186 protein-coding genes, 1 tRNA gene and 2 pseudogenes (1 of these 189 running past the window's edge) are annotated in these 230,686 nt (G+C 61.8%); 86 read left to right on the top strand and 103 right to left on the bottom strand.

Features of this window, described 5'->3' with window-relative positions:
* Window positions 1–264 precede the first annotated feature (264 nt).
* On the top strand, window positions 265–1,791 hold the full coding sequence (locus tag KQ659_RS02395) for a family 43 glycosylhydrolase (RefSeq protein ID WP_226929802.1): 1,527 nt from the start codon (window positions 265–267) through the stop codon (window positions 1,789–1,791).
* Window positions 1,792–2,030: 239 nt separating this feature from the next.
* On the opposite strand, the gene KQ659_RS02390 is transcribed toward KQ659_RS02395, so the two are convergent.
* From KQ659_RS02390 to KQ659_RS02380, 3 genes are all read right to left on the bottom strand, one after another.
* Entirely contained in the window at window positions 2,031–2,717 is a 687-nt protein-coding gene (locus tag KQ659_RS02390; RefSeq protein WP_216690348.1) for a hypothetical protein, read from the bottom strand.
* A gap of 128 nt (window positions 2,718–2,845) precedes the next feature.
* Window positions 2,846–9,040 carry an alpha-2-macroglobulin family protein gene (locus KQ659_RS02385; RefSeq protein ID WP_216690349.1) on the bottom strand — a complete coding sequence of 2,065 codons (6,195 nt, stop codon included), beginning with the start codon at window positions 9,038–9,040 and terminating at the stop codon, window positions 2,846–2,848.
* Window positions 9,041–9,266: 226 nt separating this feature from the next.
* Entirely contained in the window at window positions 9,267–9,863 is a 597-nt protein-coding gene (locus KQ659_RS02380) for a DinB family protein (protein ID WP_216678959.1), read from the bottom strand.
* A gap of 198 nt (window positions 9,864–10,061) precedes the next feature.
* Here KQ659_RS02380 and KQ659_RS02375 point away from each other — a divergent pair, with 198 nt between their 5' ends.
* Window positions 10,062–10,958 carry a hypothetical protein gene (locus tag KQ659_RS02375; RefSeq protein ID WP_216690350.1) on the top strand — a complete coding sequence of 299 codons (897 nt, stop codon included), beginning with the start codon at window positions 10,062–10,064 and terminating at the stop codon, window positions 10,956–10,958.
* Between the two features lie 92 nt (window positions 10,959–11,050).
* Here the strand turns inward: KQ659_RS02375 and KQ659_RS02370 are convergent, their stop codons facing one another.
* Entirely contained in the window at window positions 11,051–12,271 is a 1,221-nt protein-coding gene (locus KQ659_RS02370) for a hypothetical protein (RefSeq protein WP_216690351.1), read from the bottom strand.
* Between the two features lie 191 nt (window positions 12,272–12,462).
* On the opposite strand from KQ659_RS02370, the gene KQ659_RS02365 reads away from it, so the two are divergent.
* On the top strand, window positions 12,463–12,654 hold the full coding sequence (locus KQ659_RS02365) for a cold-shock protein (protein ID WP_216678962.1): 192 nt from the start codon (window positions 12,463–12,465) through the stop codon (window positions 12,652–12,654).
* A 92-nt stretch (window positions 12,655–12,746) separates the two neighbouring features.
* Here the strand turns inward: KQ659_RS02365 and KQ659_RS02360 are convergent, their stop codons facing one another.
* The gene (locus tag KQ659_RS02360) at window positions 12,747–13,238 is read right to left on the bottom strand and encodes a gliding motility lipoprotein GldH (RefSeq protein WP_216678963.1); all 492 of its coding nucleotides are present in this window, start codon (window positions 13,236–13,238) and stop codon (window positions 12,747–12,749) included.
* A 36-nt stretch (window positions 13,239–13,274) separates the two neighbouring features.
* Complete coding sequence (gene ricT, locus KQ659_RS02355; protein WP_226915676.1) at window positions 13,275–14,936, bottom strand: regulatory iron-sulfur-containing complex subunit RicT; 1,662 nt, start codon at window positions 14,934–14,936, stop codon at window positions 13,275–13,277.
* A gap of 479 nt (window positions 14,937–15,415) precedes the next feature.
* Here ricT and KQ659_RS02350 point away from each other — a divergent pair, with 479 nt between their 5' ends.
* Window positions 15,416–16,225 (top strand): M57 family metalloprotease, encoded by an 810-nt coding sequence (locus KQ659_RS02350; RefSeq protein ID WP_216678965.1) that lies wholly within the window; start codon window positions 15,416–15,418, stop codon window positions 16,223–16,225.
* 266 nt (window positions 16,226–16,491) lie between these two features.
* Here KQ659_RS02350 and KQ659_RS02345 read toward each other — a convergent pair whose 3' ends face one another.
* The 7 genes from KQ659_RS02345 to rsfS form a co-directional block, all read right to left on the bottom strand.
* Window positions 16,492–19,245 carry a S8 family peptidase gene (locus KQ659_RS02345; RefSeq protein WP_216690352.1) on the bottom strand — a complete coding sequence of 918 codons (2,754 nt, stop codon included), beginning with the start codon at window positions 19,243–19,245 and terminating at the stop codon, window positions 16,492–16,494.
* 56 nt (window positions 19,246–19,301) lie between these two features.
* Window positions 19,302–20,474 (bottom strand): zinc-dependent alcohol dehydrogenase, encoded by a 1,173-nt coding sequence (locus KQ659_RS02340; protein ID WP_216690353.1) that lies wholly within the window; start codon window positions 20,472–20,474, stop codon window positions 19,302–19,304.
* Window positions 20,475–20,588: 114 nt separating this feature from the next.
* Window positions 20,589–21,440 carry a hypothetical protein gene (locus KQ659_RS02335; protein ID WP_216690354.1) on the bottom strand — a complete coding sequence of 284 codons (852 nt, stop codon included), beginning with the start codon at window positions 21,438–21,440 and terminating at the stop codon, window positions 20,589–20,591.
* Between the two features lie 202 nt (window positions 21,441–21,642).
* Window positions 21,643–22,425, bottom strand: a complete 783-nt coding sequence (locus tag KQ659_RS02330; RefSeq protein ID WP_216685435.1) for a UDP-2,3-diacylglucosamine diphosphatase — start codon at window positions 22,423–22,425, stop codon at window positions 21,643–21,645.
* Between the two features lie 137 nt (window positions 22,426–22,562).
* Complete coding sequence (locus KQ659_RS02325; protein WP_216678970.1) at window positions 22,563–23,216, bottom strand: LutC/YkgG family protein; 654 nt, start codon at window positions 23,214–23,216, stop codon at window positions 22,563–22,565.
* A gap of 90 nt (window positions 23,217–23,306) precedes the next feature.
* Window positions 23,307–25,421, bottom strand: coding sequence for an ATP-dependent zinc metalloprotease FtsH (ftsH, locus tag KQ659_RS02320; RefSeq protein ID WP_216678971.1), 2,115 nt, complete (start codon window positions 25,419–25,421; stop codon window positions 23,307–23,309).
* Between the two features lie 250 nt (window positions 25,422–25,671).
* Window positions 25,672–26,052 (bottom strand): ribosome silencing factor, encoded by a 381-nt coding sequence (gene rsfS / locus KQ659_RS02315; protein ID WP_216678972.1) that lies wholly within the window; start codon window positions 26,050–26,052, stop codon window positions 25,672–25,674.
* A 67-nt stretch (window positions 26,053–26,119) separates the two neighbouring features.
* Here rsfS and KQ659_RS02310 point away from each other — a divergent pair, with 67 nt between their 5' ends.
* The 3 genes from KQ659_RS02310 to KQ659_RS02300 all read left to right on the top strand — a co-directional run bounded on the left by KQ659_RS02310 (window position 26,120) and on the right by KQ659_RS02300 (window position 31,204).
* Complete coding sequence (locus KQ659_RS02310) at window positions 26,120–26,878, top strand: biotin--[acetyl-CoA-carboxylase] ligase (protein ID WP_216678973.1); 759 nt, start codon at window positions 26,120–26,122, stop codon at window positions 26,876–26,878.
* Window positions 26,879–27,341: 463 nt separating this feature from the next.
* Window positions 27,342–27,959, top strand: a complete 618-nt coding sequence (locus tag KQ659_RS02305) for a T9SS type A sorting domain-containing protein (protein ID WP_216678974.1) — start codon at window positions 27,342–27,344, stop codon at window positions 27,957–27,959.
* A 233-nt stretch (window positions 27,960–28,192) separates the two neighbouring features.
* Window positions 28,193–31,204 carry a protein O-mannosyl-transferase family gene (locus KQ659_RS02300; protein WP_216678975.1) on the top strand — a complete coding sequence of 1,004 codons (3,012 nt, stop codon included), beginning with the start codon at window positions 28,193–28,195 and terminating at the stop codon, window positions 31,202–31,204.
* Between the two features lie 163 nt (window positions 31,205–31,367).
* Here KQ659_RS02300 and KQ659_RS02295 read toward each other — a convergent pair whose 3' ends face one another.
* The gene (locus KQ659_RS02295) at window positions 31,368–31,574 is read right to left on the bottom strand and encodes a hypothetical protein (protein WP_216678976.1); all 207 of its coding nucleotides are present in this window, start codon (window positions 31,572–31,574) and stop codon (window positions 31,368–31,370) included.
* Window positions 31,575–32,021: 447 nt separating this feature from the next.
* Between KQ659_RS02295 and KQ659_RS02290 the strand changes: the two genes are divergently transcribed.
* Both KQ659_RS02290 and rlmB read left to right on the top strand, forming a co-directional pair.
* On the top strand, window positions 32,022–33,293 hold the full coding sequence (locus KQ659_RS02290) for a GWxTD domain-containing protein (protein ID WP_216678977.1): 1,272 nt from the start codon (window positions 32,022–32,024) through the stop codon (window positions 33,291–33,293).
* Window positions 33,230–34,312, top strand: a complete 1,083-nt coding sequence (rlmB, locus tag KQ659_RS02285; RefSeq protein WP_226915677.1) for a 23S rRNA (guanosine(2251)-2'-O)-methyltransferase RlmB — start codon at window positions 33,230–33,232, stop codon at window positions 34,310–34,312. The genes KQ659_RS02290 and rlmB overlap by 64 nt, the downstream gene beginning before the upstream one ends.
* A 205-nt stretch (window positions 34,313–34,517) precedes the next feature.
* On the opposite strand, the gene KQ659_RS02280 is transcribed toward rlmB, so the two are convergent.
* Window positions 34,518–35,600, bottom strand: coding sequence for a mannose-1-phosphate guanylyltransferase (locus KQ659_RS02280; RefSeq protein WP_216678978.1), 1,083 nt, complete (start codon window positions 35,598–35,600; stop codon window positions 34,518–34,520).
* A gap of 86 nt (window positions 35,601–35,686) precedes the next feature.
* On the bottom strand, window positions 35,687–36,703 hold the full coding sequence (locus KQ659_RS02275; protein WP_216685440.1) for a KpsF/GutQ family sugar-phosphate isomerase: 1,017 nt from the start codon (window positions 36,701–36,703) through the stop codon (window positions 35,687–35,689).
* A 350-nt stretch (window positions 36,704–37,053) separates the two neighbouring features.
* Here KQ659_RS02275 and recQ point away from each other — a divergent pair, with 350 nt between their 5' ends.
* The 4 genes from recQ (at window position 37,054) to KQ659_RS02255 (ending at window position 40,991) form a co-directional block, all read left to right on the top strand.
* Window positions 37,054–39,258 carry a DNA helicase RecQ gene (gene recQ, locus KQ659_RS02270; RefSeq protein WP_216678980.1) on the top strand — a complete coding sequence of 735 codons (2,205 nt, stop codon included), beginning with the start codon at window positions 37,054–37,056 and terminating at the stop codon, window positions 39,256–39,258.
* Window positions 39,259–39,486: 228 nt separating this feature from the next.
* The gene (locus KQ659_RS02265; protein WP_226915678.1) at window positions 39,487–39,825 is read left to right on the top strand and encodes a GxxExxY protein; all 339 of its coding nucleotides are present in this window, start codon (window positions 39,487–39,489) and stop codon (window positions 39,823–39,825) included.
* 21 nt (window positions 39,826–39,846) lie between these two features.
* Window positions 39,847–40,131 (top strand): transposase, encoded by a 285-nt coding sequence (locus KQ659_RS02260; protein WP_216678982.1) that lies wholly within the window; start codon window positions 39,847–39,849, stop codon window positions 40,129–40,131.
* A complete protein-coding gene (locus tag KQ659_RS02255) occupies window positions 40,128–40,991 on the top strand; it encodes an IS3 family transposase (protein WP_216690355.1) in 864 nt (287 codons plus the stop codon). The genes KQ659_RS02260 and KQ659_RS02255 overlap by 4 nt, the downstream gene beginning before the upstream one ends.
* Window positions 40,992–41,250: 259 nt before the next feature.
* Here KQ659_RS02255 and KQ659_RS02250 read toward each other — a convergent pair whose 3' ends face one another.
* From KQ659_RS02250 to KQ659_RS02240, 3 genes are all read right to left on the bottom strand, one after another.
* Window positions 41,251–41,673, bottom strand: coding sequence for a BrxA/BrxB family bacilliredoxin (locus KQ659_RS02250; RefSeq protein ID WP_216678984.1), 423 nt, complete (start codon window positions 41,671–41,673; stop codon window positions 41,251–41,253).
* A gap of 101 nt (window positions 41,674–41,774) precedes the next feature.
* Window positions 41,775–43,421 carry a M28 family peptidase gene (locus KQ659_RS02245; protein ID WP_216678985.1) on the bottom strand — a complete coding sequence of 549 codons (1,647 nt, stop codon included), beginning with the start codon at window positions 43,419–43,421 and terminating at the stop codon, window positions 41,775–41,777.
* Window positions 43,422–43,490: 69 nt separating this feature from the next.
* Window positions 43,491–44,486, bottom strand: a complete 996-nt coding sequence (locus tag KQ659_RS02240) for a DUF1028 domain-containing protein (protein ID WP_216678986.1) — start codon at window positions 44,484–44,486, stop codon at window positions 43,491–43,493.
* A gap of 325 nt (window positions 44,487–44,811) precedes the next feature.
* Here KQ659_RS02240 and KQ659_RS02235 point away from each other — a divergent pair, with 325 nt between their 5' ends.
* On the top strand, window positions 44,812–45,168 hold the full coding sequence (locus KQ659_RS02235; protein ID WP_216678987.1) for an ASCH/PUA domain-containing protein: 357 nt from the start codon (window positions 44,812–44,814) through the stop codon (window positions 45,166–45,168).
* A 66-nt stretch (window positions 45,169–45,234) separates the two neighbouring features.
* Here KQ659_RS02235 and KQ659_RS02230 read toward each other — a convergent pair whose 3' ends face one another.
* Window positions 45,235–46,365, bottom strand: coding sequence for an alpha/beta fold hydrolase (locus KQ659_RS02230; RefSeq protein WP_216690356.1), 1,131 nt, complete (start codon window positions 46,363–46,365; stop codon window positions 45,235–45,237).
* Window positions 46,366–46,455: 90 nt separating this feature from the next.
* Between KQ659_RS02230 and KQ659_RS02225 the strand changes: the two genes are divergently transcribed.
* Entirely contained in the window at window positions 46,456–47,412 is a 957-nt protein-coding gene (locus tag KQ659_RS02225; protein WP_216690357.1) for an ABC transporter ATP-binding protein, read from the top strand.
* A 49-nt stretch (window positions 47,413–47,461) separates the two neighbouring features.
* On the top strand, window positions 47,462–49,033 hold the full coding sequence (locus KQ659_RS02220) for an ABC transporter permease/substrate-binding protein (RefSeq protein ID WP_216690358.1): 1,572 nt from the start codon (window positions 47,462–47,464) through the stop codon (window positions 49,031–49,033).
* An 86-nt stretch (window positions 49,034–49,119) separates the two neighbouring features.
* On the opposite strand, the gene KQ659_RS02215 is transcribed toward KQ659_RS02220, so the two are convergent.
* Window positions 49,120–53,799 carry an HYR domain-containing protein gene (locus tag KQ659_RS02215; protein ID WP_216685444.1) on the bottom strand — a complete coding sequence of 1,560 codons (4,680 nt, stop codon included), beginning with the start codon at window positions 53,797–53,799 and terminating at the stop codon, window positions 49,120–49,122.
* Window positions 53,800–54,294: 495 nt separating this feature from the next.
* Between KQ659_RS02215 and KQ659_RS02210 the strand changes: the two genes are divergently transcribed.
* Entirely contained in the window at window positions 54,295–54,816 is a 522-nt protein-coding gene (locus KQ659_RS02210) for a GNAT family N-acetyltransferase (protein ID WP_216685445.1), read from the top strand.
* A 7-nt stretch (window positions 54,817–54,823) separates the two neighbouring features.
* Here the strand turns inward: KQ659_RS02210 and KQ659_RS02205 are convergent, their stop codons facing one another.
* The 5 genes from KQ659_RS02205 to KQ659_RS02185 form a co-directional block, all read right to left on the bottom strand.
* Entirely contained in the window at window positions 54,824–55,312 is a 489-nt protein-coding gene (locus KQ659_RS02205; RefSeq protein ID WP_216685446.1) for a peptide deformylase, read from the bottom strand.
* A gap of 209 nt (window positions 55,313–55,521) precedes the next feature.
* Entirely contained in the window at window positions 55,522–57,588 is a 2,067-nt protein-coding gene (locus KQ659_RS02200; protein ID WP_216685447.1) for a S9 family peptidase, read from the bottom strand.
* Between the two features lie 187 nt (window positions 57,589–57,775).
* Window positions 57,776–59,215: an amidohydrolase gene (locus KQ659_RS02195; protein ID WP_216690359.1), complete on the bottom strand. Its 1,440-nt coding sequence runs from the start codon at window positions 59,213–59,215 to the stop codon at window positions 57,776–57,778.
* Window positions 59,216–59,449: 234 nt separating this feature from the next.
* On the bottom strand, window positions 59,450–60,748 hold the full coding sequence (locus KQ659_RS02190) for a hypothetical protein (protein WP_216690360.1): 1,299 nt from the start codon (window positions 60,746–60,748) through the stop codon (window positions 59,450–59,452).
* Window positions 60,749–60,791: 43 nt separating this feature from the next.
* Window positions 60,792–63,347, bottom strand: a complete 2,556-nt coding sequence (locus KQ659_RS02185; protein WP_216690361.1) for a M1 family metallopeptidase — start codon at window positions 63,345–63,347, stop codon at window positions 60,792–60,794.
* Between the two features lie 152 nt (window positions 63,348–63,499).
* Between KQ659_RS02185 and pxpB the strand changes: the two genes are divergently transcribed.
* From pxpB to KQ659_RS02150, 7 genes are all read left to right on the top strand, one after another.
* On the top strand, window positions 63,500–64,216 hold the full coding sequence (gene pxpB / locus KQ659_RS02180) for a 5-oxoprolinase subunit PxpB (protein WP_216690362.1): 717 nt from the start codon (window positions 63,500–63,502) through the stop codon (window positions 64,214–64,216).
* On the top strand, window positions 64,213–65,214 hold the full coding sequence (locus tag KQ659_RS02175; protein ID WP_216690363.1) for a 5-oxoprolinase subunit C family protein: 1,002 nt from the start codon (window positions 64,213–64,215) through the stop codon (window positions 65,212–65,214). Before pxpB ends, KQ659_RS02175 begins: the two co-directional genes overlap by 4 nt.
* A 146-nt stretch (window positions 65,215–65,360) precedes the next feature.
* On the top strand, window positions 65,361–66,143 hold the full coding sequence (locus KQ659_RS02170) for a LamB/YcsF family protein (RefSeq protein ID WP_216679000.1): 783 nt from the start codon (window positions 65,361–65,363) through the stop codon (window positions 66,141–66,143).
* Entirely contained in the window at window positions 66,140–67,336 is a 1,197-nt protein-coding gene (locus tag KQ659_RS02165; RefSeq protein ID WP_216679001.1) for an NRAMP family divalent metal transporter, read from the top strand. The genes KQ659_RS02170 and KQ659_RS02165 overlap by 4 nt, the downstream gene beginning before the upstream one ends.
* A gap of 186 nt (window positions 67,337–67,522) precedes the next feature.
* Window positions 67,523–69,112: a glycerol-3-phosphate dehydrogenase/oxidase gene (locus tag KQ659_RS02160; protein WP_226915679.1), complete on the top strand. Its 1,590-nt coding sequence runs from the start codon at window positions 67,523–67,525 to the stop codon at window positions 69,110–69,112.
* A 313-nt stretch (window positions 69,113–69,425) separates the two neighbouring features.
* Complete coding sequence (locus KQ659_RS02155) at window positions 69,426–70,946, top strand: NCS1 family nucleobase:cation symporter-1 (RefSeq protein WP_216685452.1); 1,521 nt, start codon at window positions 69,426–69,428, stop codon at window positions 70,944–70,946.
* An 8-nt stretch (window positions 70,947–70,954) separates the two neighbouring features.
* On the top strand, window positions 70,955–71,311 hold the full coding sequence (locus KQ659_RS02150) for a hypothetical protein (RefSeq protein ID WP_216685453.1): 357 nt from the start codon (window positions 70,955–70,957) through the stop codon (window positions 71,309–71,311).
* A 73-nt stretch (window positions 71,312–71,384) separates the two neighbouring features.
* Here the strand turns inward: KQ659_RS02150 and KQ659_RS02145 are convergent, their stop codons facing one another.
* From KQ659_RS02145 to KQ659_RS02135, 3 genes are all read right to left on the bottom strand, one after another.
* On the bottom strand, window positions 71,385–72,344 hold the full coding sequence (locus KQ659_RS02145; RefSeq protein WP_216690364.1) for a hypothetical protein: 960 nt from the start codon (window positions 72,342–72,344) through the stop codon (window positions 71,385–71,387).
* A gap of 6 nt (window positions 72,345–72,350) precedes the next feature.
* The gene (locus tag KQ659_RS02140; protein WP_216679005.1) at window positions 72,351–72,743 is read right to left on the bottom strand and encodes a hypothetical protein; all 393 of its coding nucleotides are present in this window, start codon (window positions 72,741–72,743) and stop codon (window positions 72,351–72,353) included.
* Between the two features lie 93 nt (window positions 72,744–72,836).
* Entirely contained in the window at window positions 72,837–73,601 is a 765-nt protein-coding gene (locus KQ659_RS02135) for a hypothetical protein (RefSeq protein WP_216685457.1), read from the bottom strand.
* 307 nt (window positions 73,602–73,908) lie between these two features.
* On the opposite strand from KQ659_RS02135, the gene KQ659_RS02130 reads away from it, so the two are divergent.
* Both KQ659_RS02130 and KQ659_RS02125 read left to right on the top strand, forming a co-directional pair.
* On the top strand, window positions 73,909–76,440 hold the full coding sequence (locus tag KQ659_RS02130; RefSeq protein ID WP_216685458.1) for an excinuclease ABC subunit UvrA: 2,532 nt from the start codon (window positions 73,909–73,911) through the stop codon (window positions 76,438–76,440).
* A gap of 38 nt (window positions 76,441–76,478) precedes the next feature.
* A complete protein-coding gene (locus tag KQ659_RS02125; protein ID WP_216679009.1) occupies window positions 76,479–77,129 on the top strand; it encodes a methyltransferase domain-containing protein in 651 nt (216 codons plus the stop codon).
* A gap of 58 nt (window positions 77,130–77,187) precedes the next feature.
* Here KQ659_RS02125 and KQ659_RS02120 read toward each other — a convergent pair.
* Together KQ659_RS02120 and KQ659_RS02115 are read right to left on the bottom strand one after the other, a co-directional pair.
* Window positions 77,188–77,260, bottom strand: a tRNA-Met gene (locus KQ659_RS02120).
* A 165-nt stretch (window positions 77,261–77,425) separates the two neighbouring features.
* Window positions 77,426–78,526, bottom strand: coding sequence for an acyltransferase family protein (locus KQ659_RS02115; RefSeq protein ID WP_216690365.1), 1,101 nt, complete (start codon window positions 78,524–78,526; stop codon window positions 77,426–77,428).
* 125 nt (window positions 78,527–78,651) lie between these two features.
* Here KQ659_RS02115 and KQ659_RS02110 point away from each other — a divergent pair, with 125 nt between their 5' ends.
* The 6 genes from KQ659_RS02110 (at window position 78,652) to KQ659_RS02085 (ending at window position 85,382) form a co-directional block, all read left to right on the top strand.
* Window positions 78,652–79,908, top strand: coding sequence for a TCR/Tet family MFS transporter (locus KQ659_RS02110; RefSeq protein WP_216679010.1), 1,257 nt, complete (start codon window positions 78,652–78,654; stop codon window positions 79,906–79,908).
* Between the two features lie 63 nt (window positions 79,909–79,971).
* On the top strand, window positions 79,972–80,397 hold the full coding sequence (locus KQ659_RS02105; RefSeq protein WP_216679011.1) for a hypothetical protein: 426 nt from the start codon (window positions 79,972–79,974) through the stop codon (window positions 80,395–80,397).
* Window positions 80,398–80,531: 134 nt separating this feature from the next.
* On the top strand, window positions 80,532–80,912 hold the full coding sequence (locus KQ659_RS02100) for a BlaI/MecI/CopY family transcriptional regulator (RefSeq protein WP_216679012.1): 381 nt from the start codon (window positions 80,532–80,534) through the stop codon (window positions 80,910–80,912).
* A gap of 8 nt (window positions 80,913–80,920) precedes the next feature.
* Window positions 80,921–82,273, top strand: coding sequence for a M56 family metallopeptidase (locus tag KQ659_RS02095; RefSeq protein WP_216690366.1), 1,353 nt, complete (start codon window positions 80,921–80,923; stop codon window positions 82,271–82,273).
* A gap of 134 nt (window positions 82,274–82,407) precedes the next feature.
* The gene (locus tag KQ659_RS02090; RefSeq protein ID WP_216690367.1) at window positions 82,408–84,501 is read left to right on the top strand and encodes a M13 family metallopeptidase; all 2,094 of its coding nucleotides are present in this window, start codon (window positions 82,408–82,410) and stop codon (window positions 84,499–84,501) included.
* A 428-nt stretch (window positions 84,502–84,929) separates the two neighbouring features.
* Entirely contained in the window at window positions 84,930–85,382 is a 453-nt protein-coding gene (locus tag KQ659_RS02085; protein ID WP_216690368.1) for a hypothetical protein, read from the top strand.
* On the opposite strand, the gene KQ659_RS02080 is transcribed toward KQ659_RS02085, so the two are convergent.
* Window positions 85,351–86,463, bottom strand: a complete 1,113-nt coding sequence (locus KQ659_RS02080) for an IS4 family transposase (RefSeq protein WP_216690369.1) — start codon at window positions 86,461–86,463, stop codon at window positions 85,351–85,353. The genes KQ659_RS02085 and KQ659_RS02080 overlap by 32 nt on opposite strands.
* A 238-nt stretch (window positions 86,464–86,701) precedes the next feature.
* On the opposite strand from KQ659_RS02080, the gene KQ659_RS21725 reads away from it, so the two are divergent.
* Window positions 86,702–87,859, top strand: a complete 1,158-nt coding sequence (locus tag KQ659_RS21725; RefSeq protein ID WP_216690370.1) for a T9SS type A sorting domain-containing protein — start codon at window positions 86,702–86,704, stop codon at window positions 87,857–87,859.
* A 154-nt stretch (window positions 87,860–88,013) separates the two neighbouring features.
* On the opposite strand, the gene KQ659_RS02070 is transcribed toward KQ659_RS21725, so the two are convergent.
* From KQ659_RS02070 to KQ659_RS02055, 4 genes are all read right to left on the bottom strand, one after another.
* On the bottom strand, window positions 88,014–89,084 hold the full coding sequence (locus tag KQ659_RS02070; protein WP_226915680.1) for a chorismate mutase: 1,071 nt from the start codon (window positions 89,082–89,084) through the stop codon (window positions 88,014–88,016).
* Window positions 89,085–89,281: 197 nt separating this feature from the next.
* A complete protein-coding gene (locus KQ659_RS02065; protein WP_216679017.1) occupies window positions 89,282–90,127 on the bottom strand; it encodes a prephenate dehydrogenase in 846 nt (281 codons plus the stop codon).
* Window positions 90,128–90,196: 69 nt separating this feature from the next.
* Complete coding sequence (locus tag KQ659_RS02060) at window positions 90,197–91,375, bottom strand: pyridoxal phosphate-dependent aminotransferase (RefSeq protein WP_216690371.1); 1,179 nt, start codon at window positions 91,373–91,375, stop codon at window positions 90,197–90,199.
* A 143-nt stretch (window positions 91,376–91,518) separates the two neighbouring features.
* Window positions 91,519–92,439, bottom strand: a complete 921-nt coding sequence (locus tag KQ659_RS02055) for a prephenate dehydratase (protein WP_216679019.1) — start codon at window positions 92,437–92,439, stop codon at window positions 91,519–91,521.
* 454 nt (window positions 92,440–92,893) lie between these two features.
* On the opposite strand from KQ659_RS02055, the gene KQ659_RS02050 reads away from it, so the two are divergent.
* Window positions 92,894–93,985, top strand: coding sequence for an NADH:flavin oxidoreductase/NADH oxidase (locus KQ659_RS02050; RefSeq protein ID WP_216685472.1), 1,092 nt, complete (start codon window positions 92,894–92,896; stop codon window positions 93,983–93,985).
* An 80-nt stretch (window positions 93,986–94,065) separates the two neighbouring features.
* Here KQ659_RS02050 and KQ659_RS02045 read toward each other — a convergent pair whose 3' ends face one another.
* Window positions 94,066–94,608 carry a DinB family protein gene (locus KQ659_RS02045; protein WP_216679021.1) on the bottom strand — a complete coding sequence of 181 codons (543 nt, stop codon included), beginning with the start codon at window positions 94,606–94,608 and terminating at the stop codon, window positions 94,066–94,068.
* A gap of 48 nt (window positions 94,609–94,656) precedes the next feature.
* Between KQ659_RS02045 and lysA the strand changes: the two genes are divergently transcribed.
* Window positions 94,657–95,892: a diaminopimelate decarboxylase gene (gene lysA / locus KQ659_RS02040; RefSeq protein ID WP_216679022.1), complete on the top strand. Its 1,236-nt coding sequence runs from the start codon at window positions 94,657–94,659 to the stop codon at window positions 95,890–95,892.
* 52 nt (window positions 95,893–95,944) lie between these two features.
* Here lysA and KQ659_RS02035 read toward each other — a convergent pair whose 3' ends face one another.
* Both KQ659_RS02035 and KQ659_RS02030 read right to left on the bottom strand, forming a co-directional pair.
* Window positions 95,945–96,361, bottom strand: coding sequence for a hypothetical protein (locus KQ659_RS02035; RefSeq protein ID WP_216679023.1), 417 nt, complete (start codon window positions 96,359–96,361; stop codon window positions 95,945–95,947).
* A 189-nt stretch (window positions 96,362–96,550) separates the two neighbouring features.
* Window positions 96,551–97,615, bottom strand: a complete 1,065-nt coding sequence (locus KQ659_RS02030) for a Gfo/Idh/MocA family protein (RefSeq protein WP_226929801.1) — start codon at window positions 97,613–97,615, stop codon at window positions 96,551–96,553.
* A gap of 469 nt (window positions 97,616–98,084) precedes the next feature.
* On the opposite strand from KQ659_RS02030, the gene KQ659_RS02025 reads away from it, so the two are divergent.
* The 4 genes from KQ659_RS02025 (at window position 98,085) to KQ659_RS02010 (ending at window position 104,175) form a co-directional block, all read left to right on the top strand.
* Window positions 98,085–100,175, top strand: a complete 2,091-nt coding sequence (locus KQ659_RS02025) for an ExeM/NucH family extracellular endonuclease (RefSeq protein ID WP_216690372.1) — start codon at window positions 98,085–98,087, stop codon at window positions 100,173–100,175.
* A gap of 178 nt (window positions 100,176–100,353) precedes the next feature.
* A complete protein-coding gene (locus tag KQ659_RS02020) occupies window positions 100,354–100,962 on the top strand; it encodes a pentapeptide repeat-containing protein (RefSeq protein WP_216690373.1) in 609 nt (202 codons plus the stop codon).
* A gap of 305 nt (window positions 100,963–101,267) precedes the next feature.
* Complete coding sequence (locus KQ659_RS02015) at window positions 101,268–102,305, top strand: LacI family DNA-binding transcriptional regulator (protein ID WP_216679026.1); 1,038 nt, start codon at window positions 101,268–101,270, stop codon at window positions 102,303–102,305.
* A 208-nt stretch (window positions 102,306–102,513) separates the two neighbouring features.
* Entirely contained in the window at window positions 102,514–104,175 is a 1,662-nt protein-coding gene (locus tag KQ659_RS02010; RefSeq protein ID WP_216679027.1) for an MFS transporter, read from the top strand.
* A gap of 208 nt (window positions 104,176–104,383) precedes the next feature.
* Here the strand turns inward: KQ659_RS02010 and KQ659_RS02005 are convergent, their stop codons facing one another.
* The 6 genes and pseudogenes from KQ659_RS02005 to KQ659_RS01980 all read right to left on the bottom strand — a co-directional run bounded on the left by KQ659_RS02005 (window position 104,384) and on the right by KQ659_RS01980 (window position 107,663).
* Complete coding sequence (locus KQ659_RS02005) at window positions 104,384–104,542, bottom strand: hypothetical protein (protein ID WP_226929800.1); 159 nt, start codon at window positions 104,540–104,542, stop codon at window positions 104,384–104,386.
* A gap of 55 nt (window positions 104,543–104,597) precedes the next feature.
* Window positions 104,598–104,645 (bottom strand): annotated as a pseudogene (locus KQ659_RS21720) (hypothetical protein); the annotation flags it as partial.
* A 129-nt stretch (window positions 104,646–104,774) separates the two neighbouring features.
* Window positions 104,775–105,413 (bottom strand): HAD family hydrolase, encoded by a 639-nt coding sequence (locus KQ659_RS01995; protein WP_216685475.1) that lies wholly within the window; start codon window positions 105,411–105,413, stop codon window positions 104,775–104,777.
* A 53-nt stretch (window positions 105,414–105,466) separates the two neighbouring features.
* Entirely contained in the window at window positions 105,467–106,234 is a 768-nt protein-coding gene (locus KQ659_RS01990; protein ID WP_216679029.1) for a creatininase family protein, read from the bottom strand.
* Between the two features lie 30 nt (window positions 106,235–106,264).
* A complete protein-coding gene (locus tag KQ659_RS01985; RefSeq protein ID WP_216679030.1) occupies window positions 106,265–106,816 on the bottom strand; it encodes a GNAT family N-acetyltransferase in 552 nt (183 codons plus the stop codon).
* 295 nt (window positions 106,817–107,111) lie between these two features.
* Window positions 107,112–107,663 (bottom strand): GNAT family N-acetyltransferase, encoded by a 552-nt coding sequence (locus tag KQ659_RS01980; protein WP_216679031.1) that lies wholly within the window; start codon window positions 107,661–107,663, stop codon window positions 107,112–107,114.
* A 178-nt stretch (window positions 107,664–107,841) separates the two neighbouring features.
* On the opposite strand from KQ659_RS01980, the gene KQ659_RS01975 reads away from it, so the two are divergent.
* Entirely contained in the window at window positions 107,842–109,905 is a 2,064-nt protein-coding gene (locus KQ659_RS01975) for an ExeM/NucH family extracellular endonuclease (protein WP_216679032.1), read from the top strand.
* Window positions 109,906–110,132: 227 nt separating this feature from the next.
* Here the strand turns inward: KQ659_RS01975 and KQ659_RS01970 are convergent, their stop codons facing one another.
* The 7 genes from KQ659_RS01970 to KQ659_RS01940 all read right to left on the bottom strand — a co-directional run bounded on the left by KQ659_RS01970 (window position 110,133) and on the right by KQ659_RS01940 (window position 118,720).
* The gene (locus tag KQ659_RS01970) at window positions 110,133–111,053 is read right to left on the bottom strand and encodes a bestrophin family protein (protein WP_216685478.1); all 921 of its coding nucleotides are present in this window, start codon (window positions 111,051–111,053) and stop codon (window positions 110,133–110,135) included.
* 295 nt (window positions 111,054–111,348) lie between these two features.
* Window positions 111,349–112,056, bottom strand: a complete 708-nt coding sequence (locus tag KQ659_RS01965) for a hypothetical protein (protein ID WP_216690374.1) — start codon at window positions 112,054–112,056, stop codon at window positions 111,349–111,351.
* A 298-nt stretch (window positions 112,057–112,354) separates the two neighbouring features.
* Entirely contained in the window at window positions 112,355–112,729 is a 375-nt protein-coding gene (locus KQ659_RS01960) for a DUF5615 family PIN-like protein (protein ID WP_226915682.1), read from the bottom strand.
* Complete coding sequence (locus tag KQ659_RS01955) at window positions 112,726–112,971, bottom strand: DUF433 domain-containing protein (protein ID WP_216690375.1); 246 nt, start codon at window positions 112,969–112,971, stop codon at window positions 112,726–112,728. The genes KQ659_RS01960 and KQ659_RS01955 overlap by 4 nt, the downstream gene beginning before the upstream one ends.
* A gap of 632 nt (window positions 112,972–113,603) precedes the next feature.
* Window positions 113,604–114,437 carry a DUF3800 domain-containing protein gene (locus KQ659_RS01950; protein WP_216690376.1) on the bottom strand — a complete coding sequence of 278 codons (834 nt, stop codon included), beginning with the start codon at window positions 114,435–114,437 and terminating at the stop codon, window positions 113,604–113,606.
* 70 nt (window positions 114,438–114,507) lie between these two features.
* Window positions 114,508–116,889: a ribonucleoside-diphosphate reductase subunit alpha gene (locus KQ659_RS01945; RefSeq protein WP_216685487.1), complete on the bottom strand. Its 2,382-nt coding sequence runs from the start codon at window positions 116,887–116,889 to the stop codon at window positions 114,508–114,510.
* A gap of 871 nt (window positions 116,890–117,760) precedes the next feature.
* On the bottom strand, window positions 117,761–118,720 hold the full coding sequence (locus tag KQ659_RS01940; RefSeq protein ID WP_216679038.1) for a ribonucleoside-diphosphate reductase small subunit: 960 nt from the start codon (window positions 118,718–118,720) through the stop codon (window positions 117,761–117,763).
* Between the two features lie 509 nt (window positions 118,721–119,229).
* Here KQ659_RS01940 and rplU point away from each other — a divergent pair.
* Both rplU and rpmA read left to right on the top strand, forming a co-directional pair.
* The gene (rplU, locus tag KQ659_RS01935; RefSeq protein WP_168671388.1) at window positions 119,230–119,535 is read left to right on the top strand and encodes a 50S ribosomal protein L21; all 306 of its coding nucleotides are present in this window, start codon (window positions 119,230–119,232) and stop codon (window positions 119,533–119,535) included.
* Between the two features lie 102 nt (window positions 119,536–119,637).
* The gene (rpmA, locus tag KQ659_RS01930; protein ID WP_168671389.1) at window positions 119,638–119,913 is read left to right on the top strand and encodes a 50S ribosomal protein L27; all 276 of its coding nucleotides are present in this window, start codon (window positions 119,638–119,640) and stop codon (window positions 119,911–119,913) included.
* Between the two features lie 89 nt (window positions 119,914–120,002).
* Here rpmA and KQ659_RS01925 read toward each other — a convergent pair whose 3' ends face one another.
* The 5 genes from KQ659_RS01925 to hemW form a co-directional block, all read right to left on the bottom strand.
* Window positions 120,003–120,671: a hypothetical protein gene (locus KQ659_RS01925; RefSeq protein WP_216685489.1), complete on the bottom strand. Its 669-nt coding sequence runs from the start codon at window positions 120,669–120,671 to the stop codon at window positions 120,003–120,005.
* A gap of 268 nt (window positions 120,672–120,939) precedes the next feature.
* Window positions 120,940–121,713, bottom strand: coding sequence for a cyclase family protein (locus KQ659_RS01920; protein WP_216690377.1), 774 nt, complete (start codon window positions 121,711–121,713; stop codon window positions 120,940–120,942).
* A 135-nt stretch (window positions 121,714–121,848) separates the two neighbouring features.
* Entirely contained in the window at window positions 121,849–122,511 is a 663-nt protein-coding gene (locus KQ659_RS01915; RefSeq protein ID WP_216679041.1) for an alpha/beta hydrolase, read from the bottom strand.
* Window positions 122,512–122,519: 8 nt separating this feature from the next.
* Entirely contained in the window at window positions 122,520–122,954 is a 435-nt protein-coding gene (locus KQ659_RS01910) for a hypothetical protein (RefSeq protein ID WP_216679042.1), read from the bottom strand.
* 142 nt (window positions 122,955–123,096) lie between these two features.
* Window positions 123,097–124,242, bottom strand: coding sequence for a radical SAM family heme chaperone HemW (hemW, locus tag KQ659_RS01905; RefSeq protein WP_216679043.1), 1,146 nt, complete (start codon window positions 124,240–124,242; stop codon window positions 123,097–123,099).
* Window positions 124,243–124,537: 295 nt separating this feature from the next.
* On the opposite strand from hemW, the gene KQ659_RS01900 reads away from it, so the two are divergent.
* Together KQ659_RS01900 and KQ659_RS01895 are read left to right on the top strand one after the other, a co-directional pair.
* Window positions 124,538–126,394, top strand: a complete 1,857-nt coding sequence (locus KQ659_RS01900; protein ID WP_216690378.1) for a BamA/TamA family outer membrane protein — start codon at window positions 124,538–124,540, stop codon at window positions 126,392–126,394.
* Window positions 126,395–126,605: 211 nt separating this feature from the next.
* Window positions 126,606–126,992, top strand: a complete 387-nt coding sequence (locus KQ659_RS01895; protein WP_216679045.1) for an Hsp20/alpha crystallin family protein — start codon at window positions 126,606–126,608, stop codon at window positions 126,990–126,992.
* A gap of 354 nt (window positions 126,993–127,346) precedes the next feature.
* Here KQ659_RS01895 and KQ659_RS01890 read toward each other — a convergent pair whose 3' ends face one another.
* Both KQ659_RS01890 and KQ659_RS01885 read right to left on the bottom strand, forming a co-directional pair.
* The gene (locus tag KQ659_RS01890) at window positions 127,347–127,679 is read right to left on the bottom strand and encodes a hypothetical protein (RefSeq protein WP_216690379.1); all 333 of its coding nucleotides are present in this window, start codon (window positions 127,677–127,679) and stop codon (window positions 127,347–127,349) included.
* Between the two features lie 5 nt (window positions 127,680–127,684).
* Window positions 127,685–127,960: a VF530 family protein gene (locus KQ659_RS01885; protein ID WP_216690380.1), complete on the bottom strand. Its 276-nt coding sequence runs from the start codon at window positions 127,958–127,960 to the stop codon at window positions 127,685–127,687.
* Window positions 127,961–128,057: 97 nt separating this feature from the next.
* Here KQ659_RS01885 and KQ659_RS01880 point away from each other — a divergent pair, with 97 nt between their 5' ends.
* Entirely contained in the window at window positions 128,058–128,915 is an 858-nt protein-coding gene (locus KQ659_RS01880) for a glycoside hydrolase family 25 protein (protein WP_216690381.1), read from the top strand.
* A gap of 67 nt (window positions 128,916–128,982) precedes the next feature.
* On the opposite strand, the gene KQ659_RS01875 is transcribed toward KQ659_RS01880, so the two are convergent.
* Window positions 128,983–129,213 carry a hypothetical protein gene (locus tag KQ659_RS01875; protein ID WP_216679049.1) on the bottom strand — a complete coding sequence of 77 codons (231 nt, stop codon included), beginning with the start codon at window positions 129,211–129,213 and terminating at the stop codon, window positions 128,983–128,985.
* Window positions 129,214–129,351: 138 nt separating this feature from the next.
* Between KQ659_RS01875 and KQ659_RS01870 the strand changes: the two genes are divergently transcribed.
* The 3 genes from KQ659_RS01870 (at window position 129,352) to KQ659_RS01860 (ending at window position 131,482) form a co-directional block, all read left to right on the top strand.
* Window positions 129,352–129,720, top strand: coding sequence for a septal ring lytic transglycosylase RlpA family protein (locus tag KQ659_RS01870; RefSeq protein ID WP_226915683.1), 369 nt, complete (start codon window positions 129,352–129,354; stop codon window positions 129,718–129,720).
* Between the two features lie 59 nt (window positions 129,721–129,779).
* Window positions 129,780–129,977: a hypothetical protein gene (locus KQ659_RS01865; RefSeq protein WP_168671402.1), complete on the top strand. Its 198-nt coding sequence runs from the start codon at window positions 129,780–129,782 to the stop codon at window positions 129,975–129,977.
* Window positions 129,978–130,297: 320 nt separating this feature from the next.
* Entirely contained in the window at window positions 130,298–131,482 is a 1,185-nt protein-coding gene (locus KQ659_RS01860) for an alpha/beta hydrolase family protein (RefSeq protein ID WP_216690382.1), read from the top strand.
* 11 nt (window positions 131,483–131,493) lie between these two features.
* Here the strand turns inward: KQ659_RS01860 and KQ659_RS01855 are convergent, their stop codons facing one another.
* The 3 genes from KQ659_RS01855 to glgP all read right to left on the bottom strand — a co-directional run bounded on the left by KQ659_RS01855 (window position 131,494) and on the right by glgP (window position 134,476).
* Window positions 131,494–131,865: a hypothetical protein gene (locus tag KQ659_RS01855; protein WP_216679052.1), complete on the bottom strand. Its 372-nt coding sequence runs from the start codon at window positions 131,863–131,865 to the stop codon at window positions 131,494–131,496.
* Between the two features lie 106 nt (window positions 131,866–131,971).
* Window positions 131,972–132,634: an SOS response-associated peptidase gene (locus KQ659_RS01850; RefSeq protein ID WP_216685495.1), complete on the bottom strand. Its 663-nt coding sequence runs from the start codon at window positions 132,632–132,634 to the stop codon at window positions 131,972–131,974.
* A gap of 189 nt (window positions 132,635–132,823) precedes the next feature.
* A complete protein-coding gene (gene glgP, locus KQ659_RS01845; RefSeq protein WP_216679054.1) occupies window positions 132,824–134,476 on the bottom strand; it encodes an alpha-glucan family phosphorylase in 1,653 nt (550 codons plus the stop codon).
* Between the two features lie 514 nt (window positions 134,477–134,990).
* Between glgP and KQ659_RS01840 the strand changes: the two genes are divergently transcribed.
* From KQ659_RS01840 to KQ659_RS01815, 6 genes are all read left to right on the top strand, one after another.
* Complete coding sequence (locus KQ659_RS01840) at window positions 134,991–136,430, top strand: hydrolase (RefSeq protein ID WP_216679055.1); 1,440 nt, start codon at window positions 134,991–134,993, stop codon at window positions 136,428–136,430.
* A gap of 173 nt (window positions 136,431–136,603) precedes the next feature.
* Window positions 136,604–138,493: an alpha-amylase family glycosyl hydrolase gene (locus KQ659_RS01835; RefSeq protein WP_216679056.1), complete on the top strand. Its 1,890-nt coding sequence runs from the start codon at window positions 136,604–136,606 to the stop codon at window positions 138,491–138,493.
* A 58-nt stretch (window positions 138,494–138,551) separates the two neighbouring features.
* Entirely contained in the window at window positions 138,552–138,953 is a 402-nt protein-coding gene (locus KQ659_RS01830; protein ID WP_216690383.1) for a GxxExxY protein, read from the top strand.
* 30 nt (window positions 138,954–138,983) lie between these two features.
* The gene (locus tag KQ659_RS01825) at window positions 138,984–139,691 is read left to right on the top strand and encodes an SDR family oxidoreductase (RefSeq protein ID WP_216690384.1); all 708 of its coding nucleotides are present in this window, start codon (window positions 138,984–138,986) and stop codon (window positions 139,689–139,691) included.
* Between the two features lie 115 nt (window positions 139,692–139,806).
* Window positions 139,807–141,630, top strand: coding sequence for an alpha-amylase family protein (locus KQ659_RS01820; RefSeq protein WP_216690385.1), 1,824 nt, complete (start codon window positions 139,807–139,809; stop codon window positions 141,628–141,630).
* Between the two features lie 93 nt (window positions 141,631–141,723).
* Window positions 141,724–143,139: an MFS transporter gene (locus tag KQ659_RS01815; protein ID WP_216690386.1), complete on the top strand. Its 1,416-nt coding sequence runs from the start codon at window positions 141,724–141,726 to the stop codon at window positions 143,137–143,139.
* Between the two features lie 77 nt (window positions 143,140–143,216).
* On the opposite strand, the gene KQ659_RS01810 is transcribed toward KQ659_RS01815, so the two are convergent.
* The 6 genes from KQ659_RS01810 to thrA all read right to left on the bottom strand — a co-directional run bounded on the left by KQ659_RS01810 (window position 143,217) and on the right by thrA (window position 150,849).
* Window positions 143,217–144,518 carry a protoporphyrinogen/coproporphyrinogen oxidase gene (locus KQ659_RS01810; RefSeq protein WP_216690387.1) on the bottom strand — a complete coding sequence of 434 codons (1,302 nt, stop codon included), beginning with the start codon at window positions 144,516–144,518 and terminating at the stop codon, window positions 143,217–143,219.
* A gap of 30 nt (window positions 144,519–144,548) precedes the next feature.
* Window positions 144,549–145,172 carry a hypothetical protein gene (locus KQ659_RS01805; protein ID WP_216690388.1) on the bottom strand — a complete coding sequence of 208 codons (624 nt, stop codon included), beginning with the start codon at window positions 145,170–145,172 and terminating at the stop codon, window positions 144,549–144,551.
* On the bottom strand, window positions 145,139–145,831 hold the full coding sequence (locus KQ659_RS01800; protein ID WP_216679062.1) for a c-type heme family protein: 693 nt from the start codon (window positions 145,829–145,831) through the stop codon (window positions 145,139–145,141). Before KQ659_RS01800 ends, KQ659_RS01805 begins: the two co-directional genes overlap by 34 nt.
* A 72-nt stretch (window positions 145,832–145,903) precedes the next feature.
* The gene (gene thrC, locus KQ659_RS01795; RefSeq protein ID WP_216679063.1) at window positions 145,904–147,199 is read right to left on the bottom strand and encodes a threonine synthase; all 1,296 of its coding nucleotides are present in this window, start codon (window positions 147,197–147,199) and stop codon (window positions 145,904–145,906) included.
* Window positions 147,200–147,381: 182 nt separating this feature from the next.
* A complete protein-coding gene (locus KQ659_RS01790; protein WP_216685507.1) occupies window positions 147,382–148,308 on the bottom strand; it encodes a homoserine kinase in 927 nt (308 codons plus the stop codon).
* 87 nt (window positions 148,309–148,395) lie between these two features.
* Window positions 148,396–150,849, bottom strand: a complete 2,454-nt coding sequence (thrA, locus tag KQ659_RS01785; protein ID WP_216679065.1) for a bifunctional aspartate kinase/homoserine dehydrogenase I — start codon at window positions 150,847–150,849, stop codon at window positions 148,396–148,398.
* A gap of 348 nt (window positions 150,850–151,197) precedes the next feature.
* Between thrA and prfA the strand changes: the two genes are divergently transcribed.
* Window positions 151,198–152,271 carry a peptide chain release factor 1 gene (gene prfA / locus KQ659_RS01780; protein ID WP_216679066.1) on the top strand — a complete coding sequence of 358 codons (1,074 nt, stop codon included), beginning with the start codon at window positions 151,198–151,200 and terminating at the stop codon, window positions 152,269–152,271.
* A gap of 266 nt (window positions 152,272–152,537) precedes the next feature.
* On the top strand, window positions 152,538–154,094 hold the full coding sequence (locus KQ659_RS01775) for a hypothetical protein (RefSeq protein WP_216679067.1): 1,557 nt from the start codon (window positions 152,538–152,540) through the stop codon (window positions 154,092–154,094).
* Between the two features lie 141 nt (window positions 154,095–154,235).
* On the opposite strand, the gene KQ659_RS01770 is transcribed toward KQ659_RS01775, so the two are convergent.
* Entirely contained in the window at window positions 154,236–154,817 is a 582-nt protein-coding gene (locus KQ659_RS01770) for a hypothetical protein (RefSeq protein WP_216679068.1), read from the bottom strand.
* Window positions 154,810–156,354 carry a 2,3-bisphosphoglycerate-independent phosphoglycerate mutase gene (gene gpmI / locus KQ659_RS01765; protein ID WP_216679069.1) on the bottom strand — a complete coding sequence of 515 codons (1,545 nt, stop codon included), beginning with the start codon at window positions 156,352–156,354 and terminating at the stop codon, window positions 154,810–154,812. The genes KQ659_RS01770 and gpmI overlap by 8 nt, the downstream gene beginning before the upstream one ends.
* A 171-nt stretch (window positions 156,355–156,525) precedes the next feature.
* Between gpmI and KQ659_RS01760 the strand changes: the two genes are divergently transcribed.
* The 5 genes from KQ659_RS01760 (at window position 156,526) to KQ659_RS01740 (ending at window position 159,948) form a co-directional block, all read left to right on the top strand.
* Window positions 156,526–156,927, top strand: a complete 402-nt coding sequence (locus KQ659_RS01760; protein ID WP_168671422.1) for a DUF4783 domain-containing protein — start codon at window positions 156,526–156,528, stop codon at window positions 156,925–156,927.
* Between the two features lie 76 nt (window positions 156,928–157,003).
* A complete protein-coding gene (nadC, locus tag KQ659_RS01755; protein ID WP_408610736.1) occupies window positions 157,004–157,876 on the top strand; it encodes a carboxylating nicotinate-nucleotide diphosphorylase in 873 nt (290 codons plus the stop codon).
* A gap of 116 nt (window positions 157,877–157,992) precedes the next feature.
* Window positions 157,993–158,625, top strand: coding sequence for a hypothetical protein (locus tag KQ659_RS01750; RefSeq protein ID WP_216679070.1), 633 nt, complete (start codon window positions 157,993–157,995; stop codon window positions 158,623–158,625).
* A 27-nt stretch (window positions 158,626–158,652) separates the two neighbouring features.
* Complete coding sequence (locus KQ659_RS01745; RefSeq protein ID WP_216690389.1) at window positions 158,653–159,018, top strand: hypothetical protein; 366 nt, start codon at window positions 158,653–158,655, stop codon at window positions 159,016–159,018.
* A gap of 183 nt (window positions 159,019–159,201) precedes the next feature.
* Window positions 159,202–159,948, top strand: coding sequence for a ZIP family metal transporter (locus KQ659_RS01740; RefSeq protein WP_216690390.1), 747 nt, complete (start codon window positions 159,202–159,204; stop codon window positions 159,946–159,948).
* 211 nt (window positions 159,949–160,159) lie between these two features.
* On the opposite strand, the gene KQ659_RS01735 is transcribed toward KQ659_RS01740, so the two are convergent.
* The 3 genes from KQ659_RS01735 to KQ659_RS01725 all read right to left on the bottom strand — a co-directional run bounded on the left by KQ659_RS01735 (window position 160,160) and on the right by KQ659_RS01725 (window position 162,588).
* The gene (locus KQ659_RS01735) at window positions 160,160–160,846 is read right to left on the bottom strand and encodes an outer membrane beta-barrel protein (protein WP_216690391.1); all 687 of its coding nucleotides are present in this window, start codon (window positions 160,844–160,846) and stop codon (window positions 160,160–160,162) included.
* A 431-nt stretch (window positions 160,847–161,277) separates the two neighbouring features.
* Window positions 161,278–161,607 carry a hypothetical protein gene (locus KQ659_RS01730; protein ID WP_168671426.1) on the bottom strand — a complete coding sequence of 110 codons (330 nt, stop codon included), beginning with the start codon at window positions 161,605–161,607 and terminating at the stop codon, window positions 161,278–161,280.
* A gap of 33 nt (window positions 161,608–161,640) precedes the next feature.
* Window positions 161,641–162,588 carry a DnaJ C-terminal domain-containing protein gene (locus KQ659_RS01725; protein ID WP_216690392.1) on the bottom strand — a complete coding sequence of 316 codons (948 nt, stop codon included), beginning with the start codon at window positions 162,586–162,588 and terminating at the stop codon, window positions 161,641–161,643.
* A gap of 390 nt (window positions 162,589–162,978) precedes the next feature.
* Between KQ659_RS01725 and KQ659_RS01720 the strand changes: the two genes are divergently transcribed.
* Both KQ659_RS01720 and KQ659_RS01715 read left to right on the top strand, forming a co-directional pair.
* Window positions 162,979–163,482 carry a DUF6799 domain-containing protein gene (locus KQ659_RS01720; RefSeq protein WP_216679076.1) on the top strand — a complete coding sequence of 168 codons (504 nt, stop codon included), beginning with the start codon at window positions 162,979–162,981 and terminating at the stop codon, window positions 163,480–163,482.
* Between the two features lie 120 nt (window positions 163,483–163,602).
* On the top strand, window positions 163,603–164,964 hold the full coding sequence (locus KQ659_RS01715) for a lysophospholipid acyltransferase family protein (RefSeq protein ID WP_216690393.1): 1,362 nt from the start codon (window positions 163,603–163,605) through the stop codon (window positions 164,962–164,964).
* 1 nt (window position 164,965) lies between these two features.
* Here the strand turns inward: KQ659_RS01715 and chrA are convergent, their stop codons facing one another.
* Window positions 164,966–166,273, bottom strand: a complete 1,308-nt coding sequence (chrA, locus tag KQ659_RS01710; RefSeq protein ID WP_216679078.1) for a chromate efflux transporter — start codon at window positions 166,271–166,273, stop codon at window positions 164,966–164,968.
* 139 nt (window positions 166,274–166,412) lie between these two features.
* Window positions 166,413–167,387: an isopenicillin N synthase family dioxygenase gene (locus KQ659_RS01705; RefSeq protein ID WP_216679079.1), complete on the bottom strand. Its 975-nt coding sequence runs from the start codon at window positions 167,385–167,387 to the stop codon at window positions 166,413–166,415.
* A 154-nt stretch (window positions 167,388–167,541) separates the two neighbouring features.
* Between KQ659_RS01705 and KQ659_RS01700 the strand changes: the two genes are divergently transcribed.
* The 6 genes from KQ659_RS01700 to KQ659_RS01675 all read left to right on the top strand — a co-directional run bounded on the left by KQ659_RS01700 (window position 167,542) and on the right by KQ659_RS01675 (window position 170,672).
* Complete coding sequence (locus tag KQ659_RS01700) at window positions 167,542–168,390, top strand: hypothetical protein (RefSeq protein ID WP_216690394.1); 849 nt, start codon at window positions 167,542–167,544, stop codon at window positions 168,388–168,390.
* Window positions 168,391–168,502: 112 nt separating this feature from the next.
* On the top strand, window positions 168,503–168,805 hold the full coding sequence (locus KQ659_RS01695; RefSeq protein WP_216679081.1) for a hypothetical protein: 303 nt from the start codon (window positions 168,503–168,505) through the stop codon (window positions 168,803–168,805).
* Window positions 168,774–168,989 carry a hypothetical protein gene (locus KQ659_RS01690; RefSeq protein ID WP_216679082.1) on the top strand — a complete coding sequence of 72 codons (216 nt, stop codon included), beginning with the start codon at window positions 168,774–168,776 and terminating at the stop codon, window positions 168,987–168,989. Before KQ659_RS01695 ends, KQ659_RS01690 begins: the two co-directional genes overlap by 32 nt.
* 236 nt (window positions 168,990–169,225) lie before the next feature.
* Window positions 169,226–169,585, top strand: coding sequence for a hypothetical protein (locus KQ659_RS01685; RefSeq protein WP_216679083.1), 360 nt, complete (start codon window positions 169,226–169,228; stop codon window positions 169,583–169,585).
* A gap of 54 nt (window positions 169,586–169,639) precedes the next feature.
* The gene (locus KQ659_RS01680) at window positions 169,640–169,828 is read left to right on the top strand and encodes a hypothetical protein (RefSeq protein ID WP_216679084.1); all 189 of its coding nucleotides are present in this window, start codon (window positions 169,640–169,642) and stop codon (window positions 169,826–169,828) included.
* A gap of 91 nt (window positions 169,829–169,919) precedes the next feature.
* The gene (locus tag KQ659_RS01675) at window positions 169,920–170,672 is read left to right on the top strand and encodes a 5-methylcytosine restriction system specificity protein McrC (RefSeq protein WP_216679085.1); all 753 of its coding nucleotides are present in this window, start codon (window positions 169,920–169,922) and stop codon (window positions 170,670–170,672) included.
* Between the two features lie 106 nt (window positions 170,673–170,778).
* On the opposite strand, the gene KQ659_RS01670 is transcribed toward KQ659_RS01675, so the two are convergent.
* Window positions 170,779–171,012 (bottom strand): hypothetical protein, encoded by a 234-nt coding sequence (locus KQ659_RS01670; protein WP_216679086.1) that lies wholly within the window; start codon window positions 171,010–171,012, stop codon window positions 170,779–170,781.
* 136 nt (window positions 171,013–171,148) lie between these two features.
* Here KQ659_RS01670 and KQ659_RS01665 point away from each other — a divergent pair, with 136 nt between their 5' ends.
* The 3 genes and pseudogenes from KQ659_RS01665 to KQ659_RS22000 form a co-directional block, all read left to right on the top strand.
* Window positions 171,149–171,757 carry an RNA polymerase sigma factor gene (locus KQ659_RS01665; RefSeq protein ID WP_216679087.1) on the top strand — a complete coding sequence of 203 codons (609 nt, stop codon included), beginning with the start codon at window positions 171,149–171,151 and terminating at the stop codon, window positions 171,755–171,757.
* A gap of 76 nt (window positions 171,758–171,833) precedes the next feature.
* Window positions 171,834–173,000, top strand: coding sequence for a trypsin-like peptidase domain-containing protein (locus KQ659_RS01660; RefSeq protein WP_216690395.1), 1,167 nt, complete (start codon window positions 171,834–171,836; stop codon window positions 172,998–173,000).
* Between the two features lie 453 nt (window positions 173,001–173,453).
* Window positions 173,454–173,615, top strand: a pseudogene (locus tag KQ659_RS22000) (YkvA family protein); the annotation flags it as partial.
* Between the two features lie 556 nt (window positions 173,616–174,171).
* On the opposite strand, the gene KQ659_RS01650 reads toward KQ659_RS22000, so the two are convergent.
* The 5 genes from KQ659_RS01650 to KQ659_RS01630 form a co-directional block, all read right to left on the bottom strand.
* Window positions 174,172–174,438, bottom strand: a complete 267-nt coding sequence (locus tag KQ659_RS01650) for an acyl carrier protein (protein ID WP_216679089.1) — start codon at window positions 174,436–174,438, stop codon at window positions 174,172–174,174.
* 136 nt (window positions 174,439–174,574) lie between these two features.
* Window positions 174,575–178,102 carry an efflux RND transporter permease subunit gene (locus KQ659_RS01645; protein WP_317196055.1) on the bottom strand — a complete coding sequence of 1,176 codons (3,528 nt, stop codon included), beginning with the start codon at window positions 178,100–178,102 and terminating at the stop codon, window positions 174,575–174,577.
* Between the two features lie 54 nt (window positions 178,103–178,156).
* A complete protein-coding gene (locus KQ659_RS01640) occupies window positions 178,157–179,290 on the bottom strand; it encodes an efflux RND transporter periplasmic adaptor subunit (RefSeq protein WP_216679090.1) in 1,134 nt (377 codons plus the stop codon).
* Between the two features lie 112 nt (window positions 179,291–179,402).
* Window positions 179,403–181,067: a TolC family protein gene (locus KQ659_RS01635; protein WP_216679091.1), complete on the bottom strand. Its 1,665-nt coding sequence runs from the start codon at window positions 181,065–181,067 to the stop codon at window positions 179,403–179,405.
* A gap of 40 nt (window positions 181,068–181,107) precedes the next feature.
* Window positions 181,108–181,722, bottom strand: a complete 615-nt coding sequence (locus KQ659_RS01630) for a TetR/AcrR family transcriptional regulator (protein ID WP_216685517.1) — start codon at window positions 181,720–181,722, stop codon at window positions 181,108–181,110.
* A gap of 327 nt (window positions 181,723–182,049) precedes the next feature.
* On the opposite strand from KQ659_RS01630, the gene ispF reads away from it, so the two are divergent.
* The 6 genes from ispF (at window position 182,050) to KQ659_RS01600 (ending at window position 197,266) form a co-directional block, all read left to right on the top strand.
* Window positions 182,050–182,529 carry a 2-C-methyl-D-erythritol 2,4-cyclodiphosphate synthase gene (ispF, locus tag KQ659_RS01625; protein WP_216679093.1) on the top strand — a complete coding sequence of 160 codons (480 nt, stop codon included), beginning with the start codon at window positions 182,050–182,052 and terminating at the stop codon, window positions 182,527–182,529.
* Between the two features lie 231 nt (window positions 182,530–182,760).
* The gene (locus tag KQ659_RS01620; RefSeq protein ID WP_216690396.1) at window positions 182,761–184,425 is read left to right on the top strand and encodes a M28 family peptidase; all 1,665 of its coding nucleotides are present in this window, start codon (window positions 182,761–182,763) and stop codon (window positions 184,423–184,425) included.
* 159 nt (window positions 184,426–184,584) lie between these two features.
* On the top strand, window positions 184,585–186,261 hold the full coding sequence (locus KQ659_RS01615; protein WP_216679095.1) for a M28 family peptidase: 1,677 nt from the start codon (window positions 184,585–184,587) through the stop codon (window positions 186,259–186,261).
* A 12-nt stretch (window positions 186,262–186,273) separates the two neighbouring features.
* Complete coding sequence (locus KQ659_RS01610; RefSeq protein ID WP_216679096.1) at window positions 186,274–187,671, top strand: LutB/LldF family L-lactate oxidation iron-sulfur protein; 1,398 nt, start codon at window positions 186,274–186,276, stop codon at window positions 187,669–187,671.
* A 61-nt stretch (window positions 187,672–187,732) separates the two neighbouring features.
* Window positions 187,733–188,788 carry a hypothetical protein gene (locus KQ659_RS01605; RefSeq protein ID WP_216679097.1) on the top strand — a complete coding sequence of 352 codons (1,056 nt, stop codon included), beginning with the start codon at window positions 187,733–187,735 and terminating at the stop codon, window positions 188,786–188,788.
* A gap of 297 nt (window positions 188,789–189,085) precedes the next feature.
* Window positions 189,086–197,266: a beta strand repeat-containing protein gene (locus tag KQ659_RS01600; protein WP_216690397.1), complete on the top strand. Its 8,181-nt coding sequence runs from the start codon at window positions 189,086–189,088 to the stop codon at window positions 197,264–197,266.
* Between the two features lie 84 nt (window positions 197,267–197,350).
* Here KQ659_RS01600 and sdaAA read toward each other — a convergent pair whose 3' ends face one another.
* The 3 genes from sdaAA to KQ659_RS01585 all read right to left on the bottom strand — a co-directional run bounded on the left by sdaAA (window position 197,351) and on the right by KQ659_RS01585 (window position 199,542).
* A complete protein-coding gene (gene sdaAA, locus KQ659_RS01595) occupies window positions 197,351–198,253 on the bottom strand; it encodes an L-serine ammonia-lyase, iron-sulfur-dependent, subunit alpha (protein ID WP_216679099.1) in 903 nt (300 codons plus the stop codon).
* Window positions 198,254–198,355: 102 nt separating this feature from the next.
* The gene (gene msrB / locus KQ659_RS01590; RefSeq protein WP_216679100.1) at window positions 198,356–198,823 is read right to left on the bottom strand and encodes a peptide-methionine (R)-S-oxide reductase MsrB; all 468 of its coding nucleotides are present in this window, start codon (window positions 198,821–198,823) and stop codon (window positions 198,356–198,358) included.
* A 122-nt stretch (window positions 198,824–198,945) separates the two neighbouring features.
* Entirely contained in the window at window positions 198,946–199,542 is a 597-nt protein-coding gene (locus tag KQ659_RS01585) for an RBBP9/YdeN family alpha/beta hydrolase (RefSeq protein WP_262905467.1), read from the bottom strand.
* Here KQ659_RS01585 and KQ659_RS01580 point away from each other — a divergent pair.
* Window positions 199,519–201,048, top strand: coding sequence for an NAD(P)H-hydrate dehydratase (locus tag KQ659_RS01580; protein WP_216690399.1), 1,530 nt, complete (start codon window positions 199,519–199,521; stop codon window positions 201,046–201,048). The genes KQ659_RS01585 and KQ659_RS01580 overlap by 24 nt on opposite strands.
* Before the next feature lie 55 nt (window positions 201,049–201,103).
* Here the strand turns inward: KQ659_RS01580 and KQ659_RS01575 are convergent, their stop codons facing one another.
* The 3 genes from KQ659_RS01575 to pafA form a co-directional block, all read right to left on the bottom strand.
* Window positions 201,104–201,988, bottom strand: coding sequence for a UbiA prenyltransferase family protein (locus KQ659_RS01575; RefSeq protein WP_216679103.1), 885 nt, complete (start codon window positions 201,986–201,988; stop codon window positions 201,104–201,106).
* Between the two features lie 192 nt (window positions 201,989–202,180).
* Window positions 202,181–202,732 carry an inorganic diphosphatase gene (locus tag KQ659_RS01570; protein WP_216679104.1) on the bottom strand — a complete coding sequence of 184 codons (552 nt, stop codon included), beginning with the start codon at window positions 202,730–202,732 and terminating at the stop codon, window positions 202,181–202,183.
* A 132-nt stretch (window positions 202,733–202,864) separates the two neighbouring features.
* Window positions 202,865–204,571 carry an alkaline phosphatase PafA gene (gene pafA, locus KQ659_RS01565; RefSeq protein WP_216679105.1) on the bottom strand — a complete coding sequence of 569 codons (1,707 nt, stop codon included), beginning with the start codon at window positions 204,569–204,571 and terminating at the stop codon, window positions 202,865–202,867.
* Window positions 204,572–204,640: 69 nt separating this feature from the next.
* Between pafA and KQ659_RS01560 the strand changes: the two genes are divergently transcribed.
* The 4 genes from KQ659_RS01560 to KQ659_RS01545 all read left to right on the top strand — a co-directional run bounded on the left by KQ659_RS01560 (window position 204,641) and on the right by KQ659_RS01545 (window position 206,016).
* Window positions 204,641–204,808 (top strand): HAD family hydrolase, encoded by a 168-nt coding sequence (locus KQ659_RS01560; protein WP_216690400.1) that lies wholly within the window; start codon window positions 204,641–204,643, stop codon window positions 204,806–204,808.
* 60 nt (window positions 204,809–204,868) lie between these two features.
* Complete coding sequence (locus KQ659_RS01555; RefSeq protein ID WP_216690401.1) at window positions 204,869–205,036, top strand: HAD family hydrolase; 168 nt, start codon at window positions 204,869–204,871, stop codon at window positions 205,034–205,036.
* Window positions 205,037–205,057: 21 nt separating this feature from the next.
* Window positions 205,058–205,396: an HAD family hydrolase gene (locus KQ659_RS01550; RefSeq protein WP_226930081.1), complete on the top strand. Its 339-nt coding sequence runs from the start codon at window positions 205,058–205,060 to the stop codon at window positions 205,394–205,396.
* Window positions 205,397–205,542: 146 nt separating this feature from the next.
* Window positions 205,543–206,016 carry a hypothetical protein gene (locus KQ659_RS01545; RefSeq protein WP_216679109.1) on the top strand — a complete coding sequence of 158 codons (474 nt, stop codon included), beginning with the start codon at window positions 205,543–205,545 and terminating at the stop codon, window positions 206,014–206,016.
* Window positions 206,017–206,313: 297 nt separating this feature from the next.
* Here the strand turns inward: KQ659_RS01545 and KQ659_RS21715 are convergent, their stop codons facing one another.
* The 10 genes from KQ659_RS21715 to KQ659_RS01495 all read right to left on the bottom strand — a co-directional run bounded on the left by KQ659_RS21715 (window position 206,314) and on the right by KQ659_RS01495 (window position 217,170).
* Complete coding sequence (locus tag KQ659_RS21715; protein ID WP_456298718.1) at window positions 206,314–210,189, bottom strand: type IIG restriction enzyme/methyltransferase; 3,876 nt, start codon at window positions 210,187–210,189, stop codon at window positions 206,314–206,316.
* Window positions 210,190–210,324: 135 nt separating this feature from the next.
* Entirely contained in the window at window positions 210,325–210,678 is a 354-nt protein-coding gene (locus KQ659_RS01535) for a T9SS type A sorting domain-containing protein (RefSeq protein ID WP_216690404.1), read from the bottom strand.
* Window positions 210,679–210,931: 253 nt separating this feature from the next.
* Window positions 210,932–211,816 carry an ATP synthase F1 subunit gamma gene (gene atpG / locus KQ659_RS01530; RefSeq protein ID WP_216679112.1) on the bottom strand — a complete coding sequence of 295 codons (885 nt, stop codon included), beginning with the start codon at window positions 211,814–211,816 and terminating at the stop codon, window positions 210,932–210,934.
* A 93-nt stretch (window positions 211,817–211,909) separates the two neighbouring features.
* Window positions 211,910–213,493 (bottom strand): F0F1 ATP synthase subunit alpha, encoded by a 1,584-nt coding sequence (gene atpA / locus KQ659_RS01525; RefSeq protein ID WP_216679113.1) that lies wholly within the window; start codon window positions 213,491–213,493, stop codon window positions 211,910–211,912.
* Window positions 213,494–213,577: 84 nt separating this feature from the next.
* Window positions 213,578–214,138 (bottom strand): ATP synthase F1 subunit delta, encoded by a 561-nt coding sequence (gene atpH / locus KQ659_RS01520; protein WP_216679114.1) that lies wholly within the window; start codon window positions 214,136–214,138, stop codon window positions 213,578–213,580.
* A gap of 120 nt (window positions 214,139–214,258) precedes the next feature.
* Window positions 214,259–214,759 carry a F0F1 ATP synthase subunit B gene (atpF, locus tag KQ659_RS01515; protein ID WP_216679115.1) on the bottom strand — a complete coding sequence of 167 codons (501 nt, stop codon included), beginning with the start codon at window positions 214,757–214,759 and terminating at the stop codon, window positions 214,259–214,261.
* A gap of 136 nt (window positions 214,760–214,895) precedes the next feature.
* Complete coding sequence (gene atpE, locus KQ659_RS01510; RefSeq protein ID WP_216679116.1) at window positions 214,896–215,165, bottom strand: ATP synthase F0 subunit C; 270 nt, start codon at window positions 215,163–215,165, stop codon at window positions 214,896–214,898.
* A 123-nt stretch (window positions 215,166–215,288) separates the two neighbouring features.
* Window positions 215,289–216,353: a F0F1 ATP synthase subunit A gene (atpB, locus tag KQ659_RS01505; RefSeq protein ID WP_216679117.1), complete on the bottom strand. Its 1,065-nt coding sequence runs from the start codon at window positions 216,351–216,353 to the stop codon at window positions 215,289–215,291.
* A 39-nt stretch (window positions 216,354–216,392) separates the two neighbouring features.
* Window positions 216,393–216,797, bottom strand: a complete 405-nt coding sequence (locus tag KQ659_RS01500) for a hypothetical protein (protein ID WP_216679118.1) — start codon at window positions 216,795–216,797, stop codon at window positions 216,393–216,395.
* Window positions 216,798–216,936: 139 nt separating this feature from the next.
* Window positions 216,937–217,170: an AtpZ/AtpI family protein gene (locus tag KQ659_RS01495; RefSeq protein WP_216679119.1), complete on the bottom strand. Its 234-nt coding sequence runs from the start codon at window positions 217,168–217,170 to the stop codon at window positions 216,937–216,939.
* Window positions 217,171–217,342: 172 nt separating this feature from the next.
* Here KQ659_RS01495 and porW point away from each other — a divergent pair, with 172 nt between their 5' ends.
* From porW to uvrC, 3 genes are all read left to right on the top strand, one after another.
* Window positions 217,343–220,774, top strand: coding sequence for a type IX secretion system periplasmic lipoprotein PorW/SprE (porW, locus tag KQ659_RS01490; protein ID WP_216690405.1), 3,432 nt, complete (start codon window positions 217,343–217,345; stop codon window positions 220,772–220,774).
* A gap of 241 nt (window positions 220,775–221,015) precedes the next feature.
* Window positions 221,016–223,355 carry a penicillin-binding protein 1A gene (locus KQ659_RS01485; protein WP_317197801.1) on the top strand — a complete coding sequence of 780 codons (2,340 nt, stop codon included), beginning with the start codon at window positions 221,016–221,018 and terminating at the stop codon, window positions 223,353–223,355.
* A 227-nt stretch (window positions 223,356–223,582) separates the two neighbouring features.
* Window positions 223,583–225,424 carry an excinuclease ABC subunit UvrC gene (uvrC, locus tag KQ659_RS01480; RefSeq protein ID WP_216679121.1) on the top strand — a complete coding sequence of 614 codons (1,842 nt, stop codon included), beginning with the start codon at window positions 223,583–223,585 and terminating at the stop codon, window positions 225,422–225,424.
* 106 nt (window positions 225,425–225,530) lie between these two features.
* Here uvrC and porN read toward each other — a convergent pair whose 3' ends face one another.
* From porN to KQ659_RS01455, 5 genes are all read right to left on the bottom strand, one after another.
* Window positions 225,531–226,505, bottom strand: a complete 975-nt coding sequence (gene porN, locus KQ659_RS01475; RefSeq protein ID WP_216679122.1) for a type IX secretion system ring subunit PorN/GldN — start codon at window positions 226,503–226,505, stop codon at window positions 225,531–225,533.
* A 58-nt stretch (window positions 226,506–226,563) separates the two neighbouring features.
* On the bottom strand, window positions 226,564–228,165 hold the full coding sequence (gene porM, locus KQ659_RS01470) for a type IX secretion system motor protein PorM/GldM (RefSeq protein WP_216679123.1): 1,602 nt from the start codon (window positions 228,163–228,165) through the stop codon (window positions 226,564–226,566).
* Between the two features lie 52 nt (window positions 228,166–228,217).
* The gene (porL, locus tag KQ659_RS01465) at window positions 228,218–229,027 is read right to left on the bottom strand and encodes a type IX secretion system motor protein PorL/GldL (protein WP_226929798.1); all 810 of its coding nucleotides are present in this window, start codon (window positions 229,025–229,027) and stop codon (window positions 228,218–228,220) included.
* Window positions 229,028–229,107: 80 nt separating this feature from the next.
* Window positions 229,108–230,127, bottom strand: a complete 1,020-nt coding sequence (porK, locus tag KQ659_RS01460) for a T9SS ring complex lipoprotein PorK/GldK (protein ID WP_168671474.1) — start codon at window positions 230,125–230,127, stop codon at window positions 229,108–229,110.
* Between the two features lie 248 nt (window positions 230,128–230,375).
* Window positions 230,376–230,686, bottom strand: partial view of a PorP/SprF family type IX secretion system membrane protein gene (locus KQ659_RS01455; RefSeq protein ID WP_216679124.1) — the final stretch only. Its footprint extends 688 nt past the window's final position; only the last 311 of its 999 coding nucleotides appear in the window; the start codon falls outside the window, past its right edge — the gene reads right to left on this strand; its stop codon occupies window positions 230,376–230,378.

Below are 230,686 nucleotides of genomic sequence, written 5' to 3'. Positions count from 1 at the left end.
TAAATATAGCTAAAACCGCCCGCGCATTAGATTGGCCTGAAGTATTCGCTAATGGTCTCGGCCCTTCTATCATTCCAAAAAACAACTTTTCAGCCGCTTAGCCCATCCAGCACCAGGGGGCGTTCGCCGAGTATTCAACACTGTTAAACTCATTAATCCCCGGTTGCTATTCGCTATTTATTACAAATTCATACCTTTCGAAATATTGAAAGCTGAACAATAAACCCATTCGGCTTTTTTCTATTCGCCTAACACTTCCCACCCGTGTCATTTGAACTAGAAATGGCGGGCGACCTCTCCGCCGCAGCGCCCGTCCCCGCCCGTGTTTCCTACGACCACGTGGTGCTGCCCGGCGACTTCCCCGACCCCACCGTCACCAAAATCGGCGATACGTACTGGGCCAGCGCCACCTCGGCCGAGTGGGGCGCGGTGTTCCCGCTCTTCACCTCGCAGAATTTACTGGATTGGGAATTAGTGGGCCACGTTTTCCCCGAGAAGCTACCCGACTGGGCCGGCTCCAACTTCTGGGCCCCCGAGTTTTACTATGAAAACGGCCGCACCTACGTGTACTACACTGCCCGCAAAAAGGGCGGCGTGCTGTGCGTAGCCGTGGCCAGCGCCGACCATCCTGCCGGCCCCTATACCGACCACGGCCCGCTGGTGGGCCAGGAAGCCGGCTCCATAGACGGCTTTGCGATGCCCGACGAGCACGGCAACCTCTACCTCATCTGGAAGGAAGACGGGAACTCCTGCCACCAGGACACGCCCATCTGGGCGCAGCGCCTGAACCCGGAGCGCACCGCCCTCATCGGTGAAGCCACCGAGCTGTTTGGCAACGATGCGCAGTGGGAAGGCCCGCTGGTGGAAGGCTCGGCCCTGGTGCGGCACAACGGCTGGTTTTACATGTTTTATGCCGGCAATAGCTGCTGCGGCAAGAGCTGCAACTACGCCACCGGCGTGGCCCGGTCCCGCCACCTGCTGGGCCCTTGGGAAAAGCACGCGCAAAACCCCATCCTCGACCGCAACACGACCTGGAAGTGCCCCGGCCACGGCACCGTGACCGAGCTGGACGGCCGCTGGTTCCTGCTGCACCATGCTTACGCGGCCGAAAGCCACGAGTTTGTGGGCCGCCAGGGCCTCCTCAGCGAGTTTACCTGGAATGCCGAGGAATGGCCCGAGTTCGTGCACCGCAGCCCCCAGGCCCCGCCCCTCACCAACATGGCCCGCTTCAACGTAGCCGATGGGTTCGCGGGCGACCGCCTGGGCCTGGCGTGGCAGTGGCCCATTGGCCAGCAGCCCACCACGGCCGTGCGCCACGGCCAGCTGCACCTCGCCGCGCACGACTCGCGCCTCGGGGCGCTGGTGGCGCGCCGCACCCACGCTGCTACCTATAAGGCCGCCACCACCCTCGACTTCGCCACGCTGCCCGCCGATACCTTCGCCGGCCTGGCCGCCGTGGGCGACCCCTACAATGCCCTGGCAATAATGGCCGGCAACGGCCAGCTCCAAATATGGCACCTGAAAAGCGGCAAGCAACAGTGCCTGGCCACTATTTTCATCGATGCCTGCCCTACTCTATCGCTGCGCCTCGAAGTATGGGGCGGCCAGCGCTACCGCTTCGCCTACAGCACCGACGGAGCTACCTGGCAGTCCCTGCCCACCGAAAACTTCACGCTGAACGGCACCTACCTCCCGCCCTGGGACCGGGGCGTGCGCGTGGCGCTGGTAGCCCAGGGCGATGCCGACAACACGGCCACGTTCAACAATTTCATCATCTGCAACCAGCGGTAGGAAGTATGCCTTTGCTCTTTCTGCTCTTTCGGAGTTGTACTCCGAAAGCCGCCTGCCGGGGGCTTGCAGCCCCCATCGTCAGACTATTTCAGTTCAACGATTGGGAGTGAAGCTCCCTGGCAGGTTCGCTTTCGGAGTACAACTCCGAAAAAGCAGAGAGCAGGCCGGCACACCCAAAACAGCAACGCCCGGCACATCAGTGTCGGGCGTTGCTGTTTTTACGGTTGCGAGCTATTGCCCTAGCGGCGATGCTTGGTCTTGGTCTTCGTTTTCGAAGGGGTGGATTTCGTGGTGGCTTTGTGGGCCGGGCTCTTTTTGGCGCTGGTATTCTTGGCTTTCGAAGCGCTGCTGTGGGTGGCTTTGCTGCTTTTGCTCTTCGAGGTGCTTTTGCTGGAATGCGCGGTCGATTTGGCTTTCGCTTTCGACGAAGCCGACTTGCTTTTGCTCTTGCTGCTGGTGTGCGCCGTCGATTTGTGCGCTTTCGATTTGCTGCTGCTACTACGGTGGCTGCTGTGGCGGGCGGCGCGGCGGGCTTCGGCGCGGGCTTCGGCGCGGGCCTCGGCGCGGGCTTCGGCGCGGGCTTCGGCGCGGGCGGCGGTGCGGCGGGCGGCCAGGGCTTCGGAGTGACGCGCCTCGTAGCTACGGGCGGTGCGGGCCGACATGCTGGCGGCTTCGTCGGTGGCCTCGGCGTAGTGGGCCGTGGCATCCGACTCGGGCGATGCGGTGTTGTCTTCGTTGCCGGCTTTGGAGGCTTCGGCTACGATTTTCTTACGACGCACCGGCATCAGAAAATCACGCTCGGCGCGCTCACGGAGGCTGAGGTTTTCCTCGCCCGGCAGCTTGGTTACGGGGGTTTGCTTCTCGTTTTGGGCCTGGGCGCTGCCCCAGGTGAGGAGCAACAAAAGGAAGGCAAATAGGTGCTTCATAGACGAATAAAGAAATATCAACAGTAGACAAAGCTACACCTCACCCCGGTTAAATGCAAGGGCAAAGTGGTTTTAAACCCTTTCGGAGCCGTTTGAGCCACCTAAGGGCCTATTTGCTCACCCGTCGGCTACGGGGCTACCTGCAGCCGCACGCCGGCCGATTGCGCTCCGAATTCAGGCGCATACAAACACTGTACCTGACTCAGGCCACCCGAAAAATCGCCGGCCTGGCTGGCCCGCAAGCGGTACTCAAAAACGTGGGTACCACGCGGCACTTCACCCAGGAAAAAGTTGGTGGCCGCGTCGCGGGGCGACTCATAGTAGCCCAGGCCGTTCTGGTAGCGGTAGCCGCTGGTTTGGCCGATGGGCTCGAGGCCGGCGGCGCGCTGGTCCTTGAGGTGCACGTATTCGAGGGCGCGGTCGGTGCGCAGCACGAGGCGCACCACCAGCGCATCGCCGATTTTTAGGGGGGAAGCAGCCGTGAGCTTCTCCAGCACCGGGCCGGCGGCGGTGCGGGTTTCGCGGTAGAGCTGGCGCTCCAGGCTGAGCGGCGTGGCGGCGGGCGTCACCTTGTCGATGTCCTCGAAATACTGCCAGTAAAGCGCGCCCCAAGCCACGCCCGCGTCGGGCTTGGTGATGGTCACGTTGCCCTGGGCGGGCTGGATTTCGGCGGCGGACCAGCTGGTTTTGAAATAGCCGGTGCCGGCCTGCGCGGCAGCAGGCTTCACCGCCTGGCTGCCGACGGTGATTTGCAGGGGCTGAGTGGGCGCGAGCCAATCGGAGCCGCGCAGCAGCAGGGCATAGCAGGCATCGGCGGTGGCGCGGGTGCTCTCCCAGTGGTGGGTTTGCTTCTGCTTCAGCAGCCAGAGCTTCATTTCATCCACCGATTTCTGGTCGTTCTTCACTTCATCGAAGGCTTCGATGAGCGTGGCCTGGGTTTCGGTGGGGGCTTCGCGCCAGTAGTAGCCGCCGCGCACTTCCTTCCAGTACATGCCCAGTTCGGGCGAGTGCAGGGCATTTTCGGCGAGGGCGCGAAGAATCTCAGCAGCGGCAGGAGCCTTGGCATCGCGCCGAAACAGAGCCAGCGCAATTTGCGCTTGCAGGTAGCGGGTCTGGGCGGGCCAGAATTTGGCGGCCTGCCCGCGGTAGTAGGCGTAGGCCGTTTTTGTAGTCGCTTCGGCGGGCTGGGGCCAGAAACTGCGGGCGTAAAGGGCCTGGATTTGCATGTCGCTGAGGTGGTTATCGGCCAGCTTCACGTTTTTCTGGCGGCGCAGCTCGGCGTAGTCTTTGGCTAGGCCGGCGTCGAGGTAGCGCATGGCATTTTGCAGAATGTCGCGGCCCACGGCATCTTTCTCGGCATCAAAGGCGCCGAGTTTTTTGAGCTTGCCAAAGCCGGCCACGATGAGCTGCGTGATGTACCGGTCGTCGGGCATTTTCTCGAACCACGGGAAGGCCCCGCCGGGCAGCTGCATGCGCTGAAGCCTGAGCAGGGCGCGGCTGGTTTCGCCCTGCAGCCGGGCTTCGTCGAACAGCTCGGTGAGACGGGCCAGGCGGGCGGTTTCGCCCTGCGCGTCGCGCACCCAGGGCGTTTCCTGGAGCAGCAGATTTTTCAACTCCTGATTCTGGGCCAGCTTGCTTTCGAGGGCATTTTTCTGCGCCGCCGTACCGCTCTGGGCCTGGCGCGTCCACTCGGCCAGGATGGTTTTGAAGCGCGGGTTGTCCTTGAGAATCTGCGCCGCGATGAGGTTGGCGTAAAGGCGGCTGAATACCTGCTCGGAGCACTCATAAGGGTACTCCATGAGGTATGGCAGGCTTTGCACAGCATACCAGGCGGGGTTGGCGGTCATTTCCAGCGTGAGGCTGTAGTTGCGCCGCGTGGGGCTGCTGGTGCTGGTAAGCTTCTTCAGCTCGAATGCCCGCGTGCCGGGGCCCACGATGGGCAGCGGCAGACTCTCGGTGATTAAAATTTTATTCGGCAGGACCGGGAGGGTGTTTTCCTCGCCGTCGGAGAAACTGGTACTTGGTGCTTGGTTGTTGGTGCCTGACTTTTGATTCTTACGCTTGGGCTTCTTGTCCTTAGCAGACTCAGCACCAGGCACCAAGCTTTGTGCACTAACCACCACCCGATACGTCACGGCCACCGGCGCGAAATCACTCGGCAGCGCAATTTCCCAACCCAGGGCGGCGCTCTGGTGCGCGGCAGCCGATACGGATTGCTGTGCCGAACCTTTCAGTAATTGGCTCGTGATATCCTGGCCCGTGGCGGCGTCGAGCAGGAAAAGTTGCGCGGTGCCGCTGGTGGCGTGGTCGGTCAGGTTCGAAAACTTGGCGGGGAAGGTGAAGGTGTCGCCCTGCCGCAGGAAGCGCGGCGCGTTGGGCGTTATCTGGATTTCCTTTTGGGTGACGAGCTGCCGGGCGAGCTGGCCGCTGTGCAGGCTTTTGTCGTGGGCCAGGGCCAGCAGCTGCCAGCGCGTCACGGCCTCGGGCATCTGAAATTCGAGCACGATGTCGCCGTTCTTGTCGGTGCGCAGGGCCGGCTGCCAGAAGGCCGTTTCGCGGAAATCGGTGCGGGTGGGCACGGTGGAGAGGTCGGGGGCGGCGGGCTTGGGCTCGGGAGTGCTACGTGTTCCGCGAATCATGATACGCTGATTGCCTTGCGGCGCGGCCGATGCTGCTATGTCAGCCGCCTGCATGGGCGCAGCAACAGAGTAGGCCTTATTCTCTACCACTTCTTCAAGTATCTGCCTGTCTCCTACTATAAAAGGCCTGCTACCATAAACTCCATTACCATAGTAGACAAAGCTTTCAGCGTTGCTCCGCAACAGTGGGTAGTCTATTCCATCTGATGAATTGGGATTGTGTTGCTCAAAAAAAAGTCGTGAACTCACCTCCCCAAAACTTCCCTGCCAGCCAAACCGCGCCGGGTAATACCCCACGCCAAACCCCAGCCCCATGAAGCTGTGCGGGCGGAAAATATCCAGGCTCTGGTCATAGAGGGTGGCCAGCAGCTCGGCATCGGCGGCTTTGCCGTTGGCCTGGTGGATGGTGACGCGCCAGGTTTCCCGCTGGCCGGGCTGGAGCTTGTCGCGGAACGTGGCGATGGAGAGCTGGAGGGGCTGGGGCTGCTCTGCCACCTGCACGGTGGCGTCGTGGCGGTAGAGGTGGTTGTCGCGCACCTGCGTGGTGTGAATGTAGAGCGGGCCCAGGGCCGTGGCAGCGCCACTTTCGATGTGCAGGCGGCGCTGCTCATTGGCATTCAGCGTCAGCCATTCCTGGCGCAGCAGCTGGCCTTCGCGCTCCACTTCCAGCAGAATGCGGGCACCGGCTTCGCTGCTGCCCAGTAGGATTTCCGTGGATTGGCCGGGGGCCACGGTATCGGCCAGGGCCACAAACCAATCCGGCGTGGCGAAGGGCACGATGGCGGACTGCGCGTCGTAGAGCGTGAAATCAAGGCGGGCCGTGTCGGTTTCGGCGGTGAAGGCTTCGAGGCGGTAGCGGCCGGTGGGCAGGGCGGCCAGGGCAGCTTGCAGGTCGAGGGCAGAGCTGGCTTTGGTGTCGAAAGCCAGGGTTTTCACCAGCTCCGACTTGGCTTCATTTTCCTCCGTTTCGGGAGCCGGGCCGGGCACACCGGGCGGGTTGGGCCGGTAGCGGCGGGCCAGCAGGCGCAACGTGCCAGCGGCGGGCAGCGCCTCGCCGGTGGCGTTGGTGCTGAGTAGCGTGTAGGTGGGCAGCTTGGCTTTGTCGGCCATAGCGGGGCCGGCCAGGCGCAGACTGAGCGGATTGCGGCCAATGGGGAAGCTGCGGGTGCCGGTGCGGGTTTCGCCGGCCGCATCGGTCACGTCGGCGGTTACTTCGAATAAATAGCCCGGCTCCCAACCCCGGCGGCCGGTGGCTTTGGGCACCAGCGGCGGCGTGAAGGTGAGCGTAAAGCGACCTTCAGCATCGGTGGCGGTGGTACCGTGGGCAATTTCCTGGCTGCCCTGCCCCCGGCCCGGCGCATACATCCCGCGCCCGCCGTAGCCATAATCGAACAGCGCAAATAGCTCGCGGCGCGTAATGCGGTAGCTTACCGTAGCGCCGTCGGTGGCCTGCCCGGCATAGGCGCGGGCGCGGCCATTGATGGCGAGCGGCTGGCCCAGCTGTGGCCGGCCGGGCACTGAGTCGATGCTGACCAGAAAAGTGGGCCGCTTATAGTCCTCCACTGCGAAACGGAGGCTACCGTGGTCGGTTTGCAGAGTCATTTCGCCATTAAGCAGACCCGTGGGAAGCACGATGGAACCGTTGAAACTCCCAAACTCTGAGGTGGTGAACGGCAGGGTTTGCACGGGCTGGCCGTTCACGTCCATCAGCCCGACCACTACCGGCTGCTTGGTTACAAGGCTGCTTTTGCCGCGCAGTGTTTCCGTCAGAATGCCTTTGAAATACAGCGTCTGGCCGGGCCGGTAAATAGCGCGGTCGGTAAACAGGAAGGTGCGGCGCTGGGCCTGTTCGCTCATCAGGTTCGGCCGGTAGTAGCGCCCGATACCGTCCAGCCTCAATGTGTCGTTGCCCCGCCAGACGCGTACGGCCGTGACTCGCTCACCATCCGACTCGTTTGGGTTGGAAGCCTGGATTTCCACCTCGCCCGAAGCGGCAGTTTTGTACACGTCCCCCGTTCGGGTTATTTGTTTCCGCGCCTTCTGGTCGTAGCGGCTGTAGGTGGCCTGCGCCTGCACCCCGGCCAGCGGCGCGCCCTGCTGCCGATGCAGCAACAGCAGCTTCAATGCCCAATCGGTAAGGCCGTGCTGGCTCACGGCGCTCAGCTCGCTCGCCCCCATAAACCCGTAGCTCGTCACCGCGCCCGGCCGCTGCTCCGTCGGTTTCGTGGCCTGGTTGCTTATGATGACCAAATAATACCCCACGGGTAGCGCCGCACCCGCCGCCCCAAACTTCTGCTCTTTGTAATCCTGCGGATGCGCGGGCACCGGCACCGCCCAGGTAGCGGCCGGCGCGGCGCGCAGGACGCGGGCGTAGCGCTGGGCCACGGTGCGTTGCAGGGCATCATACTGGCCCGAATTTTCCCACTCCTTCAGCGAAATGCGGTAGGCCCAGGCGTGCAAGCTGGTCACGTTGCGGGCCATCAGGTCCAGCCGCCAGGACTGGCTGGGCAGAACGATATCCGAGGCGGTAAAGCTGATTTCCGGCTGCTCCAGCTGCTCGCGCAGCTGCCGGGCCCGCGCCGCACCGCGCGACTTTGAGAACCGCGCTTCAGCCTCCCGCGCCAGGCGCACGGCGGCCACGTTATCACCGGTTTCGCGCACGGCTTCGGCCCGGCGGGCCATAAACTCGGTGCTGATGGGTAACGCCTCATACGTTTCGGCCATTTGCACCAAAGCCGGCTCGTACTGCGCAGCCAGGTCAGTATGCTGGGTGAGGGAATGCAGGTAATCCACGCGGCTCAAATCCACATCGGCCAAGGCGGCCAGATTCTGGGGCACCAGCTGCTGGCGCGAGGCCGTGAGGCGCTGTAACAGGTGCAGCGCGTGCAGCTGGCCGTTCAACGAGTCGGCCTCCGGGGCTAGCAGGCGCAGCGCGGCAAACTCCTGGGCGGTGCCAAACAGCTTGGGCACCGTGAGCTGAAACTGCTGCTCGGGCCGGGTCACGTACAATTCCTGGTTCTTCAGGCCCTCAATGGCGCGCTGAGCCAGCAAATCATACAGCGTAGGGCGCAGGGCGCGGCCTTCGGCATCGCCGCCGGTAGCCAGGTCGCCCAGCTCGGCCAGGGTGGTTTTCAGCTGGCGCTGGGGCTCATCTTCCACCGACTGGTAGTAGTGCCGCACAATGGCCGCGCCCAGCCGGCCCATGTCCCAGGTGGCGAGGCCAGTGCCGCCATCGGCCGTTTTTTGGCCGTCGGTAGTGGGCGAAGCCCCGGCCGTGCGCTGGTAGAGGCGGTAACGGTTCTGGTTGAGGTAGGTGGTGTACTGCTCGGCCAGCAGCGAGTGCAGAATGGGCCGAGCCGGAAAGGCGGCGGTTTTCACATCATTTTCCAGCAGGGCAATGGCCTTTTCGTCGGCATCCTCCTGTTTAGCCTGCAGCAGGCGAATTTTATAGAGCAGCGCCCGCACGTAGGCCGGGCTGTTGCCCTCCTTTTTGGCCTGCTGATAGATGGCTTCCACCAGCGGCGCGGCCGTGGCGGTCTGGTCCTTCTTCAGCAGCGCGTCAATCTTCTTCCACTGTGCGGCGTAGGGGCCGGGCGGTGACCCGGGCGCGGCCGAGTCGGCACGAACAATCATGGTCAGGAGCAGGCAGGCAAACAAGAACAGGCGCATAGGCGGGGTGGGCACAAGCAGAAGGTTGAAGCCATAAAGATGCCCGGTCGAACTTTATTGCACAGAGCGGGCTATATTTTCGCACACCGTAGCGCGAACTTTTAGTTCGCGTCACAGAACCAGCCAGCAGCGCGGGGACACGAACGAAAGGTTCGCGCTATAAAAAAAGCGCCGGGTAGCCCGGCGCTTCTACAGTTTCACGGTCATTCCGACAAAATTTTGCGGATGGTCGGGGCATTTCTCAGGCCGCCGAGGCTTTGGCTCCCACGGCATTGCCGGCCAGCACGGCTTCGGCCTGGGCAATGTGGCGCTGCATGTGCACCACCAGGAATTCGAGCTGGTCGGTGAGGCGCAGCAAAATCAACGGAAATAAAGCGTTGGGAATGCGGATGGTGTTGGCATTAACCTGCCGGGCCAGCAGCGTGAGGCGCAGCAGCTCATCGACCTGCCGACTGAAAACCTCGGTAACGGTGCGCGGCAGGCGGGTGCCCGTGGGCGCATAGCGCTGGGGCGAATTGTAGGTTTTGACGCTCGATGGCGTGCGCATGGCGTCGATAAATTTCTTACCCAGATAGCCCTGTTTGGCCACGGCAGCCGGCCTCGAGCCCCGCTCCTGGGCGCGCTTGATGCGGGCCGCGATGCTGGGTAAGTAGTAGCCGCCCACAATGTTGAGGTGTTCCAGGCACTGGCCGGCGCTCCAGCGGCTGGGGCCGGGGCGGCGGTTCAGCTCTTCGGCGCTCAGGGGCCGAAAACGCTGCTGCGCCTTCACCCGTAGCACCAGCAGGTCATTGGTTAGCTGGTCAAAGAAATCGGAGGTGGCACGAACGGCAACGGGCATAAAAGCAGAGGCTAACGAGTCGTAAACATACAATTTAGCAGCGGATTCCGAATACTTTACGGTGGATTTCCGCCCCGCCAAGCTCAGCATTTGGTTTCGGGCTGGTATCTTGGCTGCATGGTAAAACAATGTTTTTGGTATTGTAGTGCGCTGGTTGCGCTGGCATTTGCGTTAACCCCGCAAGCTCAGGCCCAGGCGGTGCCCAACGCCGGCGAACGGGTCGAGAGTCTGGTCACCTTCGGTGCGCAGTCAGACAAGATGTGGGGCGACGATGATTTCACCCAAACCTTCTTCTTCCTAGTTCCCTCAACGCAGCGCGCCCCGGTCTACATCCGCGTATTCGACCCCGACTGCGGCGGCAAAAACGACGACCTGAAAGGCGCTGCCAATACCACCACGTCGTTCAGCCTCTACGGCGGCCCGGGCACTTTCAGCGGCCCGCAGGCCCGCGACCCGCGCCCCACCAATCCCGTGCCCACCGGCCGCCTGCTCAAAAGCCAGACCTTCGGCAATGAGCCGCAGTACAATGGCAAATGGTACACCTTCGGCCCGCTGAACCCGCTGGAGGGCGAGCAGGTAAATGAATTTAAAGGCCGCGTTTTCAAGTTCGTAGCCCGGGGCCTCACCGGCAACGACGGCAACCTGTACCGCTACTTTTTCAGCACCAGCCCCACGGCCAACGTGTCGGTGGAGGGCGGCAACGCCTTCACTTACGAGTATTGCTTACGGCTGCCGGCCACGGCCACCAAAACCACCGTGCACCTCTACCCTTTCGTGAACGACAAGGTGGTGAGCATCAAGCAAAGCAACTTCGACGCCGATAATGCGGCCACGCTCAACGTGTTCAGCATTGCTAAAAACGGCCAGCCCGGCACCATGAGCGGCGACGGGGAGTGGACCAGCAGCGTGTTTCCGGTATCGCCCAAAGAGCACGGCCTCAGCCTCGATTTCCGCCTCACATCCACCAAGCCCGCGCCCAACGACATGGTGTTCTACGTGACCGACCAGTACGAAAAGGCCATGCCGTTCTTCGCCATTCCGCTGGGCGGCCCGCCGCGCTACCAGTACGACATCAACGTGAAAGTGCACCGGTAAGGTGAGCAGTGAAATGGTGAGGTGGTGAGTTTGATGTTCCGGATGCACTGCTTGCACCGTCCGAACATCAAGCTCACCATTTCACTGCTCACCTATTCGTCGGCTGCGCCATCGCGGCCGGCGTTGCGGCGCGGCGCACCGTGGTCGGCGCTGTCGTCCTCGCTGTTCCGGTTCTCCTGGCGGGCAGCGAAGCCGTAGTTTTGGGCCTTGTCTTCGGCGCGCTGGTCGCCCTGGGCGGGCGAGCCCATAGTACTACCGGCTTTGCTGTCGTCGTAGGCATCGTTATATGAGCCGCCGCGTGAGCCGATGCCCTGCCCTACATCGCCCTTGTTAGCGCCGGCCGCCGTGTAGCCGTTGCGCTCATCGCCGGTGTTGTTATTGGGCAGGCTGTTGGGCTGTTCGCGGTTTCGGTCGCCGTAGCCCTGGCCGCGCTGGTTGGCCATTTCGGGCTGATTGGTGGAGTAGGCTTCCGGGTCGTGGCGGCCCTGGCTGTCGGTGCCGCTTTGGGCGGGCATGTAGTCCTCGGTCTGGTTGCGGTGGTCTACTTCGGGCGCTGCGCCATTGCGCTGGTCAGTAGCGTTGCTTGGGTTGAGCGAGGTATGGCCGTAGTCGGCCGAGTAGCCACTGCCGGGGCCTTTGGTCGAGCCGTTGTCGTTTTCGTGGGGATTGGCGCTGGTAGGCGTTTGGCCGGTGGCGGTACCGGCCTCAAAACCATATTCGGTGCGGCTGTCGAGGCGCTCGTCGCGGCCGTCGTAGCTGCGGTAGGAATTGTCCTGCTTACCGGGGCGGCCGGAGCCGCCGTAGTAGTTGTCCTCGGCGGTATTGTTGGGCTCGTAATCGGCCAGCCGGTTCTGGTTGCCAAAGCCGCCGTGGGTGGTGCCGCCCAGGTCCTGGGCACCAAACTCGCCCCGGTTGGGGTCGCTGTCCTGGTTTTCGCGGCGGTCCTGGTCTTGGTAGCTGTCCTGGGTGCCGTTGCCGAAATTGCCGCCGTAGGAGCCTTCGGGCACCAGGTCGGCGGGGTTGGCTTCTTTATTTTCCTGGGGCTGGGCGTCGGCGTCCACGGCTCCGGCGGCCATGCTGGTTTCGGCGGCGGCCAGCGCTTCGCTCGATACCAGCGCGGCAGCGGCGGGGCTGGTGGGCGGGCCGCCGGGCGGGCCCACGCCTTCGCCGGGCCGGGTGTGCTTGGTGGCCGTATTGCCCACCGGCCCGTCGATGCGGTTGCCGGCGATGTCGTTGGGCTCGGTGTTCAGGTTTTCTTCGGCGTTGGTCATGGTGGTGGGCTGATAAGTGGAGAGGTGGAGGGCATTAGCCAAAGGCTGCTTCCCTATACGCACGGCCGAACCCGTTGTTTTCGGCGCGGGTCGGGCGCGGGCATCGGCACGATTTTCGGTGGTGCCATTTTACCTTTGTCCGGGAACGGCCCGCCGCGCTTCGGTTTTTTGGCCCTTGGCCGGCCAGGTGCAGCGCATCAAAACCCGATTCATTTTACCCTTACCCCACGCTTATGCTTACCGGCACCGTTAAGTTTTACGACGACACCAAAGGCTTCGGCTTCATCATTGCCGACGATAATGAGGAAGAAATCTTCGTCCACCAAACCGGCCTCATCCACGAAATCCAGGAAGGCGACCGGGTACAGTTCAACATCAAAGCCGGCAAGAAAGGCCCCAACGCCGTGGACGTAACCCGGGTATAATAATCAATACCGCGCTGTTTGCGTCACAGAAAAAGGCCGGCCCCGCATTGTGTGAGGCCGGCCTTTTGGCATTGCAGCCATTTCCAATCCATTTACTTTTTCTCCGCATGCCGGGCCACCCGCACGCCCACAGCCATGAGGCCGGGCAGCTGGTCCTGGCGCATGTACTGCTCCAGAGTGAGGGTGTAGCTGCCGGGTTTGGCGAAGTGCTGGTTGGGCAGCGCCAGGGCCTGCAGGTCGTAGATATCGCCGGTGCCGCTGCCTTTGGGTTCGCCGGTTTTGGGGTCCATCAGCAGGATTTGGTGCAGCAGCGGCGGGCCCGCCGGGCCGGCGGGCCCGGTGAGCGTGTGCTTCATGTACAGGTTGTAAAACCCATACGCTGAAGCATAGCGCACGTTGAAAAACACGTCGTAGCGCGCCGTCGTGTCCTCAATAGTAAAGGTGAAGGCGGGCTTCTGCTGCACGTCCCACGAGTACTTCGGGAAGTCCGTATTCTGCTCAAAAACCCGGTTGGGGTCGCAGGCCGTGAGCAGGCTCAGGAGCCCACCCACTACCACCAACTTCCATGCAAAATACTGATTCATAATAGCAATTGGTATCCAAAAACAAACCGGCGTTGATTACGAGCCGGCCGGGGCCGAGTCGGACGCGGCACCGCCTTCGCCGGCCGGGCCACGGCCGCTGCGCCGGTTGCGGCCGCCCCGGCCTTCGCGGCGCTCGCCGCCTTCTGCGCGGCGCTCGCCACCCTCGCGGCGCGGGCGCGGCTCACCCGTGCCTTCGGCGGCGGGGCGGGGCGGGGCACCGGCGGTAGAATCGGCGCGGCGGGGGCTGTCGGGGCGACGGGTGCGGGGGCCTTCGGGGCGCGGCTCGCCGGCTTCGCCCTCGGGGCGGGGCGCGTCGGTCCGGTTGCGGCCGCCGCGGCGGTTGCTGGGGCGGGCGGCGGCACCACGGCGGCCGCGCTGCTCGGCCGTATCGCCCAGGGCAGGCACCGGGTTGTCGGCATCGCCGGGGCCGGGACTGGTCATCTGCTCGGGCGGGCGGGGGCCGGCGGGGGCGGCACCGGCGGGGCGGCGGCCGTCGCGAGGGGGCCGGCCTTCGCGAGGCTCGCGGGCCTCGCGACCTTCGCGGGGCTCGGTGCCGGGTTCCTGGGCGGCGCGGGGCTCCCGCTCGGGGCGGGGCGCACGGGGCTCGCGCAGCTCCCGGCCTTCGCGGGGGAGGCGGGCTTCGGCGGTTTCGCCTTCTTTCTCGCCTTTGCCTTTCTTGCGCTTGGTGCGCTTGGCGCTCGATTTTATTTTGTCGTCGAGGCGGTCGAGCGAGCCTTCCACAATGGCCGACACTTCGGGCTCGGGGGCTTCTTCGCGGGGGGGCAGCAGGCTTTCGATAACCTCGCCGCGCTTATTCATTTCCAGCAGCTCTTTCACCCGGGCCGTGTCCAGCATCACCCAGTTGTTGTCGCCCTTAAAGGCAAACCACATGCGGCGGCGGAAGATGTCGGTTTTCTGCAAAAAGGCTTCGCCCTTATTAGTTTTGAGGGGGCGCTGAACCTGCGGGATGTCCTTCAGGGCATCGAGGTAAGCGTCCAGCTCGTAGTTGAGGCAGCACTTGAGGCGGCCGCACTGGCCGGCTAGTTTCTGGGGGTTCAGGCTGAGGTTCTGGTAGCGGGCGGCGGTGGTGCTCACGGTTTTGAAGTCGGTGAGCCAGGTCGAGCAGCACAGCTCGCGCCCACAAATGCCAAGGCCGCCGATACGGCCGGCTTCCTGCCGCAGCGAAATCTGGCGCATCTCGACGCGCACCCGGAACTCGTCGGCCAGGCGGCGGATGAGCTCGCGGAAATCGACCCGGTCCTCGGCCGAATAATAGAAGAGGGCGCGGGTACGGTCGGCCTGGTATTCCACGTCGCTCAGCTTCATGCGCAGGCGCAATTCGCTCACCATGGCGCGGGCCCGGAACATGGTACCGGTTTCGAGGTCGCGCACGGCCTGCCACCGCTCCTCGTCGTCGGGGGTGGCAACGCGCAGGATATTGCGGATTTCCTTGGAGTCGGTGGGCACCTTCTTCTTGCGCATTTGCAGGCGCACCAGCTCGCCCTTGAGCGAGACGTGGCCAAGGTGCCAGCCCGAGCCGGCGGCATCCACCACCACGGCGTCGCCGGTCACGAGGGGCAGGCGTAAGTCGTTTCGCATAAACTCCTTACGCCCGCCCTTGAAGCGCACTTCCACCAGGTCGAAGCCGGCGAAGGAATCGGGGATTTCCACGTCCTGCAGCCAGTCGAAGACGTTCATTCGAGTGCAGCCGCCGGAGCTACAGCCCCCCTTCGAGCCGCAGCCCCCTACTTTGGTGGTGCCGCAGCCCCCACCGGTTGAACATGATGCACAAGCCACAAGTCAGACAATTATATAGTTGGGCGAAAAGCTGGTTTTCGCGAAAATTCGGTTCCTAGCAAAGATACACAAATAGCACAGGGCGCTTCCGATGGGCTCGCGGCGGGGTTTGGTCCACCCCCTACCCCCCAACGGCCAGCCCGGATACCGGCTGCAGTGCCCCAATTCATACATATAACTATTACAATAGTTTATTATACTGACACTTACAAGATTTTGTCATTTTTTGCAATGTAAATCAGCAAAAACTCATTCAGATTCCAAAAAAAGGCATTTTGATTAAACCATTTTCAAAATACGAATGAATGAGTGCTCTTATTTGTAATTACAGCCCTATACATTCGCTCATTCTTCACCAAATCATCATCCCAAAAACCATTATGAAAAGTTTCAGACTTCTCCCACTGCTGGCGCTGGCTGGCGCGACTCTATCCCTCTCGTCGTGCAGCAAAAAAGAAGAAGTCGCCGCAGCTCCTTCGGCTGTTTCGCAGGATGCCATGGCTCAGATTAAAGCCTTGGGATTCAGCACACAGGATGTAAAAAAAGTTGACGACGGCTACGTTGTGGAAGGCGATATACTGCTGACCCCGGAGCTGCTGGCCAGCGCCCCCGGCTACTCCACCCTCCGCGTGGGCCAGGACGAGCAGTACCGCACCACCAATCTGGTGGGCAGCCTGCCGCGCGTGCTCACCGTGAGCATCAGCAGCTCGTTTAACTCGGCCTACGTGACAGCCATTGATGAGGCCATCCGGCGCTACAACGCGGCCAGCCTGCGAGTAACGTTCCGACGCATCACCTCGGGCACGGCCGACCTGCCCGTTAAGTATTCGTCGAACCTGGGCACGGGCGTACTGGGCCAGTCGGGCGGCTTCCCCAGCGGTGGCAATCCCGCACCGGGCTTCACCCTGGTACCCAACGTAATCAACAGCTCGAACACTAACTACATTGCGACCATCATGGCGCACGAGATGGGCCACTGCATCGGCATGCGCCACACCGACTACTACAACCGCGCCTACAGCTGCGGTGGCAGTGCCTCCAACGAAGGCGCCAGCACGGTGGGAGCCATTCTCATCCCCGGTACGCCTTCGGCGGCCGAGCCGAACTCCTGGATGCTGGCCTGCGTGGGCAACGGCGTGAACCGCCCCTTCACCGCCAACGACCTGACGGCACTGAACTACATCTATTAACTCCGGTTAGAATGTTCAAACAAAATGCCCCGGCTCTTACGAGCCGGGGCATTTTGTTTGAACATTCTTCTGTAGCCGCATTTTGCTGGCAGCTAACAAACTGTTCGCACTGTCATCCTGAGCGCAGCGAAGGAACTTGTCACGCTCGCATCGCCCGAAGTACTGCATGCGATGCGGTCGTAGCAAGGTTCTTCGCTATGCTCTGCATGACAAACTTTTAAGAATCCACAGTCAAGCAGCCACTTAGAATTCATCCAAATAGGCGCTTACTGTATCACCACCCGAACGACCTGTCGTGCCTGCCCTTCCGCCTGCACGCGCAGCAGGTACACGCCGGGGCGCAGGCCGCTGGTATCAAGCTCGTTTATTCGGCCATCCACGGTGGTTTCCCGCTGGAAGCGGCCCAGCATATCAGAGAGCTGCACGATGACTACGCCGGTAGTATTGGCCACCAGCTGCAGGGGCTGGCCAGCGGTTACCGGGTTGGGATAAACCTGGGTGAGGCCGGCCCGCAGCAGGAAGGCTTCTTCGGTATTGCTGTAGAATTGCTGGCCGGCTGCGTTGTCGAGCCGCACGCGGTAGAGGTAGCGGCCGGCGGCCAGCGGCTGGTCGGCGAATGCCAGCATGGTGCTGGTGACCGGGCTGATGGTCTGCACGGCTTCATAGGTGCCGTCGGGCCGCTGGCGCTCCAGGGTGGCCGATTTCAGGTGATACACCGTGCCCAGCGTCGCATCGAAACGAATGGTCTCATCGACCAGCTGCCGGGGCAGAAACGAGCGGAAATAGCACGCCGTGCCCTGCGTGGTGTAATTAATGGTAAGGCCTGGCTGACCCACGCGCCCGCTCATCACCGGAGCCACGGCGTAGTAAAGACCCGATAATTGAGCCCGGCCCAGTACCAAAGAGGTATCGGCCGTTTGCGCCAGGGGCTCGAGGTAGGCGTGGCCCAGCTGGTACACCTGGTAGCGGGCCACGCCTGGAATGCGCCGCCATTGCAGCAGGGCTTCATCGGGGCAGGCATAGCCAACCTGCACCTCGGGGAGGCGCACAACGGTAAACGTATCGGATACAAACTCGCTGCCGCCACTCACCAGCCGCAGTTGGGCCAGCGTGGCGGTATCGGGCACGGCCAAAGTGATGCGGCGGTCGGCCAGCGGCACGGCCGCATTCAGCACGCGCCAGCCGGAGCCGCCCACGGGGCGATAGTCGAGGCGGGCGGTGGCGGCGGGCGGGCCACTCCACTGCCACCGCAGATTGGCGGTGGTGCCGGGGCGTAGGTTATCGGGGCGCGCGGGATAGGTCCAGGTGAGGCCGGGCGCGTTGATTTCGTAGGCGACACTGAATGCCTCCGAACCCTGTGGCACGGCATAGCCCCGCACGTGCAGCTCGTAGGTACCGGCGGCGGGCAGCGTGAGGGTTATCTGCTCGGCGTTGTTGAGGTGGTCGGGCCGGCGGCGGGCGGGGCGGGCCAGCGAGTCGGCATGAGGGTAGGCGCTCAGGACCCAGGGCAGCCAGCGCTGGCCCGTGCTCACGGCCACCAGCTCCAGGTCGAGGTCGTTGACCAGGGCCGTGGCGGCGTTGGCGTTGGCGGCAGGGTCGCTCCAGACCAGTGTAGCCTTCAACTGCTGCTGGCCGGCCGGCACCGTGATTCGGAAGACCTGGTCGGCCCCCTGACTGGCACTGCCGCCGAAAAAGCGGCCGGCGCGCATAGTGCCCACGGCCCCCAGCGCATCGGCCTGCCCGAAACCGCTGAGGTAGTCGACTTCGGGCGTGCCGAGGTCATCGGCGCTGTTCAGGAGCACGGCTTTGACGAGGGCGGCGGGTGGCAGGGTGCCGGCGTGCTGGTCGCGGTACTGCTGCTGCAGCAGAATACTGACACCCGACACCAGCGCGGCCGCTTCCGAGGAGCCGCCTTCGCCGTAGGCCACCAGCTCGGGCTTGATGCGGCCGTCATAAGCCGGGCCGCGCGAGCTGAGGGCGGCCACCTGCCCGCCGGGGGCGGTAGCGCCCACGGTCAGGGTATTTTTCGACATCTTGAACTGCCCGCTGATGTTGGCGAACCGGGCGATGCCCTGATAAGTACCGCTGGGACTGGCCGCCGACCCTACATTGCCCGACGAGAATACGTGCAGCAGCTGCGGCAGCAGCTGCGTCTGCTGGTCGTAGGCCTGCGATTCGAGGCCGTAATAATTCTCGATGCCCACGCCGTAGGAGTGGTTTTGTACCGACACGCCGGCCTGGGTGAGCTGAGCAGCATCGTCGGGCAGCAGGCGGGCGAAATCGGAAGTAGCTAACCGCACGGCGCGGGCCGCGCCCCAGCCCAGCGGGTCGGAGTTGCCGGCCCCGCCCAGCAGCGTGGCCATGGCCGTAGCATGGTCAGAATATGGCTTGGCAAATGCGCCGAGGGCCACCACGCGGCCCTTCAGGTCAATATCGTCGGGGTCGAAGGGCAGTTCCTTCACCGAAGCCGTGAGGCCCTGGCCGGTCAGGTCGGGAAAGCGGGCATGCACCGCCGAAATGGTGTTTACCGACAAGTCGGAATTGCCCAGGTACCGCTCCTCGTGGGCGCGGCGGTCGGCCACGTCCACGAATTCTACGCCCGGCGCGGCCACCAGCTGGGTTGGCGTGAGGCCAGTGATGGTAAGCGTGCGGGCGTCGTTCCCTACCTGCGCTACCCGCGCAGCCGGAAGGTGCTGCCGCGCCCACTGCCGAAACGCCGGGCCATCGGCCACGCGGATGCGCAACGGGCGGGGCTGTTGCGCGGCGGGGACGGCCTGCAGCCCGGGAGCCAGCTTGCCCAACGTGGCGCGCGCGCCGGGCGTTTGGGCCAGTAGCAGCTGCGGCAGCAGTCCCAGCAGCAGCGCCCAACCACTACGTCCCAGATTTTTTGAACCAGATACCACTTCACGCCGGGCTCGCGTCATATACTTCGCAATTTGGAATGGATAATCCACGCCGGGGCGGGCCTCGCCAAAGATAAAGCAATCTGTTTTATTGATGTTGAGCAGAATTCGACCCATAAAAAAGGAGCCCACGAACGCAGGCTCCTTTTTTGTGGGTCAATTAATGGCAGCGCTTACTCGCCCGGCTTCAGCACCACTTTCACGCAGCCGTCCTTTTTGTGACGGAAGATGTCGTAGCCGTGCGGGGCCTGCGAGAGCGGCAGGCGGTGGGTAATGATGTCGTCGAGCTTCACGTCGCCGTTGGAAACGTACTGCATCAGCTTGTCGATATGCTTGTGGGCGGGCGCCTGACCGGCCTGGATAATAATGCCTTTATCGAAAATCTGGCCCAACGGGAAGTTATCGAACGGCGTGGCATACACCCCCAGGATGGACACGAACCCGCCCCGACGCACGGCGCTGATGCAGGCCAGCACCACCTTGTCGGAGCCTTTTTCGAGATTGATAACCGACTTTGCGCGGTCACCTATGCTACGGTCAGGCTCGAAGCCCACGGCATCCACGCACACATCGGCTCCGTAGCCTTTGCTTTTGCTTTTGCTTCTGATTTCGTCGACCACTTGCTTGTGGCTTTCCCAAAGGATGCCCTCCGCATTGGCCGATTTTTTGGCCATATCGAGGCGGTACTGCTGGGTATCGACGATGATAACGCGGCTGGCCCCGCGCAGCCAGGTGCTTTTAGCGACCATAATACCCACGGGACCAGCGCCAAAAATGGCCACTATCTCGCCCCCCTTCACCCCTGCCCAGTCGATGCCGGAATAACCCGTTGGGAAAATATCGGTAAGAAAAAGTGCCTGTTCGTCGGTCAGGTTGTCGGGCACTATGCGGGGGCCGTTGTTAGCGTAGGGCACGCGCACGTATTCGGCCTGGCCGCCATCGTAGCCGCCGTAGAGGTCGGTGTAGCCAAAAAGGGCACCGCCCTTTTCAGTCATCAGGCCGCCTTCGGGGCCGTAATGGTCGGAATTGGAGTTTTCGCAGTGGCCGGGCAGGTCGTGGTTGCAGAACAGGCAATGGCCGCAGGCCACGGGGAAGGGCACCACCACGCGGTCACCCCGCTTGAGATTGGTCACGCCCTTGCCCACTTCCTCCACAATGCCCATGAACTCGTGGCCCAGCGTCTGGGGCGTAGGCTGCGGCAGGCTGCCGTTGTCAATGTGCAGGTCAGACCCGCAAATGGCCGTGCTGGTAACGCGAATAATGGCATCGCGGCTTTCGTGGATTTTGGGGTCGTCCACGGTATCAACGCGGACATCACGCATGCCGTGAATTCGGAGAGCTTTCATAAGGAGGCCATTAGAAGTGAGAGAGCGTAAACTCCCTGACTAACGGCCTCTTTTTCAGGCGGGTTACTACGGTTCGGCTCGGCTGGCCAATAGCATCAACCTTATGGCGGCCCCTTACATCTGATACACCGCTACTCCCGCCGCCGTGAAAATATACGCGTACGTTCCGCCCACCAGCACTTGCCGCACCGCGCCGGGGTCGGTACCAGCGGGCAGGGCCACGCGCCGCTCGGTCAGGTTATAAAGGTGGAAGAAGTGGATGGCCCCGGCTTCGAGAAAGTACAGCTCATCGCCCCGGAAGCCCACTGTGCTCAGCCCCGGAAAGGGCAGCTTTTTCTTATAGTTACCGAGGTTGTCGAATACATACACGCCCGTGCTGCGGTCCACGAGGTAGGTATTGTTCTGGTACTGACGAATGAAGCGGAAATCGGGCCGCGAGCGGCCAATAATAAGGTCCAGCGGGGTGCTTTGCACCGCGCGTAGGGTATTGGGGTCGAATTCGCGCAGGGTGAGCGTGCTTTCATCGAGCAGCCAGATGAAATTATCGGGGGCCAGCGTGGCCACGCGCACCGTGCCATCGAGCACATCGCCCAGCCGCACCTCGCTGATGAGGGACAGGAACCGGTCGAGCAGCACCAGCTGCTGCCGGTCGTCGTTGAATACGAGCGTACTGGTCACATTCCAGGCTTCAACCTGAGCCACGTGGCCGGGCTGGGCGGGCGCGTAGGTATTCAGGGGCAAGCCCTCGGGGCCGTACTGGCGCAGGTTGTTATCGGCATCGGCCACGTAGAGCGCACCCCGCCGGTCGAGCGAAGCCGCGCCCGGGTTGGGCAGCCGGATGAGGCGCAGTAGTTTCCAGGCGGCCACGGTGGGCGCGGCCGTCGCATCTACCGGCGGCTGCGGAACCGACTGCACGGGCGCCACGATTTGCATGGCGGCCGGCGCGGCCGAGGCGGCAGAAGGCACGGTGGTTTGGGCATGGGCAGCGGCGGTGAGCAGGAGAAAAAGGAGAAACGCTCCCGCTGGCGCGCGTCTGCGACGCGTGCCGGTTGGGTTCGAGCCTGCGGCTCGGTCCATAGTTGCGTCTGCAAACGCATTCAATGCCCGAGCCGCAGGCTCGAACCCAGTGGGCAGCGCGTCACAGACGCGCGCCAGCCAGCGCCCGGCGCTACTGCTCAAAATGCCGCAAGGCCAGCTCGTTGCCATCATACACGCCGTAGCTGCAATAATTGACCCATTCGCCCAGGTTCACGTAGCGGCTGCCGGGGGCTACTTCCACATCCAGCGGCAGGTGGCGGTGGCCGAAAATGTAGTAGTCGTGGTGCATGCGCGTTTCCAGCGCGCGGCAGTATTGCAGCAGCCACTCCTCATCGCCGAAATACACGGCATCGTCCTTGCCAGCCTGCATCCGGCTGCGGCGGCTCCACTTATTGGCCATGCCGATGCCGAAATTGGGGTGCAGCCGGGCAAAGAGCCACTGCGCCACGCCCGAGGTGAATACCTGCTTCAGCGCTTTGTAGCTGTAATCCTTCGGTCCCAGCCCGTCGCCGTGGCCAATATGAAACAGCTTATCCCCAATCCGTTGCGAAACTTCCTGCCGCAGCACCGGAATGCCCATTTCCTGGGTAAAGTAGCCGAACATCCACATGTCATGGTTGCCGGTGAAGATGGTGATGGGCAGGCCGCCATCCGTGAGCTCGGCCAGCTTGCCCTGCAAGCGGCTGAACCCGCGCGGAATGGCGTGCTTGTACTCAAACCAGAAGTCGAACAAGTCGCCCAGCAGGTAGATAGCCGCCGCATCCTTCGCCACCACATCCAGCCAGCGCACAATGCGCTTCTCCCGCTCCAGCGAAGCCGCCGCGTTGGGCGCGCCGAGGTGGAAATCGGAAGCGAAGTACACCCGTTTGCCGGGCGGCAGGATAATATCAGAAAGTAAATGGGGTGACTTCATTCAGGAAACAAGTAATCTAAACCGTCATTAAACGTCATGTCGAGCGCAGCCGAGAAATCTCGCGTGAATTAAGTAATCAAAACTGCTCAACGATGCGAGCGAGATGTCTCGGCTGCGCTCGACATGACGTTCTACTTCTATATCTCACCCTCTTCCTCAAGCAAAAACAGCGCAATACGGCGCGGGCCATGCGCGCCCAGCACCAGCGTTTTTTCAATATCGGCCGTGCGGCTGGGGCCGCTGGTGAGCGAAACCATGGAGGGCGGGGCCGCGCCGTAGCGCTCCTGTATTACGCGCAACGCATCGCCGATTTCGGCCACTACCTGGCTGGGGCGGGCCAGCACCAGGTGCTGGTCGGGGTAGATGCTCAGCCGCCGGCCGCTGGCCGTAGCGGCCGACACCAGCACGCTGCCGGTACGGGCTACCAGTGCCTCGCACGAAGTAAGGCTCAGGTCGGCATTGGCCACGAAACCGGCTTCGTCAGCACGAAAATTTACGCCGGCGACCTGCAGTACAGCCTGCAAATCAGGCTCCCACACGTAGGGCGCGCCCACCTGCTGCCGCTCCCGGTAAGCTGCCAGCTGCGTGGCCAGCTCGGCTAGGTCTTCGCAATAGTAAAACTCACCGCCAACCTGCTGGAACCGCTCCGCGAATGCCACCACCACGTCGGCGTTGCTGAGGGGCGGGTGCACGGGGGTGGCAAAATCGGGCCGGGGCGGCAGCGGCGCGGGGCCGGCTGCCAGCCCCTGGCGGATTCGGACTAAAACGGCATCGCGGGAAGATTCGGACATGACGCAAAAGTAATAACATAAAAAAAGCCAGCCCCATAAGAGGCTGGCTTTCCAATTGGACCGTAAGCTTCAGTTTATGGCACTGTGTTACTAGCCAGCTACGGCGCTGCCACTGGCGCCGGGGGCTTCATTGCTGGTGTTGCCATCAAGGCCGGGCAGGTTCAGGTCGGGCAGGTCGCTGCTGATGGTGCCACCGGCAGCCAGCTCGCCGCGTACTTCGCTAGCCGTTTCGCTGCGGTCGGTGCCGGCCATGTGGGCCTGGTAGTTGGTCTGGGTATCGAAGGGGCGCGGGCCCACGAGGCGGGTCAGGTCTTCCTGTTGCAGCACTTCTTTCTCCAGCAACTCCTTGGCTACCACTTCCAGCTCGTGACGGCGCTCGGTGAGGAGCTCCTTGGTACGAACGTAAGCACTTTCGATGATGGTCCGCACTTCCTCGTCAATCATCTGCGAGGTAGCTTCCGAATAAGGTTTCGAGAAGCCATACTCGCTCTGCCCCTTCGAGTCGTAAAACGACACGTTGCCGAGCTTGGCGTTCATGCCGTACATCGTCACGATGGAGTAAGCCATCTTGGTGATGCGTTCCAGGTCGCTCAGCGCACCGGTCGAGATTTTACCAAACACCAGCTGCTCGGCGGCGCGGCCACCCAGGGCCATGCACATCTCATCAATCAGCTGCTCGGTATTGTAAAGAAACTGCTCCTTGGGCAGGTACTGGGCGTAGCCCAGCGCCGCCACGCCACGGGGCACAATGCTCACTTTCACCAACGGGTCCACATGCTCCAAGAACCAGCCCGCAATGGCGTGGCCGGCCTCGTGGTAGGCCACGATGCGCTTCTCGCCGGGCGAGATGATTTTGTTCTTCTTCTCCAGGCCGCCAATCACGCGGTCGATAGCATCGGTGAAGTCCTGGTCGGTGATGAATTTCTTGTCGCGGCGGGCGGCGATAAGGGCCGCCTCGTTGCAGACGTTGGCAATTTCAGCGCCAGCAAAGCCCGGGGTTTGGGCCGAGAGGCGGCGGGCATCCACGTCGGGGCCCAGCGTCAGCGGCTTGAGGTGCACCTGGAAAATCTGGGTGCGGCCGTTGATATCGGGCTTGTCGATGCTGATTTGCCGGTCGAAGCGGCCGGGACGCAGCAGGGCCGAGTCCAAGGTATCGGGCCGGTTGGTGGCAGCCAGGATGATAACGCCGGAGTCGGTACCGAAACCGTCCATTTCCACCAGCAGCGAGTTCAGGGTATTTTCGCGCTCGTCGTTGCCGCCGGGCATCGAGCCCTTGCTGCGCGAACGGCCCACGGCATCAATCTCATCAATAAAGACGATGCAGGGCGCTTTGGCTTTGGCCTGCTTGAACAGGTCACGAACCCGGGCCGCGCCCACGCCCACAAACATCTCCACGAAGTCGGAACCCGAGAGCGAGAAGAACGGCACGTCGGCCTCGCCGGCTACGGCTTTGGCCAGCAGGGTTTTGCCGGTACCGGGAGGGCCTACTAGCAGCGCGCCCTTCGGAATCTTACCGCCGAGGATGGTGAACTTGCTGGGGTTCTTGAGGAACTCCACAATTTCCTGCACTTCCTCCTTGGCTTCTTCGAGGCCGGCCACGTCTTTGAAGGTGATTTTCACCTTATCGCCACCTTCAAACAAGGCGGCTTTGCTTTTGCCGATGCTGAAAATCTGGCCACCGGGGCCGCCGGCGCTGCCCATGCGGCGCATCAGGAACCAGAAGCCGACAATCATCAGAACGATGAAGCCGTAGGTACCGATGTAGTCACCGGGGCTCGACCGCTCCTCAATGTTGAGGGGCAGACGCTGGGCCGAGGGCACGTCTTTCTGCAAAGCATCCAGGTTTTCCTGAAACAGCTTGGCATCTACCACCGGGAAGTAGAACTGCGAGCCCACCCCCTCGCCCCCGAAGGGCGAGCGGCGCGTGAGCTCCTGCTTGTATTTGGCGCGGGCCGCTTCCTTAAGCGTCACCTCCACCATTTTCTGGTTGCTGATGATGGTTACTGCCTGCACATCGCCGGCCGCCAGCATGCTCTCGAAGCGCTGCTGGTTGATTTTGGCGGGCGAGTTGAGGTTGTTCACCCACATCACCCCGAACAAAAACACCAGCAGGCCCGCCAGCACCCACAGCTGCAAGCCCGGCCGCGGGTTGGGCACCGGGGCGGTGGGCTTCTTCTTCTTATTATTCAGATTTTTATCCGACATGAAAATAGCTACTTAAAACCGATTATAGGTAGAAGTAAAACACCGCGTCGAAAATAAATGTTCGACAGAAAGGAAGACGGAGAGGGAGCGGTTTTATTTTACTTCGTGTAGTAAAAAGAACGTCATGCAGCGCGCGGCGAAGCATCTTTGCCGCAGCAGTAATTCCTTTTAATTGAATTGCGTTGCGCGGTAAAGATGCTTCGCCGCGCGCTGCATGACGTTCTTCTTCGGCCCTTTCAGACCAACCGCCTTACGCCGGCTCCGATTCGATGTAGCTGATGTTGGCATCGCCCCACAGCTCTTCGAGCGCGTAGAACTTGCGGCGGTCGCGCAGGAAAACATGCACCACCACATCGACATAGTCGAGCAGCACCCACTCGCGATTGGTGCGGCCTTCGGTTTGCCAGGGGCTTTCGCCGGTTACTTTTTCGACTTCTTCTTCCACCGAGCGGGCCACGGCTTCGAGCTGCGTATCGGAGTTTGCCGAGCAGATGATGAAATAATCGGCAACGGCATTTTTTAATTCCTTCAAATTCAGCACCACGATGTCGGCTGCCTTCTTATCCTGCATGCCGCGAACGACCAAATCTGCCAATGTGTCTGAATCCTGACGGACCAACGTGCTTTTCATATTGTCTTATTAGGTGTGAGCTTTACAGCCGAAAGTCTACGAAGTTAACGATACGCGAAAGAAGGCCGTGGTTGTCACTCCAAAAACCCTGTTCACGGGCCAGCAATTAGTTTGGCTGCCGACCTGCCCCTCGACTAATTCGGAGGCTCAAACTTTGATAGTCCAAAATCGGGCCAGTGAGGGCTGTACCGTCATAACGGACTTTCAGACCGCCGGCCGGGGCCAGCGCGGCAACCAGTGGGTGGCCGCCCCCGCCGAAAACCTAATGCTTTCGGTGGTATGGCAGCCCACGTTTCTGGCCGCCACCGAGCAGTTCCGCCTCAGCCAGGCCGTGGCGTTGGGCGTGCACGACTGGGCCGTGGCCCTGCTCGGCCCCGACCCCAAACTGAAGCTGAAGTGGCCCAACGACCTGTATTATGGCAGCCAAAAACTGGGCGGCATTCTGATTGAGAACAGCCTGAGCGGCTCAAAAATTCAATATAGCATCATTGGTATTGGATTGAATATCAATCAGCAAGCTTTTGAGCTGCACACGGCTACTTCCTTTTCCCTGCTTACCGGCCGGGCCTACCCGCGCGAGGCGCTGGCCGCCCGCCTGCTGGAGTGCCTGGAGCGGCGCTACCTGCAGCTGCGGGCCGGGCAGGTGGGCACCCTGCGGCGCGACTACCTGCAGGCGCTGTACCGCTACCAGGAAACTCATCCGTTCATTATCGACGGGCAAACGGTAAGCGGCCAGATTGTCGGGGTGGAAGAGGATGGCCGGCTGGCCGTGGCCATTGGCAACGAGCTGCGGCGGTTTGGCCTGCAGGAAATTCGGCACACCTAGCAACCCTGGAGCTGTTAGGTTCTCGCGTCGTCCTACCCGGGGGCATCACCCCCCGGCCCCTTCTCCGAAAAGGAGAAGGGGAGCTATAACGGTCTGCTCTAAAAGTAGTTCTGGAGCTCGTTGAACGCACCTCTTCTCCTTTTCGGAGAAGGGGCCGGGGGATGAGGCGCACGCGGAGGGCGACGACGCTAGAATTTAACGGCACACCTGGCAACCCTGGCAGCCTTTTAGGCATCCAGGGTTTGTGATTTATTCCAGGATAATAATTCTGACAGGTAATGGCCGTCGCCCGTCAGCCACGTTCTGCTTGCGGCCGGCATTCAACTTTTGGGTGTTTTGTCAGTCTATCAAACCGAAACGCTTCGGCTAGCGTTGATTGGGTGGCCAGCAGGGCAACCCGGCACGGTGCTTGTCCTTGTGGCAGAGTCCTTATTTTTCTCCTCTTCTTCTTTTTGCATTTGTGATGAAACTCTTTACTCGTTTGGCAGTACCCATGATTGCGCTGCTGCTCTCGGTCGCTTCTGCTTTCGCAGCCACCATTACGGTGCAGGTGGGCGACAACTTTTACCGGGGGCCGGATGGCACCACCACCATTCGCATGGCGCCCACCGACGTGCTGGTTTTTCAAAACATCGGCTCGAACACCCACCCAACGGCTGCGGCTCAGTGGGTCACGTTCACCATCAACCCAGCCACGCCCACCAAAACCTTTCCGGCGGCAACCTTCACGGCGGGCACCTATCCGTTTTTTTGCACCGTTCACTCCGGCATGGTGGGCACCCTCATCGTGAGCACTGTCACGGCCACAATCGACCCCAACCTGGCCGCCGCGCTGAGCGTGTATCCGAACCCCAGCCGTGGCCAGGTTACGGTGCAGCTCAGCCAGAAAGCCGGCCAGAGCTACCAGCTGCGCCTGAGCAACATCATCGGCCAGGAGGTACGCACCGTAGCCCTTAAACCAGAGCTGACCGCCACCGGCATGGCGCTCGACCTGAGCGAGCTGCGCACCGGCGTGTACTTCTACAGCCTGCTGGTGGATGGCAAAGTGGCCAGCACCAAACGCCTCGTGCTGCAGAACTGAGCCGGCTGCTGATTTGCAACCAGCCGCGAGGAACCAGCAACGAGCCGTCAGAAACCCGAAACACAAAAAGCAGCCCCGAGCTGCTTTTTGTGTTTCTAGCCCGAATTGGTTTCGTGCAAGCATCAGTGCAACGGTGCATTGCCTACTTTTGCCTTTTCACCGATTTGCTCGTTGCTTCTTCCGGTAGTGTGCGGCTTGCACATTTGCCGGTGTCTTGTGTCCCATTCGTTTCTATGCGCTCCTTTAAAAGCCTGAACAACCTCGTCGGCTGGCTCGTGTTTGCCATTGCCTTCGCTACCTACCTGCTCACCCTGGAGCCTACCGCTTCGTTCTGGGACTGCGGCGAGTTCATTGCCTGTTCCTACAAGCTGCTGGTGCCGCACCCTCCGGGGGCCCCCACGTTCCTGCTGCTGGGCCGCCTGTTCTCGCTGTTTTCATTTGGCGACGTGACCAAGGTGGCCGTGCTCATCAACGCCCTATCGGGCCTGAGCAGCGCCTTTACCGTCCTGTTTCTGTTCTGGATTATCACCCGCATGGCCCGCAAAATGGTGCTGCGCGATGCCACGGGCAACAGCGGCCTGGCGGCCGAAGCCATTGAGCCCAGCGGCTACCAAAGCCTGCTCATTCTGAGCGCGGGCGTGGTGGGCGCACTGGCCTTTGCCTTCTCCGATTCCTTCTGGTTCAATGCCGTGGAGGGCGAAGTTTACGCCATGTCGGCGCTGTGCACGGCAGCCGTGGTCTGGATTATGCTGAAGTGGGAGGCGCACTCCAACGAAGCCGATTCGGATAAGTGGCTCATTCTGATTGCCTACGTTATCGGCCTCAGCATCGGGGTTCACTTGCTGAACCTACTCACGCTGCCCGCCCTGGGCTTCATTTACTACTACCGCCGCACTGCTAATCCTTCGCTGAAGGGCGGCATCATCGTGATGGTGGTGAGCATGATTATCGTGGGGTCCATCCTGGTGGGCATCATTCCGGGCCTGCCCACGCTGGCCGGCAACTTCGAGGTGTTCTTCATCAACACCGTGGGTTTGCCCTTCAACTCGGGCCTGTTCATCTTCCTGATTGTGTTTATCGGGCTGATTTGGTTTGGCTTCCGCCTCTCTTTCCAGCGCCGCAGCCAGTTGCTGAACACGGCCATGCTGTGCTTCACGTTCATCCTGATTGGCTATTCGAGCTACCTGATTGTGCCGATTCGCAGCTCCTTTCAGCCCACCATCAACGAAAACGACCCCGAGGATGTGCTCTCCTTCGTGAGCTACCTCAAGCGCGAGCAGTACGGCTCGCGGCCCCTGCTCTACGGCCCGCAGTTCAACGCCCAGCCGGTAGACTACGCCGAGGGTGCCCCCCGCTACGCCCGCGACCCCAAGACCAATACCTACAAGGAGATTATGCCGCGCCAGCAGGAGCCGGTGTACCGCGACGAGGACAAGATGCTGCTGCCCCGCATCTACAGCTACGAGCCCGACCAGATTGCCAACTATAAGAAGTGGGTGGATATTCAGGACGGCGTGAAGCCCACCATGGGCCAGAACCTGGGCTTCCTGCTGCGCTACCAGATGGGCCACATGTTCTGGCGCTACTTCATGTGGAACTTCGTGGGGCGCGAGTCCGACGTGCAGCAGGCGGGCGTGGTTACGCCCTTCAGCCCCAGCGCGAAGGCGCTGCCCCCCCGCATCGGCGAGAGCCCGGCGCACAACAACTTTCTGGCCCTGCCGCTCATTCTGGGCCTCATCGGCCTGTGGTTCCAGAGCCGACGCAACAGCAAAGACGCCTGGGTGACCGGCCTGCTGTTTCTGATGACCGGCCTGGCCATTGTCATTTACCTCAACCAGCCGCCGCGCGAGCCGCGTGAGCGTGACTACACCTTCACCGGGGCCACCTTCGCCTTCGCCATCTGGATAGGCCTGGGCGTGCTGGGACTGGCCGAATTATTCGGCAAAGTGGTGAAGGCCGACGGCCTGCGGGCCGGCCTGGCCCTGGCCGTGGGCCTGCTGATTCCGGGCATCATGGCCGCGCAGGGCTGGGACGACCACGACCGCTCCGACCGCTACAACTCGGTGGACTCGGCCAAGAACCTGCTGAATAGCTGCGCTCCGAACGCCATCCTGTTCACCAACGGCGACAACGACACCTTCCCGCTCTGGTACGCCCAGGAGGTGGAAGGCGTGCGGACCGACGTGCGCGTGGCCGTGCTGAGCTACCTGAACACCGACTGGTACATTGCCCAGATGAAGCGCCGCTCCTACCTCTCGCAGCCCTTCCCCATCTCGATGCCGGCGGCAGCCTACGCCCAGGGCACCAACGACATGCTGCCCTTCGCCGCCAACCCGGCCGTGCCCAGCGTGAACCTCAAGGAATTTATTGAGCTGGTGAAGAGCAACAACCCGCTGCTGCAGGTGCAGTACCAGGAAAACGGCCCGATGATGATGAGCTTCCCGACGCCTAATTTCTTCCTGCCCATTGATACCGTGGCCGTGAAGAAGCTCGGCATCATCCCCAAAGGCCGCGAAAACCAGCTCGTGAGCAAGATGGAGTGGAGCATGGGCAAGCGCGCCATCGAGAAGAAAAACCTGGTGATTCTGGACATGATTGCCACCAATAACTGGAAGCGGCCCATCTACTTCAGCAGCACCGTAGCCCCGAGCGACTACATGAACCTGCAGCCCTACTTCCAGCTCGAAGGCATGGCTTACCGCCTGCTGCCCCTGAAGGACCCGAACTACGACCCCCGCTCCGGCGACGAAGGCTACGTGGAGAAAGACCTCACCTACCAGCGCCTGCTGAAGGATTTCAGCTACCGCGGCCTACAGAACCCGAAGATTTTCTACGACGAGAACAACCTGCGCTTCCCGGCCAACTACCGCGACAAGTTCGCCCGCCTGGCCAACGCCTACCTGGCGTCCAACAACGTGGCCAAGGCCAAGGAAGTGGCCGATAAAGCCTTGGAGCTGATGCCCGACGCCGCCATTCCCTACGACTACTACTCGCCCCAGCTGGTGCCCGCCCTGGTGGCAGGCGGCGAGAAAGCCAAAGCCGACCAGATTCTCGACACCATGACCCAGCGCTCGGAGCAGATGCTGGCCTACTACGCCACCAAAGCTGATGGCAGCCTGTTTGAGGACGACCAGCGCGGCTACCTCCTGGGCCTGCAAAGCGTGTACCGCGCGGCCGAAATGGCCGGCGACAAGCCCCGCAGCGAAAAAGCCCTGGGCCTGATGAACCAGTACTACCCGCGGTAAGCGGTGAGATGGTGACTGAGTAAATGAATAAAGGCCGGTCCGCAATGTGCGGGCCGGCCTTTTTAGTAGCGCGAACTTTTAGTTCGCGTCCCCAAACATCAATCGTTGCAACGGCACGGGGACGCGAACTAAAAGTTCGCGCTACGGCCGAAACTGCCCATTCCTAGTGCTCCGCGTGGGCGCGGCACGAAAACGCCGTGCGGTCCAGTCGGGGCGGGTTGTTGAGGTCGAAATTGAAGGCCACGCTGTTCAGGTACATGGCCACCCGCAGACGCTCGGCCAGGGTGGCGGGCTCCTGCACCCGGTGGCAGGCTTCGGTTTCGGCGTGGGTGCCGGCGTGAAACGCGGTGCGGTCGAGGCGGAGAGACATGGAAAGACGATGTTTATTAAGTGCTAAGCCCTAATTAAACGAACAATAAGACCGGCGTAATCAATTGGATATGAGAACAAAGGCTTACAGCTATCAGCTAAAAGCTAATGGCTTGGTACTTACTTACTCTCAAGTTTACGCAAGTGAGAACCGCTCGGGATATTTTCATTTAAGCAACGACCCTTTTCAATAATTTCTCAACTGCCTTGGGAACGAGGTGACATAGGCAGTTGAGGTTCTCGGGAGCATTTGGCACAAGGAGACAAGTGCTCCCGAGGACCTCAACTGTCTCCGACAGGAAGTGACATGGACACATTCGGGTCGCACTTGCGCCTAACTCATCGGGTTGGGGGCAAATGCGGCCCGCCGGAGCATTCGGCACCAAATACTTCACTTTGGGCAGATTCTTCGTTAGCCATGCCGTCCGTTTTCACGTAGTTTTATTCTATGCCGGTTCGTTTGCTTCTATTGGTTGTATTGCTGCTCACGGCCTTCGCGCCGCTGGCCCCGCGTCCCGACTACGCCGGCCTCTACCGCGACGCTCCGCACCTGGCCGTGGACACCCGCCGCGAGGGCGACAGCCTGCGCCTCTACCTGCGCCTGCCGGCCCCCGCCCGCCTCGGGCCTGGCCACCCGCTACGCCTGGCCGCCTGGCCCAGCTACGAAGCTAAGCTGCCGCTGTGGCAGGATAGCATCCCGCGCCGCCAACAGCACTCGCACCCCGAGGCCGATGGCAGCCGGCGCCTCAGCTTCTGCATTGCGGCGGCCCGCGTGCCCGCCGGGGCCATGTTGCAGCTCAGCACCGCCCCCGCCGATACCAAAGACGACTACCAGGAGCCCGCCACCACCGCCTGGCTGCGCCTGACCGAATCCGTGCTGGCGCGGCCCTTCGTGCTCACCGATTCGGTGGGGCAGCCGCTGGCCCGCCGCTACGTGCGGGCCGGCGAAACCTTCGGCGTGGACAGCTACGGCCTGATGCAGCCCGTACGCTGGAAGCGCTACGCCGTGACGCCCGCGCCCGCCCTGCCGCCCATGACCAGCCCGGCCGCCATGCCCGCCGGCCCGCGCCTGCTGCCCGTGCTCGACTCGGCCGAGGCCCGGCCCGGCGAGCCGCTGCGCTTTCAGGAGGCCGGCCTGTACGCGCTGAAGGTGGGCGGCGCGGGCGGCATGCCCATCCGCACGCTGGCCGTGCTGGTGGGGGCTAATAATTATCCCGCCCTCACCACCGCCTCGGAGCTGATTGAGCCGCTGCGCTACCTCACCACCAGCCAGGAGCGCCAGCGCCTCACCGACGCGCCCGACCCTAAGCGGGCGGTGGATAAATTCTGGCTCGACATTGCCCAGGGCAACCAGCGGCAGGGCAAGGAATTGATTCGGCAGTTCTACGGCCGCGTGACGGCGGCCAACCGGCTTTTCGCGGCCCACAAGGCCGGCTGGCTCACCGATAGGGGCTTGCTGTACGTGGTGTTGGGGCCGCCGCCGGGCGTGCGGCGGCTGTTCAACGGCGAGGAACGGTGGTTTTATTCCGATGGCGGGCTGGGCGGCGGGCCCATCACCTACACCTTCCGGCCCCGGCCGAGTACCTTTGCCCCTGATTACTACGAATTGGTGCGCCGGCCCGAGTATGAGTTGCTCTGGTATGCCGCCGTTGAAAAATGGAGAACCCCACTGACCGCCCTGACCGGCCCGAACGCCCCAACCGCCCTGCCCGCCCGGTAGCCGGCCGCCGCTTTTACGACGGCGCCAACCGCCCCGTCACCCCGAAACAGTTCCGCCCCGACCGTGGCGGCGCTGAATTTGACGACCTGCCCGCCCGTCCCAAAGGCCGCGGCGGCTCCGACAACCGCGACGAAGCCGCCGGCGACCGCACCGGCCGCTCCGACCGTGGCGAGTCGCGCCCACCCTACCGCGAGCGCAGCGAAAGCAGCGAGCGCGGCAGCAACGCCGGCGGCGAGCGCCCCCGCTACGAAAATCGCCCGGCCCAGGCAGCGAGCATCGACATGCTGTTTGGCCTGCGCCCAATTCAGGAAGCCCTGAACGCGGGCCGCACCCTAGAGAAGATTTTCCTACTGCGCGGCACCAAAAACAGTCTCGTAACGGACATTTCGGCGGCCGCCCGCGCCGCTGGCATCCAGGTGCAGCTGGTGCCCGTGGAGAAGCTCGACAACCTGACCCGCAAGAACCACCAGGGCGCGGTAGCCTTTGTATCGCCCATCGACTACGCGCCGCTCGATACCATCGTGACCGGCTTGTTTGAGGAAGGAAAAGTACCCTTCCTGCTGCTGCTCGACCGCATTACCGACGTGCGCAACTTCGGCGCCATTGCCCGCACGGCCGAGTGCCTGGGCGTGCAGGCCATCGTGGTGCCCAGCCGGGGCGCGGCCCAAATCAACGGCGACGCCCTGAAAACCAGTGCCGGCGCATTGAATATCCTGCCCGTGTGCCGCGAGAATAATCTGCACGAAACCATACGCTTCCTCCAGCAGTCCGGCATTACCGTCGTGGCCTGTACCGAGAAAGCCGAAGAAGCAGTAGGTGCCGCCGAAATTGACTTCACCGGCCCCGTAGCCATCCTCATGGGCTCAGAAGAAGACGGCATCTCGCCCGACCTCCTGAACTTGGCCGATGTGAAGCTGAAAGTGCCCATGAGCGGCCAGATTCAGAGCTTGAACGTGGGCGTGGCTGCTGGCATTATGATGTTTGAAGTGGCCCGGCAGCGCGTGAACCAAGCGGAGTAGAACGACCACTCCCCTCCTCAGTTGAGGAGGGGATGTGAGCGCCGAAGAGGCGCGAACGGGGGTGGTTGCGCCGTTGCACGACACCCGAACGAAAACGCCCGGATTATACCGGGAATCGCTCGGGTGTCGTGCAACGGCGCAACCACCCCCGTTTTTGCTACGCAAAACCTCCCCTCCTTGGTAAGGAGGGGAGGTTTTCGGCAGCCTAGTTATACCCCCCGCCCTTCTTCGCCTTCACATCGGCCACGAAATCCTTCACGCGCTGCTCCTCACTGCGCTTGCAGATGAGCAGCACGTTGTCGTACTCGGCCACGATGTAGTCTTCCAGGCCCTGCACTACCACGAGGCGGTCGGCGGGGGTTTTGATGACGCAGCCGGTCGTATCGTAGAGCAGCACGTCGCCGCTCACCATGTTGTTGTTTTCGTCGTGGTTGCCGATGCGGTGCAACGAATCCCAGGTGCCCACGTCGCTCCAGCCGAAATCGGCGGGCAGAACGTACACGTTATCGGCCTTTTCCATCACGCCGTAGTCGATACTGATGTTGCGGCAGCGCGAGTAGGCCCGGCTGATGAACTCCTCTTCCTCGGTCGTACCCAGCTGTTCGGCTCCTTCATCAAATACCTCGGCAATGTCGCCCAGATAGTGGTGGAAGGCATCGATGATGACCTCGGCGCGCCACACAAACAGGCCGGAGTTCCAGAGAAAGTCGCCGCTGTCCACGAACATGCGGGCCAGCTCCAGATTGGGCTTTTCGGTGAAGGTTTTCACCTTGTGCAGCTGGCCGCCGGGCAGGCTCTGGTCGTCCATGTACTGGATGTAGCCGTAGCCGGTATCGGGCCTGGAAGGCTGGATGCCGAGGGTGATGAGCACATCACTGGCCCGGGCGGCCGCCACGGCGATGTCGATGAGGCGGCGAAACTCGTCTTCGCGCTGCACGGCGTGGTCGGCGGGCGTCACGATGATGATAGCCTGCGGGTCACGCTGGGCAATGCGGTAGCAGGCATAGGCAATGCACGGCGCGGTATTGCGGCCAATGGGCTCGCCCAGAATCTGGTCGGCGGGCAGGTGGGGCAGGTGCTCCTGCACCAAGTCTACGTAGTCGCGGTTGGTCACCACAAACACGTTTTCGGGCGGGCAGATACCCTGGAAGCGGTCCACGGTGAGCTGGAGCATGGAGCGGCCCGTGCCCAGCACGTCGTGAAACTGCTTGGGGTGGTTGGTGCGGCTGAACGGCCAGAACCGGCTGCCAATACCGCCAGCCATGACAACGATGTAATTGGAATTCATTGAGGCAAATGTAAAGGAGAACGAGATGGGGCGTGCAGGTCTGCTATTTACTCAATAAATACTATATAATTGAAAAGCCAACGCAATCAAACCAACCCTTCGCGCAGCAGGTCGTGCAGATGAATGAACCCGGCAAACTGTCCGTCCTCCGTCACTACCAGTTGCGTGATGTTGCGTTGCTGCATGCGGGCCAGGGCTTCGGCGGCAAAGTCTTCCACATCAATTGTAGCGGGCTGGGGCGTTAGAATGTCCCGCGCATTGAGCTTTTCCAGGTCCGAAAAGCTGCCCAGCATCCGGCGCAGGTCGCCATCGGTGATGATGCCCGCGAGCTGGCCGGCGGCATCGAGCACGGCGGTGGCCCCGAGGCGCTTGCCCGATATTTCGAGCAGCACTTCCCGCAGCGGGGCATCGGCCGGCACCTGGGGGCGCTGATTCTGGCGGCTCAGGTCGCCCACTTTCAGGTAGAGGCGCTTGCCGAGGGTGCCGCCGGGGTGCAGGCGGGCAAAGTCGGCGGCCGTGAACTGGCGACTTTCGAGCAGGCACACGGCCAGGGCGTCGCCCAGGGCCAGGGCAGCGGTAGTGCTGGTAGTGGGCGCGAGGTTGTTGGGGCAGGCCTCTTTAGTAACGGGGGCGTGCAGCACGTAAGTGGCTTGCTGGGCCAGGTAGGAATCGGCATTGCTCACGAGCGCGGCCAGCGGCACGCCCTTGCGGCGCAGCAGCGGCACCAGCACCTTGATTTCGGGCGTGTCGCCGCTCTTGCTGATGGCAATGACAAAGTCCTGCGGCTGAATCATGCCCAGGTCGCCATGAATGGCATCGGCGGCGTGCATGAACAGGGCCGGCGTGCCAGTGCTATTGAGCGTGGCCACGATTTTGCCCGCGATGTGGGCGCTTTTGCCAATACCCGTGACTACCACGCGGCCCTCCAGCTGCAGGATAGCCTGCACGCAGGCCACGAAATCGGGCGTGGCAGCAAGGGCGTCGGCCACGGCGCGCACGGCATCGGCCTCCTCGTACAGCACCTGGCGGGCAATGGCCAGCACATCGACGGCAACCGGGGCCGCCCCGGTGGTGGCATTATCAGAATGGATAGTAGCAGGCATGAGCAAGACGCGAAATGTTATTGCAAAATTGGGGGAAAGAAGCTGAGCCCGCCTCCCCCGGCCAAAACCAGCCAGTGCCGGTTAATGGATAATTTATAGCAGGCCAACCGCTAACTTATGTCAAGTCAAGTGGCTCGCCACTTCGGAAACCGCTACTTGCCACAGATGGACGGGGTTGAGAGCCCGAATTTTCCAAATAGCCTCTTCGCATTTCGCAAGCGGCAGCAATATGAATAAATTGTTTTCCACAATTCATGAGAAACACCATTTTTCATGCTGAAAATAGGGGTTATTGCTTATCTTCGTTATGAACCGCGAGTCGGTACGCCTTTCATCAGTGCTTTTGTCCCATGTCCTCAGTTGCCCTCCAAGAAGCCCCGGTCCTCACGGCCGATTTGAAATATACGCTTAAAGAAGTATTTGGCTACGGCCAGTTTCGGGGTACGCAAGAGGCTGTTATTCAAAACGTGCTGGCCGGGCACAACACGTTTGTGATTATGCCTACCGGCGCGGGCAAAAGCCTGTGCTACCAGCTGCCGGCCCTTGTGGTGCCGGGCACGGCCATCGTCATCTCGCCCCTCATCGCCCTGATGAAGAACCAGGTCGACCAGCTCGGGGCCTTCGGCGTGAACGCGCAGGTGTACAATTCGACCCTGACCAAAACCGAAATGAAACGAGTGCAGCGCGACGTGATAAGCGGCGAGGTACGCCTGCTCTACGTGGCCCCCGAAAGCCTCACCAAGGACGACACCATCGAGTTCCTGTTGAAGTCGACCATCAGCTTCGTGGCCATCGACGAGGCCCACTGCATTTCAGAATGGGGCCACGACTTTCGGCCCGAATACCGCAAGATTCGCGGCATTATCGATAACCTCGGGGGCAACGTGCCCATTATTGCCCTCACGGCTACGGCCACGCCCAAAGTGCAGCTGGATATCCAGAAAAACCTGCAGATGGACGACGCCAGCGTCTTCAAAACCAGCTTCAACCGCACCAACCTCTACTACGAGGTGCGCGCCAAACACAACACCAAAAAGCAGCTGATTCAGTACGTGAAGCTGCACAAGGGCAAGGCTGGCATCATTTACTGCCTGAGTCGCAAGAAGGTGGAGGAAATTGCCGAGCTGCTGCGCGTGAACGACGTGCGCGCCCGTCCCTACCACGCCGGCCTCGACCAGCAGGTGCGCATTGATAATCAGGACGCGTTTCTGAACGAGGAATGCGACGTGATTGTGGCCACTATCGCCTTCGGCATGGGCATCGACAAGCCCGACGTTCGCTTCGTGATTCACTACGACGCGCCCAAATCCATTGAGGGCTACTACCAGGAAACCGGGCGCGGCGGCCGCGACGGCCTGGAAGGCAACTGCCTGATGTTCTACAGCTACGACGACATTCTCAAGCTAGAGAAGTTCAGCAAAGATAAGCCGGTGACCGAGCGCGACAACGCCCACCAGCTGCTGGCCGAGATGACCAACTACGCCGAAAGCGCCGTGTGCCGCCGCCGCCAGCTGCTGCACTACTTCGGCGAGCAGCTGGACACCGACTGCGGCTTCTGCGACAACTGCCGCCACCCCAAGGAGCGGTTTGAGGGCGAAGCAGCCGTGGGCCTGGCCCTGCGCGCGACCGTGCAAACGGAGGCGCGTTTTAACCTTAAACACATCGGGCAGGTGCTGCTGGGGCTCAACAACCCGCACATTGAGAGCTACGCCCACAATGCGCTGCCGATTTACGGCCAGGGTAAGGCGCTGGGCGACGCGCAGTTCTGGCACTCGGTGCTGCGTCAGTGCCTGCTGAACGATTTTCTGGAGAAGGACATCGACAGCCTGGGTCTGGTGCGCATCACCGAGAAGGGCATCGACTTCATCGAGAACCCGCGCTCCATCACGCTCACGAAGGACCACAACTTCGACGAAGAGCAGAAGGCCGACGAGGAAAAGGTGGAGGAGCAGCAAGCCGCCGGCCACGACGAAGCCCTGTTCGCCCAGCTCAAGGAGTTGCGCAAGCAGGTGGCCAAGCAGAAGAACCTGCCGCCCTACGTCCTCTTCCAGGACCCGAGCCTGAAGGAAATGGCCACCACCTACCCCCAGAGCCTGCACGACCTCACGCACGTATCGGGCGTGGGCCAGGGCAAGGCCCAGAAGTTTGGTGCGCCGTTCGTGGCCGCCATCAAGAAATACGTGGAGGACAACGACATCGAAACCGCCGAGGACGTGGTGGTGAAGTCGGCCGTGAACCGCTCGAAAATCAAAATATACGTCATTCAGCAGATTGACAAGAAGATGATGCTGGAGGATATTGCTTCCTCAAAAGGCATTTCGATGGGCGAGCTGATGGAGGAAATCGAGCACATCTGCTACTCCGGCACCCGACTTAATATCGACTACTACCTGGAGGAAATGGTGGAAGAAGAAGTACGCGACGAAATTTACGGCTACTTCATGTCGGCCAATACTGATAACATTGCCGTGGCGATGAAGGAGCTGGGCAATGACTTTACGGAAGAAGAGCTGCGGCTGGTGCGTGTGAAGTTCCTGAGTGAGGTAGCCAACTAAATCACTGATTTTTCGGATTTAAGCGGATTTCACGTATTTTGTGGCCGATTATTTTGGGGCAATGTCGTGCTGTTGAATGTCCGATTTGTTTTTATGGATTGGTTTCATGGGGTGCAATTCAAAACTACGCGCTGCCCTTTTCATGAGTCATCGGCCCTTGCCTCTGGGCTCCACTAAGGGCATCAGATACCAGTCCGAACTTCTGCTTGGCGGTGGCAGCGCGTAGTTTTGAATTACACCCGTTTCACGTTAGTTGAAACTCGGTTAAACAGGCTTACGGAAACCATAATTGGCTGCGCCATGAGCGTGCATAGTGAGTTGGGCAGTGGGTTTCCAGAGGCAATTTTCCAGCGGGGGCTGGGCGTGGAGCTTGCGGCGGCTAACGTTGCTTTCCGAGCAGAGGTACACTTGCCCGTCTTCTATAAGGAAACATCCATTGGGTCGCGGCGGGCTGACTTTCTGGTCAACGACCAAGTGTTGGTCGAGTTAAAAGCAACCAGTGAATTAACCTCCCTCAACTATGCGCAGGCAATCAATGTAGTACTCCCCAAAAGCTGGACAGGTTAAGCGGGCTAGCTTAGCTCGATTATGACCCCAAAACGCACCCGCCGTCGCTATACGGCCGAGTTCAAAGCCGAGGTGGCGCTGGCCGCGCTCACCGAGCGCCAACCGCTGGCTGAGTTGGCCGCCCACTATCAGTTGGCCACGGCCCAAATCACGCGCTGGAAGCTGCAGCTGCGCGAACAAGCCGTTCAGGTCTTTGCCGAAGCCCCTGCTTCCGTTGCGCCAGCCCCCGATGTGGAGCCGCTCTACGCGGCCATCGGGCGGTTGCAAATGGAAAATGTGCTGCTAAAAAAAACGCTACCCCGATGAGCACGACCCAGCAACGCGCTCTGGTGCAGTCCCCAGACCCAGCTGGCGGCTCGGTGACTGCCCGCTGCCAGGCCCTGGGCCTGGCGCGCAGCAGCTTTTATTACCAGCCCTGCGGGGAAAGCGCCTATAATCTCCACCTCATGCGCCTGCTCGATGAGGAGTTCACCACGCACAACTTCAAGGGTGTACTCGGCCTGCGCGACCACCTGCGCCTGGCCGGGCACGCCGTCAACGAGAAGCGCGTGCGCCGCCTCGTGCGCCTGATGGGCCACGAGCCGATTTACCCCAATCCGCGCTTATCCATTCCTGATCAAGGTGTTACGCCATATCCCTACCTGCTGCGCGACCGCCCGGCCACCGCTCCGAATGAAGTCTGGAGCACGGATATCACCTATGTGCCCATGGCCAAGGGCTTTCTTTACCTGGCCGCCGTTTTGGACTGGCACTCGCGCTACGTGCTCAGTTGGCAACTCTCCAACTCGCTCGACGTCGGCTTTTGCCTGCAAGCCCTGGCCGATGCCCTGCGCGTAGCCCCCGCCCCGTACATCTTCAACTCCGACCAGGGCAGCCAATTCACCAGCCTGGCCTACGAGCAAGCCCTGCTGGCCGCCGGCTGCCGCATCAGCCGCGATGGTCGGGGCCGCGCCACCGACAATGCCTTCATCGAACGCCTCTGGCGCACCGTCAAATGGGAGCATATCTACCTCAACCCCGCCGACGACGGCCGGCACCTACACCAGCAATTACACGCGTACTTTGCTTACTACAATCACCGCCGGCCCCACCAAAGTCTCGGGGGCCAAACGCCCGCCCACGTCTACCAAACCAATCAAACATTCAATCATAACCATATTACTTAACATGCCCCGCTAAACTGTCCAGTTTTTGGGGAGTAGTACACAATTACCTTAAAGCTTACCACCTGGAAGTTGCGCTTCTAGTCAATTTTGGCGAATCCAGCCTCCGGTTCAAATGCTTCCTCCACAATCCCTCCCGCCCGCTCTCCCATTAATTGCGCCTCAATAACATAAAAAGGGCCCCAACTGCGCACGCAGCTGGGGCCCTTCACAATCGTCCACAAAATCCGTGAACTCCGCTTAAATCCTAAAAATCAGTGATTTAGCAGTACTCTTCGAACGCACCTTGCAGGTTGTTCACGATGCGCATGGCGTCGGAGCCTTCGATGTGGTAGCGCTCAATCATGTGCACCAGCTCGCCGTCTTTGAACAGGGCGATGCAGGGCGAGGAGGGCGGATAGGGCAGCAGGTGCTCGCGCATTTTGGCTACGGCTTCGGTTTCCATGCCGGCAAAAACGGTGACCAGCTTGCCGGGCTTTTTGTCGGCGCTGGCGAGGGCCATTTTCAGGGCGGGGCGGGCTTTGGCGGCGGCGCAGCCACACACCGAGTTCACGGCCACCAGCACGGTGCCTTCGTTCGAAGCGAGGGCGGAGTCAACCTCCTCGGCCGTCATCAGCTGCTCGAAACCAACTTCGGTGAGGTCCTGGCGGATGGGCGCCACCATGTATTCGGGATAAACTGCCATTGTCGTAATAATTTAGATTGAAAAGCGGCGGGGCCGCGTACGGGTGCAAAAGTACGAAGGTCTAACCCATTGAGCCGGCCAGAAGGTTTCCGGGGCGGCGGCTACCGCTGGCCGTAGCGCTGGCCGAAAAAGTCGCCCTTGTTCCACTGGGGCCGGGCCGGGGCCTGCGCCACCTGGTAGCCCACCAGGAAGCAGAGCTGCACGTATTTGCGGCCGGCCTCGAAGTCGAAGCGGCCGTTGATGTCGTCTTGCGGCTTGTGGTAGGTCGCGGCGCGCCACTTCTGCACATCTTCGCTGAGGTTGTTGCGGCCATCGGCGGTTTTATTGCCGTATTTGAGGTGCAGGGCCGGAATGCCGGCCGTCACGAAGCTGTACTGGTCGCTGCGGATGAAGCGATTCTGCTCGGGCTCGGGGTCCTTTTCCAGGTCAATATTCAAGTAAGCGCAGGCGCGCTGCACGGGTTCAAGTAGCGTAGAATGCTGGCCGCCCAGCGCCACCACGGAGAGCAGCGGGGCAATAATAGTGGGCATGTCCATGTTAATATCGGCCACGATTTTAGCCTTGGGCACGGTGGGATTAGTGGCGAAAGCCGACGAGCCCAGCAGGCCCAGCTCCTCGCCGGTCATGAACACGAAGAGCATGCTGCGCTTCGGCCGGTCTTTGAGGCGGGAATAGACTTTGGCGATTTCGAGCACGCAGGCCACGCCCGAGGCATTATCGTGCGCGCCGTTGTAAATCGAGTCACCCCGCACCGGGGCAGCCACGCCGAGGTGGTCGAGGTGGGCCGAATGCACCACGTACTCGTCGCGCAGCTTGGCATCGGAGCCCACGAATTTGCCCACCACATTGTAGCTCTCAATATCCTGATAAGTAGCCTGCGCGCTGGCGCTAATCGTTGTTTTCAGGCCCGCTGAGGCTGGTTTACCGTTCCGCATGGCCGCGAAAGCCTGCGTGGTATCGAGGCCCGAGGCCTGCAGCAGGCGCTGGAGCGTGGCCGCGCTCACAGCCCCGTAGAACTGCTGCCGGCTGCCCGGCGCAAAGGTGCGCGACACAGCCACCTTGCCATCGGCCCCGAGCACGCTGTACGTGCCGTTTTTGAGGTCAGGCAGCGCGCCGGCGTGGGCAGAGGCCAGTATCAGCCCCACGGCCCCGTGGTTGATGGCCGCCTTCAGCAGCCCCGCCAAATCCTGGCTGGCCGAGGCTACGGTGGACGCAAATGTGCGGGGTGCCCCGCGCACAATCATCACCACCTTGCCCTTCACATCGAGGCCGGCGTAGTCGTCGTAGCCCAGCTCGGGCGCGTTGATGCCGAAGCCGGCGAAGGCCAGCGGGGCGTCCTTCACGCTGGTGGCGGGCAGCTCGGGGCTGGGGTACACCACGTAATCCGGCCCGGCCGTGAGCGGCATTGCAGCCCCCTGCGCATCGCGGGCCGTGAAAGCAGCGCCGGGCTGGAGGAAGGCGCGCCGCAGCCGCACTTTCTGGATGAAGGTGCCACCCTCGCCGGCCGGTTGCACGCCCAGCGTTTTCAGCTGCTGCGTCACGTAATCGACGGCCATCTGGTAGCCGGGGGTGCCGGCCTTGCGGCCCAGCAGGCGGTCGTCGGCCAGGTAGGCGATGTGGGCTTTGATGGCGGCGGGCTGCACTTGCTCTAAGGCGGCAGCTACGGGCTTGGGCACGATGAGCGGGGCTTGCGCCTTGGCGGAGGTGCTGAGGAGCAGGGCAGCGAGGAGACAGAGAGATGTTTGCATAGATTTCGTGAGAATACAGCCAACACAAAGAACGTCATGTCGAACGCAGCCGAGACATGACGTTCTAGCCTACAGCGCCAGAATCTGCTTCAGCTCGGCATCGGTTACCGTGAGCAGGCCTACTTTGGGCAGGCGCTGGGTGAGGGTGCGCCAGTTGGGCTCCTGCTTGAAAATGGGGCGGAGCAAGGCCAGCGCGGCGGGCACCTGCTGCTTATTGGCCAGCGTAATGGCGTGCCAGTACTTCATTTCCAGGTTCTGGGGAAACATTTTTTCGGCGGCCTGATACTCCTGAATGGCTTTCGGCATGTCATTTTTTTCCACGGCCAGGTCGCCGGCGTTCATGTGGTCGTAGGCGCGGTCCAGACTGAGCAGGCGGTGCAGCTCGGGCAGCGGGGCAGCGCTGTCGTCCACGCGCAGGTCGATGAGGCGGTCGGCCCAGGGGCCTTCGGTGGCGGTGCCGCGCACCACCAGCAGCGCGGCCGACTGCCGGCCGCGCACGTCGCCGCCGGCGGCCTGGGCGGCATCGAGGGCGGCCAGCACACGCTCGGCCAGGGGCAGCTTGGCATTGGCTTCGTAGGCGGCGGCCATGGCGGGCCACACCTTATCCGAAAGCATCATGTTGGCCTGCACCGAGAACTGGTTGCCCTGCTGGTGGCCGGCCATATCAACGCATTTTTTGCCGGTGTGGGTGGCCACGCGGCCCTGGTTGTCGAGAATGGCCACCTGACGCACGTCGCGGCCGTCGTCGTTGCTCAATAGCTCATCGAGCGCCTGCTGGGCCGTTTTGCCGCTTTTTAGGAGGGCCAGGCCGCGCAGGCCAAAGGACTTGTTGGTGAATGACTGCGTGGCCACCGCGCCCACGCCGGCCTCGGCCCAGCTCACCGAGGTGCCCACCGAAAACCAATGGCTTTGCACAGCCACCGCCATTTCGCCGGTGGCCGGGTCGCGGGCTACAATACTGAAGGTGTGGGCAAACGGGTCGGTGCGGGAATACATCTGGGCGGCGGCGGGCCGGCCGACCAGCAACAGAAGCAGCAATGAGGATAGCAGGTACTGAAAGCGCATGAGCGGGGAAGAGAAAATGAATGAATTTACAAAAGGACAACTCAGGCGGCGAAAGGTGGCAGGAATTCGCGCACCAGGCTCCGACCCCAAACGATTTAAATAGCCCGACGGTGGGTTTTCGCATCCCGCACCGGCTGGGCCAAGCCACGGCGATGCGGGAAACAACAACGCGCGAAGCGTTGGAACCGCACTGATTTCCTTATTGTTACTGCCCCTTGGCCCGCCATTATTCATTATCTTGATAAGATTCCGCGCCCTACCGTAGCGGGCCAGCTGCTGGCCCTCCGGCCGGGAGCAGCTTACCTTTATTTAGCATCGCAATTATATGACTACGTACCCAAACCTGATTTCCGAGGCTTTCGCCCCCCAGTTTCACGCCTCCGACCCAACCCACGTGCACACCCACGAGCTGCCGCTGTGGCCCGACTGCTTCGCGGCGGTGCGAGCGGGCTACAAGCCCTTCGATGTGCGCCGCAACCACGAGGATTTTCAGGTGGGCGATGTGCTGCTGCTGCGCGAGTTCGACCCCGAAGCCAACAACCATACCGGCCGCACCATTACCCGCTGGGTGAGCTACGTGCTGCAAGGCGGCAACTTCGGCGTAGAGGCCGACTGGTGCGTGCTGGGTTTCAGCAACCAGCCGCCCATTCCGGCGGGCATGACGGATATTCGGCTCTGGTAGCCGCGTCTTAGCTGCTGTAAAAACGGTCATGCTGAGCGCAGCCGAAGCATGACCGTTCTCTTGCCTCTAGCGCCGGAGCTGCGCCAGAAACTGCTTGATGTTGTCGTTCAGAAACTTGGCATCGGCGGGGTTGGGAGCGGCCCCGGCGGTGTGGCCCCACAACGACGGAATGGGCTTGAGCACCACGCCCGGGATGAAGGCGGCTTCGTAGCGGGCATCGGTGAGCGGGAAGTACAGGTCCGTGGCCGAAGGCATGTAGAGAATGGGCGCTTTAATGCTGCGGAGGGCCTTTTCGACGTTGCCTCCGAAGCCGGTAGTGGCGCCCACGTTATTCGATTCCCAGGTTCTCATCTGCAAAATCAGGTCGTTGGCATCGGCTCCGGGGATGAAGTGCGTGCGGTACTCGTGCAGCACCTGCTCGAAGGTGGTGCCGGGCTTATTATCGGCTTTCCAGAGCTCCAGCCGCCACCACTCCTGCGAGTAGAGCCAGGCCGTCCAGACGACGGAAAAGGCTTCAATGCCCTTGGTGGGCGGCGCGGTGTAGTCGCCGTTCTGGAAGGCGGCATCGGCGGTGAGGGCCGCAATCTGGCCTTCGAGGCGCACGATGCCGTGGGGGTAGGTTTTGGCCGTGCCCGAGGTGGCCACGAGGCGGTCGGCAAAGGTGGGGTAGCTCACGGCCCATTGAAAGGCCTGCTGCGCCCCCATCGAAAAGCCGATAATGGCCCGCAGGTGGTTTATTTTCAAATCATTGACCAGCAGCTGATGCACAGCGGCCACGTTGTCGCGGATGGTCATGACGGGGAAGCGCGGGCCGTGGAAGGGCTCCGGCGTGTTGCTGGGCGACGAGGAATGGCCGTTGCCAAACAGCTCGCTGGTGACCAGGAATACTTTGGTGGTATCGAGGGCCTTGCCCGGCCCCATGAGCCACTCGTAGCCGTGGCGGTCGGCCATGTAGTGCGAGGGCAGCAGGATGGCGTTGTCGTGGGCGGCGTTGAGGTGGCCGTAGGTGCCGTACACCACACGGGCCAGGGGCAGGGTGGTCCCGCTTTCAGTCCGGAAATTGGGAATGGTGAAGACGTGGGGCGGCGTGCGGTCGGGGCGCGGCGGGGTGGCGGGCGCGTCCTGGGCGCGGAGCGCGGCGGGGGCCGCCCCCAGCAGGGCGACAAGCAATAGCAAAGACCGGAACGAATGGCGCATAGAGCAGCAGAAAAGCGGCGAACAGTCGCCGGTAGCTGTAACCCGATGGAGCGCCGCGGGTTTACCTTGCTCCTTCGCCGTTGTTGCTTTATGCCCCAAACCCCGCCGCCCGTCATCCAAGTATCGCATTTGCGCAAGGCGTTTGGGGCGCACGCGGTGGTGCAGGACGTGTCGTTTGCGGTAGCAGCCGGCGAAACGCTGGTGCTGCTGGGCCCCAGCGGCTGCGGCAAAACCACGCTGCTCAAAATGCTCAACCGCCTGATTGAGCCCGATGGCGGCCGCATCGAAATCAACGGCCAGGATGTGCTCAGCCAGCGGCCCGAAGTGCTGCGGCGCGGCATTGGCTACGTTATTCAGCAGGTGGGGCTGCTGCCGCACTACACCGTGGCCGAGAACGTGGCCGTGGTGCCCCGCCTGCTGGGCCACGCCCCGGCGGCCATCGCGGCGCGCACCGAGGCGCTGCTCACGCGGCTGCATTTGCCGGCCGCGCGCTACGCCGAGCAGTATCCGCACCAGCTCTCGGGCGGGCAGCAGCAGCGCGTGGGGCTGGCCCGCGCCCTGGCCGCCGACCCGCCCATCATCCTGCTCGATGAGCCCTTTGGGGCCCTCGACCCCGTAACCCGGGCCAGCATCCGGCACGAGTTTCGGGAGCTGGAGGAACTGCGCAGCAAAACGATGGTGCTCGTGACCCACGACGTGACCGAAGCCTTCGAGCTCGCCGACCGCATTATGCTGCTCGATGCCGGCCAGATTCAGCAACTGGGCACGCCGCGCGAGCTGCTGTTTCGACCCGCCAACGACTTTGTACGCCGGTTTTTTGCGGCCGAACGGCTGACTTTGCAGCTACGCACGCTCACGTTGGGCGATGTTTTTGAGGGCAATGAAGCCGAAGGACCAAAAGACGCTTTCCGCGCTGGAACCACCGTACACGAGGCACTGGAAGCCCTGACCGGCTCAGCAGCAGCGGCAGCGCCCTTCACGGTGGCCCAGCTGATGGCGGGTTTTGGCGAAGCTTTACAACGGGAGGAGGACGCATGGAAACGCTAAGCCCCCTGCGCCCACTCCCCGCTTCCCACTCCCCGCTCCCCCTTTGCCCATGGAAACGCTAACGGCCCTCTTCACTTTCTGGCACGAGCAGGCCGGCAAGCTCGGCGAGCAAACGGTGCAGCACATCGGCCTCACGGCGGGCTCGCTGCTGCTGGGGGTACTGGTGGGCGTGCCGCTGGGGCTGTTTTTGTCGCGCCGGCCGCGCTGGGCCCCGGCGGTGCTGGGCGTGGCTGGCGTGCTCCAAACGGTGCCCAGCATCGCCCTGCTCGGTTTCCTGATTCCGGTGCTGGGCATTGGGCCGAAACCGGCCATTTTTGCGCTGTTCCTGTATTCGCTACTGCCCATTATCCGCAACACACTGGCGGGCATTCGGGGGGTGCCGCCGGCCGTGGTGGAAGCCGCCCGGGGCCTCGGCCTGACCGATGGGCAGGTGCTGCGCCGGGTAGAATTGCCGTTGGCGCTGCCGGTGCTCATGGCCGGCATTCGCACGGCCACCGTCATCAACGTGGGTGTGGCCACGCTGGCGGCCTACGTGGCGGCCGGCGGGCTGGGCGAGTTCATTTTCGGCGGCATCGCCCTCAACAACCCGGTGATGATACTGGCCGGTGCCCTGCCCGCCGCCGGCCTGGCCCTGGCGTTTGATGCGCTGCTGGGCGGCGTGCAAAAGCTGAGCACGCGCCGCCTGGGGCAGGTGGGCGCGGCGCTGCTGGTGGCACTGCCACTGCTGGGCGGGCTATACCTGTTGCCCCGCGCCACGGGCAAGCTGCTGGCCGGCTTCAGCCCCGAGTTTGTGGGGCGGGCCGATGGGCTGCCGGGCCTCACCAAAAGCTACGGCCTCACACACCTGCCCAGCGTGGTGCTGGCCCCCGCGCTGGTGTATGAGGCCGCCCGCAATGCCAACGTGGACGTGATTGACGGCTACAGCACCGACGGCCGCATCCGGGCCTACGGCCTGCGCGTGCTGCGCGACGACCGCCGCGTGTTCCCGCCCTACTACGCCGTGCCCGTGGTGCGCCCCGCCCTGCTGCGCGAGCATCCCGAGCTGGGAGCAATTCTGGCGATGCTGGACAACCAGATTTCGGACTCGGTAATGACCGATTTGAACTACCGGGCCGACTACCTGCATCAGGCCCCAAAAGCCATTGCCGAAGCCTTTCTACGGCGGCGCGGGCTGTGGCGGGATGCCCGCCCGGCCGTGTCGGGTGCGGCGGTGGTGAAGCTGGGCTCGAAGATTTTCGCCGAGCAGTACATTCTGGCCGAGCTATACGCGGCCCTCATCCGGGGCAATACCGACCTGGCGGTGGAAACCAAAACCGGCCTCGGCGGCACCACCATCTGCTTCGAGGCGCTGCGCAGCGGGGCCATCGATATGTACCCCGAGTACACCGGCACCGGCCTGCTGGTGCTGCTGCAGCCCCGGCCCGCCGTGGTCGACTCGCTGGGCGGGCGGCCGGCAGCGGTGCTGAACTACGTACGCGCAGAGTTCCGCCGCCGCTTTGGCCTGGAGTGGCTGGCCCCGCTGGGCTTCAACAATACGTATGCCCTGCTCATGCGTGGGCAGCAGGCGCAGAAGCTTGGCATCATGAGTGTGTCGGATTTGAGCGGGTATCTGCGGCAGTAGCACGGCGGCGCGCCGCAGCCATTCAACCAAAAATCCCCTGCCAGATACTCTGGCAGGGGATTTTTCAGATGCCTGACGGCGTGGTATTACCGCTCGATGTTCAGTCGCAGCGACTCGGTTTTACCATTAGTAACGAGGCGGCACACGTACAAGCCGGTGGACAGGTTGGCACTGTTGAGCGTAGCCGAGTAGAGCTGGCCAGCCGTTACGGTACCATCGTAGAGAGTAGCAATGCGCTGGCCAAGCAGGTTGTATACCACTACTTGTGCTGCGCCATTCTCTGCCGTCCGGAACGACACCGTAGCCTTATCAGCCGCTGGGTTCGGGAACACCGACAGCTCGTTGGTGGAATTGGCCACCGGAGCGTTGGCCGCTACACCGCGGACAGCCGTGGTGCAGTTACCCAGCTGGTCGCCGGGGTGGCCGGTGAGGTGAGCCGGCACGGCGTTGGGCGAGATGCAGATTTCGTGGCCGTTGTGGCACACAATTACCTTGTCCTTATCGCAGTAGGCATTGATGACGTGGAGCGTCACCGTAGCCGTGGCCGTGCAGCCGTACTGGTTGGTCGCCGTCACGGTGAAGGTGAACGTGCCGAGTGTGGTAGCCGTGAACACGGGATTGGATACGGTATTGCTACTGAGTCCTTTGCTTCCAATCCAGACGTAGCTCACGCCGCCCGAGGCAGTTAGCGTGGCGCTCTGAGCACCGTAGCCGATGTATAGGTTGGTAGCGACGCCACCGGTGTACACTGTGCTGCTGGGCGTTACCGCAATGGCCGGAGCCGGAATAGTACCCACTACGCTCACCGTGGCCGGGGCGCTGGCCACGTTGCCGTGGATGTCGGTCACGGTCAGGATTACGGGGTTGTTGCCCAGGTTGGCACAGCTGAAGCTGGTACGGTTGAGACTCAGGCTACGGATACCGCAGGCATCAGTGCTGCCATTATCGACCTGCTCGGCCGTCACCGAAGCCACGCCGTTTACCAGCGTAACGGTTACGGTGCGAGTCGCTACGGTCGGGGCCGTCACGTCGTTCACCGTCATGGTGAAACTGCCGGTGCTGGTGTTGCCGCTGGCGTCGGTGGCCGTCACGCTTACCGTGCTGGTGCCTACCGGGAAGGTGCTGCCCGAAGCCGGGCTGGCAACCACCGTGGCACCGGCGCAGTTATCGGTAGCAGTGGGATTGAAGCTCACCGTGGCCCCGCACTGCGTAGCCGGGGCGCTCACCACCATGTTGGCGGGCACCATCAGGTTCGGGCGCTCGGTGTCGTTCACGGTTACCGTCTGGGTGGCAGTGGCTTTGTTGCCAGCGGCGTCGGTAGCAATCCAGATGACGGTAGTACTGCCCTTGGCGAAGGTGGCCGGGGCATTGTTGGCTACAGTTACGCCGGAGCAGTTGTCCGTTGCAATAGCATTGCCCAGAGCCACGCCCGTGGCGCTACACTGGCCGGGGTTAGCACTTACTACTACCGCGGCGGGCGCGCTGATGATGGGGTTCTCCACATCCAGTACGGTCACTACCTGCGTGGCGGTGGCAGTGAGGCCGACCGCATCCGTAGCAGTCCAGGTTACGGTAGTCAGGCCTTTGAGGAAAACTGCGGGGGCATTGCTCGTTACCATTACGCCGGTGCAGTTGTCGCCGGCAACAGGATTGCCCAGGGCCACATGGCTAGCCGAGCACTGGCCCAGGTCGGCCGAAACCGACACCATAGCCGGGGCCGAAATCGTGGGAGCTTCGGTGTCGTTCACGGTCACCAACTGGGTAGCGGTGGCCGTGTTGCCGCTGGCATCGGTCGCCGTCCAGGTTACCGTAGTCGTGCCCTTGGCGAAGGTGGCCGGAGCGTTGCTAGCCACCATAGCCGAGCAGTTGTCGGCCGCCGTAGCCGTGCCCAGGGCCACGCCGGTGGCGCTACACTGGCCGGCATCGGCACTCACAGTCAAGGCAGCGGGGGCCGTGATGGTAGGCAGGATATTATCCAGCACCGTTACGGTAGCAGTAGCGGTGCTAACGTTGCCGCTGGCATCGGTCACGGTCAGGGTTACCGGGTTGGCACCCAGGTTGGCGCAAGTGAAGCTGCCGGACGATACGCTCACGTTAGCCACGCCGCAGTTATCGGCGCTGCCATTGTTGACCTGGGCGGCGGTTACGCTAGCCTGGCCATTAGCATCGAGCTGCACGGTTACGTTCTGGGCCACGGCCGTTGGGGCAATGGCATCCAGCACGGTCACGTTGGCGGTAGCAGTGCTTACGTGGCCGTAGGCGTCGGTCACAGTCAATAGCACCGGGTTGTTGGCCGAGCCTACGTTGGCGCAGGTATAGGCCAGCTGGGGGACGGGGCTGCCCAAAGTGTAGGTAGCCTGCACGGCGAGGCGCTTGAAGGTGCCGTAGCAGGGGTCACCGAATACCGAGTTGTCAGCCAAGATAGAAGCCGTATTCTGGTTCAGCACATACGACTCTACTATCGACTGGCTGTTGGTGGCGTTGCAGTTACCATATTGAAACGTCCCATTCACGAAGTTGGGCGTACCGTAACTGGCAAAGTTTACGGCGGTGAATACCGCCCCGGCCGGAGCCGAAAGGGTGAGTACACTGTGCTCCTGCGCCTGGCTAAATGCGGATACCAATCCCTGCTTTTGAAGGCTCAACGTAATAGCTCCGCAGTTGTCGCTGCTGCCGTTGTTGACCTGGGCGGCCGTGATGCTGGCCTGCCCGTTGGCATCCAGGTATACGGTCACGTTCTGGGCCACAGCCGTAGGGGCCATCGTGTCGTCCACCAGCACGGTCTGAGTATCGGTGCTAACGTTACCGTTGGCATCGGTCACGGTCAGCGTCACCGGATTAGCGCCGTAGTTGGCGCAGCTAAAGGCCGACTGCGAGAGCGTCATCAAAGCAATGCCGCACGAAGCCGTCGAGCCGCCATCAAACTGGGCAGTCGTGAGCGTAGCCGTGCCATTGGCATCGAGTACCAGCGTGAGCGGGGTGGCGTGGGCCTGCACCGTGCAGGGAATGACGGTGATGCTGAACGACTGCGTGATGAGGCCGTAGCTGGCCCCGTGGTGGTAGAGGTCGGCGGCTACCAGGGTCACGGGGTTGCTGCCGGCATCGGCCACGGCGGGTGTGCCGCTCACGGTACCCGTGCCGTCGCCATTGTCCACCAGCGTCAGCCAGGCGGGCAGGGTCGGCGTTTCTATCTCCAGCTTGTCGCCGTAGGGCAGGTCTGGGTCAGTCATCGAGATGCTGTAGCTGAACGGCTGCCCGGCCACCACCGACAGCGAAGCCGGCGCGGGGGTCGAGGTAAAGCTCGGGGCCGAGTTCACCACAAACTGCAGGCTGTGGGTACTCTGGTCGCTGGAGTTCGTGTTCTGGGCCGTGAAGGTGGCCGCCTTCAGGCCCCAGTCGGCCACTACGGGCGTCCAGTTCAACTGGGTGCTGGTGGGGTTAGCGGCCGGGGTAGGCAGGGCGGGCGAGTAGCTGGCGCTGGCCGGCAGGCCCGTGGCACTCATAATACGCACCAGCGTACCGGGGTCTACATTCGAAGCCTGAATGGTACGGGTTACCAGTGTGCCCGGCGTAATCTGCACGATGCTCCCGTTAGACGGCGTTGGTGGCACGTCAAACGTCGGCTTGGTGCTTACCTGGATGGTCACGGAGGTGTTGGTCTGTACCCCTACCGCGTCCTGCGCCACAAATGTGATAACACTGGTACCGAGTGTGCTAGTGGTGGGCGTCCAGGAGAACGTGCTTAGCACCGGGTTACCGGTGGCGGGCAGAGCTGGGCTCATGCTGGCGCCGGGGGGCAAGCCAATGCCTTTCAGCGTCACGATGTCGCCCGCGTCGCTATCGGTAGCCCGCACCGAGAAATTGATGGGGGTACCAGGAGCCACCTGGTACACGTAGTTGTTGGAAGGAGTAATGCTGTAGTCGAATTTCGGCGGGGCCGAAACATTGGTAATCTGGATAATAAAATCGACCAGAACAACGGTTTTTCCATCGCTCACCTTTACCATCGCATCGTATATGCGGCCCACCGGGGCACTCACAGTATTAAACGTAATGCCGCCCGTAGTGGCATTAATGGCCAGGCCAGGCGCATTGGTGAAGGCGGTACCGTTCAGGTCGGCTGAGGTGGCCAGGCTATATGTGAGGGGGTCGCCATCGGGGTCGTTGGCGGCCAGCTGGAAGGCTGCAGCCGCCTGGCCGGTGGCCAGGTTCACCACCGGGGGCAGCGTCGAAACCGGCGAGTTATTCCCAGTTCCGGCATTTACGATGGTTTTGACGTACCACGTTCCGTTGGCATTATTGAAGAGGGTACTCAGGCGGGCGCTGCTGCTGAAGTAGGCCGTGTAGTTAATAGCGGCCGGGTAGGTGTGCGTGACCGTAAACTCGCCATAAAAGTTATCAGCAGCCACATCTACGGATGTCACAGTCAGGTTGATGGAAGTGACGCCCCCGTCACCGAAATACAGATTATCAGCCACCGAAACGACCGAGCCCACGACGATATTACCGCTAAAAAAGCTGCGGCGAAACGACTCGCTGACCTTTAGCTGCACGGTGCGCCCAGTGGCATCAGTAGTAACCGTGCGCCATGTAATGTTGCCGTAGCGAAAGTGCGAGGCGCGGGCCGGCGAAGCCGCGCCCAAAGCCAGTACGCAGCACAGCAGCACCAAGCGCCAGGCGGCCCCTAGCGTCGGCCAACTGGCACGCATCGGCTGGCCGGCGCTTCCCGTTGGGGCAATGAATGAATGAGTAAGCGTGTTGTCCATGAAGAAGTTGAGCAGGGGTGAAAATTGAATGGTAAGACTAACGAAAGCGAGAGGCAATCCCTTTAGGCTAGATTTTAGATTTTTTATTATATGAAAATTTTAAAAGCTAATCTGTACCGGGGCAGCAAACCTACAATTTCATTCGCCTAAAATACAAATGTTAGTTTTACGTAAAACCGCAAATGCAACTCTGACAGTTGACGATTTTCGCAATTACTCCCGTTTAAAACTTGGCAAATTCATCAAATACAATATCAACAGATTATATTATTAGCAATAACTATAAGTTAATATTTTTGCACTCATCACATAGTTTATCAGTGAAAAACACAAAAAGTATTTTCAAAAAACTGTCGCACGGAGGCAAATTATAGATTTAACTATTCTAATTTTTCATTACCACACGTTCTATTTGCTTTCTCAGGGAAGATGCTGCCTGGGCAGGGGGCATTTGATGCCTGAGCCTCCCCTTGCCCGGCCGGTGTAGATTTGGGGATGAAGAAACCGTTTGTCCTCACCACCGCTACGGCTGCTGATGCCCCCAGCCTCACCCAATTTGTGAACGCCGCCTACCGGGGCGACACCGCCCGCCAGGGCTGGACCACCGAAGCCGACCTGCTCGACGGCCAGCGCATCGACGAAGCCGGCCTGCGCGACATGCTGGCCCTGCCCCACGCCGCCATCCTGCTCTGCCAGAGCGAAACCGGGGAACTGCTCGGTAGCTTCCACGCGCAGGCCAAAGGCGAGTTGCTCTACCTCTCCATGCTGGCCGTGAACCCTGCCGGCCAGACCCAGGGCGTGGGCAAATTCCTGCTGAGCGCAGCCGAGGACTACGGCCGCCAGCACGGCTGTACCACTAGCAAAATGACCGTCATTTCCGTGCGCGCCGAGCTGATTGCCTACTACGAGCGGCGCGGCTACCACCTCACCGGCACCACCGAGCCCTTCCCCACGGACCCACGCTACGGCATTCCGAAGCAGCCGCTGGTGCTGCTGGTGCTGGAGAAATCGCTGTAGCTTCCGGCTACGGCCGCCAGCGAAACGACTGCGCATCCATGGCCCGCATGGTGCACAATACCCCATCGAGGTGGTCGCATTCGTGCTGGAGCAGTTCGGCGATGTCACCCTGCACTTCCCAGCGCTGGGGCTGCCAGTGCTCGTCGCGGTACGTCACGGTGAGGGACACGTGCCGCTGCACCCGCACCAACAGGTTGGGAAAGCACATGCAGTCGTCCCACATCTCGAATAGCTCCGGGCTCAGGTCGGTCAGCGCTGGGTTGAGCAGCACGATGGGACGGCCGTCGAGGTGCAGGTACACCAGGCGCTTCATCACGCCAAGCTGTGGAGCGGCAATGCCCCGGCCGAAGTGGTATTTGGCGCGCACTTCCTGCATCACGTTGTGCAGGTCGGCCACCCAGCCGGCTACCTGGGGCAGGTCGGCTTCGGTCACGGGGGCGCACACTTCGTAGAGGCGCGGGTCGCCCAGCAGCACCATGTCGGCGAGGGTTTTCATGGGGTTGGGTGGGTTAGGGCGAAGGATGGACGGAATGGAAATTAACAAAAGAAAAGAACGTCATGCTGAGCGGAGTCGAAGCATCTCTACCGCTTCGTTGCAACCAATGTTGGTTACTACTGCGGTAGAGATGCTTCGACTCCGCTCAGCATGACGCTCGACTGTACTCAACGACGCTGAACGGCGCTCAGAAAATCATACTCCTACCCTCAGTTTGAACCGGACTTCCCGGCCTCCGCCGTTCGGCCGGGCTGCAAGTAGGTGTCCATCCATTCCAGCCAGAAGCGGTTGCGTTCGCGCTGGCGCACGGGGTCGCTGGCGTTGTGGGCGGGCACGGGCCAGGCGATGAATTTGGTGGTCACGCCATTGTCTTTCAGGGCATGAAACAGCTTGTACGACTGCGTGACGGGCACGCGCGGGTCGGCGGTATTGGCCAGAATGAGGGTGGGCGTGCGGATACGGCCGGCCAGGGTGATGGGCGACTGCTCGCGGTAGTTCTGGAAATTGGCCTCGCTCAGCCAGGGCGAGGGGCCGATGGCGGCGGCGCGCTGCACGTTGGAGTCGCCCAGGTTGTATTGGTCGAGCCAGTCGGTGACGGCCGCGCCGGCCACGGCGGCCTGCCACTGCGCGGGGTAGTGGCCCAGCAGCCACACCGTCATGTAGCCGCCATAGCTCCAGCCGCTCACGCCAATGCGGGAAGTATCAACCATCCCGCTGCGCTTGAGCTGGGCCAGGCCGGCCATCACGTCGCGGCCGGGGCCGGCGCCCGCATCGTGGGTAATGGCGGCTTTGTAGGCGTTGCCGAGGTTGTCGCTGCCCCGGTAGTTGGGCTCGAACACGAAGTAGCCCCGGCCCGCAAACAGCTGGGCCTGGGCCGAAAAGGTAGCCGTGGAAGCGGCCGTAGGGCCGCCGTGGATAACGAGCACCAGTGGGTAGGTTTTGCCGGGTGTGTAGTTGGAAGGGTAGGTCAGCTCGCCATCGTTGGTCACGCCGTCCGACTGCCAGGTGAGGGTCTGGGCCTTGCCCAATTGCAGGGCGCGCACCTCTTTATGAAAGTCGGTGAGGGCTTTGGGGGCAGCCGTGGGCGAGGCCATGTAGTAAAGCTCGGCGGGGTGGCCGGGGTCGGTGCCGATGAAGGCCAGGGCGCCGGTGCGGCTCACGGCCACATCTACCCAAAACGACCAGTTCGGGCTCACCGTGCCCAGGTTGAGCTTGCGGGCCGCGCCGCCCTTCAGCGGCTGCAGCCACAGGGCGGTGCGGTTGCCATCGAGCCCGCCCAGGAGCAGGTTCTTGCCATCGGGCATCCAGATGGTGCGAAACACGTCACGGTCTAGGGCTGGGGTCAGGTTGCGACCTTCGCCGCCGGCCGCGGGCGTTACCCATATTTCGTTGATGTTGTTGGTGTTGCCCTGGCGCGGGTACCAGTAGGAAAGCTGGCTGCCATCGGGCGAAAACGTGGGGTAGCCCTCCAGCATCTTGCGGCCGGTGAGGGGGCGCACAGTACCATCGGCCACGTTCAGCACCTGCGCGGTGCGCTGGTTGCCATCGCCGGAATACGGCCCCGGCACCTGCACGAAGGTCAGCGACTTGCCATCGGCACTCCAGGACAGGGGCGACGAGGGGGCGCCCGGCGGAATGGTCACCGGCAGGCTCCACGCGCCGGAGGTGAGGCGGGTGGCCGCGCCACCGGCCGCCGGCACCAGCCAGATGTGCGAAACCGTAGGCGCGGCACCCAGAAACAGGTCGTTGTTGCCCACCTCAAACGCGTCGTAGCCCTTGTCGGGCGGGCCGGCTGCGTTGCTGGCCTTGTCGGCCGTCACGTAGGCTACCGTCCCGCCGTCGGGCCGCCAGGCGTAGTGCTGCACGCCTCTGCGGGCATTGGTAAGCCGGCGGGGTTCGCCGCCGCGCAGGGCCTGCACAAACAGCTGCGGCACCGAGTCCTTGCCGGCCCCGGTTTTGACCAGGTAAGCCAGCTCCTGGCCGTTGGGCGACCAGCGAGGCTGCGTCAGGCCGAGGCGGCCGGCCGCCAGCGTGCGCTGCTCCCCGTTGGCCGGGTTCACCAGTACCAGGCTGGTCAGAAACCGGTCTTCGGCGTAGTCGGGCGTGGTCACCACCAGGGCAATACTTTTGCCATCGGGCGAAAACTGCGGGTCGGCCAAGCCGGTCATTTTGGCCAGGTCGCCCAGCTCAAAAGGGCGATTTTGAGCCCGGAGGGCCGCCGTAGGCAGCAACAGCAGCCACAGCAGGGCCAGGTGCCAGGAGGAGAAGTTTTTCATGGGACGAGAGATGATTAAAATATAGTGATAAAGAACGTCATGCCGAGCGCAGCCGAGGCATCGCGCTCGAATCGTCCTCACGATTGAGTTGTTACCCCAAGCGAGATACCTCGGCTGCGCTCGGCATGACGTTCTGTTTCCAGCATGACGGACGGCTGCCACCCAGCTTTTCAAAGCAGCGGGTGCGTTAGTCGCGGTAGTTCAGCGCCGGCTTGCGGTCGCCGAGCAGGGGTTTGTACACGTAGCTGCCCACTTTCTGCTTTAGCTCCGCTTTCGCCTTAGCCACCAATTCGGCATCGCTGAACAGGTCGATAGCGGTGAGGGCCATGGTTTTGGCGGCCACCATCATGCCTTTGCTGCCAATTTCTTTGCCGCTGCACGCCACGGCCTGCCAGCTGTGGGCGGGCGTGCCGGGTATCCAGGTGGCGGCCATCAGGCCCACGGTTGGCACCACGTAGCTCACGTCGCCCACGTCGCTGCTGCCGCCGAGGTCGCGCAGCAGGTAAGGCGATACTTCGGCGGCCTGAGCTACGGGCGGCGCGGGCGCGCCCAGCGACTCCTGAATTTTCTTGCCGAAAGCGGCTTCTTCGGCCGTGTAGCTCACGCCGCCCACCTGCTCCAGGTTGCGCTGCAGGGTGTGGGCCAGGGTTTCGTTGATAAGCAAATCGTGCGTGCCGCCGATGATTTCATAGTCCATGGTGGTGCCGGTGCCCAGGGCGGCGCCCTCGGCGGCTTTCACCACGCGGGCAAACACGGCCTCTACCTCAGCGCGGTTGGGGTGGCGCACGTAGTAGTACACCTCGGCGAAATCGGGCACTACGTTGGGGGCCTTACCGCCGTTGGTGATAACGTAGTGAATGCGGGTTTCCTGGGGCACGTGCTCGCGCATCATGTTCACCATGTTGTCCATAGCCTCCACGCCGTCGAGGGCGCTGCGGCCCCGCTCGGGCGCGGCGGCGGCGTGCGCGGCCACGCCGTGAAACCGGAATTTGGCCGACGAATTAGCAATATACTTGCCCACCATCGTGGCGTTTTCGCTGCCGGGGTGCCAGTGCAGCACGGCATCCACGCCGTTGAACAGGCCGGCCCGCACCAGGTACACCTTGCCGCTGCCGCCCTCCTCGGCCGGGCAGCCGTACACCTTCACGGTGCCGTGCAGCTTGCCTTCCTTCAGCAGCTTTTTGATTTCGATGCCGGCCGCCACGCTGGCCGTGCCGAAGAGGTTGTGGCCGCAGCCGTGGCCCGCGTTCTGCCCGGCAATGGGCGACTTATCGGCCACGGCCTCCTGGGCCAGGCCCGGCAGCGCATCGTACTCGGCCAAGATGCCGATAACCGGCTGGCCACTGCCGTAGGTGGCCACAAACGCCGTGGGAATATCGGCCACGCCGGCCTGCACCGTGAAGCCGTTTTTGCGCAAGGTTTCCTGCAGCAGCGCCGAGCTTTTGGTTTCCTTATAGCCCATCTCGGCAAAGCCCCAGATGCGCTGCGCCACTTGCTGGTACTCGGCGTAGTGGGCCTGCAAATCCTGCAGGGCTTCGGTTTTGAGGGCTTCGGTGGGCGGCAGGGCCGGGCGGAAGGACGCCAGCAGGGCGGTGCCCAGCAATGCCAGAGTAATGGTTTTTTTCATCGGGAGAATTTTCGGAGAAATACATCGGCGGACCAGCCTGCCTGGCCCGGCCGAAATTACCACCAGATTACGGCAAAATGCCACGCTGCATCGGGGGCCGGAAGCATTCTTAAAGGGACTGGGCCTTTCATTATATTCCACCGGTTGATGCTTTTCCCCAACCTGCTTTTGGGTGTCGCGAAGCCGCTGCTGCTAGTGGAGAAAGTGCTGACACAGGATGCGAGCGGTTCTTCGCTACCGCAGTATAGAACGAGGCTGGTGCAGCAAGCGCGTTTCGACGTAGCTATCGAACGGGAACTCCTCGTTCAGCCAGGCCGGCAGCACCTCGTTTTCAATAAGCAACTCCACGACGTCCCGGCGGTGAATGCCACAAGTCATCTTCTGATACAGGGCCAGCAAGGGCGCGGCGCATTCCGGCGTCTTATTGAGCCGGTAAATAGCGGTGTAGCTGCCGGCCAGCATTTCCAGCATGTGCTCATCGTGGGTGCGAGCCACGAGACTGGTCAGTAGCGGGGCATCGCCCGCCTGATAATTGCTGACGAGCAGGTCGGTATACCGGCCAGGGCGGCTAGTAGCTGCCAATCGTTCCAACGCAAATGCGCGGATGTCCGGCGCGTGCAGGTGTTGCAAGGCTTCGATGGCGTATTCAATCGTGAGGCGGTTTTGGCTGTTTATCTTCTGGCGGGCCCATGCCAGGATGGGCTGGTAGGCCAGCGGAAATTTAATCCGGGTGAAAACGTGCAGCAGATTTTCCCGCACTTTTTGGTTTTGCTCCGTCAGCAGGCGCTCGGCCAGCTGCAGAATTTCGTCGGGTTTCAGCGCAGCCCGCCTCAGCGCAAAGCGACCGTAGGCGCGACTGGCGCTTTGCAGAAGGTCGTCCAAGCCGGGCTGGGGCTGAGGCTCGGGTGGGGCAGCCCGCAGCTCGCGCGTGGCCTGCACGCATCGCAGGTAGCGGCGCACGTCCTCGTCCTGCTCGGCTAGCTGCCGCAATTCCGCCCAGGCATCCACGGCGGGATGCTGCTCTTGGAAGGCGAGAATGAGGTGGTCGTCCTGCCAGTCATCGGGGTTTCGGGCCAGAACCCGGCCAAATTTGCGCGCAATGTATTGAAGCCCTTCTAGGCCATCTAGCGTCATAATTTCTTCGGCCCCAACCCAATCGGAACCGCTAATCGGGTGGTTCAGAAAACGGCGGTACATGGCCTGGCGGGCGGCGGCATCGCCGTGCTGCGCAAAAAGCAAAGCCAACGCAAATAGCTGAGTCAGCGTCCAGGTATCATCCTGTTCCGTGGCCAAAGCCTGCAGCACGGCCCGCCGAATCCGGCCCTGCTGCGCCGACAGGCAATACAGCTCGTAGAGATAAAGTGCGCGGCTGGGCTCGGACTGCCCGTCGTAGGCAAAATTCTTCAGCGCCGCCTCAATAATAGACGACGAAAAATCGACCCCGGGATGGGCCAGGGCCAGCAAATGAGCCCGGCCGGTACCGCGTTGGATGGCATGGCGGAAGCTGCTTTTGATGCTACTGGGACTGACCATTATTTCGGTGATTTGAGTAGGCCTATGCGTCACGTCAGCACCACTACCGCGCCAGCTTCTCGGCTCGCAGCAGGTCGTCGCTGGCTTGCAGCAGCTTGGCGCGCAGCTGCGGGTTGTAGTCCGGATGCGCGGCCAGAAAGGCCCGCACCGTGGCGGCGGCCGTGGCCGATTGGTAGCTGCCCAGCGAAGCCTGCAACCAGCCGTAGGGGAAGAAAATATCGCCGGTGAGCTGGATTTCCTGGAGCAAATCCAAACTGGCGGGCAGGTATTTTTCGGACGTGGCCTGGCGCTGCGGGTGGTGCAGATAACCCAGCGCGGCCGTCACCCAGGCCTCTTTGGCACGGCCGGCTTTGTCTTTCAGCGAAGCAAAAAAAGCGTCGCGGGTAGCCCCGTCGGGCGAAAGGGCGGGCATCAGGAATTCGAGGCGTTGGCGGCGGTCGGGGTTTTTGATGCGGGCCAGCTGCTGGGGCAGAATGGGCTCAGCGGCCGGATAGTCGCGCACGGCCAGCGCCAGGGCCAGGGCGGTGTAGTCGTCCTCAGTCAGCTTCACGCGGGCGGGCGCTTTTTCGGTTTGCCAGATGTGGTAGAGGCGGGCCTGCGCCGGCAGGCTGAGCGCCACGGACTGGTAGGTTTTGAAAAGCAGCTTCTGGGAATTGACCGAGGGGTTTTTCTGCAATGCCGCCCACAGGTCCTTCTCCAAAGCCGGCCCCACGGCCAGCCGCTGGGTGGGCGTGAGAAACTGCCAGAAAACAGCGCTGGCCTGCCCTGTGAGCAGCTTCAGATTCAGCTCCTCGGGCTCCAGGGTAAGGGCTTGCCGATACACGCTGAGCAGCGCCAGCGGCCGGATAACCTGGCCGTTGAGCATGTTCTCGTAAAGGTTGACGTAGGCGGCGGCGCGGGCCACCGGGTTTTTCAGCTTCGAAAGCTGCGCGGTTAGCGCCGGGGCGGTCGGAAACACGCCGTAGCCCAGGCCCGACGAGTTGTAAAGCACGAGGCGCGGGGCGGGCTCGCCCACGGCCTGGGTTACGGGCACGGTACGCGCGTTCATGTTCACGGTCAGCTCTTTGGTGTGGCCGTCGGGGTACATCAGCAGCACTTCGAAGAGCTGGGGCCAGAGGCGGTCGGAGCCATCTTCGGCGCGCTGGGTGAGGGTGAGGCTGGTGATTTTATTGGCGCTGGTTTGCAGGTCGGCGGTGAAGACAGGGCGGCCGGGCTGGTTCACCCACACCTGGTTCCAGGCTTGTAGGTCGGCAGGCGTGCGGGCGTCGAGGATTTTGATGAGGTCGGGCCAGGTGGCGTTGCCGTGGGCGTAGGTTTTGAGGTATTCGCGCAGGCCATCGCGGAAGGGTTCGGGCCCCATCAGGCGCTCCAGCTGGCGCATCATGATGGGCGCTTTGTGGTAGATGATATTGCCGTAGAGCGAGCCCGCGTCCTGCAGGTTGGTCAGCGGCTGGCGAATGGGGTTAGCCCCGGCGGTGCGGTCGATGCCGTAGGCGGCGGGGTAGTGGTCGATAACGAATTTGAGGTCGTAGTTCGAGTTTTTGACGGCCACCTGCGTGATTTTATCGGCCATGAAATTGGCGAATACCTCCTTCATCCACACGTCGTTGAACCACTGCATGGTCACCAAATCGCCGAACCACATGTGCGCCGTTTCGTGCGCTATCAGGCTGCTGCGGGCCAGCACCTGGTCCTGGGTCGCACCCTCGTCCAGAAACAGCGTAGAGGCCTTGTAATCAATGGCCCCCACGTGCTCCATGCCCCCGTATTGGAAGTCGGGAATGGCCACGAAATCAAACTTCTGAAACGGGTACGGCAGGCCGGTGTACGCAGTCATAAACGCCAGCGCATCGGCGTGCAGCTGGAAAATGGGGTCGAGGCTCAGACGCAGCTTCGTGGAGTCGGTTTCGCGGTGCAGCAGGCTCATAGCCCGGCCGTTCAGCGTCCGGTTTAGCCGCGTGAACTTACCCGCCGCGAAGGAAAACAGGTAGGTACTCATGCTGTCGGAAGCAGCAAAAAGATACTGTTTCGTTGCTCCATTCAGGGTCGAATCCTGCACGGGGGCGTTGGCTATGGCTTGCCAGCCGGCGGGCACGGTGAGGGCCAGCGTGAACGTGGCTTTCAAATTGGGCTGGTCGAACACGGGCACGACGGTGCGGGCGCGGTCGGGCACCAGCAGCGTGTAGAGGTAATCGTCGTTGCGATTGAGTGACTGCTCGCCAGCCCGCAGGCGAATTTCGGCCACGTTATGGCCCCGGCGCAGGGCGGCGACAGGCAGCACGAGGTGCTCGTTGCGGTGGTCGAGGGCCACGGGCTGGCCGTTGACGATGAGGCTGTGCAGGTGGCCGGTGGGGGCTTTAAAGTCAAGCTGTACCGGGTGGCGATTATCCTTCAGATTGAAGGAAACCTGCTCAATGGCTTCAATGGGCTCCGTTTTCAGCGCCGGAACATGCAGGCTAAGGTTATAGGCCACCCCGCTGATGGTGGCCTTGCGCGCCACGGCCACCATTTCGGAGACGCCGGTGGTCACGGGCGGGTCGGGCTCGGTGGGCTCGGTGGGCAGCGGCGCTTTCGCAGTGGTCACGGGCGTGGTGAACATGGGCGCGCGGTGGCAGGCGGTGGCAAGCAGTGCGAGCAGAACCGCCCCGGCCCTGCCATATTTACAAAAGCGAAATGTCATTGGAATAGGCCAGTGCTGAGAGCTTCAAAAGTAACCGCTGCTTCGTGAGTACCGTGCTGCCGCCGTCTGCCATGTCATTGCCCGTGCGGCTGTACCCGCTAGGCGATGCGGCCGTGGTGCTGGAATTCGGCAACGATATCAGTGCGGCTACGCACCGGGCCATCGCGGCTTTCAGCGCCCGGCTGCTGCGGCAGCCGTTTGCGGGCCTGCGCGAGATGGTACCCGCCTTCACTACACTCACCGTCTATTACGACCCGTGGCTGGCCAGCGGCAACGGCCAGCACATGCCCTACGAGCGGGTGGCGGCCCAGCTGCGCGAGCTACTCCCGGTTTCTGGAGAAGCTGAAGCCGCCGAAGAAACCAAAGTAGTGGAAATCCCGGTGTGCTACGGCGGCGCGTTCGGGCCGGATTTAGCCTTCGTAGCCCAGCACACCGGACTGAGCCCGGCGGCAGTAATTGCCCTGCACACGGCCCCCGAATACTTGGTGCATATGATTGGCTTCGCACCCGGCTTCCCCTACGTGGGCGGGCTCGATGCGCGGCTGGCCACGCCGCGCCGGCCGCAGCCGCGCCCGCTGGTACCGGCCGGCACGGTAGGCATCGCGGGGCCGCAAACGGGGATTTACTCGCTGCCCACGCCGGGCGGCTGGCAGCTTATTGGCCGCACGCCCCTGGCGCTGTTCGATGCCGGATGGGAGCAGCCCAGCCGGCTGCGGGCGGGGCAAAAGCTGCGGTTTGTGGCAATTTCAGAGGCGGAGTTTGCGGAGATTCAGCCGCCGCAGCCATGAGTCTGCACATTCTCCGTCCCGGCCTGCTGACCACCGTGCAGGACCTCGGCCGCTTCGGCTACCAGCAGCATGGCATCATCGTGAGTGGCGCGATGGATGCCGTGGCCCTGCGCGTGGCCAACCTGCTGGTGGGTAATGAGGACAATACCGCCGGCCTCGAAAGCACCTTGCTCGGCCCAAAAATCCGCTTCGAAACCAACCACCTTATTGCCCTTACCGGGGCGCACTTTTCCCCCACCCTCAACGGGCAGCCGGTGGGGCGGGACCGCGCCATTTGGGTGGCGGCCGGCGCGGAGCTGGCATTTGGGCCGGCCGTGGCGGGATGCAGGGCGTACCTGGCGGTGGCGGGCGGCGTGGCCGTGCAGCTGGTGCTGGGCAGCCGCAGCACGTATTTACGGGCTGGCTTTGGAGGATTGGATGGCCGGGCATTGCGGGCGGGTGATGAGCTGCCAATTGGTGAGTCTTCCGCCACTGGCGCGGCAATTCGGGCTTCCCTTTTCAACAGCCAAGAACAATGGAACCAGGCCCGCTTCACGCCCGGCCCGGACCTGTGCCCAATGCCCCGGCCAGAGCCCGTTATCCGCGCCGTGCCCGGGCCGGAGTACGCGCAGTTTTCGGCCGCCAGCCAGCGGGCTTTCTGGCGGGAGCCGTTCACCATCACGCCCGAGGCCGACCGCATGGGCTACCGCCTGCAGGGGCCGAAACTTGAGCGGCCCGCCGCGACGGAGCTGCTGTCGAGCGCCGTTACGCTCGGCACGGTGCAGGTGCCGGCCGGCGGGCAGCCCATTGTGCTGCTGGCCGACCACCAGACCACCGGCGGCTACCCCCGCCTGGCGCAGGTTATCAGTGCCGATTTTTCGGCGCTGGCGCAGGCGCGGCCGGGGCAGCAGCTGCGGTTTGAGAAACTGACGCTGGACGAGGCGCAGGCGCTGTACCTTGCGCAGGAAGCGCGGCTGCGCGGGTTGCAAAGCGGGATTGCAGCGGTTTTTCGAGTCTGAAATAAGAACGTCATGCTGAGCGCAGCCGAAGCATCTCGTGTGCCACCACTAATTCCGAATCGATTTGATTACTACCCCACGCGAGATGCTTCGGCTGCGCTCAGCATGACGTTCTTATTGGCTTATTTATTCCTCTTTCCCTGCTTATGCCCCCAACCCACTCCGTTGACCTGAACTGCGACATGGGCGAAAGCTTCGGGGCCTGGACCCTGGGCCACGATGCCGCGCTCATGCCCTTCATCACCTCGGCCAACATTGCCTGCGGCTACCACGCCGGCGACCCGGCCGTGATGCGCGCCACCGTGCGGGCCGCGCTACAGCACAACGTGGCCATTGGGGCCCACCCCGGCCTGCCCGATTTGGTGGGCTTCGGCCGGCGCGACATAGCCATTTCGCCCGAAGAAGCCTTTGATATGACGGTGTATCAGCTGGGAGCCATTCAGGCCGTGGCGAAGGCCGAGGGCGGCTACCTCCACCACCTCAAGCCCCACGGCGCGCTCTACAACATGGCCGCCACCAACGCCGCGCTGGCCACCGCCATTGCCGAAGCCGTGTACAAGGTGCAGCCCGAACTGGTGCTCTACGGCCTGGCCGGCTCCGAGCTCACCAAAGCCGGCGAGCAGTTGGGCCTGCGCACCGCCCACGAAGTATTTGCCGACCGCACTTACCAGGCCAACGGCACCCTCACCCCGCGCCGCCAGCCCGACGCCCTCATCACCGATGCCAACGTGGCCATTGCGCAGGTGCTGCGCATGGTGCAAGGCGGCGGCGTACGCACCCAGCAGGGCACCGACGTGGCCATCCGGGCCGATACCGTGTGCCTGCACGGCGACGGGGCCCACGCCCTCGAATTTGCCCAGCGCCTGAACACAGAGCTACGCGCCGCCGGCGTGCAGCTGCAAGCCACCAACTCAAAAAGCGCCCGATGAAGCCGAAGTTTCGCACATTCGGTGGGGCCAGCCTGGGGGCGGCATTTCTGATGGCCAACTCGTCCATCGGGCCGGGGTTTCTTACCCAGACCACGGTATTTACCCAGCAGCTGCTCACCAGCTTCGGGTTTGTCATTCTGATTTCGGTGGTGCTCGATGTAGGCGCGCAGCTCAACACCTGGCGCATCCTCACGGTGAGCGAGCTGCGGGCGCAGGACCTGGCCAACCGGCTGCTGCCGGGACTGGGCTACCTGCTGGCGGCGCTGGTTATTTTGGGCGGCTTCGCCTTCAATATCGGCAACATTGCGGGCTGCGGGCTGGGGCTGAATGTACTCACCGGCCTGAGCTACGAGCAGGGCGCCATCATCAGCTGCGGGGTGGCGCTGCTGCTGTTCTGGGTGCGCGAAATCGGGAAGATGCTCGACGGCTTCACCAAGATTCTCGGCACCGTCAAGATTCTGCTCACGCTGGGCATTGCCTTCAGCGCGCACCCTCCCCTGTTGCAGGCACTGCACCACACGCTGCTGCCGGTCAAAATCAGCGCGGCCGCTATTGTGACGATTGTGGGCGGCACGGTGGGCGGCTACATCACGTTTTCGGGCGCGCACCGGCTGCTCGATGCGGGCATCAAGGGCATTGAAAACCAAGCGGAAGTGACGCGTAGTGCCGTGAGCGGCATCGTTATTTCCACGGTGATGCGGTTTGTGCTGTTTCTGGCCATTGTGGGCGTGCTCAGCCACGGGGCAGTGCTGGAGGCCGACAACCCGGCGGCGGGCGTATTCCGCGCGGCGGCAGGCGAGGTGGGCTTCCGGGTGTTCGGGGTGATTTTGTGGAGCGCGGCTATTTCGTCGGTGGTGGGCGCGGCGTACACGTCGGTATCGTTTTTCAAGACCTTTCACCCGGTTTTTGCGCGGTATGAGCGGGCGTGCATTTCAGTGTTTATCATTCTATCAACCAGTATTTTTGTCTTCATCGGCAAGCCCACGCAGCTGCTCATTTTCGCCGGGGCCATCAATGGGCTGATTCTGCCCATCGCGCTGGGCATCGTGCTGGTAGCAGCCACCAGCCGCCGCCTGATGGGCAACTACCGCCACCCGCGCTGGATGCTGGCCGCCGGCTGGATAGTAGTGATGGTGATGGGCGGCCTGAGCATCCCCGTGCTGGTAGACCAGGTGGGCGGAATGCTGCGGTGAGTGGTTTGAATCGCCGCCTGACGTAAAACCTCACCCCCAGCCCCTCTCCAAAAGAGAGGGGAGCCGAACGGCCTCTAGGTTGGGATTTCGAAACCGTTTAGAAAAATGCCCGTGCCGCCATGGCTCCCCTCTCTTTTGGAGAGGGGCCGGGGGTGAGGTTCCGCCGCCTGCGCCGTATAAAGCGACATGATGCTCCCCCCCTACCGCCGCGAAACGCTAATCCAACAGCTGACCGATACCCCCGCCTGGGACCTCATCGTCATCGGCGGGGGGGCCACGGGGCTGGGCGTGGCGCTCGACGGCCTCAGCCGGGGCTACAAAACGCTGCTGCTGGAGCAGGCTGATTTTGCCAAAGGCACCAGCAGCCGCAGCACCAAGCTGGTGCACGGCGGCGTGCGCTACCTCGCGCAGGGCGATATCGGGCTGGTGCGCGAGGCGCTGCACGAGCGCGGCCTGCTGCTGCAGAATGCGCCGCACCTGTGCCACAATCAGGCGTTTATCATCCCGAACTATACCTGGTGGGGCGGCCCGTTCTACACCATCGGCCTGAAGCTATACGACCTGCTGGCCGGGCGCCTCAGCCTGGGCACATCCACCCACCTGAGCCGGGCCGAAACCCTGCGGCAGCTGCCCACTCTACGCCCGGCCGGCCTACGCGGCGGCGTGCTGTACCACGACGGCCAGTTCGACGACGCCCGCCTGGCCATAAACCTGGCCCAGACCTGCCTCGACCACGGCGGCACGGCCCTCAACTACTGCGCGGTGCATGGCCTGCTGAAAGACGCCCACGGCCGCGTGGCCGGCGTGCGCGCCACCGACCTCGAAACCGGCCGCGAATATGAGCTAAGGGCCAAAACCGTAGTAAATGCCACCGGCATTTTCGTGGATGAAATCCGGCAGCTTGACGAACTGAAAGCCCGGCCGCTGGTGCAGCCCAGCCAGGGCGTGCACCTCGTGCTGGACCAGGCATTTCTGCCCGGCACAGCGGCCCTCATGATTCCGCACACCGACGATGGCCGCGTGCTATTCGCCGTGCCGTGGCAGGGCCGCATCGTGCTGGGCACCACCGATACGCCCGTGCCCACTGCCACCCTGGAACCCCGCGCCCAGGAAGCCGAAATCGACTTTCTGCTGCGCACCGCCGCACAGTACCTCACCCGTGCGCCTACCCGCGCCGATGTGCGCAGCATCTTCGTGGGCCTGCGCCCGCTAGCGGCCTCAGCTGCGGGCTCCACCAAAACCAAGGAGGTATCACGCCGCCACAAAATCGTGGCTTCGGCCAGCGGCCTCATCACCATCACGGGCGGCAAGTGGACCACCTACCGCCGCATGGGCCAGGATACCATCGACCAAGCTATTAAGCTGCACCAGCTGCCGGCCGCCGCCAGCCACACGGCGCACCTGGCCATTCACGGCGCGGCCTCATCAACCGAAAATTCCGGCGGCCCAGCCCACTTAGCTGCCTACGGCAGCGACCAGCCGGCGCTATCAAAACTCATTGCCGACAATCCGGCGCTGGGCGCGAAGCTGGATTCAGCATTTGAATTCTTACTGGCCGAAGTAGTGTGGGCCGCCCGCCACGAGCTGGCCCGCACCGTGGAAGACGTGCTGGCCCGGCGTGTACGCCTGCTGTTTCTGGATGCCGCCGCTGCAATACGCGCCGCCCCCACCGTAGCCGCCCTGCTGGTCCAGGAGCTGGGCCACGATGCCGCCTGGCAAGCCGGGCAGGTGGCGGCCTTCGCGGAGCTGGCGCGGGGATACCAGTTGGCCAGTTAATGAATCAGAAAAACACAGAACATCATGTCGAGCGCCGTCGAGACACCTCGCTCGGAGCAGTACCCCAATAATCAGGCACTTGTGCAGAAGTACCCGTAAGCTCCGGTCCGACCACCCTAGGCGGTCGGACCGGTTGTCGTGAGGACGAAATCGGGGGTGCTTCAACCGGTCGGACCGCCTAGAGCGGTCGGACCGGAGCATACCGGTATTTCTGCTTGGCTGTGACGGCACGCGAGATATGTCGGCGGCGCTCGACATGATGCACTTATGGGTTAGGTGATTACATTAGCCCGGCCTTTTTACGGATAATCGCATGAGCCCTTCACTGGAAACCGCCTCCCCGCCCGCCCCCGGTCTCACCAGCCTCGACCTGGCCCCGGTGCCTTTTGCCGAGCGCACCTGGGGCACGGGCCACTACGCCGCGCTCTGGATTAGCATGAGCCTGTGCATCCCGACCTACATGCTGGCCAGCTCGCTCATCGAGGGCGGCATGAACTGGTGGCAGGCGCTGCTCACCATCTTCCTCGGCAACACCATTGTGCTGGCCCCCATGCTGCTCAATGGCCGGGCCGGGACGCGCTACGGCATCCCATTTCCGGTGCTGGCCCGCGCCAGCTTCGGGGTGCGTGGAGCCAACGTGCCGGCCCTGCTCCGAGCCATCATCGCCTGTGGCTGGTTCGGTATTCAGACCTGGATTGGGGGCTACGCGCTGTATCAGATGGCCGTGCTGTGGGTGCCCGCGCTGGGCACGCTGCCGGCCATTTTCCCGGCCAGCTGGGGCCTGGCCACGGGGCCGGCGCTGGTGTTTTTTCTCTTCTGGCTGCTGAACATGTATGTGGTGTACCTCGGGGTCGAGAGCATTCGCAAACTACTGGTGTTCAAGGCATTTTTCCTGCCGCTGGCAGCGCTGGCGCTGCTGTGGTGGGCTATTTCGGCCGGGCACGGGCTGGGGCCGATATTGGCGCAGCCGAGCAAATTCACGACCAGCGCGCAGTTCTGGGCCTTCTTTTTTCCCTCGCTCACGGGCATGGTGGGGTTCTGGGCCACGCTCTCGCTCAATATCCCGGATTTCACGCGCTACGCCGTCAGCCAGCGGGCGCAGCAGCTGGGGCAGGCGCTGGCCCTGCCCGCGTCCATGACGTTATTCTCGTTTGTGGGCGTGGTCGTGACATCGGCCACCTTCATCATCTACGGCAAAACCATCTGGGACCCGGTGGTGCTGGCCGGCCGCTTCGACAGCAAGCTGCTGGTGAGCTTCGCCATGATTGCCGTGGCCCTGAGCACGCTGGCCACCAACATCGCGGCCAACATCGTGAGCCCCGCCAACGACTTCGCCAACTTCTCACCCGAGCGCATCAGCTTCAAAACCGGCGGCTACCTCACCGGCGTGCTGGGCGTGCTGATATTTCCCTGGAAGCTCATTACCGACCCTTCGGGCTACATTTTCACCTGGCTGGTGGGCTATTCGGGGCTGCTCGGGCCCATTGGCGGCATCATGATTGTCGATTATTACCTCATCCGCCGCCAACAGCTTAACGTGCCCGATTTGTACCAGTACCACGGCCGCTACGCCTACCGGGGCGGCTTCAATCCGGCCGCCATCATCGCCCTCGTCATCGGGGTGCTGCCCAACGTGCCGGGCTTCCTCACGGCCATTGGCGTGCTGGAAAAAGGCGCGGTGTGGCCGACGCTGGTAGCCGTGTACAACTACGCCTGGTTTGTGGGTTTTGGGGTATCGGGGGCAGTTTATATGCTGTTGATGCGTGGGCAGCCCACCGAAACCGCAGCGCCGGCCGGCGTACTGGCCGAGGCATTTTCTTCAATCCCCCGATAACTTTCCTCATGGTAGAAGTAAAGCCGCAGGGCGATGTCGTCGTGTTCAATGTACAGGGCATGCACAAGCTCTGGGCCCTGAAAAGCCAGCTCACCATCCCGCGCTCCCACATTCGCGGGGCCCGGCAGGATGCCAAAGCCGTGGGCCGCTGGTGGAAAGGCTGGCGCGTGGGCACCCACGTACCGGGCCTGCTCACGGCCGGCACATTCTACTTCGAAGGCCAGCAGATTTTCTGGGACGTTGCCAACATCGACCACGCCGTCATCATCGACCTGTACGATGAGGATTACCACCAGCTCATCATCGAAGTAGCAGACCCGGCCGCCGTGCTGGCCCTGCTGAACCCAACCCCGCCGGCCGCCTGAAGCCAGCCACCTATCTGGCGCGCCTGTCCAGTTCGTCGAGGTCGGCCGCGCCCTGGGCCGGCGTCATCCACTGTCAGGGCTGAGGGGCGGCGGGCTCATTCACTTTCAGGTAGTTGAGGCGCGTGGTGTTGGGCACCACAAACTGGCAGGGCTTGGCCACGGGCCAGCTGCCAAGGCACAGCTGCAAGGGCTTGCCGAAGCGCGCCCAAGGCAGCTCCAGGTATTGCCCGGCCCCGAGGGTGCCCATTTCGTGGCCATCAACATACACTTTGAGCGGGGGCGCGCCGGCGGCCTGGGCCGGGCGGTACACGTAGATGTAAGCCGTATCGGTCCGCACTGAGGTATGCGCGCCGGGGTAGGGCGCAATGGCCCCGGTGCGCATATCCAGCCCGTAGGCCGTGGGCTCGGCGCTGTGGTCGGGGATGTAGGTTTGGGCCAGGGCCGCCCCTACCGCCCCGGCAATCAACATTCCTTTCGATTGGCTCTGGACTTGGGCGGCGGCGTACAATTGGTCATCAAGCGCCTCGCCGACGAACGTGAAAAAGCTCCCCTGACGCATCAGCGGGAAAAACTGCTTGTCGTGGAGCACGAATACCTGGCGGCCATCCGAGAAGCCCCACAGGTCGGGCGGCACACCGCCGTGGTGCGCGGCCGAGCCCGCCAGCGGCCGCACCCGCGCCACGCGCAGCCACTGGGCCGTGGCCAGCGCGCTCTTGTAGCGCCGCCGGATGGTATCGACAAAAAACGGCGAAACAGTATCGGGCCGGTTGGCCAGAAAATGCTCGAACCGGTAGTACAGCCCCCGGCGCGGTGCTTCGCGCAGAATGGCCGCGCCCCGGCCGGCCGTGCCCAGGGCAGCAGGAGCGTCGGCCGGCAGCTGGGCCATGGTGCGGGCAGGCTGCCGGGCCACGGTAGCCCATTCGGCATCGGTGGTCTGGCCCAGGCACTGGCTCAGCAGCTGGGCCAAGTGGCCGGCGTGGCGGCCGGTGGTTTCGTATCCGTAGGCGCTGGCATGCGCCCCAACACCCCGCACAAAATTTTAGCCATCAGTAAGTTGCTCGTACACATCGGCCGTCAGCTCGGCAATGGCCTGCTGCTTTTTGCCCCCCATGATTTCGCCAATGTGCAGGCTGCGCACGCACAGTACCACGGTATGCCCGCCCGCCGCCCGCACGGGCAGCTGAATTTGCAGAAAACTGGTGAGCTCCGTTTCCAGCCCCTGCCGGAAGGCCACGGCGGCCGATTTTCCATTCAGCCCCCGATACACGATGCCGATGGGCGGCTGTCCGGCGCGGCCGTCCACCACCTGCTCCACCCCCAGCGTGTTGTCGGATAGCGTCAGGGCCTGATTGGTCAGGTCGAGGTAATAGGTTTGGGCGCGGGCGCTGAGGCTGACCCCGGCCAGCAGTGCCGCAAGTAGAAATAATTTCACGGAAAGGAAGGCGATTGCAGCCTCAAGATTAGGCACGATTTCCCGGACTACCGACCCGGCAGATACCGAAGGGCCGGGCGGCGCGGGAGCCGCTTAGCGCAACAACGTTTTCTTAAAGCTTTTGAAATCCTGCAGAGTAATCAACGGGCCTTTTAGCCGGTGTAAGTCGCTCACGATGCCGAAGCCGGGCAAGGCATAAGCCATTGGCGAGATGGTGCCGTAAGCCTGCCACGCCATCCGCACGAAGGCTACCCCCGGAGAGGCTTCGTGCACGGCTTTTTCATATTCAGGCCGCGCTACGAACTGATACGAATAGGGATAGACCTGCTTTATCTGCGCGTCGGTCAGGCCGGGCGCACGGTCGTCCTGACACAACAGCAACAAAGGGGGCGTGCTGCCCGACTTCACGCGCTGCGGGCCAGTCCCAGCGGCGTACTGCTCCAGTATTTTCACGCAGTACAGTGCGTCGCTCGGGTTCGGCGTGTTATTGAGTAGGGGCTCATTGTGCACGGTAAAATCAATCTGCTTCAGGAATATGCGCAGGCGGAAGCTCAGCAATTCGTCGCGGTGCCCCGCTAGTACTGGGCCAGGCTCGCCATAGCGGCGCATGGGAGGCGGGGCATCGAGGTAGTCAACCGCATCAAAATCAAGCACGTTGAGCTGGCCGGTATTGGCCGCTACCAAGGCCGCCAGCTCAGCCTCTAACTTATATTCCACTTTCGGGGAAAACGTCCAGCCCGGGCCGGCCACCTCTTTTAGCAGCGCGTTGCCCAAGGCAATAGATTGTTGATAAGCCCGCAGGCCGTCGGGCTTTTTGGCCAGCTTTTTCAACTGTTTTTCGTCCTCCTGCTTCAACACTACCAGCAGCGGTTGGGTCCGCAGCAGCTGGGTTTCCTGGTCGCGGTCGCGCTTGAATTCGGCGATGGTGCGGGAAAACTAGGCAAAAACCGGCGCACTCAGCAACAGGCAGCAGCACAGGCAGAAGTAGAATGGACGCATTGAATTGGAAATAGCGGTGAAAAGGTGCGGCTAAAACTACGGAGATTTCGGCCCGGGCAACAAATGCGGCACCAGCCACCCCGTAAGCGGCAATAGTTGGCCTGCCAGGCCGCAGCCCGCGTATAGCAGCGTTGCCTGCCTGGTTCCGGCGGGGCTTTTTCCCATTATGCCAACAACTCCTTCCCCCTCCCCCACCAATTTCACCGGCTTCGTGCGGGTGCGCGGCGCCCGCGAGCACAACCTCAAAAACGTCGATGTCGACATTCCGCGCGATGCGCTGGTGGTGTTCACCGGCGTATCGGGCTCGGGCAAAAGCAGCCTGGCGTTCGGCACGCTCTACGCCGAGGCCCAGCGCCGCTACCTCGAATCGGTGTCGCCCTACGCCCGGCGGCTGTTTCACCAGATGGCCGTGCCCGAAGTTACCAGCATTGAGGGGCTGCCGCCGGCCGTGGCCCTACAGCAGCAGCGCGGCGCGCCCAGCACCCGCTCGTCAGTGGGCTCGGTCACGACGCTGGCCAACCTGCTGCGCATGCTCTACTCGCGGGCCGGCGACTACCCGGCCGGCCAGGGCATCATCTACGCCGAAGCCTTTTCGCCCAACACCGCCGAGGGGGCCTGCCCCACCTGCCACGGCCTGGGCCGCGTGTATGAAGTGACGGAGCAGACCATGGTGCCCGACCCCACGCTCACCATTCGGGAGCGGGCCATTGCGGCCTGGCCGCAGGCCTGGGGCGGCCAGAACCAGCGCGACATCCTGGTGAGCATGGGCTATGATGTGGACACGCCCTGGCAGGATTTGCCGCAAAAGGACCGCGACTGGATTCTCTTCACCGACGAGCAGCCCGTGCTGCCGGTGTACCCCGGCTACTCGCCCGAGCAAACCCAGCGGGCCATCAAGCGCCGCGAGCCGCCCAACTACATGGGCACGTTCACGGGCGTGAAACGGCATGTGCTGCACACCTTCGCCACCACCCAAAGCGCCCTGATGAAGCGCCGCGTAGCCCAGTACATGCTGGGCTCCGACTGCCCCACCTGCCACGGCAAGCGCCTGCGGGTGGAGTCGCTGTCGGTGAATTTTGCCGGGCTGGATATTGCCGAAATGTCGCGCCTGCCACTCAAGCGGCTAGCAGCGCTGTTGCAGCCCTTTGCCGAGGGCAAAGCCGGCAAGCAGCAGCACGATACGGAGCATCCGGAGCAGGCCATCGTGGCCCGGCGCATTGCCGAGGATTTGGCGGCGCGGCTTACGGTGCTGCTCGATTTAGGCCTGGGCTACTTGTCGTTGGAGCGTGGCACGCCCACGCTTTCGCCCGGCGAATTGCAGCGGCTGCGACTGGCCACGCAACTGTATTCCAACCTCTTCGGCGTGGTATATGTGCTCGATGAGCCCAGCGCCGGCCTGCACCCGGCCGATACCGAGGCGCTGCTGCAGGCCCTGGCCGGCCTGCAGCGCGCCGGCAACTCGTTGTTCGTGGTCGAGCACGATTTAGACGTTATCCGCCAGGCCGACTGGCTCGTAGACGTGGGCCCGGCCGCCGGCGAGAAGGGCGGCCAAATCCTCTACAGCGGCCCGCCCGAAGGCCTCAAGGCCATCGCCGAATCGCAGACGCGGCAGTTTCTCTTCGATGCGCCCGCCCTGCCCGACCAGCCGCCGCGCACCCCTACCGGCTGGCTGAAGCTGGCCGGCGTGACGCGCAACAACCTCATCCAGCTTGATGTAGAATTTCCACTGGGCGTGTTCACCACGGTTACGGGCGTGTCGGGCTCGGGCAAATCCAGCCTCGTGAGTCAGGTGCTGGTAGAATTGGTGGCCGAAAGCCTGGGGCAGGAAATCGCCCCCGAGGAAGAGGAAACCGATGCCCTGGCGCAGCCCGCGCCCGTCACCCTCGGCGGCCACATCACCGCCGGGCTGGAAAATATCAAGCGCCTCGTGCGCGTCGACCAGAAGCCCATCGGCCGCACGCCGCGCTCCAACATGGCCACCTACACCGGCCTGTTCGACCACGTTCGCAAGCTCTTCGCCGCCACCCCCGAGGCCCGCAAGCGCCGCTACGATGCCGGCCGCTTCTCCTTCAACGTAGCCAAGGGCCGCTGCGAAAACTGCGCCGGTGAAGGCTTCGTGATGGTCGAACTGCTGTTTCTGCCCAGCGTGTACGCGCCCTGCCCAGTGTGCCACGGCGCGCGCTACAACGCCAAAACCCTCGAGGTGCAGTACCGCGACCTCAACATCGCCGAAGTGCTGGGCCTGACCGTGGACGACGCTTGGGCATTCTTCGCCGACGAGCCCGCCATCTTCCGCGCCCTCACCGTGCTGCGCGAGGTGGGCCTGGGCTACCTGCGCCTCGGCCAGCCCGCCACCGAGCTGAGCGGCGGCGAGGCTCAGCGCATCAAACTGGCCACCGAGCTCCAGCGCATTGGGCGCGGCAACACGTTGTACGTTCTCGATGAGCCCACCACCGGCCTGCACCCCTCGGATGTTGAGAAGCTGATGCTGCAGCTCGAAGGCCTGGTGGCCGCCGGCAATACCGTCATCGTGGTGGAGCACGACATGCGCGTAGTAGCCGGCTCCGACTGGGTTATCGACATCGGCCCCGGCGCGGGCGAAGACGGCGGCCGCGTGGTAGCCGCCGGCCCGCCGCGCACGGTGGCCCTGGCCAAGGGCAGCCAAACCGCGCCGTACCTAAGGCAGTTCATGGGATGAGGTTGCGGTAGAACGTAGCCCGACATCCCCTAAAAAAGATGAATCCCACTCCCCCACCGCTACCCGACAAATTCTTCGTTCGCCAGGACGAAACCCCCGACGCGGAGTTTTACCACCACCCGCGCTTCGTCACGCACATCGACGACGCAGCCATTGCCGCCGTCACCCAGCTCTACCGCGAGTACTTCGCGCCCGACAGCACGCTGCTCGATTTGATGAGCAGTTGGGTGAGCCACCTCCCGGCCGATATTGCCTACCGCCATGTAGTAGGACTGGGCATGAACGCCGCCGAGCTTCGCGCCAACCCACGCCTCAACGCCCACGTGGTGCAGGACCTGAACGCGCAACCCACCCTGCCCTTCGCCGACCAGCAATTCGACGGTGCCTCTATTTGCGTGTCCATCGACTACCTGACCCAGCCAGTAGCCGTGCTGCGCGAGCTGGCCCGCGTGCTGCGCCCCGGGGCCCCGTTGGTCATCACCTTCTCCAACCGCTGCTTTCCCAGCAAAGCCGTGGCCGCCTGGCATGCCCTCGACGACCGCGGCCACCTGGCCCTGGTGCGTCAGTATTTACTGGCCGCGGGCGGTTGGCAAGCCATTGAGCTGCTCGACCGCAGCCCGCAGCCGCCCGGCCATTCCGACCCGTTGTTTGCCGTGGTGGCCCGGACCAACGCCGGGCTCATGCCGTAAGGCGATGGCAGGAAAAGAAAAAGGCCGTTTTCCATGTGGAAAACGGCCTTTTCTTAGGTAGCGGGGACTGGACTCGAACCAGTGACCTTTGGGTTATGAGCCCAACGAGCTACCAACTGCTCCACCCCGCACTGTTTTGGTGCTGCAAAGGTAGCACAAGTTTTTGGCCGATACAAGCCTACCAACTGCATTTCTGCTGTACCGGGGGTATTTACCCGGCTAACACATGGGTGGAAGTCTGGTTATCCGAATGTTAAGCCCTAACAAAAAAATTTAACTACAGTCTTTGCGGCTGGCTAATGGGCGGCAACTACCGCTTGGGAAGCCTTGCGGTACTGGAAGCGGTTCTTGAGCCGGTCGAGGGGTTCTTCCACGAAATGCCAGGATGCGGCGGCCAGCCCGGCCAGCACCGGGCCCAGCACCAGCAGCGTGGGCAGCGGCCCCATCCAGGCGGCGCGCCCGGCGGCATCGGGCACGAAATGATACACCAGCCGCTGCCAGAATACGAACAGGGGCAGGTGGTAGAGGTAGAGGCCATAGCTGCGCTGGCCCAGCCATTGCATGGCCGGCTTGGTGAGGCCCAGACGCCGGCCGGCCGCAGGCACATGCAGCAGCCAGCCAATGGTGAGGAAATCGGCCAGGGCCAGCACCGAGCCCTCACTTATGGCCCACACGGCAGCCCACGGGCCGGGGTCGAGTGCAAAACGGAGCGCGGTCCAGCTCAGCCAAGCCAGCAGCACATAGCGCCCCCGGGCTAGCCGGACCAACCAGGGCGCTCCCTCAGCCAAGCAAAGCACGCCGCCCAAGGCAAACAAATCGAGGCTGGACGGCAACAGCAAATGCACCATATCCAACTGCACCCACAGTGCCCACAGCGCCCGGAAGCACCAGCCGGCAAGGGCCAGTGCCAGCAGGCCCTGCAGGCGGCGGCCCAGCCAGCCCAGGGCAAAGGGCCATAGCAAGTAAAACTGCGCCTCGACGGCAATAGTCCAGAAATGACCGATGCCATCGCCCCAGCCTTTTGCTTTATAAATCAACACATTATTTACCAGCAGCATAAACCAGCCGGGGTGCTCATGCAGGGTGGCCAGCGGCAGCAGCGCGCCGGCCGCCAACGCCAGGTAATAGGCGGGCACAATGCGCAGTGCCCGCCGCACATAGAATATGCGTACCCGCGGCCACCACCGGCCTGGCGCGCCTGCATAAGCCCCATAGCGCCAGACAATGCCTGACACGAGGTAGCCGCTAAGCACGAAAAATAAGCTCGGCCCGATTTCGCCAAGCGGAAAAGGAGGCCGCACCCAGTGCTGAAGCACTACCACGCCCACTGCCACGGCCCGCAGGCCATTGAGCTCGGGCCGAAAGACGAGGGTAGTAGTAGACGCAGGCAAGGGCATAACCAACAGATGGGCCCGCAAAATACGCGCCCCTGGGACAGCGCAGGCTGGGTCCTGCTTTGTGCCGACCTTTGCGGCCCGCCTACCAGGTGGGTAGTGCCCCGGTTTGCTTTGCCTGTTTGCTTATGTCTGATAAACGCTCGCCCGCACTGGGCTTCATTTTCATCACCATCCTGATTGATGTTATCGGGCTGGGCATCATCATTCCGGTGGTACCCAAGCTCATTCAGCAGCTAACGGGCGAAGGGCTGAGCCGGGCGGCGATTTATTCGGGCTGGCTGACGTTTGCCTACGCGGCGGCGCAGTTTTGCTTCGCGCCGGTGGTGGGCGGGCTCAGCGATAAGCTGGGGCGGCGGCCGGTGCTGCTGGCCGCGCTGCTGGGTTTGGGGCTCGACTACGTATTTCTGAGTTTTGCGCCCACGCTGGCCTGGCTGTTTGTGGGGCGCGTGGTGGCGGGCATCACGGGGGCCAGCTTCACTACGGCCACGGCCTACATTGCCGATATCAGTACGCCCGAGAAGCGGGCCCAGAACTTTGGAATGGTGGGCGCGGCGTTTGGCATTGGCTTCATCATCGGGCCGGCCATTGGCGGGCTGCTGGCCGGCTACGGGGCGCGGGTGCCATTTATGGCGGCGGCGGGGCTGAGCTTGTGCAATTTCCTGTACGGCTTTTTTGTGCTGCCGGAGTCGCTGACCCCCGACAAGCGCCGGCCGTTTCAGTGGCGACGGGCCAACCCCGTAGCCTCGCTGCTGCGGCTGGGCAAGTACCCCGCCACGCTGGGCCTGGTGGCCGCGCTGGTGCTGCTGTACCTGGCGGGCTCGGCCACGCAGTCGGTCTGGACGTTTTACACCATGCTCAAGTTTGGCTGGACCGAGCGGCTGGTGGGCATTTCGCTGGCCGTGGTGGGGCTGTGCACAGGGCTGGTGCAGGGCGGCCTGGTGCGGGTGGCCATTCCGAAGCTGGGCGCGGCCCGGGCCATCGTTATCGGGTTGCTGTGCTACACGGTGGGCTTCGTGCTGTTTGCCTTCGCCTCCCAGGGCTGGCTGATGCTCGCCTTCATTGCCCCCTATTGCCTGGGCGGCATTGCGGGGCCGGCGCTGCAAAGCACCATTTCGGGCCAGGTGCCAGCCACCGAACAGGGCGAGCTGCAGGGCGCACTCACCAGCCTCATCAGCGTAACGGGCGTAGTGGGGCCATTGATGATGAGCTACTTGTTTGGCGAATTTACCCGCAAAGGAGCCCCGGTTTATTTTCCGGGAGCGCCCTTCATGCTGGGGGCGGTACTGGCGCTGGGCAGCGTGGCGCTGGCCGTGTATTCGCTCAAAAAGCATCCACCGGTGGCCATCGGTGCGGCTGTGGCTGAGGCGATACCGGCGCACTAGCCGCGCAACTGCCCCGCCGCAACCGCCGGATGGGCCTTACTTTACTGCTCAATCTCTTCGCCTATGATGCCCGAACCTCCGCAGTCGCTGCTTCAGCTTACCCACCGCCCCGATTTGAGCATTCTGGTGGGCCGCTGGGCGTATCAGCCAGTGCAGCCCGAACTTCCGGCGGTGTATCAGCACGTTGAGACCGTGGCGCTGGCAGAAAACTGCCGGTTCTGGCTCCAGGATATCCGCCGCCGCACCCTCAACGACCCGCAGACGACGGCCTGGCTGCTCAACGACTTTTTTCCCGGCATGGCCCGACGGCTGGGCGGCCGGCTGTTTGTAGCCTACCTGGTGGGGCCTACTTTGCAAGAGGCCATCCTGCAGCAGCCCGGCTACATATCGGCCGAGGCCTATGACGGCAAGCCCTTCGCCATCTCGTTTTTTGGCGATGAGGGCGAAGCCATTCGCTGGCTGCAAATGCAGCAGAGCGGACTCTACTAATTTTTTTCAGCTTACAAGACCCCTTTTTCAGCTCGAAAAAGGGGTTTTTGCTTTACCGGAAATCTTTTTCCAGAACCAGTCGTTTCATAATTACGAAACTTTCGTAGATTTACGACATAATCGTATTGCTCCTAATGGCCACGTCCCTCGAACGCCTCACCCAACCCGAAGAAGACGCCCTGCGCGTGCTCTGGCCGCTGCCCGCCGGCGGCTTTGTTAAAGACGTGCTCGACGGCCTGCCCGCGCCGCCCCCGCCCTACACCACGCTGGCCAGCACCCTGCGCAACCTGGAGCGCAAGGGCTACGTGCGCAGCGAAAAGCTGGGCAACTCCTACCGCTTCGTGCCCCTGATAACGGCCGACGACTACCAGCGTCGCTCGCTGGGTACACTCGTAAAGCAGCATTTTCAGAACTCCTACAAGGACCTGGTGTCGTTTTTCGCGCAGGAAAACAAGGTGAGCACCGAGGATTTGCAGGAGATTATCCGGCTCATCGAAAGCAAAAAGGAGGATTAGCCATGTCGATGTGGACGCCCATCCTGCTGTACCTGCTGAAGGCCAACGTGGCGCTACTGCTGTTTGCGGCGGCTTATTTCGGGCTGCTGCGGCGGCTCACGTTCTTCACCCTGAACCGGGCTTATCTGGTGTTTGCGCTGCTGTTTGCGGCCGGGTACCCGGCCCTGCCCCTGCCGGCGCTGCTGCCGGCCGAGGCCACTCCCACCGTAGTCTTTGCGTTGGTGGGGACTACGGGGGCCGCCCCCGGTGCCGCTCCGGCGGGGCCCGCGGCCCCAGCGGTAGATTGGGCCGCCGTGGGAGTGGCCTTGTACGCGGCGGGCGTGGCCGTGCTGCTGGCCCGGCTGCTGGGGCAGCTGCTGGCGCTGGGGCGGCTGCGAGCGCGGGCGCGGCCGGTGGTGGCCCACGGCCTGCCGGTGCGGGCGCTGGCCGAGGCCGTCAGCCCGTTTTCCTTCTGGCAAACCATTTACCTGAACCCCGCGCTGCACCCCGCCCCCGAGTTGGCCGCCGTGCTGCGCCACGAGCAGGTGCACGTACGCCAGTGGCACACCCTGGACGTGCTGCTGGCCCAGCTGGCCCTGGCAGTGGCCTGGTGCAACCCGGCGGCGTGGCTGCTGCGCCGCGCCCTGCTCGACAACCTCGAATACCTGGCCGATGAGGCCGTGCTCAAAACCGGCCTAGTTGACCGCCGCGCTTACCAATACAGCCTGCTGCGCCTCAGCCACGCAGCGGCGGCTCCTTCTCTCGTTTCCTCTTTCACATTTCCAACCCTCAAAAACCGTGTACTTATGATGAATTCCCCTTCCTCCGCATTGGCCCACTCCGGGCGCTACCTGCTGGCCCTACCGCTGGCCTTGGGCCTGGCCCTGAGTGTGGGCGCGGCGCTGTCGCCCGCCGTGGCAGCGCCGGCCGCCCAAGCAGTTGTGCCCGGCCCGGCCGTGTACTACCTCGATGGCAAGCTGAGCGACAAAGCCACGGTGGATGCCCTTGACTCCAAAAGCATTGTTTTCATGAACGTGCTGAAGGAAGAAACGGCCCGTAAGGTATTTGGCTCGGCGACGGGCGGCGTGGTTATCGTGGTCACGAAAGCCCACGAAAACGCGGCCGAGGTGCGGGCGCTGGATGACAAAATTGCCAACGTAGCGCCGCTGGTGCCCGGCACCGAAACGCCGGCCGAGGTGAATGTGCTCACGCCAACCGCCCTGGCTTACATCACCAAAACCCACCCCAACTCGCGCATCATCGGCGTTACAAAGCTGAGCTACCCCAACACGGGAGAAGTGCGCTACAAAGTGCAGCTGGCCGAAGGCACCCGGCCGCACTACGCCTACTTTGATGAGAAAAGCAACGCGGTGAAGCCGTAATGGCCCGTTAGAAACCGCGGACCGCAAGAGCCGCTTCCGCAACTGGGAGCGGCTTTTTCATGTCTGCCAATGAAGCTAGCGCTGTTACTTGGGCTCTTTGTTGCTCTTTTGCAGTAACGTAACGCTTTGCTTTTATGAACAACCGATACCTCTCGGCCGGAACGGCGGCCCTGCTGGCCCTGGCAGGCTGCACCAGTACCAAGCCCGCCGCCGTGACTACGGCCGCTGCCGCGCCGGTAGCGACGGCCGCCCCAGCCCCCAAAGGCGTGGGCCTCGACATGGCCGACATTGACCGCTCGGTGAATCCGTGCGAGGACTTCTTTCAGTTTTCGGGCGGCAACTGGCTGCGGGCCAACCCTATTCCGAGCTACGCCAGCAGCTGGGGGCCGCGCAACCTGCTGGGCAACCGCACCCAGGATTTGCTGCGTAAGATTCTGGAGGACGCGGCGGCCAACCGCAACGCCGCGCCGGGCAGCAACGCCCAGAAAGTGGGCGACTTCTACGCCAGCGCCATGGACACCGTGGCCATCGACCGGACCGGCCTCGCGCCGCTGAAACCGGAGCTGGACCGCGTGGCCGCCGTGCGCAACGCGACCGGCCTGCGCGCCGAAATTGTGCGCCTGCAGGAGCTGGGGGCCAGTCCGTTTTTCCGGGCCGGGGTGGACGTGGACGAGAAAAAAACCACGCAATATGCCGTGCAGATGAACCAGAGCGGCCTCACGCTGCCCAACCGCGACTTCTACTTCAAAACCGATGCCCGCACCGAGAAGGTGAAAGCCGCCTACCGCGCCTACATGACGCAGGTATTTGAGCTGCTGGGCGCAGCCCCCGCCGTGGCACGGCGCGACGCGGCCACGGTGGAGCGCATCGAAACCCGCCTGGCCAAGGCCTCGCGCACACCCGTGGAGCTGCGCGACCCGCAGGCCAACTACAACAAGCTGACCGTGGCCGCCGCCCAACAGCGCTACCCTGTGCTCGACCCCAAGAGCCTACTGACGGGCATGCAGCTGGGCAAGGCGCAGAAAATCATTATCGGTCAGCCGGCTTTCTTCGATGAGGTGAACGCGGTGCTGAAAACCGAAACGCTACCCGACCTCAAAACCTACCTGCGCTGGCACCTGGTGCGCTCGGTGGCGTCGGCAATGCCCACGCCGTATGCCGAGGCGGCCTTCCGCTACAGCCAGGCCCTGACCGGGGCCAAGCAGCAGGCCCCGCGCTGGAAACGCATGCAGGCCGCCACGGACCAGAGCCTGGGCGAGGCCTTCGGGCAGCTGTACGTGGACCAGGCTTTCTCGCCCGAGGCCAAGGCCAAGGCGCTGGAAATGGTGGCCAACATCAAGGCCAGCATGGCCGAGCACATCCAGACCAACACCTGGATGAGTGCGCCCACCAAGGCCGAAGCCCTGAAAAAGCTGAACGCGCTGCGGGTAAAAATCGGCTACCCCGATGTGTGGAAGGACTATTCGGCCCTGCCCATTGCCCGCGAGAGCTACCTGACGAATCTGCTGGCGGCCCGGCGGTGGGAAAACCGGCGCGAGGCGGCCAAGTTTGGCGGGCCCATCGACCGCAACGAGTGGGGCATGACGCCGCCCACCATCAACGCCTACTACAACCCGCCGATGAACGAAATCGTGTTTCCGGCCGGCTACCTGCAGCCTCCGTTCTTCGACCCCAAGGCCGATGATGCAATCAACTACGGGGCCATTGGCGGGGTGATGGGCCACGAAATGACCCACGGCTTCGACGACCAGGGCCGGCAGTACGACTCCGAAGGCAACCTGCGCGACTGGTGGACGCCGGCCGACGCGGCCGAGTTCACGCAGCGCGCCGCCATTGTGGGCAAGCAATACAGCGCCTTCTCGCCCCTCGATTCGGTGCACGTAAACGGCCAGCTCACGATGGGCGAAAACCTGGCCGATTTCGCCGGCCTCACCGTAGTGTACGGGGCCCTGGAGAAGCAATTGCAGCAGCGCTACGGCAGCGGCCCGCGCCCCAGCTACGACGGCTTCACGCCCGAGCAGCGCTACTTCCTGAGCTGGGCCCAGCTGCGCCGCCAGAATATTCGCCCCGAGGCCCTGCGCCAGCAAATTGCCACCGACCCGCACTCGCCCGGCCAGTACCGCACCATCGGCCCGCTGATGAATATGCCGCAGTTTCAGCAGGCCTTTGGCTGCCCTGAAGGCAGCAAGATGACCCGCAGCGCCGCCGACCGCGCCGTGATTTGGTAATCAACCGCTGGCGCACGTCTGCCACGCGCTGCCGCCTGGCTTTGAGTCTGTGACTCGGGCATTGAAGCCGTTGCCGAAGGTAACCTTTAACCGAGCCGCAGGCTCGGAACCACTGGGCAGCGCGTCGCAGACGCGCGCCAGCGGGGATGCCTGATTATCATTCGCAAAGAAGCCCCGGCGCCCATGCATCTTGTCCTTACCCAAATCTTTTTCTAACTTCCCCGAGGTAACGCAGAGGACCTTTTTTGCTGGCTGACCCCGCTTGAAAAGCGGCAAACCAACTAGGCAACCGCGCAAAAACGCCCTTCTAGCCACATGGCCGGAAGGGCGTTTGAGTTTTGGGTAAGGACAAGGCGCCCATGCATCGGGGCTTCTTTATGCTGCTATATTTACCCCGGCATTCTACCAATGGCACACCATTCCTTTTCATGAAACACCTTTCCTCTTTGCTGCGCGGCGGGCTCCCGGCGGCGCTTTTGATACTGTTGTGGCTGGCGGGGCCGGCGGCGCGGGCGCAGGTGCCGGCCTGGCAGATGGCGATGACCGTTAGCCAAGCCACCACGGCAGAATCAACCATAGAACAAACGGCGACTGATGCCAGCGGCAACGTGTTTGTAACCGGCAGCTTTTATGGCACGGTCACCTTCGGGACCAGAACATTGAGCACGACCCCGTTCATCATCTATCGCGATGTATTTATAGCCAAATGGAGCCCTGTCACCAGCCAGTTTGTGTGGGCAGCCCAGCTTAATGATGCACTTGGCTCCTTGCCGATGGCACTGGTCGTACAAGGCAGCAGCATCTACCTGAGTACCGCGGGAACAAGAAACAGTATAGGGCATCTGTACTCTACCCTACTATTTTTAGTAATTGATTTTTAGCAATTTGCCTCGTAATCCAGTTCAGTAGCGTTTCAACCAAGCGGGCCAATGGGTCCTCGGGCAGGGTCAGCGGGCGGGCGAGTTGGCGGAGCAGATTGAGGCCGTGGCGGCTCAGGCTGGCGGCCCGGTAGCCGTGGTTTTTGCGGGCAATGGGCTGGCGGCCGCCGTGGGCGGCCGCGCCCACGCCCAGACAAAACGCGTAGGCCAGGCTGACCAGGGCCACGAGCTTGCGCAGCTTTTGGAAACAGCGCAAGTGGGTGGCTTCCAGGTTAAAGCCCCGCCCTTTCAGATTTTGAAAGCATTGCTCAATCGTCCAGCGCTTGGCATAGAGTTGCGCGAGGTGGTTCAGGCCGGCCGTGGCAAACAGGAAGACAAACGCGTCCGCCGCCACGGCCTTGACCCAGACCTGCCCCCAAACCCCGTCGACCTGCACGTGGGCGAAGCGGCGCACCTGCCCCGGCACCAGGCCCAGGTCGGCCACGGCCTGCCGCCGGCCGTCGGCGTGGGTCAGGCAGTGGTGCTTGGGCAGGCGCATGACAAAATTAAGCCCGTTGTCTTTGAGCCACTTGAACCACGCATGGCCGACAAATTCCCGGTCGCCCACGACCAGGCCGATGCGGTCTTTGCCCAGCAAGGCCACGCATTTTTCGAGCACGGCGATGCGGTCGGCGGCGTTGGAGTTGCCGCTGCGGTTGTCGAGTAGGTGCCAGTAGAGCGGCACGTGGACCTCGCCCGTGCCGACGGTGACGAGCAGGATGTTCACCTGGCACTGGCCGAAGTCCCACTCCGTGCGGTCGAGGCATAAGCGCAGCTTGCCCTGCGCAGGCAACAAACTCAGTAAAAGCTTGGCCACCAGTACGTAATTGAGGTCTACTTCGCGGAAAAAGTCCTGAATGCGCGTTTCGTTCGAGGCGGGCTTGGCCGCGTCATTGAGGTGCTGGGCCACCTCGCCGAATTGCACGTTGCGGCTCTTTATCAGGCCAAGAATAAACTGGCCCACAAACTTTTGGCGGGACAAGTGGCCCACAAACGGGGCCTGTTGCAAAAGCGTCGTAATTTTAGCGGCGAAGTGTTGCTTCACGGGGCAGAACGGGTTTTTGGTGGTGTCAGAACCCCAAAGGTCGGGCTGCCCCGTTTTTGTACCTGAAAAATAGTAGGGTAGAGTAGGGCATCTGTATAAGTTCACCGATGCCGGCCTTACGTTCAGCACCGCTTGGGCACAGACCTTAGGTGCCGGTGCCGAAATTAGTAGGGGCGGGCTGGCCGTGAGCGGCAATAACGTGTACCTCGCCGGCTCCTTTTTCACACGCTCTTTTACAGTGGGCGCATTCCAACTCATCAACGCCAGCTCCGGCTCGTTCGACCTGTTCGTGACCAAAATCACGGATTCCGGTTCTACCAGCAGCTTTACCTGGGCCAAACGAGCGGGCGGAACCGGGTATGATACAGCCGGCCCATTGGTGGTGGAGGGAAGCGTGCTTTACCTCACGGGCACTTTCGAGGGCACCACAGCAGCTCCTGCCTTTTTCGGTACCACTCCGCTCATCAGCGCCGGCAATACCGACGGGTTTGTGACCAAAATAGTGGATACCGGCACCGACGGAGTCTTTGGCTGGGCAAATCGCTTGGGCGGTGCCGACAATGAACAGGTGAAAGCTGTGGCCGTAGCCGGCAATGCCGTGTACGTGGGCGGCAATTTTAGCAGCCCCACTGCCAATTTCGGTTCTACCAGTTTGGCCAATGCTGGCGCTGCCAGTGGCCCCGCCTCCACCGATGCCTTCGTTACCAAGCTCACCGACGCGGGCAGCGCCGCCTCCTTTGCCTGGGCACAGCGGGCCGGCGGTCCCGGCAACGACGACCTTATCGCCTTGGCCATCCAGGGCGCAGGGTTATACCTCACCGGCACTTTCGAGGGCAGCAGCGCCAGCGTGGGCACCACCCCACTGGCCAGCGCCGGCAGCATCGACGGCTTCGTAGCGGCCCTCGTCGATGCCGGCCCCACCAGCCGCTTTGCCTGGGCGCAGGCCGTGGGCGGCCCCAACTACGATTATATAGGTGGACTGAGCCTAACCGGCACCACGGTCTACGTGGGCGGAGGTATCTACAGCGGAACGTCCAGCTTCCCGCCCCGCGTCGTCAGCAACCCGTCCAGCAACTTTGCAGCTTTTCTAGCCTCCTTCGCTGCGCCCGTGCTCACAACTACCATCCCAGCCGCACTGGCCGGGCCGGCCTTTACCCTGGCCCCCAACCCGGCCCGCACCGCCGCCACCCTCACACTACCCGCCCTACCTGGCACCGCCACGGCCACCCTCACCCTGCGCGATGCCCTGGGCCGGACCGTGCGGACCGAAACCGTGGCCCTGCCGCTCACCGGCCTGCGCCACGAACTGGATTTGAGCGGCCTGCCCGCCGGCATCTACGCCGTGCAAGTGCAGGCCGGCAAGGCTACCGCCACCCGCCGCCTGGTGGTGGAGTAGCGCTGTCATTGCATGCGCAGCGACGCAATCTGTCCTTTTTTAAACGACAAGCCCCGACACGATGCAGTGCCGGGGCTTGTCGCGTAAAAGAGCGTCTGGTGTTCACAGGACGGATTGCCACGCTTCACTGCGTTCCGCTCGCAATGACAGGTACCTAACCTTCCATCACCTTATTCTGGCGGCTGATGGATTCCAGGTGCACGGCGGCCAGGTACTGCTCCACGAAATCAGTGGTGAGGCCCACTGATGCGCCCTGGCGCTGGGCGCGTTCCAGCACCTCGTTCCAGCGGCTGGTCTGGAGGATGGTGATGTCGTTTTCCTTCTTGTACAGACCAATTTTTTCGGCCACGGCCATTCGGCGGCCCAACAGCTGCATCACCTCGGCATCGAGCTGATTGATTTGTTCGCGCAGGCCGGTGAGGGCCGAAAGGAATTCCTGCGCGTTGGTGGTTTCGTGCCGCCACACCAGGTTCTGAATCAGGTCGCGCAGCACTTCCGGAATGATTTGCTGCTTGGCATCGCTCCAGGCATTGTCGGGGTCGATGTGGCTTTCAATCATGTTGCCATCGAAGCCCAGGTTGAGGGCCTGCTGGGCCACGGCCGCCAGCGTATCGCGCCGGCCGCAGATGTGGCTGGGGTCGCAGAGCAGCGGCATTTCGGGCATCCGGCGTTTCATCTCAATGGGCAGGTGCCACATCGGCGCGTTGCGGAAGTCGGTGTTGCCGTAGCTCGAAAAACCCCGGTGAATGAGGCCGACGTGCGTGAGGCCGGCCTTTTGCAGGCGCTCCACGGCGCCCACCCACAGCTCCAACTCGGGGTGAATGGGGTTTTTCACCAGCACCGGCACGTCCACGCCGCGCAGCACGTTGGCAATTTCCTGCACCGAAAACGGGTTGCCCGTGGTGCGTGCGCCCACCCATAGGATGTCCACGCCGAAGGCCAGGCAGTCTTCTACGTGCTTGGCCGTGGCCACTTCCACGGCAATGGGCAGGCCGGTCAGCTCACTGGCCTTCTTGAGCCAGGGCAGCCCCTTGGTGCCCACGCCCTCGAAGCCGCCGGGCTTGGTGCGGGGTTTCCAGATGCCGGCGCGCAGGGCCTGCACCTTGCCGGTAGCAGCCAGCCGCTGGCAGGTTTCGAGCACCTGCTCCTCGGTTTCGGCCGAGCATGGGCCGGAAATGAGGTAGGGCTTGTCGTCGGGCTGACGATTGAAGAGGGCGGATTTCATGGTTGGGTTCATGGTATTGCTTTTTTAGTGTTGATTGATTTTAGCTGTCGAAGCTGTTTAGAAAGTCCCCGAACGGTCATGCAGCGCGCAGCGAAGCATCTTTACCTCGGAAGTAATCAGATTAAGTATTGAGATAGAGATGCTTCAATTGCGCTCAGCATGACGTTATTTTTCTTCGTTCTCTTTTTTAAATCCTCTCACGGCAAAATTTTCCGAATGTGGTTGGCCTGCCGAATCTGTTCCGTTAGCCCCTCGTAGTCTTCCCGCGCCAGCAGCTCGCGCAGGTGCTGTAATTGGTGCAGGTGCTCATCGAGCACATCGAGCACGTTGAGCCGGTTTTGCCGGAAAATCGGCACCCAGGTCGCCGGCGCACTCTTGGCCAGCCGCACCGTCGACTCAAATCCGCCGCTGGCCAGGTCGAAAATCTGCTGTTCCTCCTTCTCCTTTTCCAGCACCGTGAGCGCCAGGGCAAATGAGGTAATGTGCGAGATATGCGAAACGTAGGCCGTGTGCAGGTCGTGTGCCGCCCCATCGAGGTACAGCAGTCGCATGGGTAGCGCCTGGAACAGCTTTTCGACCAGCTGCACGGCGTCGGGGTCGCTGGCAGCCACGTCGCACAGCACCACCGTTTTACCCTCAAACAGCCCCAAAATGGCCGCTTCCGGCCCCGAATGCTCGGTACCCGCCATGGGGTGCGCAGCCACAAAACGGCCCCGCTGCGGGTGCCCGGCCACGGCCGCCAGCAGCGCCTGCTTGGTCGAGCCCACGTCGATAACCACCTGCTTTGGGGTGATGAGGTCGAGCACCGGCGGCAGTACGGCTACCATAGCATCCACAGGTACGGCTACCACCACGAGGTCGGCGCGGCGCACGGCGGCCGTCAGGTCGGTTTCGATTTCATCGACCAAGCCTAATTCCAAAGCACGCCGGGCGTGGGCCGGGCTGTTTTCAACCCCGATGAGGTGCTGCGCCAGCCCGTGCTGCCGCAGGCTCAGTGCCAGCGAACCGCCGATAAGGCCCAGTCCGATGATGGTGACGGTCATTTGAGTTAGGAGTTAAGAGTTGCGGGGGAAGTTGGGTGTAAGTGCTAAGAGCTTAGGATTCTGCCAGAGTCAACTCTTAACTTTTAACCTATAACTCTTAACCCTCAGAACCGCCTCGCGCAGCAGCGCTTCCGGCTGGCACAGGCTGGCCCGGATGTAGCCGAGCCCATTGCTCCCAAAAATGCCGCCCGGCGTAAGGAACACCCGCGCTTCGGCCAGCACGGCATCGCTCAGGGCGTAGCCATCGGCGAAACCAGCCGGCACCGCCGCCCAAATAAACAGGCCTGTCTGGCCCGGCGCGGGCTGGCAGCCTAGGGCGCGCAGCAGCTCCAGCACCAGCTCACGGCGGGCGCGGTAAGTGGCATTGAGCTCCCGGAACCATTCGTCGCCCAGCGCCAGGGCGGCCACGGCGGCCTGCTGCACCGGCAGAAACATGCCCGAGTCCATGTTGCTCTTGAAGCGGAGCACGTTGGCGATGACATCGGCGCGGCCGGCGAGCAGGCCAACGCGCCAACCCGCCATGTTATGGCTCTTGCTGAGCGAGTTCAGCTCGATAGCCACTTCGCGGGCCCCGGGCACGGCCAGCAGGCTCACGGGCGGCGTCTCGTTCAGGATAAAGCCATAGGGATTGTCGTGAACGAGCAGAATGTTGTGGGCCGTGGCAAAGGCCACCAGGCGCGTCAGAAACGGCAAATCGGCGGCCGTGCCGGTGGGCATGTGTGGATAGTTCACCAGCATGAGCTTCACCCGCGAGAGGTCGGTAGCGGCCAGCGCATCTAAATCGGGCAGCCAGCCGGCGGCCTCGGTCAGGTCGTACTCGCGCACCTCGGCCCCGCATATTTCGGCCACGGCGCGGTAAGTCGGGTAGCCGGGGTTGGGGATGAGCACGGCATCACCCGCTTCCAGAAACGTCATCCCGATGTGCATCAGGCCCTCTTTCGAGCCCAGCAGCGGCAGGATTTCAGCAGTTGGGTCGAGCGCCACGCCGTAATGCCGCTGGTAGAATTCGGCCATCGCCCCGCGCAGGGCCGGCGTGCCCTGGTAGCCCTGGTAGCCGTGCGCGGTGGGCTGCGCGGCCGAAGCAGCCAGCGCCGCAATCACGCTGGGATGCGGTGGCAAATCGGGACTGCCAATACCCAGGCTGATGATGTTGGCCCCGGCCGCATTGAGCGCGGCCAGCTCGCGGAGCTTGCGTGAGAAGTAGTATTCGCCGGTGTGGGCTAAGCGGCTGGCAATGGGGATGTTCATGTGTAACGGTTGAAGCAGTTTGGGTAAACTCCCCTCCTTACTAAGGAGGGGATGTTTTCGCGTAGCGAAAACGGGGGTGGTTGGGGGCGTTGGCTTCGTTGGAAATTATCGCATAATCAATCGTTCGGGTGTCGTTCAACGCCCTAACCACCCCAGCCGGCGCTTTGCGCCGGCATCCCCTCCTTGGTAAGAAGGGGAGTGTCGTCGCCCATTGCCTCGGCCATGCTGCCGCGCCGGTAGGCTCCCAGCACCCGTAGCTCCTCCGTCACGGGGGCTAAATCCTGCAGCAGAGCTGTCAGTTGGCTCATTTCTTCAAACTCCACATCGGCATGGAAGCCGTAGTGCCAGGCCCCTACCGGGGTACGAGCATGCCCGGGCCGGGGGCACGATTGCAGCTTGCTCAAATTCAGGCCCTGCGCGGCCACGCGGGCCAGCACGGCGGCCAGGCTGCCGGGCGCGTGCGGCGCACAGAAATAGAGCGAGGCTTTATCGGCCAGCGGGTCGGACTGCACCGTCGCCGCCCGCTCCAGCACCAGGAAACGGGTGTAGTTGTGCGGGTCGTCGTGGATGGCGGGGGCCAGGATTTGCAGGCCGAACTGCTCGGCGGCCTGGGCGCCGGCCACCACGGCTACGCCCAGCGTGCGCTGCTCGGCCAGAAGCTGGGCGCTGTGGCCGGTATCGTCGGTTTCCACCAGCTTCCAGCGCGGGTATTGGTCCAGGAACTCGCCGCACTGGCGCAGGGCCATGGGGTGCGAGTGCACGGCCCGCACGTCGGCCAGCGTGGTGCCGGGCAGCGCCAGCAGGTGCTGATGAATGGGCAGGTACACCTCGCCGGTCACGCGCACGGCGTGGCGCTCCAGCAGCAGGTAGTTGGGCAGAATGCTGCCGGCCAACGAGTTTTCCATGGCCATAAGACCAGCATCGGCGGTGCCGCTAACGACGTGCGCCACCACCGCGCCGAAGGTGGCGCACGGCAACAGCGCCGGCTGCGCGCCGAAATACTGCCGGGCCGCCACTTCGTGGAAGCTTCCCTGAAAACCCTGGATGGAAACGTGCTGGAGCATGATACGTGAGACTATTGAGCAATAAAAAAGGGCCTTCGCTGTGCGATGGCCCTGAGTTTGTTGGCAGGCAGTGTGGTGGTTAACACTGGCAACAAAGGGCCGGCTTCTTCAGATAGAAGAAGTAATAGCAATAGGTAAAAAAGACGTGGTGCAGGGTGGTCATCGAAAAACCGGGCATTAAAAAAGCACCTCCCGAAGAACGAGCGGCGCTGGAGAAGTTTGTGGGAGTTAGCTACAAACGGCGGCTCGTTCTACGCGGTGGCGTAGAAGGTATAATAGCCAAAAAAGTAGCGCGTCTGGAACATGGTTAAGGCGTTTACAGCTGCAAGGTAAGGCCGGATTTGGGAAAAGCAAATGGAATCGTCGTGCTGGGTTTCTCCATCAAAGTACCACCATAACCCAAACGCCCCAAATCCGGTTTACCCAGCTTCGCATCTCCTCTAGTATTTATTCCATGGTTAAGCTATTTGAACCCCTCGCCCTGCGCGGCGTTGTCCTAAAAAACCGCATTGTGGTATCGCCCATGTGCCAATACAGCGCCGAAGACGGCCTGGCCAACGACTGGCACCTCGTGCACCTGGGCAGCCGTGCCGTGGGCGGAGCCAGCCTCATTATTCAGGAAGCCACCGCCGTATCGCCCGAGGGCCGCATCAGCCCCGAAGACCTCGGCATCTGGAAAGATGAGCACGTGCCCATGCTCCAGCGCATCAACGCCTTCATCACGGCGCAGGGCAGCGTGCCCGGCGTGCAGCTGGCCCACGCCGGCCGCAAGGCCAGCACCTACCGGCCGTGGTCGGGCGAGGGCGTGGTGCCCGAAAGCGATGGCGGCTGGCCGGTAGTCGGCCCCAGCGACACCGCGTTCAACGACAATTATCCGGTGCCCACGGCCCTCGACGCGGCCGGTATTCAGAAGGTGATTGCCGATTTCCGCGCCGCCGCCCAACGGGCACTCACGGCAGGCTTCAAGGTGATTGAACTGCATGCAGCCCACGGCTACCTACTGCACGAGTTTCTGTCGCCGCTGAGCAACCAGCGCACCGATGCCTATGGCGGCACCTTCGAAAACCGCGTCCGGCTGCTGCTGGAAGTAGTGGCCGCCACCCGCGAGGTATGGCCCGAAGACCTGCCCCTAATCGTGCGCCTCTCCGTGACGGACTGGACCGAAGGCGGCTGGAACGCCGACGAATCGGTGCAGCTGTCGGCCCTGCTCAAAACGCGCGGCGTGGACCTGATTGACTGCTCCACGGGCGGCAACGTGCCCAAAGCGCCCATTCCCGTAGGGCCCGGCTACCAGGTGCAGTTTGCCGAGCGCATTAAGGAAGAAACCGGGATGCTGACCGGCGCGGTAGGCCTCATCACCACGCCGGCCGAGGCCGAAGCCATTGTGGCCAGCGGCCAGGCCGACCTTGTGCTGCTGGCCCGCGAGTTCCTGCGCGAGCCGTATTTCCCGCTCTTCGCGGCGCAGGATTTGGGCGCGGAGGTGGTGTGGCCGGCACAGTATGAGCGCGCTAAGCCGCGCGTGGCTTCGGCAGCTGGACAGCGGTAAGTAGCACGGACTTTTAGTCCGCGGGTTCCAGCCATTCACATTTTTTTCAATGCTGTGGACTCGCGGACTAAAAGTCCGCGCTACGTGCTTTGCACCCACTTCGCCGTTACCAGCAGCTGGCCCAGGTGGCGCGTGGTGTGCTCAGCCGCATGCACCAGCAGGCCCACGACGGTGGACGGCAGCTGCGCCCGGCCCACGCCGCGTGTTTCTGACAACGTAGCCTCGTCGGTGCTGCGAAGCTGCGCCAGGGCGCTATCAACCTGCGCGTCGAAGCGCTGCACCAGCGTCTGCACCATATCAGATTCAATGGCCAGCGGCGGATTTTCAGCGGCCAAGGCAGCCAGCTGGCTTTCCGAGAGCGCCTCGGCGCGGGCGTAGGTGAAGGTGCGGTCGAGCACGCCGGCCAGGTGCTGGAGGTGGAAGCCCACGGAGGCCACACCGCCGGGCCGCTCGTTGAGCAGCGCGGGCGGGAAGCCGCGCAGCGCCTTAGTCAGCTCTTCGCGGGCTTGCAGCAGGGCGTGAGCCACGGGCTGAAGCAGCGGCGGCACGGCGGGAAGTGGGCCGCGTAGCCATACTTCGCGGGTTGCAAGCGGCGGCGGGGACGGGAACGTTAGGCTACTCATTGGTTGTACCGTATTCGGAGCGGCTGCTTAGGCCGTACTTTTGTAATTATGTCAGGTATTAACGATGCGCTGCGCGCTGCGGCCGACCAGTTCGGCACCCCTCTTTACGTGTATAATGCGGCCACCATCACGGGGCAGTACAAAAAACTGGTTAAAGCCTTTGCGGGCCATAAAACCCGTTTTTTCTACGCTTGCAAGGCGCTGAGCAACGTAGCCATTCTACGCCACATCCACAGCCTGGGCTCGGGACTGGACTGCGTGAGCATCAACGAAGTACGACTGGGGCTGCATGTGGGCTTCGCACCGGAGAACATTCTGTTTACGCCCAACAGCGTGACGTTTGAGGAACTGGTGGAAGCCAAGGACTTGGGCGTGAATCTCAACATTGATAATATCTCACTACTGGAGCGGTTCGGGGCCACGTTTGGCGGCTCGTATCCGGTGTGCGTACGCCTGAACCCGCATATTGAGGCGGGCGGCAACTACAAGATTCAAACCGGCCACATCGACTCCAAGTTTGGCATCAGCATCCATCAGCTGCGGCACCTGGAGCGCGTGGTGAAGGGCACTGGCCTGCACGTACGCGGCCTGCACATGCACACGGGCTCCGAAATCAAGGACGTGGGCGTGTTCCTGCGCTCGCTCGAAATCCTGTTCGACGCCGCCGGCCGCTTCCCCGACCTGGATTTTCTGGACCTCGGCTCGGGCTTCAAAGTGCCCTACAAGCCCGGCGACCCCGAAACCGACGTGACCACGCTGGGCGTGCAGGTGGCCGAAGCCTTCAAAACCTTCGAGAAAGAATATGGCCGCCCGCTGGAATGCTGGTTCGAGCCCGGCAAGTACCTGGTGAGCGAAGCCGGCTCCCTGCTGGTGAGCGTGGCCGTGGTGAAGCAAACCACTGCCACGGTGTTCGCGGGCGTGAACTCGGGCTTCAACCACCTGATTCGGCCCATGTTCTACGACAGCTACCACCACATCAGCAACCTGACCAACCCCACCGGCACGGGGCGGCTCTATACCGTGGTGGGCAATATCTGCGAGACGGATACCTTCGCCTGGGACCGGCTGCTGCCCGAAATCCACGAAAACGACCTGCTGGCCTTCCACAACGCCGGGGCCTACGGCTTCGAGATGAGCAGCAGCTTCAACTCGCGCACCCGCCCCGCCGAAGTACTACTGGACGCCAGCGGCGAGCTCCGCCTGATTCGCAAGCGCCAGACGTTTGAGGACCTACTTGCCGGGCAGATTGACGTAGTGGCCGGAGTGCCGGCGCAGGCCGAGTAACCATACGCTGTCCTTAGCCTGCGGCCAGCGCCCACCGCTCCAACCAGTTTATCTAGTGCTGACCGCTCATCGACTCCAGCCAGGCCAAGGCCGTTTCTTCGGTTTCAAAGGAGCGGTAGGTGTGGGGCAGGCTGCGGTTGGACAGCACAAACTGATTCATGGCGAGGCGGGCGAACACATCCTGCGCCACCAGGGCGGCGCCGTAGCGGTAGCCGTGCTCGTGCACGGCGCGGGGCAGCCATTCCTCACTCATCCAGGTTTGCTCGATGGAGGTATAGGGCGACATCAGGCGCTGGTCAATCATGGCGCGCGACCAGCGGTGGCGGCTCATGGCCTGCATGAGGTGGGTTAGAATGGCCCGAAACTGCACAATATCACGCGGGCCGGCTTTGTAATCGAGCCGCAGATAGCCCGAGGCTTCTTCCCAAATGCGCCCGGCGCTGTTTTCAAAATAAAGGGAACGGGACACAGGCGACGACATCAACTTAAGAATCAAAACCAATGGCATTGACCCGGCCTCCGGCCCAAAAGCCTGGTTCCGGGCCAACGCCCGCGTGTCCTAACCAAATAACCCCGGCCGGGGTTATTCTTTGGGCGATTTTTTATTGAGATGCCCGCACCTACTGCCCAAAGCCGGATGCGGCATCAGGGCGCCGGGCTATGCTTCATCCTTCGGTGCTGCGCCCCGGAAAGCGTCCAGCTTCGCCACGGCGGGCAGTTGCACGGGCCGGTTCTCTTTGGCCGACAGGTAGATGGCTTCCATGATGCGCTGGTCCTGCAGGCCTTCCTCGCCGGGGGTGCAGGGCGTTTTGTTCTGGCGCACGCACTCGGCCATGTGGTCCATTTCGAGGGCAAACTGGTCTTTCTGCGGGTCGTTGGTCGTTTCCTTAACCTGCTGGCCATCGGGGGCGTGAATGCGCTCCTGGTGCAGGCCGTGGTAGGGAAATGCAGGGTCCATTTTGATGCTGCCGGTTTCGGCATACACCGTGTAGCTCTTGTTGTTGAAAGAGCCGTAGCCCGTCATGCACTGCGAAATGGCGCCGCTGGGAAAGCGCAGCGTGAAGCTCACGTTCTCTTCAATTTCCTTGAACTGGTCGTCGCCCGGCGTGCTGTAAATCTGGGCCGAAACCTCGGTGGGCTCCTCGCCCAGCAGGAAGCGCGTGGTGTTGAGGCAGTACAGGCCCACGTCGGGGAGCGAGCCGCCGCCGGCCAGCGCCTTTTTGTGCCGCCACTGCTGGTCGTGGGCCTGGTTCTGGGTGTTCATCATCTGCAGCATCTTGGTGGCGCCGTAGGTTTTGGCGCGCACCTGTTTCATGGCCGCCCGGTTCAGGGGCTCGCACTGAATGCGGTAGGCAATCGTAAGTTTTTTGCCGGCTTTTTTGCAGGCCTCAATCATTTCCTCGCACTCTTTCACGGAGTTGGCCATCGGCTTTTCGCAAAGAATATGCTTGCCGGCCTTGGCCCCGCGCAGCGTAAATTCGTGGTGCATGGAGTTGGGCAGCACAATGTAAATCATCTCCACTTCGGGGTTGTCCTTGAGCTTATCGTAGGTCTGATACGAGTAGCAGCTGCTTGGTTTAATGCCATACTGCTTGGCCACCTTGGCCATTTTGTCGGCGTCGCCACTCACCAGCGCTACCGGCCGGGCGTGCTTGCTTTTGCCGAAGGCGGGCAGTATCTCATTGAGCGTGAGGCGTCCCAGACCCACCAGCGCGTAGCCCACGCGGCGGTCGGGCGCGTCGGGGTTGAAGGGTTCGGCCCCTTTGGGGTCGGTGGGCGCTTCGAGGAGCGGCAGCTTGATATCGAGCGGGCCGGTAGCGGGCGCGGCGGCAGCTTCGGCGGCTTGGTGGGCTTCGGAGGCGGCGATGGGCGGTGCCTGCTGGCCACACCCACGGCCAGCAGGCCCCGCCCGGCGTGGTTGATAAAATGACGGCGCGACTCGTCGTAGCCGTTTTCGACTTCGGCACTGAAGGCGGTATTGAAAGCAGTGTTTTCCTGGAACATGGGGTTGGGGCAGGGAAAGGCGGGGATTGGGTATCAGCAGGGTTGCTTACGTGCCCGGCCGGGACTAAAGCTGCACCGTGCCACCGTGCGGCTGGGCTTATTGTCCCGGTTTTACGCAAGTATTTCCAACCAATAAAACCCTAGTATATTTAGCCCCGCATTGGGTTTACTCACTTTTTAACTTGCTGATGAAGGACTTTACTCGCTCGTTTTTTCCCATTATTGTTGCCTTAGCCGCCGGTAGTCTGGTTCCGGCCCTAGCGCAGGCCCAAACGGCCGTCACGTCCATTGGCACCATCCAGGGCACCGGGGCGGTGGCCACGACGGGCACCTATACCATTGAGGGCGTGGTGACGAGCGTGTACGCCGACCTGAGCCCAGCCGGCTTCTACATACAGAACGACGCGGCCAGCGCCGACGGCAACCCCACCACTTCCGATGCCCTGTTTGTGGTGCAAACCAGCCCCACGGTGGCCGTGGGCAACCGCCTGCGCATTACCGGCGCGGTGCAGGAAGGCCCCGCCTCCCCGTCGTTCAACCAGGCCGTGCTCACCTCGCCCACCATCACGGTGCTGGCAGCCAGCAGTGCCCAGCCCGCCTTCTCCATCATCGACAACGCCACGTTCTCGATGGCCGACGCCGAGCCGCTGGAAGGCATGCGGGTGCAGTTTTCGGCCCCAATTACGGTGTCGGACGTAGCCGCGCTGAAATCGCGCGGCGAGCTGAATATTTCCCTGCGCGGCCTCGTGTACCAGCCCACACAGTTCGTGGACCCCAACGACAACCCCGCCAGCGGCACCAGCAGCAGCGGCACCAGCAACGTGCCCGCCGTGAACGCCTACCAGGCCGACAACGTGAACAAAAGCCTGCTGCTGGACGACGGCCGCGCCACCACCAACCCCACCCCCATCCCCTACCTCGACGCGGCCACCCAAACCACGCGGGTGGGTAGCACCGTGGCCAGCCTGCGCGGCATCATGGGCTACGGCAGCAGCAAGTGGCGCATCCAGCCCCTGGACGGGGCCGACGCGCCGGCCGTGATTTCGGTGCGCCCGCCGGTGCCCACCTTCGGGCCGACTGACGTGAAAATCGCCAGTATGAACGTGCTCAATTTCTTCAACGGCGACGGCCTGGGGGCGGGCTTCCCCACCTCGCGCGGGGCCAAAACGCTGGCCGACTTCCAGCGCCAGCGCAGCAAAATTCTCGTGGCCCTGTCCCAGATGAATGCCGACGTGCTGGGCCTGATGGAGGTGGAGAACGACGGCACCGGGGCCAACTCGGCCGTGCAGGACCTGGTGAACGGCCTCAACCAGCTCATGGGCGCGGGCACCTACGCCTTCGTGAACGATGGCGGCGCCAACGCCCAGCCCAACGATACCGACCTCATTCACTGCGTTATCCTCTACAAACCGGCGGCGGTAACGCTCTACGGCCCGGCCCTGCTGGTAACGACAACCGGCATTTTTGAGCGCCCGCCGCTGGCCCAGATTTTCATTACCAACCGCGCCACGGCCGCCCGCGACACGTTTGCGCTCGTCGTCAACCACCTCAAGTCGAAAGCCAGCGGCACCGGGACCAACGCCGACCAGGGCGACGGCCAGGGTGCCTCCAACCCGCGCCGCAAGAGCCAGGCCACGGGCCTGGTGCAATTCATCAACACCGTGGTGAAGCCCGCCGGCACGCGCTACGTGGTGAGCGTGGGCGACTACAACGCCAACTACGAGGAAGACCCGATGGACATTATGCGGGCCGCCGGCTTCGTGCTGCCCAGCCCCGCCAGCAGCGCCTCCTACCTATTCAACGGCCTGAGTGGCAGCCTCGACCACGCCGTGCTCAGCGACAACCTGGTGAGCCACGCGGCCGTGGAAAAGTGGCACATCAATGCCAGCGAGCCCGAGTTTCTGGAGTATAGCATAGCCGGCGCGGCCACCGACATCACCAGCCCCTTCCGCTCTTCCGACCACGACCCGGTGCTCATCGGACTGTATTTCCGCACCACCGTCACGGCCACCGGCCGGGCCACCACGGGTGGGCAAATCGACATTTTCCCCAACCCCGCGCCCGGCGCGTTCAACCTCCGCCTCAGCGGCTTCGCGGCGCAGCCGATGACGCTGGAAGTGATATCGGTACTGGGCCAGCAACTGCTCGCGCTGCACGGCACGGCCGAGGAACTGCAGGCTGCAATTGGGCCGCGCACGGCGCGGCTGGCGGCCGGCACCTACGTACTGCGCCTGAGCGGCACCGGTTTCAGCCAAGTGCAGCGCGTGGTGAAACTGTAGCTTTACGTTGAGCTAGAATAACGTCATGCCGAGCGGAGCCGCGAGGCATCTCGCTTGTGGTAGTAACCCCGGCGTTTGGGTTTACTGCTGCACGCGAGATGCCTCGGCTCCGCTCGGCATGACGTTCTGCTTTGTTCGCACGATGTTTTTTGTCTGATAGATAGAAACCCCCATTCCGATGGCCATTAAGCCCCGCCGCAAGCCCACCGTCCTCCGCAAGCCCACCCATTTCCCCGCCGAAAACGTGGCCGAGCGCTGGGATGCCCGCCACCTGCTGGGCCATACCGAGTTCGATGAGTTCCACTTCGTGAGCTGCGATTTCAGCGGGGCCGATTTCAGCCGGCTGCGGTTCACCGACTGCCTCTTTGAGCACTGCAACCTGAGCTCGGCCAAGCTGGCGGGTACGGCTCTGCAAAACGTGGCTTTTGCCGATTGCAAGCTGCTGGGCCTGCAGTTCACGGCCTGCCGCGACATGCTGTTCGGGGTGCATTTCGACCAGTGCCAGCTGCGCTACGCCTCGTTTGCGGGGCGCGTGATGCCGGGCACGCGCTTCGTGGGCTGCACGCTGGAAGAAGCCGATTTTGCCGATACCGACCTTTCGGCGGCCGTGTTCCAGGGCTGCGCGCTGACCGGGGCCACGTTCCAGAACACGCGGCTGGCCGAGGCGGATTTCCGCAGTGCCACCGGCTTCGTCATCGACCCCGAAAGCAACGTCATCACCGGGGCGCATTTCACGCTGAGCGGCCTGCTGGGCGTGGTAGCCAAGTACAATCTGGTGGTGGAGTAAAGCCCGGGTCAGACACCGCCGGAGAATTCGCAAAAGCCCCCCTTTTTAGCCAGAAAACCGGCTTTCCCTGTTGACCAAACTTCCGGTTTCGATTTCGGCTAGTAAATTGCGTTCGAATTCCCATCTCTGCCCGAAAGCCACCGCCTGACGACCAGACGAGCTCCCTACTTTCGGTTACTTGTCAGCACCCCGCGCCGCAGTACGGTTGGGCCCTGCGGCCCTCGTTTTCGGCCGGGCCAGAATCCGTCGCCGCTGGCCGCACTTGCCAGCGCGCGGGTATTTTCTCACTTCGCTACAACGACCAGATGGCCAATCGCCGCGCTTCCATTACCGACCTGGCTAAAACGCTAGGCCTCTCGCCTTCCACTATTTCCCGCGCCCTCTCCGACCACGACGACGTGAGCGAGGCCACCAAGGCCCGCGTGCGCCAGCTGGCCGAGGAGATGCACTATCAGCCCAATCAGCTGGCCGCCGCCCTGCGCCGGGGCCGCAGCAACACGCTGGGCGTGCTGGTGCCGCACATCACGGGGCACTTTTTCCCGCAGGTGGTGCACGGCATCGCCACCGAGGCCGCCAAGCTGGGCTTCAACGTGATGATTTGCCAGTCGAACGAGGACGCCCAGCAGGAACAGAAGAACATCGACCTGCTGATGAACTCGCAGGTCGAGGGCATCCTGGTTTCGCTGGCCAACACTACGCAGAGCTTCGGCCACTTCGAGGCGGTGCGCCAGCAGAACATCCCGCTGGTATTTTTCGACCGCATGGTGGAGGATTTCCAGGGCAGCAACGTGAGCGCCGTGGTGATTGACGACTACCAGGGCGCTTATCAGGTCGTGACGCACCTTATCGAGCAGGGCTGCACGCGCATCGCGCACTTCACCGGCCCACTGCGCCTGAGCATCCACAAAAACCGCCACCAGGGCTACCGCGACGCCCTCACGGCCCACGGCCTGCCCGTGGACGATAACCTGATTGCCTGCTTCGAACTGAACCAGAAGAACGGGGCCCAGGCCATGCGCCAGCTCCTGAAGCTGCCCCAGCGCCCGGACGGCGTATTTTCGAGCAACGACATGGCCGCCGTGGGCGCCCTGCAAGTAGTGAAAGCGCAGCGCCTGCGCGTGCCCGAAGACGTAGCCATCGTGGGTTTCAGCAACGAGATGTTCACGTCCCTCACCGAGCCCATGCTCAGCAGCGTGGACCAGCGCTGCGAGCAAATGGGCAAAACGGCGGTGCAGCTGCTGCAAAAAATGCTGAAAAGCGGCCCCAACCGCACCGGCCCGCCCAAGCCCATTGTGCTCAAGCCCAAGCTGCTGGTACGCGAGTCGTCGCAGAAACGGCGGTAGCAAACAAAAGTCAAAAGGCCGTCATGCAGAGGGCAGCAAAGCATCTTTACTGCTCAACGCAACTCAATTGAAAAGATGAGTGACTGCGGTAAAGATGCTTCGCTGCCCTCTGCATGACAGCCTGTATTTCTCCTTTCCTCGTCGAAAGCCGTAGGAAGTCATTTGTGCTGCTTCGCTGTTATCAATGGCGAAATACCCTTGCCGCCAGATGTCTGATTCCGTCGCTACGTCCCCTGCTCCCCCCGCCCAAGTCACGCTCTGGACCCCGTTCATGTACGCCCTGTTCCGGGCCATCTGGATTGCGGGGCTGGTGAGCAACGTGGGCACCTGGATGCAGAACGTGGCCGGCGTGTGGTTTGTGACCACCCTCACCACCTCGGCCCTACTGGTGGCCCTGATGCAGACGGCCACCTCGCTGCCGGCCTTTCTGCTGAGCATGCCGGCCGGCGTGATGGCCGATTTGGTGGACCGCCGCCGGCTGCTGCTCCTCACGCAGGGCTTTATGGCGATGGTGGCCACGGGGCTGGGCGTGCTCACGTTGAATAACGGCATTTCGGCCTATGGAGTGCTGGGCTTCACGTTTTTGCTGGGCATGGGCGCGGCGCTCAATGCGCCCATCTGGCAGGCCATTGCCACGGAGCTGGTGCCGCGCCCGGCGCTGGGGTCGGTCATCACCCTGAACGGGGTGAGCAACAACATTGCGCGGGCCATTGGGCCGGCCATTGGCGGGGCCATTATCGCGTATTATTCGTCGGGCTGGGTGTTTTTGCTGAACGGGGTGTCGTTTCTGGGCACCTGGGCGGTGGTATATTTCTGGAAGCGCCAGCCCACCGTAACCAGTGGGCCGGCCGAGAACTTTATTGGGGCACTGCGGGCCGGCATGCGCTACGTGCAGTATTCGCCGGCCATTTATGGGGTGTTGGCACGCACGTTTGCGTTTTCGTTTGGGGCGGCGGCCATGTGGGGCCTGGTGTCGGTGGTGGTGGCGCGGCGGCTGCACCTCAGCTCGGGACACTACGGCGTGATGCTCTCGTGGCTGGGCGCGGGGGCCGTAACGGGGGCCTTGCTGATGGGCCGGGCCGGCTCGCGGCTCAATTTCAACCAGCGGGTGCTACTGGGCGTGCTGGCTTTCGTGGGCACTAACGTGGCGCTGGCGCTGGTCAATCAGATTTTTATTCTATACGCGGTGATGTTCGTGTCGGGCATTGCCTGGCTGCTGGTGATGACCAGCTTCAGCACCACCGTGCAGCTGAGCGTGCCCCGCTGGGTGCAGGCCCGGGTTATCAGCGTGTACATGCTGGTGTTTCAGGCCGGCTTATCGGTGGGCAGCCTGGTTTGGGGCGAGCTGGCCGACCATCTTTCGCTCCGCACCTCGCTGCTGACCGCCGCCGGCTGGATGCTGGCCAGCACCCTGCTGGCCGTGCCCTTCCCCATGCGCTCGGCCGAGGGCCTGAACCTGGACCCCGCCGATGACCGCCCGCACACCGTGGACGAGGATGCCATCGACCCCGACAGTGGCCCCGTGATGGTTACCATCGAGTACCACGTCGAGCCGGCCAATTGGGGCGCCTTCCACGCGGCCGCCGCCCAGCTCAAGCGCCTGCGCCTGCGCGATGGGGCCTTGCGCGCCGGCGTATTTGCCGATGTGGCCCACCCCACGCGCATTTCCGAGTTCTTTTACGTGGCCACCTGGGGCGAGCACCAGCGCCAGTACCACCGCTTCACCCGCGAAGACCAAGTGGTGGAAGCCGCCGTGCGCCGCCTGCACTCCGGCCCCGACGCACCCCGCGTGACGCACCTGCTGGCCTTCCCCGCCACCTCCAATGTGGAAGTAGCCACGCCCATAGCCACGCTGGAAAGCCAGCGCTAATGCGGTTTTACGGTATATTTCTCTAGTTAAAAGTTGAGCGTTAAAAGTTAAGAGGACAAGTTTTTAACTTTTAACGCTCAACTTTTAACTTCGGAGTTGTTTAAAAACTGCACACTAAGTAAGGAACTGCTCTAAGGCGGTTTCGCGGCCCCAGACTGGCGGGGTATTGGCACCGGCGGCGGCCAACCCCTCCGGGCCCGCAGCCGCGCTACGCCGGATTAATGGCCGGACTACGCTCCCAGAGCTGCTTCAGAAACTCCTGCTCGGCCAGCCACTGGCCCTGCCGCCCCAGCAGCCACTGCTCCGTTTTTTCGTCCTGCGGCGCTTCGGCTACCCGGCCTAGGGGGCTTGAGGCGGCCAGCGGCAAAAGCCAGGCAGGCCCGGAAATCCTCCGGCTCCAGTGCGGGATGAGCGGCCTGAATTTCGTCAGCACTCAACCCGGAAGCCAGCCAATCAAGCACTTGCCACACGGGGTAGCGCAGCCCGCGCACGGTGGGCTGCCCTTCGCAGATGGCCGGGTGAATGGTGATGCGGGGAATGGCTGGGGAATTCCTGCCCCAAAGTACCGCAGCGCGCCGAAATGCGCCACCCCGGGTACGCTACAGCAGCCGTTCCAAATCGCCGGGCTGGTTGATGCGCAGCGGCGCTTCGGCCTCGCTGAGCCGGCCAAAGCCGTAGGTGGCGAAGATGAACGGCACGCCGGCCGCCGCGCTGGCGGCCAGGTCGCCGGGCGTGTCGCCCACGTACACGGGTGCCTGCAGGTCGTATTCGGCAACGATTTCTCGGATGTTCTCCGATTTTGGCAGCAGCCTGGTGCCGAAGCACTGGTGGCCTTCAAAGTAGCGGGCCAGCCCGCTGTGCCTGAAAAAGCCCTCCACGTAGCCCAGCTGGCAGTTGCTCACGATGAAAAGCCGGTAGCCCTGATTCAGCAGGTAACGAAGGGCCGTTTCGAGGCCGGGATAGAGCGTGCCGCCGTGCTCTACGGCGGCGGCCAGCTCCTGCCGGGCGCAGAGGGCGCGGTATTCTTCGAGCTTATCGGCGGGCAGGTTGGGAAACAGGCGCTCGTATACCACGGTATAGGGCTGGCCGGTCACGGCCTGCACCTGGGCCAGGGTCACATCATTTTCAATGTAGTCAACGCTGTTTTTAGCAGCCTGGAAGGCCCGGGTGATGGCCACCGAGGCATCCCACAGGGTGCCGTCGAGGTCAAATATTACGCTGTCGAAATGGTCGGGCATGGGAGCGGATTGAGCGCCGGCAAAGGCAATGGGGGCCGGCAGAAAGCGGGCGCTTATTCATACAAATCCTGCGGGTCGGCGGCGGCCAGCTCCACCAGGAATTGGGCAATGTTGGTGGTCACGGCTTCGAGGAAGGCCGCACCTTTTTCGGCGTTGGCGGCGGCGGGGTTGCCCACGCCGGTATCGGCCGAAACCTGGCTCCACTCGCGCTGGGCCCAGGCCCAGCCCTGGCGCAGCGCCGCAATGCGGAACTGCCGGGCCGCGCCGTTGCCGGCTTCGCTCAGGGGGCTCACCAGGTCGGGCGTGAGGTGGAGCATCACGCTGGTTTCCAGCTCATCGGCATGGTCGCCGGGGGCCGAGAAGTACTGATTGCGGTCGGCGGCCTTGAACCAGTTGAGGGTGCTGAGGAATACGTTGGGGAAATCGGCCTGCAGCTCGCGCAGAATCTGGCGGAAGTCGTTGCCGCCGTGGCCGTTCAAAATCACCAGCTTCGGGATGCCCTGCCGGGCCAGCGTGTGCACAATATCGCCCAAAATGGCCAACTGGGTGCTGGGGTTCAGGTTCATGTCGAGGGTGATATCGAGCTGGCCGGTGTTCACCCCAAACGGAATGCAGGGCAGCACCACCACCTTCGCGCCCTGGTCCCAGGCCTTGCGGGCGGCCTCGGCGGCCACATAGTCCGCCTGAATGTTGTCGGTGGCGTAGGGCAGGTGGTAGTTGTGGGCCTCGGTGGCACCCCAGGGCAATATGACCACTTCATAGTTGGCCTCCTGAACGGTCTTCCAGGTGGTTTCGGCGAGGATGTAGGGACGGGGCGCCATGGCGGGAATGGGGAAATAGAAGAAGGGTACTTATGCCGCCCCGAGCCGCTCCAGCAGCACGATGGGCTGGTTGTGGTAGGTGGCGCGGGCGTATTCGCGGTAGCCAAATTTGGCCGCCAGGCGCAGCGAGGGCTCGTTTTCGGGGTGAATGATGCACACGGTACGCACAGGCCCAAAGTGGCTTTCGCCCCAGGCCAGTACGGCTTCTACCGCCTCCGAGGCATAGCCCCGGCCGTGAATGGCCGGGTCCAGCACCCAGCCGATTTCCGGGGTGTCGCCCAGAGGCGGCTCAAGGTCGCGCTTCAGGTGCAGAAATCCTACGGCCCCCACAAACCGGCCACTGGCCTTTTCCTCTACTGCCCAGAACCCGTAACCCGTTAGCAGCCAATGGCCGGCACTGCGCAGCACCAGCTTCCATACTTCCTCGGCGGGCATGGGCTCGGGGGTGAAATAACGGTGGTAGGCCAGCTGCCGGCTCATGGCAAACCAGGCATCAAAATCATCGGCGCGGAAGCTCCGCAAACGCAGGCGGCTGGTTTCCAGCACCGGCACTACCGAGGGAGGTGTGTGGGGTAAAGACATGGTGGCAACTTACGGCCGGCCGGGCAAATCTTCGGCTTTCCTGAAACCAGAAGCTCCCGCACCAAAACGCACTACCCTACCACGAGCCACTATTATCGTTGCCACTGTCGAAGCCGCCGCCGCTGGTGTCGTTGGAGGAAATATCGAAGCTGTTTAGAAAGTCCCCGAACGGTCATGCTTCGCTGCGCTCTGCATGACCGTTCGGGGACTTTCTAAACAACTCCATTATCAGAAGGAAAGCAGGCGGAGATTTGGGAGCGGCAAGTCAGCCGCCCACTGGCAGCTTCCGTGCCAGCTACGCCGCCTGGGTCACGGCTTCCACGGCGCGCTCGAAGCGCGGGCGGCCTTCGGCATCGGTACCGGCGGCTACGAAGCCGTTGCGAAGCAACACCTGCTGGGCGGCGGGGTTGTCGGCGGGCGGGTGGGCAATGAGCTGGCGCACCAGGCCCGTATCGGCGGCCTGCTGCACCAGGCCGGCCACCAGCTCGGTGCCGAGGCCCTGCCCACGCCAGTCGGCCGCGATGGAATAGGTAATTTCGGCCATGCCATCGGCCGTGGGCCGGCCCAGGAAGCCGCCCGCGCCCACCAGGGTGCGGGGCGCGGTGTCGTCGGCTTTGCGCAGGGCGTACCAGCCGTACCAGCCAGCGGCATCGCGCCCGCCGGCCGTGAGCTGCTCCAGCACATGCTCCTGCGTGGGGCGGTCGTGCTGGGCGGGGGGCCAGTCGGTGGGCAGGGCCGCGCCCAGGAGCAGGGGGAAATACTGGGGCTTGTGGAGCGCGGCCGTGAGCAGCGCGCGGCTGGCGGCAAGAATCTGGAGGTGCGGGGTGTGGGTGATGAGCGGAATCATAGGCTGCATTATACGGCGCAAATGGCCGGTGGGCGGCCCGGGGGCAGCATTTTTAGGCGTGGGCGGGCCAGGAAAAGGCCGGAACGCTATTTTATTAAGCCCAAATTGAATAATTAACAAAGTTCAGCCCTTCCGGATATCTTTACTACCCACGCCCCTGCACTTTTCATCCCGCGCTATGTACTTCAAAATCTTACTCTACACGGCTATCCTGCTGGCAACCCGCACGGCTAGCGCTACTTCCATTGGCTCCATTCAGGGCACGGGCGCGGCGGCCAGGGCCGGCACCTACACCGTGGAGGCGATTGTGACGGGCATTTACGCCAGCCTGAAACCGGCCGGCTTCTACATTCAGGACGATAACGCCACCGCCGATGGCAACCCCGCTACTTCCGACGCGCTGTTCGTGGTGCAGGCCGACCCCAACGTGAAGGTGGGCGACAAAGTGCGCGTAACCGGCACGGTGCACGAAGACGATGCCGCCCCCTCCTTCGGCCAGGCCGTGCTGATGGAGGCAGCCTTCACGGTCATTTCTTCGGGCAATGCGCTGCCCGATTTTGTGCGCCTCGTCAACAGCGAGTTTGCGGCCGACAAGGCGGAGCGCTACGAAGGCATGCGGGTGAAATTCACCGCGCCCCTCACCGTCACCGACAACTACAGCCTGCAGCAGCGCGGCGAGCTCACGGTATCGGCCGAAGGCCTGACCTACCAGGCCACGCAGTTCATCGACCCCAACGACAACCCCGCCACCGGCACCAGCAGCAGCGGCACCAGCAACCTGGCCGCCGTGAATGCCTACCAGGCCGCCAACGACCGCCGCAGCCTGGTACTGGACGATGGCAGCTCGGCCACCAACCCCTCCCCCACACCCTACCTCGATGCCCGCTTCCGCACCGTGCGAATCGGCAGCACGCTGAGCGACATGGGCGGCATTCTGGGCTATGGCTACGGACAATGGCGCCTGCAGCCGCTGGCCGGGGCCGAGACCCCCGTCATTAGCGTAGTCCGGCCGCTGACGCCGCCCGCCTTCGGCCCGCTCGATTTGAAGCTGGCCAGCTTCAACGTGCTCAACTACTTTAATGGCGACGGGGCGGGCGGCGGCTTCCCCACGCCGCGCGGGGCCAAAACGGCCGCCGACTTCCAGCGCCAGCGCGCCAAAATCATCCTCGCCCTCGCCCAAATGAACGCCGACATCGTGGGCCTCACCGAGATTGAGAACGACGGCAACGGTTCCACGGCCGCCATTCAGGACCTGGTAGATGGCCTGAACAAGGCCGTGGGCGCGGGCACCTACATCTTCGTGAACGACGGCAACGCCGAGCGCCAGACCAACAATACCGACCTTATTCATTGCGCCATCATCTACAAGCCGGCCGTGGTGAGGCCACTGGGGCCGCCCATGGTGGCCACCGTGCCGGGCGTGTTCGAGCGGCCGCCGCTGGCGCAGGTGTTCATCACCCGGCGCAAGGAACGGCCCGATACCGTGGGCTTTATCGTGAACCACTTCAAGAGCAAGAGCAGCGGCAGCGGGGCCAATGCCGACCAGCACGACGGCCAGGGCGGCTCCAATGCCCGCCGCAAGGACCAGGCCGTGGCCCTGGTCGAGTTCATCAACAAAACCGTGATGCCGGCCGGGGCCGCGCGCATCGTGAGCGCCGGCGACTACAACGCCAACTACGAGGAAGACCCCATCGACATTATGCGGGCCGCCGGGCTGGTGCCGGCCACGCCGCCCACCAGCGCATCGTATGTGTTCAAGGGCCTCACTGGCTCGCTCGACCATGCCGTGGTGACGCCCAACCTGGTGGGCTTCGTGGATGTGCAGAAGTGGCACATCAACTCGGCCGAGCCCAGCGTGCTCGAATACGACCAGGCCGGCGAAGCCACCGACCTCACCTCGCCCTTCCGCTCTTCCGACCACGACCCGGTGCTGATTGGGGTGAATTTCGCGGGCATTCGCAACGCGACGGCCGGCCGTGCGGCCAACCGCCTGTTTGTGTACCCCGGGCCGGCCGCCGGGCCGCAGCCGTTCAGCCTGGACGGCGTGCCCGCCAGCGCCGGCACGCTCACCCTGGATTTTGCCCTGCCCCAGGGCGGCATCCGCCTGCTCTCGCTGCACGGCACACCGGCCATGCTGGGCGGCCAGCTCAACGGCTACACGGCCCACCTCGCACCGGGCATTTATGTAGTGACGCTACGCGGGCTGGGCTATCAGAAAATCCAGCGGGTGATGAAGGAGTAGCGGCCCCGGCCCGGCCAATGGCGGCAGCCCGATGCTAATGCCCGGAACCTTTGGCGCAATGATTTCCCCTTTGCCCAGCCTGTACTTTGCGCACAATGCGGGCGAGGTGCTGATGGCCCCCGCCGGCGTTCTGCGCACTAGCTGGTATCGTCCGACGTGCAGGGTCTGCCGCCCACGTATCGCTCTTTTGATGATGAAGCGGCGGCCGTGCGCGGGCCGGCAGCGGCTTAATCGAACACGTAGCGGTGGGAGCGCGCCGGGGCCGGCGGCATGGGCTCGCCCACCATTTCCAGCAGGGAGGCTTCAATGGTGTGGCTCATGGCATTCAGGGCCAAATCGTTGTCTTCCAACCCAAAAGGCTCCTCGATTTCGCGCATAATGGCATCCAGCGCCATAAACGTGTAGCCCACAAAGGCCACGATGAGCGGCGTAATCCAGCCGGTGCTGTCCACCAGCCCAAATGGCAGCAGGAAGCAGTAGAGGTACACCGTGCGGTGCAGCAGCACGCTGTAGGTATACGGAATGGGCGTGTTGGCCAGCCGCTCGCAGGCCCCCAGAATATCGGCGAGCTGGTTGAAATGGTGGTCGAAGGCCAGCTGGATGGTGGTATCGAGCTGGCCGGCTTCGCGGCCCTGCTGCACCCAGCGGCTCATGGCCAGCAGTAGCTGCACGGGCTGGAAGGTGGCCGCCCGCGTGGCTTCGGCCAGGGGCGCGGGCAGCAGGCGGGCCAGGTCGGGGCCGGCCTCGGTGCGCCGGAGCTGGTGCTTGAGCGCGTAGGTGAAGGCGATGAGCAGCCGCACGAATGCCCGGGGCCCTGCCGCGCCCGCCGGCTGCCCGCTCAGCGTGAGGGCCTGCCGGGCCAGCGAGCGGGTGGTGTTCAGCAGTGCCCCCCACTGCTTGCGGCCCTCCCAGAAACGGTCGTAGCTGGCATTGTTGTAAAAGCCCAGAAAGATGGCCAGCGTGAAACCGAACAGCGTGAAGGGCGCGGCACTTAGCGGCACTTTGTAGTAGGGCAGCTCTACGTGGGCGGCCACTACCGCCACAGAAAGCCCCAACAGCACCAGCAGGCGCGGCAGTATCTGGGGCAGCACCGAGCCGTGCCAGGCCAGGAGCAGGCGAAACCAATTGTCTTTCTCACGAATAATCATGCCCCGGTGTACGGGCAGCGTAGGTAAAGCAGCTGGCCAAGGCAGTAAAACTGCGCTTGTGGCGCGGCATAAAAGTGGAAGTTGTTTAGCAAGTCACAAAAAGTCCCCGAACGGTCATGCTGCGCTGCGCGCAGCATGACCGTTCGGGGACTTTCTAAACAGCTTCCACAAATGCTTTCATGGAGGAGGGAAGTATACCGTGGAAGATGACGTAAAAATAGTCTGCTACCCCCCAAACCAAACCAGCCGCCCCCGGTACCGGGAGCAGCTGGCCGACTCTATCTCGAACCGGGCGCTAGTACACCTCCTTCTGGAAGCCGAAGGCCCGCAGCACGCCGCGCTGGGCATCCTCGTCGGGGTAGTTGGCCTTGATGCTGCCCACCAGCGAGCCCAGGGCCACGCGCAGGGGCGCTTCGAGAGCGTTTTTCTGGCCCACGGCGGCCGAGGCCGCGCCGCGCAGCTCGCCGCTTTCTTTGGCCAGCTGGGCGTATTCGGTGGCGATGGGCTGCCAGACGGCCGTGCCGAATTTCTTCTTGTCGTACTTGTGGGCCGTGAGGGCGGCCACCAGCTTGCCCAGGGCCAGGGCGCGGGCGGTGCGGGCGGTGGGCAGGCGGAAGTTCTTGCCCTCGCGCACGATGCCGAACTCGGCGTAGTAGGCCTCGCCGCCGTCCTCGTCGTGGTCTTCGGCGAGGTAGCCTTTCACGAAGCCCAGGTTTTTGGTGATGAGCTTGTCGAGCGTTTTCAGGCGGTTGGCCTGCGGGCTGCGGCCGTCGCCGGCCTCGTCGGCGGTGTTCAGGCTGGCGGCGTAGGCGGCGGCCTGGCTGCTAAAGGCGGCCTTGCTCACGAAGAGCAGCGCGGGCAGCTCGGCGGCGAGCCAGGCTTTGGCGGCGGCGGTGCCCAGCGTGGCGAGGGCCAGCTGGCTGGTGGGCAGCCGTTCTTTCTTGTTGGGCTTGGCTGGGGTAGCGACAGTAGCAGCCGAAGCGCCGGGTGTGGTAGGCGACATGAAAATGGGGTAAAAAGGTTGAAAATGAAAGGGATTCAACCGCCAATGTATCGCAATTCCCGCCCATTTCCTACCCGCCGCCCGCCCCGTAGCCCAAACGGGTGCCCGACCGTACTCCGGGGCCGCCCCGTAAGCCAGTTGGGTGCCCGTTTGCCTCGTGGGGCCGCCCCGTAAACCAGTCGGGCACCCGAATACCTCGCGGGGCAGTCCCGTAAGCCAGTCAGGCACCCGAATACCTCGTGGGGCCTCCCCAGCCACCCCCGGGGCGAAAGCGGCTGGGGAAGCTTGAAGTTTCTGTTTATCGGTGCGTCACCAGCAGCGTGCGCGACAATTCCAGGTATGAGTGATGCGCAAACAGCTTCGTGAGCTGCGGCAGAAACTCCCGGAAAAGCGCCAATAAATCGTTCGTACTGATGTTGCCCGTCGAAACGAGTAGCAGCTTGTAGGGCTGGCCGTGGAGCAGGAAGCTGTTCACAAAGTCGGCGTCTTTGGTGATGACGATGCGCTGCTCCGCCATCGAGAGCCGGGTGATACTGCCGTCCTGTGTCTGGTTGGCTGCCGGCAGGTCGAGCGTGTGCAGGCAGTCGCAGCCGGTGTGGAAGGCCAGAAAATCGGCCAACCGCTTCGGCAGCTGCGCATCGACCAGAAACCGCAGCGGCTCGGCGGGGCTCACGACGCCAGCCGGAAGATGGACCGCACTTGCAGCATGTCGGCCGCGTAGGCCTGGCAGGCGCGCAGGTCCTCGGCCTCCAAATCGGGGTAGTCGGCCAGGATTTCGGCTTCCGTCATGCCGGAGGCCAGGTATTCGAGCACGTTTTGCACGGGGTAGCGCAGGCCGCGCACCGTGGGCTGCCCGTGGCAGATGGTCGGGTCGATGGTAATGCGCGGGTGGGCGGTGGAGCGAGGCGTTTCCATGCAGCTAAGGTACGCCCGGCCCCCCGGCCCCCAGCGCCACCCCCGCCACCCCCGCCACCCCCGGCGCGAAGGCGGCTGAGGAAGCTTAGGTTACTATCTTTGAAGAGTTATTGGATTTGACCACCCCGTTGGTACCCAGACGCCAAACCCAAGAACAGCATATCCCCCTCCTCTGCACCAAAATTTTCAACGACAACCAAGAGCAAGATTGGTTCATACTTACTAATCCTGCTCTTTAACGCAAGCATTTGCTGGATAAACTTGAACTTGACAATAAACGCAGACACAACATTTAAAAAGGAGGTCAAAATGGAACAAACAACTAACACTACTATCAATAGTGCAGAGGATTTGAATCAGGGAGTTGCCAGTAAGGACAAGGTGTCTGTGGTGGCTTAGGCCCCTATTGGGCTATATTAGAAAAGGACGGCCCGATGGCCGTCCTTTTTAGGTTTACAACACTGAGCAAATGGCAAATAATTGGAAACTCTGCGAGGACTATTTGCGTTTTTACAAAATACTTTGTGGAATTCCAACGGAATCTTCCCACCTTTGCTCTGTAGAAAAGCTCTGTAGCTCCCGAACGCCCAAGTTCCACTTGGGAAGTTAATGTAGGGAGAACGGAGCTTTTTCTATTTCTTATACTTCGTGGTATCTACCTCCTTAGCATTGGGCACAAAAAGCCAATGTCTATAAGCGTGGAGCCAGCGGTTCTCCAAACCGCCGCCACGCAAGCCGGTAGAACAGCCAATATTGAAAGCGGGAAGCAGTCGCTGGATTCGCGCGTTGATGTGCTTGTATAGCTTCTCCTTTGCGATAGTCCTTTTCCCACGGTACCGGGCACCATCTGGCTTTTCGAGATGCTTATCGTTAAGGCGAAAAGCCATACTGCCAAGCACTACATCCAATAACTGAAGCAAGCGGTGAGCTTTGGAATCAATTTCAGTGATGTCGTCTTTCCTGAACTTGATATGTGCTAGCCTAAACTCCGGCTTCGTTTGCAATCCTTTGATGTATTCCTTGAACGCCTGCCGCTTGGGCAAGGTGTCGGGCAAATAGTCAAAATACGCCCTCACATATACCGGACGGCCAGAATCATTGCTATAAGGCAAGCCAAAGGCATGCTGGAAGAAATGGTAATACAGGATGAAATATTCATTCTGTAACTGCTCATCCGACAAGTTGAGCGGGCGGTTTGCATTTTGGGTGAACATGATTCGCACCTTCAAAAAGCCGGCGTCCATCAGGTCGAAAAAGGTATCCATCAGCGCAATGTACTTGTTTAGATAGTTTGCGGTGACCTTCTGCCATTTGATTTCGTTGTTGAAATGATGCTCCCCGCAGACTGCATTTATCGCTTTCTCCACACGTCGCAGGTCGCGTGAGCGTACTAAAACTCCTCCGTAAAAGTTCGAAAAGAACTTGCCATCCTTGACTGATTCGTCGCAGTAAATTCGATATTCCATTAGGTAGAAAAAGCAAAAAAGGAGGCCTTAACGTCCTCCTTTTTCGAATTAAAGAATATACCGAATCAGCTTACGACCCGCAAGCCTCGCAGTCCTCCGGGTTATCCAGTGAGCAGCTCATGTCGCTTTGGTTCTGCTCAATCAGGGCCAGAGGCTCCAGGGTTTCGGCGGCTTGCTTTTCCACCGTGAACTTGATGGCGTCGGCGGCGGCTTTGGTGCGCAGGTAGTACATGCCGGTTTTCAGGCCGCGCTTCCAGCTGTGGAAGTGCATGCTGGTGAGCTTGCCGAAGTTCACGTTTTGCACGTGCAGGTTCAGGCTTTGGCTCTGGCAGATGTAGGCCCCACGGTCGGCGGCCTGGTCGATGATGCGGCGCTGCGAAATCTCCCACACCGTCTTGTACAGGTCTTTGATGTGCTGCGGGATGCGGGCAATGCCCTGCACCGAGCCGTTGGCCGCGATGATTTCCTGCTTCATGCCGTCGTTCCAGAGGCCCAGGGCCACCAGGTCTTTCAGCAGGTGCTTGTTCACCACCATAAACTCGCCGCTGAGCACGCGGCGCACGTAAATGTTGCTCGTGTAGGGCTCAAACGACTCGTTGTTGCCCAGAATCTGGGCGGTGCTGGCCGTGGGCATGGGCGCCACCAGCAGCGAGTTGCGGGCTCCGTGCTTCACCACTTCGGCGCGCAGGCTTTCCCAGTCCCAGCGGCCCGAGTCGGGCACCACGTTCCAGAGGTCGAACTGGAACTTGCCCTGGCTCAGGGGCGAGCCGGGGAAGGTTTCGTAGTAGCCGTCCTTGATGGCGAGGTCCTTCGAGGCCGTCATGGCCGCGAAGTAGATGGTTTCGAAGATATCCTTGTTCAGGCCCGAGGCTTCGTCGCTCTCGAAAGGCATGCGTAGGGCAATGAACGTATCGGCCAGGCCCTGCACGCCCAGCCCGATGGGCCGGTGGCGGAAGTTCGACTTCGCGGTTTCGGGCACCGGATAGTAGTTCACGTCAATCACCTTGTTCAGGTTCAGCGTGGCCTGGTAGGTCACCTCGTACAGCTTGTCGTGGTCGAAGGTGATGTTGCCCTGCGCATCGGTCACGAGGTAGCGGGGCAGCGCCAGCGAGGCCAGATTGCACACCGCGATTTCGTCCTTGTCGGTGTACTCAATAATCTCGGTGCACAGGTTCGAGCTCTTAATCGTGCCCAGGTTCTGCTGGTTCGATTTGCCGTTGGCCGCGTCCTTAAACAGCATGTAGGGCGTGCCCGTCTCGGTCTGGCTTTCCAGAATGGCGAACCACAGCTCCTGCGCCTTGATGGTCTTGCGACCCCGGCCTTCGCGCTCGTACTTCAGGTACAGCTTCTCGAACTCGGGGCCCCAGGTGGTGTCCATGCCGGGGCACTCGTGGGGGCACATCAGCGTCCAGTCGCCGTTTTCCTCCACGCGCTTCATGAACAGGTCAGGCGTCCACATGGCGTAAAACAGGTCGCGGGCGCGCATTTCCTCCTTACCGTGGTTCTTCTTCAGGTCCAGGAATTCGAAAATATCGGCGTGCCAGGGCTCCAGGTAAATGGCGAACGCGCCCTTGCGCTTCCCGCCGCCCTGGTCCACGTAGCGGGCCGTGTCGTTGAATACCTTCAACATCGGCACCAGCCCGTTCGACTGCCCATTGGTCCCCTTGATGTAGGAGCCCGTGGCCCGCACGTTGCTCACCGACAAGCCAATGCCGCCCGCCGACTGCGAAATCAGCGCGCAGTTCTTCAAGGTGTCATAAATGCCGTCGATGGAGTCGTCCTTCATCGTGAGCAGGAAGCAGCTCGACATCTGCGGCTTCGGCGTACCCGCGTTGAACAGCGTGGGCGTAGCGTGGGTGAACCACCGCTCGCTCAGCAGATTGTAGGTCTTCAGTACCGACTCAATGTCATCCTTGTGGATGCCCACCGACACGCGCATCAGCATGTGCTGGGGCCGCTCCACCACCTTACCCTCCAGGCGCAGCAGGTAGGAGCGCTCCAGCGTCTTAAAGCCGAAGAAGTCGTAGTTGTAGTCGCGGTCGTAAATAATGGCCGAGTCCAGGGTATGGGCATTCTTATGAATTATCTCCCACACGTCGGTGGCCAGCAGCGAAGCATTGTCGCCGTTCTTAGGGTCTTCATAAGTGTACAGCCGCTTCATGGTCGAAGAGAAGGACTTACTCGTCACCTTGTGCAGGTTGCTCACCGCGATGCGGGCCGCCAGAATAGCGTAGTCCGGGTGCTTGGTGGTGAGCGAGGCGGCTGTCTCGGCGGCCAGGTTGTCGAGCTCCACGGTGGTCACACCGTCGTAGATGCCGTCAATTACCTTCATGGCCACGACAATCGGCGACACGAAATCCATGTTCAAACCGTAGCACAGTTTCTCAATCCGGGCCGTGACTTTATCAAACTTCACGGATTCGCGACGACCGTCGCGTTTAATTACTAGCATACCAGTAGTGTTTTGGTGTGGGTTTTTGCGTATAGAAAGTAGCCGGCGCGGAACCAGTCCGGCGGCAAGTCGTTCATTCAGTAGTGAAAGGGCAGAGCGGGAGGCAGCGAGCTGTGGCGGCCCGCCGGTATTCAACCCCGGAAATTACCGCTTGTGTTTCCGAAGGACAAGGAAAAAATGGGGAAGTTTTCCACATACCGCCAAACGGGCCCGCCCGGCCGCTTTTTCAAGTAATCGAGCGTCAAAAAGGATAATAGCAAGTATTCTATTTGGCTGATTTGCCGGTTGGCAGCACCGACTAGCCTTGGCTGACACGTCAGTATCGCGCTCAAGTCGACTGACTTGGCAAGCTTATGCTGCATGACCGCCCGCAGCAGAGAGGAACAGGCCGTTACTCATCCCAACCCACCATTTACCGCAACGCGGTTGCCCGAAATCTTTCTGATTTCGGGCAACCGCGTTGCGGTAATTACCAACTGGTCAATTATTAGCGTTGTATCTGCCGTATTCTCAACCGCGTACCGCCACAACAGGCGCACATGCGCAGGTCCTCGTAGGTCGTGTACTTGAGGCAGACACTTAGCCCAGCCTGTTGGAACCCTGCCGGTAGCGAGTCAGGTGGCAGCGTAGCATTTCCGGCCAACTGAAGCAAAAAGCCATTCTGGTCGCAACCGTTGCGCCCCCGTATCACGGTGGCATTCTGGTAGCCCTCGCCGCAAGGCGAGGAGGCTGATTTGTTGCAGGCGGCCAAGCCGACCAACAGCAAAAGCGAAACAAAGAACCGGCGGGTTAGCATGGCAAGAGCAGTGTAGGTTTCGCTAGCAGCATTTGCTACCTGACCGCCACCACTCCCCAGCCGTTGCATCGGGGCTTAGAAATCCTCGTCGAGCGAGAATACGTTGTCGTTGCGCTCGCTCATCACGCCGGCTTTCTGGTACTCGGCCACGCGCTTCTCGAAGAAGTTCGTCTTGCCCTGCACCGAAATCATTTCCATGAAGTCGAAGGGGTTAGTGACATTGTAGATTTTGGCGCAGCCCAACGACACCAGCAGGCGGTCGGCCACAAACTCGATGTATTGGGCCATGGTCTTGGCGTTCATCCCGATGAGGCTCACGGGCAGGGCATCGGTCACAAACTCTTGCTCGATGCGCACGGCGTCGGCGATGATGGCTTGCACCCGCTCCTCGCTCAGCTTGTTCTGCAGGTAACTGTAGAGCAGGCAGGCGAAGTCGCAATGCAGGCCCTCATCGCGCGAAATCAGCTCGTTCGAGAACGTGAGGCCGGGCATCAGGCCACGCTTTTTCAGCCAGAAAATAGAGCAGAACGAGCCTGAGAAGAAAATGCCTTCCACGGCCGCGAAGGCGATGAGGCGCTCGGCAAAGTTCTCGGAGTTAATCCATTTCAGGGCCCACTCGCCTTTTTTCTGCACGGCGGGCACCGTTTCGAGGGCGTTGAAGAGGTAGTCTTTCTCCTTGGGGTCTTTGATGTAGGTATCAATCAGCAGCGAATACGTCTCGCTGTGAATGTTTTCCATCATAATCTGGAAGCCGTAGAAGCAGCGCGCCTCGGGCATCTGCACCTCCTGCATGAAATTCACGGCCAGGTTTTCGTTCACGATGCCATCGGAGGCCGCGAAGAAGGCCAGCACGTGCTTAATGAAGTGGCGCTCGTTGTCGTTCAGGTTGTTCCAGTCTTTCTGGTCCTGGCTCAGGTCGATTTCTTCGGCCGTCCAGAACGAGGCCTGCGACTTCTTGTAAAACTGCCACACCTCATCGTTCTGGATGGGGAAAAGCACGAATCGGTTGGGGTTTTCGGCGAGGAGCGGCTCCATAATATTTCAGGGTATTGTTAGCGGTTTTCGGCGTGGAAGTCGGCAGGCTAACCCGCTTGTTCGGGCAGATGTTTGACTCAAACACCAGAAATGCAGCCAGCCTTCCAACACCAAATATAAGCCCGCAAGCCAGGCCAATTGCCCACCCGATTAGCTTTTTTATTCACTCTTTTTTAGCTAAGCCCACATTTTTTTCAGGTCATTTGCAATGGTTTTTGCCGGGTTTCTTAGCTGAGCTGAGCAGGGAAATGTTCTTCAAAATCAGTCATTTCGCTGCCACTTATCCACATTATCACTGTGGATAAACCTACTTGTCCCCAAACCAGCCAATTTACGGGCCGATTTACCTCATTTTTTAATCTTAGCTTAATCTGCGCTCCGTTCACGCGGAGGCCCTTTTGGGACGGCTGACCCCAGCCAGCCAATGATGATTAAGAACTTAGGGTTTGCATTTCCCGAATCAAAGTCGTACTTTTGCCTTCCCATTTCAGAAAAACCCGCGAAAGCTGATGTACGCAATTGTTAACATAGCTGGCCAGCAGACCAAGGTTGAGGCCAACAAATTCGTTTACGCTCACAAACTGGCCGGCAACGTTGGCGACGTCGTAACGCTGGGCAACGCCCTGCTGACCGATGACAACGGCACCATTACCGTTGGTGCTCCCGAGCTAAGCGTAGCCGTAACCGGCACTATCCTCGCCCATGTAAAAGGCGACAAAGTTCTGGTCTTCAAGAAGAAGCGCCGCAAAGGCTACCAGAAGATGAACGGCCACCGCCAGTCGTTCACGAAAGTAATGATTAACAGCATCGGCTAAGGTCAGTTATGAGTTAAAAGTTAGGAGTTAAGAGTTGGCAGCAAGCTAATTCGCATCCTAACAGCCAACTCTTAACTCCTAACTTTTAACTTATAACTCAAGATGGCTCACAAGAAAGGTGTCGGCTCGTCCAACAACGGCCGCGAATCGCATTCCAAACGTCTCGGCGTGAAAATTTTCGGTGGTCAGGCTCTCGTAGCTGGCAACATCATCGTGCGTCAGCGCGGCACGGCCCACCACCCCGGTGCCAACGTTGGCATGGGCAAGGACCACACGCTGTTCGCCCTCGTTGACGGTGAAGTGCAGTTCCGCAAGGGCCGTAAAGACCGTTCGTTCGTAACGGTTATTCCCCGCGAAGTAGTATCGGTTCCGGCTTAATTGCCTGTCCCTTCTTACTAGAAAAGGCTGCCTCTTTCGGGGCAGCCTTTTCTGCGTTGGAGTAGTTGTAAGAGTGGCAGCACCGAAGCCTACCGCCGGCCTTGGCGGGGACTGTGCGGCTGGTTCACGAGGTACACGCGCAGGTTGAGCTGGGCGGCCACGTCCCACGGCGGGCGCACGGTGGCATCGGCGGTGTAAGCCGGCGGAGCCTGAATGCCCAGACCGGCGTTCAAATCGTAGAGCAGGCGGCGGCCTGGCCCCCGGTGCTGCGTACCGCAAAGCACGAACACGCCGGGCGTGAAGCGGGCAGTAGGCCGGGCTTTGCGGCCCCGCCCGCGCACGGCCAGCTGGGAAAGCTCGGCGCTGCCTTCCAGGGCCAGGTAGTTGCCCCAGGGAGTGGCGCTGCTGGCTTCGTTGAAGTAGTAGCGGGTACCCACGCTCACATCGGTGGTAGGCGTGGGCAGGGCGGTGGCCCCACGGCGGCCCCGTGGGGCACGGCCGGCCGATATGTCGGCTTCGGCCAGCGCGTAGAGGCTGAGATGGGGCTTCAACCGGTATTCGATGCCAAAGGATGAGGGCAGCACTATCTGCCAGGTACCGCTGCTACCGGGCAGGCAGAAAAGATGCGTGAGCCGCATCCCGGCTTTGAGGGCCAGCTTAGGCTGCGTAAGCGCGGCCGGCAGCGCCGGCACCGACTGAGCGAGGGCCGTTTGGGCATGAACCGCACCGGTGAAACCGGCGGGCAGGATGGCGCTCAATACCAACGTCCTTAAAATACGGGCTGCCAACATGGATATGCGGAGAATTCGCCTGACAAGTGCAGAAAGCAGTTTAACCGCAATGGCTTTAACCTTAATTTTCAGCGGTTAAGCAATATCGGGCTTAATCTGTGATTGTCCAACTACCGCTGGCTGAGCAGCATTAATCGGCATGCCGAAGCGCATGAATTCCATCTGAAAGCAGGCCGGCAGCAACGGAAGGAATGTCTTCTGGGCTATGGGCAGCTGCGGATGCCGCTGTGGCAGCTTACTGAACAGGTATGAGCGGGTATAATACCGGCTTGCTGGGGCTGGCGTCCAGCTCCAGGCTGGTGATTTGGATGTTGAGCAGGTAGAGGCCGTCTTCGACTTCATCGGGCACGAAGATGAGCTCAGTGATGGTGGCTTCGCGGCGGGGCTGGGCGGGATACTGCCAGAAGGCGTGGTGGGCCAGGAGCTGGCCGGCGTCTTCTTCGCGGTCTACGCTGGGGAGGTCGAGGAGGAAGTGCCGGACGTTGTTTTCGGCCAGCCACTCGGCCAGAGCGGGCTCGGTGTATGTGGGATTGGTGCCGGAGTAGTGGCGCTGGCGCTTGGCCGCGTCGTTGGGCAGGGTGCGGAGGACGAGTGCCTCGGCAATGGTGCGGTCGGGCTGGGCCCTGAGGGCGGCCTGCACGTCGGCAAGCATGACGACCAGGTCGCCGTTGGGCTGGGGCACCGGGGCTACGCTCACGAGCCGGGCCACGAACAGGAAGCGGCGCAGGCACTGGTTGAGCGTGATGGCGGGGTCGGGCGAGATGTGGCCGTAGCACTCGGTGTGCGTGCCGTTGCCGTGCGGCGTGACGTGGATGCGCTGGTAGTTGGTGCTGCCGCCCAGCGCCACGCTGCCCACAAAGCTGCCCACCCGAATGGTATCGAACTGCACAGGCTCGGCCCAGAAGCAATTCACCTGGTCCTCGCAGGGTTTTAAGGGTAGAGAGATGTCGAGGGGCGCGGCGGGGTCGTAGGTATAGGAGCGGCCGGCAAAGGGAAAGGTGGGGAACATTTGGCTGGCGGGTTGAAGGGAATTCGATTGGAAATTTCTCGCAGAGGAAAAACGCGGAGGTACACAGAGCGAGAATCACCTGTTAAAACTACTATAAATCACTTGCAACCAATTGATTAATATGATTCTACTTGCTCAGCATGACGTTTCGGTAGCAGCCGCCAGCCCGTTCAGAATCTGACTGATTTCGGCAGCGCGGCTGATGATGATGAGGTGTCCGCCCGGCAGCTGGTACTGGCTGTGCGCGGCTCCGTTGGGCAGTAGCCGGTCGGTGGTGCCGTGGATGCGGATGGCCGGCGGGGTGGGCCGCCCCGGCCACTGCAACAGCCGCACAATGGCCCACCGCGTGAAAGGCCGGTCGGTATCGCGCAGAATCTGGCGCAGCAATTCGTAGTCGCGGCCATTTTTCACCCCGAAAAACCATTGGGCCACGCGCGGCAGCCGGGGCAGGAGCTGCGGCGGCACCAGGTGGTGCAGTCCGGTGGCACGGGCCAGCCGCCCCAACCAGGGCAGCTCCGCGGGCCCCGTGAAGCTGGAAACCAATACCACTCGCGCCAGGGGCCGCAGCTGAGCTACTTCCAGGGCCAGCACGCCGCCAAACGAAACGCCGACCAGCCAGCAAGCCTGCCCCTCGGGCACCGCAGCCGCCAAACGGGCCGCGTAGGCGGGGAGCAATTCGGCCGGGCCTTGCGGCGGCAGCCAGCGCAAGACGTGTACTTCGCCTTGCAGACGCAGCAACTGGAACACCCGCTCATCGGCCCCAAGACCGGGAATGAGGTAAAAAACGGGCGCGGCCACGGCGGGCGCTAGGTATCGAGACGCACGAACACGCCTTCGAGGTAGAAGATGTTGTGCGGCTGTGGGTCGTCGGGGTCGTCGTCGTCCAGCTCGCCATCCTCAGTGGCGGGGTAGGTCACGGACAGCTTCAGGGCCACGCTGGGCAGGGGCACGGGCGGCTGGTCGTCGGAATTGTATTCGAGCAGGGCGGGCCAGTTGGCGGTGGCCAGGGCGTCGGCTACTTCTTCCTGGAGGGCTTCGGCGCGGGTGTGAGCGAGGCTGAGAAGGGTATCGAGGGCTTTGAAGGGCAGCGCGAGGTGGAAGAAATGGGTGTCGTTGTCGAAAAACGTGGTGGCCCACACGGTCACATCGTCGGTATTATCGAAGACGATGGCCACGACGTGAATCTGCTCCACGAAGAAGTCGGCGTCGTCGGCAATGCTGTCGCTCAGTAGTTTGACCACAGATTAAATGGATTTGACCACAGATTGAGTGGATTTCAACGGATGAAACAGGTTTTTTGTGGTTCGGCGCAAATGTAAAGCGAAGCCATCAGGTCATGTCGGACGGAACCCCGGAAAATCTGTTTCATCCATTGAAATCCACTTAATCGGTGGTCGTGGTCTGAAACAGCTCCAGCGTGATGTGGTCAGCCAGCAGTTTGCCCGCATCGGTCAAGGTAAGCACTTCGTTTTGGATAGTGGCCCAGCCGCTGGCTTGCAGCTCGGCGAGGTAGGTGGCGCGGGTGGCGGGCAGGTCGAGGCCGTGGTGGGTGCGCAGGTGGGCCAGGTCGCAGCCCCGGGCGGTGCGCAGGGTGGTGAGCAGGTACTCGTTGGCGCGGTCGGTGGCGGTGAGCTGGTCGAGGGTCACGGGCACTTCGCCGCGCTCGAGCACGGCGGCCACGTACTGCGGGTTGTTGGCGAGGGTGAACTGGCGGTTCTGGCCGTCGTAGCTGTGGGCGCTGGGGCCCAGGCCGAGGTAGGGAACCCCGCGCCAGTAGTTGGCATTGTGGCGGCTCTCGCGGCCGGGCTGGCAGAAATTACTGATTTCGTACTGTGTGTAGCCGTGGCCGCGCATGGCGGCCAGCAGCATTTCAAACTGCGTGGCCACAAACTCATCGGGCGCGGGCTTGAAAGTGCCCTTCTGCAACCGATGCCCAAAGGCCGTGCCCGGCTCAATGGTGAGCGCATAGGCCGAAACGTGCGGCACCCCCAGCGCAAAGGCATTGGCCAAATCGGCTTCCCAGATGTGATGGCCGGGCGCGGGCACCCCGTATATCAGGTCGATGGAGATATTCTCGAAGCCCGCATCCTGAGCGCGGCGCACGGCGGTGGTGGATTCCTCGGCGGTGTGGGCGCGGTTCATCATCCGCAGGTGCGGCTCGTAGAAGCTTTGCAGGCCGATGCTGAGCCGGTTGATACCGGCCTGGCTCAGCTCGCGCAGCTTGGCGGCGCTGAGGTCGTCGGGATTGGCTTCGAGGGTAATTTCGGCCTGCGGCGAGACCGCAAAGTGGTGGTGAATGGCCGCAAAAATCTGCGCCAGCTCATCGGCCGTGAGCAGGGAAGGCGTGCCGCCGCCGAAGTAGATGGTTTCTAACGCCACGCCCGCGCCGAGATAGTCGCGCCGCAGCTCAATTTCCCGCACGATGGCCTCGACCAGACGGCTTTTCAGCCCCAGCGAAGTGCTGAAGTGGAAGTCGCAGTAGTGGCAGGCCTGCTTGCAGAAGGGGATGTGGAGATAGAGACCGGCCATGTTTTCAGTTAACAATGAGCAGTTATACTCGTCTCGAAGTAGGGTGCGGGGCCTGCCCCCGCCCGTCGTTGAACGGTATCGTTGAAACAGTGCGAACGACGGGCGGGGGCAGGCCCCGCACCCTACTTCGCTTTTCGCAAGCTACTTCGTGACGAGTATAACAGTGAACCCGATTTGTATGCAGAGATGCCCGCCCAGACCACAAAGATACCGCCTGACCGCACGACAGAGCGCAACTTTATCCGGGGGGCTACCTTCGGGAAATTAAACGCTGGCTTTCGCGTTGTGCTTCCGAATGATGAGGGTTCTACTGCGCTTTTGGGTACTGACGCTGCTGCTGGCTGGCCTGACCAGCCCGGCCGCCCACGCCCAAACGCCCAGCCTCGACCCCAACGTGCCCAACCAGCCCGGCCTGGCCACCCCTACCCTGCCGCCCCGCGCCACGCCGGCCTCGGCCGCCGCCACGCGCCGGGTGCTGGCCCACCCGCGCCTGCTGATGCTGGAGGCCGAAGCCGCCGACCGGCCGGTGCTGCGCCGCTACAAGGTGCGGGCCAGCGTGCCCGATTCCCTCAGTGTGCTGCGCGCAGTGCGCGAGCTGGTGCTGGGCCTGCAGGGCGATGCCTACCTCACGGCCTCGGCCGATGAGCTGCACTGGAGCCGCGATACCGTGCGGGTGCGCCTGTACGTGGGCGAGCAGTTCCGCTGGGCCTACCTGCGCAACGGCAACCTCGGCGATGGCCTGCTGACCCGCGCCGGCTACCGCGAGAAGTTTTTCCGAGGCACGCCCTTCGTGCCCGAAGACTGGGTGAAGCTGCAGGAGCGTATCCTGACCGAAGCCGAAAACCAGGGCTTCCCCTTTGCCACGGTCGGCCTCGATTCCATTCACCTGAACGGACACGACATTTCGGGCCGCGTGGTGCTGAAGCGGGGCCGCGTGGTGGTGTTCGACTCGCTCCAGATTGTGGGCAACAGCAAGACCAAGAAGCGCTTCCTGACCAAATACCTCCAGATTTTTCCCGGCCAGCCCTTCAGCCAGCAGCGCGTGGCCGCCGCCGCCCAGCTGCTGCGCCAGCTGCCCTACCTAAAGCTGCGCGCCGAGCCCGAAGTGCGCTTTGCCCTGGGCCGGGCGCGGGTGTACCTGCTGCTCGACGACCGGCCCAGCAACCAGTTCGACGCCATTGTGGGCATTTTGCCGAACGCCAACGCCAGCCAGACGGGCGTGCAGTTCACCGGCGACGTCACCATCAACCTACGCAACATCAAGGGCGGCGGCAAGCAGTTGGGCCTGCAATGGCGCAAAACCGACGCTATTTCACAGCTTCTCGATGCCCAGTACGTGCACCCCAATTTCTTCGGCACGCCGCTCGAAGTATCGGCCACGTTCAACCTCTACAAGCAAAACGAGGCGTTCACCACCACCCGGCCCCGCGTGCAGGTTACCTACCCCACGGCGCGGGCGGGCCGCATCAGCTTCTTTGCCGAGCAGCGGGCCTCGTTTGTTGATGCGCTGAAAGACACCACCGTACTGCCCGCCAACCTCGATTCGCAGTACAATTCCTACGGCTTGTCCTACGCCTGGGCTAACCTCGACGACCTGTTTTTTCCGCACCGGGGCAGCCTGCTGAATGTGCAGTCGGCATTGGGCACCAAAACCATCACCAAAAACGCCCAGCTGCGGCCCGAGCTGTACGCGGGCATCCCGCTTAGCTCCACACAGTACTCGTTCGGGCTGCGCGCCGAGCGTTACTTCCCCGTGAAGCGGGCGGGCGTGCTGCTACTGCGCCTGCGGGGCGAGGGCCTGCTCAATTCGCGCCTTTTTGTCAACGACCTGTTCCGGCTGGGCGGGCTGAATTCGTTGCGCGGCTTTAATGAGAACCAGTTTTACACCAGTTCCTATGCCGTGGCTACGGCCGAGTTCCGGCAGTTCATCGGACCGGATTCCTACGCGTTTCTGTTTGCCGACCAGGCCTACCTGCGCCACGATATCGACAATGACCGGTTCAATGACCAGCCCACCGGCGTGGGTGCGGGCCTGAGCTTTCGCACGGCGGCGGGTTTGTTCCAATTCGTGTACTCGGTAGGCCGGGCTAACAATCAGGTATTTGAGCTAAAATCCTCCAAAATTCACTTTGGTCTGACAAGTAGGTTTTAAGCCGCCAACTACCGGGCAGGTAGCATAATTGCGCCATTTCGTCCGGAAATTCAGACAAGAACCCTACTTCCAGCCAGCTTGGCGGAAATCAAAAAGGTTCCCTGAAAACACCGCCAATGTGACTGATATTCAGCACAGATAAGCCCTGATTCAGATTGGTACATCATTTGTAATAGCAAGACCGAAGCCGCTCTAAAGCCGGCCCCTTGCCATGAAACTTATCAGCTCGAAATTCATCCATAGCATTGCCCCTCAGCTTGACCTGCTCAACACCATTGGTGGTGGGGTGGCCCAGCCGCAGCTCCGCGTAGACCAGCACCCGAAAGGCGTGATTGTGCGCGTGGCCATGCCCACCGTAACCGCCGACAGCTTTCGCGTAGTGCTCAACCAGCAGAAGCTCACCGTATTTGGCGAGTACCGCCACGAGCCCGACGATAAGCTGGCCGCCCCACTGTTCGTGCAGACCCTGGACCTGCCCGCCAACCTCGACGTGGGCCGCATCGACGCCATTCACGAAGGCCAGGAGCTGCGGGTCCGTATTCCGTTCCTGAATCCGGATGGCCGGCAGCGCGAAATCGACATCAAGCGCAACGAGTAGAGCCAACCGCCAGCGAGAGCCGGCGGCCAATGATTGGCCGCCGGCTCCATGGCCGCTCCTCGCCACCGCTTTTTATAACGCCGGGACCGACCGGCACCGCAGTCCACTGATATTGCCGGGACCGACCGGCCGAAAACAACCAAATTTCCGGGTTTTAACTCTTGAGCCACCGCCCACAGCGGTGGTTTTGCTTTGGACCACGGATTAGCACGGATTTTAGCGGATTTCACGGATTTTGTGGTCGATTGCAGGCACAAAGACCAATGAAAAAAGGCTCGCCACATGGCGAGCCTTTTTCGTGTTCAATGGATTGATGGCCGACTACAAAATCCGTGAAATTTGCTAAAATCCGTGCTAATCCGTGGTCCCGAACAAGGGGATAATCAGCACGAAGCTCATCAGCACGGCCAAGTAAAACCAGCCCATCATCTGGCTGCGGTAGCGGCGCGGCAGGCGGTTACTGAGCACCAGCATGGCCGCGATGACCAGGGTGAGGTGCGCCACAAAAAACACCATCGTCTTCACCCAATTGCTCACAATGGTATTCTCAGGCTGGTTCTGGTTGGCTTCGCCCAGGCCCGAGGTGAGGAACTGCAGGCCATAGAAGGCCACGGTTTCGAAGGCGATGAAGAGCCCCAGGCCCGCCAGCAGCGCCGGCCCGGACGATTTTTCGGAGACATCGGCCATGATGCTTACGGGCGGGGGCGGCCCTGCACTTCCGCGATGCGGGCCTTGATGTACAGCTCCTCGACCTTGGCACGGGCCCAGGGCGTGCGGCGCAAAAACGTGAGGCTGGACTTGATGCTGGGGTTATCGGCGAAGCAGTTCATGCGCAGGCGCTCATCGAGCTCGGGCCACCCGTAGGCGGCCACGAGGTACTCCAGAATCTGCGCCAGCTTCACGCCGTGCAGCTCGCTGATGAGGTGGCCGGTTTCGTCGCGGGCATCGGCGGCGCGGAGGAAAGACATAGGCGAATTTAGGGGGCTGAAAGCACAAAGTTCGCGAAAAGCCGGGGCCCGGCGCACGATGGCGCCCGGCGCGGCGTTATTTTTGGAGTCCCTGCCTATGCCGCCACTGTCCAGCACCGCTCCTGTTGCCCCACCCGCCGCCCGTCGGCGGCCGTGGCGGCGCGGCCTGCTGGCTGCCGTTTTGCTGGCCCTGCTGTTGGGCGGCGCCTACTACCTGCGTCACCAGGTGCAGCTGAACCGCTACGCCCGCCGGGCCTGGGCCACATTTACCAAAAATGGCCTCACCGGCCGCGAAAAAACGCCGCTGCTGGCCGGCTACTCCGTGCACGGCATCGACGTTTCGTCGTACCAGGGCCGCATCGACTGGCCCGAGGTGGCCCGCAACCGGGTACGGTTTGCCTTCATCAAGGCCAGCGAGGGCGCTACGCTGCGCGACCCGCGCTTTACCCGCAACTGGCGCGAGGCCCGCAAAGCCGGGGTGCTCTGTGGGGCCTACCACTACTTCCTGCCCAACCGCGACGGCAAGCTGCAGGCCGACTTATTCGCCAAAATAGTCCCCCTCGCCCCCGGCGACCTGCCGCCCGTGCTCGACGTGGAAGCCGCCAATTTCCACGACGTGGCCGTGCTGCGGCGCGAGGTGGCCCGCTGGCTGCGCCTCATCGAGGCGCACTACGGCGTGCGGCCCATCCTCTATTCCAACCACAGCTTCTACAAGCGCCACCTCGCCGGGCACTTCGACGACTACCCACTCTGGCTGGCCCACTACGAGGTGGAGCGCCCCACCCTTCCCCCCAGCAAGTGGATAATCTGGCAGCATTCCGACGAAGCCTACGTGCCCGGCATTCGTGGCGTGGTCGATTTCAACGTTTTTAAGGGCAATTTTGAGTCATTGCAGGCCTTGCGCATTCCGGCCATCGGGCCGTCGCAGCCGGCCCGCGCTGGCAAAGCCAAATAAAAAAGCCGCCCGGCCCATCATTCCGCAAGGAATGTGGACCGGGCGGCTGGCCCGCAAGTTGCAAAAACTACATTTTGCCCTTGGTCATCTTGCCGCTGTGCATTTTGCCGCTGTGCATCTTGCCACCTTTGGCTTCCATCTTGTTCTCTTTCATCTCCATCTTCTTGGTCTCCATTTTCTCTTCCGATTTGGATTCCATTTTGCCATCCTTGGCCATCGGCTTAGTACCTTGAGCACTGGCATTGAAGCAGCAGGTGGCAAAAGCGAGGGCAGCTACGATTTTGAGGGATTTGTTCATGGGATTGTTTGAAAAAAGGGGTTATGAGAGAATTATGGCCGAAAGGTTATCACCGAAAATAAAGGTTGGATGAAGTTGAATAGACAAGCCAAAATTATGCACCTCGGGGTGTTACCCCTTTTAGTTCTGCTAGTCCTGGTGCTGGCTTCCTGCGGCAGCAGCCACAGCGTGAGCAAGGGCACCAAAGGCGCACGGGGCACTACCCAGTCGGGCCTGGGCTCTTACTACGCCGACAAGTTTAACGGCCGACCCACCGCCAGCGGCAGTACCTACCGCCCCGGCCAAATGACCGCCGCCCACAACACGCTGCCCTTCGGCACGCTCATCCGCGTCACCAACACCCGCAACGGCCGCTCCGTCGACGTGACCGTGACCGACCGCGGCCCGCACACCAAAGGCTACATCGTGGATGTATCGCGCCGCGCCGCCGTGCAGCTCGATATCATCCAGGCCGGGGTAGTGCCGGTGCAGGTTACCGTCATCCGCGAAGCCGCCGACAATCATTAGGCCGCCGGCCCTTTTTCACTTCTCAATCGTTCACCCCCCACCCCACCGGCCTCCCTGCCATGAATATTCGCAAAAAAGTAACCTGGACGCTCCCGCCCGCCACCAACCGCTACGCCGCCCTCGACCTATGGGTGCCCGCCGCCGAAGACGAAGACTGGTCCGATGATGAAATTCAGTACGTCATTACCGAAGTAGTGGAAGCCGAAACCGATGCCGCCGGCCTCGAAATCCTGGCCTGGTACAGCAAAATCGTATAGCTGGCAATCAATCCGGCTATTTATCAGGACACTACACCGCCTTCCACTTGCTATTGCAGCAAGCCTGGAGGGCGGCTTTTTTACGTCCATTGGTGCAAAGCCAGGGCAATGCCCGGAGATAGGCAATACCTGCCAATAAAACTTTGCAACTATTTTTTATTTATAAATCAATTTTTAAATAGTTTATTAAATAATATTTAATTGTATTTTTGACTTGCAAGCATTCATAAAAGTGCTGTTACGCTACCTGATTCTGCAAAACATATTTAATCAATACATTGACCAGCAAGTACTTACTGCCTTCGTTCATTGTCCTGTTAATGGTATGCCTGCTGAATCCAGCCCAGGTTCAGGCAGCTCCCGTTGAAACCCGCGAAGCGCCCGCTTACAAAACCGAGCAGATACATGTGAGTAGCCCCAGCAGCCCCGCGCCCGAAATAGACCTGGGCGGCACCCTCCGCACTCCCTGGGGCGCGGGTCCGTTTCCGGCCATCGTGCTGCTGCCCGACATGCATTCTCCCGCCCCCGCTACGGATGACTATAGCCTGCTGAATGCCTTGGCCGACTACCTAACCCGGCAGGGCGTGGCCGTGCTGCGCCTCGATGACCGGGGCACCGGCCACTCAGTGGGAGTGGCCGCCGCTACCTCGGGCACCCAATTGGTGGCCGATGCCCAATCGGCCATGGCCTACCTGCGGGCCCGGCCAGGCATCGACCCGCTGCGCGTGGGCCTGCTGGGACACGGCGAAGGGGCCAACGTGGCTTTGCTGGCCGGAGCGGGGGCCGCCGCGCCGGCTTTCCTGGTGGCATTGGGGGCGGCCGGCGTGAATGGGCAGGAGCTGCTGGCCCGGCAAACCTCGCTGGTAAACCAGCCCGGCGAGCCCGATACCGCCCAAATTGCCTGGGCTACCCACGTAGCGCGGGCAATGACCGCGGCCCGGCACGAAGCCAAAAAGCTGCTGGCCACCGGGGCCAATCCCGCCCAAACCCAGCTCCACATTGCCCAGGAGCAGCTGCGCCTGACCACCGAAGCCCGCAAACGCAACGATGCACTGTATAAGCGCCAGTACGCGCTGCTCGAAATCATTCGCCAGACGGCCGACAATGCCCAGGCGCAGGCCATCGTGGCCAATATGCTGAAGCAGATTTATCCGGTGATGAGCCCGGCGGCGGCGCAGGTCCGGGCCGGCCAGCTCACCAGCCCGTGGTATCGCGCCTTCCTCACGTTCAACCCGCAGGCGGAGCTGGCCAAAGTGGCCTGCCCCACCCTGCTCCTGCACGGCACCGCCGACACGCAGGTGCCCCTGGCCGCCAACCTGCCGGCCCTGGAAAAAGGTCTTAAAGCCAATAAGCGCGTGAATGCGCAGAAGCTGGATGGGCTGAACCACGAGTTTCAGACTCCCATCAGTGAGCAAGCTTTGGCAGCCGGCACCGCCGTGCGCCCCACGGCCGCTACCAACGCGCTCGAAACCGTGGGCGAGTGGGTGATGCAACAGGTGAAATAGTAGCCGGGGCGCTACGCGGCTGAAGGCGAGCGAAAGGCCTCGCGCAGCCAGCAGCCAGCCAAAGCCGCCAGCCCACCTACCAGCCCCGCCACGATACCCGCCACCAACACCATCACCACCGGGGAGCCGCCCAGCGGCAGCAGCTGCGCCACGCGGTGCGCCAGCAAGCCGTCGTTTTGGTAGGCCAGCCAGGCGGCCGGCAATACCCAACTCAGGCCGCCCCCGCTAAAGCCCGCCCAAAAGGCCACCCGACCCGTGGGCGCAATAGCCAGCCCCACCACAAACGCTACCACGGCCAGGCTCCACCACGGCAGGTCCAGCTGCACGGCCGAGGCCAGTACGAGAATGAGAATCGGTAAAAGCCAGGGGTTGCGCCAGTTCATGCGGGCAAAGTAACGCAGTGGCAGCTATAAAAGAACACCTCTCAAAGGACCGTCATGCCGAGCGCAGCCGAGGCATGACGGTCCTCTTATGCCTCAAGTTGCTCGCTCAAGCAGCTGCCAGCACTTCCGGGTCATTATTCGCCGGTGAGTTTACCCGTTTGCTGATAACGTATTCCTGCATGGCGGCCGCGTCGTAGGGCAGCAGGAGCTGCTGGTGCGCTGCCAGCCCCAGGCCATCATCGAGCCAGGCGTGCTCGGCGGCGCGGGTGGGCAGGATGACGGGCATGCGGTTGTAGATACTGGCCATCAGCGCGTTGGACTCGATGGCAATGATGGTGAAGGTGGGGTGCAGCTCGCCGGTGGTGCGGTCCAGCCACTCATCCCACAGGCCGGCGAAGGCGAAGGGCTGCTCGTTGCGCAGCAGAATGCGATGCGGCACCTTGCCGGCGGGCGTGGCCTGCCATTCAAAAAAGCTGTCTGCCAGCACCAGGCAGCGCCGCCGCCCCAGCAGCTGCCGGAAACTGGGCTTTTCGGCCAGCGTCTCGGCCCGGGCATTGATGGGCTTGGAGCCGGCGCTTGGGTCTTTGCTCCAACTGGGCACCAGCCCCCAGCTCAGCAGCTGAATCTGGCCGGGAGCGGCATTGGTGATGATGGGCAGCCGCTGCGAGGGCGCGGCATTGTAGGTAGTAGGCGCGGGCTCGGTGAACTTGGCGTCGAAGCGCTTTTCAGCAGCGGGCGCGGGGGCGATGAAGGTATAGCGACCACACATAGAACCACGAATTAGCACGAATTTTAGCGGATTTCACGGATTTTGTAGACGATTAGTTGCCGTCGTCTGGTCATCCTTGCTTTCAATTCTCCATTCAGCGAAAAAGGCCTGCCGATAGCAAGCCTTTTTCATTGTTTTTAGTCGTCCACAAAATCCGTGGAATCCGCTGAAATCCGTGCTAATCCGTGGTTAGGCCTTATACAGCAGCTCGTAGTACTCCCGGGCCATGCGGCCGGATTCAAACTCGGGCTCCACGTCCTTCATGGCGGTTTTCACCACTTTCAGGAAGTTTTCGGGCTGGTCGTAGTACAGGGGTAATACTCTATTTTCAAGCACGTCGAGCAAGGCAGTGGCCTCGGAATCGTCCTTCACGTTATCGGGCAGGGTCACGTCCACAATCGGAATGAGGAAGCCGTTTTCGCCGTCGCGGCAGAATTCGGGAATCCAGCCATCGGCAATGCTCAGGTTCACGCTGGCGTTCATGGCGGCGGTCATGCCGCTGGTGCCGCTGGCTTCGCGCGGGAAGCGGGGCGTGTTCAGCCAAATGTCGGAACCCTTTTTGAGGGCAGCCGACAGACCCAACTCGTAGCCCGTCAGTACGGCGCAGTTCTTCCGACCGGCCGTGCGCTTGACAATTTCATTGAACAAAGCCACTGCGCCGAAGTCCTTCGGGTAGGGCTTGCCGGCCCAAATCATCTGAATGGGGTGCTTGGCATTGTTGGCCAGCTCCACGAAGCGCTCGAAGTGACGCAGAATAAGGTCGGCGCGCTTGTAGGCGGCAAAGCGGCGGGCCCACACGATGGTGATGACGTTGGGGTCGAACACGTTGCCGGTCTGGTCGGCCACGATTTTAAACAGGTCCTTTTTCAGCTCCTGCTTGCGGGCCAGCAGGGCGGCGTCGTCCTTGCTTTTGAGGGCGGCGGCCAGCTGCGGGTCGCGCCAGTAGCTGCCATTCTGGCTGTTTGTGATGGGGATGATGGGGCAGATGCCCTCGTAGTGGCCCCACATTTCGTTGGCCACGGTGCCGTGTACCTTGCTCACAGCGTTGGCCTTACGGGCAAAGCGCAACGCGGTGAGGGTGTAGTTGAGCGTATCGCCGTGGCCGATGCGGGCCACGCGGCGGACTTCCTCTTCGGGCACGCTGCCGAAAAAGGTCATGTCGGTGAGCAGCTTCATCGGGCGCTCCTCGTTGCCGGCCAGCTCGGGGGTGTGCGTCGTGAACACGAGGCGCTTCTGCACCTCGGCCAGGTCGCGGCCGTGCTTTTCGTAGAGGTAGAAGGCCAGCGGCAGGCCATGACCCTCGTTGAGGTGGTACACGTCGGTTTTGCGGCCGAGCTCATCGAGCAGCTTGCCGCCGCCCACGCCCAACAGAATGCTCTGAGCCACGCGGGCCGCCGAGTCCGGGTCGTAGAGGTGGTGCGAGATGGTGCGCGAGAGGTAGTCGTTCTCGGGAATGTCGGTGGTCAGGAAGAACATCGGCACCGTGCCAAACACCTCCGGGGCCAGGTACAGGGCCTTCACCTGCACATCGGCGCCGTGGATGGTGATGGGGAAGATGATGCCCGTATCCTCCAGAAAGGAGTAGTGCTTGTGGCGGAACTCGGCGCGCATGCTCTGCTCGGCGTCGCGGTCCTGGTCGTAGTAGCCGAACGTCCACAGAATGCTGATGCCCAACAGATTCTGCTTCAGCTCGAAACCCGAGCGCATGTGCGAGCCGGCCAGGAAGCCGAGGCCACCGGAGTAGGTTTTGAGGGCCTGGTCGACGGCGAACTCCATCGAGAAATACGCGGCAGCCGTCTTGTACTTGGCGGCGGGCGTGTAGGGTTTAAAAGTGAAAGCCATTTATTGAGGGGTAAGGCGTGGGCCGGGGCCCACGCCAAAATGGAAATTTCGGGTTGAGAAAAAGGAGCGCAACCCCAAAGGCTGCTTCCATTGAAAGCGCAAGGTCCGAAGCATTCCGGAAAAATCGCAACCCCCTGATATTGAGGCCCGACTTACGCAAACGTTAGCATTTGGCCCAACGCCTACACTTTCAAGGTAATATCAGCCAGCGCTTTACTAGCAAATTTTCTTCGCGGCCGGCACAAAGTACCAGTATCGCAGTTTCTCAGCCCTGCTTTCGTCTTGCCAACAACTCAGCCCATTCACATACCCAATCTCGAAGATGAATTAATAATGAATTTTTAAATTATAACAATATTTTTTCTGATATTATTAAAATCGACCGCATGAAAAGCCGTTTAATTGATGATACTTCAAAAAAGGCCACAATCTTTTAACATATCTTATTGCAATTACCCCTGTTGACCACTCTAGCTTTGGGGCTTTGTTACCAACATTTAACCCATTGCACCCCATGCGTCTGTCACTTTCTGTTCGCTACATGGTGGCCCCCTTGCTGGGCGCTATCTTGTTTGCCGGCTGTTCAAAATCGGAGCTTACCCCGGAGGCCCCGGCGGCGGCCACCGCGTTGCAAAACGTGTCGGCACCGGGCTTCCCCGAAGGCTTTGAGACGGGCACCAAAACGGCTTATACCACGGGCAGCGTCACGTTGGGCTCGGGCTCGTGGACGCTGAATGATGCCCTCATCGGCAATACGACATCCGATGCCCACACCGGCACCTGGTCGGCCCGCGTGCGCAATAGCGGCATGCTGAGTATGAACTTCGACCTGACCGGCGGCGCGGGCGTGGTTACGGTGGGCCACGCCCTCTATGGCACCGATGCCAGCGGCACCTGGGAGCTATGGGCCAGCGGCAACAGCGGCAGCAGCTACGCCAAAGTGGGCAGCACCATCACCAGCAGCAGCGCCAGCCTGAGCACGGCCTCCTTCGCCGTGAACCTGGCCGGCACCGTGCGCCTGCAGGTGCGCAAAACCGACGGCAGCACCAACCGCCTGAACTTTGATAACATTACCGTGGAAAGCTACAGCGGCGGCACGCCGCCGCCTACCGGCAGCAAGAAATTCCTGTTCGATGCCAGCCATGCCGAAACGGCCGGCAACGCCGACTGGGTGCTGGATGTAGATGCCGGCGTGGTGCCGCGCTACCCCACGCCAGCCGCGTCGGGCATCACGGCCAGCACGCCGGAAACCTACTGGACGGCCGCCCTTTCCTCGTGGGGCGTAGCCCTCGTGAAGCTGGGTAACTCGGTGGAGAACCTGCCTTCGGGCACGGCCATCACCTACGGCAATGCTTCGAACCCCCAGGATTTGGCTAACTACAACGTATTCGTGGTGGATGAGCCGAACACGCTGTTCACGGCTACGGAGAAAACGGCCATCATCAACTTCGTGAAAAACGGCGGTGGTCTGTTCATGATTTCCGACCATACCGTTTCGGACCGCAACAACGACGGCTACGATTCGCCGGCCATCTGGAACGATTTGATGACCAACAATTCGGTACAGGCCGACCCCTTCGGCTATAGCATCGCCCTCACCAACATTTCAGAAACCACCAGCAACATACTGGCCAGCAGCACTAACACCATCCTGAACGGTTCGCAGGGTGCCGTGACGCAGCTCAAGTTCTCGAACGGTGCGACGATGACCAAAACCACGGGCTCGCAGGCCACGCCGCTGGTTTGGCAGACTACCGCCAGCCAGGGCAACACCAACATCATGTGCCTGAGCAGCACCTACGGCACGGGCCGCGTGGTGTGCATCACCGACTCGTCGCCGGCCGACGATGGCACCGGCAGCCCCGGCAACACCGTGTACCCCGGCTGGACCGAACTGGCCAGCCACGCCAAGCTGCACCTGAACGCCTCGCTCTGGCTCGCCCAGCAGCAGTAAGCTTTATCGCTGCATTGAATGGTGAAAGCCCGCTCCCGGATTCGGGGGCGGGCTTTTTCGTGGGCTTGCTATGGGCGAAAAATATATTCCAAAAGTGGAAACGGTTGCGCATCAGCGCCCTTCCGGGAATGCCGTACTTTTGGTCCTACGGTTGTTTTTGCGCTCTTTTTACCATGAAATTCCCACCCTTTTTACTGGCTGCGGCGGTGCTGCTGCTGCCCTTTTCATCATCCGCCACGGCTGGCCCGGCCAGCCCGGCAGCCGGGCCCAACGCTACTGCCAAAGCCGCCCCGGCCGTCCGCATCGACCCCACTTACTGGTGGGTGGGCATGAAGAACCCAAAGCTGCAGCTGCTGGTGAACGCGCCCGGCATTGGGAACACAATGGCTATTCTGGCCGCCTATCCAGGCGTGACCATTGAGAGCCAGCAAAAGCTGGAGAGTGCTAATTACCTCATCATTAATCTAATTATAGCCCCCGCTACCAAGCCCGGCCTGCTGAAGCTGGGGCTGAAAAGCGGCAACACCTACCGCCCCTACACCTACGAGCTGCGCGCCCGCAACACCGACCCGCAGCGCACGCAGGGCCTCACGCAGGCCGACTTCATCTACATGCTGATGCCCGACCGGTTCTCGAACGGCGACCCGAAGAATGACGTGGTGAAGGGCACCCGCGTGAACCACATTGCCCGCGACTCGATGTACGCCCGCCACGGCGGCGACCTGCGCGGCATCCAGAACCACTTCGACTATTTCAAAAAGCTGGGGGCCACGGCCATCTGGCCCACGCCGGTCATCGAAAACGACATGCCCAAGGCCAGCTACCACGGCTATGCCGTGACGGACTGCTACCAGATTGACCCACGCTACGGCACCAACGCCGAGTACCAGCAATTTGTGAAAGCTGCCCACGCCGACGGCCTGAAGGTGGTGCAGGACATCGTACTCAACCATTGGGGCAGCTACCACCACTTGTTTCTCGACAAGCCGGCGGCCGACTGGTTCCACGCCTTCCCCACCTTCACGCGCAGCAACTACAACGCCTTCGCCCTGAACGACCCCTACGGCTCGAAGCGCGACTACACGCTGTTCAACGACGGCTGGTTTGATACCACCATGCCCGACGTGAACCAGGGCAACCCGCTGGTGGCCACCTACATCATCCAGAACTTTCTGTGGTGGGTGGAATCGACGGGTATCGATGGGTATCGCATTGATACATACCCCTATTCCGAGCCAAACTTCCTAATGGCCTGGGGCAAAGCCATTGCCGACGAATACCCCAAGCTGGCCCAGTTTGGCGAGGCCTGGGAGGGCACCGAGGCCGAGCAGGCCTTCTTCGCCCAGAACATTCTGCCGCCGGTGAACGGCTTTAAATCGAATATGCCCGGCCTGCTGGATTTCCAGATTTGCTTCGCGATTTCGGACGCGCTGAAAACCGAAAACGGCGACCTCAGCAAGCTTTACCACGCCTTGCAGGGCGATTGGCTGTACGTGGATGCCACCCGCAACGTGCCCTTTCTCGACAACCACGACATGAGCCGCTTCTATTCAGTGATTGGCGAGGATTTCGGTAAGTTCAAAACCGGCATTGCCTGGCTGCTGACCCTGCGCGGCACGCCCCAGCTCTACTACGGCACCGAGGTGCTGATGAAGAACTTCTCGAACCCCGACGGCAAGGTGCGCGAGGACTTCCCCGGCGGGTTTGCGGGGGACAAAACCGACTATTTTTCGGCACGGCCGGGCCAGGCCGGCGAGGCGTTCGACTACGTGAGCAAGCTGGCGAATTACCGGAAAGCGCACCCGGTTTTGAGTTCGGGCAAATTGATGCAGTTTATCCCGCAGGATGGGGTGTACACGTACTTCCGGTATTCGGACAAGGAGTGCGTGATGGTGATTGCCAACAACACGAAGGACGAGAAGAAGGTGGACGGGACGCGGTTTGCGGAGCGTTTTGAGGGCTTCTCTTCGGGGGTTGAGGTAGTGAGCGGGGCTGTCATCAGCGACCTGACCAAGCTGACGGTGCCGGCGCACACGGCTTGGGTGGTGGAGCTACGGAAATAGGCTTTTGTATCTTTCTCGCGGAGGTCCGCAAAGGTTTACGCGGAGGTTCGCTGAGCTTATGAGTGAAAACGATATTTCCTTCAATGTGCGTAAGGCTGCATTCGCAGTGCATACCGCTTTGGGTCCGGGCTTACTGGAATCTTCTTACGAAGACGCCATGCTGTATGAACTGCGGCGCGCGGGTTTCGCAGTGCAAACACAGGTAGGCCTGCCAATGATATATGCGGGGCAGCAGCTTGATATCGGCTACCGCATCGATATGCTGGTCAACCGCAAGGTTATTGTCGAATTGAAATCGGTAGACAGCATTTTGGATGTACACAAAGAGCAACTACTCACCTACCTTAAACTCTCCAAATGCAAGCTCGGCTTGCTCATCAACTTAAACGTCGTACACGTCAAAGAAGGCATTCTGCGCATCGTGAACGGCCTAGAAGAAACTCTGCGGACCTCCGCGTAAACCTCTGCGGACCTCTGCGAGAAACAAACCATGACCGACCTCACCAACCAAGTTGCCATCGTCACCGGCGCCAGCCGGGGCATCGGCAAAGCCATTGCCCTGCTGCTGGCCCTGCAAGGCGCCAAAGTAGTAGCCGTAGCCCGCAACGAAGCCGAGCTCCGGGAGCTGGGCCAGCAAACCCAGGGCCTGTGCCTCGTAGCCGACGTGTCGGACGAAAAGGATGCCCGGCACATCATCGCGGAAACCCTGCGCCACTATGGCCGGCTGGATATCCTTATCTGCAACGCCGGCGTGGGCTCCTTCAACGAGCTTGAAAATTTCGAAGCCGCCGAGTGGGACCGCATTTTCGACACCAACGTGAAGGGCACATTCCTGCTCTGCAAAGCCGCCGTGCCGCATTTCAAGGCCCAGAAAAAGGGCCACATCGTGGGCATTACGTCCGATGTGGCCCGGCGCACCTTCGCCCACGGCACGGCTTACGGGGCCAGCAAGTTTGCCCAGGATGCCGTGCTGGCCAGCCTGCGCAAGGAAGTGCGCCCGCACGGCATCAAGGTGAGCACCATTTACCCCGGGCTGGTCGATACTTACTTCAACGACACCACGCCCGGCAGTGCCGAGGCTGCGCAAACCCACCTCCGCCCCGCCGATATTGCCCAGGCCGTGTGCTACGTGCTGCAAGCCCCCGCCCACGTGGTAGTGGATGAGCTGATGCTGCACCCGCTCACGCAGGAATGGTAGCCGGTTGAAATGTTGAATGTTAAGGGTTGAATGTTGAGTTAGCTCTTGTTTTGCAGGATATCATACACTTAACATTCAACCATCAACACTCAAAACTCCCTTATCTTGCCGCATCATGAAAAAACTGTTGCTGGCCGGCGGCCTCCTCTCTTTGGCTGCTTTCTCGTTGCCTCACCCGCCCGTGAATAAGAAACATCCCCAAGCCACCGACCCCAACACCACCGCCGAAGTCCCGAAGGATAATAAGCTCGTCATTTACCAATTGATGACGCGCCTGTTCGGCAACAAGGTGGCCCTGAACAAGCCCTACGGCACCATCGGCGAGAACGGCTGCGGCAAGTTCAACGACATCACCGACAAGGCCCTCGACGAAATCAAAGCATTGGGGGTAAGCCATGTGTGGTACACCGGCGTGATTGAGCACGCCACCATGACGGACTACACCAGCGCCGGCATCCCGGCCGACGATGCCGACGTGGTAAAAGGCCGCGCCGGCTCGCCCTACGCCATCAAGGACTACTACGACGTGGCCCCGGACCTGGCCGTGACGGTGAAAAACCGCATGTCGGAGTACGAAGCCCTCATCAAGCGCACCCACGACCACGGCCTGAAGGTCCTCATGGACTTCATCCCCAACCATGTGGCCCGCTCCTATAAGTCGGATGCCAAGCCGCTGAGCGTGGTTGACCTAGGCGCGACCGATGACAAAACCAAGGCCTTCGTGCCCAACAACAACTTTTACTACCTGCCCGGCAAGGCCTTCGTGGTGCCCGCCAACTACAACCCGCTCGGCCCGCTGAAAGGCCCCCGCGAGGACGGCAAGTACTTCGAAATGCCCGCCAAGGCCACCGGCAACGACGTATTCACGAATGCGCCGAGTGTGAACGACTGGTTCGAAACCGTGAAGCTGAACTACGGCGTGGACTACGTCAATGGCCGCCAAACGCACTTCGAGGCCGTGCCGGATACCTGGAAGAAGATGCGCGACATTCTCGTATTCTGGACCGGCAAGAACGTGGACGGCTTCCGCTGCGACATGGTGGAGATGGTGCCCGTCGAGTTCTGGGCCTGGGTTATTCCCGAGCTGAAAAAGGTGAAGCCCGGCCTGGTATTCATCGGCGAAGCCTACAACCCCAAGGAATACCGCACCTACCTGGAGAAGGGCCATTTCGACTTCCTCTATGATAAAGTGGGCCTGTACGACGACCTGCGCAAGCTGATGCGTCAGGAAGGCACCACCGAGGACATCACCAAAGTATGGAAAGAGGAAAGCAACGGCTTCTCCTCGCACATGCTGCGCTTCCTCGAAAACCACGACGAGCAGCGCATCGCCAGCAAGGATTTTGCCACCGACCCGCGCCGCGCCATTCCGGCCATGGCCGTGACGGCCACCCTGGCCAGCGGCCCGGTGATGCTGTATTTCGGGCAGGAAGTGGGCGAGCCCGGCCATGGCTCCGAAGGCTTCAGCAGCGAAGACGGCCGCACCAGCATCTTCGACTACTGGGGCGTGCCCGAGCACCAGAAATGGCTGAACCAGGGCAAGTTCGATGGCGGCAAGCTCAGCCCCGAGCAAAAAAGCCTGCGCGACTATTACCGCCGCCTCCTGACGGTGACCAGCACCAGTGAGGCCATCCGCAAAGGCCGCTTCTACGAGCTGCAGGACGCCAACAACCTGGGCAAGGAGTACAACCAGCGCCATCTCTACACCTATCTGCGCTACACCGACAAGCAGCGGCTACTCATCGTCGTCAATTTCAGCGCCGATAAAACCTACAAGCCCGTCCTCACCATCCCGGCCGATGCCATGACGGCCATGGGCTTGAGCACCAAGAAATTCTATACTTACACCGACCTCCTCGCCGAGGGCGAGCCCCGCAACGCCCTCAACGTGACGCTGGCCCCGCTATCAGCGCATATTTTCGAGATAAAGTCTCGGTAACGATGCCCATTTATTCGGGCAAATTATTAATTTCAACGTCCGTACTGCGCTCATTTTCAGGGCGCATCTCCCACACCTCTCCCTCTCCTCCACATGGCTGCTCCCACCGCCGTCGCCACCGCCAGTACCCGCGAAAAACCCCGGCTTAGCTTCTGGCAAATCTGGAACATGAGCTTCGGCTTCCTCGGCATTCAGTTCGGCTTTGCGCTGCAAAACAGCAACATGAGCCGGATTTTTGAAACAATGGGGGCCAAAACCGACGAAATTGCCTTCCTCTGGCTGGCCGCGCCTATCACGGGTCTGCTGGTGCAGCCCGTCATCGGCTACCTCTCGGACCGCACCTGGAGCCCGCGCTGGGGCCGCCGCCGGCCGTACTTCTTCGTGGGAGCGCTGCTGGCCTCGCTGGCGCTCATCGTGATGCCCAACGTGACGGCCCTGTGGATGGCCGCCGGCATGCTCTGGATTCTCGATTCGAGCATCAACATTTCGATGGAGCCCTTCCGGGCGCTGGTCGGCGACTTGCTGCCCTCGCAGCAGCGCACCACCGGCTTCGGCGCCCAAACGTTTTTCATCGGCGTGGGGGCCATCGTGGGCTCGTCGCTGCCGTGGATGTTTGCCAACTGGTTCGGCGTTTCCAACACGCCCGAGCCCGGCCACATCTCGCTTTCGCTGAAATACGCCTTCTATGTGGGCGGCCTGGTGTTCTTCCTGGCCGTGCTCTGGACCATCATCCGCACCAAGGAATACCCGCCTGAAAACCTGGCCGAGTTCGAGGCTGAGAAGGCCCGCACCGCCGGCTTCGCCAACGGACTTAAAGAGTCGTTCGATGGCATTTTCCACATGCCCAAAACCATGCGCCAGCTGGCCGTGGTGCAGTTCTTCTCGTGGTTCGCACTGTTCTCGATGTGGATTTACACCACCCAGGCCGTTACCAGCCACATTTTCCATACTACGGATACCGCCTCGGCGCTCTACAACAAGGGCGGCGACTGGGTGGGCGTGTGCTTCTCGGTGTATAACGGCCTGTCGGCGGTGGTGGCGCTGCTGCTGCCCGTGGTGGCCCGCGCCACCAGCCGCCGCTTCACCCACATGCTGGCCCTGGTGATGGGCGGCGTGGGACTGATTTCGATTTACTTCATCCAGGATTACCACTACATCCTGATTTCGATGGTGGGCGTGGGCATTGCCTGGGCCAGCATCCTGAGCGTGCCCTACGCCATGCTGGCGGGCGCGCTGCCGTCCAACAAAATGGGCTACTACATGGGCGTGTTCAACTTCTTCATCGTGATTCCGCAGGGCGTGGCCGGCCTAATTCTGGGGCCGCTGACGAAGCATGTGTTTCACGACCAGCCCATCTTCACGCTGGTGCTCGGCGGCGCGTCCATGATAATGGCGGGTCTGCTGACCCTGCGCGTGCACGATGCCGACGACATCCGCCTGCCCGCCGAAGCCGAGTCCGCCGAAACCCTGGGCTACGATGCCCTGGCTCCCGCCAACCCGCAAGTGTAGCTTTTATTCCTGAACGCCAAAAGGCCCGTTTCTTCAGCAGAAACGGGCCTTTTTCGTTGGATTATAAACCTGACAAATCAGCTTTTAATAATCATCTCGGCCACTTCACGGCCGGTGGCCAGCGCCGCGTTCAGTGAGGGATAGGAAGTCCAGTCGCCGCAGCGGTAGAGGGTTTCGGCCAGTTTCAGGGGCTGTTCTACGGGCTGGCCGGGCAGGTACACCGGCAGCGCCGTGGGGATGCGGTAGCTGCGCAGGTGCTCCCACTGGCGGGCGGCCGGCCCAAACCAGGCGGCCAGCTCCTCGCGCAGACGGGCAGTCAGCTCTTCCTCGCTGAGGCTGCGCTCGCCGTGGGTGCTCACCGATATCAGGGCGCGGCCGGCGGGGGCGTAAGCGCCGCTCACATCGGCGGGGAAGGCCACGTTGTGAGCCAGGGCACTGGTGCCGGCGTTCAGGCGCAGCAGTTTGTCGTTGCGGCCCGGCGAGTGGCCACCGGGCGTAGCAAAGTAGGTGCAGGTGGTGAGGCGGGCGGCCGTGGGAAAGCCGAGTTTCTGGGCCGTAAGGCTGTCGTCGGGGTTGCCGCTGCGGCCGGCCAGCAGGCGCAGGGAGCTCAGGCCGTCGGTGGCCAGCACTACGGCCGAGCCGTGCAATACCTGGCCGGTGGTGAGGCGCACTTGCGTGCCATCGACCACGCCGGCCACCGACGCGTTGAGGCGCACCGTGCCGGCGGGCAGGTGGGCCGCCAGCTGCTCGGGTAGCTGCTGCATGCCCAGAGCGGGCACGGCCGCCTCGCCGGTCACAAACTGTTGGAATACAAACTCGAAGAAATTGCTGGAAGTGGTGAGCTGCCTATCGAGGAAAACACCGCCGAAAAACGGCTTGAAAAACGAGTTTATCATCTGCTCGCTCCAGCCGTAGCGCTGCAGGAAGCTGAGCGTATCAGTGGCCGGGCGGGCCAGCAGCTCCTCGGGCGTGTATTTCAGCACGTGCCGCACCAGGCTGAGGATGCGCAGCTTATCGGACAGCGTCCCAATGGGCGAAGTGAGCGCCGAAAACGCTGCCAGTGGAGCTTGCAGCGGGTTTTGCAGGGTGGTTTGCCGCCCGTCGGCCAGCCGAATAACGGCCCCGGAGCGGAAGCTTTTCAGGTTCAGCGCGCCGTAGTCGAAGATGCGCCGGGCCTCGGGGTAGTTGGTGAGCATCACCTGAAAGCCCCGGTCGAGCCGGAAGCCGTCGGGCGTGATGTCGGTCCGCACACGGCCGCCCACGGCATCGGCCGCTTCAAGCACGAGCACGGCGTGGCCGGCGCGGTGCAGCCAGGTGGCGCAGGCCAGCCCGGCCATGCCCGCGCCAATGATGATGATGGGAAGTTGAGAGCTACTCATGTGAGGAATATTGTGAAAACAGCGCGTCCATCAGCCGTACAGGCTGACGCCAAATTCCTGCTTATACGCTTGAATCTGCTCGTAGCTTAAGTCACGGTGCAACAAAAAAGTTGGTCCATCGCGCCGGTGCTCTTTCAATCTTACTTTCAGCAGATACCAGCGCCGCAGCTCCCCACGCAAATTTTCCTGCGCCTGCTCCGTCGGCATCTCGAAGCGGTAGGTTTCGCCGTCATTGAACTGGATAAAATTATCGAAACCACTTGCCCAGATTCGCGGAGCCAGCTGCTCACCCCGAAAGCCCTGATAGGTGATGGTTATCTGCAACGTTTCATCGATTTGGAAAACCTGCTGCTTGTCGTGTATGAGTAGCTGCAGCTCGTGGCTTTTACTAGACAGCGCACCTTCCGCCACCATCCTCGGGGAAGGCCAGCGTTTCTTTATCCATAAGAAAATAGCCAGCCAGCTCAGAAAAGCGAAACCCGCCGCCACGGCATTGCCCAATAGCAGAAAGGTGCCATAGTAGCATACCGCAAGCCAAAGCAGCGACAGGTACTGAAGCGCCCTGCCCTTGCCAGGTTCAGTTAGGTATAGGGGCAAGGCGAAATCCATTTGCTGACCACTCAAAACAGCTTGGGCATCTTGTGCTCCTTCCATTTCTTGCGGGTTTTCATCGTCCAGAACTCGGCCACGCCGTTGCGTTGCAGGCTGAGCTGCCAGGCCGCCATGGGCTGGCCCATCTTATACCCGGTGGCCTGGTCCTGCGGGAATTTCTGCTTGATGAGGGCATAATCAGCCGCCGCAATATCCTTCCCTACTTCGCCGTGGCAGCGCAGGCACAGCTGGTTATTCAGCACAATGGGCCGCTGGTAAAAGAATACTTCCTGCGACAGCCGCTTGATGGTCCGCACCGTATCGGGCCGCATTTCCTCGGCCAGCAGCGGGGCCTGGCTGGCGGGGTTGCGGGGCCGCTCGCTCACGCGGTGGGCCGTGGCCTTGAGCACGCCGGCCAGGGAGTCGACGGCGCGGTAAGTTTCGGGTTTGCAAAAAGCCATGGCGCGGGCCACGCCCCCGGCGGCCAGCTCGCGGGCCAGGGTGCGGCGCAGCAGCGAGTCGGCGGTGGCCGTGAGGGAATCGCCGGCCCAGCGGGTGGCGTGCAGCAGGTCCTTGGGCATGATGCGCTTCACCTCCCAGTTTTCGGCCTCGATGCCGATGCGCTTGCTGTCTTTGAGGTGCTCCACCTGGTCGGGGCGGCAGGCGGCAGCGGCGGCGAACACCAGCGCCGACAAGGCAATTTTGGACAACAGGGATTTCACGAACACGGGCATTAGAACTGATTTTACACAAAAGTCTGAACCGCCGCACCAATGGCCAGGGCCATCGCCGGGCTACATCAGGTAGGCTTTCAACTCTTCGTAGTTAACCGCCAGCGGCACACTTCGTTTAGCCCGCCCCTGCAAGACCTGCACTACGGCCGGCAGCTCGATGGCGCGGCCGAGGATGGGCTCTACCACGTCGGGGAACTTCACGGGGTGCGCCGTGGCCAGAATCAGGCCCGCCGCGCCCGCGTGTTGGGCCTGGTAGCGGCGCAGCGCCGTGTAGGCCACCGCACCGTGCGGGTCGAGCAGATACTCGTCTCGCTCCCACACCTGCCGGATGGCGGCCACCGTATCGGCGTCGCTCACGGTATCGGCACCGAGGGCGGCGCGCAGCTTATTCAGGTCGTTATCAAACAGCTCCAGAATACGTACGAAGTTGCTGGGGTTGCCCACGTCCATGGCGTTGGAAAAGGTGGGCACGGCCGGCCGGGGCTCGTAGGTGCCCGTGCGCAGGTAGGCGGGCACCGGCTCGTTGGCGTTGCAGGCCGCGATGAAGTGCCCCAATCCCAGCCCCGAGGCCTGGGCAAGCAGCCCCGCGCACAGGTTGCCAAAGTTGCCGCTCGGCACCGCCACTACCGGCGCGGGTGCCCCGGCTGACCACTGCTGCATGGCAAAGCAGTAGTAGAGCTGCTGCGGCAGCCACCGCGCCACGTTGATGCTGTTGGCCGAGGTTAGGAAGCGTTTTTGCGCCAGCTCGGGGTCCAGAAACGCCTGTTTCACCAGCGCCTGGCAGTCGTCGAACGTACCGCTCACTTCCAGCGCCGTAATATTCTGGCCCAGGGTGGTGAGCTGCTGCTCCTGTACGGGGCTCACCTTGCCTTTGGGGTAGAGTATCACCACTTCCACGCCCGGCACGCCCAGAAAGCCGCTGGCCACGGCCCCGCCGGTATCGCCGGAAGTGGCTACCAGCACGGTCACGGGCGGCGTGTCGCCGTGCTGGGCGAAGTAGCCCAGGCAGCGACTCATAAACCGCGCCCCCACGTCCTTAAACGCCAAAGTAGGCCCATGAAACAGCTCCAGCGCCGACACGCCCGCCACCACCGGCACCAGCGGAAAGTCAAAGTCCACCGCCTCGGCGCAGATGCGCTGCAAGTCGGCCTCGGCAATGGTGCTGCCCACGTAAGGCCGCATCACATTGAATGCCACGGTAGCCTTGCTCAGGCTGCGCAATTCGCGCCGGAAATCCGCAGAGAATTTCGGGATGCTTTCGGGGAAATACAGGCCGCCATCCGGAGCCTGCCCGGTGATGGTGGCCGTGCGAAAATCAACCAGCGGCGACTGGTGGCGGAGGCTGTAGTATTTCATTTTCAGGCTTTATAAATGCAAAAGCGTCGTTCGCCCATTCGCCTCACCCCCTGCCCCCCTCTCCGATGGAGAGGGAGAACCGATTCGTGAAGACGACGTTACGGCATAAGTCGTGGAGAGTATTTCCGGTATCCCCTCTCCATCGGAGATGGGGGCAGGGGGTGAGGCGAATGGGCGAACGACTACCCCACCACCCGCGCCCCCGTGGTGCCCACCGGCCCCACGTACACGTTGCATTCAATTTTCAGTTCCGTGAATACGCTGCCCATGGCCGTGCCCACGGCCTGCGCCGTTGCCTCCGTCCGGTTCAGCATAAAAATCGACGGCCCCGAGCCCGAGATGCCACCGCCAATGGCCCCCAACGCCAGCGCCCGCGCCCGCGCCTCGGCCAGGCCGGGAATGAGCGGCAGCCGCGCCGGCTCCACAATGTAGTCGTCGAGCGAGCGGCCGATAAGGTCGTAATCCGCCATCATAAAGCCGGCTACCAGTCCGGCCACGTTGGCCCACTGGCGCACGGCCAGGCCCAGCGGCACGGTGGCCGGCAGCACCTTGCGCGAGTCGCTGGTTTTCAGCTCAATCTGCGGATGCACCACGGCCACCCACAGTGGCGGCGCGGGCAAGGCAATAATATCAATGGCCGGCTCCAAGGCCCGCACCACCGTGAAGCCGCCGAAAATGGCCGGCGCGATGTTATCGGCGTGGCGTGCTCCGGAGGCTACGGCCTCCCCTTCCATCGCAAAATCCACGAGCTGCATTTTTGTAAAGCGGTTGCCCAGCAGGGCATTAGCAGCCACCACCGCGCCGGCGGCGCTGGCGGCGCTGCTGCCCACGCCGCTGCCCGGCTTGATGCCTTTGGTGATTTCCATGTCGAAGCCCACAGCTTCCGGCACTTCTTTTAGCAGCGCCAGTAGGGCCACACCGGCCACGTTGTGCAGCGGGTCGGTGGGCAGGTTATAGGGGTCGAGATGCTGGATGCGGACGCCCGGCGTGGCGCTGCGCGTGAGGCGAATGGTATCGTAGGGCGCGGCCAACGACAGGCCAAATACATCGAAACCACAGCCAAGGTTGGAGAGCGTGGCAGGGGAATGAACGAGAACGGAATCAGGCATTATGTTGAATTAACAATTAAGAATTAGGAATGCCCGGCACCCTTCATCACCCAATTGTTAATTGTTAACTGTTAACTGTTAATTAAATCAAAGCCTTGCGGCGCGGATAATGTCTGCAAACACCCCCGAGGCCGTGACCTCCGCTCCCGCCCCGGCGCCCTTCACCACCAGCGGCTGGTCGACGTAGCGGTCGGTGTAAAACAGCACCACGTTGTCCTTGCCGCGCAGGTCGTATAAATCATGCCCGGGCGCTACCTGCTGGAGGCCCACGGCGGCGTGGCCATCGGCGTAGCGGGCCACGAATTTCAGGCGCTTGCCGGCCGCCGAAGCCGCCTCATACAGCGCCTTGAAGTGGCTTTCGTGCGCCGCCATCTGGGTATAGAAAGCTTCCACGTCGCCTTCGAGACAGGCCGGCGGCAGGAAAGTTTCGATTTCAATATCCGCCATTTCCATTACCTGGCCGGCCTCCCGGGCGAGGATGAGGATTTTGCGGGCTACGTCCGAGCCGCTCAGGTCAAGGCGCGGGTCGGGCTCAGTGTAGCCTTCGGTCTGGGCCTGGCGCACCACGTCGGCAAAGGGCCGGGTACCGTCGTAGTTATTGAACACAAAGTTGAGCGTGCCCGAAAGCACGGCCTCCATGCGCCGCACCACGTCGCCGCTGCGCGTGAGGTCGTTCAACGTGCCGATAATGGGCAGGGCCGCGCCCACGTTGGTTTCAAACAAGTAGCTGGCGTTGAACTCCTTCGACAGGATTTTGAGGCGGGCGTAGTGCGCGTAGTCCGACGAGGCGGCCACTTTATTACAAGCCACGATGGCCACGCTCTTGGCCAGCAAATCGGCGTAGATGCCGGCGGCGGCCGGGTTGGCTGTCACATCCACGAAGATGGAGTTGCGCAGGTTGCGGGCAATGATAAGCTGGGTAAACTCGGCCAGCGTCTGGGCCGGGGCCTGGGCCAGCTCTTCGGGCCAGGCCGTGAGGTCGAGGCCGTTTTCATCCACCAGGCAGTGGCGGCTGTTGGCAATGGCCACCACGCGCACCTGCAAGCCCAGCTTTTCGAGTAGGTGTGCCTGTTGCCGCGCCAGCTGCTCCAGCAATTTGCTGCCCACGTTGCCCGGCCCGAGAATAAACAAGTTCACCTGCTTCTTGGTAGACTCAAAAAAGGCTTCGTGCAGCACGTTGATGGCCTTGCGCACATCAGCAGCCCGAATTACGGTCGAAATATTCTTCTCCGAAGCGCCCTGCGCAATGGCCCGGATGTTCACCCCATTCTGCCCCAGTGCCCCAAACAGCTTGCCGCTGATGCCGGGGTGATTTTTCATATTCTCGCCCACCAGCGCCACAATGGCGAGGTCCCGCTCGGGCCGCAGCGGCTCGATGCGGCCGGCCGCGATTTCCGTGGCAAACTCCTCATCCACGGCCACCTGGGCCGGCGCGGCATCCGGCGTGTTCACGCCCACGCAAATAGAATGCTCGGAAGAGCTTTGGGTAATGAGAATCACGTTGATGCGCTCCCGGGCCAGCGCCTCAAACAGCCGCTTCGAGAAGCCGGGGATGCCCACCATGCCGCTGCCTTCCAGGTTCAGCAGAGTCAGGTTGCCGATGCTGGAAATACCCTGCACCACGGCCGGCGTGCGTGGCGGCTCCACTTCCACCAGCGTGCCGTAATCGTCGGGCGCGAAAGTGTTTTTAATCCAGAGCGGAATTCCGCGCTGCATGACGGGCTGAATAGTAGGCGGATAAAGCACCTTCGCCCCAAAGTGCGATAGCTCCATAGCCTCCTGATACGAAATGTGCGCAATGGGCCGGGCGCTGCGCACGAGGCGCGGGTCGGCGGTCATCATGCCGCTCACGTCGGTCCAGATTTCGAGCTTTTCCGCATCCAGCGCGGCGGCCAGAATCGCCGCCGTGTAGTCGGAGCCGCCGCGGCCCAGCGTGGTAGTGGTGCCGTGGGCATCGGCGGCGATGAAGCCGGGCACGACCCAGATTTTCGCCGGGTTTTGGGACTTGAAATCAGCCACTTGCTTTTGAGTCGTGGCCATATCCACTTCGGCCATTCCGAAGTGGGAATTGGTGCGAATGAGCTGCCGGGCATCGGCCCATACGGCATCCAGACCTTGCGCCTGCGCAGTCGCGGCAATCAGTTGCGACGACAGCAGCTCGCCGTAGCTCATCAGCCGGTCAAGGGTGCGTTTAGATAGTTCACCAAGAGCAGAAATGCCTTTGTAAATATTGATTATCTCAACGAATTGATTACTTAAATCGCCAATTTCTTCCATTGGCGTATCAGGCAATAGCTGATACGCTGCGTCTCCATGCCGCTGCAGTATATCGGTTAGCATCTTATTAACGTCGATGTCTCGCAGACTGCCGCCAGTCGCAGCGGTTCGCCCTACGTTAATCAGCGCATCGGTGGTCCCACCCAGCGCCGACACGACCATTACAACTGGCCCGCGCTCAGCAGCCGTGGCTACAATGGCCAGCGACTTGCGGATATTCTCGGCGGAGGCCACCGACGTGCCTCCAAATTTCAACACTTGCATTGCAGTTTCTGGTTAGTGAAGTTGCGGTGCCGCTTGGGTGGGAAGTGCGAAACCAGAAGAGTTTGAAAGCTTGAGCGGAAACGCCCAAGGGCGTAAAAAAACTGTTTGGTAGGGTAAGAACCGGGCCGGAATAGCCTTGCTACTCCATTGCCCGGCCCCGGCCACACCCAAACAGACAGGCGCAATGTAGGGCGCGGCACGGCCATTTCCCGCATCCATTCTGCGGTTTATTCGGGGTACCGGCCCGCCGATGGGCTTCTCCCGTCAAATCCCGCGAACCAACGTGCTGAATAGCGGTGTTTAGAATCCGTATCTTTGCACACTATCTGATTATTTCCCGAACACCCGATGCTCGATAAACTAGAAGCCATCAACCAGCGCTACGAAAACGTCAACGATGAGCTGATGCAGCCCGACGTGATGTCGGACCTGAAGCGCTACAAATCCCTGAACAAGGAATACAAGGACCTGGGCAAGATTGTGACGCAGTACCGCAACTACCAGCAGGTGCTCAGCAACATCGAAAATGCCCGCGAAGTCGTGGCCACCGAAAAAGACCAGGACTTCCGCGAAATGGCCAAGGCTGAGCTCGATGAGCTGATGCCCGAGCAGGAGCGCCTCGAAGTGCTCATCAAAGACCTGCTGCTGCCCAAGGACCCGAATGACTCCAAGGACGTCATCATGGAAATCCGGGCCGGCGCGGGCGGCGACGAAGCCGCCCTGTTTGCCGGCGATTTGCAGCGCATGTACATGCGCTTCGCCGAAAAGCAGAACTGGAAAATGGAGCTCATCGACGCCATGGAAGGCACCGCCGGCGGCTACAAGGAAATCATCGTGGCCGTGCGCGGCGAGGATGTGTACGGCAAGCTCAAGTTTGAAAGTGGCGTGCACCGCGTGCAGCGCGTGCCGGCCACCGAAACCCAGGGCCGTATTCACACCAGCGTGGCCTCCATCGTGGTTATTCCCGAAGTCGAAGAGTTCGACATCGAGCTGAACATGGGCGATATCCGCAAGGACTATTTCTGCTCCAGCGGCCCCGGCGGCCAGTCCGTAAACACCACGTACTCGGCCGTGCGCCTCACCCATTTGCCCTCCGGCCTCGTGGCCCAGTGCCAGGACCAGAAATCGCAACTCAAAAACTTCGATAAAGCCCTTGCCGTACTCCGCTCCCGCGTGTACGACATGGAGCTAGCCAAGAAGAACGAAGCCGACGGCTTAGTGCGCAAAAGCATGATTGGCGGTGGCGACCGTTCCGATAAAATCCGCACCTACAACTACCCCCAGGGCCGCGTCACCGACCACCGCATCGGCTACACGGTGTATAACCTGGCCAGCGTGATGGAAGGCAACGTCGACGACTTCGTAGAGCAGCTCCGCATTGCCGAAAGCGCCGAGCGCCTGCAGGAAGGCGTGACGAAATAAGTGGAAGCAGGAAGTGAGGAGCGGGAACTGCCCCAACGACCAACTCCCCTCCTTACCAAGGAGGGGAGTTTTTGCGAAGCAAAGACGGGGGTGATTGGGGGCGTTGAACGACTGATGTTGAACAATACCGTCCTTCACACTCGCACTTCCTTAAACATACTCATTTCCCAACGCCCAGCGTTCAACGCCCCCAACCACCCCAGCGCCCGCTTCGCGGCCGCGTCCCCTCCTTGGTAAGGAGGGGAGTTGACCGCCCAACGCCTTCTATGCGCCACCTCTTCCCGCTGTTTCTGGTCCTGAGCTGCCTGCTCACCTTCCTACCCGGCTGCGAGCCGAAGGAAGACTTGGTGCAAACATCCGGTAGCCTGGCATTTGCCACCGACACGGTGAAGTTTGACACGGTATTCACCACCATCCAGACGGTGACGAAGCGCCTGTGGGTGTACAACCGCAACAGCGGCGCGGTGAAAACCGACGTGAGCCTGGCCGGCAGGCTGGGTTCCACGTACTCGCTGATTATCAATGGCGATGCCGGCGCCACCATCAGCGGCATTACCATCCGGGGCAACGACAGCCTGCTGGTGCTGGTGCGCGCCGTGCTCGGCGACAACGGCAAGGACAAGCCCTTTCTGCTGGAAGACCAAGTGAATTTCCGCACCAACGGCAACGAGCAGAACGTGAAGGTGGTGGCCTTCGGGCAAAATGCCTATTTCCACCGCGCCGATTATGTCACCACCAGCACTACCTGGCGCACCGACAAGCCCCACGTCATCATCAATGCCAACCGGGTGCTGACGCCGGGCCAAGCTCCCGTTTCATTCGGGGTGCTGGTGGGCCAGGGAGTCACGCTGACTATTCCCAAAGGTGCCCGCATTTACGCCCACGCCGGCTCCTATCTGCAGGTGAACGGCACGCTGCGGGTGAACGACGACTTCGTGCCCGGCTCCGGCGCGACCGATACCGTGAAGGCTACCAACGCCAACATCGTGCGCTTCCAGGGCGACCGGCTGGAGCCGTTCTACGGCGACATTCCCAGCCAGTGGGGCGGCATTATTTTCAGCAGCACCAGCCGCAACAACAGCATTCGCTATACCGAAATCAAGAACGCCACTTTCGGCGCGCTGCTCTATAACCGCGACGGCCTGACGCCCCACCCCACCCTGGCCCTGAATAACACCGTTTTTCGCAATATCTCGGGGTCGAATGTGTCATTTGCCAATGCAAACCCCGGTACCGGCGGCGGCGTCATCAGCTATTCCGGCGATGTGGCGGCCACCAACTGCCTCTTCACCAACTGCGGCGAATATGCGATGGTGGGCATCGGCGGCTCCTACGATTTGAACTTCTGCACCATTGCCAACTACACGCCGGCCTTTCGGCGCGAAACGTCCTCCCTCACGTTCACCAACGTAGACGACGCCCTGAAATCCCCGCCAAAACTGCCAACTAGTGTCACCATTCGCAATTCCATCGTGTGGGGCTCTTTTGAGGATGAGTTGTATTTGCAGAACAACGGCGACCCCACGTTTACGTTCAGCATCCTGAATTCGCTGCTGCGTACCAAGGAGTACGGCGCTGCTTCGGACGCTACCGGCACCCCCGGTCTGGCCTTTCCCACCCGCTTCAATATCGTCAACATCGACCCGCTGTTTGTCCGCACGTCGCTCAGCAGCAGCCGGCCCGATTACACCCTGCAAGCCACCTCGCCGGCTACCGCGCCCCGCCGCGCCAAAGCCATTGGCTCTACCACGCCCCCTCGCGACCTCATCAACCTGCCGCGCAACCTGACATTCCCCAGCCTGGGGGCCTACGAGCACAAGTAAGCGCCGTTGAATCAGGTTATTCTAGCCGTAGCGCGAACTTTGTAGTTCGCGTCCCCGCGCCGCTAAAAGCCGTTCGAATGGCACGAAAACGCGAACTACAGAGTTCGCGCTACTATCCGGCCCGATGCACCACCCTGGAAACTACTCCACCCGCCCGGCCGCCGAATAGTGCAGCGTGTCGAACAGCACCAGCTTCTGGGTTCCCACCACTTTGTAGGTGCGCAGCTGGCCGTTTTCCAGCTGCACGCGCAGCTGCTTTTGCGCCGAAAATAGCGGGTTGTTCTGGATAATGGTAGCCGCGATTTCCTGCGGTACCGCGCCTTGCTGCACCACTGTCAGGCTGGCCACGGGCGCGTTGGGCTGGCCCGGCCGGCGCGTGTAGGTGCGGCGCAGGCGTCCATCGGGAAGCGCCACCGAGTCGACGGCATAGGCCCCGCGCAGGGCGGCTTTGTTGATATCAGCCTGGAAGAAAATCTGGAGCTCGTCATTCCATTTCACGGCGGGCACGCGCACAGTTTCGGGCGCGTTGCCGCGCAGGCTTACGTGCTTGGTCACGGCCGCATGGCGCTTCTCCAGCTGCGCTACCTGCTGCGTGAGCAGGCCTTTCACATCGAAGTACAGCGGCTGGCGGGCAGCGGGCGCGGCCGGGCCGGCATCGCCACAGCCGGCCAGCAGCACTACGCCCGTAGCCCACCCGCCTATTACCAGGCCGCGCTTACGCATTCGCAGGAGTGTTGGGCCGCAGCATGCTCAGGCCCGTCATCTCGGCCGGCTTGGGCACGCCCATCAGCTCCAGAATGGTGGGAGCCAGGTCGCCGAGCTTGCCATCGGCCAGGGTGCCGTGGTAGTCGCTGTCGGCCAGAATGCAGGGCACCAGGTTGGTGGTGTGGGCGGTGTTGGGCGAGCCGTCGGCGTTGCGCATGAACTCGGCATTGCCGTGGTCGGCAATGATGATGCTGGCGTAGCCGGCCTCCAGGGCCGCTTCTACCACGGCGCGGGCGCAGGCATCGGTCGTTTCCACGGCTTTCACCACGGCCTCGAACACGCCGGTGTGGCCCACCATGTCGGGGTTGGCGAAGTTCAGCACCACGAAATCGGCCGACTTGGCCTGCAGCTCCGGTATCAGGGCGTCGCGCAGCTCGGCGGCGCTCATCTCGGGCTGCAGGTCGTAGGTCGCCACTTTGGGCGAGGCCCGCAGGATTCGCGTTTCGCCGGCAAATTCATTCTCCCGGCCACCCGAGAAAAAGAACGTGACGTGCGGATACTTCTCAGTTTCGGCAATGCGAATCTGGGTTTTGCCGTGCGCAGCCAGCACTTCACCCAGCGTGTTGTTCAGGTTGTCCTTCTCAAAAATGGGCGTCACGCCCACAAAGGTGTCGTCGTAGTTGGTGAGGGTGAGATAATGCAGGTTGAGGCGCTGCATCTGGAAGGCGTTCATATCCTGCTGTGTCAGCACTTCCGTGATTTCGCGGCCCCGGTCGGTGCGGAAGTTGAAGCACAGCACCACGTCGCCGTCCTCAATGGTGGCCAGCGGCTGGCCATCGGCCCCGGTCTTCACGATGGGCTTCAGGAACTCATCCGTCACGCCGTCCTTGTACTGCTCCTGAATGGTTTGAATCAAGTTTTGCGAGGGCGTGCCGATGCCGTTCACCAGCAAGTCGTAGGCCACCTTCACGCGCTCCCAGCGGCGGTCGCGGTCCATGGCGTAGTAGCGGCCCACCACCGAGGCGATTTTGGCCCCGCTGCGCACTATCGACTCTTCCAGCTCATTCACGAAGCGCACACCACTCTTGGGGTCGGTGTCGCGGCCATCGGTGAAGGCATGCACGAACACGCGCCGTACACCCGCCTCGTGGGCAACGGTGCAGAGCGCCTTCACATGGTCGATGTGCGAATGCACGCCGCCATCAGAAAGCAAACCAATCAGGTGCAGGGGCTTATCATTGGCAATGGCATACTCAAAGGCTTTTACCAGCGCGGGCATCTGGCCCAGCTTGCGCTCCCGGATGGACTTACCGATGCGTACCAGCTCCTGGTTCACCACGCGGCCGGCCCCGATGTTCATATGGCCCACTTCGGAGTTGCCCATCTGCCCCTCGGGCAGGCCCACGGCTTCGCCCGAGGCTTGCAGCGTACTGTGCGGGAAGCGTTGCAACAGCTCGTGAAAGAACGGCGTACTAGCCGCATCTACTGCCGAAACTGCCGTATTCGGGGCAATACCCCATCCATCCAGAATTACCAATAATACCTGCTTACTCATGCTGCAAAGATACGGCGGCCCCGCGCCTCTGGTTGAAATTTTCTACCTTCGTGCCCGCTTTAAATCCGGGTTCTTTTCAGCCGTTTGCCGGCCTGCTTCTCCCCTTTTAACACTTACTGGCACCATTTTCGCTTAACTCTTTTCGCGTATGACGCACTTATTACCCTTATAATGAAACGCTATTTAATTAGGACTCTATTCATCGGATGGCTGTTCCTGCTCGGCTCTGTGGCGGCTCACGCGCAGGCCGATAACCTCGGAGCCGTTCGGTCAGCGTTGCGCAACGGGTCTTCCCGCGAGCTGTCGCAATATTTTGCCGCTACCGTTGAAATTGGTTTCGATGGCGACAAGCAGGGGTACAACGCTACGCAGGCCGAAATTGTCATCAAAGATTTTTTCGGCAAAAATGCTCCCAGCAGCTTCGAGTTTATTCATCAGGGCGAAAGCCAGGAGCACATTCAGTACGCCATTGGCCGCTATGCGGGCCGCAACGGTACCTACCGCGTCTTTGTGAAGCTCAAGCCCTCGCGCGGCGCACCGGTGATTGACACGCTGGATTTCACGAAAGAATAAGCTGAGCCCCAACCCCCACAGGTTGGGGCTTTTTTGTGGGCTTTCGCCACCGCCGCAAGGGCCGTACCTTTGCGCCGTGCAAACTATCTCTGCTCCCTATTCCTATCTCACGCCCGAGGCGCTGACCACCTTCATCCGCACGGCTTTGGCCGAGGATGTGGGCGACGGTGACCATTCGGCCCTGGCTTCCATTCCGGCCGCCGCGCGCAACCGCGCCCACTTACTGGTGAAGGGCGAAGGCATGCTGGCCGGCATGGCCCTAGCCCCGCTCATTTTTGCGGAAGTAGATACCTCGCTGACGATGACGCCCCTACTCGCCGACGGCGACCTGGTGAAGCACGGCGACATCGCCTTCACCGTGGAAGGCCCGGCCCGCAGCATCCTCACCGCCGAGCGCCTGGTGCTCAACTGCATGCAGCGTATGAGCGGCATTGCCACCTACACCGCGCACCTCAATACGCTGCTGGTCGGCACTCATGCCCGGCTGCTCGACACGCGCAAGACCACGCCCAATTTCCGCCTCTGCGAAAAGTGGGCCGTGCTGATTGGCGGCGGCGTGAACCACCGCTACGGCCTGTTCGACATGATTATTCTCAAGGATAACCACGTCGATTACGCGGGCGGCATTGCGCAGGCCATTGCGGCCACGCACGCCTACCTCACGCAAACCGGCCGGCAGCTGCCCATCGAAATCGAAACCCGCTCGCTCGATGAAGTGCAGCAGGCGCTGGACGCGGGCAGCATCGACCGCATTATGCTCGACAACATGCCCCCCGAGCAGCTGCGTGAAGCCGTGGAGCTCATCGCCGGCCGCTTTCCCACGGAAGCCAGCGGCGGCATCACCGAAAAAACCATTGCCGAAGTAGCCCGCACCGGGGTCGACTACATTTCGGTGGGGGCCCTCACGCACTCCGTCAAAAGCCTGGATTTGAGCCTGAAAGCATATTAAAAAGAATGTGAAGAATGTGCGGATGTGGAAATGTGCTGCACTGTAGACCATTCCACCTCTTTGCAGCCGATACATTCTCACATTTCAACACATCACTACATTTTCACATTACTCCCGTGAACCAACCAAATCAACGCGGCGGCGGCGGCGGCTTCCGCCAGTCCCAGCAGGCTCCGTCGCTGGCCATTCGCACCAAGAAAACCCAGCTCACCACCGACACCTACACCAAGATGGTGATGGGCGAAGTGTGGAAAAAAGACTGGGTGTACGCCCTTATTCCGTTTGCGCTGGGGCTGCTGCCGGCCATTTTTGTGCACTCCTGGTGGTGGATTGTGCTGGCCGTGGTGCTCACCATCCTGTTCGTGCTGTTCCGCTCGGCGCAGGTAACGGGCGTGACCCAGATGGAGCAGAGCAAGCCCCTGTTTGAGCGCATGGCGTTTGAGATAGACAACAAGCAGTTGTTGCTGCGCGTGGGCCCCGACAAAGAAGGCAAAGCCATGCAGCTGACCTGGGACATGATTGGCCGCGTGCGCCGCGATGTTGATGCGTACGTATTGTACCTCAAGCCCGGCACGCCGCCGGAGGGCATAGCTGCCTGGCGCCTGTGGCTGGCGCGCACGTTCGATGTGCCGGTGTTTTTACATTTGCCTTTCAAAATTTTCAACGCCGATAACGACCGTCGATTGTTTGAATCGATGTTGCGCCGCAAAAACCTGTTGCCAGCCGAGGCCGGCGCAGCTACCGTATAAATTCCAACCCCTGCTAATTTTACTTCGATGAAATTGACCTCCACCCTGTTGCTGGCCGTTTCCGCCGCTACTTTGGCCCTTACCTCCTGCAGCAGCGAGCCCTCCGACTGGCGCCCCGACGAAAAAGTATCGGTCGACCTGGTAGCCCCCGGCACCCGCGATACCGAAAACTTTGACAAATCGGTGCCGAACGCCTCCATCGAAAACGCCGATTCGCCGCTCATCAAGGCCGCTAAAGGCGAAACCGCAGAGAATGCCGAAGCACATCCGGCGGCCGAGGCGGCCATGTCGGCCAACGCTGAGGAAGGCATGCGCAAGCGCGGCAAGATGAATAATGCCGGCAAATCGGGCCAGGCAGATACGGCCGATAACGGCCACCAAATCCAGCGCTAAGGCGCGCGGCTCATTAGGTTATTCTCGTTTGGGTGGCAGCTTTGCCCGCTGGCTGGCGGTAGCAGAGCTGCCGCTTTGCGTCTTTTCAGAATGAAGAATGAGGAATGAAGAATGAAGAATTGACGCCTTGGCCGTCGGTCTTTCATTCTTCATTCCTCATTCTTCATTCCTCATTTTTTCTGTATGGGGTTTGCAATTTTTCTGCTGCTGCTCACCGTGCTGGGCGCGGGCGCGGCGGCGGCTTGGGTGCCGGTGGCGCGGAGCGGGCAGTGGCTGAAGCCGCTGCTGGCCTTCAGCGGGGCGTATTTGTTCACGCTCACGGTCACGCATATTCTGCCCGAAGCGCTGCAGCTGCTGCCCGAGCACCCCACGCGGGTGGGCTACTGGGTATTAGCGGGCTTTTTTGGGCAGCTGCTGCTGGAGGTGCTCTCGCAGGGCGTGGAGCACGGGCACGTACACGCCGAAACCGGCCATGGGCACGACGCCGTGGGCCGGGTGCCTTTTCTACTGCTGGCGGCACTGGTAGTGCACTCGTTTCTGGAAGGCAGCATTCTGGTGCACACGCCGGAAGTGGGCGATATCAGCCGGAATTTCTACGCCATTGTGGTGGGCGTGGCGCTGCACCACATGCCGGCGGCCTTTGCGCTGGCCACGCTGCTGCGGCTGCGGCTGGGCAGCTTCCGGCGGGTGTGGCCGGGCCTGCTGATTTTCGCGCTGGCCTCGCCAATCGGCATCATTTTCAGCAACTACGTGGTGCTGGCGCAGCTGCTGAGCAGCGGCTGGTACGCGGCGCTGCTGGGCCTGGTGGCAGGCAATTTCCTGCACGTTTCGACCACCATCCTGTTTGAAACCAGCCCCGAGCATCGCCTCAACTGGCCCAAGATGGCCGCAACGCTGGCGGGGCTGCTGCTGGCGCTGGCCGTGGCATAAGCGACGCTGTAAATCAGGTTCGCATGAGGGCGTATTCGAAACGCAATTGCAATTCCGCTTTTACATACTATGAATGGTGGTTTGCAGTATGTAAAAGAGATTACGCCTTACTATAACCACCGTTTTCATAAACATGTGGCACCCGCCAACACCCTTATTCCGCGTGCCAGCGATTCAGTCTTCGCCACAATCTTCTCGGCGAGCAGGCTAACTATGGCTTGGTTGGGCCGAACAAATAAGAGAGGCCAACTTTCGCGCCACCCCCCGGGATTAAGCCCAAGAGTCCATAAGGCGGAATGCGGAGGTTTTTGCTGATAAGCACCTCGGTGCCCAGTGCCAAGCGAGGCCCCAACTGATAGCGCAAACCAAGGCCGCCAACTACATGGGGTTCTGTGGCGCTGATGTCTGGGTAGTAAAAGCTTTCGCTGCGGGTCGCAGAGGTTCGTGTTATCGTCGTCGACACTTGGCCGCGCACCCAAGCCACCCCAAGCAACCATTCCAACTGCAGGGGCCGCTGTGGGCGGTGGCTGAAACGAGCCAGCAAAGTGAGCGCCGTGCTGGTGGTGACCTCCAGATTTCGAAAGGTGAAGGCCTCGCCATTAATCACGCTTTCGCCCCCGCTGCTTTCCTCCGTTCGCTGCCCATACTGAACATCCGCTTGCAGGGCGACTCGAGAGGTAATGAAATAGCCACCCGAGACATAGGCTGGGTATATCCGGGAATGGGGCTGGTTGATGGAGTAGTAGCTGTGGTAAGCAGCACCGATGCCAGCGTACCAGCGCCCTTTCCGAGCCACCGAATCCGGGGCTTGCCCAAAGGTCGTGCCGTGACAAACCAAGAGCGTCACAACAACTTTCCCTGCGAGAAATTTTCCAGTCGATAGGCGCTTTAAAGACATGATTGTCAAATTGGTAGAGGAGGAGCGGTAAAGCAAATGTAGTAAATACATTGTTTTTGCTATGTGAAATTTCGCACTGCGTAGCTAAAACCGGTTCCTCCGCCCGTTCCGAGGGTGTTGAACCCTCCTATTTTTGAACGCCTAACAGTTGCCCAGCACCAGATGCTAGGAGGCCATTGCGGGGATGAAAGAGTTTAAGAAACTCGTCTACGATTCAAAGTTTAAGAAACTGGCAGAATGGATGAGTTTCGTGAACTCCAGAATAGAGTCTGCCCCCCCGCCAAAGTACCACGCCGGCCGTGCCCCAGACGGCAGCGAAAACCTACCACTTTTCCGAGACTTATCCGGTAAGAGATGTTACACTAAGTTGTCTATCAGTAGCAAGTGCGCCATCCTTGTCCTTTGCATTTTCTTACTGACGCAGGCTTCTTTTAGCCCTCAATAGTCAAAACCTCCCCACCGCCCAGCAGGAAATCCTCTAGCTGCCGCGCCCGGGCGGTTTCGCGGGCCAGGCTGGCTTGCAGGTGTACCAGCCGCTGGCGCATGGCCAAAATGATGTCGAGCGCCTCGGGGGCCAGGCCCAGCTCGTGGTGCAGGCGGGCGAGGCGCGGCAGGTCGTCGGGCTCGTCTACGATGACGGTTTCGGGCGCGGGCGCGGCGCGGAGCAGGCCGGCTTGCAGGAAGTCGCGCAAGTCGGCCGGGGCCAGGCCGTAGCGCACCGAGCATTCCTGGAAAGTGAGCGTGATGAAGGTTGCTTCCATGATGAATAAGACGATGGGTTGGGCTTCAGGTTCCTACTCGGCAGCGCGCAAGTCGGCCAACTGTTGAATCAACTCTTTTTCTGGTTCGGTGAGGTTTTGGGGCAAGGTCAGGGTGAGGCGCAGGTAGAGGTCGCCAAACTCGCCGTCCTTTTTATACACCGGAAAGCCCTTGCCACGCAGGCGCAGGCGGGTGCCGTTGGCCGTTTCGGGCTTGAGCTTGATTTTGACGGAGCCGCTGAGGGTTTCCACCGTTTGCTCGCCGCCCAGCAGGGCCTTGTACATGCTCACGGGCACGTCCTGGGTGAGGTCGTCGCCGGTGCGGGCGTAGCGGGCATCGGGCCGGATGCGGAAGGTGATGAGCAGCGCGCCGTTGGGGCCGCCGTTGCGGCCGGGCCCGCCCTGGTCGCGCAGGCGGATGGTCTGGCCGTCGGCTACGCCCGGCGCGATGGTTAGGCGCAGGTTTTTGCCATTCACCGTGATGGTGCGCGGGCCGCCGTGGTAGGCTTCCTCCAGGCTCATTTCCAACTCGGCCTGGTAGTCGCCCCCCGCGCCAGGGCGGGTGCCGCCGGCCCGCCGCCCACCGCCGCCGCCCATGTTGCCGAAGAGCGAGCCGAAGAAATCCGAGAAATCCTCGCCTTCGCCAAACGGATTGCCGCCCCCACCCTGGCCGCCCTGGCCCTGGGTGTACTGGCTCCAGTCGAAGCCGCCGCCGGGCTGGCCGCCACGGCCCGCGCCGCCGCCGGGCTGCTGCTGGTAGCGCTGCCAGTCGGCCCCGAACTGGTCATACTTCTTCCGCTTTTCGGAGTCGCTGAGGACTTCGTTGGCTTCGTTGATTTCTTTGAATTTCTGCTCCGCGCCCTTGTCGTTGGGGTTCACATCGGGGTGGTGCTGGCGGGCCAGCTTGCGGTACGCCTTTTTAATCTGCTCGGGCGTAGCGGTTTTATCTACTCCCAGCGCCTTGTAATAGTCTTTGTAATCCACTTGAAGAGGGAGAAATGCGATGGAATTATTCGTCGGTCATTGGCAGCTGCGAAAGCGGCCGGCGGCGGCCCGCACTGCAAATTCGTCATTTACCAGCCAATTTCCGCCGCTGACAATTTTACGCGGCGCATCACGTTACCGCCCACCCGCTCTCGTATAGTGAGATGGGGCAGCCAAGAAACGGGGACGCTTGGTTTTCGGCATCAAAATTGGGTATGCTAGCTGAACGAAAGCGCCAACAGAATGTTGACTTTCCAACCCCTACATCCCAGAGCCAATTTTGCACTCCCCGGGAACATAATACAATTAGCATTTTCCGAAAAAGCCTTATATTTGCATATTGAAAGCATTTATCGTTGCGCTTTTCCTTATTCCATTTTTAACCTTTCCATGAAAATCAAGAATCTATCCTTCGGTGTTTTTGCGTTGGCTTTTCTGAATATTGCCGCAGCGCAGGCTCAAACGGCCCGCCCGGGCCGTGTGCAGCCCAAGCCGCGCGTAGCCGCATCGGCCATCGAGGGAATCAAGGATGGCATTTCGATGCAGAAGGGCCGTACCGTACTCACCGAGCTCGGCATTAGCAACCCGCTTACAGCTGATAAAAAGCTGGTTAACGGCACTATCATCACCCCGGCCGGCATCGTGACGACGCCCAATGGCACCACCACTCAAATTACGGAGGGCGACTACGTTTCGCTCACCGGCCGCGTAACGAGCCGGCGGGCCATTGCCGACGCCGACAGCATTGCCAAAGTCATGGTCTTCGATGCCAAATACCCCGGCAAGCGCAAGAAAATGGAGGCCGAAGCCGAGCGCAAAGCCAAGGACAAAGCCAAGCGCGAAGAAGAAAAAGCCAAGGCCAAGGCCAAAGCCGAAAAGAAGAAGAAAAAGTAATCCGCGTGCTGCCCAACGCCAAAGCGCCGCTTCCCTCGAATGGGAAGCGGCGCTTTGGCGTTGCGATGGTTCGCAGCGGCAGCCACCTATCTTTCGGGGCCACACGCCGTATTGCCGCCCATGCTCTTTTATACTGTGATGAAACCGCTGGTGCAGGTTGCGCTGCGGGTCTTTTTCCGCCGCATCGCGGTGCGGCACCCCGAACGCCTGCACCTGCCGGGCCCGCTGCTGCTGGCCGGCAACCACCCCAACACCCTCATGGACCCGCTGCTGGCGGCCGTGAACCGCCGCCAGCCCATTGCCTTTCTGGCCAAAAGCACGTTTTTCAGCAATCCCATCGTGCGGGCCATCATGCAGTCGGGCAACTCCATTCCCATCTACCGGGCGCAGGACGCGGGCACCGGCGGCCCCGTCACGCCCGAGCAGCGCGCCGCCCAGAACGAGGCCACCTTCGGCCGCTGCTACGACTACTTGGGCCGGGGCGGCACCATCATGATTTTTCCGGAGGGCACCAGCGTGAGCGAGCGCCGCCTGCGGCCCCTCAAAACCGGCGCGGCCCGCATTGCGCTGGGGGCCGAAGCCCGCCATAAGTTTAAGCTGGGCCTGAAAGTGGTGCCGGTGGCCACTAACTACTTTGACCCCAGCAAGTTTCGCTCGGATGTGCTGCTGAACGTGGCCCCGCCCATCGTCGTAGCCGACTATGCCGCCGCCTACGCCCAGGACCCCGACGAGGCCGCCGACCAGCTCACCGAGGCCATTCGGGTGGCGCTGGAACGCCGCCTGGTCATCACCCGCGACGCGGCCGAGGACACCTTCGTGCAGCAGATTGAGCGCACCTTCGGCGACCACCTCAACCCCGACGACGACCCCGACACCCTCTACGACAACTTCCTGCTGAGCCGCACCCTACTCCAGGCCCTGCCCTGGGCCGAGCAGCACTTCCCCGAGCGCCTCACCGCCGCCCGCGCGCAGTTTGCCGCCTACCTGGCCGACCTGCGCCGCCACAACCTCAGCGACGAAGCGCTGGATAGCCAGCGGCGCGGCTCCGTGGCCGGCCTGCTCAACCTGGTATTTGGCGCGCCGGTATGGCTGTATGGCGTGGTTAATAACTACCTGCCTTACATCCTGCCTTCGGCCGTGGCTAAGCGGGCTACCAAGGATGTGGAGTTTGTGGCTCCCATCATGCTGGTGATGGGCATGCTGACTTTCCCGCTGGCCTACGTGCTGCAGGCAGCAGCCGTGCACTACTTCACTCACGACTGGCGGCTGACCGCACTGTACGTGCTCAGCCTGCCCCTCACCGGTTTTTATGCCCTGAGCTACTGGAATACGCTGGCAGCCCGCCTGCGGCGGCTGCGCGCCGCCCGCTTTTTCCGGCGCACGCCAGCCGTTGGTGCCGCACTATTGCAGCAACGCACCGCTTTACTAACCGAGCTGGAAGATGCCCGGATGGCGTACCTAACCGCCAGGGCGGAGGCCTGAGTCAGGCAGGCAGCAGCGCGCCGGCCAGCAGCGCCACGGCAATGATGACCACGCTGGGCACCTTCTCCCAAAGCAGCAGCAGGAACGTGGCCCCCACCAGCAGCGGGTTCAGGGGCAGCGAATCGATGGGGCCGAGGTGAAACGGCAGCTCCAGCAGGCGGTCGGGCAGCGGGTGGTAGAGCAGGAAGGTGGCCGCGCACACCAGCCCCGCGCTCACGGCGTTGATGCCCTCCAACGAGGCCTGCACCACCCGGTACTGCCGCAGCCGGTCCCAGAAGCGAATCACGAAGAAGATGAGAAACGTGCCCGGCAGAAAGATGCCCGCCGCGCCCACCAGTGCCCCCAGCACCTGCATGCCGTTGCCACCCGCCGGCCGCATGGCCAGCGCCCCGATGTAGGCCGCGATGGAAAAATTAGGACCTGGCATGGCCTGCACCAGTCCCAGGCCCGACAAAAACTCCGTTCCCGTGAGGTAGTGCTTGAACTCCACAAACTCGGCATACAGCAGCGGGGCCAGCACCTGCCCACCCCCAAATACCAGCGAGCCGTTGCGGTAAAAATTCTCGAACAGCCGCACCGGCAGCAGCTGCGTGTAGTGCCCCAGCACGGCCGCCCCCACCAGAATACCCAGCCACAGCACAAAATTGGCCCACTCCACGCGCAGCGGCTTTTTTTTCTGCACAATGGCGTGCTTGCGGTAGCGCACCGTGGTTACGGCCCCGCCGGCCAGCAGCAGCAGCGGCAGCATCCAGGGCAGCTGGAAAAAGTAGGCCATCATGGCGGCGGCCACCATCAGCCCCACGGCCGTTTTGGTATGAATGACCTTCTCCGCAATCTTGTAGGCCGAGAACGCCACAAAGCCCACCGCCACCGGCTGCACAAACTGCACCAGCGCCGCCACCCGGGCCGGGTCGAGATGGCTCAGGGCGAGGGCGGCCAGCGTCATCAGCGTCACGGACGGAGCCATCCAGACCAGCAGCGTGAGGTAGGCCAGATTGGGCCCACCCAGCCGGAAGCCGATAACGGTAATGGTTTGGGTGGACGTGGGCCCCGGCAGCAGCGCACACAGCGCCTGCAATTCCAGCAGCTCGGGCGTGCTGATGTAGCGGCGCTTATCCACCAACAGCCGGAAAAACATGGCCAGGTGCGCCTGCGGTCCGCCAAAGGCCGTGAGGGCCAGCACGGCCACATCCTTCAGAAAAATAATGCCCCGCCCCCGCCGCGTGCGCTTGCCCGAGCGCCGCGGGGGCGGCGTGAGGGAAACGGGTGCGGCGGGGTGCGGGGCAGTAGGTGGCGTTGGAACGGTCATGCGGAACAAAAAAGAACGTCATGCTGAGCTTGTCGAAGCATCTCTTCCGCTTCGTTACCCCAACTTGGATTACTTGCGCAGTAGAGATGCTTCGACTTCGCTCAGCATGACGTGCTGGTTATTGTTCTGAACTTCTTCCTTATTTCTTCTTCAGCCCCAGCTCAATCAGGCGCTCGTTCAGAAACTCGCCGGCCGTGATGTCGGCTTCCTTCTTGGGGTTGTCGGGGGTCACGCAGTGCTCCAGGGCAGCCAGGCTCATTTCGGAGCGCGGGTGCATGAAGAACGGGATGCTGAAGCGCGAGGTGTTCATTTTTTCGCGGGCCGGGTTCACCACGCGGTGAATGGTAGATTTCAGCACGCCGTTGGTGAGGCGCTGGAGCATGTCGCCCACGTTCACCACAATCTGGTCGGGCAGGGCCGTGATGGGAATCCATTTGCCGTCGCGGCGCTTCACCTGCAGGCCGTCGGCGCTGGCCCCCATCAGCAAGGTAATGAGATTGATATCGCCGTGTTCGGCGGCGCGCACGGCATCGGCGGGCACCGCGTCCGGGTCTTCGATGGGGAAGTAGTGAATGGGGCGCAGGATGCTGTTGCCGTGCTTCACCTTATCATCGAAGTAGTTTTCGGGTAGGTGCAGGTACAGCGCAATGGCACGCAGCACGTCCTGGCCGGCGCTTTCCAGCGTGCGGTAAGCCGTGAAGGTGCTCTTCTGGAAGCCCGGAATTTCCTGGGGCCAGATATTGTCGGGGTACTCGTTTTTGATGGGGTCCTCTTCCTCCACTTCCTGACCTACGTGGTAGAACTCCTTCAGGTCGCCGGTGTTGCGGCCCTTGGCGTGCTCCTTCCCTTTGCTGATGTAGCCGCGCTGGCCGGCCAGCTCGGGATTTTCGTAGCACTGCTTGGCTTCGTCGGGCAGTTGGAAAAACGCCTGCACATCGGCGTATAGCTGCCGGGTTTGCTCGTCGTTGAGGCCATGGTTTTTCAGGGCTACAAAGCCGATGTTCTGGTAGGCCTCGCCGAGCTGCTGCACAAAACGAGCCTTACGCTCGGCGTCGCCGGAACGGAAGTCGGCGAGGTCGAGCGAGGGAATATGGTCAAGAAGTTGGTCTTGCATAATAAAATTGAGTTTACTTTGAGGCTACGTAAGACTCTTGGTGGGCAACGGCGCAAGTTAAGCAAAACCCGGCACCGGTCCTTCATCGTAAACGACCCCGCTCATCGATACTATTCAATAAATCACTACCACTTTTTTTTCAAGGTTTGAGTCTATGAAACGTCCTTTTTGGCTGCTGTGCAGCACCACCATTACGCTGGCACTTCTGGCTAGCTGCGAAACGAGCAAGCCCGCTACCGATGTTAGCGCTACTGCCGGCAGCAATACCCCCGGTGCTACCAGCACTGCCGCCAGCGGCGAGAGCATGGAATCGAACGGTATCCGCCTGACGCCCTTCAGCGATTCGCCCAAGTTCCCCGAAGCTCAGATGCAGATGCGCGCCCCCGTTGCCGGCGCTACGCTGCCCAGCGGTGAGGTGGCATTTGACTACCAAACCACCAATTTCCAGCTCACTAAAATGAGCGGCGGCCCCCACATGGCCGAAATGGCCAACTCGATGAAGGGCCAGCACATCCACAATATCGTGGACAACCAGCCCTATACGGCGCACTACGATACCAAATTCACCAAGGCTATTCCCGATGGCCAGCACGTGGTGCTGTCGTTCCTGTCGCGCTCGTACCACGAGAGTCTGAAGCACCTCGGGGCCTACGACCTGACCGTGATTAACGTGGGCAACACCCCGGCTCCGGCCACGCCCATCATCGATGTGAAGGCTCCGAACCTGTTTTATAGCCGCCCAAAAGACACATACTCGGGAGTTGATGCCAAGCGCATCATGCTGGATTTTTACCTGGTGAATACCAAGCTGGAGCCCGGCGGAAACCGCGTACGCGCCACCATCAACGGCACCGAATTTATACTTAACCAGTGGCTGCCTTACCAGATGGAGGGCCTGCCTGCTGGCGAAAACACGGTGAAGCTGGAGTTGATAGACGGCAGCGGCAACATGATTGCCGGCCCGTACAACTCGGTAACCCGCACGTTTACGGTAGCTCCCTAACGTTTAGGACGTTATTTTTTCGTTACGGTTTCTCCAAAAAAAGTCTCCCGGCCCGGCCGGGGGACTTTTTTTGCTTCCCCGCACTTGTTGTTCCGGTTCTACCTTGCCCACTATGTCCGTTGCCCCTTCCGATTCTGCCCCGCTGCTCACCCGCAAGCAGGTGCTGCGCGCCCTGCGCCAGATAACCCGCGAAGGCCGCCCGCTACCGCCCAGCACCGTGTATGAGCTGGTGTACCGAGACCGCCGCTACCCACCCCGTGCCGTGGCCGGGCTGGCCTACCGCCTGGCCACCGCCAACCCGGCCGCAGTTTGGCCCACCGCTACGGCAGCAGCTGGCGGCCCGCCAGGTGCCCGCCGACCTCATCGAGCAACTGTGCACCCGCATGGCATCCCTCAACCAAGCCATAGCCGATGACCCCGAGCTGGGGCCGGATTTTGTAATCGGCCACAGCTACTTCTGCCAGCCGCCGGCCCAGCCGGGACAGGCTTCAGAATGGCTGCGCCTGATTTTTGAGCAGGAAATCGGTCCGCTACTGGCTGATTACTGGCGCGAGCAGCCAGCTACGGCAGCGGCTCAGTTGCGCAAGCTACTGGCGTAGAATAGGTTCAAGACCAATAGCCATACCTACTATTGTAGGACTTACGCAGTCGAAACACTAACAAACTGAAAAACAGCAATATAACAAATATGCGTCTTGAATGCAAGTCGTTGATTTTCAGGTTACATAGCTTTTGAAGTGCGTAAGTCCTATATTGAAGCAAAATGAACTTAATAGACATACTATCAGGTACCCGCGCGGCATCTTGGTCCGATAAAAAGTATCATCGCAGGTGTTTGGAATTACTGCTGGAAGCGCAGGTTGTAGGGCGCATAAGCAAAGCATATGTATTAGGTCATGCGGCCGCTAATTCACAGACAATAGCTCGCATTGGCCTCTGCATCGAGCAGAAAAGTACGCGGTGCCTGCGTAGGGTATTCCAGGACCTGCCCTATGGAGAAGACGAATTGGGATTGACAGTAATAGGCTCAATGTGTACCGTCTATCTGCTTATTGAACCTGCTAATCGGACTTTCGTTGCCGTAATTGGTAATCCCGATGAGCATTCTTCATCGCAACTACTGCTTCATTTCGCGGAGGCTAATGGATTTCCCTATTGGTTAGTATTGGGCAAGCGTTTGGTTATTGAGCAATAAAAAGTGAAGGGATTTTTGGTACACGCCTTTCTGTTAAAAAAACAGCCAATTCAATTGATACCCCTCCCTACCCTCTACTATTTCCTCTGCTACGCCTGGAACCGGCTGCCTGAGCCGGCTGTACTGCTGGCCAGCGAAGCCGCACCCTTCGAGCGGCCGCTGGGGCTGCTGGCGCAGGTGCTGCTGCACGCCACGCGCCGCCTGCTCCGCAACGGCCTGCCGCGTACGTTTCAAACGCAGTAGGCCGAGCTTACCAGCCTGCGGGGCCGCGTGGAACTGGCCCCCACGCTGGGCCGGGGCCTGCTGGGCCAGGGCCGCGTCATCTGTGCCTTCGATGAACTGGGCACGGCCTCGCCCCTGCACCGCCCAAACGCTGGGCACGCTGGGCCGGGCAGCAGCTTTGCCCCCGGCGCTGCGCCGCGAGTTGCACCAAGTCGGCCAGCGGTTTCCGACGGGGCTGCTCAATGCTATGCTGCCTCCCCCCACGGCCGCCACGTTTCGGGAGCTGCGGCGGCAGCGGCCGGATAGCCAGGCCGCGTTTCTGGTGCACGTCTGCGAGCTGGTGTGGCTCACGGCCCTACCCGAGCCCACGGCTACCGGCCGCAAGCGCTTCGCCGATTTCCGGCGCGACGAAGCGCTGATGGCGCGCATCTTCGAGCAGTTCACCCGCAATTTTTTCCGTCGCGAGCAGCGCCGTTACCGCGTCTTTGCCGAAACCATTGCCTGGCAGGCCGAAGCCCCGCTGGCCGCCGACCTCGCCCTGCTGCCCACCATGCTCACCGATACCACGCTGGAAGCGCCCGACCGCAAAATAATTCTCGACACCAAGTACTACGCTGCCACCCTGCGCCCGCGCTACGACCGGCAGCGCCTCATTGCCCCGCACCTTTACCAGCTCTACGCCTACCTCCAGAACCAGCGCCCTGCCCCCGGCCAGGTTCTGGAAAGCATATTGCTGTATCCGGCCGCCACGCAGGACGTGGACGTGCGCTACACCCTGGGCGGGCACCCGGTGCGCGTCATCACGCTCAACCTGCACCAGCCCTGGCCCGGCATTGCCGCCGATTTGCTGCGGCTGGTGGAATAAATAACCCCAAGGCATAAAAAAACAGCCCGTATTTTCCGCTTGGGAAAATCCGGGCTGTTAGTGTCGAATGACGAAGGTTTGCGCTGGCCCAGGGGCCGGCAACAAACTACTTCTTCTCTTCGGTTACAGTCGTGGTGGTGGTAGCAGCAGGAGCCATAGCAGTGCTATCAGCAGCGGGAGCAGCCATTGCGGTGCTGTCGGTGGTGGTAGTAGTGGTGGTCTCGGTGCCGGTAGCAGGGGTCTCAACGGTAGTGGTTTCCTCGGTCTTCTTTTCGCCGCACGAAGTCAGACCAGCGGTGAGGGCGAAGCCCAGGGCAGCAGCTTTAAACAGATTTTTCATCTTTGGAGGTAATTTTGAAAACGGGTTAACTTTAAAACGCCCTTTATACTCAGTCTCTGGAAAGGTAACCCGGCCCGGAAAAAAATTATTTCGGCGGGTTACTTGTAGCCTTTGCCTGTATTAACCCCCAAAGTGAATGAGCAGGGGCAATCCAACTTCCTCTTCTTTGACTCCTACCGACGACGCGCTGATTGCCGCCATTCGCAGCGGCGATGAGCGGGCCCTGGCCCACCTCTACCGGCTGCACTGGCCCATGGTGTCGCACTTCGTGCTGCAAAACAGCGGCACCGAGGACGATGCCCAGGACGTGTACCAGGAGGGCGTGATGGTGTTTTATGAAAAAGTACGCGACGGCTCCCTCGAGCTCAGCTGCCAGATTAAGACCTACCTCTACGCCGTGTGCCGCCGCCTGTGGCTCAAGCGCCTGACCAGCAAAAGCCGCTTCGGCGTGCGCTTGCTGGATGACGAGGAGCACGGCCCGTACCTGAACACGGGAGCCGAGGAAGACCTGCTGGCCGCTGAGGAGCAGGACCGCCGTTTCGCCACCATGAGCGAGGCCCTGGACCACCTCGGCGAACCGTGCCGCTCACTTTTGGAAGGCTTCTACCTGCTCGATAAGTCGATGCAGGACCTCACGGCAGAGTTTGGCTACACCAACGCCGACAATGCCAAAAACCAGAAATACAAGTGCCTCGTGCGCCTGAAAAAATTATTCTTCGCCCATTATAAAGAAGAGCCTATCTGATATCGTTAGCCGCCGGTTGTAGCCGGTGAAACTCCCATCCGCTTACCGCCGCCGCCCCGCCCGGCAGCATTTACCCATGATGACTGAAGCAGACTATTACGCCTTATTTGAAGCCTACGCCACCGGCGAGCTGGCCGGGCCCGCCCGCGCCAATCTCGAAGCGCGCCTGGCGGCTGACCCGGCCCTGGCCCTGCGCTATGCCGACTTCAGCGAGATGACCGATACGCTACGCGCCTACGGCCAGCGCCAGCAGGCCCGGCAGCAGCTGCGCAGCATCCACGCCGCCATGCTGGCCGCCGATGCCCCTGAGGAAATTACGCTGCCCATCACCGGCCTCACCCACACGGTGCACCCGATACTGCGTATTTCGCGCACCGAGCGCCGGCTGCGCGAGTTCTGGAGCGGGCACCGCGCCACCGTGGGCGTGGCCGCTTCGGTGGCCGTGATGGCCGTGTTTGCCACGCTGCTGGGGCTGGATATCTGGCGCAACTCCAAGGTACAGCCTTCGCTGTATGGCTACAACGTGATGCGCCGCGAGATTAACAGCCTCAAGCACAACCAGAAGGTCTTAAATAGCACCATCAAGCGGATTGATGGCAGCGCCACGCCACCGCTGGCCCCGGTTAGCAAATTTAGCGGAACGGGCTTCGCCCTGACTTCGGAAGGCTATATCGTGACCAGCTACCACGTTATTCAGGGTGCTGACTCGCTGCTGATTGAGGGCCGCAACCACCAGCGCTACCACGCCGAGCCGGTGTATTCCGACATCAAGCACGACCTGGCCATTTTGCGCATTACCGACAAGAAGTTCACCGGTTTCGGCCGGCTGCCTTACGCGGTAAAATCGGGCCAGGCCGATTTGGGCGAGCGGGTGTTCACGCTGGGCTACCCGCGTGAGGACGTGGTGTACGGCGAAGGCTCGCTGAGCGCCCGTTCGGGCTTCGAGGGCGATACGGCTTTCTACCAAGTGAGCATTCCGGTGAACCCCGGCAACTCGGGCGGCCCGCTGATGGACGAGCGCGGCAACCTGATTGGGGTGGTGAGCGGCCGGCAGAACGACGCGCAGAGCGCCGCCTTCGCTACCAAGTCGTCGTACCTGGTACGGCTGGTTGATTCACTGGAAGCGGCCAAGCCCGCCAACCCCTACCGCCTGCCCCGCTTTGGCCAGCTGGCCGGCACCGGGCGGCCCCAGCAGCTCAAGAAGCTGCAGGACTATGTATTCGTAGTAAAGGTTTTTGAATAGGCCGGAACGCCCTTTTCAAGCACAAGTAGCACAACGGCCTGTTTCTTTACCGAAGCAGGCCGTTGCGTTGTAATGACTTTTCGGGTGCGCCGATTATTATCCGCAGTCCGTCAGAATACGCTGATTATTCCGCTGTTTGGGGGAGCCAATGCGGACCTTTTTCATAACCTTAGGCCCTGCAATCTAGTATTCAGACTTAGATAAGCAGTGCTTGTCTCTCAATCCCTCTGTCTTCCTTAACCTCCGCACTCCGTGGCTAAAAATCAACAAACCCCGCCTTCCAGTAACGATGTCGCCGGCTCGGCCATTTTCAAGAAGTTTCTGAACACCGCCGAGGGCTACATCAAGCAGCCCTCGCGCCTGAAGAAGCTGCTGACCGATGCCTACAAAAAGGCCAGCGAGAAAAACGACGTGGGCACGCTGGCCCACGAGGCATGGGAAACCCTCCAGACCATGTTCCGGCTCATCAAGGCGTCGATGTCGGGAGAGTATACGGGTGTGCCCGGCACCACGGTGGCGGCGGCCGTGGCGGTACTCATCTACTTCATCAGCCCAATTGACCTGATTCCGGATTTCATTCCGGTGCTGGGCCTGCTCGATGACGTGGCCCTGGTAGCCTGGTTCTCGACTACTCTGAAAGGTGAGATGGACAAGTTCCACGAGTGGGAGCTGACCCGCCCGACCGAAGTTACCACGGCCGGGGCCTATGCTCCTTCCGATAAAGAAACCCCGGCCTCGGCCGCCAGCGCCGCTGCTACGGCTACGGCTTCGGCCAGCAACCAAGCCAAGCACGCGGCCGATGCCCTCGATGAGCAAGCTGCCATGGCTCCCGCCGCGCAGCCCTCGCACTCGAACGACCCCGCCGCGCCCACCGCGCAGATAGCCGAAGAATCGGCTAAGCACGCCGGTACCAGAAGCGTGGCAGCTCACACCACCGACAGCAGCCGCGAGCCCAGCACCACAGCCACCAATACCGGCGGGAACGTGCGCTAAGCGCCACAACAGCTTTAGCTATAAGGCACAGCGGCCGTACTCACCTATGGCGAGCCGTCAAACAGTTTTGGATAAGGGTTGGGGTTGGAATACCTGACTCTGGTGCAAAAGCCCGGAATGAAAAAAGCCCCCCCGCAACTCAGGTTGCGGGGGGGCTTTTTTGCAGGGTAAAATAATGCTAAGCGGCAGCGGCGTGGTCGCGCACGAAGCGAACGAAATCGCCTACGGTGTAGAGCGGTACTTCGTCGGGAATGGTGATGCTGAAGTTGCGCTCCAGCTCCAGAATAATATCAACAACGTCGAGGGTTTCGAAGCGCAGGTCGCGGGCGAGGCTGGCGGTTTTGCGCACGCGGCTGGCCCGGATGGCCTTGCGCTTGCTGATAATGCGGAATACCTGCTGCTCGATAGTAGGTGTGTGGTGGGCGCTAGTGGTGGATACGTACATAATAAAGTTGCGGAAAAAGATGGTAAGCGGGGCAGGTAGTAACCGGCCGTTCCGTTGGCGTCGCGCCGGGGAGAGTGCCCACCGGCGGCCGCTGCTGCAACAACAGCCGGCCAGCGGGCACTCGACGCCTGAAAAGCTAGGCTAGTACAGGCGGCGTAGCCGCCTGTACTTCCTCAGAGTCCACCTCCTGCTGAATGGTTGCAATGTCATCCGGATTTTTTCCGGTTATTTTTCCTTTTAATGATTCGCTCAGCAAATACATCACCGGCACCACCACCAGCGTGATACCCGTGGCGAACACCAGCCCGAAAATGATGGTCCAGGCCAGCGGGCCCCAGAAGGTAACCGACTCGCCACCGATGAAGAAGTGCGGATTGCCCGAAGCGAACAGCTCGTAGAAGTCGATGTTCAGACCGATGGCCAGTGGGATGAGGCCCAGCGTGGCGGCCGTGGCCGTGAGGATTACCGGGTTCAGGCGGGTGCGGCCGGCCAGCACGATGGCTTCGCGCAGCGGCATGCCCTGCGAGCGCAGCATATCCATGAATTCGACCAGCAGAATGCCGTTTTTCACCACGATGCCGGCCAGGGCGATAATGCCCACGCCCGTCATCACGATGCTGACGTTCTGGCCCGTGATGGCAAGGCCCCAGAACACGCCGGCGATGGAGAACAGCACCTCGGAGAGGATGATGACCGGCTTGCTGAACGAGTTGAACTGCGTGACCAGAATCAGGAAGATGAGGCCCAGGGCACCGATACCGGCCATGGGTAGGAAGTCGGTGGTTTCCTTCTGGCTTTCCTGGGCACCGCCCATGTCGATGGTGTAGCCGGGCGGCGTGCGGAACGACTTGAGGGCCGTTTGCACGGCGTTGGCCACGTCGGGGCCGGAATAGCCGTTGAGCACGTTGGACGAGATGGTGATGACGCGCTTGGTGTCTTTGCGCTTGATGCCGCCGTAGGTGGAGCCGTAGGTGACATCGGCCACCGAGGAGATGGGCACCTGGCGCACGGCCCCGGTGGCGTCGCGGAAGGTGAGCGGGGCATTAATCACGGCGTCCACGTCGGAGCGGTAAGGCTCGGCGTAGCGCACCTGGATGGGGTACTCGTCGTCGACGGTTTTGAATTTGCTGGCCTCGGTGCCATAGATGGCCGTGCGCACTTCCAGGCCAATCTGGCCGGTGCTGATGCCCTCACGGTTGGCGCGGGTGCGGTTGATGTTGACGGCGATTTCGGGGTTGCGGTCCTGCAGGTTGGAGCGCAGGGCCTCCACGCCGCCAATGTGCAGCGAATCGACGTAGCGGGTCACTTTCTTCGAGAGCGCGGCCAGTACTTTGTAGTCGTCGCCGGCTACTTCGATGGCAATGGGCTTGGCCTGGGGCGGACCGCTGGCTTCCTGGTCGACCGAGATTTCAGCGCCGGGAATACCCTTCACCACTTCGCGGATTTTATCCATGTAAGTGCTGGTTTTGGGGCCTTTGCGTTCGCTGAGCTCCTTGAAGGCCACGGCCACCTTGCCCATGTGCGACTGCGACACGCCCGAGGCCGTGGCTTCGGAAGGGTCGCCGGCGCCGATGGCCACGTTGGTAATCACCGACTCCACATCGGGGTTGTTCTTGCCGATAACGCCGTAGATGCGGTTTTCGAGGACGTGGGTAATCGAGTCCGTGACGGCCACGCGGGTGCCCACGGGCATGTTCAGGTAGGTGTAGATGAACTTGGGGTCGCCTTTGGGGAAGAAGTCGACGTGTGGCTTGCGGATGCCCACGGCCACGAACGAGCCGACGAACAGCACCAGCACGCCCACCATCACCAGGGCCGGGTGGCTAAGGGCCCAGCGCACGAGGTTGGCGTAGCCGTTCTGGAAGCGCGGCAGGGCGCGGGTCTGGAACCAGCCAATCATCTTCACGAACACGAACTTATCGAGGAAGCAGAGCAGGATGAGCGTGATGGCCAGGTTGCCCACGAAGGTGGAATGCGCCACGTAGCCAATGATGGCAATGACCAGCAGCACGCCCATCGCAATCAGGAAATTGCGCGTCAGCTTGGGCCGGCTGTGCATATCCTCCTCGAAATGCTCCTCGCGCTCCATAAAGCTCACGGCAAACACCGGGTTCATGATGAAAGCCACGATGAGCGAGGCCATGAGCGTGATAATGAGCGTGACCGGCAGGTAGAACATGAACGAGCCCACGATGCCCGGCCAGAACATGAGCGGCACGAACGGCGCTACCGTGGTGAGGGTGCCGGCCAGCACCGGAACAAAGACCTCGCCGGCGGCAAATTTGGCCGCTTTCGGAGTGGACAGGTTAGGGTGCTCGTGCAGCAGGCGGTGGGTATTTTCGATAACCACGATGGCGTCATCGACCACGATGCCCAGGGCCAGCAGAAAGGCGAAGAGCACGATGGTGTTCAGGGTGAAGCCGAAGATGGGAATGACCAGAAAGGCCAGGAACATGGAAATCGGCACACTCAGGCCCACGAACAGCGCGTTGGTGGTGCCCATGAAGAACATCAGAATCAGGGTCACCAACAGGAAGCCGATGACGATGGTGTTGAGCAGGTCGTGCAGCGTGACGCGGGTGTCGTTCGAGGTGTCGCCGGTCACGGTCACGTTCAACTCTTTGGGCAGGTTGGCTTTCGAGTCCTTGATAATAGCCTTGATTTTATCGGAGGCGTCGAGCAGGTTTTCGCCGGCGCGCTTCACCACGTTCAACGTGATGGCGGGCTTGCCGTCGAGGCGGGCATAGCTTTCGCGGTCCTTGAAGCCGTCCGTCACGGTGGCGATGTCGCCGAGGCGCACCGGCGAGCCGTTCAGGTTCTTCACCTGAATGTCGGCAATGTCGCCGGCCCGCACGTACTGGCCGGCCACGCGCACGGCGCGCTTCTGCCCGCCCACGTCGATGCTGCCGCCCGAAACGGTCACGTTCTCGGCCCCAATGGCCCGGGAAATATCCGAGAAGCTCAGGCGCGAGGCCCGCAGCTTGTTCAGGTCCACGTCCACGTTCACCTGCTGGTCGAGAGCCCCCACGATATCGACGCGGGTGATTTCGGGCAGCGCCTCAATCTTGTCCTGGAAGTCGTCGGCGTACTTTTTGAGCTGGGCGGCGGGCAGGTTACCGCTCAGGTTCACGAACATGATAGGCTGCTCGGAAATGTTGATTTCCTTAACCAGCGGAGCGCTCGGCAGGTCGTTGGGCAGCTCGGTGCTGGCCTTGTCCACGGCATCCTTGATGAGCTGCTTGGCGGCCTGTACATCCACGCCGGAGGTGAATTCCACGTCCACGATGGAGTAATCCTGGTTCGAGGTGGAGTTGATGTGCTTCACCCCGTTCACGGATTTAATCTCCTTTTCGAGCTGGCGCGTCACCAGGTTTTCGATGTCCGTGGGCGAGGTGCCGGGGTACACCGTGGCCACGATGATGCGCGGAATCACGATGTCGGGGAATTTCTCCTTGCCGAGCTTGATGTAGGCAAAAATGCCCGCCACGCACAGCAGCACCGTGATGATGTAAATGCTGGTCTTGTTGTTGATGGACCAACTGGTTGGGCCGAATTCTTTTTCGATGTCCTGCATGGCTTTTAGCTTGTAGGGGCGGGGCTTGTCCCCGCCCGCGTCGTTGCACGGAATTTTATGAGCATTGCTGATGGTGAGTCGTTCAACCAAACGTTAGCGAAGCCAACGATTCCGTTCAACGACGGGCGGGGGCAAGCCCCGCCCCTACGCCCCTTGCACGACCACTTTCTGGCCTTCATTCAGGTTCTGGTAGCCGCCCGAGATGATTTTATCCTCGGCCGTCAGGCCGTTGGTTACTTCTACTTTGCCGTTGTAGGTGTTGCCGGTTTTGATGATGCGCTTCTTGGCCACGGCTTTGCCGGCCTCCTGGGCCACCACGTACACGTAGCTGTTCTGCTCGTCGTGCTGCACGATGTCGACCGGAATAACCATGGCATTGGCCGCACTGTAGTTCTGGATGCGCACCGTGGCCACCATGTTGGGGCGCAGGTCGGTGGTGTGCTCCTTCAGGCGCAGCTCCACCGTGAAGGTGCGACTGGTGGCGTTGATGCTGCGGCTCACGACGCGCACCGTGGCGGGAATTTCCTCGCCGCCCAGGTCCGGAATGGTCACCACGGCGTTGTCGCCGGCCTTGATGCTGTTGCCGTAGGCTTCCGATACATCGACCAGGATTTTGCCGCCCGTACCACTGGTCAGGCGCACCACCGGCGCGCCGGGCGCGGTGATTTCGCCCAGCTTGGGCAGCACCTCGTCCACGCTGCCCGCGAACGGGGCCACCACATTGTAGAGGGCGCGCTGCTGGTTGAGGGTGGCAAGGTTGCGCTGCAGGGCCTGGTAGTTGTTGCGGGCTTGCAGAAACTGCACTTCGGTGCCAATCTGCTGGTCCCACAGGCCCTTCTGCTTCTCATATATCGTTTTGGCGAGGTCCATGCGGGTGCGCAGCTCGGCCATGTTGGCATCGAGAATGCTGGCATCCACGGTGGCCAGCACCTGGCCCTTGCCCACGCGGTCGCCGCGCTGCACGCGGATGCTGGTGAGCGAGCCGGCGGCGCGGCTGCCCACGGTGGCGTTCTGGTCGAAATCGACCCGGCCCTGCACTTCGAGGTAGCTTTTGAAGCTTTCGGGCTTGGCGTTCATCACCGAAACCGGCGTGGCAGCCGCTTCGGCCGGGCCGCCGGTTTTGGCTTCGAGCTCGGTAATTTTGGCCTGGGTAGCGGCCTGCTCGCTCTTCAGCTTTTCGAGCTGAGCTTTGGGGTCTTTGCTTTCGCCACCGCAGGAGGCGAGCAGCAGGGTGCCGGCGAGAAGTAGCGCGGCCGGTTGAGTTGAATTAAAGCGCATGGGTAAGCGGGGATATTTTAAGCGTAGGGGCGGGGCTTGCCCCCGCCCGGCGTTGAACGAAATCGTTGAGGCGGCGCGCACGCCAGGCGGGGGCAAGCTCCGCCCCTACTCGTTATTTTTTAGCCTGATTGAACAGCTCGCCAGTCGCTTTGTCGCGGTCGACCTTGGCTACCAGCACATCGTAAATCGCGCCGTAGTAGTTGGTCTGAGCCGAGCGCAGGTCCGTCTCAGCCGTAATGACCTCCAGGTTGGAGCCCACGCCGGCGTTGAATTTGATGCGCGTGACGCGGGCCACGTCGGTGGCCAGGGTCAGGTTGGCCTGCTGGTTGTCGAGCACATCCAGGGCGTTGATGAGCGTGGTGCGGCTCTGGGCGTCCTGTAAGTCAATGCCTTGCTTCAATGTTTCGAAACCTTTCTCAATAGTCTGCTGCTGCAGGCGGCTTTGCTGCACCAGGAACTTGCGGCGGAAACCGTCGAACACCGGCACCTGCAGGCTCAGGCCCACGTTGCCGAAGCCGAACCAGTTCTGGTTGGCGAAGCCCGCCGAGTTGGTCGAAGTCGGCCCGCGAAAGGCAAACAGCTCGCCCGCCGTTTTGGCCGAGCCCGTGAAACCGTAGGCACCCGTGAGCACGAGGCGCGGATACGCGCCGGCCTGGCGGTTGCGCAGGTCGAGGCCGGCTAGGGCCTGCTGGGTTTCGAGGGTCGAGAATTCGATGCGGTTATTGTAGTTGAGCGCGCCCCGGGCTGCCATGGGCTGGCCCCCGGAGAGGGCATTCTGCTGGTCGAGGCGGTTTTGGGCGGCGGTGTTGTCTCCGCCGGGCACTACCGGCGCAGTGGGCACCGCTCCGAGGCCATCCACGCCGCCACCGTTGGTCAGGCTGGCCACGCCGAGGCGCTGGCGCAGGGCGCTGGCATCCACCACGGCCGCGCTGAGCGAGTCGGTGAGCTGCACGTTCTGGCTTTGGGGCAGGCCCATCTGAAACTTGAGCAGGCCCACGCTCAACTCGGTGAGGCGCTGGGCTTTCTGCTGCTCCACCACCAGGTTGTTGCGCTGCACGCGCAGGCGGTCCACGTCGAGTTTCTCGGCGAAACCGGCCTTGAAAATTTTCTGGGTTTGGTAGAGCACCGTGTCGAGGCGCTGCACGTTGCGGGCCAGCAGGCTCAGGCGCGAGCGGGCCACCAGCGTACTGTAATAGGCCTTGCTCACCTGCTCCACCACGTCTATCTCGGCCTGCTGGGTTTGCTTTTTGGCCAACTCGGTGTACACCTTAGCCGCCTTCAGACCAATTAGATACGAGCCATCGAACAGCAGCTGCGACACTGAGGCACTGGTGTTGCCGGCGTATTGCAGGCCGAACGCGAACGGCTGCGGCGGCAGGGCCAGCTGCTGGGTACCCAGCACCTGCTGCTGCCCGCCCTGGGCTGCCGCCAGGTCACTTTGCGTGAGCACGGTTTGCGAGAGCGGGAAGCTCACCAGGCTCTTTTGCAGCTTGAAGTTGTCGGACAGCGTAGCAGCCACATTCACCTGCGGCAGGCCGGCGCTCTTGATTTCGCCCACTTTAGCGGCCGCCGTGGCCTCGCCCAGGCGGGTGGCCAGCAGCGACGACTTGTTCTGCACGGCGTAGCTCACGGCCTGTTGCAGGCTCAGCGGCATGGTGCCCGTGGTGGGCGGGGCCTGCGGCAGGGCGGCCGGCTGGCTTTGGGCAAGCAGCGCCTGCGGCGCGGCCGCGCTCAGGGCGGCCAGCAGCAAGAATCTGGTTCGAAACAGCGTGTTCATAAAACAGCAAAAAAGAAACGGGTAAGCGGGGATAAGCGGGTTATTCTTCGTCGGTGACGTTGCGGTACTGGTTGATGAGCTTGTGGCCCTTGATGGTGGCCACGCCCAGCATGAAGTGCTCGAGCAGCGCGACCGACACGCGCTCTTTGGCAAAATCGCGGGTCGGGTAGAGTTCCGGGTCGAATTGCAGCTCAATCTGGGCCAGGCGCAGGCGCGAGAGTACTTCCATGTCGAGGTTGGCCTGGAACAAGCCTTCCGCGATGCCCCGGCGCAGGTTTTCCTTGATTTGGGAGAGGATAAACTCGTTTTTATGGGCCTGCCAGAGCTGCCAGGTGGCGGGGTGAAACTTGCGCAGGTCGTAAAAAATGCTGGGGTGCACGTTGCCAAACTCCTGCTTAATCCAGGCCAGCATCTTAAACAGCTCGTCGATGGCCGAGGAGGCGGCGTTTATCATCACCGTGCACTCGTTCTGGGTGCCGGCGAGGTGGCGGGTCATGGAGGCTTCCACAATCTGGTCCTTGTTTTCGAACCACTTGTAGAGGGTCTTTTTCGACATGGCCAGGTCGGCGGCGATATCGTCCATGCTCACGCTTTTGATGCCGTTGCGCATGAAAAGCTGATGGGCGTGGTTCAGGATTCGGTCTTTGATTTCCATAGCTAACGCCGCAAAGATACGACGGAAACTTTTATTGTGCTCAAAGTTTCCACTTTCTTTTTGGCATTCTCTGCTACTCCGGGCATTTTTCGTCCCTGCCTGACGCACACCGGCTTCGGATACTTTAGTTACCCTCGAAAAAAAGTGAGACGCAGGTCGCATATCCAACTAATTCAACTAGTAATATACAGCTAATAAAATTAGTTTAATAGCATTCGATAATCACATTATTTATTTGTGAACTCGGCCGGCACTCGTTGCGTGGCGGAAATGCTGGGCGCGGGTACTTTTGCGCCGGGCCGTGGTGGCCCACTTGCATTTGTTCCTATGAAAATCCGGACCGGCTTCGGCTACGACGTTCACCAATTGAAAGAAGGCCTGCCCTTCTGGCTCGGCGGCATTGAGGTGCCGCACACCCACGGCGCACTGGGCCACTCCGATGCCGACGTGCTCATCCACGTTATCTGCGATGCGCTGCTGGGCGCGGCCAACCTGCGCGATATCGGCTTCCACTTCCCCGACACCGACCCGCAGTACAAGGGCATCGACTCGAAGAAACTGCTGACCGGCGTGATGCGCCTGCTGCGCGAGCGCGGCTACGAGGTGGGTAACATCGACTCGACCATTTGCCTGGAGCGCCCCAAGGTGAACCCACACATCCCGGAAATGCAGCGCGTGCTGGCCGCCGTGATGGGCATTGCCGAAGAGGATATTTCCATCAAAGCAACCACGACCGAAAAACTGGGTTTTGTGGGCACAGGCGAGGGCGTGGCCGCCTACGCCAGCGTACTGATTGTAAAAGCGTAATTACCCGTCATGCCGAGGGCAGCCGAGGCATCTCGCTCGCTCCGTTGCTATGGTATTGATGAAGCTGTTTAGAAAGTCCCCGAACGGTCATGCAGCGCGCAGCGAAGCATGACCGTTTGAGCACCTTTTGTGACTTTCTAAACAACTCCGATTACTTCAGCACGCGAGATGCCTCGGCTGCGCTCGGCATAACGAACCATATAAAAACCTAATTCCCACTACTCAACATCAATGAAGCAAACCCCTCTCCTGCTGGCCTTTCTTGCGCTGGCCAGCGCTGCACCGGCCCACGCTCAGGGCAAGGCAAAAGTAAAAATCAAGCCGGCGACCAATGCGCCCGCTACTAAAATCAAGACCACCAGCGCGCCCGCCGAGAAAGACTGGAGCGTGCAGTATGCCGACCAGGTAACCGCCGAGCGCCTGCGCACCCACCTCGCCGTGCTGGCGTCGGATGAGTACGAAGGCCGCGAAACCGGCCAAAAAGGCCAGCACATGGCCGCCGACTACGTGGCCACGCAGTTTAAGGCCGCCGGCCTGACCGGGCCCGTGACCACCGGAACCGACCCCTACCAGCAGCATTTCGACGTGGAGCAGGTGACCTGGGCCGATGGCGCGACGCTGAAAGTAGGCAAAACGCGCTACGCCTGGCTGACGGATTTCTACGGCCTCGGCGACTCGCCCTTTGCGCAGGAAACCAGCGTGAAGCCGGTTTTTGTGGGCTACGGCATTGAGCAGCCCGGCTACTCCGACTATGCCAACGTGGACGTGAAAGGCAAGGACATTCTGGTGCTGATGGGGGAGCCTACCGGCGACGGTGGCAAAGCACTGCTCAGCGCCGACGGCGCGCCTACGAAATGGGGCACCGACTACCGGGGCAAGGCCCAGCTGGCCGCCCAGAAGGGGGCCCGCACGGTGTTCTTCGTGAGCTTCAACCCTACCAGCAACTTCGCCAAGCTAACGGCGCGGATGGCTCCGTACATTTCGCGGCCGTCGATGGTGATGGTGGGCAACGACAAGCCGAGCCGCACGCCTTCGTTCTTCATCTCGCCGGCCGTGGGGCTGGCCGTACTGGGCACCACGGACGCGGCGATGCAGACCTACCTGAGCAAAATCAACGCGACCAAGCAACCGGTGGCGGCTACGTTTAAAGTGGTGCCGATGCAGCTGAAGGCCGAGCGCAAGCGCGAAAAGCTGGATACGCAGAACGTGCTGGGCTTCATCGAGGGCACCGATAAGAAGGAGGATATCATCGTGATTTCGGCCCACCACGACCACCTTGGCAAGCACGACGGGCAGGTGTTTAACGGGGCCGATGATGACGGCTCGGGCACGACGGCCATTATTACGATGGCGGAGGCATTTGCCAAGGCCAAGCAGGAAGGCCACGGCCCCCGCCGCAGCCTGCTGTTCCTGAGCGTGACGGGCGAGGAAAAGGGCCTGTTTGGCTCCGAATATTATTCCAAGCATCCCATTTTCCCGCTGGCCAGCACCGAGCTCGACCTGAACGTGGACATGATTGGCCGCACCGATGTGGAGCACGAGGGCAAGCCCGACTACGTGTACGTTATCGGCTCCGACAAACTGGCCTCGGAGCTGAAGGTGATTCTGGAGGCGCAGAACAAGCAGTACGGCCCCATCGACCTGGACTACCGCTTCGACGACCCCGCCGACCCCAACCGCTTCTACTACCGCTCCGACCACTACAACTTCGCGGTGAACAAGGTGCCGGTGGCATTTTTCTTCAACGGCGTGCACGCCGACTACCACCAGCAGAGCGACGAAATCGAGAAAATCGAGTTTGCCAAGATGGAGAAGCGGGCACGGCTGGTGTTCCACACCGCCTGGGAGTTGGCCAACCGCGACGGTCGCATTGTGGTTGATTCGAACAAGCCGTAGCGCCAGGATTTTGCGCATGTCGTAGAACGTCATGCCGAGCGTAGCCGAGGCATCTCGCGTGCCGCAGTAATTCATTCGATTGAGTTACTACCACGAACGAGATGTCTCGGCTGCACTCGGCATGACGTTCTTTTTATTCTCCTTTTCTCGCCTTCCTCCATGCTAAAAACTTATGCGCTGGCAGCCTTGCTACTGGCCGGCGCGCTACCCGCCGCCGCCCAGCCAGCCCCCACCAAAATCAAGCTGAAAACCAAAGGCCCGGCCCCTACCCCCGCCGCGCCGACACTCTCCCAGACCTACGCCGCCCTCATCCAGCCCGCCGACCTGCGCGCGCACCTCACGGTGGTGGCTTCGGATGCGTTTCAGGGGCGCGAGGTGGGCCAGCCGGGCCAGAAGCTGGCAGCGGAATACCTGGTGAGGCAGTTGGCTGAAATTGGCCTGCAAGGGCCAGTTTCGGACAGCGACAACCCGTATTTACAGCACTTCCAGCTTACGCACAGCACCTATGCGCCGGGCGGCTATATTAAGGCAAACGGCCGGCGCTACGACTACCTGAAGGACTGGTTCAGCTACGGGCCCATGCCGTCGCCCTTCCTCACCGAAACGGCTTCGCAGCCGGTATTTGCGGGCTTTGGGGTGGAGCAGGGCGCGTATTCGGACTACGCGGGGCTGGATGTGAAGGGGCGCGATGTGGTCGTCATCATGGGCGAGCCGCAGGACGAGCGCGGCCGCAAGCTGCTGAAGTCCATGGGCCGCAAGGCCGACTACTGGGAGTCGGGCCTGCGTAAGGCAGCGCTGGCCAAGGCCCACGGCGCCCGCAGCATTTTCCTGATGACGTTTGCCCCGACGGCCGATTTCCGGAAGCAGACGACCGAGCTGGGCGAGTCGTTGCGCGAGCCCGCGTTTTCGCTGCCAGACCCCGGCCCGGAAATCATCGACACGGTGGCCGAGAATATCCCGCCGGGCATCGGCGTGTACTTTACTTCGCAGGATTTGGGGCTGGCCATGGCGGGCACCACCCTGAACGGGCTGATTGACTACGTGCGGGCGCTGGGTCGCGCCGGCCGGCCGGTAGTGCCGCGCTTTGAAGGCCCGGCGGCGGCGGTGTATCTGCCCCAAAATCAGCAGCCGCTCACCACCGAGAATGTGCTGGGCTTTCTGGAAGGAAGCGACAAAAAGGACGAGGTGCTGGTGGTTTCGGCCCACTACGACCATCTGGGCGTGAAGCACGACACGATTTATAACGGGGCCGACGACGACGGCTCGGGCACGGTGGCAGTGCTGGCACTGGCCGAGGCCTTTGCCCAGGCCAAAAAGGACGGGCACGGCCCGCGCCGCAGCATCCTGTTTGTGCTGATGACGGCGGAGGAAGAAGGCTTGTTTGGCTCGGAATACTACACGGCCCACCCGGTGCTGCCGCTGGCCAGCACCATCGCCGACCTCAACATTGACATGGTGGGCCGCACCGACCGCAAGCACAGCGCCAAGCGGCATTTCGTGTGCATTGTGGGTTCGGATAAGCTCTCGTCGGAGCTGCACGCCATCAACGAAGCGGCCAACCGCGACTACACGCACCTGGAGCTGGACTACCATTTCAACGTACCCGACGAGCCGGAGCACATCTACTACCGCTCCGACCACTACAACTTTGCGCGGCGCAAAATCCCGGTCATTTTTTACACCACCGGCGAGCATGCAGATTATCATCGGGCCACGGATGACGTGGAGAAGATAGAATTCGATAAATTAGCGGAACGGACCCGGCTGGTTTTCCACACGGCCTGGGAGCTGGCGAATCGCGAGCACCGCATTGTGGTTGATTCGAACAAACCCTAAGCTGCCGCCGCTATGACTCCAACTGCAAAAGCCTCCAAAGCCAGCCAGTTCCAACTCGACGCCGAGCGCAAAGCCTTCGACCGCGAGCATCGCCGCAAAATCCGCTTCAACATCGGCAAGTACGATGCGGCCGTGAGCACTGGCCTGAAGCTGTACGACCAGCACGAGCTGGCCCGCGACCGTGGCGCCTACCTCAAAGCCACCGTGCTGGAGAAGCTCGACGAGTACCTGCTGCAGTTCGAAGCCGCTTTCACGGCCCGGGGCGGCCGCGTGGTTTGGGCGCGCGACGCCGATGAGGCGCTGGCTGAAATCGGCAAGCTCACCAAGGCCCGCAACACCAAAACGGTGGTGAAGGCCAAGAGCATGACCACCGAGGAAATCCACCTCAACCACTACCTCGGCACCCAGGGCATTGAGTCGGTGGAAACCGACCTGGGCGAGTACATCGTGCAGCTAAACGGCGAGCGCCCCTACCACATCGTGACGCCCGCCATGCACCTGAGCAAGGCCGACATCAACGACATTTTTGTGAAGCACCTGGGCACGAAATCGACCGACGATGCCCAGGAGCTCGTGCTCACGGCCCGCCACCTGCTGCGCGGCAAGTACACCAGCGCCGAGGTGGGCGTGACCGGCGGCAACTTCCTGGTGGCCAAGGAAGGAGCCGTGGCCGTGACCGAGAACGAGGGCAACGCCCGCCTGTCGGCTACCTTCCCCAAGCTGCATATCGCGGTGGTGGGCATTGAGAAAGTCATTCCGCAGCTCACGGATTTGGACCTGTTCTGGCCGCTGCTGAGCACCAGCGGCACCGGCCAGCAGGTCACGGTGTACAACACGGTGTACTTCGGCCCGCGCCAGCCCGGCGAAGTGGATGGACCAGAGGAAATGGTGGTGATTCTGCTCGACAACGGCCGCACCAACCTGCTGGCCCAGCCCGATAAGCGCGCCGCCCTGCGCTGCATTCGCTGCGGGGCCTGCCTGAACGTGTGCCCGGTGTATAAGAACATCGGCGGTCACACCTATGAAACCACATATTCCGGCCCCATCGGCTCGGTCATCAGCCCGCACCTGAGCGGCCTGCCCGAGCACAAGCACCTGAGCTACGCCAGCAGCCTTTGCGGCGCCTGCACCACGGTGTGCCCGGTACGCATTCCGCTGCACAGCTTGCTATTACTCAACCGCCAGCAAAGCGTGGCGGAAGGCTACGCGCCCACCGAGGAGAAGCTCGCCATCGGCCTCTGGAAGTGGAGCATGCAGCACCGCTGGGCCCTCGACCTGCTGCCCGTAAAGCTGAAAGACTGGAGCCTGGGCCGCCTGCTGGGCCAGGTGGGCTGGAGCAAGCGCCGCGAGAGCCTGCACATTGCCGGGCCCTCATTCCGGGAGCTGTGGCGGGCGCGGGCGGGGCGTTAGACTGGCTGGGCGGCGTCCGGCGGTTTGTGGCTGTTGTGCGTATCAGGCATTTTTACCGACTATGCCTCCTTACCTCCTGTTCGCGCTGCGCATCATTACCGGAATGGGCGGCGTGGTATTGGTCATCACCACCTTGTCGGCGGCCATTCGCTCGTTCATTCTGCCCCGCAACGAGGTGGTGCGGATGAACGTGTGGGCCTTCATGGGCATCCGCACCATTTTTGACGCGGCAGCCCGGCTGGCCAATTCGTACGAGCGGCGCGACAAAATTATGGCCCACTACGCACCGGTGGCGCTGGTAGCGCTGCCCGTATTCTGGGAAGCCCTCGTGAGCCTGGGCTACACCAGCCTGTACTGGGCGCTGGACGAGGGCACCTGGAAGCAATGCTACAAGCTGAGCAGCAGCTCGCTGCTCACGCTTGGCACCACCGATAGCCACCACCTGCTCATCTCGGCCCTCAGCTATTCCGAGGCCACGCTGGGCCTGCTGCTGCTCACGCTGCTCATCTCCTACCTGCCCACCATCTACCAGGCATTTTCGCGGCGCGAGGCCACCGTGGCCCAACTGGAGCTACGAGCCGGCACGCCGCCCACGGCCGCCTGCCTGCTCGCCTGGCTTAACCACGATGGCTCGGTGCAGAACGACGACCAGCAGTGGGCCGAGTGGGAGCGCTGGTTTGTGGAGATTGAGGAAAGCCACACGTCGCTGCCCGTTCTCACTTTTTTCCGCTCGCCGCAGCCGGGGCGCTCCTGGGTCACGGCGGGCGGGTTGATTCTGGACACGGCCGCCCTGCTTTTTGCCGCCGTGGATGGCAACCAGCCCCGGCAGGCCCAGATTACCTTCAAGGCCGGCTGTCTGGCCCTGAACCGGATGTACCGCTTTTTTGATAATAAGGCCAGGGCCGAGCCCAGCAGCCTATTGCTCACCGAAGAGGACGCGCCGAACCGGGCCGACTTCGACCTCACCTGCGACGAGCTGACCAAAAACGGCCTGAAAGTTTGCGAAGACCGGGCCGATGCCTGGCGGCGCTACTGCGAGCTGCGCAGCCGCTACACCACGGCCCTTCGTTTCCTGGCCCAGCTTACCATGGCACCGGGGGTAAGAAGCAAGGCATAGCGCCCGGCGGAAAGTAATTCCGGCAAGTAGTGCGGTGCCCGCGCAGGCGGGGTCTTAAGAACGACCATGCGCCGCCTAAAGGCTTGGTTTGAATATATTTTGCGCCTAAAAACCCGACTGACACAGCCGCAGAAGGGGTCTTGTATAATTTCTGCAACGAGGAGGACTACGCCCTGAACAATGATAATAGTCAGGAGCTGGAATATTGATTAATTTACGCCCCCATTTACTGGGCTTATTCCATTCTGTTTTTCATTTTCCCTAACCCTCTTCCCCAAACCCTATTTCCAAACCTCTATGCACACACCTTTTCTAAGCAATCGGCTGGGCCGGTGGCTGGCGGTGACGCTCCTGGCGCTGATGAGCGCCACGACGGCACGCGCCCAGCTCACGGGTACCAAGGCCATCCCGGCAGACTATGCCACCGTGGCCGCTGCCATCACGGCCCTCAACGCGCAGGGCGTGGGGGCGGGCGGCGTCACGTTCAACGTGCCGGCGGGCTATTCCGAAACGTTTGCCAGCCCCACTGCGGGCGCTATCACGGTTACCGGCACGGCGGCCAACCCCATTGTACTGCAGAAAAGCGGGACCGGGGCCAACCCCAAAATCACGGCCGGCGTGGGCACGACCACCAACCTCGACGCCATCATCAGCCTGTCGGGTTCCGACTATGTCACCATTGACGGCCTGGATGTAGCCGAGAACGCGGCTAACACCACGGCTACTACCCAAATGGAATTCGGCTACGCCCTGTTCCGGCCCTCGGCCACGGACGGGTGCCAGTTCAACACTATTCGCAACTGCGTGGTGACGCTGAACAAAACCAACACTGGCACTATCGGCATCTACGGAGCATCTTCTACGGCAGCTTCGGCGACGGCCGTGGCGGCAACCGCTACCAGCGGAGCCAATACCAGCAACCGGGTATATGGCAACGTGGTAACCAACTCGCTGACGGGCATCTACTTCGCGGCTTCGTCATCCACCACCACTGCCAACTACGACCAGAACAACGAAATTGGGGTAACGGCCGGCAACACCATTGGCAACTTTGGCGGCACGGCTACGAGTTACGCAGCGGGCGGCACTTACCAGAACGGCCTGAAAATATCGGGCAATACCATTAACAGTACGCTGAACTACACGTCGGCCACGGCCTCAACCCCGGTAGCAGCCAGCACGGTAACGAGCACGCTGCGTGGTATTTACACGCCCGCCGGCACTTCCTCGAACATTGACATTACCAACAATACCATTACCCTGGCCAGCGGCGCAACCTCATCGCAGATGTCGGGTATTGAGAACGGTACGGGGAGCACGGCCGCCGGCAATACGGTGAACATCACGGGTAATACCGTGACGAACTGTACGTATGCTACGGCTACCTCACCCACCATTTACTGCATCTACAACACGGCCTCGGCCGCGACGATAAACATCTCAAACAATACGGTAACTGCCAATAACATGGGCAGTGCAACCACGACCTCAGTCACCTTTTATGGGGTATATAACTTCGGGGCAGGCACGACGGTAAACCTGGGCTCGAACACGGTGACCAACAACACAACTGCCGGCAGCGGCACGGTGGCACTGGTGTACGGAGGCTCGCCGACGACGCTTAATGTGACTAATAACATCATCACCGGCAACACCAAAACGGGTGGGGCAACCACGTCGGGCAGCTTTTACTGTATTCAGGCGCTGACTACGGCGGCTACGGTGACGGGCAACACGGTGAATAACAACAGCATCATCACCGCGGGCACGGCTTCGGGCATTCTCTACGGATACTACAACCTGGGCTCGCCCACGGCCGAGACGGTTACCCAGAACACCTTTACCAACCTGACGGTAGGCGGCACCTCTACTTCCACGAGCCATGCGGTAGGGGGTATCAACAGCAACCCGGTATCCACGACGGTTAAAAATTTCAGCCAGAATACCCTTGGCAATCTGACGACTCCGGCCGGCGGCATTGCTTACGGCATTTACACCGCAACCGGGGCTACAGTTACGCTGAACCGCAACAAAATCTATGGCATTTCGGCGGGTACCAGCGGCGGGGTGGCTTATGGCCTCTTCATTGTGTCGGGCACGACCGTTACGGCCAGCAACAACCTGATTGGCGATATTACGGCCCCGGCCAGCACCAGCCTGCTGGGCGTGGCGGGCCTGTACGTGGGCGGCGGCACCACCATCAATGCCTATTACAATACCATTCAACTCAATGCCAACAGCACGGGCGCCACGTTCGGCACGTCGGGTATCTACCTGAATTCGACCAGTGCTACCCTGGACCTGCGCAACAACATTGTGGTGAATAAAAGCGCGGCTATCGGCACGGGAGCCTACACGGCCGCCCTGCGCCGCGTGAGCGGCACGGCGGGCACGGCTCCGGCCAACTACGCCACTACCTCGAACAACAACGCGCTGTATGCCGGCACGCCTTCGGCGACGAACCTGATTTACGTGGAGGGCACCACCACGGCCACCAACGCCCAGCAAACCCTGGCCGCCTACAAGGCCTTTCTGGCGACGCGTGACCAGAGCACCGTGACCGAAGATGTGCCGTTTATCAGCACCACGGGCACGGCGGCTACCTTCCTGCACATCAGCCCCAGCGTGGCCACGCAGGTTGAGAGCGGCGGCGCGGCCGTGAGCGGCATCACCACCGACTTCGATGGCGACACGCGCAACGCCACCACCCCCGACATTGGGGCCGATGAGGGCACCTTTACCCCCAACGACCAAATCCCGCCGAGCATCACCTTCACCGCACTGGGCAACACCAGCGGCACAGGCGACCGTACCCTCACGGTAACCATTACCGACCCCAGCGGCGTGGCCACGGGCACCGGAGCGCCGCGCATCTACTACCGCAGCGGCACCAGCAGCGCGTACTTCAGCGCGCTGGCTACCTCGGTTTCGGGCAGCACCTACACCTTCACAATTAGCTACGCCAACATTGGGGGCACGCCCGCTCCGGGCACCACCATTCAGTACTACGTAGCGGCGCAGGATGCCAGCGCCGGCAACAACGTGGGCACCAGCCCCACCGGCGGCTCGGGCATTAACCCGCCCGGCAGCACGGCCCCGGCTACGCCCAACTCGTATCAGATTCTGAATGTGCTGAGCGGCACGTACTACGTGACGGGCACCGTGGGCTCGTCGCCGGCTCCGGCCAAGGAGTTTGCTACCCTCACGGCGGCGGCGGCAGCCTACAACGCCAATGGCCCGAGCGGCCCGGTCAGCTTTGTGCTGCTCGATGCCAGCTACAGCACGGCCGAAACCTTCCCCATCGCCTTCGGCAACAACCCCGATGCCAGCGCGGCCAATACCCTGACCATCAGCCCGGGCACGGGGGTAAATACCACCATTGGCTCGACCGTGTCGGGCCTGGCTTTCGTGGCCTCGCGCTATATTATTGTCGACGGCTCGAACGTGGCCGGCGGCACTACCCGCAACCTCACGGTGAGCACCAGCAGCACCACGGCCAACAGCTACGTGGTGGGCCTGCTAAGCACAACTACCGGGCCGGGCAACCAGTTCGTCACCGTGCGCAACGTCAATATTGTGGGCGGCAGCAACACTGCGGCCACGTTTGGCCTGTACGTGGGCAACGGCCCCGACAACGACAATGTGACGCTGACCAACAACAGCATTCAGGGTACCTACTACGGTATCTACGCCTTTGGCTCGGCCCCCACGTCCGCCGGCGGCATGGATAACTTAGTGGTGAGCAACAACGTGGTGGGCCCGGCTACGGCCAGCGCCACGGCCAACATTGGCACCTGGGGCATGCTGGTTTCGAATGCCGTTGCTCCGGCCATTACCGGCAACGAAGTGCAGAACGTGAGCGGCGCCAATGCCAACAATGTGTACGGCATCTATCTGATAGACACCAAAAATGCTGTGGTGAGCGGCAACTCCCTCCACAACATTTCCTACACCGGCGCGAGCACCTACAAAGTGTGGGCTATTCACTCGCAGCAAACCAACCTCTCGACGGCCGCCAATCCCAGTGCCGTGCGCCTGAATAATAACCTGGTCTACAACATCAACTCTACTGCCGCCAGCTCGATCTGGAACACGGTCGGCATCAACCTGGGCGGCGGCTACGGCGACCAGATTGTGTACAACACCGTGTACCTGAGCGGGCAGCTGAGCGCGGCCTCGGGCACGGCTGGCTCGGCCGCTTTCGCCAACGGCAACCCCAGCGTGACGAGCGTAGCGACCAACATCGACGTGCGCAACAACATCTTCAGCATCATTGGCGGCACGGGCGGCACGGCTACCACGCCGCTGTATACCAGCTACACTTACGGTGCAAACTACACGGGCAGCACGCTCAACTACAACGACCTATACGTAACGGCCGGCACCACGGGCCTGCCCGTTATCGGCCGCCTCAACAACGTGGATGCCACTACGCTGGCCGACTGGCGCACTGCCACCTCCCTGGAGGCGCAGTCCATTAGCGTGGACCCGCAATTTGTGCAAACCACGACCCTCCCCTACGACCTGACTCCCGGCAATGTGGCCCTGAATAATGTCGGCACGCCCATCAGCGGCGTTACGGTAGACTTCCGCAACACTACCCGCGGCGCCCTGCCCGATATGGGTGCGTATGAGTTTACACCCTTAACCTCCGATCTGGCCCCGGTGGCGTTGGTGGCTCCGGCTACCAGCAGCACCTGCTACAGCCCCACCGAGGCCGTAAGCGTCAGCATTCGCAATGCCGGCACGGGCACGCTGAATTTCAGCCTGAACCCTGCTACCATCACGGTAGTGGTAACGCCACCCAGCGGCACCACCCAAACCCTGACCACGACCATCAACACGGGGACGCTGGCCAGCGGCACCGCTCAGACAGTAACCCTGCCCACCACGCTGAACATGACTGCCGTGGGCACGTACTCCTTTGCCATTACCGCTACGGTAACCGGCGACGGCAATACTTCCAACGACCAGCTCACGCCAGCGCCCACGCGCACGGTAGCGACCCCAGTAGCCGGTACCCTGGCGCCGGCCACTTCGGCAATCTGCATCAGTGGCACGGCTACGCTCACGCTTACGGGGGCGGCCAACGGCAGCATTCAGTATCAGCAGAGTGGCGATAACGTGACGTTTACGGACATCGCCGGCGCTAGCAGTGCCGTGTATACGACGCCCGTTATTTCGGCCACTACCTACTACCGCGCCCAGGTGCGCTGCAACACTGGTGTTGCGACCAGCAACGTCAGCACCATCACGGTGAACAACCCACAGGTAGCTACTACCAACACGCCGGTTAGCATCTGCTCGGGCAGCACGGCTACGCTCACGGCTACGGCTTCGGCGGGCAGCTTGGTGCGCTTCTTCGATATGGCAGCCGGCGGCACGGCCCTGGCTACGGCCAGCAGCTACACTACTCCGGCCCTCACGGCTTCGACTACCTACTATGCTGAAGCCTTCACGGGCAGCTCGGAAAACGTGGGCAAGCCCACCTCTATTCAGACTGCCGGTGGCTACAGCGGCAGCAACACCGGCCTCCTGTTCACAGCTACCGGGCCGGTAACTATCCAGTCGACCACGGTATACAACGCCACGGCCACCGCCGGTTCAATAAGCGTCGAGCTACGCGACAACGCCGGTGTTCTGATTGCCACCGCTGGTCCGTTTGCAGTCCCAGCGGGCAGCACTACATCCCTGATTCCGACTGTGCTGCCGCTGAACCTGGCAGTACCCGCCGCCGGCTCTTACCGCCTGGTAACGGCCAGCACGCCCACGCCACCCACGCTTTACCGTGAGAACAGCGGCAATAGCTTCCCTTACACGTCGCCAAGCGGTGCCGTGACCATTACAGGAGGCTACATCAGCGGCTCCAGCACTAGCTACTACTTCTTCTATAACATTGCCGTGAGCAGCGAGTGCGTCGGCGCAGCTGCCCGCACGGCCGTTCAGGTGAATGTGACCCAGCCGGCCACGGCCTCGTTCCCGAACACTACGGCCAGCACCTGTGGCACCTCGGCCTATCAGCTGGCTGGCACGGTGGGCGGTTCGGCCACGGGTGGCACCTATACCACCAGCGGCACGGGCACCTTCTCGCCCAATGCTACTACGCTGACCGCCAGCTACACGCCCTCGGCGGCTGACGTAACAGCCGGCTCGGTGACCATTACGCTGACCTCGGCGGGTTCGACGCCCTGCCCGGCTGCTACGGCCACCTTCACGCTGAGCATCAGCCCGGCTCCGGTAGCCAGCTTCAGCTACCCGGCTGCTACCACGTATTGCGCCGGCAGCACCAGCACCGTTGCGCCCACGCTGGGCACCGGCGCTTCGGCGGGCACGTTCACTTCCACCACGGGTCTGAGCATCAATGCCACCACCGGCGTTATCACGCTGGCTTCGTCCACGGCCGACACCTACACCGTAACCAACACGGTGGCCGCCAGCGGAACCTGCGCCGCCGTTTCGGCTACGACTTCGGTAACCATTGCTCCGGCTACTTCGGCGGCGTTTGCTTACGCCACGGGCACGTTCTGCGCCAGCGGCACCAACCCCACCGCTACGGTGACGGGCACGGCCGGCGGCACGTTCAGCTCCACCACGGGCCTGAGCCTGAATGCCAGCACGGGCGCCATCAACCTGAGCGCCTCAACCCTGGGCACCTACACCGTGACTTACACGGTGACCGGGGCCTGCGGCAGCTCGGCCACAGCTTCGGTGACCATCACGGCGGCTCCGGTTGCTACGTTCTCCTACCCGGCCGCTACCACGTATTGCGCCGGCAGCACCAGCACCGTTGCGCCCACGCTGGGCACCGGCGCTTCGGCGGGCACGTTCACTTCCACCACGGGCCTGAGCATTAACGCCACCACCGGCGTTATCATGCTCAGCACTTCCACGGCCGGCACCTACACCGTAACCAACTCGATTACGGCTTCGGGCTCGTGCGCGGCGGCTATGGCCACCACCACGGTGACCATCACGCCGGCCACCACGGCCACGTTCGCCTACTCGGGCGCGACGTTCTGCGCCAGCGGCACCAACCCCACCGCTACGGTGACAGGCACGGCCGGCGGCACGTTCAGCTCGACGCCGGGCCTGAGTCTGAATTCCAGCACGGGCGCCATCAACCTGAGCGCCTCGACCCTGGGCACCTACACCGTGACTTACACGGTGGCCGGCGCCTGCGGTAGCGCGGCCACAGCTTCGGTGACCATCACCGCCGGCCAAGTTGCTGCGTTCAGCTACGGCACGGCATCGACCTACTGCGTGAGCGGCACCACGGCTCCGGCCGCTGTACTGGGCACCGGTGCTTCGGCCGGTACGTTCTCATCGACTACGGGCCTGACGCTGAACGCCACCACCGGCGCGATTACCCTGGCCTCGTCCACGCCCGGCACCTATACCGTGACAAACACGGTGGCCGCTGCCGGCGGCTGCGCCACCGCCACGGCCACCACCACGGTGACCATCACGGCGGCTCCGACGGCCACGTTCAGCTACGGCACGGCATCGACCTACTGCGTGAGCGGCACCACGGCTCCGGCCGTTGTACTGGGCACGGGTGCTTCGGCCGGCACGTTCTCATCGACTACGGGCCTGACGCTAAACGCCACCACCGGCGCGATTACCCTGGCCTCGTCCACGCCCGGCACCTATACCGTGACCAACACAGTGGCCGCTGCCGGCGGCTGCGCCACCGCCACGGCCACCACCACGGTGACCATCACGGCGGCTCCGACGGCCACGTTCAGCTACGCTACTACCACGGGCTGCGCGGGTTCGACCACGGCCGTAACGCCCACGCTGGGCACCGGGGCCACGGCCGGCACCTACGCCTCGACCACCGGCCTGGTGATTAACGCCACCACCGGCGCGATTACCCTGGCGACCTCCACGGCCGGCACCTACACCGTGACCAACACGGTGGTCGCCGCCGGCGGCTGCGCCGCCGCCACGGCCACGGCCACCTTCACGGTGAACCCGCGCCCGGCCACGCCCACCCTCAGCGTGGTGTACAACGGGACCACGACGACGCTGACCTCCAGCGCCACGACCGGCAATCAGTTCTTCCTCAACGGCGTGGCCATTGCGGGCGCGACCGGCCAGACCTATGTGGTGAACGGCCTGCCCGCCCAGTACGGCTCCTACACCGTGGTGGTGACCAACACCAACGGCTGCACCTCCCTGCCCTCGACCCCGCTGGTTATCACGGCGGCCCGCAACGGCATTGCCGGGGCCAGCCTCCAGGTGTACCCCAACCCCACGCCCACGGGCCAGGTAACTCTGGAGCTGACCGGCTACCGCCTCGCCACCCAGCTCACGGTGCTTGACGCGCTGGGCCGGGTTATCCTCAGCGAGCTGCTACCGGCCAACACCGGTACCGCCACCCGCACCCTCGACCTGACGGGTGTGGCCACGGGCGTGTACCTGCTGCGCCTGCGCAACACCGACGGCGTGGAAACCCGCCGCCTGGTGCACGAGTAGCCACGATTAGGCTCGATACAAAAAAACCCACTGGCAATGCCAGTGGGTTTTTTTTGTGGTTTCTGGTTTCTGATTTCTGGTTACTCAGGCGTCCTCGTCGGGCAGGATGTTCACGTCCTGCACCAGCACCATCTTCTCGATTTCCTTGCCGCGCTTGGTGGCGGCCAGGCCGCCGAGGGCGGTTTCCTTGTAGCGGGTTTCCATGGCCTGGCCCACTTCGCCGAGGGCCGCAACGCACTGGTCGACGGGAATAACCGGGTCGATGCCGGCAATGGCAATCTGGGCCGACGAGAAGGCAATGGCCGCCGCCGAGGCGTTGCGCACCACGCAGGGCACTTCCACAAGGCCGGCCACGGGGTCGCATATCAACCCCAGCATGCACTGGATGGTGACGGCCACGGCGGCAAACACCTGCTCCACCGGCCCGCCCAGGCAGTACACAATGGCCCCGCTACCCATGGCGGCTGCCGAGCCAGTTTCGGCCTGGCAGCCGCCCACGGCCCCGGCCAGCGAGGCATTCTGCTCGATGATGAGGGCAATACCGGCCGCTACGAGCAGACCCTCCAGAATCTGGCGGTCACTCAGCTTGTGCAAATCCTGGATGGTAACGAGCACGCCGGGCAAAATGCCCGAGGCCCCGGCGGTGGGCGCGGCCACCACGCGGCCCATGCAGGAGTTTACCTCCTTGGCCCCCAAAGCACGGGTGATAAGCTGCTTGAATTCGGGCGAGAGCACGGTGACGGGCGAGGCGGCAATCTTCTTGGCCCCGTTGTTTATCATGCCCGAGCGCGAGGTCATGTCGCCGGTCAAGCCTTCCTTCACGGCGTCGCGCATCACGTCGTAGGCCCGTTGCAGGCCGGTCCAGATTTCTTCTTCGGTGCGGCCCTTCTGCTCGATTTCGTAGGCGAGGACGGGCTGGTAGAGAAGTTCGCCGGTTTCGGCGCAGTGCGCGCCCCAAGAGGCAAAATCATTAAATAGCAAAGACATGGCGGGTGGGATTGAGGCGGGAAGTGAGCTATAAACGCAAAGCCCCGGCCGAAGGTGTCTTCGACCGGGGCTTAAAGCTACGGGATTGGCGCAAGGTGGCGGCTACGCGGCGGGTTGCTGGGCGGGCTCCTGCTGCACCAGCTTCACGCTGGCCGAGTTGATGCACAGGCGCAGGCCGCTGGGCGCGGGGCCGTCGGGAAAGGCATGACCCTGGTGGGCATCGCACACATTACAAAGCACTTCAATACGGGTCATGCCGTAGCTGGTGTCTTTCTTGTAGCGGATGGCGCTTTCCTCCACGGGCTGCGTGAACGAAGGCCAGCCGGTGCCGGATTCGAACTTCGTGCGGGAGTCGTAGAGCGGCGTGCCGCAGCACACGCAGGCGTAGAGGCCAGCTTCGTGGGCCTCGCAGTACTCGCCGGTGAAGGCGCGCTCGGTGCCGTGCTCACGCGTGACGTGGAACTGCTCGGCCGTGAGCAGGGCGCGCCACTCGGCGGGCGTTTTATCCACGCGGCGCGGCGAAGGAGTAGGATGGTTGGCGAGGCGGATAACGTCGTTCCAGGTTTGCATATCGGGATTGTGAGGTAAGCTTTAGCTTGCCGGATGAGTTCGGCAACAAGGGAGTTAATAAAACGCGGCCGGGCCCGGGAGGTTTTCAGCGGCCTTGGTCAGACGCTATTTCACCCCGTTCCTTACAGCAACGACTCCAGCAGCGCCAGCCCGGCCGGCCAGTCGCCGTAGCCGCTGGCGGTGTTGATGTGGCCGGCCTCGCCGATATCGACCAGCTCGCTGCCCCAGACCTCGGCAAACTGCCGGGCGCGGGCGGGCGTGGCCCAATCATCGTTCTGGCTGAACACCACTTTGCTGGGAAAAGGCAGCCGGGCCAGCGGCATCGGGGCGAAGCCGGTGGTGGGAAAGGCGGCGTAACGGGCGGTTTCCACGTCGCTGGGGGCCACCAGCAGCGCACCTTTGATGCGGTGGCCGTACTGGCCGGCCCAGTGTGCGATGGTGGCGCAGCCCAGGCTGTGGGCCACCAGCACCACCTGGCTCAGGTCTTCGCCGTCGAGGGCATCTTCGAGGCGGGCGACCCATTCGGCGCGGTCGGGCACGTCCCATTCGCGTTGCTCAATTCGGGTAAAATCCGGCTGCGTACGTTCGAAATACGTTTGCCAATGGTCGGGGCCCGAGCTGCCGAGGCCGGGTACAATAAAGACGCGAGTGGTTTCTTGCATAACCAAAAGTAGCTTCCGGATTCCTTCTTCCCCATGAAAATTCTTTCCGCCGCCCAAACCCGTGCGCTCGACCAGGCCACCATTGCCGGGCAGGGCATCACCTCGGCGCAGCTGATGGAGCGCGCCGCCCAGGAGCTGCTGTTTTGGTTTTACGACCACTATGGCCACGGCCGGGTGCCCGCCGATACGCTGTTGCTCTGCGGCCCCGGCAACAACGGGGGCGACGGCCTGGCCCTGGCCCGCCTACTGCACGGGGCCAACTACGCCGTGCGCGTGGCCCTGCTGCCCGCCGACAGCTACTCGGCCGACTGGCAGCACAACCGCCAGCGCCTGCCCGCCGCCGTGCCGGTGGCCGAAATCAGCGCCGAAGCCCTGCCCGCTATTTCGGCCGATACCGTAGTGGTCGACGCCCTGTTTGGCACCGGCCTCAGCCGGCCGCTGGCGGGACTGGCCGCCGCCGTGGTGGCCCACCTCAATGCGGCCCGGGCCCGCGTGGTAGCCGTGGATATTCCCAGCGGCCTTTTCGCCGATGCGCCCCAGCCGGCCGCCAGCGCCGTGGTGCGGGCGCGGCACACCGTGAGCTTCGGCCTGCCCAAGCTGGCTTTCCTGCTGCCGCAGAATGCCGAATTCGTGGGCGAATGGGAGGTGGAGGACATCGACCTGAGCCCACAGTTTATCGCCAATACCGCCACGCCCTGGCACTATACCAATGCCGCCGCCGTGGCTGGCCAGCTACCAACGCGCCCCAAATTCAGCCACAAGGGCACCTTTGGGCACGCGCTGCTGCTGGCCGGCAGCCGGGGCAAGATGGGCGCGGCCGTGCTGGCAGCGGGCGCGTGCCTGCGCAGCGGCGTGGGCCTGCTCACGGCCCACATTCCCGGCTGCGGCTACGACATTTTCCAAATCAGCCAGCCCGAGGCCATGTGCCTGACCGATGCGCAGGCCAATTTTATCAGCGAGCTACCGGAATTGCAACCCTACCAGGCCGTGGGCATCGGCCCGGGCCTGGGGCAGGATGCGGCCAGCCTCGCCGTGCTGCGCCAACTGCTGGAAGCGGCCGCCAAGCCACTCGGAAAAACCGGCCAGCCCCTCCCCCTCGTCATCGACGCCGACGCGCTGAACCTGCTCGGCAGCCACCGCGAACTGCTGAACCTGCTGCCCGAAAACACGGTGCTCACCCCTCACCCCAAGGAGTTCGAGCGCCTTACCGAGCCCACCCGCGACGACTACCACCGGCTGGAGCTGCTGCACGATTTCGCCACCAGATACCGCTGCCTGGTGGTGCTGAAAGGGGCCTACACCTGCCTGGCCACGCCCAGCGGCGAGCTGCACTTCAACAGCACCGGCAACGCCGGCATGGCCACCGGCGGCAGCGGCGATGTGCTCACGGGCGTGCTGCTGGCCCTACGCTCCCACGCCCAATTGCCGGCATTCGAGGCGGTGCGGCTGGGCGTGTACGCCCACGGCCGGGCCGGCGACAGGGCCGCCGCGCAAACCGGCCAGGCCGGGCTGGTAGCCAGCGACATTGTGCGGCACATGGGCCCGGCGCTGGCCGAGGTGTAGCGCCTGCTTTAGCTGGTGCATCGTTGTGCGGTCCTGGCGGAAGCTGAAGCAGGTGCTACTTCCCCACTAGGTACAGCACGGCGGGCACCAGCAGCACGCCATCGGCCAGCAGGGCGTAGAAGTAGTCGGAGCGCCGCTCCTCGGCCAGCAGAATTACGGCCGCCGCCGCCAGCCCCGTGAGCCCCAGCCCCAGCGGCGGCACGCCGCGCTCGAAGCCCAGCAGCATGGCCCCGGCCAGGAAGGCCAGCGCCACGGCCCGCGCGCCGGCCACGCCCAGCACCACCGGGAAAGTTTGGGTGCCGGCCGCCCGGTCGCGGCTCAGGTCGCGGATATCGAACACAATGGTGAGGGCCAGTACCAGGCAGAAGCGTTGCGCCAACAGCCCCAGCACCTCGGCCAGCGGGCGGTGCTGGGCCAGCGCGGGCAGTCCCACCGTGATGGCCGACCACACGCCGGCAATCAGAAAGCCCTTTAGCAGCGGCACTTCGCGCAGGGCCCGGCGCTGCCCCTGCCAGCGCACCAGCGGCCACGAGTACACCAACGCCAGCAGCGTGAGGGGCAGCAGCGCCGGCAGGTAGCGCCACCAGCCATCGACCAGGAAAAGGTAGCCGGCCGCCAGGGCCGCCGCGCCGGCCAGCCCCGCCAGCAGCTGGCGGTGCCGCTGCTGCCAGGCCTTGCGCCCCGAGCCGGCGGCCGGCTGCCGGTGCTTGAAGGGCAGCACGGCATCGAGGTTATACACCAGGAGAGTGGCGGAAAACACCAGTGCCACCACCCGGCCGTTCACGCCGCCATCGGCGGCTGGCCAGCGCCGGAACGAGGCCGCCGTTTGGGCCGCCGCCGCGCCGGCCAGCCACACGCTGCTAAACAGCATGGCATCGAGGACCCGCCGCCACAGGCGGGGGCCGGCCCCGGGGGCAGCGACGGAAACGGAAGCATCCACGGAGCGAAGGTAGAAGGCGGGGCCCGTTGGGTGGGCCTGAAACGCGAACCCCAAAATTTCCTTTCGGCCCGCCAGAACGAAATCGGTCGAATCGTTCTGGCGGGCCGAAAGAAAATTTCGGGGCCTGTGTCCGGTTGCGCTATCGCGCGAACGTTCAGTTCGCGCGATAGCGCAGCGATTCCGAAACGGCGATTACGCCTTGCGGTCGCCGAACGTCTCTTCGTAGAGCTTGATGCTGTCGTTGATGATGCGGTAGGCATCTTCCTTGCCCATGAAGCGCTCCACGGTAACGTGCTTGTTGTGCTCCAGGGCCTTGTAGTCCTCGAAGAAGCGGCGCATTTCGAGCAGCGTGTGGGGCGGCAGGTCGGAGATGTCGTTGTAGTGGTTCACCGAAATGTCGTGGGCAGCTACGGCGATGATTTTATCATCTTCCTCGTTCTGGTCCACCATCTGCATTACGCCGATGACCTTGGCCTCCACCAGGCACATGGGCACGATGTCAACCGAGCAGAGCACCAGAATATCCAGCGGGTCTTTGTCGTCGCAATAGGTTTGCGGAATGAAGCCGTAGGCGGCCGGGTAGTGCACGGCCGAGAACAGCACGCGGTCGAGCTTCAGCAGGCCGCTTTCCTTGTCGAGCTCGTACTTGCCTTTGCTGCCTTTGGGAATTTCGATGATGGACTGGACGACGGTAGGAGTTTCGTCGCCGCGCGACACGTCGTGCCAGGGGTTGAAGTGGGTCATATTCAGGGAAAGCAGCCGCCTATCTGACGGCCAAGGACAAAATTACAAGCGGATGGGGGAGTTTGTTAATAAAAATGTAGCGTGGACTCTGCGAGTCCGCGCGTGAGCGCAGCGAGCAGACGGGAACTACGGTTACCTTCCCAGCACCTCGCGCAGCGGCACCCCCGAGCAGCCGCTGGGCTCCTGAATGTGCAGAAACTGCGCGATGGTGGGCGCGATGTCAATGGTGTGCACCGCAGCCGATGACTCGCCATGCTTCACGCCCCAACCCCAGAACAGCAGCGGCACATGCGTATCGTAGGCGCCGGCCGAGCCGTGGGTGGTGCCTTTCACTACGGGATAGGCGTAGGCTTCGAGCCAGCCGGGGGCCAGCACGGTGAGCACATCGCCGGAGCGCGGGGCGTAGAAACCGTTTTCCTGGTACATGCCCAGGCCCTCGCTCCAGTGGGCGCGCTGCAGGTCGAGGGCGGTGAGAGCCTGCGTGACGCCGGGCAGGGTGAGCAGGGCGGCGGCCACGTCCTGCTGGGCTTTGCCGAGGTCAATATTCTTCTTTTTGAGCAGCGGGCGGTTGAGGTACACCTGCTGGTTTTCGTAGCTGAGCACCCACTGGCCGGCGCCGTACTGGCGGGTGAGGGCGCGCTGCACCGAGTCGCGGATAACGGACGGCCCTACGCCGCCGCCGGGCAGCCGGTGGGCCTGCGAGAAGCCCACGGCATGGGCCGCCGCGTGGTCGGCAGTGAGGAAAACGAGGGTCTGGCCCCGGCCCACCTGCTTGTCGAGGGCCTCAAACAGGCGGGCCAGCTCGCGGTCGAGGCGCAGGTAGGTGTCCTCAGCTTCGATGGAGTTGGGGCCGAACTGGTGGCCCACGTAGTCGGTGCTGCTGTAGCTCAGGGCCAGGAAATCGGTGATGCCGCGCTGGCCCATCTGCTCCTGGCGCAGGGTTTCGAGGGCGAAGTCGGTGGTCAGGCTGTTGCCGAAAGGCGTGCTGCGGATGAGGTCGAGGTTCTGGGTGGGCGGCTGGGGGTTCTTGCCATCGCCCGAGTTTTTGAGGACGGGCTGCACCGAGGCGGGGGCCCCGGCCGAGAGCACGGGCAAATCGTGCGGGAACACGGGCTTGCTTTCGCCCTTGAAAGCGGCTTCCCACGGCACGTCATCGGCCGAGCTTTCGGTGTAGCCGGTAATGGGCAGCAGCGTGTTCCAGGGCTTAGCCAGGTACTCGGCAGCGTGGCCAGCGGCGTTGAACTTCGTGACCCAATCGGGCAAAGTGGGCTGGTAGAAGGTGCTGCTGATGAAGGCGCCGTTGGTGCCGTCGTACCAGTAGGCGGCGGTGGCCGAGTGGCCGGCGGGCAGGATGCTGCCCCGGTCCTTCATGCTCACACCAATGGTTTTGGCCTGGAAATTCGTGGCCAGGCGCAGCTCGTCGGTGATGGTGGTACTGAGCATATAGCGCGGCGACATCTGGCCGGCGGCCGCCGTGCCGCCCACGGCCTGCACGGTCTTGTCCTCGGTCACGTAGGTTTCGCGGCCTTCCTCGCGCACCCACCAGTTGTTGCCGATGATGCCGTGCACGGCCGGCGTGGTGCCGGTGTACACGCTGGCGTGGCCGGGGCCGGTGTAGGTGGGCACGTAGTTGTAGTGGCAGCTTTCGTAGCTAAAGCCCTCGCCCAGCAAGCGCCGGAAGCCGCCGGCCGGGTACTTGCTCCAGTAGCGGTAAATGTAGTCGTAGCGCATCTGGTCGACCACGATGCCCACCACCAGCCTGGGGCGGGCCACGGGGTCTTCGGGTTTGGCGGCCAGCGTGGGCAAGGCCAGGAAAGCTAAGGCAAGAAGTTTCTTCATGAAATGGCAATTGAGCGAAAGCCCGGCAAAGATACCGCCGCGCTTGCCCCGCCGTGCGTACGCCAGGTTATGAAACCAGCCCTCCTCTTCGACATGGACGGCGTGCTCGTCGACAACACGCCTGTGCAGGCCCGCGCCTTCCAGCTGCTCTTCCGCGACCTGGGCCTCACAACCCAAGCCCGGCCCCTGCTCAAACGCCTCAACGGCATGCCCGCCGACGATATTGAAGCTATTTAGAAAGCGTAGAGACGCAAATATGCGTCTCTACGCTTTCTAAATAGCTTTATTATCCAACGCGTGTTCCGGCACCCCATCCCCAAAAAGCAGCGCGACAGCTACGCCGAGCAGCGCGAGCTCCTCTACCGCACCCTGTACCGGAGCAAGCGCCGCGCCCTGCCCGGCCTCGTTGATTTCCTGCAAGCGGCCCGCGATGAGGGCTTTAAAATCGGCCTCGGCACCGGCTAGGGCGGCCCCACGCTCAGCTACATCCTCGACCACCTCGACCTGCGCTGCTATTTTGACGTGGTCGCCGGCAAAGACGACGTGCCCCGGGGCAAGCCCCACCCCGACACCTATTCCCGCACCGCCGCCCGGCTGGGCGTGCAGCCGGAAGACTGCATCGTGTTCGAAGATGCCGTGCTCGGCGAGCAGGCCGCCTACCGCGCTGGTATGCGCTGCGTGGCCGTGGCCACCACGCTGGCGGCGAAAGATTTCCAGGCCCCGCTCACCGTCATCAAGGATTTCACGGGCTTCACGCCCGAGCACTTGCTGGAGCTGCTGGCGCAGCAGCCCGCAGCTCCGAAAGCCCGGAAAGGACGCGGGTAGTCATGCAACGGGGCGCCTCACCCCGTTGAACGACAGCACATCCCACATTTTATCCCCACCTTTCCGACGCGGGCCGCGTGGCCCGCCCGGGGCCCGGCAGCTGGGGCCGCCGGTTCTCTTTTTCCTACCTACCACTCATCTTTCCGATGTCTAATCAGATTACCGCTGCCATTCCCCCCGCCGAGCTGGCCAAGGCCCTCGACCACCTCAAGCAGGCTCGCGCCGTGCTCGCCCCCTACCTGCACGCCCTCACGCCGGACGAGCGCAAGAACCTGGCGAAAATGGGCGACAAATCCGTCGGCTTCATGGCCAAAATTCTCGATTACGCGGCCAACTCCCCCGCCTTCGTGCCCGCCTTCATCAGCTTCGACGAGCTGAAGCAGGACGTGGGCCTAGCCGCCGACCTGGCCCCCCTCGAACAGTTTGCCGCCCAGCTCGCCCTCGACCTCGGCAGCACCACCATGCTGGCCGGGGCCGAAGGCATGGCCCAGGCCTCGCCGGTTTACAAAAACATCAAGTTCCTGGCCGAGCAGAAGCAGCCCGGTGCCCAGGCCGCCTACGACGACCTGCGCCAGCGCTTCCCCGGCCGCCCCGCCAAAACCGTCCCGAGCAAGGCCTAACCCGCCCCGCCGCCCCTTTCCGCCGCGCTGCCCGGCCCCCTGCAAGCTCCGAACGGCTTTAAACCCGTTCGGAGCTTCTTTTTTGCCCCGCCCGCCCCCCCGAATCCCCTTCCGAACGCGCAAAAACCCGTTCGGAAGGGGATTTAACCCCCTCCGAACGGGTTTCGGGCCGCCCCACGCCGCCCGAAACCCGTTCGGAGGGGGATTAAACCCGCTTGGCACGGGTTTCGGGGCAGTCGGAGCGCGGACTTGTAGGCCGCGAGCCCCCTGATTCCCCTCGCGGACTAAAAGTCCGCGCTACAGCGCGCCGCCCGCCGCCGGCAGCGCCACCCCATACAGGGCGGCCACGGCGGCATCAACGGCCGCTTCGGGCGCGGTGGTGTCGGCGGTAGGGTCGGCGGCTTTGGCGTCCAGAATCTGCTGCACCAGCGCGGCAATGGCCGCCTGCTCGGCCGGCGTGGCGGCGGGGATGGGGAGCTGCTCCACGTATTGCTTGAAGAAACGCAAGTACCCGCCGCGAATCGAAGCCGACAGACTCCGAAAATACACGTCTATCAAACTAGAGTTAAGGACACCTAATAAAAACAAGTCGTCAATAGGCAGAAAGTAGCCCGTATTCGCTAAACAGGCTCCGCTTACATCAAGCGTGAATGACAAGATGGGCGCTATATCGGGAAAGCAGATTTTGGGCTTCTCAAATTCCTGCCAATACTCGATGCTGTCTTGCACCTCATACCATTTGTAAGTACCGGGTTTCCGCCCTGGCCATTCGGCAGCGGCTTTGTCACTGAGATGCTTCGGGCGCGGCTCAAGCTGCTTTCGAAACTGCTCAAGATGAGCCATTACTGCCGGGTACTTTTCAGGGTCGATGCCCCGGCGCATGAATAACAGATACTTCTCTGTCTTGGATTGCTGGTATCTCTTCACATCCCGACCTGCCAAGAAGGGTTTTATAATATCGGCTGAATTAGGGTCAGCTTTAATCAAAGCATTCCGCGTGGAAGCACTCACTACAAAGGCTTCATTGTAGCCTGTTTTAATACCGTAGTAGATTGTGCCGTTGGCGTACTCACCCAATGGATTACCCGCAGCACGTAGTTTGTCCAGTAAATCTTGGGAGTCAGCATCAGCCAAGTTCCATCCATCAGCCTTCAAAGAGGATTGTGGAATGGCGCGAGCGACACTTATAACCGAGGCGGCAAAGTCAGGGAGCAGCTTCAGTATCTCAGCGGCGCGGAAGGTGCTTTCCGCAGCGGGCGCATCCTGACGCAGGGCCACGATGGCGGGGTAGGTGGTGGCTTCGGGGAATACGGGCAAGTCGCCGAAGTCCACGAACTCCAATAGGGTTTGGGAGCTGGCCAACCAGCCGCGCAGCGCGGCCCCGTAGCCGGCCCGCAGCCACTTGTTGGGCACAATGTAGGACAGTTCGCCGCCGGGGGCCAGCAGTTCGGCCCCCAGCTGCAGGAAGTACACGTAGAGGTCGGCCGTGCCGGCGAAGACGTGGCCGAAGCGCTGTTTCAGGTGCGGCTTCAGCTCCTTAAAGGCTTCCTGCCGGATGTACGGCGGGTTGCCCATCACCACATCGAAGCCACGAAAGGCGCCGGCCTCGTCGAGCACCTCGGGAAACTCGAAGCGCCACTCGAAAGCCTCGCGGAAGATGGCGCCCTGCTCGTGGGCCTGGATTTCGGCATCGAGCTTGTCGGCCAGCAGTTCCAGGCGGCGCATGTCGAAGTGCCGGGCGTCCTGCTCCTTCTTGCTGCCGGCGAAGAGCGAGCCCTGGGTTTCGAGCACCAGCCGCTCGTTGCGGTATTTGCGCAGCGCCTCCCGCTTCTTGTCCTTGAGGTGCAGCACGGCCGTGAACTGCTCCTTGATTTGCTGCAGAAACCCCAGCAGCTTGCTCTTGTCCTCGCGCCCCCGGCTGCCGAAGTATTCGTGGGCGGCCTCCTTGTATTTTTTCAGCGTGAAGCCGCCCTTCTTAAACACGTCGGTCAGGTCCACATCCAGCGCGAAGCGGGCCAGCAGCGAGTTGCCGGTTTTCACGTTCAGGTCGAGGTTGGGCAGGGTTTCGAGCTCCCGGAAGTCGGTTTCGGGCTTGTAGTAGGCGTGTTTCAGCAGCTCAATCCAGAGGCGCAGCCGGCAGATGCGGACGGAGTTGGGGTTGAGGTCCACCCCGAACAGGGCGTGCTCCATCAGGGCGCGCTTCTCCCGAAACAGGGCCTTTTGCAGGCGGGTACGCTCGGGCCCCACGGTGCGGTGCCCGGTAGCGGCCTCGAAGCGGCCCACCCGGTAGGGGGCGGGCAGGCCGTCGGCATCGGTCACCAGCAGCTCGTCGTGCTCCACTTCCAGGGTATAGGGCAGGCGGGCGCCCTCGTCGTCGAGCAGCAGGCCCAGGCGGCCCTTCAGGGCCAGCAGCTCATTGAGGGCACTCACCAGGAAGTGGCCCGAGCCCACGGCCGGGTCCAGCACGGTGAGGGTGTTGAAGTGGGCCGCGTACTCCTGGCGGCGGGCGCGGCGGGCGGGCACCAGGGCATCCTGCAGGTCCTCCAGGGCCTGGCAGCCGGCCAGCTCCGGAAAGGCAGGCGCCTGGGCGAAGTGGCGCAGCACGGCGCGGCCCAGCGTCTGGCGGGCCATGTACATGGTCACGAAGCCGGGGGTGTAGAACGAGCCGTCGCGGTAGCCGTTTATCTTCTCGAACACCAGCCCCAGCACGGCGGCCGAGAGCAGCGGCCGGGGCGGTGCCCGGTGGGGCGCGGTGCCCGACCCACCGGGCACCGCCCCGGCCGCACCAGGGGCCGGCAGGGCCGCGTGGCTGGTGGTAGGGTCGGTGGCAAAGTCGTAGGCATCGAGAAAGTGCAGCAGGTAGGGCAGCGCGGCCCACTGGGGCGCGGCGCTGGTGTGGGCCTTGGCGGGGGGCACGGCCGGCGCGCCCGCCTTGCGCAGCACCGAGCCGGAGTAGGGCGCCAGCCCCAGCCCATTGCGCAGCCCGCTGATGTCGAAGGTCTGGCTTTCGAGCGGGCTGAGCTCGAAGAGGGAGGAGTTGAGGTAGGGCACTTCGGGGTAGGCGGCGCGCATTTCGGGGCTGCGCTCGGCCGGCGGCCGGTTCAGCACCTCAAAAAACAGGTTCAGCACGTCGTCGTAGTCGGCCAGGCGAACGGGCGTCAGGAAGCGGAAGTGGGCGGCATCGGCGGCATCGTGGTAGCGCACCAGCTGCCCCTCCAGCAGCTTCAGAAACAGGAGGCGGTTCACCCACACCAGGCACAGGGCCAGGGCCACTTCCTCCAGCTGGGCTTCCAGGGTGTCGCCGTAGGTGGGGCGCTCGGCGGCGGGCATGTTCTGCAAGCCCTGCCCGATGTGCAGCTTGCTGAGCGTGTTTTCGAGCAGCGAGCCGGGCTGGCGCTCGCCCACCGGGCAGCGGCCAATGCGGCGCAGGCCGCCCTGCTTGTCCTCCTTCAGCCCCACCAGGTACAGCAGCTCGTTGTAGAACTCCTGGTTGAGGGTGTTGGGGTCGCGTCGCCCCGTCAGGGGCTCCTTCAGCAGGTAGGCGGGGTGAAACAGGCGGTAGAGGGCCAGCAGGTCGGCGGGCTTGGTGGGCAGGCCGGGGCGCAGGTCCACGTAGGCCACGCGCAGCTCGCCGGCCAGCGCGGCCAACTGCTTGCCGGCAATGCTGTGGTAGAAAAAGGCGGTATCGGTGGCGGCCTTGGCGCCCGCCTTCCAGTCGCGGAAGGCCTTCACAAACGTCTTGTCACGGAAAAACAGGCGGTTGAAGTCGAGGGCATCGAATACGTACCACTCGTAGCCCGTCGTGATGATGAGGCGCTTGAAGTCGTCGGCCTTCTCGTCGGTGCGGTCTTCCAGGTAGTAGAGCAGCAGCTGCTGGAAAGCCTTGCGGTTGAGGTCGTCTGGGGCCAGCATCTCGCCGGGGTTCTTGGGGCCCTTCACCTCCAGCACCACCCCCACCGGCGAGTCGGCCGTGTCGCCGAGGTGCAGCACCAAGTCGCGCTTGCCGTTCACGTTGCCGTAGCGGCTGCCGCCCTCGGCGGGCCGGGTCACGCTGCGCAGGAAGTCGAGAATGTGGGTTTCGCCGTGCCGCTCAATCTTGGTGGGGTCGAGGTGGCGCAGCAGCTCGGCCAGGTGGCCGCGGAATTCGGCCAGCTGTTCGGGGGTGGGTCGCAGGCGGCGCAGGTGGGCAGTGGCCGCGTCGGGGTAAGCAGGCTGGGTAGAAGCATGGGGGCAAATGTAGGGCGGGGCGGGTGCGGGCCGATGCCCCGCGACCGCCCAGGGCGGTCGGGCCGGGGGCAGGCCTCGCCCCTACTCCACCTTCAGTGTGCGCATTACGCGCTGCTCCCCCGCCCGCACCTGCACCCGGTACAGGCCGGGCACGCGGCCCAGCAGCGGCACTTCGGCGGTGCCCCCGGCACCGGTCAGGCTCACGGGCTGCTCAAACACGGTGGCCCCGAGCGCATCAGTGAGCGTCACCGTGGCCGTATCGGCCCCCGGCACCGCCGGCACCTGCACCGTGGCCCGAATGTGCGCCGGGTTGGGGTACACGCTCACGTCCGTTAGCGGGGCCAGCGTTTGCGCGTGGGCAGCGGGTCCAAGCAGCTCAAGCAGCAACGGGGCCACCAACAGGCCCACATGGGGCGATAACACAATGCTTATCATAGCGTGGATAGGTTGGATAAAATAACGCCGGGACCACCGGCAATAAGCGCCATCATATCCTGGCATCAGACGCTCCGGGCTGAAATCATTGTTCGTCTGGGCACCGGCCCTGCCCGCCCCGCCGTCCTCGTCAGCCCTCCTTTCCCCATACTCAAGTGCTGAAGTGCTGAAGTGCGCGTTTACCGATTCCCCCTAAAAAAAAGGTCCCCTTCCAACGGAAGGGGACCTTTAAAATTGTGCAGGAAGCCAGAAATTACCCCGCCGCCAGCGCTTCAGCACCACCCACGATTTCGAGAATCTCGGTCGTGATGGCCGCCTGACGCGTCCGGTTATAAGTCAGCTTGAGGGCCTTGAGCAGCTCCCCGGCATTCTCGGTCGCCTTGTCCATGGCCGTCATGCGGGCACCGTGCTCCGAAGCATTACTTTCCAGCACCGCCTTGTAAAGCTGAATCTTGATGGACTGCGGAATCAGCGTCTGCACGATGTCCTCTTTCGAAGGCTCGAACAGGTAGTCCACATTCGACTCCGGCGTAGCCGTGACAGGCGCGGGCTCCTGCACCAGCGGCAACAGCTGCTGAGTGCGGATAATCTGCGTCGCCACGTTCCGGAACTCGTTGTATACCATCACCACCTCGTCGTAAGTGCCGTTGCGGAAACCATCCATGGCCACTTCTGCCGCCGCCCGCACCGTCTCGAAAGACAGCTTGGTGAAGACATGAGTATAGTCGCCCACCGTCTGGCCGCGACGGCCGTAGTAGTCATGCGCCTTCTTGCCAATGGCCATCACCGAAATGCTGGCCGCCGGCAGGTTGCCGTAGCGCGAAGCAATGGCTGCGTTCACGCCCTTAAACACGTTCGAGTTGAACGCGCCCGCCAGGCCCCGGTCCGAGGTAATGGCAATCACCAGCACCTTACGCACCTCCCGGGCCACGCCGTATTCGCTCACAATGTCGTCGTCGGCATTGCGCGTCAGGTTGGTCAGGATGGCGTTCAGCCGCTGGGCATAAGGCCGCATCCGGATAATGTTGTCCTGGGCACGGCGCAGCTTGGCCGCCGCCACCATTTTCATGGCTTTGGTAATCTGCTGCGTGCTGCTCACCGACTGAATGCGGCTACGGACTTCTTTTAAACTGGCCATTTGTAGAGTTAAGAGTTAGGAGTTAAGAGTGATGAGTTAGGAGCTAAGAACCACTAAGTGGCAACTCTTAACTCCTAACTCTTAACTTTTAACTTACTTCACCGCGTAGTTCGCCGACACGTCCTTCGCTACTTCGCGCATCGCCTTGGTGGCAGTATCGTCGAGCTTACCGGCTTTCAGAGCCTTCAGCACGTCGGGGTAGCGGGAGTTCATCACCTGACCAAATTCCTTCTCAAACTCACGCACGCGGTTCACGGGCACGTTGTCGAGGAGGCCGTTGGTGGCGGCGTAGATGATGGCCACCTGGTCCTCCACCTTCACGGGCGAGTACTGGGGCTGCTTCAGAATTTCGAGGTTGCGACGGCCGCGCTCGATGGTGAGCTTGGTCGAGGCATCGAGGTCGGAGCCGAACTTGGCGAAGGCTTCCAACTCGCGGAACTGGGCCTGGTCGAGCTTCAGCGTACCGGCCACTTTCTTCATCGACTTAATCTGGGCGTTACCACCCACGCGCGATACCGAGATACCCACGTTAATGGCCGGGCGCACGCCCGAGTTGAACAGGTTGGTCTCGAGGAAAATCTGGCCGTCCGTAATCGAAATCACGTTGGTCGGGATGTAGGCGGATACGTCGCCGGCCTGCGTCTCAATCAGGGGCAGGGCGGTCAGCGAACCGCCGCCTTTCACGAGGTGCTTGATGCTCTCGGGCAGGTCGTTCATGTTCTTCGCAATCTCGTCCGAAGAGTTGATTTTAGCGGCCCGCTCCAGCAAACGGCTGTGCAGATAGAACACGTCGCCGGGGTATGCCTCGCGGCCCGGAGGACGACGGAGCAGCAGCGACACCTCACGGTAAGCCACGGCCTGCTTCGACAAGTCATCGTAAACCACCAGGGCCGGACGACCCGTATCGCGGAAGAACTCACCAATAGCAGCACCCGTGAAGGGCGCGTAGAACTGCAGCGGAGCTGGGTCGGAAGCCGAAGCGGCCACCACCACGGTGTAGTCCATTGCACCGCCCTTGGTGAGGGCCTGCACTACCTGGGCCACCGTAGAAGCCTTCTGGCCGATGGCCACGTAGATGCAATACACCGGCTGGCCGGCCTCGAAGAACTCGCGCTGGTTGATGATGGTATCGATGGCCACGGCCGATTTGCCGGTCTGGCGGTCACCGATAATCAGCTCGCGCTGGCCACGGCCAATCGGAATCATCGCGTCAATCGACTTGATGCCGGTTTGCATCGGCTCGGTTACGGGCTGACGGAAGATTACGCCGGGAGCTTTGCGCTCCAGGGGCATCTCATACAGCTCGCCCGTTATGGGGCCCCGGCCGTCAATGGGCTGGCCCAGCGTGTTCACCACGCGGCCCACAATGCCCTCGCCCACTTTGATAGAGGCGATTTTCTTGGTGCGCTTCACCGTAGAGCCTTCCCGGATTTCCGAGTAGTCGCCCAGCATCACGGCACCCACGTTGTCTTCTTCCAGGTTGAGCACGAGGGCCTGCAGGCCGTTCTCAAACTCAATCAGCTCGCCGGCCTGGGCTTTGCTCAGGCCGTAGATGCGGGCCACGCCGTCGCCGACCTGCAATACGGTGCCGACTTCTTCCAGCTCGGCTTCCGACTTGAAATTGGACAATTGCTGCCGCAGGATTGCGGAGACTTCGTCCGGACGTACTTCTGCCATTTTTGGGGGGAATAAGGTATAGGGAATTCGGGATATGGGGTGGGGACGGCGGGAGCATGTCCCCTATCCCAACTTCCCTACACCCTACAGTTTTTGTTGGTAAGAATTTTCTTGCAGCGACGTGCGCAGCTTGCGCAGGCTGGTGCGCACGGAATCGTCAATCTGATTATCGCCCACCCGCAGCACGAAGCCACCGATAAGCTCGGGGTCAACTTTCTCGGTGAGCTGCACCTCGGTGAGGCCGGTCTGCTTGGTCACCAATGCCTGCATTTCGGCGCGGGCAGCCGGCGTGAGGGCCGTGGCCGACGTTACTTCGGCCGACTGAATGCCCTGCATGCTGTTGTACTGCGCCAGAAACTCCGGCCCAATCCCTTCAATCGCCGACTCGCGGTTTTTATTGGTCAGAATAGTGAAGAAGCGCAGGGTCATGTCCGATACCTTACCGCCGAAAATGGCGTTCAGGATGGCCAGTTTCTTGTCGTGCTTCACAATCGGATTGCGTAGCAGCAGGCGCAGGTCGCGGCTTTGGGCCATGGTCTTGCTCAGCAGGTCCATGTCCGCTTTCACTGCGCTCAGGGTGCCCATCTCCTTGCCCAAGTCGAGGAGCGACTTGGCGTAGCGGGCCGCTACTCGTTGGTCAGCCATATTATTTTGAGGTTGTCATGCTGAGCTGGCGAAGCATCTTATCAGGTTCGCGCCGCTCGGTAAGCTAAATCTGACGAAAGCAGCCGCGATAAGATGCTTCCTTCGTCAGCATGACAGACATTAGTTAAGATTGACGTCTTTCAGGTAAGAATCGACCAGCTGCGTTTGGGCGGCAGGGTCGGTCAGCTCACGGCGCAGGATGCGCTCGGCAATGTCGAGCGAGAGCTTGGCGGCGGTATTTTTCACCTCGGCCAGGGCTGCGTTTTTCTCCTGCTGGATGGCTTCGCGGGCTTGCTGGATGATGGTGTTGGCTTCGGCGGTGGCGCGGGCCTTTTCGGTTTCGCGGTACTGGTTGGCCATTTGAGCGGCTTCCTGCATCATTCGGTCGCGCTCGAGGCGGGCATCGGTCAGCAACTTCTCGTTGCCGGCTTTCAGCTGCTGCATTTCGATTTTGGCCTGGTCGGCCATGCGCAGAGCACCTTCGATGTTGTCTTCACGCTCTTTGAGGGCGAGCAGAATCGGCTTCCAGGCAAACTTGCCCAGCAGGAACAACACCAGCAGGAAGATGACCAGTTGCCAGAAAATCAGGCCGAGTTCAGGGGATAAAAAAGCGGGCAGCATTGATTGGGTATTTTTTAAAAATGTCAACTAATCAATTAGGCAGATTAGGAGCAGGTAAGCCCGCCGCGCCAACTGCATGTTGCAGCAGCGGGCGGCGGGCTTCCAACTACTTCCGGGCCCAAAGCCCGGCCCGTTACTAAACGAGTTTGGTCCAGATGAGTACGCAGACTACGACTGCGAACAGGCCCAGACCTTCAATCAGCGCGGCGGCGATAATCATTGCCGTCTGGATTTTGCCCGAAGCTTCCGGCTGACGGCCGATAGCATCCATGGCGCTGCCGCCGATGCGACCGATACCCAGGCCAACGCCCAAAGCAACCAGACCTGCACCGATACCGGCACCCATTACTGCCAGACCGGGACCGTAGTTGGCCGCCATGGCTTGCAAAAACAAAGAGAGAAGCATAATAAAAAAGAAAAAGGGGAAAAAGAAAAAGTTCGTCAGTCCCGCGGCGGGGAGGGGGGATTGCCACGGGCTGGCCGAAACAGCCAGTTGGCGGGTGGCGGGCACCCGGCCGGTTAAATCAGATTAGTGGGCAGCGTGGGCCGCTTCCGAGTCGTCGCTGTAGCCTATTTGCATGTCGGCATCGTGATGCTCCTCTACTGCGCCGCCGATGTACATCGAAGTCAGCAAAGTGAAAATGAACGCCTGGAGCAGGGCCACCAGCAATTCGAGCACGTTGATGAACAGGCCGAAAGCCAGCGTCACCGGAGCGACAGCCCACGATTTGAAGATGAACACCAGGCTGATAAAGCTCAGCACCACGATGTGGCCCGCCGTGATGTTGGCGAACAGACGAATCATGAGCGAGAAGGGCTTGGTGAAAATACCAATTACTTCCACGATAATCATGATGGGCAGCAAGGGCTTGGGCACGCCGGGCGTGGCGAAAATGTGCGCCCAGTAGTACTTATTGCTCGAGGCCAGGGTGATAACCAGCGTCATCAGGGCCAAGACCATGGTCACGGCGATGTTGCCGGAGAGGTTGGCCGCGCCGGGCGTGAGGCCGAGCAGGTTGTTGAACCAGATGAAGAAGAACACCGTGAGCAGGTACGGCATGTAGCGCTCGTACTTGGGGCCGATGTTTTTCTTGGCTACTTCGTCGCGGATGAAGACGATGATGGGCTCGAAGAACGACTGGATGCCCTTGGGGGCATGGCCGTGGTTCTTGCGGTAGCCGCTGGCTACGGAGATAAACACCACCAGCATCAGCACGGCGCTGCCGATGAGGCCGGCAACGTTTTTGGTGATGGAGAAGTCGTAGAGCTTGCTGCCATCGGTGCTCACGAGCTTTTCGTGGTCGAGCTTTAGGCCATCATACTCCTTGCCGCTGGCTTCTCCTTCGCCGTTCGAGATTTTCTCGGAGGAGAATATCGAAACCCCTTTGCCGGGGCGGTAGGCGATAATGGGCAGGTAGGTGGTGAAATTGCCGGTATCGGTGGCCAGCCAATGCCACTCGTGCGAATCGCCGATGTGGTGCAAAATCATTTCACCGGGATTGAAGCCTTCGGCTTTTTCGCCCTCGGCAGCGGGTTCGTTAGCAAAAACGGACAGGGAGACGAAGCAGAGGAGAATCGAGAGTAAACGCTTCATTCAAAGTTAATTAATGACTAATTCCGGGCTAACGCACTATCATTGCGTTACTTGCTTTCCTGAAATCGGCCGCAAGTTACTCAAAGTAGCCCAGATTTCAAACCCGGCCCACGAAAAGTACAGGATAAAGAAGGCTCCGAGGAAGGTCCAGATGCCCCTCGGCTCGCGGGCAATGCCGCCGGCCAGCAGCCAAGTAACAAGGCCCAGCGACACCAGCAGCCGGACCGTCATGCCGATGAGGTAGCCCGTGCCGAGGTTATCGGGCGAGCGGGCCACAAGGCGCGCCGTGAGGGTGTAGGCGAAGTACGTGAGCGCGGCCATGACGGCAAAAATGAGCCCAGTGCGCGGGTGCACTACGGCCGCGCCGTAGAGGCGTTGCAGGACGTAGATGGGCAGTCCCAGCGCGGCGGTGAAGAGCAGAAACTGACGCAGGAACTTGGACATAGACATAGATTGGGGCTGATACGACGTCATGCCGAGCGTAGCCGAGGCCTCTCGCGTGCCCCCACTAATCTTTCAACGATTGAGTTGCTATTGCACGCGAGAGGCCTCGGCTGCGCTCGGCATGACGGTGGGTTCGTACTTAAAGCGATTCTTTGGTGAGGCTGCGGATAACCTGAAACACGGCCAGGAACACGCCCAGCAGCAGCAGCCCAATGGTGAGCCAGGGCTGGGTGTGCAAACGGCCGTCGAGCCAGGTGCCCAGCCAAGCACTGCCCCCGATGATGGCCAGCATCTGGAAGGCCAGGCCGGAGTATTTCATGACGGCCTGCAGGCGGTTGGTGCCGGCGGGCTGCGGGTCGGGCGGGGTGGACATGGGCGGTGAGGGAGAGACGGCTGGCAAAGTTACGGCGCGGGCGGGGCTACGTTTGCCCGGGGAAAAACGTAATTTTACCCGTGCGGCTTCGTTATCTGGCAGAGCCGTCGAACATTTCCGGCTGCTTTGGGCGTTCCGGCTGCTCCGGGCCGTCCTTTCCCTTGCTTTGATTTTGACACATTATTCGCTGACATATCGCTGGGCCGCGCTGCTCGCCTTCCTACTGGGCGTGGGAGCGGCGGGCTGCGCATCGGACAAAAACCTGGTGGCTCACGCCTTCAACAACGTGGCCGCCCGCGACAACGCCTACTTCCTGGCCCGCGTGAAGCTGCAGACGGCCGAGGACAAGATGTACGCGGCCCGCGTGAACGACTACAACCAGACGCTGCCGCTGTTCCCGACGCTGGACAGCGCCAGCGTGAAGGCCAACCGCGCCGATTTGAACGATATTATCAAGAAGGCATCGATGCCGATTCAGAACCGGCCGGGCTCGGACTGGACCGATGATGCCTACATACTGGTGGGCTGGGCGCGCTTCTATCTGATGCAGTTTGACGATGCTGGCCAGACGTTTAAGTACGTAAACTCGACCGGCAAGGACGCCAATGCCAAGCACGAAGCGCTGATTGGACTGATGCGGACCTTCGTGGCGCAGGGCGAGCTGGAAAGCGCCAAAGCGGTATCGGACTTGCTGGACAAGGAAAAGGGCCTGCCGCAGGATGCGCGCCAGCTATTTCTGACGCGGGCCGACTACTACATCCGCACGGAGGAACCGGCCAAGGCCATTCCGGAGCTGGAAAAGGCTATTCCGCTGATTGAGTTTAAGAACGAGCAGTCGCGCACGCGCTACATTCTGGCGCAGCTGTACCAGGATGCCGGCGAGAATAAAAAGGCCTACGAGCAGCTCGACCAGATTATCGCTCGCAACCCGCCGTACGAGCTGGATTTCCAGGCCAAGCTGATGCTGCCGCAGGTATCGGACCTGAGCGCGACCGACCGAGTGAAGCTGAACAAGAACTTTGTCAACCTGCTGAAAGACACAAAGAACAAGGACTACCGCGACAAGATATACTATGAGATGGCGCGGCTGAACTACCGCGAAAAGAAATACCCGGAGGCGCTGAAACTGCTGCGGCAATCTATTAAAGCCACCACCACCAGCCGCCTCCAGAAAAGCTATACCTACTTGCTGGCTGGGCGCATATACTACGAAAACCTGCAGAAGTACCGCCTCGCGGCGGCCTACTACGACAGCACGGTGCAGAACCTGAACAAGGAAGCCAAAACCTACGCCGCCATCAAGGAGCGCAGCGGCATCCTGAAGGATTTTGCCAAACAGTACACCATTATCGAAACGCAGGACAGCTTGCAGGCGCTGGCCCGCCTGGCACCCGATGCCCTGAACCAGCAGCTCGTTGCCTACGCCGAGGCTGAGCTGGCAGCCCAGAAAGTGGCCGCCGACCGCTTGGCGGCTCAGCAAAAGAAACAGGCGGCCGCCGCCGAGTTTGCCGGCCGCACCAGTTCCAGCAGCAGTGGCCTGGGCAGCAACCTGCCCGGTGGCGCACCCAGCGCCGACCCGCTGTCATTCGACCCGACGGCGGTGGCTTCGGGTGCGCAGTGGTACTTCGACAACCCCGCCACGCTGGGCACGGCCCGCGCCGACTTTCTGCGCAAATGGCAGAACCGACCATTGCAGGACAACTGGCGCACCAGCCGCACGGGCAGCAGCTCGACCAACAACATCGCCAATGGTGGTGCGCCCATCTCCATCACCGGCAACGGCAGCACGCTGGTGAATGGCGGCCGGTCCGACTCGGCGGCCGTGGCCGCCGCCGCCGCCAACCCCAACGCAGCCAAGGATGCCCTGGTAGCGCAGTACCGCAAGGATATTCCCACCACGCCCACCCAGCTGGCGGCTTCCGATACGCAGATAGAATGCGCGCTGTACGAGTTGGGCGGCATCTACAAAGAGCAGCTGAAGGAGCGTGAAAAGGGCTTCGAAACCTACGAGAAGCAGGTGACCCGCTACGTGCGCGGTGAACATGCCCCCGATGCCTACTACCTGCTATACCTCTACTACAAAGACAAGCCCGACGCGGCCAAAACTGCCCAATACGCGGCGGCGCTGCAGCGCGAGTTCCCGAAGTCACTCTACGCCAAGCTGATTGCCGACCCGCTGTACCGCGAGCACGAGCTGGCCCTGCACAACGCCGTGGCCAGTCGCGTCGATTCGGCCTTCACGTATTACAAGAACCAGGAGTTCCGCAAGGCCACGACCGTACTGGCGCGCACCGAGCAGCAATACCCCAAAAGTGACCTCAACGACCGGGTGGCCTACCTGAAAACGCTGCTGGTGATTCGAACCCAGCCGCCGCTCACGGCCCGCTCCTCGGTGGAGAAATTCTACAAGGATTTCCCGGAAAGCCCCCTGGTGCCGCAGGCCCAGGCGCTGGCCGCCACCTATCAGAAGAAGGACGATGGCCAGATTGCCGGCGCGCTGGCTTCCACCGAAAAGCCCGTGGTGTCCATCTTCCGCCCCGGCGAAATTGATAACCGAATGCGCATTGTGTATCGCGAAGGGGATAGCCCGGCCAAAGCCCTGGGTCCGACTACGCCAGCCCCGGCCCCAGCAGCGCCGGCCCCTGCCACGCCCGCACCGGATGCGATGCGGGCCATGCCCCGGCGCTCGGCGGCTGATATCCGGCAAGAAGCGAAGAGCGCGGCCGAAGCCACAGGCTCAACTATGCCCCCCTCAACGGCGGCCTTGGGTACTGCTCCGGCTACCAACGCGGCCCTCACGCCGGTAGCGGCACCAGTTGCGGCAGATCCGGTGCGGAAAGGTCGGCCCACGCGCAAGCAACTGGCCGATGAAGCGGCGGCGAAAAAAGCAGCCGCAGCAGCAGCTTCGGCGGCGGACACTTTGCCGGCTGCTACGGGTGGCAGCCCCACTCCTACCGCACCAACGGCCGCACCACTTCCCTCTGCCGCTACCAACGGTGCCCCGACGGCAACTACCCCCACAACGGCGGCCCCGGTCCGCAAGGGCCGGCCCACCCGCAAGCAGCTGGCCGACGAGGCTACCGCGAAAGCGGCCACTGCCAAAGCGGCGGCGGCAGCGGGTGTTACCCCCGGCACTACGGCTCCTGCACCGGGCACCCCAACTCCCGCAACGACGGCTCCGGCAGCTATGCCCACGCCCGTAGCCGGGGCCAGTACGGCTTCGTCGGCCCCGGCCGTGGCCTACACCACCCAGCTAAACAGTCCGCACACGGTGGTGCTGGTGTTTCCGAAAGACTCGCCCGCTACCACGGGGCTGGCGACTCAGCTGGCTACTTACAACAGTCGTTTTTTCAAGGCGAATAACCTCACGGTTGAATCGGTGCCGCTGGGAGCCGACCAGGAGTTAGTGGTGGTGAAAGCGCTGCCGTGGGCCAAAATAGCCCAGAGCTACGCCACCAAGCTGCGCGGGCCGCAGTCGCCACTGGGCAAGCTGCACGGCGCGGGCTATCAGACGCTCGTCATTAGCCCCGAAAATCTGGCTTTGCTCCAGATTAGCGGCGATTTGGCGGGGTATTTGACCTTCTACCAGCGCGTGTATAAATGAGTTAAAAGTTAGGGGCTATGAGTTACGAGTTGGCATTCGGACCTTTGCACTGTGGTTAGGCCGGCCTAAGTTTTAACGCTAGGACTTACGCACTTCAAAAGCTGTGTAACCTGAAAATCAACGACTTGTATTCAAGACGTATATTTGTTATATTGCTGTTTTTCAGCTGGTTGGTGTTTCAACTGCATAAGTCCTAAACTCTTAACCTTTAACTTTTAACCCCTAACTCTTAACTCCCTCAATGCCCAATACCCCTCCTGCCCGTCGTCCCAAGCCCCAACCTTTGAAACCGGTTCGTTCGGGGCGATTTACGGCGTTTGTGCGCACCATGTGGCTGCTGTTTGGCGTGGGTGTAGTGGGGCTGGCGCTGTTTGTGCTGGCCGTGAGCGGCAACTTCCTGGACCTGTTCGGGCGCATGCCCAACCTCAAAAGCCTCGAAAACCCGCGCTCGGAGCTGGCCTCCGAGATTTATTCGGCCGATGGTATACTGCTGGGCAAATACTTCCGCGAGAACCGCACGCCCGTCGATTTCAAAGAGCTGCCCCAGAACCTGATTGACGCCCTCATCGCCACCGAGGACGTGCGTTTCGAGCAGCACTCGGGCATTGATGCCAAGAGCGTGCTACGGGCCGTAACCGGTGTGCTCACCTTCTCGCACAACGGCGGCGGCTCCACGCTCACGCAGCAGGTGGCCAAGGTGCTGTTTCGCACCCGGGGCGACCTCAACGACGGCACCCTGAACGGCACCGGCAAGCTCGGCCTGCTCATCACCAAAACGAAAGAATGGATTCTGGCCATCCGGCTGGAGCGCAACTACACGAAGCGCGAAATCATCCGGATGTACTTCAACACCGTGGAATACGGTTCCAACGCCTTCGGCATCAACACGGCAGCCAAGACGTTCTTCAACAAGTCGCCCAAAAACCTGAGCACGCCCGAGGCCGCCACGCTAGTGGGCATCGTGAACGCACCGGGCCGCTTCAGCCCCGTGGTGCACCCCGACCGCTCGCGCAAGCGCCGCAACTGGGTGCTGCGCCAGATGGCTAAGTCGAACTACATCACCACCACCGAACTGGCCCAGGACACAGCCAAGGCCATTGTGCTGCACTACTCCGTGGAGAACCCCAGCAAGGGCCTGGCCCCCTATTTCCGGGCCGAGGTGGTGAAATCGCTGCTAAGCTGGGCCAAGGAAACCGACCACGACCTGTACGCCGACGGCCTGAAAATCTACACTACCATTGACTCGCGCATGCAACAGCACGCCGAGCAGTCGCTGGCCGAACACATGACGCTCCAGCAGAAGTGGTTTTCGGCCCACTGGAAGGGCCAGCTGCCCTGGCGCGACGAAAACGGCAAAATCATCCCCAACTTCCTGGTGAACTCCATGCGCCGCACCCAGCGCTACAAGTCGCTGATGGCCCAGTACGACGGCAACCGCGACTCGGTGAACTACTACCTGCATAAGAAGTACAAGATGCAGGTATTCTCCTGGCAGGGCGAGAAGGAGATGCTGATGTCGCCCTACGACTCGCTCGAGTACTACAAGCGCTACCTGCAGGCCGGCTTCATGGCCATGAACCCGCTCAACGGCCAGATTAAGGCCTGGGTGGGCGGCCCCAACTACAAGTTCTTCAAGTTCGACCACGTGCGGCAGGGCAAGCGCCAGCCCGGCTCCACGTTCAAACCCATCGTGTATGTGGCGGCCATCGACCAGGGCTACTCGCCCTGCTACCCGCGCCCCGACGTGGCCACCACCTTCCCCGCCGTGGCGGGCCGGGCGGCCTACACGCCCCACAACTTCGAGGGCAATTTCTCGGGCCGCACCTTCACCCTGCGCCAGGCGCTGGCCCGGTCCATGAACTCTATCACAGCCTGGCTGGTGATGAAGCTCACCCCCGAAACCATCGCCGCCTACGCCAAGCGCCTCGGCATTACCTCGCCGGTCGATGCTGTGCCATCGATGGGCTTCGGCACCTCCGATTGCAGCATTTTTGAGTTGTGCGGTGTTTATTCCACCTTCGTAAACAAGGGCGTTTACACCACTCCCATCATGGTGACCCGTATCGAGGACAAGAATGGCAACGTGCTGCGCGAGTTCGTGCCCCGCACCCGGGAAGTGCTCAGCGAAGAAACGGCCTACATCATGACCAACATGCTGCAGGCCAGCACCACCGAGCCCGGCGGCACCAGCACCATCCTGCACACCGGCTTCAAGTTTCCATATGAAATCGGGGCCAAAACCGGCACCACCAGCAACTACTCCGATGCCTGGTTCATGGGCATCACCCCCGACCTGGTGTGCGGCATGTGGGTGGGCGGCGAAGACCGCAGCATCCACTTCCGCACCGGCACCTACGGCCAAGGTGCCCGCGAGGCCCTGCCGCTCTACGGCCTATTCATGCAGAAAGTGTACAAGGACAAGCGAATCAGCATCAACACCGGCCCCTTCCCCAAGCCCGCCACCCCGCTCAGCATCGAAATCGACTGCTCGAAATACTACGGCGGCCAGCGCGACACCATTCCCGCAGACCAGAAAATGCAGGTGCCCGACGCCGGCGACCTGGACGATAAGGACATATAAATCACAGATTACCGCTGATTAACCGTGATTTCGCTGATTCTTTTAGCTGAATCACGCAAGCGGCGGTTTTATAAGGAATGGCCGGCGACTTTTGCCGGTCATTTTTTGTTATCGATGACACCTCTTTGCCCTCCAAGGGGACTCCTTTTTAGCGCCCCACCTCCCTCCTTCCCAACACGCCGGCTGAATCAGCGTAATCACGGTTAATCAGCGACAATCTGCGATTTATGGCAGCCAACCCCGAACTGCAAGCCCAAATTTCCGCCCTGCCCCACAAGCCCGGCGTGTACAAGTATTTTGATGATGAGGGCATCATCTACGTGGGCAAGGCCATCGACCTGCGCAAGCGCGTGAGCAGCTACTTCACCAAGCAGGACCACAACAAGAAAACCCAGCAGCTGGTCCGCAACATCAAGCGCCTGGAGTTTACCATCGTCGACAGTGAATCCGATGCCTTCCTGCTCGAAAACAACCTCATCAAGCAGCACCAACCTAAGTACAACATCCTGCTGAAGGACGGCAAAACCTACCCCTTCCTGTGCCTCACCAACGAGCGGTTCCCCCGCCTCATTCCCACGCGCAATAAGATTAACGACGGCTCGCGCTACTACGGCCCCTACGCCAACGGCACTGCCCTCAACGTGCTGTTGGAGCTCATCCGGGCCCTCTACCCGCTCCGCACCTGCAACTACAACCTCAGCGCCGCCAACGTCGAAGCCGGCAAGTTCAAGCCCTGCCTGGAGCTGCAAATCGGCAACTGTAACGCGCCCTGCGTCGCCCGCGAAGAAGAGGCCACCTACAACACCTACATCCAGCAAATCCGCAACATCCTCAACGGCGACCTGCGCATCCCCAAGCAGTACTTCCGCGAGCGTATGAGCGCCGCCGCCCAGGACATGCAGTACGAGCTGGCCCACCAGTTCAAGGTCAAGCTCGATAAGCTCGAAGCCTTCCAGGCCAAGTCCACCATCGTGAGCGACACGCTCACTAACATCGACGTCTTCGCTATCGCCAGCAACGAGAAAGCGGGCTTTATCACGTATCTGAAGGTGATGAACGGCAGCATCATCCTCACGCAGTCGCTGGAAGTCACCAAAAAGCTCGATGAGGAGGATGCCGAAATCCTCGCCCCGCTCATCATGCAGCTGCGTCAGGAGTTCGAAAGTGAGTCGAAGGAAATCCTCACCAATGTGGCTGTCGAACTCCCGCTGCCCGGCGTGAACCTCGCCGTGCCCCAAATCGGCGACAAGCGCAAGCTACTTGAACTGGCCATCAAAAACGTGCTCTACGCCCGCAAGGAAAAGGAAAGCATGAATGAGAAGAGCAAGGACAGCAACGAGGTGCGAATCATGGAAACCATCAAAAAGGACCTGCGCCTTACCGAGCTTCCTAAGCACATCGAGTGCTTCGACAACTCCAACTTCCAGGGCGATAACCCGGTGGCCGCCATGGTCTGCTTCCGCAACTCCAAGCCCAGCAAGCGCGATTACCGCCACTACCACATCAAAACCGTCATCGGCCCCAACGACTTCGACTCCATGTACGAAGTCGTTTCCCGCCGCTACCGTCGCCTGGTGGACGAAGGCGCCAGCCTCCCGCAGCTCGTTATCGTCGACGGCGGCAAGGGCCAGTTGAGCATGGCCGTCAAGGCCCTGAAAGACCTCAACCTCTGGGGCCAGATTGCCATCATCGGCATCGCCAAGCGCCTCGAAGAAATCTACGTCCCCAACGACCCGCTGCCCATCTACATCGACAAGCGGAGCGAGTCCCTCCGCCTCTTCCAGCGCATGCGCGACGAAGTACACCGCTTCGGCATCACTTTCCACCGCTCCCTTCGCGACGCCGGCACCCTCAAAACCGAGCTCACCGACGTCAAAGGCCTCGGCCCCGTCACCGCCGAAAAACTCCTCAACAAGTTCAAGTCCGTCAAGAAAATCCGCGAGCTCACCGAAGCCGAGTTAATCGCCGAAGTAGGCAAGTCCAAAGCCCGAATCCTCCAAACCTACCTCGCCGAAAACGAAGCCCCCGCCCACCCCATGCCCCCCCGCCAGCTTCCCAAACCAGCCTAACCATCTAAACAGAAAAAGCCCTCGCATCACTGCAAGGGCTTTTTCTGTTTTTACCGAATCGACTACAAAATCCGTGTAATCCGAATAATCCGAGCTAATCCGTGATTTAGAAGGACCACAGGTTATACTCGTACTCTACCAAGTCAGCGGCCGTCTGCTGAGCAGCCAGGATGCCTTGCTGAGCGCCACCGTAGATGTCGTCCAAACGGCTGTCGCCAGCGTTCGACACCTTGGTGATGTACGAGTTAAACAACCACAGCTCAAACGCATCAGCAAGGTTCTTGTGCTGCGCATCATTCTCGGCGTTGAACCAGATGGCATTCTGCGGATTGTTGCGGAACACCTTCACCAGGTCGCTGTACTTGAAGTAGCCAATGGGCTTCTCAATGCCCGACGTGTTGGCGGGCAGCGTCGAAGGAACAAAAAGACCAATGGACTTAATGTCGTGATACATCCGCGACCGTTTCTTGTCGAAAATCATATCCTCCTTCAACTCCATCTCATACAGGTCTTTGTACCGGTATTCGTTGGCCGGAGGAGCTGGCTTGGCCACCGGAGCAACTGCTATGGTTTCGTAAATGGTCTTGCCCTTTTTATCCTTCATCGGCTTGCCATTTGCACCGATTTTAGGCTGGCGAACCGTTTTAGCCGTGCTCTTGGATGTCTTTTTAGGAGCACCCCAATCATCACCGCCACCACCCAGGTCAGACTGGCTAAAGCCAGCTGCTTTTTCCTCGTCGCTCAATTTCACTGCCTCATCGGCATATGACATATTGGACGAGATTTCCTGCGGGTTGAGCGTAGACGTCAGCGAATCATTTTTGTATGCCTGCAATTCGCCCCGCTTCACTGCCTCCAGAATCACCCGGCTGATTTCTTTGCCTTCGGAAAACATCGGCTTATTCTGCTTCTCACGCAGGTCTACCTGCCGCCAGATGCTCTTACGAAACATTTGGTCCGATAGCGGAATCGGCCGGTGCGAGCCGGTGCTGCTCGCCGTAGTGGCCTGCTCCTGCGCCGAAACCGACAGCGAAAGCGACAGGCCCACCGCGATAGCGGCCAAGGTGTGAATGGATTTCATAACGGGCAAAAGCAAATTGATTGTAAGATAGTTCGCTAACGTAACTACGGTGTAGATATTATAGCAACGGGATATTGAACTGTTTCGAAACGCTTACCGGCTCAACACTGCCCTGGAAGGTCTGGCGCTGCACTTCTTTCACTTCGATGTACAGACGGTCGCCGTCACGATAGGCATTCACCACATCGCTCAGGTCAGCCTGCGGGCCGCTCACGGTCTTCGTCGGCAAAGCCGGACGACGGCCACGTACCAGCGTCACTTCGTAGCGCGACACGCGGAACTTCGCATCGTCGGGCAGGAAGGTAGCAAAGCCAGCATCCGGGATAGCGCGCAGGTTCAGCGAGCGCACAGCCGTACCGGGGGTACCCTGCTTCTCGTTGGCCTGACGGCCGCCCACCCAGCACTCAATGGTGGGCTTAGGAATAGGACGCACCTGGAAAGTCTGCGAGCCAATGGCATTACCACCGCTGCTAACATTCAGGGTTACTTCTCTTGCGCTGGGGACCAGCGTTACGTCACCAGTCTTGGCACCCTGGATTGCCGAAGCACCCGAAGCCGAGAAGCTAGGCTTATACTGAGCACCCAAAGCGGGCACCGAAACGTTCAGCTTGTTGCCGCACTTGAAGTACAGCGCCTGCACCGAAGCCGACTGAATCTGCATCACCGGCTTGGTGATGGTATAAGGCACTTTCACTATGAAAGTAGTATCGCGGTTATTCTGGTTGAATTTAATCCGACCTTCCCACGAAGCCTTGGCATTACCGGAAGCATCGAAGCCACCCGGACGGGCAGTGAACTCTACTTTGCCGTGGCCATCGGCACCTACTGCGAGCGGGCTGCCGTTCAGCGTCATCTTCTGCTGAAGGCCGGTGGCCGAAGCAGTCAGGAACAGCTCGGCTTTGTACTTGGTGCCGGCAGCCACCGTGTTCGACTCTGCGCTGGCAAAAGCACCGATTTTGTCGAACGAGATGATGGTAGCACCTACTTTCTTCGCCTGCTCCGACAGGGCATCAGCTTCCAGCTTCAGCACAGCGGTTTCCTTTTGCGACAGTACTGCCAGGGCAGCTACCAGCGGCGTATTCTCAAAGTTCAGCTCAGCAAAATCCTTGTTGCGCTGCTCCATGGTCGTATGCTCCTTGGAGTTGATGATACGCGAATCCTCTTTGCCGTCCAGTGCCAGCGGAGTTGCATCCGGCACGTAGGTTTTGATGAAGGTCGAGTAGCTGTTCAACTCCGCTTTCAGCGGGTATGCCAGGCCATTCTTTTTGCCGCCCAGCATGATTGGCATCACTTTGTTGTTGGCGTCCGGGTCTTTAAAGTCGGGAGCGCCCTTAACGTTGCCCGTGCCAGCAATGAGTTTGTCGCGAACGTCCTGCAGATAGGCAATCATTGCCTTCGTCTTGGTCCGGATTTCCTCGCTTTGCTTCAGCACCGTCACATCGCTAGCGAGGTTGTGGTTCTTGTCCACAGCAGCCTGAATACCTTTCACGGTATTATCGGCCGCCATGTTGGTTTTGCCATTGACGTCAATCAAGCTGTCGTCGATGAACTTGAACTTCAGCAGAATCGCTGAGTTCACTTGGAGCGCCAGAAGAGCGGTCAGCACGAGGTACATCATGCCAATCATCTTCTGCCGCGGGGTTTCTTTTCCGCCTGCCATTATCTGTTTCCGCTAAAATTGGATGAGAACTATCTGATGCGCTGGTTGGTGCTTAGGCCTGGGCCGGGGCACGCATGGCGTTCAGCATGTTGCCGTACACCCGGTTCAGCGATGTCAGGTTGCCCGTCAGGTCGGCTACTTGCTTCTGGAACTGCTCGGTGTCTTTGCCGGCCTGCGTCATGTTCTCCATGGCGTGGCTGAGCGTACCGTAGAACTGGTTCATGGACTTCAGGTGCGTGTTGGCATCCTGCAATTCCATTTCGTACACGGCATTCAGCGCGCCAAGATTTTTGGTCACGTTCTGCACCTGCATGTGGTACTCTTTGGCGTCCGAAGTAGCATTCGACATGGCCGAAATAGCTTCTACCGTGTTACCATAAGCCACGTTGATTTTATCAAGCGAATCGGCAGCCGAACGCACTTTCTTGGTGTACTCGTCGGTCACGTTAGCGGCTTCGCCCAGTTGCGACATCTGCGAAGTGGTGGTGCTGAGGCGGTTCAGGCCCTGACCCAAGCTGGTGAGCGCCTCCGGCGTTACGTTAGCGTTTTTCAGCATATCATCTAGCTTCATCGTCAAGCCTTTGGCATCGCTAGCCCCACCTACCTGGCGGCTGCTAGTCGAAGGGTCATAGCCGTCGTTCAACTCCGGGTACACCAGTGCCCAATCGGGCTCGTGGGCGGCAGGCTGGAATGCGCTAAGGAAAAAGATAACTGCCTCCGTACCCAAGCCAACAATCAACATTTCATCAGCACCTTTCCAGTGCTCAATTTTGAACAATGCACCAATAATTACAACTGCTGCACCAATGCCGTAGATTTTGGGCATCAGCGTATCGTAGAGAAAACTTTTTTGGGCTGCCATGAGGATAAACGGTTGAAAGAGGTTGAAGAGGTGTTGGAAGGGGGAGGGTGGTTGATAGCTGGCGTTAGCCGTTTGAAACTTTAGTTGAGGGAGCTATTCGTACCCATCCCGATTTGAATCATCGAGCACCGGAAACCGATGTAGGAGCGAGCCGAATCCTGGTATTCAAAATTGCGGGTACCGGTTTCGAGGAAGTACGCAATGTCTTTCCACGAACCGCCACGCACCACTTTGCGGGGCTCGTTATCGTCCGGGTTGGTAGGGTTCAAGTCCCAAACCACCGGCACCGAAGCCTCCATGTAGGCGTCATCGCACCACTCCGAGACGTTGCCGGCCATATCGTACAGGCCAAAATCGTTGGGGAAGAACGAGCCAACTTCCGCAGTGTAGGCAAAGCCGTCGGAAGCATAATCGCCACGGCCGGGCTTAAAGTTGGCCAGCATGCAGCCCTTGCTGTTGCGCAGGTAAGGACCACCCCAAGGGTAAGTAGCCAAGTCGCGGCCGCCACGAGCGGCGTACTCCCACTCAGCCTCGGAAGGCAAACGGAAGTTCGGGTCGTTGGCCGAGCCGGTTTCTTCGCGGGCGGCGTTGCGGAACTTGGTACGCCAGTTGCAGAAATACTTAGCGGCAAACCAATCGACGCCAACCACCGGATAGTCGTCGAATGCCGGGTGGGTGTAGTAGTACTCCAGCAGCGGGTCGCCCATGTGGTAGGTGAAGTCGCGCACCCACACCGTGGTATCGGGGTAGAGCTCGGTCATCACGTACTCTTCGCCCAGTACATCCAGAGAGTCCTGTTTGATGGCATCGACGAACTGGCGGTACTCGTTGTTGGTAATCTCTGTTTCGTCCATGTAAAAGCCGGCGATAGTCACCTGCTTGTTCATGTTGACCATCGAAGCGGAAATATCCTGGTCGGTCTGGCCCATGTGGAACGTGCCTCCTGGGCAGGGGACCATTCCAAATGGCACTTCCTGAGGATTAAAGAACGGACGGTCCTCGGAGCCAACCAGGTCACCCGTAGGGCCTTTGCCAAATCCACACCCGCCTAATAATGCCCCGGAAATAGCGAAAAGGGATATTGCTAGAAGCTTGTTCATGAGAGTTAGAAATTCTGTTTAATTGCCAATACCGCTAAAGTACATTTGGATGGGCAGGCAAATCTACACTTTTTTAGGTCGCGGTGCAATACCTGTCTTTCTTAAAAGAAGACCAAATTGAGGGTAAACACGCTGAATAGCGTAAATAAATCGGTTAATCCGTTTTATTGTTTGCGAGGCCGACTAAATTTTATCCTAACTGAATAGGACAATGCTCATCCTGAGTACAAGATAAGAAAATAGGAGAATTAGAAGCTATAACGAGGCGTGCGAATGGCTGGTCGGGTATTAATCGTCGCTTTGGGCAAGCGGTAGGAGAGCATAATTTCGTGCGAGCTGAACGCCCGGGCATCCTGGTTAAAGGCAATGAAGTCGAACGCATAGCCCAGACGCACAGCATTGTCCTTTGCAAAGCTTAAGCCAAGAAGTCCTGAAACGGATTCTTCGGTGCGATAGTTGGCACCAATCCAATACTTATCATCGATTGTGGCACGAACGCCACCTTCGAAAGAGTAGTTCTTAGAGTTGTTAAATTTACTGGAGCTGGAGAAATCACCCG

The organism is Hymenobacter siberiensis, from assembly GCF_018967865.2.
Lineage (GTDB): Bacteria > Bacteroidota > Bacteroidia > Cytophagales > Hymenobacteraceae > Hymenobacter > Hymenobacter siberiensis.
The sequence above is the reverse complement of the archived record's forward strand: the minus strand, read 5'-3'. Positions and strand labels throughout refer to the sequence as shown.

Excerpts from the sequence above, each read along its gene's own strand:
- KQ659_RS02390 (WP_216690348.1), bottom strand. The coding sequence starts at position 2,717 with ATGAAGCACCTATTTGCCTTCCTTTTGTTGCTCCTCACCTGGGGCAGC.
- KQ659_RS02380 (WP_216678959.1), bottom strand. The coding sequence starts at position 9,863 with ATGCCCGTTGCCGTTCGTGCCACCTCCGATTTCTTTGACCAGCTAACC.
- KQ659_RS02365 (WP_216678962.1), top strand. The coding sequence starts at position 12,463 with ATGCTTACCGGCACCGTTAAGTTTTACGACGACACCAAAGGCTTCGGC.
- KQ659_RS02360 (WP_216678963.1), bottom strand. The coding sequence starts at position 13,238 with ATGAATCAGTATTTTGCATGGAAGTTGGTGGTAGTGGGTGGGCTCCTG.
- ricT (WP_226915676.1), bottom strand. The coding sequence starts at position 14,936 with ATGAACGTCTTCGACTGGCTGCAGGACGTGGAAATCCCCGATTCCTTC.
- KQ659_RS02350 (WP_216678965.1), top strand. The coding sequence starts at position 15,416 with ATGAAAAGTTTCAGACTTCTCCCACTGCTGGCGCTGGCTGGCGCGACT.
- KQ659_RS02345 (WP_216690352.1), bottom strand. The coding sequence starts at position 19,245 with ATGGGTCGAATTCTGCTCAACATCAATAAAACAGATTGCTTTATCTTT.
- KQ659_RS02340 (WP_216690353.1), bottom strand. The coding sequence starts at position 20,474 with ATGAAAGCTCTCCGAATTCACGGCATGCGTGATGTCCGCGTTGATACC.
- KQ659_RS02330 (WP_216685435.1), bottom strand. The coding sequence starts at position 22,425 with ATGAAGTCACCCCATTTACTTTCTGATATTATCCTGCCGCCCGGCAAA.
- KQ659_RS02325 (WP_216678970.1), bottom strand. The coding sequence starts at position 23,216 with ATGTCCGAATCTTCCCGCGATGCCGTTTTAGTCCGAATCCGCCAGGGG.
- ftsH (WP_216678971.1), bottom strand. The coding sequence starts at position 25,421 with ATGTCGGATAAAAATCTGAATAATAAGAAGAAGAAGCCCACCGCCCCG.
- rsfS (WP_216678972.1), bottom strand. The coding sequence starts at position 26,052 with ATGAAAAGCACGTTGGTCCGTCAGGATTCAGACACATTGGCAGATTTG.
- KQ659_RS02305 (WP_216678974.1), top strand. The coding sequence starts at position 27,342 with ATGAAACTCTTTACTCGTTTGGCAGTACCCATGATTGCGCTGCTGCTC.
- KQ659_RS02300 (WP_216678975.1), top strand. The coding sequence starts at position 28,193 with ATGCGCTCCTTTAAAAGCCTGAACAACCTCGTCGGCTGGCTCGTGTTT.
- KQ659_RS02295 (WP_216678976.1), bottom strand. The coding sequence starts at position 31,574 with ATGTCTCTCCGCCTCGACCGCACCGCGTTTCACGCCGGCACCCACGCC.
- KQ659_RS02290 (WP_216678977.1), top strand. The coding sequence starts at position 32,022 with ATGCCGGTTCGTTTGCTTCTATTGGTTGTATTGCTGCTCACGGCCTTC.
- rlmB (WP_226915677.1), top strand. The coding sequence starts at position 33,230 with ATGGAGAACCCCACTGACCGCCCTGACCGGCCCGAACGCCCCAACCGC.
- KQ659_RS02280 (WP_216678978.1), bottom strand. The coding sequence starts at position 35,600 with ATGAATTCCAATTACATCGTTGTCATGGCTGGCGGTATTGGCAGCCGG.
- KQ659_RS02275 (WP_216685440.1), bottom strand. The coding sequence starts at position 36,703 with ATGCCTGCTACTATCCATTCTGATAATGCCACCACCGGGGCGGCCCCG.
- recQ (WP_216678980.1), top strand. The coding sequence starts at position 37,054 with ATGTCCTCAGTTGCCCTCCAAGAAGCCCCGGTCCTCACGGCCGATTTG.
- KQ659_RS02260 (WP_216678982.1), top strand. The coding sequence starts at position 39,847 with ATGACCCCAAAACGCACCCGCCGTCGCTATACGGCCGAGTTCAAAGCC.
- KQ659_RS02255 (WP_216690355.1), top strand. The coding sequence starts at position 40,128 with ATGAGCACGACCCAGCAACGCGCTCTGGTGCAGTCCCCAGACCCAGCT.
- KQ659_RS02250 (WP_216678984.1), bottom strand. The coding sequence starts at position 41,673 with ATGGCAGTTTATCCCGAATACATGGTGGCGCCCATCCGCCAGGACCTC.
- KQ659_RS02245 (WP_216678985.1), bottom strand. The coding sequence starts at position 43,421 with ATGCAAACATCTCTCTGTCTCCTCGCTGCCCTGCTCCTCAGCACCTCC.
- KQ659_RS02240 (WP_216678986.1), bottom strand. The coding sequence starts at position 44,486 with ATGCGCTTTCAGTACCTGCTATCCTCATTGCTGCTTCTGTTGCTGGTC.
- KQ659_RS02235 (WP_216678987.1), top strand. The coding sequence starts at position 44,812 with ATGACTACGTACCCAAACCTGATTTCCGAGGCTTTCGCCCCCCAGTTT.
- KQ659_RS02230 (WP_216690356.1), bottom strand. The coding sequence starts at position 46,365 with ATGCGCCATTCGTTCCGGTCTTTGCTATTGCTTGTCGCCCTGCTGGGG.
- KQ659_RS02225 (WP_216690357.1), top strand. The coding sequence starts at position 46,456 with ATGCCCCAAACCCCGCCGCCCGTCATCCAAGTATCGCATTTGCGCAAG.
- KQ659_RS02220 (WP_216690358.1), top strand. The coding sequence starts at position 47,462 with ATGGAAACGCTAACGGCCCTCTTCACTTTCTGGCACGAGCAGGCCGGC.
- KQ659_RS02215 (WP_216685444.1), bottom strand. The coding sequence starts at position 53,799 with ATGGACAACACGCTTACTCATTCATTCATTGCCCCAACGGGAAGCGCC.
- KQ659_RS02210 (WP_216685445.1), top strand. The coding sequence starts at position 54,295 with ATGAAGAAACCGTTTGTCCTCACCACCGCTACGGCTGCTGATGCCCCC.
- KQ659_RS02205 (WP_216685446.1), bottom strand. The coding sequence starts at position 55,312 with ATGAAAACCCTCGCCGACATGGTGCTGCTGGGCGACCCGCGCCTCTAC.
- KQ659_RS02200 (WP_216685447.1), bottom strand. The coding sequence starts at position 57,588 with ATGAAAAACTTCTCCTCCTGGCACCTGGCCCTGCTGTGGCTGCTGTTG.
- KQ659_RS02195 (WP_216690359.1), bottom strand. The coding sequence starts at position 59,215 with ATGAAAAAAACCATTACTCTGGCATTGCTGGGCACCGCCCTGCTGGCG.
- KQ659_RS02190 (WP_216690360.1), bottom strand. The coding sequence starts at position 60,748 with ATGGTCAGTCCCAGTAGCATCAAAAGCAGCTTCCGCCATGCCATCCAA.
- KQ659_RS02185 (WP_216690361.1), bottom strand. The coding sequence starts at position 63,347 with ATGTTCACCACGCCCGTGACCACTGCGAAAGCGCCGCTGCCCACCGAG.
- pxpB (WP_216690362.1), top strand. The coding sequence starts at position 63,500 with ATGTCATTGCCCGTGCGGCTGTACCCGCTAGGCGATGCGGCCGTGGTG.
- KQ659_RS02175 (WP_216690363.1), top strand. The coding sequence starts at position 64,213 with ATGAGTCTGCACATTCTCCGTCCCGGCCTGCTGACCACCGTGCAGGAC.
- KQ659_RS02170 (WP_216679000.1), top strand. The coding sequence starts at position 65,361 with ATGCCCCCAACCCACTCCGTTGACCTGAACTGCGACATGGGCGAAAGC.
- KQ659_RS02165 (WP_216679001.1), top strand. The coding sequence starts at position 66,140 with ATGAAGCCGAAGTTTCGCACATTCGGTGGGGCCAGCCTGGGGGCGGCA.
- KQ659_RS02160 (WP_226915679.1), top strand. The coding sequence starts at position 67,523 with ATGATGCTCCCCCCCTACCGCCGCGAAACGCTAATCCAACAGCTGACC.
- KQ659_RS02155 (WP_216685452.1), top strand. The coding sequence starts at position 69,426 with ATGAGCCCTTCACTGGAAACCGCCTCCCCGCCCGCCCCCGGTCTCACC.
- KQ659_RS02150 (WP_216685453.1), top strand. The coding sequence starts at position 70,955 with ATGGTAGAAGTAAAGCCGCAGGGCGATGTCGTCGTGTTCAATGTACAG.
- KQ659_RS02130 (WP_216685458.1), top strand. The coding sequence starts at position 73,909 with ATGCCAACAACTCCTTCCCCCTCCCCCACCAATTTCACCGGCTTCGTG.
- KQ659_RS02125 (WP_216679009.1), top strand. The coding sequence starts at position 76,479 with ATGAATCCCACTCCCCCACCGCTACCCGACAAATTCTTCGTTCGCCAG.
- KQ659_RS02115 (WP_216690365.1), bottom strand. The coding sequence starts at position 78,526 with ATGCCCTTGCCTGCGTCTACTACTACCCTCGTCTTTCGGCCCGAGCTC.
- KQ659_RS02110 (WP_216679010.1), top strand. The coding sequence starts at position 78,652 with ATGTCTGATAAACGCTCGCCCGCACTGGGCTTCATTTTCATCACCATC.
- KQ659_RS02105 (WP_216679011.1), top strand. The coding sequence starts at position 79,972 with ATGATGCCCGAACCTCCGCAGTCGCTGCTTCAGCTTACCCACCGCCCC.
- KQ659_RS02100 (WP_216679012.1), top strand. The coding sequence starts at position 80,532 with ATGGCCACGTCCCTCGAACGCCTCACCCAACCCGAAGAAGACGCCCTG.
- KQ659_RS02095 (WP_216690366.1), top strand. The coding sequence starts at position 80,921 with ATGTGGACGCCCATCCTGCTGTACCTGCTGAAGGCCAACGTGGCGCTA.
- KQ659_RS02090 (WP_216690367.1), top strand. The coding sequence starts at position 82,408 with ATGAACAACCGATACCTCTCGGCCGGAACGGCGGCCCTGCTGGCCCTG.
- KQ659_RS02085 (WP_216690368.1), top strand. The coding sequence starts at position 84,930 with ATGAAACACCTTTCCTCTTTGCTGCGCGGCGGGCTCCCGGCGGCGCTT.
- KQ659_RS02070 (WP_226915680.1), bottom strand. The coding sequence starts at position 89,084 with ATGAAATCCGCCCTCTTCAATCGTCAGCCCGACGACAAGCCCTACCTC.
- KQ659_RS02065 (WP_216679017.1), bottom strand. The coding sequence starts at position 90,127 with ATGACCGTCACCATCATCGGACTGGGCCTTATCGGCGGTTCGCTGGCA.
- KQ659_RS02060 (WP_216690371.1), bottom strand. The coding sequence starts at position 91,375 with ATGAACATCCCCATTGCCAGCCGCTTAGCCCACACCGGCGAATACTAC.
- KQ659_RS02055 (WP_216679019.1), bottom strand. The coding sequence starts at position 92,439 with ATGCTCCAGCACGTTTCCATCCAGGGTTTTCAGGGAAGCTTCCACGAA.
- KQ659_RS02050 (WP_216685472.1), top strand. The coding sequence starts at position 92,894 with ATGGTTAAGCTATTTGAACCCCTCGCCCTGCGCGGCGTTGTCCTAAAA.
- KQ659_RS02045 (WP_216679021.1), bottom strand. The coding sequence starts at position 94,608 with ATGAGTAGCCTAACGTTCCCGTCCCCGCCGCCGCTTGCAACCCGCGAA.
- lysA (WP_216679022.1), top strand. The coding sequence starts at position 94,657 with ATGTCAGGTATTAACGATGCGCTGCGCGCTGCGGCCGACCAGTTCGGC.
- KQ659_RS02025 (WP_216690372.1), top strand. The coding sequence starts at position 98,085 with ATGAAGGACTTTACTCGCTCGTTTTTTCCCATTATTGTTGCCTTAGCC.
- KQ659_RS02020 (WP_216690373.1), top strand. The coding sequence starts at position 100,354 with ATGGCCATTAAGCCCCGCCGCAAGCCCACCGTCCTCCGCAAGCCCACC.
- KQ659_RS02015 (WP_216679026.1), top strand. The coding sequence starts at position 101,268 with ATGGCCAATCGCCGCGCTTCCATTACCGACCTGGCTAAAACGCTAGGC.
- KQ659_RS02010 (WP_216679027.1), top strand. The coding sequence starts at position 102,514 with ATGTCTGATTCCGTCGCTACGTCCCCTGCTCCCCCCGCCCAAGTCACG.
- KQ659_RS01995 (WP_216685475.1), bottom strand. The coding sequence starts at position 105,413 with ATGCCCGACCATTTCGACAGCGTAATATTTGACCTCGACGGCACCCTG.
- KQ659_RS01990 (WP_216679029.1), bottom strand. The coding sequence starts at position 106,234 with ATGGCGCCCCGTCCCTACATCCTCGCCGAAACCACCTGGAAGACCGTT.
- KQ659_RS01985 (WP_216679030.1), bottom strand. The coding sequence starts at position 106,816 with ATGTCTTTACCCCACACACCTCCCTCGGTAGTGCCGGTGCTGGAAACC.
- KQ659_RS01980 (WP_216679031.1), bottom strand. The coding sequence starts at position 107,663 with ATGATTCCGCTCATCACCCACACCCCGCACCTCCAGATTCTTGCCGCC.
- KQ659_RS01975 (WP_216679032.1), top strand. The coding sequence starts at position 107,842 with ATGTACTTCAAAATCTTACTCTACACGGCTATCCTGCTGGCAACCCGC.
- KQ659_RS01970 (WP_216685478.1), bottom strand. The coding sequence starts at position 111,053 with ATGATTATTCGTGAGAAAGACAATTGGTTTCGCCTGCTCCTGGCCTGG.
- KQ659_RS01965 (WP_216690374.1), bottom strand. The coding sequence starts at position 112,056 with ATGTCGCCTACCACACCCGGCGCTTCGGCTGCTACTGTCGCTACCCCA.
- KQ659_RS01955 (WP_216690375.1), bottom strand. The coding sequence starts at position 112,971 with ATGGAAACGCCTCGCTCCACCGCCCACCCGCGCATTACCATCGACCCG.
- KQ659_RS01950 (WP_216690376.1), bottom strand. The coding sequence starts at position 114,437 with ATGGAATATCGAATTTACTGCGACGAATCAGTCAAGGATGGCAAGTTC.
- KQ659_RS01945 (WP_216685487.1), bottom strand. The coding sequence starts at position 116,889 with ATGCTAGTAATTAAACGCGACGGTCGTCGCGAATCCGTGAAGTTTGAT.
- KQ659_RS01940 (WP_216679038.1), bottom strand. The coding sequence starts at position 118,720 with ATGGAGCCGCTCCTCGCCGAAAACCCCAACCGATTCGTGCTTTTCCCC.
- rplU (WP_168671388.1), top strand. The coding sequence starts at position 119,230 with ATGTACGCAATTGTTAACATAGCTGGCCAGCAGACCAAGGTTGAGGCC.
- rpmA (WP_168671389.1), top strand. The coding sequence starts at position 119,638 with ATGGCTCACAAGAAAGGTGTCGGCTCGTCCAACAACGGCCGCGAATCG.
- KQ659_RS01920 (WP_216690377.1), bottom strand. The coding sequence starts at position 121,713 with ATGTTCCCCACCTTTCCCTTTGCCGGCCGCTCCTATACCTACGACCCC.
- hemW (WP_216679043.1), bottom strand. The coding sequence starts at position 124,242 with ATGGCCGGTCTCTATCTCCACATCCCCTTCTGCAAGCAGGCCTGCCAC.
- KQ659_RS01900 (WP_216690378.1), top strand. The coding sequence starts at position 124,538 with ATGATGAGGGTTCTACTGCGCTTTTGGGTACTGACGCTGCTGCTGGCT.
- KQ659_RS01895 (WP_216679045.1), top strand. The coding sequence starts at position 126,606 with ATGAAACTTATCAGCTCGAAATTCATCCATAGCATTGCCCCTCAGCTT.
- KQ659_RS01890 (WP_216690379.1), bottom strand. The coding sequence starts at position 127,679 with ATGGCCGATGTCTCCGAAAAATCGTCCGGGCCGGCGCTGCTGGCGGGC.
- KQ659_RS01885 (WP_216690380.1), bottom strand. The coding sequence starts at position 127,960 with ATGTCTTTCCTCCGCGCCGCCGATGCCCGCGACGAAACCGGCCACCTC.
- KQ659_RS01880 (WP_216690381.1), top strand. The coding sequence starts at position 128,058 with ATGCCGCCACTGTCCAGCACCGCTCCTGTTGCCCCACCCGCCGCCCGT.
- KQ659_RS01875 (WP_216679049.1), bottom strand. The coding sequence starts at position 129,213 with ATGAACAAATCCCTCAAAATCGTAGCTGCCCTCGCTTTTGCCACCTGC.
- KQ659_RS01865 (WP_168671402.1), top strand. The coding sequence starts at position 129,780 with ATGAATATTCGCAAAAAAGTAACCTGGACGCTCCCGCCCGCCACCAAC.
- KQ659_RS01860 (WP_216690382.1), top strand. The coding sequence starts at position 130,298 with ATGGTATGCCTGCTGAATCCAGCCCAGGTTCAGGCAGCTCCCGTTGAA.
- KQ659_RS01855 (WP_216679052.1), bottom strand. The coding sequence starts at position 131,865 with ATGAACTGGCGCAACCCCTGGCTTTTACCGATTCTCATTCTCGTACTG.
- KQ659_RS01850 (WP_216685495.1), bottom strand. The coding sequence starts at position 132,634 with ATGTGTGGTCGCTATACCTTCATCGCCCCCGCGCCCGCTGCTGAAAAG.
- glgP (WP_216679054.1), bottom strand. The coding sequence starts at position 134,476 with ATGGCTTTCACTTTTAAACCCTACACGCCCGCCGCCAAGTACAAGACG.
- KQ659_RS01840 (WP_216679055.1), top strand. The coding sequence starts at position 134,991 with ATGCGTCTGTCACTTTCTGTTCGCTACATGGTGGCCCCCTTGCTGGGC.
- KQ659_RS01835 (WP_216679056.1), top strand. The coding sequence starts at position 136,604 with ATGAAATTCCCACCCTTTTTACTGGCTGCGGCGGTGCTGCTGCTGCCC.
- KQ659_RS01830 (WP_216690383.1), top strand. The coding sequence starts at position 138,552 with ATGAGTGAAAACGATATTTCCTTCAATGTGCGTAAGGCTGCATTCGCA.
- KQ659_RS01825 (WP_216690384.1), top strand. The coding sequence starts at position 138,984 with ATGACCGACCTCACCAACCAAGTTGCCATCGTCACCGGCGCCAGCCGG.
- KQ659_RS01820 (WP_216690385.1), top strand. The coding sequence starts at position 139,807 with ATGAAAAAACTGTTGCTGGCCGGCGGCCTCCTCTCTTTGGCTGCTTTC.
- KQ659_RS01815 (WP_216690386.1), top strand. The coding sequence starts at position 141,724 with ATGGCTGCTCCCACCGCCGTCGCCACCGCCAGTACCCGCGAAAAACCC.
- KQ659_RS01810 (WP_216690387.1), bottom strand. The coding sequence starts at position 144,518 with ATGAGTAGCTCTCAACTTCCCATCATCATCATTGGCGCGGGCATGGCC.
- KQ659_RS01805 (WP_216690388.1), bottom strand. The coding sequence starts at position 145,172 with ATGGAAGGAGCACAAGATGCCCAAGCTGTTTTGAGTGGTCAGCAAATG.
- thrC (WP_216679063.1), bottom strand. The coding sequence starts at position 147,199 with ATGAAATACTACAGCCTCCGCCACCAGTCGCCGCTGGTTGATTTTCGC.
- KQ659_RS01790 (WP_216685507.1), bottom strand. The coding sequence starts at position 148,308 with ATGCCTGATTCCGTTCTCGTTCATTCCCCTGCCACGCTCTCCAACCTT.
- thrA (WP_216679065.1), bottom strand. The coding sequence starts at position 150,849 with ATGCAAGTGTTGAAATTTGGAGGCACGTCGGTGGCCTCCGCCGAGAAT.
- prfA (WP_216679066.1), top strand. The coding sequence starts at position 151,198 with ATGCTCGATAAACTAGAAGCCATCAACCAGCGCTACGAAAACGTCAAC.
- KQ659_RS01775 (WP_216679067.1), top strand. The coding sequence starts at position 152,538 with ATGCGCCACCTCTTCCCGCTGTTTCTGGTCCTGAGCTGCCTGCTCACC.
- KQ659_RS01770 (WP_216679068.1), bottom strand. The coding sequence starts at position 154,817 with ATGCGTAAGCGCGGCCTGGTAATAGGCGGGTGGGCTACGGGCGTAGTG.
- gpmI (WP_216679069.1), bottom strand. The coding sequence starts at position 156,354 with ATGAGTAAGCAGGTATTATTGGTAATTCTGGATGGATGGGGTATTGCC.
- KQ659_RS01760 (WP_168671422.1), top strand. The coding sequence starts at position 156,526 with ATGAAACGCTATTTAATTAGGACTCTATTCATCGGATGGCTGTTCCTG.
- KQ659_RS01745 (WP_216690389.1), top strand. The coding sequence starts at position 158,653 with ATGAAATTGACCTCCACCCTGTTGCTGGCCGTTTCCGCCGCTACTTTG.
- KQ659_RS01740 (WP_216690390.1), top strand. The coding sequence starts at position 159,202 with ATGGGGTTTGCAATTTTTCTGCTGCTGCTCACCGTGCTGGGCGCGGGC.
- KQ659_RS01735 (WP_216690391.1), bottom strand. The coding sequence starts at position 160,846 with ATGTCTTTAAAGCGCCTATCGACTGGAAAATTTCTCGCAGGGAAAGTT.
- KQ659_RS01730 (WP_168671426.1), bottom strand. The coding sequence starts at position 161,607 with ATGGAAGCAACCTTCATCACGCTCACTTTCCAGGAATGCTCGGTGCGC.
- KQ659_RS01720 (WP_216679076.1), top strand. The coding sequence starts at position 162,979 with ATGAAAATCAAGAATCTATCCTTCGGTGTTTTTGCGTTGGCTTTTCTG.
- KQ659_RS01715 (WP_216690393.1), top strand. The coding sequence starts at position 163,603 with ATGCTCTTTTATACTGTGATGAAACCGCTGGTGCAGGTTGCGCTGCGG.
- chrA (WP_216679078.1), bottom strand. The coding sequence starts at position 166,273 with ATGACCGTTCCAACGCCACCTACTGCCCCGCACCCCGCCGCACCCGTT.
- KQ659_RS01705 (WP_216679079.1), bottom strand. The coding sequence starts at position 167,387 with ATGCAAGACCAACTTCTTGACCATATTCCCTCGCTCGACCTCGCCGAC.
- KQ659_RS01700 (WP_216690394.1), top strand. The coding sequence starts at position 167,542 with ATGAAACGTCCTTTTTGGCTGCTGTGCAGCACCACCATTACGCTGGCA.
- KQ659_RS01695 (WP_216679081.1), top strand. The coding sequence starts at position 168,503 with ATGTCCGTTGCCCCTTCCGATTCTGCCCCGCTGCTCACCCGCAAGCAG.
- KQ659_RS01690 (WP_216679082.1), top strand. The coding sequence starts at position 168,774 with ATGGCATCCCTCAACCAAGCCATAGCCGATGACCCCGAGCTGGGGCCG.
- KQ659_RS01675 (WP_216679085.1), top strand. The coding sequence starts at position 169,920 with ATGAACTGGGCACGGCCTCGCCCCTGCACCGCCCAAACGCTGGGCACG.
- KQ659_RS01670 (WP_216679086.1), bottom strand. The coding sequence starts at position 171,012 with ATGAAAAATCTGTTTAAAGCTGCTGCCCTGGGCTTCGCCCTCACCGCT.
- KQ659_RS01665 (WP_216679087.1), top strand. The coding sequence starts at position 171,149 with ATGAGCAGGGGCAATCCAACTTCCTCTTCTTTGACTCCTACCGACGAC.
- KQ659_RS01660 (WP_216690395.1), top strand. The coding sequence starts at position 171,834 with ATGATGACTGAAGCAGACTATTACGCCTTATTTGAAGCCTACGCCACC.
- KQ659_RS01650 (WP_216679089.1), bottom strand. The coding sequence starts at position 174,438 with ATGTACGTATCCACCACTAGCGCCCACCACACACCTACTATCGAGCAG.
- KQ659_RS01640 (WP_216679090.1), bottom strand. The coding sequence starts at position 179,290 with ATGCGCTTTAATTCAACTCAACCGGCCGCGCTACTTCTCGCCGGCACC.
- KQ659_RS01635 (WP_216679091.1), bottom strand. The coding sequence starts at position 181,067 with ATGAACACGCTGTTTCGAACCAGATTCTTGCTGCTGGCCGCCCTGAGC.
- KQ659_RS01630 (WP_216685517.1), bottom strand. The coding sequence starts at position 181,722 with ATGGAAATCAAAGACCGAATCCTGAACCACGCCCATCAGCTTTTCATG.
- ispF (WP_216679093.1), top strand. The coding sequence starts at position 182,050 with ATGAAAATCCGGACCGGCTTCGGCTACGACGTTCACCAATTGAAAGAA.
- KQ659_RS01620 (WP_216690396.1), top strand. The coding sequence starts at position 182,761 with ATGAAGCAAACCCCTCTCCTGCTGGCCTTTCTTGCGCTGGCCAGCGCT.
- KQ659_RS01615 (WP_216679095.1), top strand. The coding sequence starts at position 184,585 with ATGCTAAAAACTTATGCGCTGGCAGCCTTGCTACTGGCCGGCGCGCTA.
- KQ659_RS01610 (WP_216679096.1), top strand. The coding sequence starts at position 186,274 with ATGACTCCAACTGCAAAAGCCTCCAAAGCCAGCCAGTTCCAACTCGAC.
- KQ659_RS01605 (WP_216679097.1), top strand. The coding sequence starts at position 187,733 with ATGCCTCCTTACCTCCTGTTCGCGCTGCGCATCATTACCGGAATGGGC.
- KQ659_RS01600 (WP_216690397.1), top strand. The coding sequence starts at position 189,086 with ATGCACACACCTTTTCTAAGCAATCGGCTGGGCCGGTGGCTGGCGGTG.
- sdaAA (WP_216679099.1), bottom strand. The coding sequence starts at position 198,253 with ATGTCTTTGCTATTTAATGATTTTGCCTCTTGGGGCGCGCACTGCGCC.
- msrB (WP_216679100.1), bottom strand. The coding sequence starts at position 198,823 with ATGCAAACCTGGAACGACGTTATCCGCCTCGCCAACCATCCTACTCCT.
- KQ659_RS01580 (WP_216690399.1), top strand. The coding sequence starts at position 199,519 with ATGAAAATTCTTTCCGCCGCCCAAACCCGTGCGCTCGACCAGGCCACC.
- KQ659_RS01570 (WP_216679104.1), bottom strand. The coding sequence starts at position 202,732 with ATGACCCACTTCAACCCCTGGCACGACGTGTCGCGCGGCGACGAAACT.
- pafA (WP_216679105.1), bottom strand. The coding sequence starts at position 204,571 with ATGAAGAAACTTCTTGCCTTAGCTTTCCTGGCCTTGCCCACGCTGGCC.
- KQ659_RS01560 (WP_216690400.1), top strand. The coding sequence starts at position 204,641 with ATGAAACCAGCCCTCCTCTTCGACATGGACGGCGTGCTCGTCGACAAC.
- KQ659_RS01545 (WP_216679109.1), top strand. The coding sequence starts at position 205,543 with ATGTCTAATCAGATTACCGCTGCCATTCCCCCCGCCGAGCTGGCCAAG.
- KQ659_RS01535 (WP_216690404.1), bottom strand. The coding sequence starts at position 210,678 with ATGATAAGCATTGTGTTATCGCCCCATGTGGGCCTGTTGGTGGCCCCG.
- atpG (WP_216679112.1), bottom strand. The coding sequence starts at position 211,816 with ATGGCCAGTTTAAAAGAAGTCCGTAGCCGCATTCAGTCGGTGAGCAGC.
- atpA (WP_216679113.1), bottom strand. The coding sequence starts at position 213,493 with ATGGCAGAAGTACGTCCGGACGAAGTCTCCGCAATCCTGCGGCAGCAA.
- atpH (WP_216679114.1), bottom strand. The coding sequence starts at position 214,138 with ATGGCTGACCAACGAGTAGCGGCCCGCTACGCCAAGTCGCTCCTCGAC.
- atpF (WP_216679115.1), bottom strand. The coding sequence starts at position 214,759 with ATGCTGCCCGCTTTTTTATCCCCTGAACTCGGCCTGATTTTCTGGCAA.
- atpE (WP_216679116.1), bottom strand. The coding sequence starts at position 215,165 with ATGCTTCTCTCTTTGTTTTTGCAAGCCATGGCGGCCAACTACGGTCCC.
- atpB (WP_216679117.1), bottom strand. The coding sequence starts at position 216,353 with ATGAAGCGTTTACTCTCGATTCTCCTCTGCTTCGTCTCCCTGTCCGTT.
- KQ659_RS01500 (WP_216679118.1), bottom strand. The coding sequence starts at position 216,797 with ATGTCCAAGTTCCTGCGTCAGTTTCTGCTCTTCACCGCCGCGCTGGGA.
- KQ659_RS01495 (WP_216679119.1), bottom strand. The coding sequence starts at position 217,170 with ATGTCCACCCCGCCCGACCCGCAGCCCGCCGGCACCAACCGCCTGCAG.
- KQ659_RS01485 (WP_317197801.1), top strand. The coding sequence starts at position 221,016 with ATGCCCAATACCCCTCCTGCCCGTCGTCCCAAGCCCCAACCTTTGAAA.
- uvrC (WP_216679121.1), top strand. The coding sequence starts at position 223,583 with ATGGCAGCCAACCCCGAACTGCAAGCCCAAATTTCCGCCCTGCCCCAC.
- porN (WP_216679122.1), bottom strand. The coding sequence starts at position 226,505 with ATGAAATCCATTCACACCTTGGCCGCTATCGCGGTGGGCCTGTCGCTT.
- porM (WP_216679123.1), bottom strand. The coding sequence starts at position 228,165 with ATGGCAGGCGGAAAAGAAACCCCGCGGCAGAAGATGATTGGCATGATG.
- porL (WP_226929798.1), bottom strand. The coding sequence starts at position 229,027 with ATGGCAGCCCAAAAAAGTTTTCTCTACGATACGCTGATGCCCAAAATC.
- porK (WP_168671474.1), bottom strand. The coding sequence starts at position 230,127 with ATGAACAAGCTTCTAGCAATATCCCTTTTCGCTATTTCCGGGGCATTA.